Genomic DNA, 230686 nt, shown 5'->3' with positions numbered 1-230686 from the left:
TGACCCTGTTTCGGCATTCGGTGGTGTGATTATCTGTAATGGGGAAATCGACGAAGATACCGCACAGGAAATCAATAAGCTATTTTTTGAAGTGCTGATCGCTCCGGCATACAGCGAATCCGCATTGCGCCTCCTTACATCTAAGAAAAACCGTATTCTGCTCAAACGCAAGCAAATTGGCCTGCCAACCAAACAGTTCAAAACATTGTTGAATGGCGTAATCGAACAAGACAAAGATACGGTAATAGAAGGTCCCGGCGAGATGAACCCCGTTACCGATAAACACCCCTCGGAAAGGGAATTAAATGACTTGTTTTTTGCCAACAAAATTGTAAAACATACGAAATCCAATGCCATCGTATTGGCGAAAGATGGCCAACTGTCTGCCAGCGGTGTGGGTCAGACTTCCCGTGTTGATGCCCTGAAACAGGCGATTCAGAAAGCGAAAGCATTCGGCTTCGATCTACACGGTGCAGTCCTTGCTTCCGATGCGTTTTTTCCGTTTTCCGATTGTGTGGAAATAGCGGCAGAAGCAGGTATTACTGCCATTGCACAGCCCGGTGGATCCATCCGTGACCAGGAATCTGTCGACATGGCCAACAAAAAGGGCGTGGCAATGGTTATTACAGGCGTGAGGCATTTTAAGCATTAAAACAATTCCATCATGAAGTTCGGAAGTGTAGAAGACCCGACAGCCGTTGACTTTACGTTGCCACCCACCCACCCGGATACCTTGACCTTATTGGACAAGCACAAGAAAAAGAAACGCGATCTGGAGGTATACGTAGGCTGTGCAAAATGGAATAAACAGGACCTTAAAGGTTTTTACCCGCGCGGCACAAAAGACGAGTTGGTCTATTATGCGACCCAATTTAATAGCATCGAGCTTAACGGCACCTTCTACAACTCGCCCGATAAAGCACAGGTAGAAACCTGGAAGGGTAAGACACCGGCCGACTTCAAATTTTTCCCCAAAGTACCGCAATCCATCAGTCATTACGGGAGGCTTTTGAATGTCGATGAAAAAATGACCGCTTTTTGCGATGCTATAGCGCTGTTTGAGGAAAAGCTCGGCGTAAGTTTTCTGCAGTTGCACGACAATTTCAAACCGAAGGACTTTGACCGCTTGGCTACCTTTATCAAGAAATTCGCCAAGTTGACACCACTTGCCGTTGAAGTACGAAACGAAGAATGGTTTGCGGACGAATCCGTGCGGCAGAAGCTTTGGACATTACTCGAAAGCCAGGAGGCGGCCAACGTACTTGTGGATACGGCCGGCCGACGCGACATGCTGCACATGCGGCTCACCACACCCACGGCGTTTATCCGGTATGTGGGAGCCAATCACCCAACCGATAAAAAACGGCTGGATGATTGGGTAACACGTATTCAGGAATGGTACGATGCCGGTCTGCAATCGCTGTATTTCTTTGTCCACCAAAACGTCGAACTGGAGTCCCCCCTTCTGTCTGCATATTTCATCGAACAACTCAATAAAGCACTCGGACTTGATGTAAGAGGTCCGAGTGAAAAATTGTTCTAATGTGAATGACCTGCAGTTCCTGCAAGGATGGCGTTGACAAAAAATGCTCCTTTTACCACAATCCGGTTATTTCCGTCAACTGTACGAGCCGGCGTGATTGCGGTATATCCCATGTCGCTTGCACCCGTTACTACCTCGATACGCTCGAAATCGACTGCCCTCTGCCCCTCATGTGCTGGTGAATCTGCCGACTTGTCGGCGACAAGGAAAATATAGCTTTTCCCCTGCGCATCAACAATCGCTTCGTTGGGCACCGCTGTATGCATAGCCTTGTCCAAGCTGATCAACGCAGAAACGTTCATGCCATCGATTAATCCGGTTTTGTCGCCGTTCACGGTACAGTGGACCGGAATAGACTTGCTGTCGTTCTCAAACGCGGCTCCAATGGCATAGATCTGCGCGTCGTAGTTTTTTGCCGGATTATTTGTTTGCACAAAATGAATCTGCTGCCCTACCTTCAAGGCCGGAAGGTCTTTTTCAAAAACATTCAGATCCACATGCAGCCGACTACTTTCTATCACCTCTGCCAACGGGGTCGAAACGTCTACAAAACTTCCTTGCTTGCCAAACACTTCGCCAACCACACCATTTACCGGACTGGTAATCGAGAGTGTGCTCCACAGGTGAGATGGATTGATGGAACTTACATCCACTCCCATCAATTCCAGTTGAGCACGCAATGACGTTTGCCGGGTTTTCAGCTTATTGTACTCAACATCAGCCTGTTGCAGATTTTTTCGAGCACCAACATTTCCTTCAGTCAGGAGTTGCTGCCGGTTACGCTCTTGCTCGGCTAACGACAACTGATCCGTTAAATTCAAGTATTCTTCCTGCAATTCAATAAATTGGGGGTGCACCAGTGTAGCAATCACTTCCCCTTTTTTTACAGCGTCTCCCACATCCACATTCAATTTTTTGATTACCCCGCCATAAAGGGAGGTGATTACCGCTTTATTCGCGTTCGGTACGTTTACCGTGCCGTTAACGCGTAACGTTGCCGTCAACGCCTTCCGTTCGATGTTCCCTAGCTGCAAACCGATACTCTTCATCTGTTCTTCGGTTACGGAGGCGACGGTGTTTTCGGCTTCCTGTTCGTTATGTGCGTGTTCGTGTTCATCGTGCTCACTGCGCGGTCCCCCACAGGCGGCAACTAATGTAAGCAACGCTATCCATTTGATCGAAAGTGATTTCATGATTATTAATTCTGATTAAGGTAATATTGCAGGGTTATAACGGTTTGATTTATGGCATCGATGGCCTGCAGATGAGCTAACTCGGTGTCGGTTACGACCTGTAGTGCATTGAGGTATTCAATATAGGAAAGCTCACCGATGCGATATCCCAATTCGGCGCCTTGAAGGAGCTTCGCCGCATTCGGAAGCGCTTCTTGATCTAGGTATTGATACCGCTCCGTGGCAAGGCCGTAATTTGCAAGCTCCTGCTCAATGCGCGTTTTCATCTGTTGAGTCTGATTGTTCGCCTCCGCCTTGGCCGCTTCGGCTTCGTAGTCAAGTTGACGAAGCCGGGCACGACTGGCTCCGAAGGTCAATGGAATATCAACACCCACCGTGAGGTAGCTGAACCGCTTGTCCCGACCGTAACGTTCGGGTTGCCCGGCTCGGTCATACGTTCCAACCAGCGATTGATTACCGTAGCCCACCGAAAAGTCGGGCAGTGCGTTGGCGAGCTCTAGCCGTTTGTTACCCAACGCTATTTCTGCTTGCTGTTGATATTGGCGGATAAGCGGATGAGCGACTCCGATAGAAGGATCTGGCATTTGCGTTAACGGTATAGGAAGGAACGGAATATCATCCGGTACGGTCCACGGTTGGCCGTCGTTGATGAGGGTAAACAATTCTTTCCTTGAGTTTCGAAGCCGGATGTCGTTTTCCAATACTAACAGCCGAACCTCACTCCGTTTGGTTTCTGCCATACTCACGGCAATCTGACCACTATCGCCCGCTTGATACCGGAGCTTTGCCGCTGCGACAAACCGTGCAAACAACGTATCCAGGCGCAGTAGCCGTTGCTGCCGTTGCTGCAGATAGCGGACCTCGTGATAAGCCGACCGTACCTCTTTCTGCAATTCGGCTATGGAAATGTCCCGCTGGATTTCAGCTCCCTTTCGCGCCGCTTCGTAATTTTTTGCCCGGGCGCCAAACACCGTGGGAAACGGAATGGATTGTGAAATTTCCAGCGCGTTGTCTTTTTCCGGACTGTTGAAATGACCGAATTGCCCCGTTACCTGGGTCTTCGGCAATTCGAGCACACTGCCTTTTTGTACGGTGGCCGCGTCCACACGGAGCTCCGATGCACGCATCCGGCTGTTGTTCTCGATCGCCAGTTTCACTGCCATTGCTTCCGTTAGCACGGTATCCTGGCTGTTTTCCGCCGCCGCGGTTTCCGGCCATACCCCCAGCGGGATCAACCACGCAAAAAGCCAAATTCCGACTCGCCCGCCGGCCTTTTTCCGAAATGACCGGGTACTAAAAAGAACATATAAAAGAGGGAGCACAAACAAGGTCAGAAAAGTTGCAGTCACCAATCCGCCGATAACTACCGTTGCCAACGGCCGCTGTACTTCGGCCCCCGCCGATGTACTGAGCGCCATGGGAAGGAATCCCAAACTGGCTACCGTAGCGGTCATCAATACCGGCCGCAAACGGATGCGGGTACCTTCCACTATCCGCCGGACGGCATCGGTCATTCCTTCTTTCCGCAACTGATTGAATGTACCGATTAACACGATGCCATTCAGTACCGCCACACCGAACAAGGCGATAAAGCCGATTCCAGCGGAAATACTGAATGGCATATCGCGGATCAGTAAGGCAAACACACCTCCAATGGCACTCATGGGAATCGCTGTAAAGATTAAAATCGCTTGCGAAAAGGAGTGAAAAGTGAAATAAAGCAATATAAAAATCAATAGCAGCGAAGCCGGCACCGCAACTAACAGGCGCTGTGACGCTTCCTGCAGGTTTTCGAACATACCACCGTACGTATAATAGTACCCCGGTGGCAGCTTCACCTGCTGATTCAATCGATCCTGGATTTCGGAAACGACACTCCCAACGTCCCGGCCGTCCAGGTTGAAACCGATGACAATCCGCCGTTTTCCTTCTTCACGACTGATTTGCGCGGGACCGATCTTGACAGAAATATCCGCAAGCTGTGAAAGTGGCACCTGACGGCCATCTGGAAGCGGCACCCAGAGGTTACGGACATCGTCAATCGATGTGCGATGGATGCTGTCCAGACGGACCACCAAATCGAACCGCCGTTCATTTTCAAAGACCATCCCCGCTCGTTTACCCGCAAAGCCCGTACTTAGGATATCGTTCAGGTCGGAAACGTTCAGCCCGTAATTGGCAATGCGCGTCCGGTCGTAAACCACATTGATCTGGGGCAATCCGGCGATACGTTCCACCTGCGGTGTAGTCGTTCCCGGCACCTGTCCGATGATTGCCGACACACGATCGGCATAAACCCGTAATGTATCCAAATTCTCACCGAAAATCTTGACCGCCACGTCCTGACGGATTCCGGTCATCAATTCATTGAAACGCATCTGGATAGGTTGATTGGCTTCGAAGAATACACCCGGAATAACCTCCAACGCTTCCATCATTTCGCCGGCCAATTCCTGATAACTTTTGGCTGCCGGCCACTGATTCCGCGATTTCAGAATAATCATCATGTCCGTAGCTTCCGGCGGCATGGGATCGGTAGGCACTTCGGCCGCACCGGTTTTACCAACCACCATTTTTACTTCATCAAATCCCTTCAAAATCCGTGAAGCCTGCATGGATGTTTCCATACTTTGACTTAACGAAGTTCCCTGCGGCAAAATACAATGGAAGGCAAAATCCCCTTCGTCAAGGTTCGGAATAAACTCGCTTCCCATTCGTGAAAACACAAAAACCGACAGTGCAAATACGGCTACGGTTCCGCCGATCAGCACATACTTAATACGGATGGCTTTGGCAAGCAGCGGCTCGTATATCCGGTGAAGATACGCCATCATGCGGTCTGAAAACGTCGCTTTTTTATTCCATGTTTTGGGCAACAACAAGGCGCACATCATGGGTATATAAGTGAGCGACAAAACCAAGGCACCCAATATTGCGAACCCCACGGTCATTGCCATCGGACGGAACATTTTCCCTTCAATGCCGACCAGCGTCAATATGGGAATGTAGACAATGAGGATGATGATTTCGCCGAAGGCTGCCGTAGCCCGGATTTTCGACGCCGATTCGTAAACCTCCTGATCCATTTCACGTTGGGTAAGTTTATGTACCGACTTACGAAGCCCCAGATGATGGAGAGTGGCTTCGACCACGATCACTGACCCGTCGACAATTAAGCCGAAATCTATGGCTCCGAGGCTCATTAGGTTGGCACTGACTCCGAATAGACGCATCATCCCCAAAGCAAACAGCATGGCTAGCGGAATGGCGGAAGCCACAATCAGTCCGGCACGCAGGTTTCCCAGAAAAAGAACCAACACAAAAATAACGATCAACGCCCCTTCGACAAGGTTCTTTTCCACCGTCGATATGGCTCGGCCAACCAACTCCGTGCGATCCAGATACGGCTCAATAACCACATCCTCGGGCAACGACTGTTGGATGGTGGGAATTTTTTGTTTAATTCGGTTTACCACTTCGTTGCTATTTTCGCCTTTCAGCATCATCACCACTCCTCCCACGGCATCGACTTCGCCATTGTAGGTAAGGGCTCCATAGCGTATGGCATTGCCTAACCGCACATCGGCTACGTCCTTGACAAATACCGGGACACTGTTGGCCGGGCGCTTGACCACGATGCTGCCGATATCGGCCAGCGATCCGACCAGACCGATTCCCCGGATGAAATAAGCATTGGGTTTTTTGTCGATGTAGGCGCCGCCGGTATTCTGATTATTGCTTTCCAATGCAGCAAAAATTTCGGGAATGCTCACCCCCATTGCCTTTAGCCGGTCGGGATTCACCGCTACCTCGTATTGCTTAAGCAATCCGCCGAAACTATTGATTTCGGCGACACCGGGCGTACCCCGCAGCTGACGGGCGACAATCCAATCCTGCATGGTCCGGAGATCGGTAGCCGTATATTTGCCTTCGCTCCCCTTCTTGGGGTGTAGAATATATTGGTATACTTCGCCAAGCCCGGTACTCACCGGAGCAAGTTCAGGCTTGCCAATCCCATCCGGAATTTGGTCAGTCGCTTCCTGCAACCGCTCGTTGATAAGCTGCCGGGCAAAATAGACGTCGACATTTTCGGCAAATACAGCCGTAATAACCGACAACCCAAAGCGGGATATACTTCGAATTTCTTCCAAATCGGGCACATTGGCAATGCTTTGCTCAATTGGGAAAGTTACCAATTGCTCCACCTCTTGCCCCGCCAACGTGGGGCAGATGGTGATGATCTGTACCTGATTATTTGTGATATCGGGAACTGCGTCAATCGGCAGCTTAGATGCGCTCCAAATCCCCCAGATAACCAACATCAGCGTCAACATGCCAATAATAAGTTTATTAGTAATGCTAAACTTGATAATCTTTTCTAACATGTGTATCGTTATTAACTCAATTTTTTACGCAATTGTCTCAAGGCATCAACTGCGCGTCCGATCGTTCGATTGATGAATGCAATGACAAGGCCGTCCCTCTTCGATCGAAAGCGGCAGCAATGATTTCAGAAATGAACTAAACGATAAACTTGGGGGGTTGCCAAATGGCGTCTAAAATGGAATCCGGTATCGGAAAGGCGTAGGTGATGACGTCATCCGTAAGGGACGGAAAATCGATCGGCTTGTACAAAGAACCCCAATCGTAATGCAGGCCTACGATCACGCCACAGCAGCCACAGGCGCAGAAAGGACTGCATGGACCGTGTTCGTGTACATGATCCAGCGGCTGGATAGCGGTTATACCAGCATTATACCGTTCGGGATGCCTGTCTGCGCAAGGCCACCAGGACAATACCGACATGTAAAAACACAAGATAACGCGAAACCAACGCATGCGTCAAAACTAGATAAATTTATTGTGAAATCCCGTTCAGTCATCAAACTTTTCGAGATGGCGGAGCAGTGTCGCAAAATCTTTCGGATAAGGTGCCTCAAAGCGATGGTCCTTACCGTTTATATTAAGTTCCAGCTGATGCGCATGCAGCGCGAACCGCCTCATAATCGGTTGCTCTTCCTGTCCCTTCCCCAACGAAAACCCGCGCTTCTTAATCTGTGAGAGGTACACCGGCTTGCCCCGGTACAGTGTGTCGCCCACGATGGCTGCGTGTTGCGTGGCCAAATGGATGCGGATTTGGTGCATGCGTCCGGTTATCGGCCGGCATTCGACCAAGGTATAATGTTTGAAATAACGCAACGATTTGAAGTACGTTTCTGCATGCTTACCATTGGCCCGGTCGATCGTTACGTTTTTATTGCCCAAATTAAGGATCGGCAAGTCGACCAACAAATCTTCAAAAACATGCGTACCTTCAATGATCGCGTGATATATCTTGGACACCCGCCGCCGTTCAAACTCGATGGACACCGATCGGTAAGTTTCCGGATCTTTGGCGATGAGCAACAAGCCGGAAGTCTCCTTATCAAGCCGGTGGCATACTTGGGCATCCGCGTGATATCGCTTCGCCAAGCGCAATACACTCATATCACCCCCTTCACGTTCGTCCAACGATGCCAGGAACGGAGGTTTGTTGATCACAATCAGGTGGTCATCTTCGTAAAGGATCAGGTCAGCAAACTGTGGGATTTTGGCCGTGTGGCCGTCGAGCACTTTCATGGTTACAAACTACGATAAAAATGTCTTCATATGCAAGTTTCCCTGAAATGCCGCTATGGCCTTATGCCACGTCCTTCCAAAGCTTAATCCATAGATATGGCTTACTGTAAAATTATAGGATTATTCATTTGATTTTACTTTAAGTATATTCGGTTAACTTCCGAATAAACTCCGAATGAACTCCGACTAAAATACAAGTTAACCAAAAGGAAAAAACGAATTTGGATTAAAATTGAGGCATGGAAGGAACAAGTAATGTAAGACTATTTCGTTTGGAGAAAGTATTAAAAACAGATGAAAGAAAGTACGGATCAATAGGTATAAAATCCGAATCCTGTTTTCTTTCCTAACCTGCCGGCGGAAACCATATTCACCAGCAGCGGACAAGGTGCATACTTTGGATTGCCAAATCCCTCATGCAATACACGCAATATCGACAAGCACACATCCAGACCGATGAAATCGGCTAGTTCCAGAGGGCCCATGGGGTGGGCCATACCCAATTTCATTACGTTATCTATTGCTTCCGCATCGGATACGCCTTCATAAAGCGCATAGATCGCTTCGTTGATCATAGGCATTAGAATGCGATTAGCAACAAAGCCGGGATAATCATTCACTTCAACGGGAACTTTATCCAACTTCCTAGAAAGCGTTGTGATCATGTCGGTTGTGTCGCTTGATGTAAGATAACCCTTGATCACCTCGACCAATTTCATAACCGGAACCGGATTCATGAAATGCATGCCGATTACCCGATCGGGACGTTGCGTAGCTGAAGCGATTTTGGTAATAGAGATGGAAGATGTATTGGTGGCCAACACCGTGTGCCCGGGGCATAGCCGATCCAATTCCTTAAATATAGTTACTTTAATCGATTCATTTTCAGTGGCAGCCTCGACGACCAGGTCGGCATTTCTTACGCCGTCATTTAAGTCGGTATACGTACGTATGCGCGCCAATGTCCGCCCCTTCTCATCATCCGTCAAAATTTCCTTTTTGATCTGACGATCCAAGTTGGCGTGTATCGTCACAATCGCCCGTTCCAGGGCCGCAGGCTGGGTATCAACGAGTGAGACATCAAATCCATATTGTGCAAAAGTATGGGCAATTCCGTTTCCCATGGTGCCCGATCCGATGACGCTTACATGCTGCATACGAAGGAGTATTGGTGTTGGCAAACATAACGAAAAAACGCCCATCCGCCAAGAGACGGAATGGGCGCTCATCATCAAACTTAACCAAAAAACTGTCGTACAATTAAACCTTTAACCTTATTGATCTTGGCTCCGGCTTCTACTGCCTCTGAACTGACCGTCCTTTCGGGCTTCCTGCCGGGCTTTGAATTTCTCCGCGCGGTCGACCTGCTGCTTTTTCAGCATTTCGCGTTGTTCTTCAGTAAGGATTTTATTCAGGCGCTCGCGGTCGGCCTTCATTTCTTCCCGAATCTCTGCCCCTCTGGCCGTCCGGTCTTCGCGCGCTGTTTTCATCTTCTCTGCTCTTTCTAAGTTGAGCGCATACACCTGCTTTTGCTGCTCGTCGGTTAAACCAAGGCTTTCCGTCAATTGATCGGTACGCATCTTAGCTATTTCTTCGGCACTCCGGGGTTTCCGGTGCCGCTGGTGTTCCTGGCCGAAGGCCGATAATGTGATCGTTGAGATCAATAGAGTAATGAATGCTACAATTCTCATGGTATCCTCCTTTCGTTAAATGGACGTGATTTGTTATCGCTTGCCCGTTGTATTTATAAGAGCGGATTTGCGGTGAAAAGTTTAAGGGCGTTCTGTTAAAAAATGTTAAAAACCCCGCTCAAAAAAAATATAAGCCATCCCTTTTCGTCTCGCGGAATATTTCGTATTCTTGTATACGACCATTATAAAATTTACTGTATGAAAAGACCATTTACCTGGAAGCGTATCAGATGGTTCGTCGGAATAATCGCGCTTCACTTCAGCTTCTCTCAAGCCCTCGCCCAGACAACCCTCTCTGGAACCGTAACGGACGCATCCGCTACTCCCCTGATCGGGGTCAGCATCCAGGTAAAAGGAAAGGTAGTAGGCACCATTACCAATTCCGAAGGGCGGTTTACATTGCGGATTAACGATCGTCCTCCAATGACGTTGGTCGCTTCTTCCATAGGCTACAACCCAAAGGAAATTGTGGTGGACCAAGCAACCGAGGATCTAGCTATCATGCTGGAAGAACAATCCATCGTAGCATCCGAAGTCGTCGTCTCGGCCTCACGGGTCGAGGAAAATGTGATGAAATCACCCGTATCCATCGAAAAACTCAACGTCTTGGGCATCCGTGAGAGCCCACAACCGACATTTTACGATGCATTGCAAAACCTGAAAGGCGTTGAGATGAGCACCCAGTCGCTCACTTTCCGGTCTGTCAACACACGCGGGTTCGGCGCCAACGGCAATACTCGTTTGGTGCAGTTGGTTGATGGAATGGACAACCAAGCCCCGGGACTCAACTTTCCCGTTGGCAACGTTGTCGGTATGTCCGAACTGGATGTGGAAAGTGTCGAACTCCTTCCCGGAGCGGCATCGGCACTATATGGTCCGAATGCCATCAACGGTCTTCTGTTGATGAACAGCAAATCGCCATTTGTCTACCAAGGCCTCAGTGCGTATGTCAAAACAGGTGTGATGAGCGCGTCCAACCGCACGCAACGGAATACGGGATATTACGACATTGCGGTGCGGTTTGCCAAGGCCTTCAACGACCGGTTTGCCTTTAAAGCGAATGTAGCCTATCTCACCGCAGACGATTGGCAGGCAACTGACTACCGTGATCAAAGTTTAACCAACGGCACCAATTTGGCCAACAACGTGGGTAACGTACAGGGGAATCCCACCTACGACGGTGTAAATTGGTATGGAGACGTTGGCGCCAACCTCTACGATATTCTATATGCTAATGGAATGCCGGGAGATGGTTCCGACGGCAGTTCGGGTGCCTTGGGTGCGATCTTTACGAGACAGATTGAAGCGATTGGCGGTCAGACGTTACCACAGTTTATCGCCGGAGAGGATCCGATGGCACAAATCGGTGTGGCACGATCCATCTTCCAGAACATGGTTCCGCAATATTATCAACCTGCCCCTGGTTATGCCGAACAGCAGCTGACCGATTACCCGACCAAAAGTCTCAAGCTGAATGCTTCCCTGCACTACCGGATCAACGAAGACGTGGAGGCTATCCTTCAGGCCAATTGGGGAAAAGGATCCACGGTATATACCGCTGCCGATCGGTACAACATCCAGAATTTCACCATGGGACAGTATAAAGCCGAGTTACGGGGCGACAATTTCTTTGTAAGAGGGTACACTACCCGTGAAAACTCTGGCGATGCCCATGCGTTAGGTGTCTTGGGAAGCCTGGTCAGTCAACGGTATCTGCAAACAGCCATTGGTACAGGGGCTCCGGCTTTTGTCCAGAATGCCTATACACAGTACGCGGGTGCCTTACTGACGGCTTACCGACAGGCCCGGGAGGACGGAGCCAATCACAGCGCGGCTATAGAGGTGGCACAGAGCGCTGCAAACGCCTACGCCGGGGCGAATCGTGTGGAATGGATGCGTAATGCCATGACTCCCGCTTTACAGGCTGCAAACGGCATGTACCTGCCCGGCGGATCGGAATTTGACGCTTCGATGGCAGACATTAAAACGCGGGCCATCCCTGCAGGGGCCAGTTTCCTTGACCGGTCCAATATGTATCATGTCGAAGCGATGTACAATTTCAAACGGCAGGTAGATCCGGCCATCATCGAACTGATTGCAGGGGCCAGTTACCGGATATATGACCTCAACTCGGAAGGCACCTTGTTTGCGTTGCAGGATAATGGCGAAGAGTTCAACATTCGCGAATACGGCGCCTATGTGCAGGCAGGACGCAATTTCAACGATGTGTTCAAACTCACAGCCTCCCTACGCTATGATAAAAACGAAAACTTCAAAGGCCAATTCAGTCCGCGGGTCTCGGGCGTACTCACCGTTGCCGAAGACCACAATTTCCGGGCATCCTTCCAACGGGGATTCCGCATACCCACTACACAAAACCAATACATCGATCTGCTGACACCCCAAGCACGTTTGGTAGGTGGCTTGCCCCTATTCCGCCAGCGGTATAACATGATTGATAACCCGGTATACGCCCTGTCCGATGTCCAGAACGGCGACCTCACGCCTTATCAGTTCAAGGAATGGGAACCCGAAAAGGTGGAAACCTACGAGGTCGGTTACAAAAGCGCCATTGACAACCGGTTGTTCGTGGACCTGTTTTATTATTACAACCGGTTCCTTACGTTCGAAGGAACCGCCGTGCTCGTGCAATTAAAAGATCCAACTAGATCGCCGGCAGACCTAGCAGACCCCACCCGCCGCAACGTGTATAGCATGCCCCTAAATGCCCCCCAAACCATCAAAAATTCCGGTTGGGGCATCGGATTGGATTATCTGATCGGGAATGGATTTACGCTTACGGGCAATGTCTCCCGGAACGTACTGCTGAACGAGGATGAAATCCGTGAGCGGGACCCCTCGTTTGTCACGGCTTTCAACACACCCGAATACCGGTTCAACCTGGGATTCTCCAATCGGGATATCAAGCAAACCGGATGGGGATTTGGCCTTACCTTCCGCCATCAAACCGAGTTTTTATGGAACGGAACCATCGGTACGCCCGCCATTAATGTAACCGGGCAATCGATGATTCCGGCATTTTCGACGTTCGACGGACAGATAAGCAAGAAAATTCCAAGCATAAAATCCATCGTGAAGCTAGGCGGAACGAATATCGGCAGCAAACTGTATACGACGGGTTGGGGCAATCCTTCCGTTGGAGGCATGTATTACGTATCGATTTTATTTGACGAACTGCTGAATTGATGGATTAGCGACTTAAAGGCGCTTAAAATCAATTTTTCAACGAGCCGCGGATCTCACTTGACTCCGCGGCATTTTGTATGGCGAGGAATTCCGGGAAAGATCCGCCCGACAGGGAACATTGGCTATCCAGCTGTAACAATCCCCACCTGACATCGTCAAAGGGGCACGAAACAGAACCACGAACACACGTATGCTGGAAATCAGAAACATCGTAAAACAATATGCCAATCACCGGGCCCTGGATGACGTCTCCACCCATGTGGAAAAAGGCACTATTTTTGGTCTGCTTGGTCCCAATGGCGCCGGAAAAACATCCCTCATCCGGATCATCAATCAGATAACGGCCCCCGACAGCGGCGAAATATACTTCGACGGCGAACGGCTCAATCCCACCCACATTGGCCGCATCGGCTATCTGCCCGAGGAACGGGGATTATACAAGAAGATGGAAATCGGCGAGCAGATGCTTTACCTAGCCCAACTGAAAGGCCTTTCCCGGAAAGAAGCCACTGAACGCATCAAACATTGGTTTGAAAAGATGGAGATGCAAAGCTGGTGGCACAAGAAGGTCGAAGACCTAAGCAAGGGTATGCAGCAGAAAGTGCAATTTGTGGCTACCGTGGTGCACCGACCCGACCTGATCATATTGGACGAACCGTTTTCAGGCTTCGATCCGGTAAATGCCAACATCATCAAAGAAGAAATCCTTTCCCTTAACCGCAACGGTGCCACCATCATTTTTTCGACGCATCGCATGGAATCGGTGGAAGAGCTTTGTGACAGCATCGTCCTCATCAACAAAGCTAAAAAAATATTGGACGGCAAACTCAGTGACATCAAAAACGTTTACCGCACCAACACGTACCGGATCGAACACTTGCCTTCGAAGGAACCTGTGACGGAAGTAGCGGGACTGTTTTCGATCGAAAGCATTGTCGACGTCCCGGAGGAAAGCACCACGCTTACCGTAAGGATCGCCGATGGGAAAACTATCAACGACGTATTGATGCACCTCATTCCAAGGGTCCAGATTCATGAGCTGAAAGAACTCATTCCCAGCATACACGATATTTTTGTACAACAGGTAACCGCCCAGGCATCGCCCGCCTTTATTGAAACACACGAATGAACAAAATAGTACTCATCATCAAGCGTGAATACCTTAGCCGGGTTAAGAAACGTTCCTTTTTATTGGTCACCTTTCTGGTACCGCTGGCCATCATCGGGATTTATGGCCTGACCATCTATCTGACGGCACGAAGCTTTGAAAACAGCAAGGCGACTGTTCATGTCATCGATCAAAGTGGCTTGTTTTCCGGAAAGATTGAAAGCACCAAAAACATCACTTTTCTCCCTGTAGCAACCGCCGAAAACACGGCAAATCAACGTGAACAGCTACTGGACGCCGATGGGAAGAATTTTCTGCTTATCATTCCCTCCGATTTTGCGACCTCATCCCGGGCCGAGCTTATTTCGAGAGAGACCGCCAGCCTTACCGTCCAGGGCGAAATCAGCCGTAAATTGGAGAACGTGCTACGCGACATCGCCTTTACGAATGCCGGTATCGACCGGGCTACGGTAGAAAGTATCCGTCCCGAAGTGACCCTGGCTGCGAAGGAAATTACAGACGAAGGTGAAAAGGACAGCAGTGCAGGTGCGGCGATGGGCATTGCGATGTCGCTGTCGATTCTGGTTTACATCTGCCTGTTTTTATATGGATCTCAGGTGATGCGGGGTATCATTGAGGAAAAAAACAGCCGCATTGTGGAGGTGATCATTTCGTCAGTTAAGCCTTTCCAACTAATGATGGGCAAAATCATTGGCATCGGCTTGGTGGGACTGACCCAATTCATTCTCTGGATCTTCCTTTCTACAACCTTAATGGGTGTCGCCAGTGCAGGTCTGATTGACGGACAAGACCTCAAGGCAAAGGTTGAACAGCAGCAGGCGTTGTCAAATGGAGAAGCTGCACAAGACCGGTCTCAGATGGGCATGTTGGGTACTGTCAAGCAGGAGCTCGACAAAGTCGATTTCCGCACCATCATTACAACTTTTCTGTTATACTTTTTCGGCGGATACCTGCTTTACAGTGCCCTGTTTGCGGCCGTCGGTTCGGCAGTCGACAGTGAAACGGAAACCCAGCAATTCATGTTTCCGATCACCATACCTCTGCTTTTCACTTATATACTTTCGTTTGGCGTGTTGGTCAACGACCCGCACGGACCCTTATCCTTCTGGCTGAGCATGATACCATTTACATCGCCGATTGCCATGCTGGTTCGGATCCCATTCGGTGTGCCTGCGTGGGAAATCGGCTTATCGTTGGTATTGCTTATTGGTGGGTTTATTCTTACTACGTGGGTAGCAGCCCGCATTTACCGCGTCGGTATCCTCATGTACGGGAAGAAAGCGAGTTACAAAGAACTGGTGAAATGGTTTCGCTATAAAGGTTGATTTTAGTTTTAATGTTAGTATGATTGAATCCGATCCCGTAAATGGGATCGGATTTTTTTATCGCTGTAGAAACGTTTAGTTGAATGGATACGGTTATTGCTCGTATTTATCGAGTTCATCGAGTGTAAAACGCGTGCTGACCACTGAATTTTTTTCAGGTCCTTTCCTGTATTTCACATACGTAGTCGCTACGTACGTGCCATCCGGTAGCCGCTCCAAGCCAGGGTAACCGCAATCCATTCCTTTATGGCTATGCAGCAGCTTTACGCGGTACTGACCTTCATTGCCCTGCAAAATATCGTTGTACGTACCCACCCACGCTACGAAGTGCGTACGCGTCGGGTTGTCATGTCCCGTGTCGCGGAATATCACGACGAGGCGACCATCCGGTGCGTAGGCAGCCTTGTGCCGGTCGCCGTGCAGTGGACCAGGAAGCGGCTTTGTCTCAGACCAGGAAGCCCCTTCGTCATCACTGGTCATAAACAAAGCCACACGTTTGGTGTTTTCGCGGATGAGGCAGAGCAATTGTTTACCATCAGGCGAACGCACCAGTTCCGGTTCACAAGGCTTCAGTCCCGGTAGATCGAGGATTACTTCCCAGGGCGTCCAGGTGGCACCGCCGTCATGGGAGTAACTCCTTGCAAGCACATTAGATCGCTCCTCTTTTTGCTCGCCCGGCCGCCGGATGTTTGAAAGTCCCAATAACCTTTTGCCGCCCTCGATGGGCATAATGGTACAAAACGGCATCACACTTGCACCCACGTGGTTGGAAACCATGGGCGACCAGGTGCTACCGTCATCGTCCGAATGTGATTGGTACATGCCGCCGTCCGGCCCCTCACCCGCAAATACAAAAAGACGATAATTGCCCTGCGGATCAGGCAACCGATATATGGTCGGGCAATTATAAACCGTCGACCAATTATCGGGCACATCGAGCAGTTCACTCCATGTGCGTCCACCGTCATCGCTCCGTTTCAACGGACCACATACGCCACCGTGGTTATACGTCCAAACGCAGTAGATCGTTTTTCCATCGGGTAAAAGTACGGTGGTGGGATGTCCCTGGTAGACTTCCGCTGTGCCCGCCGCTACGACTACGTGCCGTGCCGAATCATTCGACAGATCGATCGTTTGGATACCGCCCGCCAATCCGCCGCCGTCTTTACATGTTGTTTCCTGACGAGCGGTCGAGAAACCGATGACCATGAAAAGAAAATGGGTAAGAAAATAAGATTTTACCATCTGTTTTGCCATAATTGGTTTAACTATCATGTTTATATGTCAAACATAATAATTTGACGTAAAAATCAAAAACGTTACCCTCACTTAAATTATATATATCTGTATGATAGTTATATACAATACACTACAGTACCTTTCAGAAAACAATTTTGCCTGCGTATGAAAATAATTTCGCTTTACTTCTGATTTTTTTGGATGGACGTAGCCGAATCGGCGGCCACAATCATGCCAGCGGCAAGCATGATCACATCCTTCAACACCAACCGACCGGCTCCCGAAAGGTAAGGAAAACCATGATGGGGCGTTGGAAAGTCTCCCCCCAGGTCAGGCACGTAAACCTCCGGTGTGGTGATCAGAAACGATAAGGTCACGATTGACATCAGAAACGTCAGAAGTCCGCCGACCAGTCCCAATTTTGCAGACCAGATCCCGGCTAAGGTCAGCAAGCCGATTGCGACAATAACAGCCCCGAGGCCGTACGAAAAGGCATAGGTTCCGTTTGTTTTATGCCATTCAATATTTTTGGCCACGGTCTTCCCTTCAGGATTTTTATACGCTTGGTATTCGGGTGCTTCCTTCGCATAGAAAAATTGCATCAGCGGACTGTTGGCTACGAATGGGACAATGCCATCAGCTTCGTATTGAAACGCCTTCAGGCCACCGATCCAAGCCATAACCACAAAAATGGAAATCCGCAACGCGTGTATGAACCCGCGCTGCCCATTTGCCAAAAAACGTAGCAAGTTATTCATCGTCATCATTTTAAGCACAAAAATATGCGACAACGATGCGCAGGGGAATGGACAAAAACGGTTTCGTCGTGAACTATTTCGTTGCGACAATCGATATGCCAACCGTCGCTCGAAATTCGGAAGGCGAAACCCCTACATATTTCTTGAAATACCTGCTGAAGTAATGTTCGTCGTCAAAATGAAGTCGCAGCGCGATTTCCTTTACCGATAAGTAGGTAAGATGGAGTAATTTCTTAGCTTCCAAAATCACACGCTCTTGAATAAATACAGAGGGTAATTTACCCAGCTGCCGTTTTATTTTCCTGCTGAACGCGTCTGTACTCAGGTTCAGTTTGCCGGCATAGAAGCTTACCGATCTAACGGTTGAAAAATGTTCCTCCAATAATTGCTGGAACATCCCTCCTAGCTGCATCTCCGCATGATCGGTAGGCACATCGATACCTACCTGCTGCTTTTTGACCTTGCTCGACAGGGCGAGAATAAGCTGTAGGTAGGCTTTTAATACGGAGGCCGAGAATGGCGCCTTGGAACCTAACTCGTTCTTCATCTTGCTGACGAGGTATACAATCTCCTCATATAGCGTTGCCGGCACATTCACAAACGGTTGAAGATAGATATTATTGAATAACAGGCCATTGCAGGCCACTTCTTTTTTATGGTATTCAATGCAGTAGAAATCGCCGTGAAACAAAATTTGGATAACTGGCTGTAAAACCGGTTTTTCCCACGCAAGATGTTGGTATGGACTTAGAAAAAGCAGCGACGTCGAGGTCGTTTTGTAGCGCACCAAGTCGACCACAATTTCTACCGGTTCCCCAAGCAGAAAAATCTGATACAACGGACGGTCTTCCGGTTTGGGGTGCGTAAGGGGGTAGATCGTATCGATATGGATGTCCATGGCATGCGATTTCGAGCGTAAATTTTCAGCCTGAAAAGATAAAAACTTCCGGCAAGAAATACGGCATGTCTATCTCCGCTACTCGGTATCTCCCCGATTAACATACTCTCCATAGATAGCCGTTTCCATACCGAACGGAATAGCTGAAAACAGGACTTTGGTCAAAACTGCGACTCGACGAGAACGAATTGGCTATTATTCTGGTATAGATAGCGGATAAAACAATCCGTTGCCATGCGGGTTTACCAATGAAAGCATAGCTATAAACGAGGAAGTATGAAAGATTTCAAAATTGACACCGATGAGCTGGAACGTATCGTTACGCATCTGCCTACTGGAATCAAATTCCGTTTCACGCCGACCGATACCGAGCCCGAAGGTTTGGATCCAGACAGCGTACTACTTTACGATGACCTGGGTGGCGTGTGGATCGGCCAGGTGGTCGACGGAGAGCATGATGATGTGATCATGCATGCCGCATGGGACGCGGTCAACGAAAAATATTGGGAAGAAGGCAAAAATCCGGAGTAAGGCATTGCTTTGAACCGAACTGTCCAATGTTTCATTCTTTCAACTGCAATTTCATCATGATATCCGTTTGCTCATCAGTACCCAATGTAAAGATGTGCTTGTCAAATTCAGCAAAACCACACTTTTTGTAAAACGCGATAGCCCGGTCATTTTCCTCCCAAACCCCTAGCCAAACATACCTGGCATTCTTTTCGCCTGCAATTTCAACAGCTTTTTGATACAATCTTTGTCCTACCCGTTTACCCTGGAACTCCTTTAGGACATAGATTCGCTCGATTTCAAGTGCGTCCGGCTCTTGCCGTTCGGTTTGAGCATTACCAACATTTATTTTCAAGTATCCCACGATCCTGTCGTGGTCCTCAGCAAAGTAGAATTCAGAATTTTCATTTTGCAATTCCGACTTCAGGGCGTCAATGGACAATCGTTCGGCAAGATACTTTTCTATATTTTCTATACTGTTTACTGACGAAAATGTATCGGAAAAAGTCTGCCGGGCGATTTGCTGAAGCGGTCCAACTTCAGCTAGTGTTACTTTACGGATATTCATCATCTTGGTTCCTCTCAGTTGTCTACGTAAATAATGTTGTCACCGGCCGTTACCCCAAGTGATCAAATTTCGACAAGGTCAGCGTCCGGTCGCTGTCGTTGCAAGGGTGCTGCACGGATGCGATTACCGTTGAATGGATCGGGCCGTAATCGCTCGGAGGTTCCGTCTTGATCAACAGCGGGCTAGAAAGGGCTATATTCGAAACCTTTTTATGCTCGTAATACGTCTTCATACCTCCAAAGTTAGCAATTATGACGGTTTATTTTTTCTTTTTCACCCGAGCGAGTGCGTCATCATAAAACCAGAGACTTTCGGTTATTTCCGACATATTGTCCGCCGGGCAAATTAGTCCTTCTGCCATACCTGGTTCCGAGTTCGAAACATAACATTGCCTTAACACTGCTTTGGTATTTTTGCCGTGCATATCAGGAACAGTGATGACAGAATCCGCTTTGATTGATGCGTTGCGATCAGGCACCCCGGACGCTTACGAACAGCTTTATCATCGGTATTGGAAACTGCTGTACAAAATAGCGTATAGCCGCGTTCCGGATGAAGATGCTGCCAAAGACATCGTACAGAACGTCCTGATCAGCATCTGGCAAAACCGCAAATCCCTGCGCGTACGTACCACGCTTGAACAGTTCCTGCGCGGGGCTGTAAAACTGCAAACCCTCAATCACTTCCGGTCAGAACGCGTCAAACAGCATGTGATAGACCTGGCTATGGCCCAGATGGAGCTAGTCGTCGAACCGGAGTCCGATCCCCTTTCACGTCATGTCCTGGAGCAGTCGCTGGACATAGCGCTCCACGGCATGCCCGAAAACATGAAGCAATCCTTTCTGCTCCGCTGCGAAAACCGCAGCATCAAAGAAATCGCTGAGAAACTGGGATTGGCCGAGCAAACCGTTTCAAACCATATTTCCGAAGCCGTCCGGCGGCTACGGCAAAAACTCACCAAGCACCATCAGGGTGAGCTTTTACTGGGCCTTTCGCTTTTCCTGAGCCTTGTTCACCATTAATTCATGAACACTTAACAGTAAATCAAAGTAGATTTGGTGCTGCCGGGTTACTCCTCTATAAAAAGGATACGTAATCTTGGATAACAAAACATTCAAACAGCTCCTTCGCCGGTATGTAAGCGGTTCCGCATCCGACAGCGAGAAAAAGACGATCGACACCTGGTATGATTCGTACCGCGAACTGGACGATGCCGAGGTTTTTGGCTGCGAAGCAGAATCTGCGCGGATCGGTTCGCAACTCCATACCGAGGTATCCGGTCATTGGATGCCCCCTAAGCGCATCCCCTACCGCGGGTACCTCGCCTACGCAGCCAGCGCGCTTATGGTACTGGGGGTATCGTGGGCAGTATTCTTCCAAGAACAAAATCCAGCTGCCCACCGCACGGCACAAGCGGCATCGTCTTCGGCGACGCTGACTTATCAGCAAGTGGAAACGGCGGTCGGCCAGGTCAAAAAGATCACCTTACCGGATGGCTCGATGGTGTGGGTGAATGCCCTGAGCTCGTTACGCGTCCCGAAGTCGTTTGGGAAACCAACGCGGGCGCTGTATCTCGATGAGGGCGAAGCGTATTTCGAAGTGGCCCACGACCCGTCGAAACCCTTCGTCGTGCACAGCCGTGGCTTATCCACACGGGTGCTGGGTACAGCCTTCAATGTAAATGCGTACAAGCGTCTGGGCTCCATATCGGTTACCGTGACACATGGAAAGGTTGCCGTAGCGGACAGTAACCAACACCAGCTGGCGGCACCGCTTACCGAAGCGCAGCAACTGATATTCGACACGCGGAGCGGCAGCCACACACTGAACGAAGGCGTTTCCCATACGACGGCGAGCTGGCGCGAAGGGGCCACCCATTTGCGCGACGCCTCGTTTGAAAACGTTGCACTGGCATTTTTCAACACGTACGGCGTCGAGCTTAAAGCCGGCAGCCAAGCGATTCATGACCATCGCTACAGTTTGGTTATCCGCACCACCAACCGGCTGGATGAAACGTTGCGCATTATCTGTTCGATTCATCAAAACCAATTTAGGAGGAAAGATTATGAAGTAATCATCTATTGACATCATCAGGGATTTGCCGACGTACCATTCCGGCAATCGATCATCAAATTACACACGTTTCAGACAACAACATCGAATGAAGAATTTTACACTGCATATGCAGCGAATTATGCGAATATCACTCGTACTTTACATCCTTGTCTTTTCATGTTCCCAGCTGCTGATGGCCGAAGCCAACGGACAGGCACTACGCAAGCCCGCTAGTTTGGTAATCGGTCATCAGACCACGCTGGAGCAGGCTATACAACGCCTATCGCAAACTGCGAAAGTAGACTTTGCCTATGACGCACGGCACCTCGGTGTCGCCGGACTGACCGCCCAACCCGCAGCATACGGTGACCGGCCCCTGGAAAAAATCCTAACCGCCATCCTGGCCGGTACAGACATCCTGTTCAAAGAAGAGATTGAGGGCACGATAACGCTCTATAAACCACAGCAACCCGGCCGTATCCATGGCCGGGTCACGGACGACCGCGGCGAGCCCCTGGCCGGAGCGACCCTTACGGTGAATACCTTGAACCGTTCATATACCACCGATAGCGAAGGCGCTTTTACCTTTTCCGCCCAGCCCGGTGTGTATGATGTGGAAGTCACCTACGTTTCATATACTACCCAGCGCAAGCAAGTATCTATCCAATCCGGTCAATCCGTAGAGCTGTCTTTTACGCTTCAAGCGGCCGAGGGAGCGCTGAGCGAAGTCGTGGTAGTTGGCTACGGCACCCAGAAGAAAATCAATGTCACCGGCTCGGTGGCCGTGGTCAACGGCGATGATCTGGCCAACCGGCCCATCACCAATGCCTCCCAGGCACTGCAGGGCGTACAGGGCATCTATGTCAACCAAGCCGGTGGACAACCCGGAGCCGATGGGGCTACGATCCGTATCCGGGGTGTGGGCACCATCGGTGGTGGCAGTAAACTCAATCCGCTCGTGCTGGTAGACGGTGTGGAATATCCGCTTAGTGCCGTCAACCCGGCAGATATCGAAAGCATCAGCGTATTGAAAGACGCTGCTTCGTCTGCCATTTACGGTTCGCGTGCCGCCAACGGCGTCGTCCTGATCACCACCAAACTTGGCAAACGCGACCAGACCACCATCGAATACAGCAACTATTTCGGTGCCCAGGAGGCTACCTATTTGCCCGATGCCGTTGACAGCTCGGTCGATTTCATGGAATGGTACAACAAGGCCATGGTCAATCAGGGCGGTAATCCCTACTATTCCGAAGAGCTGATCAATGAATTCCGGACGAATCCAACCAGCCTGGTATACCCCAACACCAATTGGATGGACCTCATGTTCAGCACTGCACCTATCCAAGAGCACAACATCCGGTTTGCCGGCGGCACCGAGAAAACCCGGTACAACCTTTCTGCCGGATACCTCGGGCAGGACGGCGTATTGAAAGGTATGACCGGCGCCGACCGGTATTCGCTGAACCTAAAGATCAATTCCGAACTCTCGAAGCGCGTGAGCATCGAAGGTGGCGTCATGGCAAGCCGCTGGGACAAAGACGAGCCTAAGGCCGGCATCAGCACGGTCATGAACCGCATCATGCGGATGGTCCCGATCCAACCCGCCAGCCGAATGGAAGACGGCCGCTGGCCCGACAGTTGGGTACTTACCCCCGGCCAGAATTCATTTGAAAACCCGCTGATCTGGGCGGCCGAAAACTACCAGAAACAGGTGACCGACCGGATGCTCATCAACCTGGCGCTCAACTATCGGATCATCGACGGGTTGTTGTTCAACATCCGGGCATCGGCCAACGAAGGCCGTTACGACATGCGCGACTGGAACACGCCGACCATGCTATACAACGTCAAAACCGGTGCGCCGACGCGCTACTCGTCTGCCTCCGTCGCCACCTTGGTTGACTACGGTTCGAAAGAACAGCGGCTAAATACCACCAGCACCTTAAACTACGAGAAGACCTTCGGAAGCAGCCACAACCTGTCGGTCCTCGGCGGATTCAGCGTCGAGACGTTTAAAGGCAGCTGGCGGCAAGCGAGCGTGCAGGGATTTCCCACTACCGAGCTTCCTGAATTGAACATCGGAACGGCCAACCAAGCTACCACCGGCACGTCGTATGAAGATGCCCTCCTATCCTACTTCGGCCGTCTGCAGTACAACTTCCGAAACCGGTACCTTTTCGAATTCAACAGCCGATACGACGGATCGTCACGCTTTGCCGAAGGCAACCGGTGGGGATTCTTTCCATCGTTGTCACTGGGTTGGCGGCTTTCCGAAGAATCTTTCCTCCAGGACGCCACGTGGTTGGATGACCTCAAGCTCCGCGGATCGTGGGGCCAGATCGGCAACCAGGAAATCGGCCGCTTCCAGTACGTCAACTCCGTTTCGTTGGGATTGGGCTATCCCTTTGGCGGCACCTATGCGCCCGGATCGGCAGTCACGCAGAGTAAAGACCCTACGTTAAGCTGGGAAACCACCACGATGTCCAATCTGGGTCTGGACTGGAGTCTGTTCAATGGCAAGCTGACCGGCGAATTTGATGTATTCCGCAAGCGGACGGACGGCATCCTTCGGGCGGTTACCTTGCCTGCGCAGGTAGGCGCATTGGGCGGCCCGGTGCAAAACCTCGCCGTAGTCGACAATTCCGGCTTCGAGGTGAGCCTCAGCCACACCAATCGTGTGGGGGATTTCACCTACCAGCTGGGTGCACACCTCACCAAAATCCGTAACGAAGTCGTCGAACTGATGGGCGAAGAAGTTATCAGCGGATCCCGCATCACCCGCGCCGGCGACCCCATCGAATCGTGGTACCTGCTCAAGACCGACGGATTGTTCCAAACGGAAGAAGAGGTGGCCAGCTACCCCACCATCACCAGCCGCGTCGGCCCTGGTGACGTCAAATATGTGGACCTCAACGAAGACGGCAAGATCGATGGCAACGACCGCTACATCGCGGGCAGCACATTTCCTGATTTCACCTATGGATTCAACCTATCGGGCGGCTACAAAGGATTCTCGTTATCAACGGTTTGGCAGGGTGTATCTGATGTAAGCGTACGGCTCAACGGCAACATGGCCATGCCCTTCAATAACGGGGCCGGCCTGACAAAAAATTGGATCACCGACTCGTGGACTCCGGAAAATCCCAACGCTTCATTGCCCCGCATCACCACGCGGCACCAATATACCGCAGAGAATTTTTCCGACTCCGACTTCTGGCTGTATGACGCCTCCTACCTGCGGCTTAAAAACATACAGCTGGCCTACACGTTCCAGAACGCGGCACTTCGTAAAATCGGCATCGACCGGCTGCAACTGTTCGTCAATGGCCAAAACATGCTGACATTTTCAAAGATGAAGCTGTTCGATCCGGAGCAAGACCTTACCGGTGAGCATATCGGCAAATACCCTTCGGTGAAAATCTACACCGCAGGTTTAACCGTCAACTTTTAACAAGCCATGAACATGAGACATCAGAAATTATCAATCCTGTTAATGATCCCCGTCTGTCTGTGCCTGCTATCGTGCGAAAGCCTCCTCGATACCAAGCCCACCGATTTTTATACCGAAGACTCTTTTTGGAAAACAGCGACTCATGCCGAAGAAGCGACAACAAGTGCCTACCAAGCGCTGCTGCATAACGACCTGTACAACGAACAGACTCCGTTTATGTTTGAGGTAATGACCCCAAATGCCTATCATAAAGACAATTTCCAATCGGCGCATGATTTCGCCATCGGTGCACACTCCGCCACAACCATCGGCATGAACCTCGTGACATGGCGGGGCTGCTATCGCGGCATCGGCCGGTGCAACATGGTCATCGATCGGGTACCAGCCATCGAAATGGATGAAGCGCTCAAAACCCGGCTCGTCGGTGAGGCAAAATTCCTGCGGGCATTTTATTTCCAGAAACTGAACGTGCTGTTCAATGGGGTACCGCTCGTGGTCACGTCACCCAACGGCGCCGATCATTCAGCCCTGCCACGAGCCGCCTACGCCGAGGTGAAGCAACAAATTCTTCAGGATCTCAACGATGCCATCGCAAGCCTGCCAGCAGATTATCCCGCTGCTTCAAGCGGCCGGGCAACCAAAGGGGCGGCCTTGGCGCTGAAAGCACAGGTACATCTCCAGGACCACGAGTATACCGAGGTGGTTTCGGCTATCGACGAACTGATCGCACTGGAAAAGTATGTGCTCTTCCCGGATTACAACGGCTTGTTCCGGAAGGCGAACGAAGGCAACTCCGAAATTATCTTTGATGTGCGCTTTAAATCGCCTCAGGTACGAAACAGCTACGATATCATTCACGCCCAATACAATACCCAGGCACCGTTGCAGGAACTGGTTGAAGCGTATCAGATGAAAGATGGCTTATCGATCGAAGAAAGCCCGCTTTACGATCCGCAAAACCCGTACGCCAACCGGGACCCACGTCTTGCTCAAAGCATTGTTTACCTCGGCGCGCCCTGGCGTAACCGGGTGGCCGATGCCGCCGATCTGCACCAAACGGGCTACACGTTCCGGAAGTATACGGAATACAATGAAACCACCGTCGGCACCATTGCCAACTCGGATGTCAACTACGTGATCCTGCGGTATGCGGATGTCCTGCTTATGTACGCCGAAGCACTAAACGAGCTCCATGGAGCAACCCAAGCGGTGTACGACGCCGTCAACGCCGTAAGGCAGCGGCCATCCGTGGATATGCCTGCTTTGCCCGCCGGGCTCGACAAGGACGCCATGCGCGAAGCCATACGGCTGGAACGCCGCATTGAACTGGCAGGCGAAGGGGCGTATTTCTACGACATCCGGCGGTGGAAAACCATTGAGCAGGAAATGGTCGGACCTGTACACACCCATTCGGGAGCGGTGATCGAAACCCGCAACTTCGACCCGCAGCGCGATTATCATTGGCCGATTCCGTACACCGAGATAGACTTGAATCCGGCATTAATACAAAACCCTAATTATTAATACCAATCAGCACTTTGCGTGATCCAATGGTTTACTTACCTTTGGGTCACGCTTTGTCCCAAACACATTCAGCATGAACAAAAGAATCCTCCGATTACCGATTGCCGCGCTCCTGCTTGGCTTAGTCAGCACACACACTCTAGCCCAGGAAAAAATGGATTATTGGCGCGATGCGTCGGGCTTGTTGCAGGAGCAGTCGAGACTGCTTTTCGACCAATCCTACGCCGTACTGGATAAACACCGCCCCTCGCCCACGCCGAGCGACGAGCGTAAGCTAGCCTTGTTTGCCCTGGATGCACTTCTGCACGACACCCGCTTGGATACCGGAGAAGCCCTCTTCCGGTATATGGACGGAGTAGGCAAACGCGTTCTCCGCGGACTGGATACCGAAGTCGGCGCGGGTGAGACCCGCATACACCGCCTATACAACCAGGCTGCCATTGTGCAAACGCCGCAGGTAACCATCGCATTTGACCTGGTACGGGGTGGAATCGGCAAGCGGCTTTTCTTTTCGGATTCCCTGATGCAGGCCATTGTGGACCGCTGTGATATCCTGTTCGTCAGCCACGAACACGGTGACCATGCCGACCTCGCCGTCGCCCGGATGTTCAGCGATCAGGGAAAGGAAGTTATCGTTCCCACCGGGCTATGGGAAGGCCAGTTGCCTTCCATCATCCCGATGCGGGAGAACCGACTTGAAGCCCGTCCATTATCCCTAAAAAAGAAAAGCGTTACATTGGATGTCGCCGTATTTCCCGGCCACCAGGATAAAGTAGCCAACAACGTCTACATCGTTACTACGCCGGCGAAAAAAACGATCGTGCACACCGGCGACCAATCGAATGCCGGCGACGTGCCCCGTCTGGCAGAAATCAGTCGGCAGCGTCAAGTGGATATCCTATTGGCTCATTGCTGGATGCGCCCGATGGAGCAGATCGTCAACGGAATTGATCCTGCTCTGGTCATTCTCGGCCACGAAAACGAGATGGGCCATACCATCGATCACCGCGAAGCCTATTGGCTGACCTTCCGCCGGATTGCCAGGCTAACCCATCCGGCCGTTGTGATGGCCTGGGGCGAGTATATCGACGTAAACGATGCCGATTCCGCAGATTAGCGGACTCACCGGCGCGAATACCCCCGTTGGGATGTCCGCCAATCGTGGACCACTTGCAGCATTTAGACGGTATTGTGCATATATTTGCATTTAACCAATTGATAGTCATTATGGAAACAAAAAAAATCAGCAGGGGAGCAATTATCTCCGCAGACCTTACCGTTGAAAATGCCGAGCGTATCCGTGATTTTTACCAAGCCGTAATCGGCTGGAGTGTCGAAGAGATGCCCCTAAAAGATCGCGACGAGGCTTACAGTGATTACGTGATGAAGGATGCCGACGGCAATTGGGTTGGCGGTGTCTGCCATCACCGGGGTGCCAACAAAGGCATTCCGCCGCAGTGGATCGTTTACATCACCGTGCAAGACATCGCCGCCAGCATGCAGCGGTGTCTTGACCTCGGCGGCACCGTAGTGAAGGAATCCCGAAACCCGGCCGGGGAATGCCAGTATGTAATTATCCGTGATCCGGCCGGGGCAGTCCTTGGCCTCACGAGCGTCCCTTCATAGAAGCCTTCCCTGTTTACCGGTTTGAACCCAGCGATAATCTCGGTTATCAGCAGTGGCCCGGAGCTTGATACACGGCATGCAAACAAACTCGCCATTCAGGGGTTTATCCAGTATGTACCGTTAAGATCCATACGCATGAGCACTGAAAACTTACAAAACCGGGAAGCCATCGAAAAATTGAAAAAGCTGATCGATAAGATCGATATCGGCATGGTATGCACATTCGTTTCGCAAAGCGACTATCCGCATGCGGTTCCGATGAGCCGGCAGGAAGTAGACGACAACGGCGCTATCTGGTTTCTCTTTTCCGCGGAGAGCGACACTCACCAAAATCTTCAACAGAATCATAAGGTAAGCGTGTTATATTCCGACATACGTGATTACAACTTCCTAAGCATCAACGGTACCGCTGAAATCTCGCAGGACCAAGCGCGCATTGACAAATACTGGAATAACATGGTAGCGGCTTGGTTCGAGCAAGGTCGCGAAGACCCGCGTATCCGCGTGCTGAAAGTGACACCGGAAGACGCACATTATTGGGACAACAAAACCAATAAGCTGGTCACCTTACTCAAAGTGGCAGCCAGTGCGGTATCGGGCAAGCGGATGGATATCGGACGCGAAGGCGATTTGGATTTGTAACGCTCAAAGGCGAACTTAGCCTAATGGATAAGTTACTGCTCGAAAAATTCACTGCCGATGATTTTGACAACTACTATACACTTGTCAGCAACGAGCAGATAATGGCCCAGATCACCGAACGCGCAATCCCGTACGATGAAGCGCAGAAGGAATTCGAGACACTGCTGGCCAACAACGCTGTACATGAACGTTTCGGTCAGTTCAAGCTTTTTGAACGCCAAACGGGCACCTTTCTTGGACTAGGCAAGCTTGAGGTCACTGAAAAGACGGCATCGTCGGCAGAATTGGGCTACATTTTATTGCCGCAATACTGGGGCAAGGGACTGGGCACCGAAGCCGCCCGGCAACTGATCCAAATTGCTCGATCGGAAACGCAACTCGACACGTTGACCGCCATCATCGATCCGGCCAACGTGGCATCACGGAAAATTCTGACCAACCAGGGATTCATCTCCAAAAAGTTTTTCGAATATGAAGGTTTACCGGCAGAACTGCTGGAGCTGACAATACGAATTCGGCGAGATGATCTTGCATATCAACGGAACTTTACCTAGGTTTGCTGCAAAAGAACCGATTATGAATAACCTTGACCTATCCGCCCAAGAAACGGAAATCGTCACGAAACGACCCTGGGTAGCTGGATTGCTAGCCTTATTGACGCCCGGCCTCGGCCACCTGTACAATGGAAAAGTCCGCGCAGCCTTGCTGATTTTCGGATCCATGCTGGTCATTTTCCTGCTCATGTGGTTTTCTCCCCTCGCCCTGTCCTATGCGGGCATGTTGGTGCTATTTGGCCTATTGATCTTGCTCGTAATCGGCAGTTGTATCCATGCGGTGATCGGTACAACCAAACGCCGTGAAATTCCCCGGCGCTTCTATGACAGGTGGTATGTGTACCTGGTTATTTTCGTCGCGATAGGTCTGTCTTTTGAATTCATACTCAAACCGATCAGGGACCATCACGGTAGAGTTCAGTTTGCTCAGAGCTCCACGTCCAGCATGTCCCCTGCCATTTCTGCAGGCCAACGGTTTACGTGGCAACGTACCGGAGCGGTCGGCCATGGCGACATTGCCGTTTTCGAATTTCCGGGAGAGCCCGGTTCCTTATATGTTTTTCGCTGCGTAGCCAAACCAGGAGATCAACTTATTGTCAAACAGGGATTGGCCTACGTCAACGGCAAGCTCATTGATAACGAACAAGCGCTCCAGTTCCGCAACCGGATTTCAACCCAGGGCCCGCTAAATCCTGCACAAATGGAAGAATTGGGCATCTCCGAATTACACCGGCTACCGGACGAAGGATATTCGGGTTACCTGACGGCTACTCAAGCCTTGAAATTGAAGGCTATTCCTGTAGTAAATGACGTCAAGCCTCTGTTCATGGGTGCAGACGTCGCTAACGACGAAGTATTCCCCGGTGATATTACATTCCCCTGGAACGTTGATTACTATGGACCACTTGACTTGCCTAAAAAGGGACAAACCGTGGAAATAAGCATGGAAAACGCAGTCCTGTACCGAGCCCTTATTCAGTTAGATAACCCCGGCACCCACGCGTCTGATGTTGTTGGCCCCTATACATTTAACCACGATTTCTATTTTATGATGGGTGATAATCGGCATAACGCTGCTGATTCGCGATTCCGGGGCCCCGTTCCGGACTATCTTATTCGTGGAAAGCTGAACTATGTATGGTGACGTAAATCATTTGTTTCGCTACGATTCCCTCTCAAATCCGATATTTATCTAAAACCGGATACCCACCAGGAAGGCAAGTGCGCTATTCCGATAGCTATCGTTCGGCATATTGGGATCATTGCCCTTGGCAAAATTTGTAAATCCCGTCATATAACGGGCGTTCAGTACCAGATTCGCCCGGCTATCCGGCAGCCGCAGGCAATACTCCAGTCCATATACCCCCGCAATGTCGGTATCCTTCACGTTATACGCGTCAAAGGTTTCCCCGTCGCCTACCTTGTTTTTAGCACTGAGTTTAAGCCCCACTTGCGGACCGACAAAGACGTCCAAATCAATGGGTTCGAAGCGGTATTTCATCAAGACCGGCACATTCACGTAGCTTGTTTTCAGTTCGGCATCCCGGTAAAGGATGTCGCCAATTGCAAACGCTTCACTTCTGTATTTGCCACCCAGTTGCTGAAAATTGACCTCCGGCTGCACGTAGAAATTGCCAACTACCGGAAAAACAACGTGCGCGCCACCGATAAAGCCAGCCCTTCCATCAAATGTATCGCCCGATATCCGAGACATACTCCACCCGGCTTGAACGCCGAAATCGATTTTTTTGCGCTGTTGTTGGGCGTTAGCAACCAAAATACTGAAGATAAAAACAAACGAAACAACTAGATTTTTCATAAGATAGGCTATCGTTAAATCGCTTCAATTGACCGGATGTGTATACCTGAAAAGCAGTCATCTGCGCAATTATCCGGGACAAATCCTGCGGAGGAAAGCATGCCGTTGTTCTTCGCGTCAAAAGATACCGTAGCATCGGAACGGTTTTCCAGCCATACCGTGCGGGCTGTGTCGTAAATATCATCCAACGTGAGCAGTGCACCCGCGGGAGATTGTGCATGTGCGTCAGCATCCAACTCTTCTTCTGTCTCCGACCATTCCAATTGGACAAGAAAGGAATCTTTTTCCTGCTCGGTGAGCGCATGCGCGCTCTTTTCAAACGCAACCAGTATCTCGTCGACTTCGTTTAATGTCCATCCCGTTTCGGGCCTCCATACATCGTTGAAGCGCGTATACCGAAAATCGCGCTGCATCACCACGCCGCTTTTGACGGTGATAGTGGTCTCCCAAGCCGAGCCTGCCCAGGTTGCACCCGTCACGACGTAACGGTAGTTGTCACCGCTGGATGCCTTGAAGTCTAGCCACGTTTTGTAACTTCGATTAAAGGCATCTTCATAGGCAAAGTCTTCTTTTTTGCAGGCCGAAAAAAACGCCGCGACAACAAGGAATAACACGATAAATTTCCGATTCATAATTTCGTCTTTATTGGCTAACGTACCGGGAAACGAAAATGCTACATGATCACTGGCGTCTGGCGCCGCTGCAATTTCGGATTTTGGACTAATTGAACCTATTACCGGGACGACCGCACCGCTGAAACCAACAACATCATCGGTCGACGGAGTTCATCCTGCATCTCTGGAATCTCCGCCAACATCTTTTCATCCGGTTTCGGCTCCTGGATTTCTTGTATACTGAAACCGTGTTTCAACAGATCACCCAAGTAAGTCGTAAGCGTCCGGTGATACTTAATCACATTTTCCCCCAGGAAAACGGCGTTCCTTTCACCTTCGATAAAATACCGATCTACCGGCCAGTAGGACTTTTTGGTGCCTTCGTATAGCCAATCCTGCCGGCCTTCCGCCGTAAAAACCGGATGCTCCACCGAGAACACCAGATGGCCGCCAGGCCGGAGCCAATGGTAAATGTTACGGACCAGCACTTCGTATTCCGGCGTATAATGCAAAGCCAGTGAACTCAGCACCACATCAAAACTGCCGGCTGAAAACTCGGCATCCTCAAGTGCCATCCGCTTATAGCTGATGCCTTCGAGGTTATTGATTTCCTTGGCCTTGGCCAACATCTTTTCGGAAATATCAATACCTGTCACCGATTCAGCGCCATTTTCAATCGCGTAGCGGCAATGCCATCCAAGACCGCATCCCAGATCGAGCACGTCCTTGCTGCGGAGGTCGGGTAACATCTCCTTAAAAACATGCCATTCCCCTGCCCCATCGAGCCCCGTCAGGGAGCGATTCATCCGGTTGTATTGCGCAAAAAATACCGGATCATCGTACTTGTTCTCTTTCATCGTGTTTTTGGTCGCGTCCTAACACCGTTTTATTCGATTACCAATTCGGTATTTCCAGACACCAGGTTGATGTGGCAGCAGTCGAACGTAACCACGTAGTCAGCGTTCGCCACTTCACGACTCCCGATATATCCCCGGAAATTCAGCTTGATGTCGGTATGGCGCGGCAGCCGACCGCCGTCCGAATCGTCGGCAATGGGGTACGATCCCTGCTGTGTGAATATGCGCCAGGTTTCTTCGTCGTATTCCCGGGTAAGGTCTTCATTGCCCGGCAAGCGGGTTATCCTGATGCGATCCAGTGCGACCGGACTCCCTTCCCTGTCGGTCACCTTTACACCGACCGACATAAACACCTCGGTACAAGCCACCGATCCGCAGTCACCTTTTGGTTCGGGTTCATCGCAGGATAGCATCGTTATAAATGTCAACAGTGCACAGGCTATGATTTTCATCCGCTTTACGTTTTATCAAGAGACGAATTCTTGCTTTCGTTCGCTACAGGTTAGGGCGCCGTACGCGGCACCAGCCGGCTCAATAAGCCAGCAATCGGCCACATGCGATGACGGCGATCCAGACTGCGATGGACACCACGGCAGATACCTTCGTCGCAGCAGGAAGAGCTGCTTCGCCCACCTTTCCAGGAAGCCGCTTGTGCATAAAGCGATGGAACACCAGTGCGTTTAGTGCCGCGACAACCAAGAGTGCCATTTTCAGCCAAAACGTCGGATCAGTCGCCAGCGCATTGGCATTGGTGATGAATAGCAATATACCGGAAGGGATAATCAGAAATAGCCCCCTTGCGGACCAGGGCAGCAAATGGCTGGACAAAACCGATAGCGGTACGCTTTTCGAAACGCCCAACAGCCGCAGATCAAACATAAACGCGGAACCTACCAGGACCACGATTCCCACGATGTGTACAATCTCCAGTGCCGGGTACCACCACATTGATTGGCGGATTCCTTCAGCCCACGATGTATTTTCCAGCCAATCAAAGAAGCTCTTCATCGGGCGTCGAACACGGATTAACGCAATTCGTATTTCTCGCCGTCTACGAATATCCGTTCCGCACGCATCTCGGTTTTCTTCGTTTTATGGGGATAGGCGACAATCCGCACCGCCGTTCCTTTTTTGATCATTTCCGCGGACAACCCACGTGCTGTCATCCGGCTGGCAGGTGCCAGGTAAACCGTCCAGGTTTCCCCCTTGTATTTTACTTCCGCAAGGGCGTGCGGATTCTCAAACACGGATTCCTCGATGGTAGTTTTGAAATCCAGTACTTTCTTTTGGTCATAATTGGCCCACCCATGGTGGAAATAGGTAAATGACACGCAAAGCAATAATATGACTGCCAGCGAAATGTTTTTTACGTAAATCATAGCCTTTAAGGTTTTAGGTGTAAACAATCGACAAGCGTTTATGTTTACGTCAATGCCGGATAATATGCGGAATAAAACGACTTTTGTCGGTGGTGATGGGCATATCCGACTCGCGGAACGATATCCCGCAGGATTCCTGGCCGATAACCCAGCTGCCGATAATGGAAAACCCCGTCTCCTCACGGTGTAGCCTGGCCAACTCCTGGTAAATATAGCCTTCTTCCCCATACTCGCCTTCGGTATGGTAGATCATCTGTCCATCATAATACATAGCGACATTGGCTCCTTCGCGCGCCAGGATGGGCTTCTTCACAAAATGCTTCAAATGCGCAGGTCCGTTAAAATAGGAAGCGAGCAGGTGGGGATGATTCGGGAATAATTCCCAGAGCACAGGCAGGATCGCTTTATTGGACAGCAACATTTTCCACGACGGCTCGATCCACTGGGCCCGGTTGGGGTCATTTACGATATGCGTGCCAAATGCTTCGCGCACCAGCCATTCCCAGGGATATAACTTGAAAATCGACCGGATGGGCATGTCTTCCAGGTCGACGAAGCCGTTGCCGGTCCAACCGATATCGTCGATGTAGATAAGCTTGGTCTGAATGCCAGCCTGAAGCGCCGTATCCCGGAGGTATTCGACATTTGTGAGGTCTTCGAGGGTCTCCTTAGCACATGAAAAATGCAGCGTACTTCCCTTCAGGTAGGGTTTAAGGGCGCCCCAGCTTTGAATCAGTTGCTCGTGGATACCGTTGAACTGGTCAGTAAGCTCGGGGAAATAATGGTTTTTCCAGTACCACTGTACAATACCGGTTTCAAAGAGGGAAGTCGGTGTGTCGGCATTGAACTCCAGCATCTTCAACTCACCACGGTCTGCATCGTATGCAAAATCAAAGCGCCCGTATATCGCGGGGTCGTCCTGCTCCCAGCTGCGCTCGATGTGCGGAATCACGAAGGGTGGGATGTGAAAATGGGCGTACTGCCTGTTTTTGATAATGTATTCCACGGCATCCAGGCATCGCTGCCACAGCTCATTGGTGGCCTTGTAAATCAGGTCTGCTTCCCGATTGTTTATTTCATAGTAATAATCGTCGATCCAGTATGGGATACCATCCGTGGTATGATAACCGTACCCAATGGATTCCAGGCGCGATTGCCACTGCGGATCGATACGTAACTTTTTGATCTGCATCAGGAACCGTAAGACGACCGAGGTGCCGACGCTGCTGTGCGCCCGAATCCGCCCCGCTGTGCTTGGAAGGCAGCGGCTTTGGCGGCATTCGTGCCCGCCACAGACTGCGGGTGCAAGCTGTTATTGGCGTAACCAAAGCCACCTCCCAGGTGCCGAAACGCCATATACCAAAGGAATGCGTTGCCCATTCCCATTCCCGAGTGCCCCTGGGCGTAGTTTTCTGTGACCTCAGTATAGGCCGCCGTGGAATCCGCACGCATAAACACGCGCTGGCCACCTTCCGCTTTTTGCGGTGCATGGTGTTGTGCGCACGAAGCCAATACCGACGTAATCAATACCAATTGGATGCTTTTTGCTGTTGTTTTTCTCATTACTGTATGGTTACATAAATCGGCACCTGGCCCAAGGTGGCCGATGAATCGGCACGGTCCCAGGTGTTAGGTCGCACGGCGGTCTTGATGGTATCGCTCTCCGACGCAATCTGCTCGCCCTGGTACCAAATATGTTGGGTGGTGATGTGCAGTACGGAATCGCCCTGTGTCACCGTTTTCAACGTCACTTCGCGGGCCAGTTTCTTATCGAGTTGCGTTAGCGCCTGCTCCCGTTGCCGGTTCTGGCAGGCGGCGATGGCGATGAGACACAGTATGGAAAGTAAATACTTCATATGTTGCTTGCCTTGCAAAATTAATCAAAATGGCCGGCATTCACGAATGTCCGCACACAAAACCCAACGGATACCGAACCATAACCTACCGCTCCAACTCCACCTCTCCCGATGGGCGATCCAGTGTCGACGAACCGCTGGGCACGCCGAAATCCGGATTTCCATCTTCGTCAAAGGCAAATCTCTGAAGAAATACATGGCGGTTATTCCATCCACCATCCAATTGCAATTTGGAATGGTAGTAGATCCAATATTCCGTATCATCGGGCGAGGTGGTCATGCTGGCATGGCCTACACCGTGTACTTTATCGGTACCCTGAAACACCGGCTGATCGGCCTTGATCCAAGAATTAGGGTCTAAGGGGTCACTATCCGTCGATTTTAACCGCAATTGTCCCATTTTATAATGTTCCGTCCAGGAGCCCCGTGTGGAGTACATAATGAACACGTCGTCCCCATGCTTCAATACTTGCGGTCCTTCCTGTAACGCAATATGATCTCCTTTTTCCCACGGTAGCTCGGGTTTTGACAGCAATACCCGTTTCCCAAGCGTATATGGATCGATCAATTCGGCGATATACAGGTACTGATCCACATCATGGTGGTCGTGTAATGCTGTCCAGCCGGACCATACCGCGTAATTCTTTCCGCCATGCTGCAGCAGAGTCATGTCGATCGCCCAGCAGTTGTCCTTCTTCGTTTCCGGGTCATCGCCGGTATAAAACATTCCCTTGTCTACGTACGGGCCAAACGGATTATCGGCTTCCAATACACCTGCACGCTGCGCATGAAACGGTGCCCCGTTATGTACCGAACCGGCGTAATAAATGTACCATTTGCCGTCGATCTCATGGATTTCAGGTGCCCAGATGTTGTAGCTATTCCACCCATTTTCAGGCGGTGTCCATACGACCGCTGTTTTCTCAAATTTGGTTAAGAAACGGGATTCCGTAACCGTTATCCCGCCACCGCCATTGAAAATGGTGTAATAGCGTCCGTCATGCTTCATCACAAACGGATCGGCGCCTTTCCGCAGCGGATTCGTAAACGTCTTCTCCTGAGCCTGGATCGTGCCGTGCGCCAGCAAAAAAACCAGTAGTAAATAAATTGCGTTGTTCATCGAATTACAGATAACGGTGGTTACCTCCAAACGACAAATGTATAGAAAATAAGCGATACGATCGATACCTTTGCCCCATAGCGCAACGGGATAAACAAATCGCTAAATCTGGGGTTTACTACGATACCATGCTCATCATATTTGCCAGCAGGACCGGAAACGTCCGGCGCTTTGTAAACAAAGCCGTCGAACTTTCCGTGCTGCACCTCCGGACCTGCGAGCTTCCGGACCTTATTCCCTTCCAGCAAGCCCATTTGGTTACGTACACCGACCCGATGGGCGCCGTCCCTCCCATGGTGGAAAATTTCCTTACCCGCCACCACCGTAAAATACTGTCCGTATCGGGGAGCGGCAACCGGAACTGGGGGCGCGATTTTGCGGCCGCGGTAGACCGGATACACCAGCAATACGGCATCCCCATCAACCTCAAATTCGAATTGTCCGGAACTCCCAGCGAAATACAGGCCTTTGTCGATTATATCAATAATGAACCCGAAACCATGGAAACTCGCGTGCGCATCCTCAAATTCCGTACCGACAGCTGCGTTACCTGCGCAGCCGTAACCGATGCCTTAGACCGTCACAACATTCCTTACCGGGATGTTAATCCGTTTGACCACCCCGACTTGGCTGCGCAATACCGCGTGCGGTCAGTGCCTACGGTCGTTGTCTTCGAGGGAGATCGCGAAGTCCTCCGCATGGTGGGATACAAACCCGAAGTCATCGAGCAGATCAAAAAGTTATTTCAATAACCGTGAGCTCACCCAGTCCGATATTTTGTCCTATTTGGAATGGAGGGTAAATAGCCGGTGCTTCGGGTACTTAGGTTAAAACCCACGACCAGCAGCGCAACGCATTTTCAGGTCTGCCAATACCTGCCGCTCCCGTTTGGAACGGGTGACCCGGATCGCTTGTTCATAGTGTGCGATCGCCTTTGTGGTATCCGTTTCGGAATAGAGATAGCCCAGCAACGCATGGTAATGGCTGTTGCCAGTCAGCCGCAATTTCTCCGCTTCGCTAATAGTTCTCTCACGTCCGTAAACCTGCGCAAAAGCAAACGTTCTATTCAGTGCTACGATCGGCGAATATTCGATCAGGATCAGTTGATTATACAATTGCAGGATATGTGGCCATTTATTTGCATCTGACGTGACGGTGTGCCAATACGCAATACCGGCTTCCAAGTGGTAGGCCGAGATTTCGTTGCCGGTTGTAGCATTGATCAGGTACTGATGCCCCCGTTGGATGAGCGCCTTATCCCATCGTTCCCGATCCTGTTCATCAAAGCGGACCGTCTCGCCCCCAGCCCCGGTTCGCGCCTCCAGCCGCGAGCTCTGATAGCACATCAGCGCCATTAGCGCATTCACCTGCGGGGTATTGGTCAATGGATTTTCAGTCAGCACCAAGCCGAGCCGTATCGCTTCGGAACAGAGCTCCTTTCTCACCAGTTGGTCGCCCGTTTTGGAAAAATAGCCTTCGTTAAACACCAGGTACAGCGTCTTTAGTACGGTAGGCAGCCTGGATACGATTGCCGCTTCGCTCAACAAGCCAATCTGGAAATTATCGTTCCGCAGGTTGCTTCTTGCCCGCTGGAGCCGCTTTTTTATCGTTTCGGCTTTCGTCAGGAATGCATTGGCGATTTCTTCGACACTGAAACCGCACAGGATCTGGAGCGCCAAACAGATTTGACTCTTGCTTGCATTTGCCGGGTTACAAACCGCAAAAATCATTGCCAATTGGCTATCCGCGATGCCCTGCTCATGGTATTCAAAAGCTTCTTCGTATCGGATGCGCTCGGCTCCGGATTGGTTCCGCACCTGGGTCTCAACGACCGACAGGTGTTTGATATGGTCTTTAGCTTTGTTTTTGGCCACCGTGTACAACCAAGCCGTCGGATTATCCGGCACGCCATGTATAGCCCAATGTTCGGACGCTTTCAGAAACGTATCACTTGCGATATCCTCGGCAGTTTCCATGTGCCGTAAACCAAAATGACGGCATAAGACAGCCGTCATTTTCGCGTACTCCTGCCGGAATAAGTGGGGTAAAACCTCGTTATGTGATCCCGTACGAGCCAATGTCAATCACGTTTTAACACCTCCCGGACTTCAATGTTGCCGCCGACCTTAAAAATCGGGTTTCCTTTTGCCATGGCTACCGCTTCGTCAATCGTCTCAGCCTTCACCACGATGTAACCGCTGATGAATTCCTTGATTTCGGTATACGGACCATCCGTTACCACGTCGTCGGCTTTAACCGTCTTTGCACTTCCCGCAATCGGCAGCAGCGTATTGCCTTTGTCCACCAGCTTGTTCTGAGCGGCGATTCCGGCCAGCCAATTCATCCGTTCCTGCATCTGTTCGGGCGACGGCTGAAAGTCAGCCAAATCTTTCAATCTGAAAATTAATGCAAATTCTTTCATTGTCAAAAAATTTTAATGTTTGTGCTTATGACGACCGACCTTCCCATAGGGGGACAACGTTTGCAGTTTTATTTTGGGCCGGGCCAACGAACTGCCGGTGCGGTAACCCGATAATGAGCGGGCAACCAGTTATAGGCACGCAATAAAGTTGATCAAAATATGAGTTAAATCCAACAGCGAATCGCAGACGGGCTGCAGCTACAACCGCCGCAGCTATGAACAATGGATTATCGCACCAATCAGTCAGGCTGCCTACCCCGCTTCATCGCTCTCGGAAATAGATGATAAAAACGACGATGGCGGTAAGCATTAACACAACGCCACCTATCATTAGCCATACACTGAATCGGTAAACAACAGCCGCATATGCCAAACGAAACAGCATCAATGCGAGCGCAAACAACCCCAGGCTTATCCCTATCATTATTCTACTTTTCTTCATGCCAGACAGGATGATAAGTTCATTAGGATAACCAAGCGCCCGCCTTACTTGTTTGGCGGAATTAGCAAATGGGATCTTTGTACGATGACGCAGTGTGCCGAATCCGTCGACAAGGTCGTCGAATATCAGATCCGGAATTTCGGCAGCAGTCACCACTATAGATCAGCACCGATCACGTATTCACAATCCAAAAATAGTCGATGCCGATTTGTTTGCTTTCTACCGATCGCCTTATCTCACCGCCAATTCGGAAAAGGCGGATTAGTTTACAGACCGCGGTGCCACCGTGTATTTTGCTAGAAACGCCTTAACCGAACCGTAGGGCCGTCTTTCAGCTATACCCTTACATCCGGCAAAACATTTAACAACCGAAAAATCGAACAAAGCCCGGAGAAAAGAATAACAACGGATCTGTAACTGATTACGGCCTACGTCGAGGGAATGTTTGCCACCAATTTTTGCGCCTGTACGATATGGCGCAGGTTGTGGTAAATCACCACCCTGAGTGTATCCCCAAGACGCAGTTTTATCCATTTGGAAATCGATATCGACGTTTTAACCCGGGTCAGGTCCGTTTGTCTGGAAGCTTCGAGGAGTTGGAGCAACTGTTCCTGTTGATCGATAAATTTATCCAACACCGATGGGTCCAGCGCGCTATCCGCCGGATCCATCGATTTAAAGGTCTTCATTTTGTTCAGCCGTTCTTTGGGCAACATGCTTTTCGCAAAATAATTCCCCAAAAGACCGGGCTTGAAAACAGTCGATGGCCGACGTTTTGAATTCTGGATGCGAAGTTCAATTTCCGGAACGTAAAAATCCCCATACCGGTTCAGATGCTCCACGCATTCCAGTATACTCCAGCCGCCAGCGGCAGGCTTCCGGTTCAGCGTTTCCAGCGACAATTGCTTAAATGATTGTACCGTATGGATGTGCTGCCGTGTAAGGCCGGCCAATTCGGTTAATAACTCTTCCACGTTTATCATACACGATTTTAGAAGCAAAATTTAGAAGCAAAATTTAGAAGCAAAGCTGCCTTATTTTCGGCAGATAATCATTGATTCAAGTCAAGATTTTTTGAGGCGGGACAACGTTTCGGGAGCCATCCGCAAATACGATGCGATGTGTTTATGCGGGATTTGCTGGAACAATTGCGGACTTCGTTTCAATACACGTTGGTATCGATCTCTCGGTGAGCTGGTGAGCATGTCCTTCTCGCGTTCCAGTTGCTGAAGCACCAGCTGTTCCAGCATATCCTGCCACAATTGTCTGTTCGCCGGATTCAGCTCAACGAACGACAGATAAGCCGCTTTGGAAATGACTTTCACCTCGGTCCGTTTGATGGCTTGGATGTAAAAATCGGACGGTTTTCCGCTGATAAAACTGTCTAACGCCGTGATAAAGTCACCTTGGTACCCGAACCTTACAATGTGCTCCTCCTTCCCATCCCGCATACAGACTTTCAAGCTTCCCGACACTACGTAGTAGAGCTTCTTCTCAACCGCGCCGTATTCGGCGAGGTATTGGTTTCGCTCCAAAACGACGGACTTTTCCCACAAATGGAGGTTTTCAATCCGATTGTACAATTCACTTACAGCATTCATCGATCATTCGTTCGTTTTCGACAACGAACTTATGGCAAATCTAGCTTTAATTGGCAATAAAATAAAGGCAACGCAATCTATCGCTTAAAACCTATATTTGCTGTGACATGTTCCGACAACTTGTTCGTCAGAAAATCACGGATATGCCGCGGCCGCGTTCGCTCGGCGTATGGCTGGGCGTTGGCCATCGCTATTGCCGGCACCTCTGCCGGGGTGCCGGAGTGGTACTGATAATTAGCTGCGGTCTGCTTTTCTTCGGCTGCGGGGAAGAGCAACGGGCGGTTCAAATCGAGCTCAACGCCGCCCCCTGGGTATTTGCCAACGACGCCACACCAGTCAGTACGCTATCGCCAAAGTCCGCGCAAGGCACCTTTAACGCACCGCCAGACAGCAGCAGTTTCACGATCAGGCTGGTAGCCACGCTTGGCCGGTATCTGAACAGCGAGCGTCTGTTGCATATTCCCGGCGTTTTGGAAGTTTCCGCGTTCCAGCACGACCCTTCCGACCGCACCATCCAAAACTATCCTGCTTACCCGATGCCGGATGGTTCGGTCTCCGTATTCCAAGCGGCGCTGCGGCTGCACCCCCTCCCGAACAGTACCGAAACCGAAGTGCGGGATATGGTTATTGGCATTCCCCTGGGGCTCTTAACCGAATCGACCGGCCAGCATGAAATCGTCCTCCATTTTTCTGGTGTACGATGGTCGCTGTATGTAGATGGTGAATTGCTCGACAATGATTTCCCGCTGGGCTATCCCCAATGGCCTGCCCAGCACAGCTGGGAGATTGATCCGGACCTCGTTTCGAAAGCCGAACTCTTCTTCCCCGGCCTGGAGCCTGAAAAAACGGTATTGAAAACTCCCCGAATCGCGACGGATATCCAATACTGGACCCCTGTCGGCCACAACACCTGGGTGGGCGACGTGGCCACCTTCTATCATGAGGGGCGGTATCACGTATTCTACCTGTTTGACAGACGGGGCCACGCCAGCAAATTCGGCCGCGGTGGGCATTATTTCGAACACTTATCAACGAGCGACTTCGTCACCTGGACCGAGCACGAGGCCGCCACCCCCATCGAAAGCCAATGGGAAACGCTCGGCACGGGCACGCCATTCATCAGCGATGGCAAACTTTGCATCAGCTATGGTCTGCACACCACCCGTATCTTTCCCAAAGAAGCAACCACCCTGCCGCTGCTATTGGATTATTACAACCAACACGGTGCTACAGGTTCGTTCAGGTACGATACCCTATCGGGGTATCCCGCCGGATCCACCTACTCCATCAGCGCCGATGGCATCAGCCAATTCAAAAAGACACACACGTTATTCCACCATTGCGAAAACCCCAGCGTCTATACCGATCCCGAAGGCCGCCTGCGCATGCTGGCGAACTACGGCGCGAAGGGAACCTGGGATTCAAAATCAATCGAAGGCGGTTGGAAATCCATTAATCCCGGGTTTCCTCCGGGCGGTGACTGCACCTTTTTCTTCCGTTGGGGAAATTACGACTACGTGATCGGCGGCTTTACCGGCCTTTGGTCAAAGCCCGCCAACGCACCGGAAGACGATTATACAGACGTCGTCAAACAAGGGCTCGATTTCTATAATGGAATGTGTGTACCCGCGGTTACCGAAATAAACGACGGCCGGTTCCTGATGGCCGGCTGGATTCCCATTGCCAACTGGGGCGGCACATTAAACATCCATGAAATGCTCCAGTTTCCGGATGGACGGATCGGTACCAAATGGATGGAAGAGCTCGTCCCGGTCACGGAAAGGCAACGCACCCTTGCCGATGAAATCGAGGAAAACTCCACGTTTGATGTCAATGATCCCTCCTTCCTGCTGACGTTTGACGTGGAGCCGGGCGACGATCCGTCCGGTAAATTCGGCGCCCTGTTCTTGGGCGAAGACGCTGCCGAGCACGCCTGCGAATTCCAGCTGGGTCCGCACGAAAAAAGGGCGCAATACGGCAAGGGCTCCCTTCAGCAGTTCTCAGAGCGGGAAAAGACGCTACGTGAAGGCGGTTTTCCCAATCACGCCCGCCACTATGGTATCGAAAACCTCTTCGATACAGACAGGCCGTTCTCCGTCCGGATGTTCGTCAAATACGACACCAAATATGGCGGATCACAGATTGACGCAGAGATCGCGGGCAAACGCACCATGATTACATTTTGCCCGGGACTGAAAGTCGAAAAGCTGCTGTTCAGATCGGAGGATACCGGCATTCGAAACGTAAAGCTCGCGGCGTATGAACATTAGGCATTCTCAACGCCCTGTCACCAACTCCAGCTCTCCGGAAACCAAGCTGATGTGGCAACAGTCAAACGTGACCACATAGTCGGCCTTGACGACTTCACGGTTGCCGATATATCCCTGAAAGCGAACCTTGGTATGCTTAAATTTCGGAATGTGCTCGCCGTCGATGTCACCAGCCACCGGATAGCTACCAAGGCTTTTGAAAATATTCCATTGGTCATTCGTATAGGTCTTGGTCAAATCCTTGCCGTCCGATAGGCGGGTCACTTTCGTCCGGTCGAGCGCCACGGGTTTACCCGATGGGTCGACAAGCTTTACGGAGATCCACCGCAGGTCATACGTGCAATCTACCTTATCGCACCCTTGTTCTTCACCCGTCAACTCCACTTTACTACACGATAACGTAGAAGCAATCAGTAGCAGGCCTATCAGATTTATCCTTTTCATTGTTGGTCAGTTTTCAGATAAGACGAGACGCGCCCTCGTTTCGCTACGGGTGGTGGGCCGGAATTATCGATACACAAAGTCAAGAGGAAAATATATTTTTGTTAGGCGTTGAGTAATTTCCTCTTTTGTTTCGTCTTATCAATATATAACTTGGCGATCACCGCGATTATTCGCCGCCACACGCCAAAGAAGGAATTATGGAAAAACTGACGGAGCAATCATCCCGGTACACAGACCTCGAAAAGCAATCGGTTGGAACCTTGCTGCAGCAGATCAATCAGGAAGACAAACGGGTCGCCTTGGCGGTTCAGCAAGCCCTGCCGCAGATCGAAGCATTTGTTGAAGCACTGGTGCCGCGCATGGAGAACGGCGGCCGATTGGTCTACATCGGGGCGGGCACAAGCGGCCGGTTGGGTGTGCTGGATGCTTCGGAATGCCCGCCTACCTTTGGCGTGCCGGCGCATCGGGTAATGGGTATCATAGCTGGAGGCGAGGAAGCCATCCGAAAGCCGGTGGAGTTTGCAGAAGACAACGTGGAACAGGCTTGGACAGATTTGAAGGCAATTGCTATTAACGAACGAGATACCCTGCTCGCCATTGCGGCATCGGGCAGCACGCCGTACACGCTTGGCGCATTGCAGCAAGCAAACCGACACGGCCTGTTCACCGGTTGCCTCGTCTGCAATGCTGAGACGCCCATGGCCGCGGAAGCAACCTACCCGATCGCCGTGTTGACAGGACCCGAGTTGATCACCGGCTCGACCCGCATGAAGGCCGGTACAGCCCAAAAAATGGTGTTAAACATGATCAGCACCACCGTCATGATCCGCCTGGGCAGGGTCAAAGGAAACAAGATGGTGGATATGCTGCTGTCCAATCACAAACTAAAGCAGCGCGGTATCGCGATCCTGATGGAAGAAAAGGGATTGGATAGCCAGGCTGCCGGGAACTTAATTGACCGCTACGGCAATGTACGCCGAGCGTTGGAAGCAATATAGACGTACGATGGCGGAGGATCTCACAAGTATCCGGACACTTTTTGCCCGCATACAGCGCGGCGAAAAACAGGCGTTCGATCAGCTGTACCTCCTGCATTTTGACAACTTGAAGCAGTTTGCGCAACACTACGTTAAGCGCGAGGAAGCGGCCGACGAGTTGGTATCGGACCTGTTCGTTCAGGTCTGGCTGCGCAAGGCGTCGCTTAACGAAATCAACCACCCCACCCGCTACCTGTATCAGTCGGTGAAGAACGGCTGCCTTTCCTATCTGAAAAAGGAAAACAGGCATGCGCGGGTTTCCCTTGACGAAGTGGATCCCGCAAATCTGCAGATAGCCATAACCGCCAGTCCAGAGCAGTTACTGGAGTATAAAGAGTTGTTAACGCTTTTGGAGGAAGCGGTCGACTTGATGCCCGACCAACGCCGAACGGTTTTCCGGTTGGTCAAAGAAGACCGGCTAAAATGCCGGGAAGTGGCCGAACTATTGGGACTCTCCGTGCGTACGGTCGAAAACCAGGTGTATCGGGCCGTCAGGCAACTTAACGACGTGGTGGAACGCTATTTCGATGCCGGCAATGCCGATCAGGGGCGCGCCAATCGATTTTTTTTCTTAGTTATCTGAGGAGGCCATATGGATAAAGAAGTTTTTTTACAGTTACTTTCCCGAAAACTTTCGGGATCGCTGCCACCGGAAGAGGAGCGTAAGCTGGGGGAAATCCTGGATACCCATACAGACTATAAACGGCAGGCGGAAGTTTTGGAGCTGTATTTCCAGACCAAGCGGCGGCCGACCATGGCCAATCGCATCAAGTTAGCCGGCCTATGGGAAGCCATCGAGGCCGAAGAATCCGAGAAATCCGAGAAATCCCAAAAAGCTGTCCAGGAGTCGGCTGATCGGGAAGTGCCATCGGACCGGATCAGCAGACGCGGTAGCTGGCTACGACTGGCCGCCATGATTTTGTTTTGCATCGGCATTGGGATCACGCTGTACTGGTACTTCCGGGCACCTGCCGAACCGGCATTCGCAGAAATCAATACGGAAGCAGACAGACAGTTCATCACGTTGGCAGATGGTACATTCATCGTGTTAAACCCTTCCTCTACCCTCCGGTATAATGCCGATTTCGGTAAACACGACCGCGCTATTAACTTAGACGGAGAAGCGTATTTCGAGGTAGCCAAAAACAGCGCGCTTCCCTTGGTGGTCCATGCCGGTCAGCTACAGGTACGGGTAGTGGGCACCACGTTTCAGGTCCGTGCCTATGAAGATGCGCCTTCGGCAACTGTTTCATTGCTTGAAGGCGCCGTCGAAGTATCCGGCATACCCGATAGTACTTCAAGACACGGCTCCCCGGTTCGACTATCCCCCATGCAGCAACTGGAAATCAGGCGCAATCAAACCCAAGTGGCGTTGACCACCTTTTCCAAAGATTCACTCTTAAACGAACTGGGTTGGTGGCCCACGGTGGATTCCCTTACGTTCCACGTAGAAACGTTGGGAGCTGTGCTTCGCCGCATAAGTAAAAAATTCAAGGTACAATTCATAGTGCGTCCTAAAAAACTAAACGATGTCCGGTTCACGGGTGCATTTAGTGACGACACGTCCTTGGAGAACGTCTTGAAAGTGTTGCAGGTGGCTTACCCGTTCACGTACCGCTTTGAAACGGAAAATCGGATTGTAATCGAATAGACATTGAAAAAGCAGACGTATTTGCTTGTCCTTTTGCTGCTGTTAAGCGGATATCGGCTTACCGCCCAAAGCGGAACGATTCGGATCAATCATGAACAGCGTTCGCTCGTTGCGGTACTGGAAATCATTGCACGGCAATCCAGGCACCATGTGGTTTACAGCAACGATGTAGTCACCGACAGCATGACCGTATCCGTTGCCGCCGGCGAATACCCCATTGATGAGCTGCTGGATAACATCCTGCCGCAGCACGATCTGTTTTATCGCGAGCTGTCTGACAAAACCTTGGTGGTGAGCAACCTAAAGTTGCATGGCATGCAGCCAACTCAGGCCAAGGGCATACGCATCCGAGGCAATGTACGCGATAGTGCTGACCGCCCTCTTGCCTTTGCGTCGGTCGGATTGTATACGGCCGACCGCTTTCTCACCGGAAGTACCGCAGATAGACAGGGCCATTTCAGCCTTCGGTATGCTTTCGATGCCGGGCAATCCTACACAGTGAAGGTAACTTCCATCGGTTTCCAACCCGTGGAATTCGTCTTTGTGTATCCCGATACGGCTCGACTTGCGGCGATTACCCTGAAACGGGACAACCGCCTACTCGCGGAAGTACAGGTACAAGCCAAGCGGCCACCGGTTGAACGACGGGCAGATCGGTTCATTGTGAATGTGGAAGGCAGTGTGTTGGAAACCGGGAGCAATGGGTTGGAAATCCTGCAGAAATCACCCGGATTATGGGTAGACCCTAATGGCAATATCAGCCTGCGGGGGCAATCGGTGATGGTTATGATTAATGACGTGGTGCAGCGTATGTCGGCTACCGATCTGGCAGAATACCTACGCACCTTGCGGTCTGAAGATATCGCCAAGATCGAAATTCTACCCAACCCGCCCGCAGAATTCGAAGCCGAAGGTTCAGGCGGCATCGTGCACATTGTATTGAAGCGGGGGCGTGATGAAGGATTCACCGGCACGCTGAATACGCAGTATCGCCAGCAAGTGGACCGACCCGCGTACAACATGGGAGCTACCTTCAACTATAAAATCAGGAGTTTATATGTATTCGGAACGGGAGGCTATGGCAAAGACCGGAGTTCCTATATCGCAACCAACGATATCCGGTATCCCGACCAGCATGCTTATAATAGCTTTACCAACCGTGAAAACAACAATACACAGGCAATGTTACGTCTGGGTGCTATCTATGAATTCAGGGCAAATCAGTCCATCGGTCTGCAGACCAACCTGAATCGCGGCAAACTGCTCCAGCGGTTTGATACGGACATCGCTTTGATCGATCCACAGCGTGTAACGGAAGGATCTGCCACATCGGATTGGACGCGGACACCCGGATTGAACAGTGCCACGCTGAACTACAGCTGGAAAACCGATAGCCTGGGATCCGGATTGAAAGTACTTGCCGATTACCTGGGCAGTGAAAACCCCAACACCAATGAATTCCACTCCCGTTACACCGACCCAGAGCGAGATGCCGTGTTCCGCAATGCAACGCCCAGCACCACGCGCCTGTATAGCGTGCAAACCGATTACAACCAATGGCTGGATGCCACACAGCTCAAAGCCGGACTAAAATTTACGAATACCGATCGGGATAACGAGGTTATACGCGAGCTGTTCGAATCCGGCCAATGGCTACTTGATCCTGGACGGAGCAACCGCTTCCGGTATCAGGAGCAGCTATTGATGGGTTATGCTGCACTCGAACGCCAATTTAAGCGCTTCAGCGCGCAGATTGGGCTCCGGGCGGAGCAGACCATCATGGATGGTAATTCCGTAAGCGCAGACATCCGCTTTCGGCGTTCCTATGTCAATCTATTTCCATCGGTGTTTCTTTTGCACCGACTGGACAGTGCAGGCAAAAAGTCGCTCGTGCTCAACTACACCCGCAGGTTGAGCAGGCCTTCATTCGCCGCCCTTAACCCCTACCGATTGCAGTTTTACGACTTCCTCGCCCAGATCGGCAACCCCGACCTGCTGCCCGAATATACCGACCGCATGGAAGCGGGAATAACGCTGGCGGGTGGACTATCGTGCGATGTTTATTACGCAACCACCAGCAACACGATGGCCCAGTATGCGGAAACCGTCAATAAGATGATTGAATACCAGATCCGGAATTTCGGCAGCAGCCACCTCATTGGCACCAGCATGTATCTCCCCGTGAAGGTACGTCCCTGGTGGTCGACCACCAACAACCTGAATTTGTACTACCTGCGCTACCAAATAGCAGAAGCCGATTACCGAAATACTTCCTTCAACATCAGTACTTATCAGGTGTTCACAATCAAAAAGATCGGTGATGCCGACGTGTTTGCTTTCTACCGATCGCCTTACCTCACCGCCAATTCGGATATGGCGGATTACTGTAGCGTAGACATCGGCTTCACCAAACGCTTATGGAACAATAAAGCCCGGCTGCGGCTGAATGTGACGGATATTTTCAACACGGCACGTGAACGGGAAGTCACCCAGGATCCGGGCGCCACCGTGTATTTCTACCAGAAACGGCCTACCCGAACGGTAGGGCTGTCTTTCAGCTATACCTTTACAGCCGGTAAAACGTTCAGCAACCGAAGGATTGAGCAGAGTGCTGAGGAAGAACAGAAACGGATCGGGAATTGATTTTCGCTACCCGATGTTTGACGACACCGGTGCTAAACATCTGGAAATAAAAACTTCAAACTGATTACAATTTTACTCAATACATTGAGTAATTAAAAAGTCCGCTTAGATAATGATCGCGTCCATGCGTGCACCGAGTTCTATTAAGTACCCGCTGATATCATCGACAAATGCTTCCGGCCCACATACATAAAACCGTTGATCAAAATCACCGATGGCCTTCACCAGGAAATCGCGGTCTATTCTTTTTTCGCCGAAACCGATTACGCCCTCTTTACTGAAAAAATTGGCGTAATTTTTACCTAGCATCTGGGTTAGCTCCTCGTGCAGAATCACATCGTTGTGGTAGTGATTGGAATAGAACAATCCGATGTTTCGCATATTGCCACTGTAGAATAAGGCCCGGAAGATCGCTATGAACGGAGTAATACCGGTACCGCCTGCAATAAAGATACCGGGGCCTTTATAATCAATGGTTCCGAATACATCTTTCATCCGTATTGACGTCCCTGCATTCAGCTTGCCCAATTGTTGGGTGACGCCATTATGGTCGTCATAGATTTTTATAATAAACTCAAAGTAGTTCCACGAATTAAGCGAAGTAAAACTAAAATTGCGCCATTCGTCCTCCCAGCCCGGCGCATTAACGGCTAAACGCGTGGAGTGTCCGGGTATGTACGAAAAATTGGCAGGCTTTTCCAACACAAAGCGTTTTACGTTATGCGTCACGTAACTGGTATCTAAAATCTTTACGTCGTAAATGTCGGTAACGATGTTGGTAGTCATTCTATTTATTCGCTTAGCTTAACTTTTTTAGTTCCGCAAACTACGACTAAATTTGGAAAACAGAACGATAAAGTGGCGGAAATCCGGCAAAAAAGGCCATATTTACAAGTCGATGGAACGATACACGTTTTTCAAACAATTCCATGATATCCCGTTAACGGATTATCACCTGTTGACCGATCGCTTTCAGACGCGGTCGTTTAAAAAAGGGGATTTCATCACCGTCCCCGGACAGATCCAACGGGAGCTTTACTTTGTAAAAAGCGGCGTGCAGATGGCGTACTTTGAAACGGGTGACAAACTTTTTACGCTGTCCTTCACCTACTTCCCTTTTCTATGCGCAATTGCCGAATCTTTTTCGTTCCAGGTACCTTCGAAATATCATTTAGTCTGTCTGACGGACAGCGAACTGGACTACATTACGTACGCCGATCTGCAAAAATTAGTAGATCGTTCCCAACAACTCGAACGGCTTTTCAGGCGCATGACCGAAGCCATGTTTGCCGGCATGATCGATCTGCATATCGAACTACGCGCGATGACGATCGAAGAACGATACAAGAAGTTTTGCCGGAAAAGTCCGCACCTGCTGCAACTCGTGCCGCATAAATACATTGCTTCCTACCTGGGTATCGACCCAACGAACTTCAGTAAGCTGTTTAACAACGTAACCTTCTGATCTTGGTGTACACCAAGATTTGTTTACCCGGTAGTTTGGACCTTTGTGACTATGAAAACACAAGGAAATTACGCCGACATCAATGGATTGCAGTTGTATTATGAAATATATGGCGAAGGAAAGCCGTTGCTCCTTCTACCCGGAGCACTTTCGGGAATCGATACCGCATTCGGAAAATTAATCCCCCTACTCGCAACAGACCGACAGGTCATTGCCGTCGAGTTTCAGGGATACGGACACACCGCAGACCTCCCCGAGCGTCCGCTCTCATATGAGGCGTTTACCGATGACATAATTGAATTATTGCGTGTGCTGAATATCTCCCAAACCGATATTTTTGGGTATAGCACGGGTGCTGGTGTGGCGCTGCAGGTTGCCATCTGCCGGCCAGACCTTGTCCGCAAGCTAATCTTGGCCTCCGGAAGCTACCAAACCAGCGGGCGGCATCTCGATCTCCAAACCCTGTTCAGCCCCGAATTCATGGAACAAGCCCTGAAAGGCTCACCGTATGAGGCGGAATACTTACGCACGGCTCCAAATCCCGAAAACTGGTCAAAACAACTCGCTAAAGTACGGGCCTTTGAAGGGCAAGTGCAGGATTGGCCAGCCGACGAAATCCAGCAGATCAAGGCTCCCGCCCTGGTTATCGCCGGCGACGCCGACATCATCCAACCGGAACACACCGTTGCGCTGTATCGATTACTCGGCGGAGGGAGTTTAGGGGAACTGTCCATGCCTGATTCCCAACTGGCTATCCTGCCGGGCACCATGCATACGGCGTTGACCCAGCAAACCGATTTATTGATGGCTATGATCCCCCGATTCTTGGAAAGCGCCGATGAAGCACCGTAACTCGCGATCATCAACGCCGGCTTTCAAGCCGCTTCTCCACCACGGCTTCCCGTTTGCGCCAGGCGCGCAGCTGGGGCTCCTCATATACCGGAAGCCCTTCATCACTCAGCAGGCCGAGCGACTTGGCAAGCTTTCGGCTCAATGTGGCCGAATCCCGATCTTTGTCGTCAAAGGCCTGCTGGTTCGATGCGATGGCCTTCTCTGCCGCGGCAATGGCCTGCTGGATCGTTTCGAGCTCGGCTTCGTACTTCTTTTGCTTGCGCAGGATGACCATCATTCGGCTATAGGCATCTGCATTCAGGGGTTTACGCCGGGCCAGGGAACGGTATATTTTCAACGCATCGGCCGATTTCCCTTCCTTTTCCAGCTGCCGTGCTTCGTCCATCCGGGTCTTACGAGCTACTTTCTTTTTGGCCATGGCGGGTCGGTGTGCTTTGATTTCACTATTGGAAACAAGTAAGGGGTGGTTTGGTTTTCTTGTCCAATCACTTTGACCGGATCATTTGTCATGGATCTTGATGGTTGAATAGTTGTACGTATATTTGGGCGGATAATACCTTAGAACGAAGATAGTCAATGAAAAGTGGCCTAACCTTAATTTTTATAGCAATACTTACAATTGCCTTGATTTACGCACTGGTTCACTACATTGGCGTGCAGGGCTTGCCCTTTGCAATTAGTCTTAACTTTTTGTTAATGGGTTGCGTACTTGCGTTTACTGAAACGCTAAAAAGCCAACTTTCATCGCCTTATTTTCACGAAAAGGCATGGGAACGAGGAGGGAAAGTATATGAATCTGTCGGAATAAATCTGTACCGGAAATTACTCGTCGGGATCGGTTGGGAAAAACTACACAAACAAAGCAAGCCCGTCAGGAAAAATATCGACGCGTTACGGTTCCTACATTACAAAACGAAACAAGATGAGTTGGCACATCTGATTATTTTTATCATCGTCCTTGGATTTGGCATTTTTGTCGCATTTAAGTTTGGAGTGGTCTACTCACTGTGGTTGTTTGTACTGAATATCTTACTTAATCTATATCCCATTTTACTTCAGCGGTTTAATCGACCCCGACTCGATCGGGCCATCCAAATCAGTCGTTCACGATAGGGTCAATGGCAAACGCACGGGTGTCTGCAAATCATCTCAAAAGATCAATACTTCACCGAATATCCGATTAATGTGATTTGGTAAATCCTGCAACTGAAAGAACGCTACGGCGCCATTTCGTACTTTCTACCGATAATACCTTCGGTTGATCGGTATGTTGGGTTACCAATGCCTCAAATGCGTATTAATCAAAAACCAATGATACCATGAAGCTACTTACATTGCCCCTTGTATGTTTGCTGTTTTCCGGATGTTCTTTTCTGTCCGAGCTTTTTATTCAGAACCGCTCCAAGACAACCGACGTAGTTGTTACGATCACTTATAAAATTCCGAGAGCAGAATTCGTACGAAAAGAAGCCGGAATGAGTTACGTGCCACAAATCGTTACACCGAAGCAATACCGTAGGGACAAGCAAAAGGCCGCGCTTGCGGTGACAAACCGATCAGATTCGACAATAAGCATTCTTGTCCCAGCATCATCAACCGCAAGGATCACAAGCACTAGCAGCAATAAGTCCTATGGAAACCAGATCCTAAAAGTTTCCCATAACGGCAAACACATCCCCATCAAAGAATTGCTTGCTATATCAAAAAGGTACCGGTGGGATTACGTTTATATTACCAAATAGAGGCTCCAGCACCTAAACCACCAATCGGATATTGGGATGTTCGCCGATAATTTCCAACAAAATATCCATATACGTTTGCCCTTCCCCACGTTCAAGTTCTTCGAGTTTCATCTGTGCCCATTCGGGGTTGAATGTTTCCGGCTGTTCCAACTTGGCCCGGTAATACGCGATGGTCGCCGCCACTCCCATATCTTCTTTGTTTTTCTCAAAGTTGAGCCATTTCAGGCGTATCGGTTCATTCCCACGAATAACACCGTAACCACCATGCAGTACATCATTGAATGCGTCCAAGCTTGGTCCGAGGGTAAAGTCCGCTCCTTGCATAAGTACCCGGTTCACTTCGTCAAAAAACGAAAGGATGTCGTGAATGCGATTTCCGTCAAGGATCAGCTCTTTTATATCTTCTTTGGACACGCTTGCTTTTTCCGGTAAAGGTAGCAAAAAAAGATACTGACCTTTCAGCTTTTACGCCAAACGTACGCGCTCTATGCCAGGGATCACGTTTCGGTTGCATTTGGCCGCCGCCACTGCAACAAATATGACGCTAAAGCGGTTTCTTAATAAGACATCGCGCGTCAATCGTATATCTTTATAGTGCGTGTTCATAATTAAACCTTTTACGTTTCTGGCACGTAGCATAAATTATTGTAGACGGTGTTTTCCAACCGGAAAAAACCTAAATTTGTAAGGTTGTGCACCGCCCGTAATTCATGATACGATCGTTCGATGAACTTAAAAACCTTTAATTTCTACCAATATGTAAAAGACAAAATGCCTTGGGAAGCCCAGGAATCCTTTTTTTACGCGAACAATGAAACGTATAGGGACTTGCGCGTAGACTTCCCTTTCCGCACCACACATTACGGAATCGGTATAAACTACGGCCGTGGAAGCAGTCAATGCAGGCTTGGCAGTACCGATTATATGCTTAAAGACGGAAGTTTAACCACCCTTGGGCCGGGTATCATCACATGTTGGAAAAGCACCTACGACCTGAAAAACGAAACGGTCTTTTTTTCCGATGCGCTTTTCAGGAACCTCAAGGCACCACCGCTGCAAACCCTTCCCTTTTTTATGCACGGTGGAAACCATATGATCAAAGTACCCGAAAAAAATTTGGTGGAATTAAAAGATTTGTTTCTGAATATCAAAAGATTCAGCAATAATCACCAAGTGTTGCAGGGTCTCGTATTTTCGTTGGTGCAGTATGTACAACAAATGCACAACCTGCTGAGCGCAGCGAATAATACTTCCCAAAAGGAGCAGCTTATCCAAAAATTCAGGGCGCTCATTGCCCGTCATTTCATCGAATCCAAATCGGTAGGCTTTTATGCCGCCCAACTGCATGTTACCCCAAAATACCTGAGTGAGGTGTTGGTCGATATAACGGGAAAAACGGCAAAAGAACTCATCAACGAACACATATTTCTCGAAGCCAGAAGCCTACTGAAACAAACCTCCATGACGATCAAAGAAATCGCCTACTGGCTGGGGTTTGAAGATCAATCTTATTTTGTACGAACGTTTAAAAAACAAACCGGATCTACGCCATCGGAATACCGTAAGCTTTGATATAACCGAAAAAAGTACCATTTCTTCCGAGATCCATCCACCTAATACGATGGGCGTAAGGCATATCTTTGCTTTGTTTCACCCCATAAAGCAAAAGACATGACACCGTTTAAAATTGAAATTTCAGAAGAAGTATTACAAGATCTTCAGAAACGCCTATCACTAACCCGCTGGCCAGACAATCCTGAGCATGATGGTTGGAGTTATGGCACAAATGCCAATTACCTCAAAGAGCTGGTTTCGTATTGGCAAGAAGGATACGACTGGCGAAAACAGGAAACCTTGCTGAACAGCCTCCCCCAGTTCAAAGCCGTTATTGATGATGTGGAGATTCACTTCGTCTATGTGAAAGGCAAAGGGAAAAATCCCAAACCACTAATCCTTACCCACGGTTGGCCGGATTCCTTTTTCCGGTATTATAAAGTCATCCCGATGCTTGCCGACCCCGAGGCCTATGGGGGCGATCCGGCACAATCGTTTGACGTGATCGTGCCCTCGGTTCCCGGATTCGGCTTTTCTTCGAAAACCGTCAAGGTTGAAGATGAAGTGGCCGGTATTTGGCTCAAATTGATGAAAAACGAGTTGGGCTACCATACCTTTTATGCGGCCGGTGGCGATGTGGGAAGCGGCATCACCAAGGCGTTGGCCAATCAGTTTCCCGATGCCGTCAAAGCCATTCACCTCACCGATGTCGGTTATCCCAACGGTACAGAAGACTGGAGTACGATGTCCCAGGCAGAACAGGAGTTTGGACAATTTATCCAGCAATGGTGGATGAGCGAAGGGGCTTATAATATGATCCAATCCACCAAACCACAGTCGCTGGGCTATGGACTGAATGACTCTCCAGTAGGATTGGCAGCCTGGATTGTGGAGAAATTCCATGCTTGGTCTGACCACAATGGGCAAATCGAAAAGCGCTTTACCAAAGACGAGCTGCTTACCAACATCATGATCTATTGGGTAACGGAGACTATCAGCTCCTCCGTGCGCTACTACGCAGACAACGCCAGGGTGGCCTATACGGCGTATGGACCCAAACCCGTGGAAAGGGTAAAAGCACCCACAGGCGTAGCGGCTTTTCCCGGTGATGCACCCCTGCCAAAGGAGTGGGCAGAGCGGATGGCAAACGTGACACGCTTCACCAAAATGCCGAAGGGCGGTCATTTTGCACCCCTGTCGGTTCCGGACGAATGGGTCGGTGAGGTGAGAAAGTTTTTCTTTGGAAGTGACATTGAATAAGCATGACGTATCGAATGTAATGTACTGCAAGGCGCGCAGTTACATCCCATCATCGAGCCTTGTGACCTTTTAAATGGATTTAAAAATGAGAAATAGCCCAAGATCGCCTTTTTGAATGTTATCCCACAGGAGTTGCGGCTTTTCGCGGTGATGTGCACGTCATTTTGCTGAACGCGTTATGTCATCATTGTTTTGGTTACGACAACCTTTGATTTAGCTACGTCTACCCATTCAGGTCTTGCCAACTTTGCAGTGTAATCATTCACCATTTAATTCTCGAAGCAATGAACACGAAAAAAGTATGGTTTGTAACAGGGGCATCCAAGGGCTTAGGCCTAACCCTGGTAAAAAAATTGGTAGAACAAGGCTACCCGGTAGCCGCCACTTCCCGAACGGTCGCAAGTTTGGAAAATGAAATCGCAGTAGCAGACAACTTCCTTCCGCTCGAAATGCAGCTTACGGACGAGCAGAGTGTAAGTAACGCCATAGCAAAAGCAATAGCCCACTTTGGGACCATAGATGTTGTCGTAAACAATGCGGGCTACGGAAAAATTGGAGCGCTGGAGGAACTGAGTGATCAGGAAGCGCGGCAGAATTTCGATGTTAATGTGTTCGGCGCGTTACATGTAATCAGGAGCGTCATGCCGCATCTGCGGGAAAAGCAATCCGGCTACATCATCAACGTCGCTTCCATTGCCGGACTGCTCGGTTCGTTTCCTGGTTTTGGCGTTTATTGCGCCACAAAATTTGCCATGGCAGGGTTTACCGAATCATTGGCAGCGGAAGCAAAGGAATTTGGCGTACATGCTACCGTAGTATATCCGGGATATTTTCGCACCAACTTTCTTGATAGCGGTTCGATCCAGCTTCCCCAACATCCAATAGCCGCTTATACAGCGGTAAGAAATTCCGAACAATGGCATGAAACGGAGATGAGGGGCAATCAGCCGGGCAGTCCTGAAAAAGCCGCCTCGGTTTTCATACAACTGGCAGAAAGCGAAAATCCACCGTTACATTTCGTGATGGGAACCGACGCATTCGGCATGGCAACGGGCAAAATCGATGTGCTAACGCAAGCGCTTCACATAAACGAAGCGTTGAGCAAGTCTACCGATTTCTAAGGTTACCCAGCAGGCGATGGCATCATAGCGGTCCCATCGCCTTTGATTAATTTCAATCATAAAATCATTTGTCGATTGCATAGAAACCCAACATTACGTAAGTTTGAATAGCCATGAAACAGAAAAAGATATACACGTTCCACACCATCAGCGAATTTCACCGCATCAGCGGACTACCCAAACCTGAGCACCCGTTGGTAAGTTTGGTCGACTACGGATTGGTTGACTATCAGATCGATGAGACGGAAATCGGTTGGGTGCAACATTTTTACTCGATTGGCTTAAAACGGAATATCCAAAGCAAATTCCGTTATGGACAAAGCGAATATGATTTTGACGAGGGGTTATTGTCATTTGTTGCACCGGGGCAACTGGTACACCTCAGTCTGGACAAGCCGACGGTGAAGCCAACCGGCTGGTTACTGCTCATTCACCCCGATTTTATTTGGAACACGCCGCTGGCCAAAAGCATTAAACAGTATGATTTTTTTGGATATGCCGTTAATGAAGCACTTTTCCTTTCCGAAAAGGAAGAGTCTGTGGTCGTCGACATCTTTCAGCACATTCAACGGGAGTATGTCTCAACTATCGATAAATTCAGCCAAAATATTATCATTGCCCAGATTGAGTTGTTGTTGAATTACAGCGAACGCTATTATCAGCGACAGTTCATTACCCGGAAAAAAACCAACCACCAGCTCCTCGACAGGCTGGAGGCCATCCTGGACGACTACTTTAATAACGGCAACTTGATAGACTTGGGATTGCCGACCGCACAATACATTGCCGGCTTGTTAACGATTTCGCCCAATTATCTGGGAAGTCTCCTCAAAAGCCTCACCGGTCAAACCACCCAACAACATATCCACAACAAGCTAATCGAAAAAGCCAAGGAACGATTATCTACAACCCATCTGTCCATCAGCGAAATTGCCTACCAATTGGGATTTGAACACCCGCAGTCGTTCAGCAAATTATTCAGGAACAAAACCAATCAGTCGCCATTGGAGTTTCGAGCAAAATTTAACTAGCGGAATCAACGTGTCGCCCAGAAGCAAAACCGGGCCTCGGATCTAGACTTAGTTGTTTCGATCACGAAAGCTCCTCCAGAAATTTCATATACATGGGTACACTTCGTTCTATCCAATCCTTTTCGCTATTCAGTTCAATGCCATAATAAGCAAAAAACGGCCTATAATCAGCTTTTACATATTCAAAAGTGAGTTCAAAGGGTCGGGTTAATTCGGCCAACGTGTATTTGTACTTGGCTTCCGAGCGGTACTCGTGTTCATCTATCCCAACCGATAGCGCCAATGCAATTTTTTTCCCCGCAACCTTGTACCCACTTTTGCTGCCATAAGCCCATCCATAGGTAAGCACCTCGTCCAGCCATTGTTGGAGGAAAATAACATCGTAAAACGGACGGTATATGCCGAAGTACCACCCCGGGTTGAATATGAGCTCACTCCGATTGGTTATGAGCTAAAGGCTATTATCAACGAACTTGAAAAATGGGGCAAGAAGCATAAAGCAATTAAGGCTAGGTAAGCGACTCCGCTATTTTAGCTGTCTGTTTAATTTTTTCCCGGTGTATCAGTCCGAAGTCAAGCAAGGCTTCGATAACTGGTTCGACATGTTTCGCATGTTCTGTAATCGCATAGGAAACGGTAACGGGTTTTGTGTTGTTAACCGTTCTTGTAATCAGTAAATTTTGTTCGAGATCCTGCAATTCTTTTGACAGGACTTTCGGTGTAATGCCTGCAACCGTTTCCTGCAAATCCTTAAACCGCATGGTGCCGAAAGACAGGTTTCTAAGAATACAAATCTTCCATTTACCACCCAATAAATCAATCGTATCTCGTAGCGCCAGGGTTCGTTCCTTGATGTTTCCTTTCTCTCTGCAGTCTCTCATAAAACAAAAAATATAGTTACTTTCTTTTAGGTAATCCATAGCAAAGGTATAGTAAATATCGAATAGTTTTGCCTCTCAAACGATATAACATGAAAGTAACACTCATTGCAAACATTTCAGTTAACGGAAAAGTACTATTGTCTGACCATCCTGATCACGTGGCCCCACAAGGGGCCATGGCATTTTATCTAAATCGGGCGAAAGCGGTAGGAAACCTTGTCGTCGGAAAGAAAACATACGAAACCTTTCAGCAAATCCCCAGTGATCAAAAAGAAGCTTTTTCCGGGATTGAAATTGTATTGTTATCTACCGAGCCATTTGCGACGGATAACCCTAAGGTTGTGAACAGCCCCGAAGCAGCTATTAAGTATCTATCTGAAAAAGGCTTCGAAGAAATCGCGGTAGGTGGAGGCACGAAAACTTATAACTCTTTTATAGAAAATGATTTAGTCACTGATATCTATTTTAACATCAGTCCGTTAGTGACAGGTGGCGGTGGAGTCTTAGCCAATAACGCCGATCTGAATACTAAATTCAGGCTGGCTAGTCATACAGTTAATGAGGAATTTATTCAACTTCATTTAACCAAATAGCATCGTCAGCTGCAATCACTTTCCAGGAATGTTTCGGTTTGACCTTGGGTCCTTGTAAAGGTCATCAACGGAATATTGCAATTGTATTTCCAAGATTTTTCAAACGTTTGGCCCATAACCTGGTTAACAGCCAGAGCTGAACTAAAAAAATCAGGCCGATAATAGCAAGCAACACGTACCTGCTCGTATTGAATCTCAAGCCATAGGTAAAGAACAATAGAAATCCCGCCAAGTAAATTTGCCTCGAGACAATCGAGATGATCGCATATATTTTAATTTTAGACAGGTAGTTTTTCAGCGATTCGCGGATATTGGCTCCGTGAACGAGATACTTTGCAAGGCGATACCCCATTAGGTTATGAATAAGCGGCAGCAGAATCGAAAGAACAAGCAATATATTGATCCATAGCGGTTTCAAATTTGCATCAAACATCGTATAGTAGCATAATAAGAAAATACACCAACCGATGATTTCTATAGTCAGTTGTTTCCTAATACCTTTTAAAACCGGATGCTTGTTTTCTGACAACATCGCTTGAATTTCTGTTGACGGAATGGTTGGCGTTCTCACCGCATTCCAAGTAGATTTCATTTCATTAAATTCCATAATTATTGGATTAAAAGTTTTTGAATTTTGATTTTTATCCTATTGAGTTTAACCCCCACATAATTTTCACTGATACCCGTAATAGCAGCTATCTGTTGATAACTCAGCTCCTCAAAGTATAGGGTAATGATGGCCTTATCGGCATCATCCAATTGTTTCAACGCGGTAAATAAACGTTCCTGACGTAAGGCTAATTCTTCACTGGGCTGTTCTTCGGGAAGATCTGGTAAAACAGGACGGTATTCGATGGCGTGTTTCTTTTTACGGAAAGTGGCAATTGCCGTATTCAATGCTATGCGGTAAATCCATGTGCTTATTTTTGCCTCATTCTTAAACGCTGGGAGGGATTTCCAAAGTTGGAACGTAATTTCCTGAAAAAGGTCTTCACGGTCTTCCCGTGTATCCCGGTATAAGCGACATATCTTATGGATAATCCCCTGATACTCTTCAATACATGTTAAGAATTGCGTTTCATCCATATATATTTATTAAAGGTAAGAATTTGACCCCTACCTCCTGCGGGTAGTCCGCTTATCAGTAGCAGAAATCCTCAAAAACTTACAGCAGCTTGGAAAATCGGTTGTGTGTAAGTTTCTAATAAAACCCGCAACTAACTGGTTAAACTATAAAAATGAAACAACTTACTTTTATTATTCTGCTGTCAATAGCTGCCTGCAAAAGAGAATCATCGCCCGATGGAAGGTCACAAATACGAGATGAGCAATTGCAAAAAGAAATTGATTATTTAAAAGATCAGAACGCTGCTATACTTGATAGTATCCGCGTAATTAATAACAAACTACAGGATCTACAGTAAAATGCCATACTTTGTTACCTTGGCACTGCCGCCAGCAAATCACGGCCATGCAATACATCCATCAAGTCCAGCGAGTCGCTTACCCCATCCGGATACCGAAGCCGGCCGGGGTCGAGCTCCGGACCGCAGAAGCTAACCATGCCATTACTTTCGTACATGGTTAATCCGGCCTTCCGGATGTAACCATAGATTTTGTCTACCGGATCCTTGAAATGCACCGAAGCCGTGATGGTCATTTGTTCGGGGATGCAATTCACGCTCTTGACACCCAGGTTATACGTCCGGTTCATCTCCAGGACAAATTCCCTGAGCGGGACATTTCGGTAATTCCGATCCTTGGTAGTCCACGCAACCGCCTGCCACGGGTCCGTCCGGGTAACACCGGATAGCGTCATGGTAACATTTCCCTCGGCATCCGTACAGCAGCGGTCGTACGTAACCTGATCGCCCGCGTTGGTGAGTACCCGGTATCCATGTTCTATTGGGAAGTGAGCATCCCCCCTGCCCTCCAGCAGCGTCACCCGCGTATCGGTCCGGTTGGCCAGCACGGCAAATTCCCCCGCCTGCGTAGTCAATGATCCATTGGGGGTACGGAGCACCACAGTCCGCGGATGTTGACCGGCATGTTCGCGTACCCGAATCAATGCCCGCCCCGCCAAGCTGATTTCCATATTCGTAGCGCCCGGTTTCTCCATCGGATAGGAAAAGCTGGATCCGGCGTCTAACCGTATCAAACTCCCATCCGGAAGCCAAACCGCACACTGCTGTTGCGCATCGGTGACCACCCGGATATCCGGTTTGTGACCTACCGAAAAGGCGAACTGCGACGGTAGCTGAACCAGTTCGAGTTCGCCGTTGTCGCGGCGCCACAGCTCTATGTGTCCAAAACGGCCCAGGCGTCCCTTGCTCTCCTTGCCTACCTGCACGCTGATGCCATCGCCCCATTTTATGGTACACGCAAACTCGGATGCAGGAATCCGGTTGCCGGCCAGCACCAATTTTTCGTAGGCCGATGGCACTGTCCGTTCGTTCCACCACTGGTTAACCGCCACAAACCCGGCCCCTATCAACCCCACCACCACGATACCGGCACATACCCGCATGCCTCCAGCGAGCAACTGACGGATATACTGCTTCCGCTCCGCACGTATAATAGCGCCCGTGTCGATGTTTCGCTGCCCGGATGCACCCATCGTACGTTCTGCCACCATTTCCTCCAGCACATCCATCTCCAACTCTAGCAGTTCATTTTCTTCGTAGATCAGCTGGGCCGATTTAAGTATCACGGCATCCTGCGCACTCAACTTCCTTTCCAGCCCCCGCCGGATGATCTTCTTGATATTTTTCGGATTGTACATTACTTGTATCCCTCCTTCCTGCCTTTTCTAAACATTTTCCGCAATTGCTGCCTAACGAGGCCCACGTGGTTTTTAACGGTCTGCTCGTTCAGATTCCTTAGCCGCGCGATTCCCGCGATGCTCAGTCCATCGAATACCCGCATCGTAAAGGCGACCCGTCGTTGCACAGGCATATTTGCCACGGCTCTCTGGATTTTTTGCACCATCCCTTCATAACGTTCCTCATCAAAATCGGGATGGTTTTCCGGAATCTCCAGGTAATCACTGGTCGTGAAATCTACATACTCCTCCCTGCCTTTCACCTTTTGGATGGCATCGCTCATCTTAAAGCTCAGCACCTTCAACAGCCATGCCCGTGGGCTTTCCACAGATGCCAGCTTCCGCCGCTTTCTCCACACATCGATGAATACATCGTTCACTATCAGTCCTATTAAGTCTTCGTCGTAGGGAATTGTCAACCGTAGTTTCGTTGCCAACGGCTTTTCGTAACGTCTGATGATTTCTTTGAGCAACCGGTCCATCTCCCGTTGCTTCCGAGTTTTGGCAAGGGACTCGAACAATTGCTTATCGGTATAGGTGTCATATGGATCCATGCCAGAAAAAAAATCATACGCTTATTGGTACTTTTTGCCTGCCCGCGGCGACTATACTTATGTATAATAGGGCTGAGCGGCCATTAGTTAGTTAGGCTAAGGTAACGATATGAAATAGACAAACCAAGAAAAAATTAAAATAAATACCTGATTAAAAGCAAGTTGCGATAAAATCGCAATGAGTAATTCGTATTGCCCTGCCCCAGATACTAAAGCAGACCATTATGATTAGACAGTTACTTTCCATCAAACAGCAAATTGATACACTTCTGAATGATTCGGATCCCGCGGTCTCGGAAACGGACTGGAAGCACTTCGACCAGCAATTAACCCATATTGAAACCGAAGTGTACACGGCATTCAAAAGCAATCCCGATCGCGTAGCCGTATGGGATGCCCAAAATTTCCATGCCGACCTGGTGCAGCTCATCGACCAGCATACACCGCCAAGCCTGGATGAACCTCCTACACCGATGCTGGCACGGCTCCTTGAAACCCTGCAATTCTGCGAGCAGAAATTCCAGGTACCCTTAGACCTGAAGACATCCGTGCCACTGGTGTATGAACGGCAACTCAACGACGAACTTCTCAGGCAGGAACGCATCATCGTACCCGCGTTGGTCGAAAAGCAGGTCAACCCTGTGCTCATCGATAAAATCACACACGGCTTTCACCTGATCTGCAGCCAGCCTACTGGCACCCTGAATTATGCCACTTATCGATACTTACAGCAATTTCTGCCCGTCCTTACCGAGCTGAGCCAAAGTACGCTCCCGAAAGATTGGAACCTGCGCCTCTTCCGGTTCTTCATCCAGTACAATTACAACCACATGGGCGTGTACAATTGGTGGGAGCGCACAACGGTGCAAGCTTTGCATGGTAAAAGCTCCATCGATGCCCTCGAACTGATCTACCAGTTAATCAACGACATCGAACACATCGACCAGCAAACCGAGTTGGGATACCAGATGTGGCGCAAGCCGCTGAAAGCGCAGCTGTTGGCTTATTTGGAGCGACGGAAGGAACTGCTTACAGACCGAAAGCTGCTTGAAGAGGTACAAGAAGCTAGCACATTGATCGTCAATATTCCCCCGGATGAACAAAATGTGCATTTCAATCTGGATTTTGAAGCCGGCGTGTATGCTGCCTATAGTAGTAAAAAGGAAGCATCTGAAGCGTATACCGCAGTTATCCGTGGCCCGGAGGGGGTAAAACTTTCGGCACATTCGCTCCGAAAGTCAGACAATGCAAAGTATTACAGCGCAGCCGACCGTGTCGAAGAACGACTCAGCGACAAAAGGGAAGCGCTTGTTAAGTTGTTCAGGCTGCTGCTTTCCAGTCGTCGCGGAAAGTAACGTTTTTTCGAAATCTTCAACTTTTTGGGGGGCGGTAAATCCGCCCCCTAGGTCGCCCAAAACTGGCCCTTCATGCGTCGCCAAGCCCACACCCCAAAATTCCTGCCGCCCCCCAATCTATTTTAGTGTATCGTTAAGGCCATCTGACCGCCCCCCTGCCTGGGTTTCCCCTATCCTATCTTCGACAGAAAAAGAGCATCGTATGCACTTAAAAACGAAATGGAGGATGATATGAAAACGATTCAAACATTGCTCGAAAAATCCAGACACCCCAGCTCCGCCACCACACCGGCGATGATCCAAGCCTTCTGGCAGCGGCTATTCCGCGAGCACACCAGCCAACTGGCGCTTGACTGGCTGCATGGATTCGGCAACGTGGTCTATGCCGATACCTACGCTTCGCCCTTCATCATCCAACTGTACCACAACCACCCCCAGGATAAACGGGTGGCCTACCTGTCGGAAACCGCAGGCATCGTGGAGTGGCGCTTCGGCATCAAATCCATGGGCTATCGTCAGTGCTCGGTGGTGACCGATCCGGACAGCATCGCCTGGCTGGACAGCCTGTTCTGGTTTTATACCGCTACCGAATCGCAGAAACAGCAAATCAGCAGGCTAACCAACATCGAACGGTTGGTTGCCGAACGGATGCATACCATCAAGAAGAAACAAGGAATATGGAAACGCTCATGAATACACGGAAACGGATTTCAGAAGTTATGGCGGCTTCGGTAGGATTCGTACTGTTCTATGCCGCTGCCAGTAAAACCCTGGGATTGCACGTATTTCTCGCCCAACTGCGTCGTCAGCCATTTCCAGACTGGATGGCTTCGGTATTATTGGTCGTATTGCCCACGTCGGAATTGATTGTATGCTATTTGCTTTTAAAACCGCGCTACCGTGGGATCGGCCTTGCTGCCGCATCGGGACTTATGCTTGTCTTCACACTATACGTTTGGATGGGCATGACCGGGCGCTTGGGAGATGTCCCTTGCACCTGTGGTGGTTTACTGGGTACCCTGATGGATTGGCGGACACATCTGATCTTCAACATTGCCACCACGTTACTAGCTTTCACCGGCTTACTTTTTCACTGTCAGAAAGGAGGTAATTTTCAGGAACTGAACTGATATCGGCATAACGGTCCACAGTGGGCTGTATGCGCATGCAACAAACTTAATTTTTCACTTAATTTTTTATCATGGTACTTTTATTTAAACGGTTCAAATTGAACCTTGTACATGGCGCTTACGCGCTGGCTTTACTGGCCGCATTTGCTTTCAAACCAGCAAATGACGATACCGGGTTGCACTGGTTCGCATACGACGATCAGAATGCAACACTTGGGGCTTACATCGGAACTACTACCGAGGAGCTTCAGGCGGAGGGTTGTGAAGATCCCAATGAGGACGATCGCATGTGTGCGTTGGGATACGACCCCTCAGATGTGGATTTCAGCAATCCCAGTAATCCGCAGCCGATCATCGGTACCGGTCAGACAGCTGAAAGCGTAAGTGAGGATCAACGCTATAAACCAGAGCCATAGTGTTGATTTCAATCTTACACAGAAGACGGGGAGGCCAAAAGCCTCCCCTTTTTTAATACCGAAGGTTCTGCTCCATTGGGTTCAGCAGCACCTCTTTTTCAGGAATAAACAGTACATAATTCGGATTTTCTGCAGAAAGCCCATACACCTGGCCCGCCACAGTACGGCTGAGTTTAATCGCCTGCTTCGGATCGATGTTTAATCGGCGGATATCTGTCCACCGAAGTCCCCTGAAACACAATTCCTTCCTTCTCTCGTCGATAATGAGTTTCAGTAGTTCTTCCTCAGGCATCGTCTCATAGGGAACGAAATGGTCCTTTTTGTAACGATGCTCCAATAGATGATTCAGTGCACTTACCGCCTCATCGGGCTTTCCGATGCGCGCCCGGCATTCCGCCACGATCAGGTACAATTCATCAACGGCAATGCCGGTAAAGAATGTCGTTCCACCATCGTATGAACCTTTAAATCCAATCTGCGAATTCACTTCATTGAAAAACAAGCGCCTACGGAGATCGTATGCTTCAAAAGAGGCGTAAAAATCAGGATCGAGGTTAAAATAGGGAACGCGAAGACGGGCATTTGAACTCATGGTACTGCGGAATACCACTTCCGCATTGAATCGTTCAAAGGGAGCAGTAGCCAGCGTATCCAGATCATTATAATCGATCAGCGTATCGTCTACGGCCAACGCCTGTTCTGCGTAGGAAAGCGCTTCTTCGTAACGGGCAGTCACCAGCATCACGCGCGCCAGCAAACCATACACGGCCGCTTTCCCCGGCCTTGTTTTTACCACCGGGCGGTCGACCAGCAACGGAAGTGCTTCCTCCAGGTCACGGACAATCTGGTCATAAGTCTGCTGAACAGTACCCCGCTTTGCCCTCAGATTGACATCGGCTTCGCGCAGGAAGGGTATCCCAGGATCTGCATTGGCCGTTGCCGGATCATAGGGCTTGCAGAAAAGCTGGGCCAATTGGTAAACCGCCCAAGCCCGATAAAACAGGGCACTACCCCGAAGCTCCTGCCATTGCGCGGTATGCGATTTGTCTGACAACCGGTCGAGCCCTGCCAGCACAGTATTGGCGTAATATATCTGCTCGTGACGGTTATCCCAGTCGGGCACGTTCATATCTCCATACGGATCATCGGTCCATAGATATGTCGGACGCAGCAATTCATTCAGCGCGGTTACACGGCTTTCTTCCAAGTAAAAGTCTGCCGAACCGAACTCCCCCAGATAGGGCATGCTTTCCGTCATCACTTCCGAGTTTCCGATCAATGCCTCCAAGTCTTTCAATGAACTTGGCACCACTTGCTTCTTGTCGCGTTTTATGTCCAGCCATTCTTTATGGCAGGAACCTCCCAGCATTATCGCGGCACTTAAAAAAAGATATATGTATTTTTGCATGATTTTCCTTTTATCAAAATCCAACATTGATTCCCACAGAAAAACTCCCAGGCAACGGGAACTCCGCGCGCTGACGTTCCGGATCGAGGCCGCTTTCCGTGGCACGCCAAAGGATGATCGGGCTGCGCCAATAGCCATAAATGCGCAGACTCCTGAATGGCATCCGCGCGCTTGACGGTACTTCATATGCCACATTTACGTCTTGCAGCCGGATAAAGTCTCCCCGTTCAACCAATTGGTCCGAGAATGCATAAACGTTATCCCTTGCACCGTTCACCGTCGTAGGCATTGAGGGAATCTGCGTATCACGTTCATCACCCGGCTGCTGCCATCTATCGAGGTAGTCCCTATGCAATGCCCATTGATTTTGTAATTGCGTATACATTACCGTGCTGCGCCGGAAGTAGTACCCCGCTTTCCACGTAATGTTAAACCCGAGTGTAATACCACGCCATGCAAACTGATTTCGGATGGAACCGTACCAAGGAGCCACCGCGGGCCCCTGATAGGTGAGGCTATCCACCGTTAGCGAACGCTGGTATGCTGCATAGTTTTTTATCAGGCTCCCATTCTCCATCACCCAAGGATCTCCCGTCTCGGGATCGAGTCCATGCCAGGGAAGGCTCATCAACATGTAGCGCGGCTTACCCACCAATGGTGTGATGTTGTTGCCCGACGCGAAATTGATCACCGTACCGGTGGAGTTCGGGTCGAGCGAAAAGCCCGTCACCCGGTCGTATGCGTAATTGACAAGCAACGTCGTCTGCCATCGAACCTCCCGGTTCAAGTTCTGCGTATTCAATTCAATGTCAATTCCGGAAGTCCTGATATCCGCGTAATTTACCAGGTAATTTCCCAGAAACCCCGTGCTCGGCGGCAACTCGATATCGGCCAATAAGTCACGGCCATTTTTACGATAATATTCCACGCTCCCCCTTAGGCGGTTGTTGAACAGGCCGATATCCAACCCCAGATTAAACGTTTCCACTTCCTCCCACTTCAACTGCGGATTGCCCGGACTTTGAATACTGGCCCGTTGGCCGCCCGTTGCAGGATCCAGTAGGTACCGTGCAGTGGTATAAGCGGTAACGGATTTGTTGACATTGCCATTATAGCCATAAGTAGCACGCATCCGCAGATACGGAAGCCAGGAAATCTGGCGCAGCGCATCATTGGTAAGCACCCAGCTGCCACCTACCGACCAAAGCGGCACTCCCTGTTGGTTGGTCTTCACGCCGAAAAGGTTGGATGCGTCCCACCGTACGCTCCCCGAAAGCGTATAGCTATCTCGGTATGTGTAGGCGGCGTTGCCGTAGTACGAAACGAAACGATCCAGAAAATCACTCAGTGACGACATCGGCTTTTGCATGTATGCGGTTCCCTGCGGGCGTATGGGATAACGCTCCAGAAAATCGTACTGGTCGTAATACGTAAGCACATCGTCATCGTAGCCAAAGAACGAAAAACCCTTCCCCCGGCTCTGTATCTGCCGCCATTCGGTACCCGCCAGTGCGGTTAGCCGGTGCAGCCTCTCCCATTCACGGTTGTAATTAAGCTGTGCCCGGCCCGAATGGGCGATTTGGGTACTGTTATCCAGTGCCAGCACACTTCCCTCGGGGAAAACCCGTGCGCCATCTGCCTGTGTATAACGGTTTACCAGATCGCGCACGTAATAGCTTTCCCGTCCGCGGAGACTTCTGCTGTCGCCGGTTATGCGCTGGTATTGGTATTTCACATCAGCCGAAAGCCCCTTCGTCAGCGTATATTGAACAGCCGCATCCATGCGCACTTCAGCGGACACACCTCTGCTCTGAGAGCGGTCGAATTCATCCAGCGGTATGTAATCCCAATTGAGCAGCCCCTGTCCTTCTGCATCGGCGACGTATGAAAGCCGGTAATCCTTGGTGATCGGCAATGATCGCCCCTCGTCATCGGATAAGCGGAGATAAGGCGCGATGCCGCGCTGTGCCATCCGCAGATCCGAGGGAGCAGACAGCGTACTTTCCGTAGCGTTTTCAGAGTAGGCCAATCCCAGCTTGAACGACAGCCTTTCGATGGGACGATAAATCGTATTGGAATTTATCGTAACACGCCGCATCCTATCTCCCACGCTGGTAGACCGGTTTTGATCGATACCACCCGAGATGTAGTAGGAAAGCTTTGGTGTCCCTCCGCTAAGGTTCAGGGCGTACTGCTGGTTGAGACCCGTGCGGTAATAGTAACGATCGATGTCACGTCGGACATCCTGACGTGAAAGATCCGCCAATTGCCGGGTTGCTTCATCTCCGGTTATCAAACCGTCCCGTTGCCTGATGAATATCTCTGTTGCCGGAGACAGGGGTGTCCACACGTTTTCAACGGGCAATCCGTTATCGAACCATTCCCGCTCCAGGTTGAGAAAATCCCGTGATGGAATATACGCGGGGCTGTAAAAGACATCCGGCTTTTCGACAGCCGTGACGTTGCTGTTCAGGCCAATCTGTATCGGCCGGTTCAACGCTCCTTTTTTGGTCGTGATTACGATAACCCCATTACCGGCCCTCGATCCCCATATAGAAGCGGCAGCAGCGTCTTTCAGCACGGTGACGTTTTCCACGTCATTCGGATTGATATTCGCTATATCTCCCTCATACGGAAAATTGTCCACGACGATCAATGGATCGGTACTGGAATTCAATGTACTGATACCCCGCAACCGTATCTGAGGGGTATAACCTATTGTCCCTTCCAGGCGGCGGTCTACCTGATAGCCATTGGTGATGCCATCAAGGCGGCTCAATATATCCGTACTGGGACCGCGATTCAGCAATGCATTGTCAAGGTGTGTGAACGAGCCCGTGGCCCGCTCAATCGGCACTTCGTAATAGCCGGTTGATACAACGACTTCATCCAGCGCAGTCGTAGCAGGTTGTAATGTCAAAGTAAGCGGAACCGTTGCGGAGAAGGGGCCACTCACATAGCGCGTAACATATCCAACGGAAGATACGGCAAGGCTGTCGGTATTCATTGGCATCGGGATACTGAACCTGCCGAGGTTATTGGTTACAGCCCTTCTATCTGTCCTTGTATTCACTACCGTTGTTCCGGCCAGCGTTTCGCCGGTACGGGCATCTGTAACGGTTCCAGACAGCCTAGCCTGCCCGATGGTTTGACTTGAAATGCCCAATAAGAGCAAGAGTAAAACTAATTTCATGATAAGTCGGTTGGGTTTAATGGTTAAAGGTTTGTAATGACCAGCACATCCACTTCGTGCCGTTCGGTATGGAGTGTCAGCCCATAGCGTGCCAATTCCCTGTTTAAGTTTGCGATGTCTCTCAGGTTACCATGAAGCTTGAGTGTAAGTGCTCCTGTGTAACCCGTCCCGTCAACGATGGGTGTTTCCAGCTTGCGATTGATCGTTCCCAGACGCTCTACGAAATCGCCTATGGATCCATGTTCGAATAGAACGCCGTCATCCGCTGATTCCACCTTTGGGTACTGTTTGCTCGTTAAGTTGAGTGACCGTCCGTCCTTAACGCTGCGTAACACCAGACAGGGAATAACTCTTCGCTGCATACTGGCTTTTACACCCAGGTACATACCGAAAAAGTTGTTGAGATCGGCTTGCATGATTTTGGCAAGCCTACTCTTTCCTCCGGACGCAGCTATTCTTAGCTGGTAACAGTATGTATTTTCCCTGCGCCAGTCGAGCAATAAGCTGTCATTTGTATATTGGCCGTTCAGCGAAGATACCGGACGCTCAAAATACGGCTTAATGTCCGGCGTAATTTCAACCAACACCCGGTTTACCCACCCGCTATACGGGATTTGTTCGAAGTACGCGCTACGGAATAGGCTTTCAATATCCAGGTTATATGCAGCTAATTCGTTGTCCCGTTTGGTAAACCCCGCATACCTACCTTCTATACGTTTGCTTATGGATGAATGATACAAGGGGTTTACGTCTACTGCGTCGTCAGTACTTAGCAAATCCTCATCCTTTGTAAGAAATTGCACTGGTTGGTTGCCGATCAGGGAGCGGATATTTTCAGCTGTTGCATATTCGGGGTACGTCGATCCCGTTACCCGGCCTTGATGTATCCACACATGGTGCGGTATGGTTTTATGCGGAAAGAATTGCTTGAGCACCACATCGTTTACCACCGAGGGCAATTGCCACCGGTGCTTGGTAAATGTCTGCTTAATTTTGGCTTCCGGCTCATAGGTTACCGGCAAAACCAATACCTCCCCGTCGAATTTCTGTTGCAATGAATCCATCTTATCCATGGCGGCGATGCAAGGAGCGCACCAAGTTGCCCAGAAATCCAGTATGATCAATTTGCCACGGTAATCGTTGAGTGTAATGGTTTCCTTGCCCTCGGGGTGGTTTACTACCTGCAATGGCTGATTCCATAACGCGTCAGGGATTGTGTCTCCGATTTGTAAGGGTCTGACGTTATCCGTTAACGTTCCGTTCTGTGTATTTGTCTGAGCATGCACACCTGTGCCCATCCCCAATAGAAGAAACAGTGTCAATCCCAAAGCGAGGCCCAGCCCGCTACGGGCTGGAGCCTTCGCATGGGTCCAAACACATGATTCTTCAAAATTTCTTTTGGTGGTAGTGGGCATTTCCCCGCCCTTGCCGGAGCTTTCGCCGGGATGGCCGGGGAGCTCGGTGCATACTCCATGCTTACTTGATGCATACAGGATGCCACCTTGGTCTGCTCCCATGCGATTGAGTAAACAACGAGTATGCACTGAGTTAGCATTGAGCTCCGAAGCGGGTTCCAGACGGTCTCCTGTATGACCCCGTAGCGATCCATGCTCCATTCCATATCTTTCCCTATATGCCTTTCTCTCGCTATGTAGCCGCTTACCCTTCGCTAAAGTGCCGCTTTTCGGGCTTTTTACCGAGATATATGCGGGACATATGGGGATGGGGCCCGAAGGAAGGGTAAGGGAAGGTGGGCTGGAGCACGGGACTGCCCCTGCTTTCGATAGATCAAGCCCACTAATTCCTGCCTTTTTCCTGCGGTTGTTCTGCCATCTCCTAAGCCACGAGTAACCTGTGTCCGAATTTTGACTAAGGTTTTGATAGGTACGGGATAGATATGCCTTAGTGAATTTATAGTAGATGTCAGGAGAAAGGGAGAAGAAAGTACGAAGAAAAGCCGTATGTGCTCGCGAGTTTCCTGCGCAAATAGTCCGATTATCCGGTATATATTTCTGGTGTATATGGTCAATTGCTTGTGTTCGCTTTAGGCAATACAAGCCCACTAAGCGTAAAAATTGCTTCATCTAATATTTGATTTTAGGTGTAAGGAAAATGGATTAATTCAGGTTTCTACACGAAGTCAAACCGGGCTTTTGACTACATTTTTTTGGAGGTTTGACGTGGAGATTATCCACGGTTGGGATACCACAAAACCACCATCTCCCCTTTTAGTATGGACAGTGGAGACGGATTCAATTCCGATTGAGTTTTGCTGTGGTTTCATTACCCGTTATGGTTAGTAACGAGTCTTATTGGTGTGCTCCCAATTGATACATGTGGGCCTGCAAACCGTACCTGCAATAAAGTTTCTGACGCCTTACACACCACGGGATTACAGCAGGCCCACATCTACCTTAAAGGCAAAGATAGCACAATAAGTATAGACGTGGGTGTTTAATCTGCTGTCTTGCGGCGTGGCGTCAGAAAATACAGGCGCAAGACTCTTAGTTAAAACACCTAAGTTCTATAGGAAACAACTATTATTTCCTATCCAAATCAAAGGTAGAAAACAATGATTAAAAAAGCAAATTTTTTATTATAAATGTCATTTGAAATTCGTTTTGCCAGCTTGCCACATGGCAACAGCAATTCTAATATCTCCTATTCAACTTTATAGTTTAATCGCCGTGAGACGCATCAGACTTCACTATGGCATTTCCGCGCAAAATCTTGCTATTGGTATCGGCAAGAGTATAAACTATATTGGCACTATGGAAAACGAACAAGTTGCAGGGGGTTACGATGATACTGTTCTCACAGATATCGCCAAATACATCAGTGATAAAGTCAAAAGCCTTCCAGAAAGCGAGCTTGAAATCAAAGGAAAAAGAGATTATACCATTTATGACTTTTATCCCGCCGAGATTCTGAGCGACGAAAAGGTTATCAAGCAAATTGACCCCATACCTCCCGGTTCCGGACCTTCTGTCACACTCAATGCACTAATTGAATCAAGCAACTTTTTCAAGAAAGCGCGTATGTTAAATGAAATCGTAGAAAAATGCAATAGCATTCAAAACCAAAATTGGACATCAAATGATTTCACTCAGCAGTTAGATAGAGCCACAAAAGCGGGAAACAAGAAGCTTGAAATCGTATTAAAAGACGGGCTCAACACCTATATCCTAGCCAAGAAGCAAAAAAAGAATTAGTATATTTGCGGTTATTGGGGAATAACCATGACCGCTGTCAATGAAACTTAATCTGCTATTCACGGAATTAGATATCAAAGCCATGCCGCAGATCGAATTGGAAAAAATGCTGAATGTGTTAATACTTCGGCACGAAAAAGGATATAACCAATTTGAGCTTGCTTTTCTTTTAGGCCAACGCGATTTGTATATTCGAGATGCAGAAGATCCAAACAAAAAATTAACCTATTCAGTTGCCGCAACCAATCAATTCCGGCAAATTCTTGGCAGCGGTATTCAAACCATTGTACCCAATGTTAATCAGCGGCCTAGCTACGCAATACAGATACTACAGGCTGTCGACGAGGCGGACAAGAAATTTTATCGCGCAGAGAAGAAAGTCGACAACGGAAAATGGGAATTCCTAGTCTCTTTTGGCGAAGAGCCTAAAGACTTATTGCTACCCTCCGCCAGTTCCATTACCAGCGAACAGATCCAAGCTTGGGTAGACGAAAAGTATGAGGGCAATTACTTCTACTTCCCCAAAACCGCTTTGACAATTTTCAAGGATTGCGAACGGCATTTCAGAGAACCGATAAGACCAATATTCTTGGCCGAAGCCCTACAGTCGTATACTGCAAAGAAAAAGGCGCCTAGACTGATCAAACTTAGGGACAAATTCAACAGTTGGGACGTATTTGCAAAAGAAACGAGCGACAAGACCGCTTTCTTCAAAGTAACAATAGAACGTTTTTTAAGTAGTGATAATCCGACCCTCGTTGAATGTGTTTTTACAAATACCGAAGCCAAGCGGCACATTTTCCATGATAGCTGGACCGCTTTTACAGACGTGCATTTAGACGCACAAAGCCAATTACCCGTTTGGGGAGTGGTGGCTTGCTTAGTTATCGACAGATATAAAATAAAACATCCCATAACGGGCAAGGACGTAAAGGCCGCAAAAATATCGACTCAGGCGCATTGGGGTATGAGCACAACGAATGGCCTCAACGAATTTGAAGTGTTTGATGATATGGTGATAGCATAATCACAAGGGTTTAAATTCTCACATCTCTATTCTATAATATTGTAAAGTTTTCAAATTTAATATGCCACTTTTACTAAATACTGCACCAATCATATTTGACGATGTCGTCATAGATCTTGAAAAGTTTCCGTTTAACGATGAAAGGCTCGAACAATTACGAAACGATTGTCGCTATACTCACATGATCAAGCGTACCGGCGACTCTATATTGGCGGTTCCTTTAAAGAAGGGGTTGCCTCCGCTAGGTGGCATACGTGAGCAGGTTGATCTTAAAAAGGATCTTTCACTAACCCGTTCCCTTGCAAATCACGCATTTTACCGCGAATTGTTTAAGCGAAACCTATGGGTATCAAGTATTACGCCGCTCAGCTATCTTATCACTAAAAAGAATTTATTAGAAGATTGTATGCCTCAAGGCTATTCGCTGGCAAAAGGGCTAGGTGTATTTGTGAAATGGGAGGTCGAATTTCGTGTCATTGATCCTTTGGAAAAGGCACCATTCGTTTCTATAACGATCAACATTAGTACTTCGACAAGAATCTCTTTGACCTGCCAGCAATTAATGACGAAGGGTGTATCCATCCTCAACCAATATGTAGGAAAACCCTACTATGGCAGAAACCCCGAATTAAAGCCACGATTTTCTACGGTCGGCCGGGTAGTGAATGTAAATACCGACGGAATGTTGGAACTTGAGGATTTAAGGCCTGGAGAACTTGAGCTTGCTGATCCGACCGAAATGTACTTGGAACCCCGCGAGGACCATCTAGACAATTGCATCAGGGTAATATATGGCTCGGATGCATCGCAGATATTATCCAATATTGACACGAAACTTGCTCAGTATCACGTGGGCAATAAAAAATTCGAAAAGCTTCAACGTGGTTTGGCAAGTTATCAGACCTTTAAACTAAGCCTGGTAGACGGTGTGCCATTTCAGATCGGTAATTTTCTGGACAATGATAAGGCAAAAACCAACCACATAAAGACCTACAAAGCTGAAAAGCCGATTTTTGTTTTTTCTCCAGGAGCCGCTAAGGTTTCTACTTGGAATGATGGTGGTTTACAGCAATATGGCCCATATTCACGGGAGACATTTAGTCCCAATAAACCTCGCATTTGTGTTGTGCTCCAGGCTAATAAAAAAGGACAAGTCGAACAAATCTTGCATAAATTCCTGAATGGCATGCCGCCGGTGGCCTACGGAAAAGGTAGAAAAACCTTTGAATTCACTGGATTAAAAAACAAGTTTCGGTTGCAGGATTGCTATATAGATTTTTTTACAGCCGAAGATGACAGTATCACGTCTTACAACAGGGCAATTACGGCCGCGCTGCAATCTAACGGTAGTACTCGCACATTCGATCTTGCGCTGATACAGATTGACGACGGCTTCCGTAGCCGTGTGGCTTCAAACAACCCTTATCTAGCAGCCAAAGCTCGCTTTGTCGGCCAACAAATACCGGTACAGGAATTTACTATGGAAAATCTTGGCCAACCTGACGCCCGAATCGTATGGAGTCTGAATAATATGGCTTTGGCCACCTATGCCAAACTTGGCGGCGTACCTTGGTTACTGACCGCCGACTCGACCATTGGTCATGAAGTGGTTTTCGGCATCGGTAGTGCTATGATACACACTAGCCGTCTAAGCGCCAAAGAGCGGATGGTCGGCATTACCACTGTATTTACAGGTGATGGCCGTTATTATGTGAACAATATTTCATCTGCTGTTACTGCAGACGAATACTTCGAGACGCTATTGCAAAACCTGCGCACAACAATGGATCGAGTTAAAACTGATTTCGCTTGGCGCCCCAAAGATACGGTAAGGCTAATCTTTCATGCTTTTAAAACCTTTAAAGATGCAGAGGCAGATGCGGTCAAGCAGGTAATGTCCGAACTCGGCGATTTTAACGTTGAATTTGCTTTTGTTCATGTGGCACCTAATAGCCCATATATATTATTTGATACGGCTCAACCGGGTTCTTTTGGTAAAGGCATTTATGCACCTGAACGTACCAACTATCTACAATTATCAGAACACGTCGCTCTGGCCTCGCTGACTGGTGCCGTGGAATTGAAAAAGACGAGTGATGGTATTCCTCAACCCGTACAACTGATCCTTCACCGGGATTCGACATTTAAGGATATGGCTTATTTATCCAAGCAAGTGATCAAGTTCGGGGCCCATTCATGGCGAAGCTACCAGCCCGCACCAATGCCAGTTTCAATCTATTACTCACAATTAATGGCACAAATGCTAAGTCAATTGTCCGGAACGCCTAACTGGAACCCGGATGCGATTTACAATAAAATCGGTACAACAAGATGGTTTCTTTAAAATCAAACCCCGCAGGTCTGCTACTGCAAGATGTTTTTGCCGCACTATCAGCAAAGATCAGACAGATCTCAGCCGATACGATCGAATATGCTTTTAGCGCTTGGTTATACCCGGCTTCAAGATCGCAACAGATGCCTGTTTTGCCGTTAAACCCAGCTGTAAATAACTATAGCCATGTAGCACAGATCGCCTTTTTGTTGGAGATAGATTCAGAGCATAATTCGGACCTGTTACCCACCCTAATTGATGGCTTGCAAAGGACAGCGAGCAGGTCGCCTATGATTGTTGGAGTTGGGCCGGCTGCCTTCTACAATGACGCTATCGCCTTATTTGGCTTAGCTTTAGGTGCAAGGCATACAGGTGGCCAGACGAAAAAAGATATTGCCAAATGGATGCGATCATTTGTCCCAAATTCTGTTGGAACTTTACCGCCTTGGAAACAATCGCTGATGGCAGCCGCATTATTCGTTTTGGAGGATGATACAGTTATAGCTGTTGATCACGTACATGCGTTGGAAATGGAACTGGCTTTGTATTCACGGGGGATAGACTGTTTCTCGCCTACTAGCTCTGACCGAATATACCAAGCAGTATGTAATGGAGCGATTAGAGAAGGAGGCGATATTGCACTCACAGCAGCACGGTTGCAGTCCATTAATTATTTAACGAACCATTTGCCTACGATATCAATCAATATGCCAACAATCCCGCAGATAGTTCAAGTTCTTTCCAACCTTACCCCCGCCTTCCGGCGCTGGGTATGGGAAGATTCAGCTAAAACTAAAACCAGCGTCCCACAAAAGTGGGACGTACAAAATGAATATCATGTACAAAGCCTTTTGTACTTCATCCTCGCGCCTTTATTTCCTGACCTTGAGGACGAATTCTATTTGGAAACTACCGGCCAACTTAACCCCCGTGCAGATATTGGCTTACCATCGGTAAATCTGATTATTGAAGTAAAGTACCTGCGGCAAGGAAAAAGTTTCCAAAAAATACTGGAGGAAATTGCTTCCGACGCAGCACTCTACTTTAAGAAGGAAAGCGTATACAAAGACAAATACAATCAAATGTTAGTTTTTCTTTGGGATGATAGTAATAGAACTCACGAGCACGGTAAATTCAAGATCGGTGCGTGCAGTCTCAATAACATTTCAGATGTAGTTGTCATGGCTCGTCCAGGAGTCATTAACAGAAATCCGGCGAATCTCAAAGCTACTAAAAAAGGAATGATCTAATATAGGCGACCATTTATTACCCTGTTTTTTTAATCGAACATATTCGTGTGTAACCGGATCCATAAGGCTGGGTAAAGTTGGTTGGCTTTGAGTAACCGAATTCTTTTATGCTACAAGCCAATAGATGAAGAGACCTTGTTTCGATTTTTTGTTATGTTGTCATATTACTTAACCCGTTTGAAGTTACTTTTCTAATCGCAACTGTCAGATTAAGTCGTGACTAATTCACGCTACACTACCATCTTTTTGGAATGTAGTGCTCACTTTAATCTCCTGGACATCCTGATAGCCTGCATCGATGGCCTGAAAGGATTCCCAGAGGCCATCGCGTCGGTTTTCCCGCAGACCCATGTGCAGTTATGCATCTTTTCCTCGCGGATCCGTGTGATAATCTTGTAATTGAATAAATGTCTGACGAGTATGATCAATATCTCCCGATTCTTACTTTTCGTGTTTGCAGGTTTATTAAGAAGCAAGTCCATAATTTCCGAAATGCCCAGAAGTTCAGAAACCCACTGGTGGCAATGTAGTTCTTCTTTTGACCCATTTTTTACTTTGGAGACTTAGAGCTTTTTACCGTGTTCTTATTAATGTGTATCTTAAGCTTTTCAAAGTCGCTTACCTGATTGTGCAATAGTGTTTCTATTTTGTTTAAGACCTCTTCAGTTTTACTTGGTTTATCTTTTTTCTTTGGCTTTTTTGAGGAATCCACTATTACAATTTGAATGGGGTTTTCTCCGTGACTTAATACGGTATCGATGTATTCTAAAATTTGCTTTTCCTCCGACGAAAGAAAATTTGGAAATTTTAGCCACTCTTGCTCCCTTGACAAGATTCCATGACCAATGCTCGAAAGAATGGTCAAAGCGAATATATCCTCTGTTGAGTTTCTAACTGTGGTAGCGAATCTACCCCAGGGAGAATTGTCATCATATTGGCGTGTGATTTCCCAGTACGGTATGTCGCTGTCCACTCGCTTGAGCAACTGATGACTTCTGCGGCGGCGGATAGTTTGCTCAATGGCCTTGCCCCGCGAGGAAAGTCTTCTCTTTTTGCCCAAATTTTGAGGATCGCGTCACATGCTTTTTCCATCAACTTCTGTCTCTTTTTCGGATTTTTTTCATTTTCTGCTGTAACAATGAGTTCAGCTACATAGTGGGCCATCCAGCATAGTGTGGTGTCCCGTTGGTCTTCAGCGGAAAATTCTTGGACCAGTTTCTTACCAAGATTTATGATTTCCTGCAAGTGTTTCAACGCTTCCATCAGCTCTAAGTAAGTAAATAATGCTATAATTAGGGTAATACTCGGAGTACTTCCGTCGTTCATAGTCAATCCAGCGCCTCATCTCGACCTTGATAATCAAATCTTTATTCATATCATTTAAAAAAGATTTTAATTCGTTTCGTTTAATTTTTAATCGAATTCCGGAACTGGTGACGTCGTTGTAGTTTGTTCGCTCTTCGAGGTTGGACCACGCTTCGAGTTTTGAAATCCAATTATCCGCGCCCTCAATTTCTCTATAATGGAGTCTATAATCCTTGGACGCAACACATTGACTCCATGTTTGGAAGAGACTTCCGGGAGTTATTCTGGATTTTGAGATTCCATTGTATAAGGGATCGTTATCGTCGATGCCATCGCGCTCGGTCTTTATTTCAAGTAACCAAGGAGTCAGGTCAAATTCGGGTGGAGTATCCCTTTCGTTTTCAAAATCTTCTTCTTGATCCTTTTCGAAAGGTATATAATTGTCGCTGGCTGACCTTGTTTGGAACGTTCGAAGAAGCGCCCTTCCGGTTTCCCTGTTTACAAGTCCAGATGCGACACTTATGGATTCATAATCTTTTCCCTTGTATATCGTTGCGCCCAAATAAACCAAAATCGCTTCACTGTCATCAAAATTCAGAACCTCATCGAAATCTGCCCTTTGAATCGCCCATTCCCATTCTTGACCGGCTTCTTCCTTTACTCGGAACCTTCTTTCCAAGGGTAGTGGATCACGGAAATCTGACAACCAAAGGCCGTCCCAGCAGGTACCCCAATCGCCTATCCATTCTTGCCACGTGGGGCCATAACTATCATCCTTAACAGTGATTTGTCTAGTGTTCAATAATTCGGAGGCAGCACAGAACATGGCGTGGTATTCGTAGTATGTGCGCAGGCTTTCAACCCTTGGTTCAGAACGGTGTCGGCTGTTGGTCTCTCCATAATTTGACGAGACCACATGATCGTCTTGATCCACATTGCCAGTATATCCCCAATATTCCGAAATATATTTCTCGGCAATCGTGGCAACAGAATATTCATCAACATCAAATATACTACCCAAAGGTTGGTACCAATATGGTAACGTATCCAGCACATCGAATCTGAATTTTAAGCTCTTTTCCGATTTTGTGTTTCGGTGTGATCTCGTTTTAACTCGCTGGATATCAAAAGGGCTTGAACGAATTACTTGGAATTGATCGATTTCATGCTGGCTAAACAATTCGGGTTGATTCTCTGCCAATCTTAAAGCTATGCGACGAACAAACCATTTGATCAATGCATGGGGCAGTTTTTTATTGTTCATCTCCGCAACAAGGTAATCGCGAAATGGGGTTATTATAGAAGGATCGTCATTACTTATCCTTTCAATTGCCATCCATAAGAACAATTTGGCAGATATCCAGAAAAATGTATGTTTTTCATCTTGAAAAGGGTTGCATGTTTTCTCATCCTGATGTTCTAAAAGATATCGGAGGATTGCCGTGCTCTTAAGTAATGCAAGGCGACGTAAAACATGCAATGTCAGCCAACGTTGTTTTTTATTCGGATGTCCGAGGTGGTATCTTAAAAATTGGGCAACTACGGAATCCGCATTCCCGGATATTAAAATATCGCCGGAATCGCTGAAGATCATATTTTCGTTCGGGATACGTTCGTTCCATCGGCTTAGGATCCAGGAAAGAATGCACTCTCGTTCATCCGGATCGAGCAAAGGACAGGCTAAGGGCAACATCTGGTATTGAACGGCTGGCGACAGCTTGTCCACATACTCGGGGATTATTTTGATTGCGACTTCCGAAAGCTCGCGGTCATTCAATCCTAAAATACGTCCTAATTTCTGAAGGGTATCATAGCTGAAATAGTCATCATGGAAAAAGATGGGAAACCAGCGTGAAACTATTTTCAAAGATGCCGTCTTTCTCCAGGATTGAACCCCCACGTTGACGCTCCATTTCTCCAGCAGGATTTTCAAGCCGATCTCAAAACTGTAGTAGCTGATGCCGAGCGCTTCGACTTCAAGCAAGGCGTCAAGGTAGGTCAGGTAATGCTCGGGCAGTGCACAGTTGGAAATTGCGGTGAACAAGGCTTCATAGTCGATGTATTCGTCTATGTCTTTTGCCTTTTCGATTGATTTTTCAAAAACCATCTGGTCAACTTTTCCCACCTTCCGAATTAGCTCTTCATATTTTTCTGTAAGGTTGGACTGTTGGGGTGCTATCTCGCTCGGATTTTCCGGTTCGACAGCCAGATCTTTGGCTTGCTTTAGGTACTCTTCGAAATCGTCAATTATCTTCTTATCAGTAAACCTACCATCTTGTATGAGTTGAAGAAATCTTGTTAGGAAAAATATACCTGGGTCTTGCAGTTTTATGTCCCTTATGATTTGAGTTAACACCGCATTTTTTAACTCATGGTCCTGTTCACTGTCGATTTGTGCAAAAATTCTGGTGTACAAGTCTATCAGGTCATCAAAATAAACCTGATTGAAAGCCAGCAAAGGAACACTCGTTTGGGGCGGAATATAGCCTTCTTTTACCGCAGCATGTAAAAGATCAAATACATTTCTCTTTATCCCACGGACATCACGATGGTCCCATTGGCAAACAGCGGCAAATGCAGTAGCAACGTCAAATTTCGAAAGAGTCGGAATGGTTGCCCGCCAAGGATATCCGTCCCATCCACTCAGTCTTGTTGCACAATACTCTGCGAACCGGAAATAGTTAACCGCCAAATCCGGCTTTCTGAATCCGGGCCATAACGAACTAATGTCATGCAAGCTCCTAAGTTGGTCGAATGCTTCAAGGTCTATTTCGTTTGCGGCATTAACCATCTTATCAAAATAGTATTTCCCATCTTCTGGAGAGCACAGACTTCCAACCACCGCCGCCCGCTTGAAATATTCTATTAATTCCCTACCCGCAAGAGCGGATTGGCCGATGATTTCGTCAACATAATGAAGGATTTCAGGAATGCGTATTCTAAATGAAACCTCATCACTAACCTTTTCGCATATCGCTAATAAAAGGTCTATATTTTTTATTCTTCCCGCGTTGATCAGTTCAGTGAAGGAATTTATTAAACTTCGATTCCTTTCATGAAATAGGATATCCAAGAATTTCAGGACAGTGAACTGAAACAATTGCGGCGCGTCATATCGCTGATAGTATTGGAATTCCCAATCGTTAGCGTATCCACTAATGTAGTCTCCGATCTTCGCTTCCAACTCTTTTACGTCTACATTCTTGTAAATAGCCGAACGGATTTCATAAGCTGGAAGCAAATGATTGAAGACACGCTCGAATCGTTCTACTTGATCGGTAGCGGATGTCCTCGCATCATAATCTTGACTTTTAATTTTTTCCCGGAGGGAACTTGTATAAAAATCTTTTGAGGTATACGACGCTCCGTCATAAATATTAAGTATGATGCCTTTCCTTAGCAAAATATCCAGTTTAGAAATTTCGTCTTGGTTGCCTGAATGGAAACTTGGTGGTCTACTTGGAAGCGGGATTTCGATGAGATCAATGAGCGGCTTTACCTTTAAATACTCAATGCCGTTTTTTAAACAATATTCGCAAAACGAGACTATTAACGACTGTAGTTCGGTGCTTCTACTAGCCCGAATCCGTTTCAGTATTTTAAACTTATTAAATATCAGTTTTATGTCAAACGGTGGGTTAAACCCAAGTTCGAAATACCGATTGAGAACCAATAATTTAATGTCAAGTCTTAGCTTTTTGGCGTTGGCTTTCAACCATTTGCTAATTTCTTTCTCCCGACCGTTGGAAATTAGGATCGGAATCAATATTTCAACGACATTGTATAACGCAGATTTTGGCTTCCAACCGCTTATCCAGCGGAATGCTTCATCGGGACCATGGACATTAAAGACAGCCTCGGCTCCGAAAGCAAGGTCTTGGGCATACAATCTGAATTTTTTCAATTCTTTATCATCAAGGGTCTTTCGGTAATCCAACCATTCCCTCGCTTTTGTTAGATGCTGCTTGGCAATCTCATGGGTTTCCTTTTCTCTCGAATAAACGGCCGCATTCCTATAATGAGCGCGGCCGAACCATCCCGGATTTCCTGACTGGAAGTAAAATTTCCGATTTGTTTGGAGGTTGCCGTATTTTGCTGCAAGATCGGGCTGGTCTATCAGAATGTCCTCCAAAACTTTGTTGGTCTTCGCCGCTTCCGCGGAAACAACCTGGAGTTTAATGAAGTCTTGCGCGTTGAAGTCAGCTAGCGAGCTCTTCATGGCAGTCCTTGCGCGCTCAACGAAAACCTCCTTATTTTTGATGGGATCAATCGGAAAGGCGAGATATTGCCTTTCGAGAACAATCTCTTTAAGTGTGGCATGCATCCCAGATTTATCGAGGAAGACTGCCAGATGCACGCTCGCATATTCATGAGAACCTGCCTGATCCAATAGCGCACGTGCTATTTTCCTATAGCTTTCCGTAGTAGGCGGATAAGCCTGGCGCAAATAGGTCTCGAAATCTTCGTCCCTAAAGGTGAATTCATTTTCTCGACGGACGATTTCTCTCCAGAAGTCGGTTCCAATATCTGAAAGTGTTCCATCGCTAAGATTCGAAACCGTTTGTATGATTTTCAATGGCACCGGCCTTGGCAGGCAAATCATGTGCTTCAAAAAGCTCGTCACCTCTTTTTCTTCAGCTCTCCGGCCAACTTCCTGGATACGGATTCCGAATATCTGATCCAGTGTCTTCCCGTCAGGTTTCAGCGGTAGCATCTTATCATTGATACCGTCGCCTGGCAACTCCAACGCATAGAACATTACTCTTGGCACAGATTGGGTTAACCTCCTGAATTCTTCGATTTGCTCCCGATTTACGGAAGGGAAGTTTGCCTCTAAATAGGCTTTGGTTTCACTATAGGAAAAAGGAGGTACTTCTATTTTTCTGGTGTGGAGGGGTAGTCCGAGTGATTCCATCCGCTCCGTTCTCGAGGAAACGATGATGCGACACCCGTCATCAAAGGTCATGCGCAGCAGATCCTTGACAAAAGTATGTTCAGCGTAAAACTCGGCCGCCGTTACACTGTTGTCAGCAGCATCCAAAATAATGGAGATTCGGGCGTCAGGATTAATAGAGCGTACGATTTTTGCTGTATTGTTGACCCTTTGTTTGAATTGCTTTAAATAAAAGTCTTTTTCCTTTTCACGTGCGAGAAGCGGGGGAGTTCCAATTCGTCCAGCCAACTCGTTGCAAAGCTGGACTATGCCATTGACATGCCTGTGCCTTCTGTCCTCTGGATCCAGGTAACTGCCCCCTCCATAACAATCGAAAATAAGGGTGACCGATTGATCGGGAAGTATCGTCGAAAGCATATTGACGAGCGTGGATTTGCCCATTCCTGCGCCTCCATGGATGCATATCGGTGAACTATTGGCGCTTAAAACTTCGTTTTTTATATCTTCCAATAGTTCCCTGGGAACAACGTTGTCGGGTGGCTGGATTTCATTTTTGACGGGGAATACTTCAGAAATATCATGAATGCCGAACGCATAAAGAACCATGGGCAGCGTAATCGTATTGGTCATTGCTTGATCGGGCATCATTTTTTTCCATATGAGATTATGGAGTGTGTCGAATTCCTTCGATGCCTTAAAAAAGCCCAATGATGAGATGGATTCAATGATTTTCTGTTCTTGTTCCAGACGTGAATCCTGGCCGCAATCCGAAAAATCCAATAGAGAAACAAAGTCAAGGAATTTATGATGAGAAAGATTTGATGCTCCAAGTAATTTGGTTAATGCTTTAGTTTCTGTTGGGGACAGACCGGCAGAAAGTTTTTTCAAATCCGGGCACTGCGCGGTGCCGGCTTTTTTTATTGCATTTTGTAGGTGCGAAATGAAGCTTAATAATTTCTTGGATGCTGGGCGGTTACTAACCAATTTCAGATTTAGCTTACCGAGAATTTCTCCCCTATCGGTCTGTTCAGAGAATTTCGCGTAGAATCTGGCAAGCCTTTCTACGATAGATCCTTCGGTTCCTCCGCTTCTTCCAGTGCAAATCCGCGAAATAGTCCATACTTTATTGGGCGTTCGGGTGCTGTATTTTAGTTGGGATACAATAACCTTTTTTGCACTATGGAATTGATCGCCTCCATAGTATTCAACCAGATCCACGCCAAGCATCATATTACCCGATGTATCAAGCCATGAATTTTCGGAGTAGGGAAGTCCTTCAACGGATACCGCCTTTAAAGCACCTTCGTCGAAGTTAATTAGCTTGAGGCATCGGGTGACTGCCCATAGTATATGGAAGTCGTCTCCCGCGTTGGATTCCGCTGCATCTGGCGTATAGGATTGGTTCATTTGATTGGGTTTGGGTCAGGGTATGTGGCTTTTACCCTCCAAGTTAGGCTATTGATTTTCGACCCTAACGTTGTAAGGCCTTCGATAATTTCTTCAAAATTCGGCGCTTCGGGTTCATAGATCATTTCTTCGAGCATCTTTCCGTAGTCTGCCTTCCATTCACCTATAACTTCTGTTAGGGGTATCGGATTTATGGTTTGTGGGTTATGATAATTATAATTTACACCACCTATTCGCGTGAATTCGTGTCTATGATGCACGATGGCTTCGTAAAGATCTTGGTTTTCTAGGGCATCATCTGCATATGGCGTTTTAGAGAGATGATATACGTCGTATAGATGCCGACTTAGTCTATCCACCCTTATTTTTGCAATTGGTTTTTGGAATTCTTCATGCAACAGGAAAACCTTTTCAAGGAATGTACGTTCGGGATTTACTGACGGTACTGATAGCGCGTGCTGGGTGAAATACCGGTCATCGAACGCTTCGTCTACGAATGACGTGAACGTTTTATCGGTAAATGGATCCCTTAAGGATCGGCAACCCAATTCGACCTGTATCTTGGGCTCCAAATAACCTTTCGGTTTTATAACATTGGGATAATATATCTCGATGATGCGGGGATCCTGATCAACCGCAGTCAAAGCCTGTACCACCCACCAGTCTTTTTCGACGGCAAAGGAAGGCACACTCTTAACGTTGGACGTCTGTTCAAAAATCGTGGCCCTATCCCGTTCTGGTATATCGAGGAACTTTACGTGACTCATTATAGTGCCTTTCTCATTATTTTTGAATCCACATCGGAGCCAAGGGTATGTCATGAATAAGATTTTGGCGGCTTTCCTTTTTTAGCAATTCTAGAATCTTCCGTTCCTCTTCCTCGGTTTGTTTACCTGTTCCTATTTCTTTTAATGCCTGGATCACCAGCCTGCTTATTTCACCTTTGGCCATGAGGTTCTTTGGGGTTGTCTTTTTGAATTTGATGGTTCGTTTCCCGATTTTTATTTCCCTTGGTGAACCATCCGTGAGTAACACGATTTTCATGGGGATTTGCGTGCTGAGTCCCAAGGCATTGAGCGCGTATGCACCTGTAGGTACTGTCCGGATTTTATCCCGCTTTGCGATTCCGGTGGCAATTTCCTCTAGAGTGGGCAAAACCTGTCCGATGTATTTGTTGACTTTTGGGCGTACATAGATACCTTGCGCCACCCGGGTAATTGCCTGATCTTTCTCCAACCGATGTAAGGCTAATCGTACCGCCTCGGACGAACCAAAATTCAGAAAATCTTCTGGGAAAATTAGCGTTCCCCTTCTTGTTGATTTTATTTTTTCAAGTATCCTTTTTTCAATGCTTTGTGTCATTTATTTAGCTATGGGTTTGTAACAAAAATAGTCAAAATTTGTTACTCCAGTTAACTTGATGAAGTTAGTTTTGGATGGCTTACATCCTATGGGATGAAATCGAAGTTAACACTCTCAATTCTCCGCCACCCAATATGTCCCAACTAATTTCTCCTCGCCTGAAAGAAAGGCTTCACCATAATTTCTGACCCCATTTTTATCAGACCATGTCAGTTCGTCAGTCCCGCTTCGATTTTTATCGATTTCCAATACCATTGATTTCGGCCTATCGGATTCCAACCAAGTGGATCCGAATGTACCGACGAAACTATCCAGTTTATCCCTTTCCCTGCAATCCGCGCTTTCGGTCACTATCTTTTTCGTCACGTTGTCAATAAACTCTCCGACCAAGTTCCCGTTCTGTGTGAGCTGCAACCAAAAACTACCGATGTCTTTACTTTTTTTCATGTCGCCTAGGCAATTATTAAAGGCGACAAACGCCAAATATAACCATCTTCCCGCGCATTTTTATCCCTTGGAAAATACCGGGCAGCAAAGCGTCAACCTATCCTTAATTAGCGACAATTTCCGGATATTCGACTCCTAAATAAAAAAGAATTTGAGCAACTATTCAGAGCGTCGTTGAGGGAAGAAAAAACCTCCTAGTTTTTGTGAGTTTTTTTCTTTCTTTCTTGTACTTTTGCCTAAAGCTTTAAGCGGAAGCTTGCCATTCGTCTCAGCGAAGCTGTATCAGCGCCGTTCTTCATTTAACTATTATCGAAACCCTCATTCTCGTTTCGAAAAGCGGTAGGCGAATGACGTTTTTCCGGCGGGAGTTAGGAGTATCGATGAAAGTCAAATCCACTGGCCATAGTGCCGAATTTCTAAAACGCAAAGCGAAAAGCTTAAGCAAATCACGTCCGATCTCGCATACAGAAGCATTGAATCTGGTAGCCAAAGAATCCGGCCACGAAAACTGGAACCATTTTATCAATTGTTCAGCGAGCAAACCTGTACGCAAAGTTGAGCCACAGCGGCCGAAGGTTCCGGAGCCAGCCGCCCTGAATTATCACAACGTAATCACCGGTGCGGTGATTGGACAACATCCCAATAGAAAGATGTCCGTTCGCCACCATAAACGGGCAGGTTTCTTACTACGTGAATTGCTTGATGCCGTAGACTACCATAAGCGGGCAAAAAAGGTCTTACAGGATATCCGAAATACGTTGGATACTTGGCTGGGCTGCGAATACAATGAAGTGGAACTGGATAATCGAGAATTCAATTCAATTTATTATGGTAATAACAGGCATATAGCCGAAGTCAAACCATCGCTAAAAAGGCAAGCTGAGCTCAGAAGGAAACTCAGGGCTATCAAATCCATTATCGATTATTCCTACCATGATTGCAAACCGCTGGAAAAATTGTATCAGCGATTTGAACTGGCGGCAAAGGCGCTTGACAAATGGCCCAATAAGATTAAGACACCTAGCCAGTATTCTAAGGGACAATTACGGCCGGGCACCTTTGTTCGTATACCTCAGCTTAAGAAAATTGGTATTGTTTTTCATCATGATGAAAGGCACCAGTTAGTGACCGGTTACACGGATGCAGGTCCATTCGATGCCGGACGACATGAAGTGATGATGTTGAAAAAACAGTTGAGCTTAGCGGATTTTAAACCGATGCGGCTGTGCCTGCCTTATGGAAAGTGGAAAAGAGGGGATGGCAGCGAGGTTTTATTCAACCGTGATTATTGTCCGATTTGGCAAAAGTCTGCTTCAGGTGAAGTAACTGCCATTCAGCCGGATGTCTATGTTCAGTACCAATCCAGTACGCATTATTATGACGACCGGTCGGCGCCCTACTATGATAATGAACAGACGCCTCAAACGTGTTTATCTGTTTTAAAAGACTGGGGCGTAAACGAGAAGTTTCCGGAGGTCTTACGGCTATTACCGACAGCAATCGCCTCAGGCGATATCGGTTTGCTTAGTCCCCGGGGGGCTTCCTAATTAAATTTGTTGATTGTTCACAAATCGGGCTGCGCGGTAACTGTGCGGCCTGATTTTTCATATGGTCTGAGAGCAATGTCATTCATAGCCGCGCATTAAAGATCATGGGATTCACGGTCTTTCGTTTTCGGCTCTGCATGTGCGGGGCGTGAATGGTCAAACAGCGAAGGTGAAATTTGCCTCCTACCAAGCACCGGCAATTACAGCATTTAGTTCGACGAATAGGAAAGATTGTTTCATCTCGCGCTTTATTTTTTTCGGTCGCCGATCAGCGAATCTGTAGCAATAGCAATCAATACGATACAGCTCACTGCTTGAAGGAACAAAAGGAACTTGACGAATTTGTCATTCGGTACGATCTCTCCGTACGTTACTGTTGAAGAATTAGCGGCACTGAATAACAAAAAATCAAAATAACCTACCCTTTTGCTAATCACTCTCAAGGCATCAAACTTCAAATCGATTAGTTCGAAATCTATTCGCCGTATATCTAGTTCATTGTTGGGAATCAATCTGAGTGTAAGATTGTTAAAGATCGAGTCCATCCGTGTAAATTGATTGCGTAACGTCGAATCGACAAAGTCACCGTAGTGGTCTAACACGTATTGACTGGACTCCACGTTTATGGTTGCTATTTCCAGTTCGAGCCTTGTTCGACTTATGTTCAGTTGAGCCCTCATTAGCTCGTTTCCGTCGCTCTCTCCTATCGATTCGAGGGCCATCTTAACGCCCTCCAATTTTATTTTTAACGAGTCGGGGATTTGTTCATCCTTCCATCGCTGGATGTTATCCGCCCGAGCATCCTCATGTTGACCATATATGGACTTAACTAACGGAGTCAACGAATCCACTTGATGTCTAAATTTTCCGACATATCTTTATGTCTGATCCCCGCTAGCCTCAATGAATCTGCTTTCCGTTGGTAATACCTTAAATCGTATGCTTCGTATTCTCCAAGAATTTCCTGGGACGAGAAAGGCCTCAGATTAAGTCGTTCGTCTATTATAAAGGAATCCGGCTGGATATACCAATAACCATAGTAAAATGTACCAAAAAAAAGGATTACACCCAGATACAACAGCAAATATTTAAACACCTTTCTCATTATATTTTGGTCGGACGGTTGACTGGTCTTATGGCTTAATTCTAAATATTAGTTCTGATTCTTTTGGTTATTCAAATACCTTCGGTAAACATACTGAATTTTCTTGCTCAATTTTACCTGCTAAAAATCGGTGCCGGCCACTTGATGCGGCAATTGATCTGCCATACCCATACCAACATTCCACCCCCTTAGTTGCACAATGCGGTGATGTACCCTAACACACATTTCCTCCGGCGGGACTGTTCGCGATGCAAGCCGCCATTGTACGGGAAGTTCCGTTTAGCTTCCTTGAATTCAATATTGTCTTCGCTCTCCCTCAGGATTTTAAGTTGCTCAATAGTCATTTAGATTGATAGTTGTTGAGAGACAAATATAAAATATTAGCGAAACTTCTTGATCCCGGCTATGCAAACAGCTTTTCCAAGTCACTGATATGAGTCCACTCTCTACAATTATCCGGTGTTTCAGTAGCATGATCCACTAACGAGTCGAAAAGACGCTCTATAGCTGCAAACTTACTTCCATCTGTAGAAATCGTGAGCAATGCATTATATGGCTTATCATTAGTTATTTCTGAACCAAAATAAGCATGCTCAAAATTAGGAATAGAAGCCAACAACCTTACGGGCGTTCCCTCAGGTCTTAACTCCAAAGCCTCTCTAATTTTGCTATTATTAGTCCATGCGGGATTTGCCCGGGAGCCGTCTTTAACTAACGGCGTATCACTATCATGTAAGATAGAATATCCCGTACCGAAATGGTTCAGTATTTTTATCAAAGAAACAATAGTCGCCTTCCCACGAGCCCTTACGATATGGATATCCCGATATTTTTCTGGCTTAGCTTGCCGGATATAGTTGAATGCAGTGAATTCTGTATCCCCCTCCACAATAATCACTTTACCACCGAAAAAAAACTCCGCAACATAAGGGTCACAGGTATTTAGTAATTTAAGGTTACGCTTATCGTCATCATCAAACTTTATTTTATCTGGACGGAACACAGTTGTTCCCTCTATGTCACCATTGGCTCTTCTATCGACTTTAACTATGGTGGTATTATCTCGGGAGAAATCAATAAATACCGGAGAATGTGTAGTAACCATTACCTGCCAATTACCTGATTTGGGCAAGTCATACAACACATTACATGCTTCGCGAATAGCATTGGGATGTAAGCATATCTCAGGCTCATCAATCAAAAGAAGGTATGGTCGTTCAAGTCCTTTGTCATCTTTAGGCTTACGGTTTGTCTCTGCAATGTATTTGAGTGCTGTCCAAAGCAAAGTTCTTCTAGCACCACTGCCTTGCTTATCTACCGTACTCATGAAACCATCTGCAGGCCCCATTTTTAACTGTGACTGCCATTTGAATACACCTAAATCGAGAGAGCCGTCAGGTTGTGCCTCAAAGTTTACAAGATAATTCGGAAAAACTTGATTAATCAGCCGCGTCAGTGACTCATTTGCGACGTCTATTTGTCCCCTGGTTTCATCTATTATTTTTCGTTGGAGAGCTATTGATTGGTCTAAAAGCTCATGATATTCATTTCTCTCCTCGGCAGTCTGTAGACTCTTTACTCGCTCAGAAATAGCGGTCATAAGCAGTTTTTTAATTTCCTTTGCCTGTTCCTCTGGATCAGAAAACGCATCAACTTTATGTGGCTCTGGTCTTCTATTATTAGCAATGGAAGCAGGGCCAAAAGGGAAACTTGTCTCATCCCATGTCCCTATTTCCATGTTCCATCCCTGTCTTTTAGGCCTACCGGGACCAAACCAAGTCCATCTTTCTTTTACTAAGAATCCGCTTTCGACTTTTTCAATCCACTTCTGTCCGACTCTTTCGTCAAACACTATTGTATGCAGCTCGATTTGCGGAGGTTTCTCCGGATTTACGATGTTATTTGGAAAATCTTCTTCTGTCAATTCGCATTTTTTTGAACCATCCGACATAGCCACCTCATAGGCTTTAAGAATTGAGCTTTTCCCAGCATTATTAGGACCAACTAAAACTACGATATCGTCTAGTTCAATTTCAACCGGAGTCTCGCCAATACACCTGAAATTTTTTACGATTAGTTTCTTTAACCTAGGTCTAGGCATATCGTCCATATAGGATAGATCTTCGGTTGGGGATTTCGTGGATTTGGCCATTGATTATCTTATTAACAACTAAAAAATTTATTTACTGAACACTCTATATACGTGTCAATTCAAAAGTATTTACAAATAACTGCTTCGCCTTACGGTTTACCGTATCTATTCACGGTTTACAAACTTTGCATGCTCCATAGTTATTTTTAACCGCTTCTTTCTTCGTGGTCTTGATCTGACTTTTGCTCAGATATCGGCAACCAGCCTTGTGGTACTTCTCCCCGGATTTGGTGATATATACCGTGGCATCCTTTTGCTCAGCGACGGCATAAGCGGCTGCCCTACCCTGCGCATTCGAAGCCGCAGGCAGCAAAAGCCCGAAGACGAGAAAAAGGCAAAGGATACGCGTACGCATGATGGTTTGTGGTTTCTTTATTAACGGTTAGCGGTTAGTGAATTCGGTTATTGATTATATGGTATTATTGATTTATCAATTGTTTTTCTTAGGCCTATTGGCTTATAATGGTAATAATAACATGCAAGGTAAAACATCGGATTGAGAATTACAAATTTTGATTACCCAAAGGTAACCGAAGGAATGGTGAGGATATTACGGGAAACCGGAGACTGAAGGAACACTTGAAAAAATGGCAAATAGAATTTTGAAGCGGACGTATAGTTAAAAAAACACAGAGAACATTTATATTTGAAAAACAAAAAACATGGCCATACTTAAACCATTTGTCTTTATGAGCATTTTTTCTGCAATTCTAAGCTTAATCGGCTGTAATCGCACGAACTCGTCGGCATCTGCCTCAAACGAAGCATTCGATCGACAATTGGAAGAATCTATGCGGGCATTCGAAAACCGCCCTATCCACAAAATACTTACTACAGCAATTATTGACAGCACAGCGGATAACGATTTACTTCAACTGATATTTGATAATTTGGTGGAAAAGTTGGGCGTCGATTATACCAAAGAATTTGAAACTGTATTATCTTGGAACGAAGCCCGTAGGAGTATTTATCTAATCTGGCTATTGCAGGCTGAAGTGAATAATGGTGGTCATAACCAATTTTATTACAACTCTAGTGGCCAATTCTATGAATATCTCCCTAACGCGCTACGATTGGTTGGTGCTAAACGCCACGCCGAACTGATGGAACGCGCCAATGCTATTTATGAACGCGAATACAATCGTATCACAGAACATTTGGATGGCACCATCGAAGGGTTCAGCAAATCCTATGACGATAATCCCCTCAACCCCTTAGATGACGAATTCTATAAATTGGAAGGCGAAGAAGACCTCTTCGCATTACAGGTAGATTACATCCGGGCTCATAAGGAGGCTTTCGTGGATACATCAACGTGAGATTGGAATATGATAGTTTTTTCACTACCTGTCTAATCGCTTAAATCTTCGGTATACTGCATAAACTGCAATTCATCGGCATTTAAGCGGCCTATTGGTTGAAGTTGACCATGGAATACTCATATTGTGTATTTTTTGGATGGCATATGGCTGGGGCAAATTGTTGGTGGGTCGGTTACAAACAAAAAAACCACCGATAGCGGTGGCTTCTGCTCGATTGTAAGGAAACTTATTTGTCTTTTTTCTGGAGGTCCGCGCGAACTTTTTCGACGAAGTCGATGGATACTTCGGCTACCTCGGCAGCCTGTTCGTTCGTTAAACCAAGCTTAACGATCAGGTTTTTTACAAATTGATAACCGGTTTCCTCTATTGCCTCCCGTCTCACCGAATCAAACGCATTCTGTGTATCCCACTTAGCCTTTAAGCTTGCTTCGTATGCCATTCGTTCCTCCTTTTTTAATTTTGCCACTTCCGATATCTTAAAAATCAGCTGGAAAGCCCGCTTATCCAAAAATGTCGGAACCCTATCCAGTGTGCTCATGTGCTTCAACAGATACATCCACTTGTCCATATCCGTGAGCAGACCATCCTCATCTTTTACAAAGTTAGTCAATTCCAAAAATTTAAAACCCAACTTATTGTAAAAAGGTTTACAGGTGTGCTTATCCATTAAAGCAATATTGTGGAAGTACCGGTCCTGTTCACCGGCATCTATGCTGAATTCCAGAATGCCGATGAGATACACTTCCGGAAGTTTGTAACTGTTGGTTTCTCTCCCCTTCCGAAGCAGCCGCTGGATGAGCCGTGATACGTAAAACAGGGCCCTGTCCTTGAAGTGATCCTGCCGGATGCACTGCATCTCCACAATGAAATATTCGTCGTTGTCGCCCCGGCAGTGCAGGTCGAAAATGACACGCTTATCCGTAACGTCGTCCCCATCATATTCATTGGGTGCATACGTTAGATCAATGATGTGTTTCTCGCCCTGGAACAGGTCGTTTAAAAATTCCACCAGAATCTCTTTGTTGGGCTCCTGCCCGAAAAGACGGCGGAAGCCCCAGTCGGTGAGCGGATCAATGAATTTCCCGATTCGGGGTTGTTTGGGTTGTTGGTTTTCCATAATCCAGTTTTGATTGGTTATGGGCAAAGATAGGGAAATCAGTTGATTTTAACTAATATTTTTAGTCAACATCGCAATTAGAAAACCTATAACCAATTCAAATTTCGGTTACCGGACGGAAATCACTATTCGCGCGGGGTACTCGGCGGGGCGCTACCAATGATAAAAATAATCAACATTTATAGAATCTTACCCGGAAAACATGTTGCAGCAAACATCAACCACCCAAAATAACCAATGGTTCAAATTTAAGATCTTCGATTCCTCCTTCCTCCATCAATGTTCTCGCTAGATCACTTACAACTAAAAAAGGTCTTGCATACCTAACCACTGAATTCCCGTCAGGCTTTCTACAGGATAAACCTAAATGCTCCCAAGTGCACAAGAAATCACTTTCGTTCAAAAAACTGTGATTAAGATTTTTATAGCCAAGCTCGATGGGTTGTATTTTTGTAGGGATACCTTTATCCAGGTCTCCAATAATAACATCATTAAAAAAGCCATTTCTTTTACATGTTTGGCATTGGCCTTCAACAACCAGGCCCTTCGTTTCTTTACATTTTGGCAAGCATTGATCTGCATCTAGATGATAGTAGGGCAGTTGGTGACGGCTTTTATAGTGTACAACTTGCTTCAAACCATGAACTAATACGTTGTTCTTACTAAAAAGCTGATAGAAATTTTCAGAAATCAGCCAATCTCCATCCAATGTTTGAAACACATTTCTTTTAATGTTTTTCACCCCTTTTACTTTCAGTGCATGCTCAACTCGTGCACCGGTGCCGCAAATCGCACAGGCAGCGCTTAAATCATATGGCGTACCATATTCTTCTCCACTGCTACCTTTCGGCTCTCCCAAATAAGTAACTAAAAACAAATCCATTTCGATTTCCTACCACTTTATCTAGGTGGCATTATTCTTTCAACAGCCAGTAAAACTAATCCGATCAACAAAGAAATTATTGCAATAAAGCCTACAGAATAAAATGCCCAAGACGTATCCCAAATATCCTCCATAGATAAAAAATAAAGCAACAAATAGTAATATGATAATATGAAGGAATACAACAAAAAAACCTTGCTATATGATATACCTTTCTTTCGCTTTTTCAGGACTACTAAAAGCAATCCTAAAAGAGCAGGTATTAAAAAGGTTGCTATGTTATAAGACATGTTATCCAATTATTCCATGACATTGAAATTAACCACGCCATTAGTGAAACCATCATTATTATTGACGATATATGAACTTTTAGTTTCATGTTAGGCAACGCCATTTACAAACAGGTCGTACAACATTCTTTGGTTGAGATTAACTTTTATATTCCAATAATGACTACATCCGTCTAAGACGATTGACACTTCGTTGGCCAGTGCTTGCATATCTGTATCGGATTTCCATAGAAAGTTTATCCAGATTACCTTTTCGCCTGCGGTGTTTACATAACCTAGATATTGCCTGACATATTTCCTAAGATTCAGATGAATGACAGGACAGCCGCTGCCCTGATTAATCATAGGATTATTCAATTCCGTCAAGCCTTCTTTTATTAGTTGTTCTGCTAACAGGACATCTTCTTCTTCTGGTGTATATCGTTCCTTTTGATTCTCGATGTTCATGAGAACGGGTTGGCCTTTGCCGAGGACGTATCCTTTAAATCCTTTCCCTTGTATGAGACCAGGTGTTTGGGGATTCAACCACAGAAACAACAGCATACTGAGTAATGTCTTCATACTTGCGTTGGTTTACAGTTCGTCCTCGTAACCACTCTTTTTAAATAAGAGCTTTCACAATTGTAATTAAGAAGGACATACCTCCTATCACAATGAAAACCCACCAGTATTTTCTCAGTGCTGCCCACCCATCGTTTTGAATAGAGTACTTGGCCATAATACCGAAGAAAATAATTACGATTGACGATAATAGTCCTTTGAGCATTGTTTTATAGTAGGTTTGTTCTTGGATTCTGTAGTCAGTTTTGAAATTGCTCAAATGGCTTTACATCGGTATCAGGATAATTAAAACAAGCGCTACAGATACAAAAGCATTTTTGATTATTTCAGTTTTGGCCATTTTGTTCATAAAGGTCGTTATAACATGCAAGGTAGTACATCGTTCTGAAATTTGCAAGTACTGTTTGACTACGAAGGCTGGTACTGGAAAGGGCGAGAAATTATGGGAAAAATCTATCTTAAATAAATGGGCTTTCCAGGATACCAATCAGCTCCGTTGCCTTCGTATTTAAATAGCACATATAGCATTAAAAGGATATAAGAGATAATTACTATTCGCCAAAATACAGGGAAATTTTCTTGTTCCGGTTTTATTTTTTTGTATTTTTTACCCTGTCGCCTGTTCATTCTCTCAAAGATTGTACGTTGTCAAACTAAACAGCAAAGAGAACTTTTATACATAGCGCTTGGAGGGTATGACTGTTTATTTGTATTTCTTTTGTATCAGGCGTTTTAGTTTATAAAGTCGTTGTGATGTGCAAGATAAAACATCGATTTGAGATTTGCAAGTGCCATTTATACTGCGAAGGCAGATGAATGGATGGGTAAGGATTTCGGCTCCAACGATGATGGCAAAAGAATAAATTGTCCGTTTCATTTTTAGACAGGCCGCGAACCAGGCATGTATCCAAATATTCGTCACCCTATTGTAGTGGAAGCCTCTCTATAATTTAGCTAGCCTGCGCGCTCGTCCTCGCCTTAGCCGATCTTATTTCTAGTCGAATGAATAAAATAAAAAACAATTATAGTTGTCAAAGCATAAATCAGCAACAAAAACGCCGTCAAAGTCCTTCTTGGTTGAGGCGCGGACTTACATCTCTGAATGATTTCCTTATACTTCTTTTTTCTAAAAAATATGCAGCCATTTATTCCCAATAGCACAATAATCAGCAACAAAAGATCCAACGCATACGATGTAGTGAAATAAGGCCAGGAAAAATAAACACCCAAAGTAGCTACATTAAGCACTTCAAGCATGGAAAGCAGAAATACTCCGTCATAGATTGGCGAGTAAAGATTTGAACCAGGCACATTACCCCTAAAATATTCTACGTATCGATAAAGATGATAGTAAAAATAATAATAGAAATTATTCATGGCTCTATATCTGCGAACTATTTTGCGAAAGATTAACCGATCACTGTTGGCGTAAGACCAACTTAACTTTCCGGTAAGATTGGGAAAAGAAATAAATATTTTTCCCAGATTGCAGGCGAATACACACGACGCCGAGAAGGGCAAATGGTTCGTAAACTTCTATTATCGTTTTCTGTTCGATGTTCCTTTTTTTAAAAAAGACATTCTCAGCAATAACCTGCCGACCGGATAGATAAACAAAGGGTAACCAAATGCTGACGAGGGTATATAGAAAAATACAACAAAGGGTAATGCCTACCATAAAAACGTTGCCCGAAAAGAGAACAATTGTGCATAGCAAAATGAGCATTACGAAGTAATATATGATAGCTCCTACGGGATTTCCTAAACTACTTAGCTGAATTTTCTTCATGATTTTTTTTTAGGTACCGTAGATATTCTTCCGTGTCCCTCGGTACAGATCTATCTATCGCCTTCTTTGAAATGTCTGGCTTTGAATTGTTGGATTTCGTCATAATTATTGATACCCAGTAACTCCACTCCGCGTAACAGCGACAGTTTGCCCTCGGCTGTAGCCATGGAAATGACCGGATCGAGCTCCCGCCTGCCATTTGCGCTGAACAGTTTGAAATGGTATTGATATTCCTGGCCCCCGGCATCCGTAAACTTGACATAATTATTTACCCCCTGTGACAAACGAGGGGTCAGCGTTTGGGCGAGCGATGCGTTATTGCCATAGTAATCATTTATGAAAAAGTCGATGGCGGTTATGTCTGTAAATGGATAAAAGGTGCCATTTACCCGTATTCCCTCCATCGTAAACTCAATATCACCTGTCAAAGTGCCCCGAAGCGGCTGGTACCGGAAAAAGGATGCAACCAGAAAAAACAGGGTAATACAACTCAGGACAATACCACATAGCAATCCCGCTTGTGAATCTTTCGGGAATAGCAGCTCTCCCAAGCCCCAGAACACGACAACGTACGATACCCAAAGTGCGAAGATAACCCGGTCTTCATCGATGTGCCGCAGTTGCTTGTCTGGAATGAAAAGCTGGAAAGTCATGGCTTATCGGATTGGGCTAAATTGCAGATAAAGACCTACTCCCAGTAATATCAATCCAATCAATAGAACTAGTACGTCCATGCGTTGCTGACCTTCAATGGTGAAATCTTCCGGCTGATCGGGTTGGTAATATACGGTTACCTCCTCCCCCTTTTTGTAGGCTGCAGGCATGGTTCCATCGGAATACTGCGCCCTTATATGTTCTCCGTTTTCTAATGTGAATTTTACGATGGGGTAATAAAGATGCCCATGCCGGATATCGGTCTTCGATACGAGTTCGATCACCTTAGCCTTGGCTGTCTTGCCTTGTCTACGGAATTTTTGCCGTTTGACTCGTCGGATAAAATAGAATAACAGGAAAACAACGCCGCCGATGATTGCAATTAATGACTTGGATGCCATATTATATTAAAAGAGTCTTCTTTTTTTAATCTGCCATTCTTTTCCTAAACCTACTCTATGAGCAGAATATCCAGGCTCTATATCAATCACATCCTGAATACTGCTGTCATGTTGCACAATTTCCCCTAATGAAATCACTAAGTAATCGGAGTCATTTGCATCCTCCTCTCCTACAAACTCCCACATTCCGTCCTCAAGATGATGATAGACATGTGTTATGTTCTCCTGGCCACTCAAAATGAAACGAGTAGTTATCACAGCGACATTCTTATGCCGGAAGTATAAGCGATTCTTCCTACGGAATTCTCGTCTTGGGGGTGTCATTTTGGTATCCCTTTCATATTAGAATCAACCCCGCTGACATAAAAGCCGAAGACAAGGAAAAGGTAAAGAATACGCGCACGCATGTTGATCGGTACTGGTACGTTGTTTATTTCTGTTTTGGCCTTTAGTTTATAAAAGTCGTTATAACACGCAAGGTAATACATCATTATCATATTTGCAAGCATTGTTTTGCCACGAAGATAGGCGAACGGAACGGATGGGTATACGGTAAACCGAAAGATAGTTGGGTTCCTGACTTTTTCATTGCCTGTCTAGTCGCTTAAGTCCTCGGTATACTGCATAAACTGCAATTCATCGGCACTTTTCTCCGTTTGGATGGTTTCGGCATTCTTGATGCTATCTAACATCTGCGCATTGTACTTGGTGGTCAACGGTTTAAAGTCTTCTCCCATCCATAAAAACGAGGATTGGATTTTGGAAAGCCGCTCGATTTCTGCGATTTCAGGGTAAGACCAAGCGATCCATTGGCCAGATCTATTACCGGTACTTTTGCATCGGGGTATTTTTTGGGATTGTATGTGTGGAGGGGTAAATTGTTGGTGGGGTTGTTTACATTCTTGATATTCAATCCAAACGTAAGTTAGGCAATAAACCCCCAAAATTGGGTGAAAGTTGGGTGAAAATTAAGCTAACAAACTATTCAATATCCAAATCTTATTTACTACATTTGTTAGCAACAAAAATTCACCAATAACCTTAATCATCGACTTATGGCCTATTTTATGTTCATCGACGAAAGCGGGCAGGATCATCACGATTCTCCTTACGAGGTTTAGCCGGTATTGCCATCCGTGACGATGATTTGTGGACAATGATTAAAGCTGTTCATGATTTAGAGATGAAGTGTTTCGGTCCTAAATACCGTGACACGCGGAATGAAATTAAAGCAAAGAAGTTTTTAAAACGCAAAACATTCCGTTTGGCTAACCAAATGCCAACAATTCCATTAGAAAGCCGGACAACATTGGCAAAAGCAGCACTTGATAATGGGGAACAAGTAACAAAAGAAATCCTAACCGCGCTGGCTCAGGCCAAATTGGATTACGTAACACAACTCCTTGAATTATGCCATCAATTCCGATGTAAGGTTTTTGCCTCTATCGTACATGACCATCATACCTTGCCGGATGAAGACCACATGCTGCGTAAGGATTATGTGTATTTGTTTGAGCGGTTCTATTATTTTCTGGAAGATAAACACGACGAGCATCAAGGAATCGTAGTGTTCGATGAACTGGATAAATCGGCAAGCCATTTGGTGCTCGATCAGATGGAAAAGTACTTCAAACGGACTCGAAAGGGCCAAATCAGATCTAGCCTAATTATCCCCGAACCGTTCTTTGTACACAGCGACCTGACAACCGGAATCCAAATCGTAGATTTCATGGCTTACATTCTTTCGTGGAATTTTCGATCGGGCAAATTAGATAAGGCATCCCGGCCAGAACTTGATTCGTTCCTGGATATCATTAAGCCGCTGCGCTATCGCACATTCAGAGAAATCGACAGCGGAAAGGGATTCGAAATATGGAGTATATCTGTCGTATAAACAAAAAAGGCAATGCCACTACTGGCAAAGCCTCCGATACAAAGGTAAGGAATAAAGTTTGTATAATGAAAATAAATTCTTTTCCTAGTGGGCTTACAGGTAAACGCATTGCAGAGAAAGAATGATCAGAGTCGAAAATTCAAAAGCGAAAGGTTATTACCTCCAAGAGACGGACCGCCCCAAAAAAGGGCTACAAGGACAACGATGCGTTTTTGGTAATACATAAATAATGAAATATATTTGTGAGAATAGGAGGTTTGATATGAAAAACCCTACGGATAAAAAATCAAATGCTACTGACTCGAAAGCAGATCATGTGCGCGATTATGGCAATGATCCCTATTTTGTAAAAAAAGCAAATAAATCTAAAGCCTTTCTGGAAAAACATGGCTTCCCTAAGGAGTTAGTCGATAAAAAGCAATTTCAGGCGTAGGTCGTCATCTTTACGACTTGCTTCTTGAAAAAATGACTACCAAAAAATGAACTGCAAGGTATCATTTCAGAAACTCGCAATGTTACAAATGGAACTGCTATCCAAGCAATCACCGATTTCATTGGACGAGGCTAAGCAACAGGTATTAACGCTGAAAAAGACAAGGTCGTCAAAAAGCAAGAAGGGACGAGACGAGGTGGTCACAAATTGTGACTACCTTTAGATGATAGTAATCCTACATCCTTATTTTTTCATAGCCAGTAAAACTAGTCCAATCAATAAAGAAATTATTGCAATAAAGCCTACAGAATAAAATGCCCAAGACGTGTCCCAAATATCTTGTACCTTCGCATCGGCCTGGAATGAAATGGAGTAAGTGGAGGTGAAGAATTTTTCGTCTTTCGTATTGTCTGTCCGGTATTTGAGCTTAAAATCTTTCAGTTCCGCTAGTTCGGAAATAGTCAATAGTCGCCCAGCTTCACGGGGAATCCGGGCTCCCCATACGCCATACAATACTTTCTGGTTTTTCGTTACGGCATCCGAGTAAACCCCGGGCAATTGAATTTGATAGGATTAGTTCTTTTAGGTAAATACGTGATTAATTGATCTTGGTATAAAAGTAGGTGGTTGAAGTTGGCTGTGGAATACTCAGTATTGGGTATTTTTTTGGGTGGACGGATAGGGTGTAAATTGTTGGTGAGGTTGGTTGTAAACAACAAAGCCACCGCAAGCAGTGGCTTTGTTCTGTTATAGCATAAGCTTACTATTTCAGTTCTGATTTGACCTTTAAAACGAAATCAGCGGAAACAGCCGCTAGAGAAGCAATTTTTTCTACAGAGAAATTTGTGTTAAGCAATAAATTCTTTACAATTTGCGCAGTGGTCTCCCTTCTCACCGAATCAAACGCATTCTGCGTATCCCACTTAGCCTTTAAGCTTGCTTCGTATGCCATTCGTTCCTCCTTTTTTAACTTTGCCACTTCCGATATCTTAAAAATCAGCTGGAAAACCCGCTTATCCAGAAATGTTGGCACTTTATCCAGTGTGCTCATGTGCTTCAACAGATACATCCACTTGTCCATATCCGTGAGCAGACCATCCTCTTCTTTTACAAAGTTAATCAATTCTAAAAATTTAAAACCCAACTTATTGTAAAAAGGTTTGCAGGTGTGCTTATCCATTAAAGCAATATTGTGGAAGTACCGGCCCTGTTCACCGGCATCCATACTGAATTCCAGAATGCCGATGAGATACACTTCCGGAAGCTTGTAACTGTTGGTTTCTCTCCCCTTCCGCAGCAGCCGCTGGATAAGTCGCGATACGTAAAACAGTGCCCGGTCCTTGAAATGATCCTGCCGGATGCGCTGCATCTCCACAATGAAATATTCGCCGTTGTCGCCCCGGCAGTGCAGGTCGAAAATGACACGCTTATCCGTAACGTCGTCCCCATCATATTCGTTGGGGGCATACGTTAGATCAATGATGTGTTTCTCGCCCTGGAACAGGTCGTTCAGGAATTCCACCAGAATCTCTTTGTTGGGCTCCTGCCCGAAAAGACGGCGGAAGCCCCAGTCGGTGAGCGGATCAATGAATTTCCCGATTCGGGGTTGTTTGGGTTGTTGGTTTTCCATAATCCAGTTTTGATTGGTTATTGGGCAAAGATAGGGAAATCAGTTGATTTTAACTAATATTTTTAGTCAATTCCGTAATTAGGAAACCCATAACCAATTCAAAATTTCGGTTACCGGATGGAAACCACTATTCCACTGGGCAATCGGCGAGGCGCTGCCGATGAAAAAAATAATTAACATTTATAGAATATTACCCGGAAAACATGTTGCAGCAAACATCAACACTACAAAATAACCAATGGTTCAAATTTAAGATCTTCGATTCCTCCTTCCTCCATCAATGTTCTCTCTCGATCACTTACAACTAACAAAGGTCTTGCATACCTAACCACTGAATTCTACCCCTACGTTAGGTTTATGATCAATTTTTGATGGTCGCAAGAGTGCAGCAGCAATTTATTCTTTTAATTGCATTACTTCTTTCACCTATTGACGGGTCCCTTCTTTAGGTAATGTCTTAAGCAGGTCTTTGGCGGGCACTTCTTTAATTTCACCATCACGTTTGATTACGAGACTTTCCCCATTGGCAGCCGATTCTTCTACCAACTTCCGCAACGCTTTCCGCAGTCCGTACAACACTTTATCTGAGAACGATGTTGATGAAGGTGTATTTATTGGCATAATGTTAAATATTAAAAAGCGGCTCCTGGCGGTTATCCCAAAAACAGATCACCGTTACAATACGGCCATCGCGCTCGCCCCAACGTTCCATTAGTTGTGATGATAATGAATCGTAGGTATCTTCCGCCTCGGGAGTAAAGCTGAGCGTATATTGCATTAGGTTGGTTTAGTTTCGGTTTAAGCTTGCTTGCTGACTTTACCGTTTCAAAAAATGTTTCTCTTTGAACTCCTCCAGTCCGATGGTCTTGCCTTGGGCAGCTTGCTTCATTCCTCTATCGATGCTAGCCTTCACATGATCTGGCAACGTACTGGACTGCGGTTCGAAAGGAACCTTCAATGCCTTCAAAACTGATTTGACGGTTTTGAGTTGTTCAGCATTTTCCGGATGAATCATAATCGCTTCCATATTCGTTTGCTTTATGACAAAGTTACGAAAATTAAAATCTTATTTTCCGATTGATCTAATTTTCTCCGTACAGAGCCGCTTGACAATTTCTTTCATCTAAGTAGCTTTGCAATCAATTCCTTTGCTTCTGTCCGCTAAATATGTGCGAGACCGCCATTTTGCCTAAAATGAATGTTTCTTGCTGGATGAGCCGCGATCAATGATGTGTTTCTCGCCCTGGAACAGGTCGTTTTGATTGGCTCCCGAGCAACAAGCTAATCTCTTAAAATAATTGCTATACTTCAATATTTTCGTAAATTATATCCCGTTATTTTGTCGTCGAGTACGAACCTCATAAACATGACACTTCAAACATTACCTTTTAGTACACTCATTGCAGTTGACAGACGGTCCACAACTCCTATATTCAGGCAGGTCGCAAACAGCTTGATAGAATTGATCAAAAGTGGAAAAATAAAACCTGGTTATCAATTGCCAGCAAGTCGGGATATGGCGTCAATGCTAAAACTAAACCGTACAACGGTAGTTGCTGCTTATGAGGAATTGCAAGCTCAGGGTTGGTTTGAAGTGATAGAACGGAAGGGCAACTTCGTTGCGCGACGGTTGCCCGTAATGAACCCGAAATCGTTCGGGGTGAGCTCCTCAGATAAATTCTTATCACAGGAACAAGAGATCTTTTACCGACAGGTTGCTGCTCGCCAACCGGTAACAAGGCAGCTAAAGCCTTACCAGTTGATGATTAATGATGGTTATCCTGATGCGAGGATTGCGCCTTTAGATTTGATAATCGATCGGTACAAATTTTTGTCAAAAAGAACGAATATCCACAGTAAATTACTAGCCGACGGCTCGCACGGAAGCAATTCGTTGAGAACGGAACTTGCGTTGTTTTTGTCGAAAACCAGGGCTTTGAATATCACTCCTGAGCAAGTTCTGGTGACCCACGGGGCACAATTAGCTATTTCTGTTGCTGCAAGTATGATTCTACGGCCTGGCAGTACTGTTATTGTCGGCGACGTAAACTATGTTTTAGCTGATAGACTTTTTGAGCAGCTGGGTGCTAAGCTTATAAAGGTTAAAGTTGATCAAGATGGCATTGATGTCGATGCAATTGCGCGCATCTGTAAACAATCAAAGCCTAGCCTCTTGTACATTATTCCCCACCACCATCACCCGACGACTGTCACACTCAGTGCTGAAAGGCGAATCAAACTTTTAGATATCATTCGCCGTTACCGTCTTCCTGTAATCGAAGATGATTACGACTATGATTTTCACTATGAAAATGCACCGATATTACCCTTAGCCAGTGCAGAACACGATGGCTATGTTCTTTACGTTGGATCAATTTCTAAAACGTTGGCTCCAACGATCAGGCTGGGGTATTTGATTGGAGGAGAGAATTTCATATGGCAGGCAGCTAAACTCAAACAGGTACTGGATATTCGGGGCGACGTACTATTTGAAGAATCTGTTGCCCACCTTTTCGATATGGGTGAAATGCAAAGACATCTGCGACGATCGGTAAAGCTGTACAGGAAGAGGCGGGATGAGTTCTGCGAGATTTTAAGTGCTTCTATTGGAAATGTTGCCAATTTCAATTATCCAAATGGAGGAATGGCGGTTTGGACCTTATTTGATCCCGAATATTCCATACCCCACCTCTCAGAAAGGCTGGCCAACCGGGGTATTTATATGAACGATGGAAGCCTTCACAAGTACAGAATTGATGTCAACGGAATAAGGTTTGGCTTTGCTTCCTTGAATTCAAACGAAATGGAAACTTTCGGCCAAGCCCTTAAAGAATCTATATAAGCTTCCCTATTATATTCTTTTCCAGTCATCGAACCTTATCTTACCCGGATAGAACTCTCCAGAGGGAACTAGGCCTGATTTTGAAATGCTATGGAACATGTATTTGTCGTGCTGATTAGATACTACAACTTTATCTTCACCTTTCGCCTTCAAATAGCTTTCCACGAAATCGCTCATCAAGCCGCGGTCAGGTCCGGCTATCTCCACTATCTTGTTTTTGGGTTGCTCCAAAGCGAACCTTACCACATAATTTACCACGTCCTGCAACGCTATCGGCTGATAGTCAATTGTCGAGACGTGGACGTTCCGGCCTTCACCCTGAACAGCGATAATGGTTCCTATATGCTCATGGAATTGGGTCGAGCGGATGATAGTATAAGGTATGCCGGATTCGACTAAGGCATCTTCCTGATACTTTTTTGCTTGCAGGTATCCTATATGTTGTGCCCGATCTGTTCCGACAATAGAAAGTACCAGATGATGCTTGATATGCGCAAGCTTCTCTGCCCCAATGAGGTGTTTAGCGGCCGTACGAAAAAAATCTAAAGCGATTTGATCATCTGGTGATTTTGAATTGGAAAGATCAATTACAATTTCGGTTCCATCCAAAGCTTCTTTAAGACCTTCCCCCGTCAAGATATCAATGCCGGCTGAGGGTGCTCCTACAATTACCTCATTACCCATAATTTCCAATTTCTCACACACTCCCTTGCCGACCTGGCCGCTTCCTCCGATTACTAAAATTTTCATGATTAAACTATTTAATAAAACTTGTTGAAATAAAAACAGATTCCATTTATCAATGCGAGCTACCGTCTTATTGATTTACAAAAAAAGAGATAAAATAGACGACGATGACCATCCACTATTCAGATTTGCGGCAGTCCAGGTCCTAACATTAGTGTTTTGAACTTGGGTAAATTGTTGGTGGGGTTGGTTGTAAACAAAAAAGCCACCGCAAGCGGTGGCTATGTTCGATTGTAAAGAAACTTATTTGTCTTTTTTCTGGAGGTCCGCGCGGACTTTTTCGACGAAGTCGATGGATACTTCGGCTACCTCGGCAGCCTGTTCGTTCGTTAAACCAAGCTTAACGATCAGGTTTTTTACAAATTGATAACCAGCTTCCTCCTTCCCTTCTTCTTTTCCTTCACGTCTAACCGAATCAAACGCGTTTTGCGTATCCCACTTAGCCTTTAAACTTGCTTCGTATGCCATCCGTTCCTCCTTTTTTAATTTTGCCACTTCCGATATCTTAAAAATCAGCTGGAAAGCCCGCTTATCCAGAAATGTCGGCACTTTATCCAGCGTGCTCATGTGCTTCAACAGGTACATCCACCTATCCATGTCGGTGAGCAGATCATCCTCTTCCATTACAAAGTTAGTCAATTCCAAAAACTTAAAACCCAACTTATTGTAAAAAGGTTTGTAGGTGTGCTTATCCATCAGGATGATGTCATGGAAGTAACGGTCTGTGACCACGGCATCCATGGTGAATTCCAGAATGCCGATGAGATACACTTCCGGAAGTTTGTAACTGTTGGTTTCTCTCCCCTTCCGCAGCAGCCGCTGAATGAGCCGCGATACGTAAAACAGTACCCTGTCCTTGAAGTGATCCTGCCGGATGCGCTGCATCTCCACAATGAAATATTCGCCGTTGTCGCCCCGGCAGTGCAGGTCGAAAATGACGCGCTTATCCGTAACGTCGTCCCCATCATATTCATTGGGTGCATACGTTAGATCAATGATGTGTTTCTCGCCCTGGAACAGGTCGTTCAGGAATTCGATCAGAATCTCTTTGTTGGGTTCCTGCCCGAAAAGACGTCTGAACCCCCAGTCGGTGAGCGGATCAATGAATTTCCCGATTCGGGGTTGTTTGGGTTGTTGGTTTTCCATAATCCAGTTTTGATTGGTTATGGGCAAAGATAAGAAAAATCGATGATATATACTAATATTTTTAGTTAACACTCCAAATCGAAGAGATGAAAACGATCAGGGGCATGCGGGTAATGATTGACCGAGATTTAGCGGAATTGTACGGGGTGGAAACCAAGCGTATTAACGAACAGATTAAACGAAATGTTGATCGCTTTCCAGAGAGATACTGCTTTCAGCTAACTTAAAAAGAAAAGGATGAGGTGGTCGCAAACTGCGACCACATTCAAATCATTGATAGCTTTGCTGCCATGCGCAGGTTTCTGTATGAAGATGCGGCTATCTTCCGGCGTTTGGATACACTACAAAGAAAACAGTTATAAACAGATAGCAAGTTTCATGATTTTTCATGGCTATTCCTCTGTTGGCCGTACGAAGGTAGCGAGCGAAAACGGAAAGGCATTACAGGAACCAGAAACTGATTAGTTGACCTGCATATAAAAGTAGCTGATAGCTGTATGCGGTGAAATACCCAGTAGTGAGTAACAACGGAAAGCTAAGAAATCGACAACAGACAAAAGGTGCTTCATGTTTTTTTTGCAGATTAAAGAATTATCGATACTTTTGCGCCTCAATTTTTGATAGAAGCTATTGTATCACATTTTAACTGACGGAGCAATGTTCATCGCATACCATACTGCTAACAGGATTCCTTCCATGGTGAAGGAAGCGCTCCGTGCTATCCAATAGCATTCGTTGCCCTATGCAACGGCGGTCGCCGGTGCGCCATTTCAAGAAAATTATTTTTAAGTAAATAGGAGCTCGCTACTCCACGGTGTGCTACGTGGCCGTGTGATTCCTTTAAGGTTTAGCATTTAATTGATTAGGCCATGGGCCAGTTAAAATTAAAAGGAAAAGACTTGCTGAAGCTGGGTTATCCCAGTCGCAGTGTAATCAAAGCCATTGCAGTAATGCAACGGCAATTCCCCAGACGGGACAAAAACTATGTGCTCTCCATATTGAGCAATATACTAAAAAACCCGCTGGCTTATGTGGACGACCTGGCGCTCGGCGAAATCGCCGAAGCACTGGTGAGCCCAACGGCGGTACGGCGGCAAACCCTCAACGCACAAAGGGCGCCATTTGCGATCTTCGGCAAAGAACATATCCGTGATGAAGCTTTTAATCAGCTATACACGGCGCTGAAGCTACCCATCGCTTTACAGGGGGCGCTAATGCCGGATGCGCATTCGGGCTACGGCCTGCCCATTGGGGGTGTATTGGCAACGGACAACGCTGTTATCCCCTACGGAGTAGGGCTGGATATCGGCTGCCGGTTATCACTGTCTATATTGGATACGCCGGTGACGTACCTGGAGGGTGCCAGAGACCGGTACGCAAAAGCGCTGGTTGACCATACCCGCTTCGGAATGCGGGAGGTACATGCTTCGCCCAATGATCACGGGGTATTTGAGTCGGATGCCTTCCGAAGCATCCCCCTGCTGCGAAAGCTGCATGGAAAGGCCATCAAGCAGTTTGGCACATCAGGCGGTGGAAATCACTTCGTAGAATTTGGCGAAGTGACGCTGACGGCACCGCATCCCGAGTTGGATTTGAAACCGGGCAGCTACGTAGGGCTTTTGTCACATAGCGGTTCGCGGGGCATTGGGGCGTCAATTGCACAGTATTATACGAAAGCGGCAATGGCACAATGTCCATTACCGAAGGAGGCCCAACAGTTGGCATGGCTGGATTTGGATACGCACCTGGGCATGGAGTATTGGGTAGCTATGCAACTGGCAGGTGAATATGCTGCTGCCTGCCACAGTGATATCCATAGGCGGTTGATCCGGGCTGTGGGTGGACGGATCACGGCGAGGGTGGAACACCACCATAATTTCGCCTGGAAAGAGATACATGAAGGCCGCGAAATAGTGGTGCACCGAAAGGGCGCGACACCTGCCGGATATGGTGTGGTCGGTTACATCCCTGGGTCGATGGTTGACAAAGGTTATCTGGTGGTTGGCCGGGGCCACGCGGAATCACTGCACTCGGCCTCGCACGGGGCGGGAAGAATGCACCCTCGTGATGCGGCACGGCGGATGTGGTCTCCTTCCGAAATGAAAAAAGTACTCGCACAGCACCGGGTTACGTTGATCGGCGGCAGCTTGGAAGAGGCTCCTATGGCGTACAAGCGCATTGCAGAAGTGATGGCGGCGCAAAAGGAATTGGTAGATATTATCGGCACGTTCCAGCCACGAATTGTACGGATGGATGGTTGATACAAAGCACTTGGAACGATGGAAAATAAAACAATACAAAACCGATATTACTTCCAGGCGCTGGATAATTATCCTTACAACCTGGAGGAAGCGGTCACGGCGTTGAATTATGCATTGGCTTACGATGCAAATGATGCAGATAGCTTGTGCCTCATGGGTAGGCTCCATCACGAAGTATTGCGGGATTATCGTGCTGCAAGGAGATATTTCGAGGAGGCCCTAGCGGCAGACGTTTACACGCTGTCGGTGTATCCCTATTTCGCGGATTGTTTGCTGGCGCTGGAGGAGATGGAACACGCAAAGAAACTGATCGATTTTGCGTTGACACTGAAAGGTATGGACAAGGGCGTGATGCTCCAGAAAAAAGCAACATACTACGAACGGCTTCGAAAATGGAACAAAGCGCTGGATAACATACGACAGGCGGCACACTATGCATCTTGCACACAGGAAATGGATGCGCTTGATGAGCGGGAAAAGCTTATTGAGCGGAAAAAGAAAAAAACGAAATGACTGTAATGAACCGGTTGCAAATTGTGACCGGTTCATTTTAAAGAGGTCGACCGCCAATTTTGCCGTGTTTGTAAAAGGCTAACGTGAACTGCGGGCGTTAAGCAAGGCCGCGAGCGAATTGCTACCGTCATCAATTTCTCAAATCGCTAAATTCTTTTCTCAAGAGGAAAATACTAGTTATTGAAATCAATATCGCTCCGGCAGTAATTAAGATAAAGTTTGTAAAACCGCCATATAATTCTGATAGCGATTGATTCATCATTGTTTCCGTATCCATAGAATACATCCCTATAAAAGCAAAAAGATTGTTTACCAAATGGATCAAGATTGATAGTGATAGTTTTCTTGTTCTATAATATACCCAACCTGAAAACAATCCAATTACCAAAGCACTAATAAACTGCCATGGATTTAAATGACCGATTCCAAAAAGAACACTTGATAGGATAATTGATTTAACTGGAGAATATCTTTGTAAAAGTCCCTCCAAAATAATCCCCCTGAAAATCAATTCCTCTATTATAGGCGCGGCAATGACTATGGCCAAGAAAGAATAGATGCTTTTTTTATCTGCAAATTCAAGAAATACCTTTTGCACAAACTCAGGCACCGGTATTAAATTAACTATGGGCGAAGTTATGCCTGTCTGAAGTCCAATTGTAGCGAGAAAAATTAATCCCATTGCCTTCGTTGAACTCAAACTAAAATTGTAATTATTTACTGCTGTTCGTTTATTTCTGATGAAGTGAGCGATACCGAAGGGAACTCCCATCGCTAATAAATAATAAACTAAAAAAGAAATCTCCTTTCCCATCGCTTTATTGAGCACGAGATTGACGGGACTAAATACCAGCGCTGATAGTATCGTTATTCCGACGATTCCCCAACTTTGTTTAATACTAGGGTAATAAGTACGTTGATCTTCAATCATGGAATTTCATTTTAGCTTCATTAGGCTACTTATACTACTAGCCATGTATAGAACCTATTGATTTATAAGCGTAGTTGTAACATACAAGGTAAAATATCTGATCGGGAATTACAAATTCTGATTAGTTATACTGGTTTCAAATAGAGGCGATTAAAAGGTCTTGTTGGTAAGAAATTCCTCCGCCAATATCGGATAAGTACAGAGTTGGAACATTTCTATATCGACCTAGTATTCTACAATTATTTGCTAAAGAGCTGTGATCTGTTGAAACATACAATCAATATTAGCAATAGCAGCACAGAGTCGTCAGGCTTCCTAAATTTTCGAAGTATTGGATAACATTTGGCACCTTTTTAGACTCCGTTAAAAGAAATTCCCTCTCAGCTTTACCTTTCCGATGTGTTTTCTTTCCAATGTATGCCCCTCTCCGTTGTACACCACCAAATAGGCTCCTTCCGAAAGGAGGTACGGAAGCTGCAGCTGTTCGCCCGGCAACAGTAACGCCGTAAAATAGGGAATCAGGCTGTCAACTTCCAGCTTGTCGCCCAATTCTGAATAGTAAAACAATGCTACTTGTATTTCCTGATTTGTGTCATTTCGGTATTCTTCCTTGCCGTCCCACGCCCCGGTATAGTGCCTATTACTAACCACCTGTAAATCGGTTGACGCTAGTTTTTCCTGATTTCCAAACTGCTTGCGCTCCATCAGAGCATAATTGCCGGAAATGTCGTGCCGGTACGCGTTCAGGCTGAACTGATCAATAGTAAGCGGATCGATGCCGTATCGTTCCTTAAAAATTGTTGCCATCCATTTCTTTCCATTTCCATCCGGGCGTTCCATAATATGCGAACCACCGGCAAAAACAAACACTTTGGCTGAAGGATCTGCAGCAAACGTGCCTCGGTACAGGTTATCGGCCTCACCCTCTTCCCTATCCTTATCAGGATCTGTATTCTCATAGGCCACAAAGCGGAAATCCAGTTGCTTAGCTAACCGTATCAGATTGCTGAAATTTTGCTCCCTCGTGTAGTATCCGGTTCCCAGCCTGGGAAATGCGTCGGCTTCGTTCAACACAGTATCCTGCCCTTCGGCTAAAGTCTCGAGGGCAAAGTAGGTGTATCCCAACGCCCGCAAGCGGGTGAGCAGGTCCATCGCCAAGAGCCGGTGATGCGGATAGAAATGCATCTCGTTAACCATCACTATCTGCTTATCCTTGGCTAACTCGATCATCTTTCCGATTGCCTCATCGTCTTGATAAGCGGAACCAAGTACCATATTCCGTAGGCTATCGGACAATTTCAGATTGTCCTCCCATGCCTCAATCAACTCGCTGTAATATCGATTTTGGCCAAGGAAAGATGAAAACATGAGTTGCATTTGCACTTCCAGGCTGTTCGGAAACTCCGGAGATACGGGATACTCGCGGGTTTCCAGTAATGCTTCCAAATAACGGTGCGAATCCATATGACGATCGACAACATCCATCACATTGCCCGTAGAATCCTGACCGATACAAATGGATACCGCAAAAAAGCACGAGGTAACCGCGACCCCCATGGTTCGTTTTACGTACTTAATATCAATTTTCATGTCACTAGTTTTATAACTATAAAATTAGTTATAAAAACCGAAGATTCAAAATCTAGTGTAATGCTCCCTTTTATCGAACCGGGTGTTTAGAAAAATTCATTCGAAGACGAAAGCGGGGAATTGAAGCAGAAAAGGAACCGGAAAATGGACGAATCGCGAAAATCGTTGGGATGGATTGCCCCTTGACCTCACGAACGCGATCTAAATCTCTCAAATGGTTAGTTTGAGTTTATGAGCAACGTCTTTTTACAGTATATTATCTTGCTTAGGGAGCGTTTTTAACAATTCCTTGGCTGGTGCATCTTTTATTTCACCATCAATTTTCACAACGAGATTATCGTCTTTAGCTGCTGTCTCTTCGGCAAGCTTACGCAATGCCTTTTTAACGCCGTAAGCAATTTCTCCGAAAAAGATGCCCCAGATGGAAAAGATGTTGGGCTATTTAATGCCATTGCTTTGTCCTTGTATCATTGACCAAATTTCGTCATTAACGATTGCTTTTCCAAAACATTGAACGGGCATTTTCACCGAACTTTTTACGCATGTTATTGTTTCAACATAAAGAGAAGCCATACGCCATTTTAATTTGAATGTACAATGATAGATATAGCCCGTCGATTTCCCGAAAATCCCCTTGTGGTACCGAAAGATCTGAGTCCCAGTAGTGAAGGCCTGGCAATTATTTGCCTATTTAATCCTGGTGCCTTTACCTTTGAAGGAAAAACATGGCTGGTAGCCAGGGTTGCTGAAGGCATTGCGCGAAAACCAGAGGTCATATCCTTTCCTGCTATCAATGACCAGGGCAAAACGGAGATCGTTGAAATACCGTTAAATGATCCTGAGCTTATCGCCAATGACCCCCGGAAATTATCCTATAAAGGCTTAGGGTACCTCACCACGATTTCGCATTTAAGGTTGCTTTGCAGTGATAACGGTGTGGACTTTTATGAGCCTGAAGGATATGGTCCGCTGACTGGCCAAGGAACCCATGAAAAGTTTGGCATTGAAGATTGCCGCGTCACTAAAATAGACGACACCTTTTATCTTACCTACACCGCGGTGTCAGACAACGGTGTAGGTGTGGGGCTCCGGCTAACAAGAGATTGGAAAAACTTTGAGCATAAGGGCATGATATTTCCGCCTCACAATAAGGACTGTGCAATTTTTGATGAGAAAATAAATGGCAAATTCTACGCCTTGCACCGGCCGGTAAGTATTGAAGTTGGCGGAAAATATATCTGGCTGGCCGAATCAAGTGACGGCCTGCAATGGGGAAACCACCAGTGTATCGTAAAGACACGGACAGGACTTTGGGATAGCGCACGTGTAGGCGCCGGCGCGGCACCTATCAAAACTCCTTATGGCTGGCTGGAGATTTATCACGGGGCTAATGCAGAACACCATTATGCCCTAGGTGCATTTTTGATGGATCTGGAAAACCCTGCAAAAATCATCTCCCGAACCATAGAACCAATCATGGTCCCACGTGAAGAATATGAGATCAGTGGCTTCTTTGGAAATGTGGTATTCACCAATGGCCATATTGTAAACGGGGACGAAGTAACCATCTATTATGGAGCAGCTGATGAATCCATTTGCGGGGCAAAATTTTCAATACAGGAGATACTGTCTTTGCTCCGGGAGTTATAGCAGGTATATATCAGGCCTGCTGGTCGGCTAAAAGCGCAATTTTCAAACTTTCATAGGCATCCTCTGCTGTTACCGTAAGCTTGTGATCATGATCTTCAATTTTAGCGATCAGGTCTGACAAGATACTCTGCAAACACGCGCCGTAAACTTCAGATTTTGTCTGCGGAATTTCAAAACTGCCTTCAACCATCTGATTTACATCATAACTGATCGCTCCGCCGCGTATGCTGCTTTGAAGTTCCATAGCAGTATTACCCCAGCCCGCTGGCCGCGAAACATCGCTGAGCTCAGCAATTGGTGTAATCCTTTCTGTCTTTAGCCCCGGAATGAGCTGCAGCTTATTTTCAGTCACTTCGTTTACCAGCGCCTTGATCGTACCCTTCATCGGTATCCACCCCTCAATTTCTATTTTTGCAAGATCATACATCAGTCGCAGGGTGGTCTGCTCGAAAAATCCAGGACCTGAAAACGAATGGTAATGACTGGCAATCAGTCCTCCATCATACAGCACCATCGCCGAAACCTGGTCTTGCTGCCTGTTATTCCTGTTGTGTGAACAACCAAAAACCTTGCTGACCTGCTGACTGGTCAGCGCATTGACGATGTCAAAAAAATGCACGCCATGTTCAATAAATATTCCCCCGGAAACAGCTTTATCCCAAAACCAGTGTTCAGGTGGCAAGGATTCATCCTGTGCATAATTTGTAACTACAGCATGTCTCAGCTTGCCGAAGGTTTCCTGGGCGGTAAGTGAAATCAAAGCTCTTACAATTGGGTTATAACGCAGCATGTGATCTACGGTAATCACTTTCCCGGTTTCCTTTTGAGTAGCTAATATCTGCTCAGCGCCTTCGGCGCTCAGGGCAATGGGTTTCTCGAGCAAAACATGCTTATCCGTCCGCATCGCCGCGCAGGCGATTTCCGCATGAAAAGCAGGCGGGGTGGCGATACTCACAATATCAATTTCCTCATTACCGATCAGTTCTTCCCAGTTCTTATATTGCTTCAGGCCGCCGGATTGCTCATCTTCCATGCCGCTATCCGAAACCGCCACTACCTTTATGCCCTCCATCTTATCCCACCAATGGTGTAGAAACTTACCAAAGCCACCATACCCTATAATTCCGATATTGTATATTTTCATTTATATCCTCTTTACTAATTATTCTACATTCAAATAATTTGTAATTGCGGCCTGATCTGGAGATTAACAATGTCGGCGGCATTGTAGTTGAGCCAGGCCACACTCATGGAGCCTATGTTAAGAATATGGGCAAATGAACGGTGCTGCATCCTGTTAGCTATCGCCCACGTGGAGATTGGGATCATGCGCATCTAGATTATGTGAATAAGCGTCAAACGCTTTGACATTAAAACATTAACCGGCCGTTAAAGTTTTAGTTATAATACGGTATGTACAAGCGAATATCACCCTGAAGGGCCTGGTTTAGGAATAGGCCACTTCCCTACCCTGCACACTCGAAGCCGCAGGCAACAGGAACCCAATACGAGGAAAAAGGTCTTTTATCCATAAGCTGGTCGATGCTATCCAATCGATCTCATTGACATGCAGATGGCGAAAAAATGTACAGCGTCATCGCACATGTTACAACTTTAAGAACTTAATTGTGATACCTAACTGTCCTAAATGATAAAGGTCGTGATGGATAAGCCCCTCAATTAAATATTTAAAGCTGTATCCATCACGGTACTTCTTTTCCAGAAAACTATCGTCTTTATCGGACAACAGCTCAATGAGCGTATAGGTACTTTTATAGAATTCCGTTTGGAGATTTACCCAACCCATCTCCTTTAATTGGTCGTTTGTACGCCAGTTTTCAGGACTATCAACTGTTAAATTGGCATCCAAGCCCTTCAACTTGCGGATAGATTCAAGTCGCCATACCAATACATGAGAAATAAGCTCCGCTACACTGTGTAATTCAGGCAAAGGCCTTTCAAAAACGTTGTCCGCTCCGACACTTCCTATTTTCTTTTTAAAATTTTCATCGAGCCAGTTTTCCTTTTCTTGTATATCCAATAGCTGCGAAATGATATTTTGAATGAGCTTATCGTTCGGTGCACTATTTTTCGTTTGTGACGGATGATGTTCCATAACGGTATGGTGTTGTTATTTTGTTCATACGATTGCTGGTGCAATCGACATGTGTGTGAGTAATTTTTTCAATTCAATGGTCGTAAAGATAGCAAACTCCTTATTATACCAAAATTTAACGCCTTACACCGCTGGCAGACCATGCCATGAAAACGGCCGCCGAGCGATTCCACGATCGCCGAGCTGAAACTGGGGTAGATCAGGTACCAACGCTAAAAAGACGAGCTCATCAAAGGTATACTGCATAAACTGCAATTCATTGGCACTTAAGCGGCCTATTGGTTGAAGTTGGCTGTGGAATACCCTGTAAAATGACTCGTAAATCGCTATCTTTGTCTTACGAATGTTATCACGGAATCCAGCCAAATGATATGCCCATTATAGCACTAGAAACAACGATTGCGGCGCCAATAGCGGTTTGTTTTGACTTGGCCAGAAACATCGACTTTCATCAGGTATCTGCAGGCAAAACGAGAGAACGCGCGGTGGGTGGTGTTACCTCAGGGCTGATTAGCCTTGGTGAGACTGTTACGTTTGAAGCGACCCATTTTGGTGTGCGGCAACGACTCACGTCTATAATTTCGGCGTATAATCGGCCCAATTATTTCCGCGATGAGATGGTTAAGGGTGCATTTTCATTCATCCGGCATGACCACTGGTTTGAAGAAAAGGAAGGGCTGACGGTGATGAGGGATCGCTTTGAATTCGAATCGCCTTTTGGGATACTGGGACAATTGGCAAATTGGTTGGTACTTACGAATTACTTAAAGCGGTTTATAAGTGAACGGAACATGGCTTTGAAACGGGAAGCAGAAAGCATTGTCAAACCTATCGATAACGGAATGAACTACCATCGTATTGCCCAGCAAATCATCGGCATGGAAAAGGCGGACCAGGAACTCCGGTCTCGGCTTGCGCAAAGCGGCCAGCTGTCGGAAGGCTATCACAAGGCGATGGAGCGTCTCCACAACGAACATGCGCAGACGCTGGAAGGCATCATCGATAATATCGGGTATCCGACCATAGGTAAGGTGGGAACCGCAGCCAGTGAAGCCGCCTGGCTGATCATCCAGCATGCCATCGGACAGCCCGACTTCATGAGGAAATGCCAGAAGCTACTGGAACAAGCCGTGCAGGAAAAACAGGCCGACCCCAAAAACCTGGCCTACCTGACGGACCGGATCGCCGTGCTCGAGGGGAGTCCGCAACTTTACGGCACCCAGTTTGACTGGGACGAAAGCGGGGAATTGAAGCCCAACCGCTTCGACGATCTCGATCGGGTCAATCAGCGCCGGGCCTCCATTGGGCTTAACTCCCTCGAGGAGCAGACAGCGGTTATGGCGCGCCGCGCAAGAAACGATAACGAATCTCCACCCATGGATTTGAAGAAAAGGAACCGGGAAATGGACGAATGGCGGAAATCGATGGGATGGATTACCCCGTGACCTCAGGAATGCGATCTAAATCGCTCAAATGGTCATTAACGATTGCTTTTCCAAATTCATCGTATTTGGCAATGATTTCTGGCGTCAGCTCTCTTTTGTTCAATACGTGAACTTGTACTTGAAAACGAAAAGCACCTTTAAAGAATCAGAAACAGTTTTATAATCGAACGCCGCAAACCATTCTTCATCTATAGGAAGGTAGTGACCCCATCCGCGGACCAACTTAACTTCGTCTTTGTTTATAAATTCCCCCAAAGGGGTACCTATATATGCTTTGCCATTAATTTTAAAATGGGAATCTGTCGTTGAAATACCGACTATCTTATTATCTTTTGAGACACCGCCCCTGAATTCAACGTCCTCTACAACAAAAACTACCTCATCCGTTAGGCCTACCGGAGGTGGAAGAAATATTCCCCCTTCTGCCTTACTTCCGGTCCAAACTTGTCCAATTTTGGGGAGTTCTTGCGAAAAGCTGCTCTCCGTCATTGTTAGAAATATGAGCAGTAAAACAATTCTAGTAAACCAACTAACACCGATTATTGGCGCATATCGAAAAACATCAAAGCTCATGAGTGGAAACTTAACAAGGTGAACGATTTACCCGATTTCTTCATGCTGGGAACTGAACACTTAACGACCGTTTTCACACCACATCCGGAACAATAAAAGGCGACCGGTATTCGCGGGTTAGCAACGCGTCGGCTTCCGGATCGTTGATGAATTTCATGGCTACTGGATCGAAATTTAGTGTTCGCCCCACGCGATAGGCAATATTGCCAAGATGGATGAGCGCACAGGAATAAAATCCTTCCCTAATGTCTCCTTTTGCCAATTTCTGGTCGTTATACCGGATTGCATCGATAAAATTTGCATAGTGGTTACCGAAACCTTTTCCGTTTTCGCCCGGCTCCTTCTTATCGCCCATAAATGTCTGCCATCGATTGAGGTTTTTAGTCATGTAGCCTTTTGATCCAAAAAACAAGTTGCCTACCTCATTATCCGAACTCACCATATACGTGTTGTCATTCGGGTTTTCCCCGCCGATTCCCTCGGAATTTGAAAGCCAATGGCGAACCTCAAATTGCAGGAGTTTTTTCGCGTCGCCCCCACCCTGCGGGTTTGGGAATTCAAAAACAGTGAGCTGCGTGTTGGGCGTTTGCTGGTCATCGTCAAACATGAAATGGCCGCCAATTGAGCTGATCCTGGTAGGCAATGCAACATTAAGTCCCCACCGGGCAATATCCATCTCGTGAACCCCCTGGTTGCCGATATCACCATTTCCATATTCCCAGTTCCAATGCCAGTTATAGTGGAAGCGGTTTTTCGAAAAAGGGCGCTCGGGCGCCGGACCCAACCACAGATCATAATCTACGCCGGGAGGGATCGGCTCGTCGGGCGTGCGCCCAATGGTATGGCGCCGTTTATAGCAAATGCCTTTGGCCATATACACTTCACCAAGCTTCCCGGCGTGCAAAAAATCAGCCATGCTTTCCGCACAGGGGTTACTCCTTTGCTCGGCCCCGTCCTGTACAATGACCGGGTACTTTTCCGCGGCTTCCACTAACTTGCGGCCTTCGTAAATATTATGGCAACAGGGTTTTTCGACAGAAACATGTTTACCGGCTTGTATCGCCCATATCGCGGCCAACGCATGCCAATGGTTCGGTGTCACAATGGAAACAGCATCGACGTCCTTATTTTCATATAAGACGCGCAAATCGGTATAGGTCTTTGGCTTTTCCAGTCCCTTGTCAACAAAATGCTTTTTTATTCGGGGTTCGAAAAAATTCCGATCGATGTCGCATAGCGCGGTCACCCGCGCGTTTTTGAGCTTTGAGTAACCCTCAATGTGGTTTTGGCCCATTCCACGTATACCAATGACGGCCACGTTGACCCGTTCGTTGGATCCAAGAATTGAGGCGTAGGATTTGGCACTCATGCCAGACGTTGTCAATGCCGCACCGGTGGCGCCAATCATACCTTTGCGGATGAATTCCCTTCTTTCCATAGATGTAATCAGGTTTGATGAAATGAGTTAGTTGCACTTCGCTTAAACCGTAAAGTTACACCTTTGATTAGACTTTATGTTAAACGCTTGGATTTTTTTTAACTGCAAGTGGCTAGTGTGATTCGAGGAAAAGACCGAACTGTACCGATAAGATTTCCAGGTTCTGCTCCGGATCGGTTCTTCGTCGACTTGTTACTTTTACGCTCATACTATGCGAAAAGAACCGTTTTTGATAAATAGCCCAAGAGATCTGAAATCCTATCCGAAAGAGACATTGCCTTTAGTCTGCGCTGATCTTCGAGAGCAGACCATCGATCTTGTTTCCAGATATGGCGGTCATTTGGGTTCATCCCTTGGCGTGGTCGAACTGACAGTGGCCCTTCATTACGTTTTCAATGCTCCCGAAGATAAGATTATCTGGGACGTGGGCCATCAGGCGTATCCGCACAAGCTCCTTACAGGGAGACGGGGGCTTTTTTATACAAACCGCCGGCTTCATGGGATCAGTGGTTTCCCCGTTCGTAGCGAAAGTGAATATGACGCTTTCGGCACGGGGCATTCCTCCACATCTATATCGGCAATATTGGGCATGGCAATGGCTGCGAAGCTTAACGGGCAGACGGAAAGGCAGCATGTGGCCGTAATCGGGGACGGCGCACTTACCGGGGGGATGGCTTTTGAAGCGCTCAACAATCTGGGATACGAGGATGCCAATGTCCTGGTCATACTCAACGACAACAAGATGTCGATTGACAAGAATACCGGGGCCTTGAGCCAGTATCTCGTTCAACTTACCTCATCGGGCTTCTACAATCAATGGAAAAGCCGAACAAAACAATTTATCCTAAAAACAAGCCATAAGGGCAGGTCGTTAAAAACATTAAAGAAAATAGAGAAAGTCTTAAAAAATGGTGTGCTGCCGTCGGGCAATTTCTTTGAAAGTTTGGGCGTGCGTTATTTCGGAACGATAGACGGTCATGATGTTACTGCGTTGGTAAACGTATTGTCCAACCTAAAAAAAATCAAGGGTGCAAAACTGCTCCATGTCCGCACCGTAAAAGGCAATGGTTTTGAACCCGCTACCAATGACGTGGTGACGTGGCATGCGCCCGGCAGGTTCAATAAAGCTACGGGACTTCTTGAACAGGATGCCAAACGGAAGGTGACCTTTCAGCAGGTATTTGGAGAAACGCTGCTGGATTTGGCGCAAAAAAATAACCATATCGTAGCCATTACACCTGCTATGCTCACGGGATCTGCCCTCATAAAGATGAAAGAGCGGCTGCCCGAGCGGGTGTTTGATGTGGGAATTGCCGAACAACATGCTGTAACGTTTGCCGCAGGATTGGCAGCTTCAGGCAAATTGCCCTTCTGCACGATCTATTCAACCTTTTTACAACGGGCGTACGACCAAGTAATACACGACGTTGTACTGCAGAAACTACCGGTTGTTTTCTGTATAGACCGCGCCGGAGTGGTCGGAGCAGACGGGCCGACCCACCACGGTGCTTTTGATATTGCTTTTCTTCGTTGCCTTCCGGAAATTGTATGTGCCGCCCCAATGGATTTGGACGAACTGCGCAATCTTCTTTATATGGCGCAGTTGGATGGACGGGACTTTCCTTTGGCAATCCGCTATCCCCGGGGGAAAAGCACTCGTCCGCTCATAAAACTGGCTTATGAAAATGTGCAGATTGGAACAGGCAGGCTTATTAGAGCGGGCAGAGATATCGCAATACTAAGCCTTGGGGTTGTAGGACAGTACGCAACAGCAGCTTGCGAATTATTAGAGCGAGACGGCATTGTGGCGGCACATTACGACCTGCGCTTTTTTAAGCCGTTGGACGAACAGCTTCTACATGAGGTATTCCGCCAGTACCGTATGATAATCACGGTAGAGGATGGATGCATAATTGGAGGTGTGGGAACCGCTATCATCGCTTTTGCTCATGAACAGCACTATTTCGCAACCATCAAATGTTTGGGGCTGCCGGACACATTTGCGCCACAGGGAACACAGGAAGAACTACACGCTTTATTTGGTTATGACACAAAGGGAATAGTATCGGAAGCGAAACGTTTAATAGGGAAAAATTAGATACATCTGTATTAATTGTAAATTTACACGGTACAGATTCTGGTTTATGCAATGAAAGATTATCGATACAGCGTCTTTACCTCTTCTATCGAAGCTAAAATCACTACGGGGGTTTTAAAGCCGGGCGATAAGCTGCCTTCTGTCAGGCGGATTAAAGAGGAATATAACCTAAGCACAAGTTCGGTGCAGAGTGGATATGACTATCTTGTCTTTAAAGGGCTGGTGATGAGCATTCCCCGCTCGGGCTATGTCGTGGCTGCACAGACCAAAAAAATAAGTGGAGAGCCGCAGATTGATTTGCCGCCAATACCAAGAGACCCCATATTTAGGGAGAATGTTATCCTTACTTCCAATATAAAGCAACATGCTGAATTTGCATCCCTGAATGCCGCAACGCCGTCCGATTTTTTCGTACCGCAGAAGTTGGTGCTTAGGACCATGCAACAGGTCATCCGTGAAAAGGGAGCGGCACTGCTGCGCTATTACCCGACCAACGGTACAGATGAACTTCGGGAACTGCTCACCAGACGTTCGGCAGGACATGGCGCACGGGTTCAGCCGGAGGAACTGCTGATTACGGACGGAGCTTTACAGGCACTATATATTGCACTCGCAATAACTACAACTCCGAACGACATTATAGCGGTGGAAAGCCCCTGCGTATTTTCGGTATTGGAGGTTATCGCCAACCTCCGGTTAAGGACGATTGAAATCCCGGTCAGGAACAAGGAGGGCTTTGATACGGATTACCTCAAAAACGTATGCGACAAAAATGCCGTTAAAGCAATCGTATTAACCCCTAACTTTCATAACCCGACCGGATTGTTGTTGACGGATGAACGGAAAAAAGAGGTACTTGCCATTGCATCACATCATCATATTCCCATTATCGAGAACGATGTGTATGGTGACCTTTACTTCCGTAATCCCCGACCGTCCAACATCCGGAATTTTGACACCAGTGGTTCGGTCATTACCTTTTCTTCGTTTTCGAAAACCATCGCCCCAGGCATACGCTTGGGGTGGATGGCGGCGGGCCGCTTTCTTTCAAAAGCCGAACGGATGAAATTTTCGTTGGGGAGGTCGGTTTCACCGCTGAACCAAGAGGTGATTGCCAAGCTGCTCGGAAGTGCTACTTATGACCGGCATCTGCGGACATTCCGCCGTGAATTGGAGCGGCAGGCTATACAGCTTGCAGGGCAGTTCAGTAGTTATTTTCCCGAAAACACCTATACCGAAATCCCGCAGGGCGGATATTCCATTTGGAACAAACTCTCTGCCGACGTTGATATGCAAGGGTTTTACAAAAGTTGCGAAACGCTCGGCATCCATTTTACCCCTGGTACGACCTTTTCCTTTACCGATGCCTATGACCATTGCTTCCGAACGATATTTTCGCAGCGTATTACAGCTGCCAGTATTGATGCCATCAAAACATTAGGTTGCTCCTTAGCGCCCTGACTGTACCGATTTGTTTTCATTTCTCTGTATCGTATACCGATTTGCTTACTGCCCTATATTTGTTTAAAAAGTTATTACAAGATGGATATAGTGTCGAAATTTACCATAGCATCGGATGAAGGGTTACATAATCTTTTCGTTCTGAAAGAGGCCCAAATCAGGGGAATGTATAAGGATTCCGTAAAGAAAGAGCAGCTGGATAAATACATGAAACAACAGCTTGATGAAAAGGAAGCCATCAACGACCTGAATAATCTAAGCACACAGATGGCGACCGTATATATAAACAATACGCCCGCTGGGTATGCCATTATGAGGCAATCCGTAAGCAGACCCGAGGTATTGACAAATCAAAAAGTTATTAATTATAGCGTTTTTTATATCATGCCGGAACATGACCATGATGAAACAAGAAATTCCTTGTGGAACAAGTGTTTGTCCGTAACGCAAAGGTATGATGCCATATGGATTGAGTTGCTTCAAACGGATCCGCTCATTCCGTTTTTGGAAAGCTGTGGATTTAAGATACAAGAGCAATCCCAAATGAAGCCTTTTGACAAAGATTCCTATATCTTAATACGGAGAAGGAATAACGACTAGGATATCACGGAAGGCAAACAGATGGAACAGGATAATTACGTTACATGACTACGATTACGCCAGCTATTTTGGTCACCCTATCATTATTCTTACCCACCACAACACCCGAAGTTCTCAGCCATTTGGGAGGCTCACCGTTAACGGGATTGATTTTATGTTCGAAATGATATAGCTTATCGTGATCAACAACGCCTGCAGCGAGCTGTTTCAAGCCCGCCATCGCGTGATCGTCGAGAATTTGCGATATATCTACGTCTTTGAGCGGAACCGGTGCATCTTCCGGTATCCCGTAAATTTTTTTCGCACCACGGGAGAGTTCGAATGACATGTCTTCCAAATCGAGCGACCAATAACCAATACCCGGCAATTCGACTTCCTTGAATATGGATTCCAGTATTTCCAACATCCTAGTGCCTGCGTTTTCCAGTGCGATGTAACTTTCCTCCAACTCCTGGCCGGTTCTTAACAGCTCCTTGTAGAGCTCGTCATTCTGTTCTTCGAGCGTGGAGACAGTGTTCGTCAGCTGTTTGTTTTCGGTTTGAGATCGGGTAACATCGTGTATTGTCTGCATAATATACTCCGGCTCCATAGCTGCTTTTTCAAAAACACTTTCAAAAAAAACCGGGCCGGGTGTATTTGCTAAAGTGTGAATCAGTGTGATCCTCGTTGTTTCCTGATTAATTGATTTGAGTGCTCGCATGATCGCAGCATTTCCAGCAGATTCCGTCAATTTTAAAGCAGACATCCCTTCCGGCGACTCGACCTTCCATAGTTTCGCAAATGCTTCATTGGCGTAACGGATTACAAAATCGCTGGCAGAATAAACGGCAATAGGTAAACTAATTCCGTTTAGCATATTCAGTAATGGACTGGAAAACGCGTCGTTTTTAGTATTCATCTCACTATGATTATATTGTCGTTGGCAAGGTTAAAAGGAAAGCGGTCATTTACAGGATCACCACCAATATTCAATGCTTAATCCCATCTTTTGCAAAACCATAAGTTATTAGCCTGCATCTTTGTCAGTCCGTTTGGCAAATATCCGAAAGTTTCTTGAAATGTGAAGATTGGAAATCATTAAAACCGGCGAATTAACGGATAACCTCCGATCCAATTGTTTTTTCTATCGAGCGTAACAGTTGTTCATGGCTAAGCCCTGCATTATCCATCTGGAAAATAAAGCGGTCAACAAGTCTGCGAACGTAAAGAGTCCCTTAATCCGACCGAAAGCCTACTGAAAACACCGATCCTTCACCTAGCGACGACTCCACCCGTATAGTTATCGAAAAGAAGTGCGCGATGCTACGTACGATGGACAACCCCAATCCAAAACCTTCACCACCATGATGGTGTATCCTGTTGAACCGTTCAAAAATCTCCTCCTGTTTAGATGGCGGAAACCCTTCGCCGGTATCACGGATATGTATCCAGTAGCCATCAGGTCCGATCGAGTCATAAACGTCGATATGCCCACCCTGTTTATTATATCGGATCGCATTTCGGATTAAATTTGAAAACAAATGAAACATCAACTCCTTATTCAGGTTTGGAATGGCTTCCAGACGTGTTATCCGATTGGTAAAGGTTATGTTTTTAGTTTCCAATTGGGGCGCCAGCTCTTCCCTTATTCCGCTGATAATCCGATCGATCCTTACGGCCTCTCCCCTATGGAATTGTGCGTTGTCTATCCGGGCAATCAGCAACATCGACTTAACGATACTATTTAGCCGGCTCAGCGTGTGCATCATCTCCAGCAGTTTTGCAGCTACTGATTCGTCCAAACCCTCCGAAAGCATCAGGTTTTCAATTTTGCTTTTCAGGATGCTGATCGGTGTCAACAGCTCATGCGAAGCGTTGGCAGTGAATTCCTTTTCGCGGTCAAAGTCCTGCCTGACCCGTTCCATCAATTCGATAAACGATTCGTCCAGCAACCTGAAATCACGGGTTGAGGTACGGATGGGTTGCATATGCCCCTTAAACGGAAAACGCTGCCCTACAAGCCGAGTTTTGATGATTTGACCCAGCGGTTTGAGGATAATCCGGGAGAAGAAAAAGTCAAGGATGATGGTCACGGATACCAAACCGATGAGCACATAAAGCGCAATCCGGCGGATGGCGATGTTGTACTGCTGGATGGTGGCCGTCGTCCGCCCAATCTCCAGTAAGTACCGTTGGCCATCGTAGCTAAATGTACGGCTCAATATGCGGTAATTGAGCGTATCGGCTTCGATCAGCCGCAGCCCGTCGGCTATTTGGTCGATATCGGCCACTTCCGGTCCGACGGGCTCCATGGAGATGTATTCCTCCTTGAGCATGGTATAACTACCGAAGCTCGCTTGATCTTGCAGGTAGGGCTCCATCCCATTCTGTTCGATGGTCGCGAACACTTTGTTTTCCTGCTGCCTAAGGTAGTTGTTGATCGAAGTCAGCGAAATCCAATCGAATATATAGGGAAGCAACAGCAGAAATACCGCGATGATCGCCAATTTGGACAGCGTAAAATATAAGGTCAGCTTGGCATTTAGATTCATTGCGCCGATCGGATTTTATAGCCGATGCCCCGGATGGTCTCTAGCCAGGTTACCTCGGCAAATTCACCGAGTTTTTTTCGGATGTTCTTGATATGGACGTCGATATAATTGGAGTCGCTCTCGTCTGCTGCAAAATCTCCCCATACATGTTCATAGAGCTGTATCCGGCTTAGCGGCTTGTTTCGGTGCATGATCAGGTAACTGAAGATATCGAACTCTTTTCTGGACAGATTGATTTCGGTGTCGCCGAAGTACACCAGCCGTTTGCCCAAGTCGACCTTAAAGTCTCCGATCGGCATGGTATCATCAGCCAGTTGGAATTTCCTTCTGGATATCGCCTGCATCCGCGCCTGCAGTTCCAACAGCGAAAAAGGTTTGGCCAGGTAATCATCCGCTCCAAGCTCCAGTCCCTTGATCCGGTCTTCCAAGTCGCCGCGGGCAGTTAGTATAATCACCGCCGCTTCCGGATTGTATTTCCGGCAGTCCTTAAGTACCTCGAGTCCATCCCTATCGGGTAGCCCCAAATCAAGCAAAATGAAATCATACGAATTAACGCCGATGCTTTCAGACGCTGACGCAGCATCGCGTACATGCACGCATACATAGCAGGCCTTATTCAGAAACGCTTCCATTTCGATGGCTAGGCTGCGTTCGTCTTCAACGATCAATACGTTCATGGCATGATGAGCTAATGGTTTCAAAATTGGTAATAAAAGCCAATAGATAAAAACGACCGGGGTTTTCTTGAAATCGCCTCGACGTTCGGATCCAATACGGACAGTTGATAAGTAACTGCAACAGCATAGCTTGCCCGAAAATAGTATACGGGTAAGGTAAACGTGTACGAGATCATTTTGAAATCAGTCGATTGTACCGCAACGGTATCTGTTTCCGCTCCGGACCGGCCCAGCCCCGGAGGGCTGACCGGCAACAAATCGACCAACCGTCCCAGACGCTGCCGTTCAGACACGTAATACTGATAATACCGCTGTGTACCGGCCACTACGTCAATACCGGGTTCGATAACGATCATGTCTTCGGGGTTGAATTGGCCAATTTTAACCTTTTTTGAGTTGCCTAATGTCACGAAATAATCGGCTTCTTTGCCGAACATGTAATCACCGGTCAACTCAGTCTTAAAAGCATGTTCGACCGCCAAGGAAGCGCTCACGTTATCTGTATTAGCCGCCTGAAGCAATGGGGAGTTCTTTGCATAGAAAGAACGGATATACCCAAGCCCCAACTCCACATTTTTACCTAACTCAAACTCGAATCCGGCGCCTAGTTGGGCGGCGGACGCCCCGTCATCGATGGTCAGCAGTTTATAACCTCCAGCGGTGAGGTAAAAGTAATAAGGTGTTCGCAACGTCGCGTTGAGCAACACATAAGGCAAGCGCTCTTCGGCGGTTTGCCCGTAGTAACTTGCGTTGGTACTATAGATTGAAGCCAAGGTCAATGAAGTTTTACGACCTGTTGAGTCGCTTTGGGCATGACCTGTCAAGGTAGCCACACCAACCATGGTGATGGCCAAAAATAATCTCATCTTCATACGGTTATGTGAATGGCTGGAACAGACTTCCGATCATAGTTTAATTTTAACCGGTATCGCTGTTTTCACTTCAGGGACTTTCACTTTCGGAACCTTCACTTTCACTGGCGGATTCACGTTGACGGATGGCACGGAAATGGGCTTCGCCCGCCGCCGGGCTTTGGGAACTCGCTTCACGGTTTCAATTATATCGTTCGCGGTTTGGCCCGGGCTTGCGCCCGCTGCTTTGTCCGTCGCATTGGATTTATCTTCAGATGTTTCCGCTTTCCGCGGTTGCCTTTCCTTTTTGTCTTCTTGTTGCTGGGCGACGCTGGCGGTGTCTGCAACCGTAGCTGCTTCCCCCCGCACAACGGCCACTGCAGGCGCACCGGCTAGGCAGCACAGCAATGTAAGAAACCCGATAACCCAACCCTTATCCATAATCAGCAAAACAGTGGGATGCCAACAGCAATGGTCGGCATTCCACAAAGGTAATCATTTCTGGACTAAAGTTTTACACCCAATCCTGCTTTAACATGCACATTACTCTTTACATTAACGGGCTTCAATTGGATGTCGGTGTTGGTCCTAACCCGGGTTTTTACTTCGGTAGACAAATCGGGAATGTCTGCTTCAAGTTTAATGTTTCCGACGTTGGGAGAAGCCTCCAATGCGTTGACCATGGCAACTCTGCTTACGATATTGCCGTTGGCACCTGATAGCTCCGGAGAAGTCGCTACGGCACGCACCGCCATTCCATGATCAGCGGCTGCACTCACATGTTCGCTAACCGAGAGCTTCCCTGTTCCCTCGGCTTTGGCCACAACCGCCATTTCATGCGCCGATTCCACCGCCGTTGTCGCTTTTTCTATCGCTGCGGCCTTAATGACGGTCGCAGTTGCCTCGCCCTTAGCTTCTGTTTTCGCCTGTTGCGCGGCTTTTATTGTACCTTCACTAACTCTAGCGGTGGATTCCGCTTTTGCCTTACTTTTCACTTTTACCGCATTCTCCTGTGCGATGGCGGTGAACACGGCCACCACGGCAATCGCTGAAATAAACATTTTTTTCATAGCTCTTTTTTTAATGTTAATTGACACAAAACTATAGGGGCAAGATGAAGAGAAGATGAAAATCTGAAAAACCGCGTCATAAGACAAAGCCCGCCTTTCCTTTATCCGATCGGCCTGCCTCAAGAGCCACACCTTCAGGATTGCATAGAGAAAGTCGACAGCGATGTTAGCTGTATTACAGAGTATTGCAATTCCAATCTCTGGCAATACAGTAACTGTAATGGATTCCCAGCTATCTACCGGCGTTCATTCCGTAACGAAGAATGACTGCACCGCTCTCTAGTGGGCGTACCTCGATGGCCTTCAACTTGGTGCGGTCTATGCCTTGGAACAGCGACAATCCATTGCCCAGCAGCACCGGTGCTATGGTAATCCGGAGTTCATCTACGAGCCCCATCCGAAATAGCGCCGATGCAAACTCCCCCGCACCCCAAGCAACCATGCTTTTGCCTGATTGTTGCTTCAATGAAGTCACTTCCACATGGGGATCGCGTGCAATGCGCGAATTCGCCCAATCGATCGATTGAACGGTCTTCGAGAACAAGATGTGCGGGGTGCCTTCAGCCCATTGGGCATATTTCCTTTCGTGCGGGTCGGCATCCGGATCGGTCAGTACCGACCGCCAGTAGCCGGCATACTCCGCATATGTGTTGCTTCCTAACAGCACGGTATCTACATCTGCGAGATCGTTGAACATGTGCTTCCAGATTTCCTCTCCTGACGATACCCAGTCTCCTTCGCCATGTGGTCCGGCGATGTAGCCATCCAGTGACATCCCCGCTGATACAATTAGCTTTCTCATGATAATTATTTTTAAGGTAAAGGTACAGCGTGTTTTACTGTAACCGTGAGGTGTGTAAATGACATAGTAGCAGGTGGATTACGACATTTCCGAATATCGGCTAGTCCAATAATCTTGCCTTCGACTAAGGGATGGCGTCAAATTTATCAATCAGGTCTCATATCATCGGGGTTAGTCTTATCGTCGCCCATTAGTGGTTCAAAGATTTCGCGCGTAGAATTTTTCGTAATAATATCGCCCTAATGAATAGGCGTCAGCGAATCAACGTGTTCCCCTACTACGCCTTTATCATAAGCTGCTAGCTGACCAAATTTGGTTATTAACGATTGCTTTTCTAAATTCATCGTATTTGGCTATGATTTCCGGCGTCAAATCCATAGATCGGAGTGCGTTCAGCCCATTGCATATTCGATTAATGAGGGATTCCCTCTACCAGAATTTTGTCTCCAGCTTTGTCAAAGTAAGTGCACGTCATTTCGTCCATACAAATTTCCCATTTTTCGACTCCTGTTTCTGCACACATTTTGATAAAGGTTAGATAGTCGGTTTTCCCTTGTTGATGAACCAATAATTCTGCTTTAAATTCTTCTGTTTTGGGACTGTCTGCAATCGTTAGCGGCTCATACTTTGCAGGAACTTTTACCGTATAGTTGTTGCCTCCATGGTAGTCAATATGACCGTCGGACACATGGGCTTCGTAATGCGTAACGCCCAACGATTTGATTTCTTTGATGTAGGCTGGGAAATCTGCACCCGATTTTACTTTACTGTGAGCGGCTTTGATCTGTTCTACTGTAAACATTTTTTTGATTCTATTGTTAAAACGGTTTGTTGAATTATTCGCAATCATAGTGCTCAGGCCTCTGAAAATGACTGTTTACTTTAAGTCAATTTCTTTCATTTCATTACTTATGATTACAATACAAAGATGCTGAACCTAAAATCCCTGTAATTGTAAAAAATCGTTTTTCTACAAGAAGCGTTTAAAATTTTCGGGAGTATCGCCCGTGAACCGTTTGAAGTCCTTGATAAAATGGGCCTGATCAAAGAAATTGTTCTCGTAGCAGATTTCAGTCAGCGATTTTGTTTCGTCCAGATTGTCAAGAACCGAATTGAAACGAACAATGGAAGCAAATTTTTTGGCGGTTGTTCCAACCACTTTTCTAAAGCGCTTCTCAAAAGGGCTTTGGCTGATCAATAATTTTTTATTCAGTTCTTTTACCCTGATCGTTCCTTTGGATTGATAGATAAGTTTAACCGCCTCGACAATAAGTTTGTCCGTTTCAATGTCTTTGAGTTGAGCGAGGAGAAACTGCTCAACTATTTTTATTCGTTGCTTGTCGGTAGAGGTTAACGCTAATTTTCCCTCTACTTCGTTCACTTTTTCTTTTTCAAAAATGTCGTACAATGAAAGGCTTAAATTAAAAAGCTCGTTGGCTGGATGAGAAGCAAAATGTGTAAAACCGATTTCGGTAAAGTAAACCAAAATAGTTCCAATGCCCGCCGAATTTTTAAAAATCCTATACCCATCAGAAATGCCTGTAATGCCTGCCGTTGCCAGTTTGCTTTCCGTATTGTTTCTTATTGTAGCAAGTTGTCCTTTGTATTGAAAGCCGATGACTAATCCCGAGGAAGGGAAAACCTTGTATTCGCTTTCCAATTCATTCTCCGATACTACAAAATATTTGATGTAGGGTTTCAGGCGTTCGGTCGGAAAATGTTTGTCAAATTTCATTGTGCTCATGTGCTTCAACAGGTACATCCACTTATTTATGTCGGTGAGCAGATGATCTCCGGCTTTTACAAAGTTAGCTGTTTTGTCAGATTCTTGATAGTTTTCATTGGTCTGACAGAGCCCTTTCGGAGGGCACTAAAAACTTAAAACCAGGCCAAGCAACCAGGTATTATAGATACACCGAAACGTCGACCGGTTTTGTAAACTGCCTCCAGGATCTGTGTTGACGTGTAAGGGCTATCAGGGATGGCTATTAACACTAGAAACCCGTTACCTCTAGGGTAACGGGTCCACCCGAAGGCTATTAAGTGTTTAAGACTATGCAACGACGGTAATGCCTATAAAGTGCAGAAACATCACCTGAGCAGATGATGGGGATAGCCGCTGACAATCGGCTCTCGTCCCAGTCCCACCACCTGGCTTCCAAGAGCATTTCAATTTCTTGATCGCTGAATCGCTTTTTTATAAGCCGGGCTGGATTCCCACCAACGACCGCATAGGGGGCTACGTCCTTGGTAACCAAGGCCCGGCTACCAATTACTGCACCGTCGCCGATGCAGACACCGGGCATAATCATGGTCTCACTTCCGATCCATACGTCATTCCCGACAACGGTATTCCCCGCACTGGCAAATCCGTCGACTGCGTCGTTGAATGCTTCGACTTCTGGCATGTAATGGAAGGGGAAGCTGGAAATCCAGTCATGCCGATGGCCTTGGTTGCCTGCCATAATAAAACTCACGCCACTGCCGATGGAACAGAACGCTCCAATAATTAGCTGGTCTACATCGCGGCGATCGGGAAATAAATAGCGTGCGCAATCGTCGAATGAATGCCCATGGTAGTAACCAGAATAGTAGGAGTACTTTCCGGCAGTGATATTCGGATTTGTAATATGGTCTTTTATGATTTTGCCCTTAAAGGGGCTTTCAAAGAAGTTTTTCATCTCTATTAGCAAAATATAAACAAATATAGGCTAGGAACAGCCGGTTGACTATTCACGGATAATCGATTTGGACTTTGCTAATCTGAGACTTTCATGGAGCAAATTTAACTATTATCGTTGCAACTCGGCCATCATCTTTGTAAAGAACTAAACATTAGGAAAGGTCTGGAAATAATACCCAAAGTGGCAGGGCAAACAATATTTTGCGTACCAAATAGCGGAGTGGCATTGGCGAGCGAACAAACGGCCCGACAAATAAAAAAGCTGAGTTATTTCTTTTTTTTAATTTCGTAATGGCCAATGGTTTTTACTTATGTTAAAAGTGGTGAAAAATTAAAAAGTTTAAGATTTCGATCCGCAAAGAACACCAAGCCCCGAGCCGCAGCCGGATAATGCTAAAAAAATAGCATACCCACATTTTAAAAGTGAATGGACTGAAAACATATTTAAGGAACCTAATTTACTTCACGGAACGTGAAACGGAGGTATTCGTCACATTATTTGCTGAAATTGAATTAAAAAAACACGATTATTTTGCAAAAGAAGGTGAATATTCTTCAAAATTAGCGTTTCTATCCGAAGGTATAATGCGGGCGTTTTTCCGAAATACATCCGGGAATGAATACAATAAGACCTTCTTTACCCCACCTATGTTTGTGGCTGCGTATTCGTCCATTACGACCAAACAGAAAAATCTAATAAATATCCAATGCTTAACGCCTTGTTCGATATTCGTAGCCGATTTCGACAAAGTTACCGCACTTTATAAAGACTTTCCAAAAATTGAAAGCCTTGCCAGAATACTGGCAGAATACAAGTTCGCCATAAAAGAAAAAAGAGAAATTGAACTTGTTACCCTTGAAGCAAGAGACCGCTACGAAATCTTCAAAAAGGAATATCCCGGTTTAGAGAATCACATCAGCCAATACCATATCGCTTCTTATTTAGGCATCTCGCCCACACAGTTAAGCCGCATCAGGGCAAAAAGGTAAAATCTTTACCTATGTAAATGTTTTCCGCTTTTCTTCTCGCCAATTTTGCAGAATGAGCTCATGAGCTCCATCAGCAATCGAAAAAAAAGTTAGGTGAAGAACAAATTTAATCGAATGAAAATGAAATTATTATTAACCCTGGTAGTTGCCGCGAATATGGCTCAAGCGCAACGCAACAAAGTTCTATTTGTAATGAGTGCGGCTGATACCTTGGAATTGAACAACGGAGAAAAATTTCGACAAACAGGGGTGTTTTTAAATGAGTTTTATTTGGCGTATAAGTCCGTAACAGAAGCAGGGTATTCCGTTGATTTTGCAACGCCAGGCGGAATTGTTTCAACAATAGACGAGGAAAGTGTTGACGACAAATATTGGAAAGATAACCTTACCGTAAAAAATGAAGCCCTCGAATTTGTTAATACGGATAGTTTATTCAACAACCCGAAAACACTTGAAAAGGCAATCGAACATAAATCCGATTACATCGGCCTGATTATTCCCGGTGGGCAAGGCTTAATGGTGGATTTAAAGACTGATGCCAATATTCCGGTTTTGCTTAAATACTTTGCAAAAGAAAAAAAGCCAACAGGACTGATCTGCCATGCGCCTAGCCTTATCTTAACCATACCAAAAGATGAAAACCCATACATTGGATTCGAAGTGAATTGTGTATCGCCTGTTGAGGAGTTTGTTATCGAACGGTTCATCATGAAAGGAAAGCCGCAGACCAGAAAAATAGCGAAAAAATTAAGGAGACTGGGAATGAAATACAGACAGGGGCTCCCTAAAGCGAACTTTGCAGTTAGCGATAGAAATTTGATTACCAGCCAAAATCCTTTTTCCGGAGATGCCTTTAATAGACACTACTTAGCTTCACTGGCCAAATACCAACAGAATAGCTCAAAATAAAAGACTATTACCCAGTGAATGATAGGCGAGATAAAAGCGGGCGACCGCCGTACTTCGGCGAAGGACGAAATACGTTTAGTCGGCCAGACGAATGTCTGTTTTTTCCTCCGTATCTAGATACTCCAAAATGTCACCGGGTTGACAGTCCAATGCCTTGCAAATTGCTTCCAGGGTGCTGAAGCGAATTGCTTTTGCCTTTCCGGTCTTCAGGATAGAAAGATTGGACAGTGTAAGATCAACTCGTTCGGAAAGTTCATTCAACGAAATTTTCCGCTTTGCCATCATCACGTCTAAGTTTACAATAATGGGCATCGCTTAAATTGTTAAGTCGTTTTCAGATTTCATGTCTACGGCATTTTGCAATACTTTTTCAAATATAGCCGCAGCCGTTGCGACTACGATAGAAACAAACGTAGTGACGATACACATGGCAAGAAAACCAGCAGGGTCGTCGTCTTGATGATGGGATAATTTTACGAAAAGCCCTGCCCCTACAATTGCAATACTCAGTACGATTGCGCAGATCTTGATGTTCTTTAATCGCTTAACCGCGTTTGATGAGAAGACCTTATTCTGTCTGATGCAGCCAAGCAATTTGTGTGCATTGTATAATGCGACAAAAAATGCGATCGATGCCGCGTAGCCATATAAGATGAACGGATCTACGTAAATGCTGAACACGTCCAAGTTTGTGGCCCGGCCCTCAACCAAGGGGAACCAGATCAAGATAGCCAGTGCGACAATGCCGATGAGCACGGTGGCTGCCTGAAGGAAAACTATTGAAATACTTTTCATACAACTATGAATTTAATATCGCAATGTAAAAAATATTTATTGATAAACAATAAATATTTTTTACTTAATAATACTTCAATTTAAACCAGGTCGTGACATATGTTGTCTATAATCGCTGAACCCCTACTTCTTTCGCCCAACGCATATATTGATCATTCATTTTTTTCACTAGATTCGGATATGCGGCACTGAGATCACGTAACTCAACCGGATCCACAGCTAAGTTATATAACTCGCAACGGTTGTCGTCAAAACCTCCAACAAGCCATATTGAGGAACCCTTGATACGGTCCTGGTTTTAGAGCGCGATCAGCCTCGCTTACCATTGCTCCCATTCCGGCTTCGTGCGGATACAGGCCGGTCAGCAGCGAAGCCCGCGTGGGGCAACATCTGGCTGCATTGTAAAACGAGCGAAACCGCAGTCCGTTGTCTGCTAGCTGGTCCAAATTGGGTGTATGCACTTCGCCGGTAACTTGCGCTATCGGAATATCCCATATCATCCGCCAAAATGACGATAATATTGGGCCGGTCAGCAGGAGCTTGCTGACCCGACACCCGTTTGGCCGGTGCTGCAATCGCTGCACCGGCCAAAGCCAAAAGAACACTTATTTTAATGTGTTTTTCATACTAATCTTCAATTTCGGCCAATTGGGAGACGTTTCGTTCAGCGCCGGGGTAGCCTTCGTTCTGGTTAATAATACCCAGCGTATTGGTATTAATCGCATCTGCAGGCACGGGAAACAACACGTGATACGGACTTATCCGGCATTCCGAATTACCCCAACGAATATCCAAAAATGTTTACTATTTTTTTGTATGCCCCTCGAGCTTTGGCGCATTGTCGAAAATAGTTACTTTTGGTAGTGCTTGGTTTTAGCAACTTGGTAGGATTGAAAAAGACGTTAAAGACATACCGACTGGATCGGCACCTTTCACAACAGGAGCTCGCGGACCAATCCGGAATTTCACTGCGAACCGTACAACGTATTGAAAGCGGCACTTCAAAAGGCAGCCCTTATATCATCAGGCAGCTTTGTAATGCGTTGCGTATCGATCCAAGGGAATTATTTTTCAACGAGCCGGTTCAAGATGTTGAGATCACCATGCAGCCGAGGGCACCGCAGGAGACTGACGCCACGGTGTTTCATTACGACAGGCGAGTAAAATACATCAACTTTGGTGCGCTGTCGGTGCTGTGTTTTCCATTCCTGAACCTCCATCGTGCCTGCCATACTTACGCTGTTTTTAAACCGAAATTTCCGAGCCGCCGGGATAAGGCCGCTGTATTGAAGATACTGGACCTGCAAATACTCTGGTCGGTGACGACACTCATTGCCTTGATCGTCATTCCGGTTGTCGACCACTATTTCATGGGTGTGGGCAATGCAATGGAAATCCCCCTTTTCGTTTGGGCATACCTCCTATCGGTCATCGTGCTGGTGTTGATGATCCTGAATACGGCCCATGACATCAATAAGTCGAAAGACCTGCTCGTCTTCGTTCCGGACATTCTGTAAAAGTTCATCAACGACACGTTGTCGCTATTTTGTCACAAAAATGGCGGCTTTTCGGGGTGACTGCAACGTTGCATATGGCCTATTTTTGCCTGAAACTTATTTCGTATGTACGGAAGGAAAATAATCAAAACCAGCTTTAACCTGTTTGCAGGCGCATGTCTTGCAGTGCTAGCAGACAATGCCATGGCACAACCGCCTCTGAGCGATTCCACGATTACCAAGCTGAAACTCGGCGTTGAAGGCTTTCAGGAGCGGTACCGATCGCCCAGCATTGCCGTAGCCATTGTGCACGGAGACACGATCATCTTCAGCGATGCCCGGGGGTTTACAGACCTTGAAAATAAGGTTCCGGCCGCGATAGATTCCAGGTATCAGATCCAGTCTATTACCAAGATGTTTACGGCGACCATGTTCATGCAGCTTTGGGAGCAAGGCATCATCGACGGCGATGACAGCGTCAGCGCTTACGTACCAGAATTCCCAGGAGATGCTACGTTTCTTGAATTGGCCACCCACAATTCGGGACTTCCGAGGAATTCCCCAGCCGACGTTCGCTTTGCCCAACAGGTTGACCGATGGCTGTTGACCAAGGCGGACTCAGGCCCTATCCAGTCTGCGGGAAATGAAGATTTCATATCCTCACTAGCCCACGTCAGCCTTCAATATCCTGCCTACGAGTTCCTCAAGCCGGACACGCGCCACTACTCTAATTTAGGATACGGGTTGCTTGGACTGGCCCTAGAGCGGGCAACCGCAATAGAATATGAGCGTTACGTCGTTGACCAAATCTGCGAAGCCATGGGTCTGGCTAATACGGGGTTCGGCACAGTGGGAACCACAGACAACGCCATTGCTAAGGGGTATTTTTACCGGGGCGACTCATTGGGCTTTATCCGTACACCGGATTACTTCCCCCGATCCATGATTCCTGCTGCCGGAATGTATTCTACGGCAAGGGATCTGGCTAGATTCGTCAGCGCACAATTCGATGGCAATCACGCTGTCCTCTCGGCAAAATCCTGCCGGATGATGCAGCAAATGGGCATTGGCTGGATGCGCAACCATCCGTTTATCATGCATGAAGGTTCCATGCTCGGTGCACGCGCCGAAATCGTCTTTCACCCTAAATTGCGGATCGGCTGGGTGGTGTTGGCCAACACAACCGATTTCCCGTTCAACCGGATCAACGATTATATCGCCAACCTGATCGTACCCCTGTACACGGCGGAGCCAATCGTCGAACTCGAAAAATATGTGGGCACGTATGCATTGGATGGTGGCTATGGCAAACTGGAAATCCACATGAAGGACGGCAAACTCTATTCTACTTACCTGCAAGGTATGCTGCCAGAAGAAGCGCTTCGCTTATCGGGTGCGCATTCGTTCACCGCAAAAGGGATGGATGGCCACGATATCCAATATGAATTTATTAGGGGTGCGGGTCCGGAAATTACGGGGCTCAGTCTCAACCAACTCTTAGATCAAACGGTGAAGTGGATACGTATTTAAATTTACGGTTAAACGCTAAAAGCTGACGGATGAAATTAAGGACTAGACAGGTAAAATCGTCACCACTTGGCGTTACAGGCAGCCGTTCCTCATAGAAAAGTGGCCAAGTTATTGAATAGCGATATTTCAAGGATAGTAAAATCTTGACGTCAAACGATACGACAATGCTGAAATGGCTTGATATTATAAAATTTGCCAACAATGGCACCCCCGGCCCTGATAAAAGAGTGGAAAAAACGCCGGAAGAGTGGAAAGCGATCCTGACGCCTGAACAGTTCAACATCACCCGGCTTAAGGGTACGGAGCGTGCATTCAGCTCGGATCTCTGTTCTTATTTTGATCCAGGGAAATACGCGTGTGTTTGCTGCGGCACCGAACTTTTTGATGCCGACACGAAGTTCGAAAGCGGAACGGGATGGCCTTCGTTTACGCAGCCCATAACCGAAAATGCGGTGGGTTATCATAAAGACAAATCGTTGGGCATGTACCGAATCGAGGCAACATGCAACACCTGCGATGCCCACTTGGGACATGTCTTTCCAGACGGTCCCAAGCCCAGCGGACTTCGATATTGCATGAACGCACTTTCGTTAAAAAAAATTGAGGTCACTGAAAGAAAAGTCGATTTCGGAGGCGGCTGCTTCTGGTGTACAGAGGCCATCTTTCAGCAATTGAAAGGCGTGTTAAAAGTGGAGAGCGGCTACAGCGGCGGAACGGTCGTTAACCCAACCTATCGAGAGGTTTGCAGTGGTGGGACCGGACATGCGGAAGTGATTGAAATTACCTACGATCCCAATGAAATATCGTTTGATGATTTGCTGAGAATACATTTAACCACCCACAACCCAACAACCGTGAACCAACGGGGTGCAGACCGCGGCTCCCAGTATCGAAGCATCATTTTTTACAGAACGGACGAGGAAAAGCAATTAGCTATGCGGATTATGGATGAAGCGCAAAAGTCTTATACGGATCCGATCGTGACCCAATTGGAACGATTCGAACATTTCTATAAAGCGGAAGATAACCATCAGGATTACTATAACAGGAATCCTGATGGAGGGTATTGCCAGGCAGTTATTGAACCCAAATTAGCTAAGCTCAGACACTTGTATACCGATAAATTAAAACCGGTGTAATAAAGACCTTTGACCCGCGCGAACCCATCAATGGGTTCTTTCGTATTCGCGTCTTTCTTTTCGTCTTATGTGAACTGAATAGGCGAACAGAAACACCGGGACGAAAGCTACTGCTCCCGAGATACCGACCAGCTCAGTAGCGGGTGAGTTATTGAAAGCGAGTATCACCAGTACAACGGGAAATGCTAATATCGACACGCTAGCCGTTTTAGCCAATACATATGCCACTTGGGTTTCGAGAAATGTCTTTGCCCGTCGAATCCGATGGTTTACCGCATTTGTCTGATTGTACCGCTCCACTCGCTCGGTAAAAGCGGCACGGAAAGCCGAAAAATCATCCTTCTTAAATGAATCTAAATCCCGGTGAAACCGCCAGATTGTTCCGTCTTTTAACGTGACCTTAAACCAGTCATTTCCCGGTTCCAGCTCAAATTTGTAGTCAGCCATATCTGTCCAGCGTATCGTGATGTCCGGATTGGAAGCGAACACAAACTGCCGTAACCAAGCCTGATGCACTCCTTCTACGTCTAAAGTAATGGCAATCTGCGCGGTTGATAACCGGCGCGAAAGATAGAACAAACCTCCGAACAGAGACGCCACCAACGCAAATCCCAGCCATTCGGGCTTCAGGAAAACACCCTGCTGCCGGAGAAACATCAATGTACCCATTAACCCAAAGAGCAAAGGCAGGGAAGATGAGGCCAGCCGCCAACGAGAAACGCATCTTAGGTAATACGTCTCTTTACTATTGGCATGTGCGGCTTCTCTTAAGTCTTTTACTTCAGGCATACTCGTTATCGGTTTGGCTAAATATAACAAATAAAATCATCCGGTCAAAATGCATTGTACCCATCATCGTGAATAGGTAGTAATTGGCATTGCCATCCAAAATACTGACGGTTTTCGCACGGGCATGCGATGATCTGCGACCGGTTACCTATTCATTCCGAAGGCTGTTTACCGGGTTGGCCAACGCCGCCTTGATGGCTTGGAAGCTGACCGTCGCGACGGTGATCAAAAGTGCGAGGACAGCTGCCAATACAAAGACTACCCAACTGATGGTTACGCGGTAATCGTAATTTGCAAGCCATAGGGTAAGATAGTACCAAGCAATGGGTACAGCGATGATGCAGGAAATGGTCACCAATAGCACGAACTCTTTTGACAGCAACCTCCACAGGTTGGCCACGCTGGCCCCAAGTACCTTACGGATGCCAATTTCCTTGGTGCGTTGTTCGGCCACAAAGCTCGCCATACCGAATAACCCCAAACAGGAAATAAAAACAGCGAGCACAGCAAAATAAGAAGACAGTTTACCGATGCGTTCCTCGGCCATGAACTTATCGCCAAAAGATTCGTCTATAAACGTGTATTCAAACGGCACATCGGAAACGTGCTGCTTCCAGGCTTTTTCGATCACGCGGATGGACTGGGCGGTGCTCAGGGTCGGGCTCAGTCTCAAAACCAAGTTTGCCATATCGCTCATGGGCGCGATGCGGTAAAGCGTTGGTCGTACAGGAAAGAATGGCGATTCCTGCAAGATGTCCTTCACCACCGCAATAATGGTGAAAGGCTGGCCTTCCCATACCAACGTTTTGCCCACGGGTTCTTCGAAGCCGATGAACCTGGCGGCCGATTCATTGATAATAAAGGCAGCGGAATCGGTGGCAAACTCCCGTGAAAAATCCCGGCCTGCTTTAATTTCCCATTGCACGGTCTTCCCGAAATCATAAGACACGGCATTGGTTGGGAAGTCGACCCCCAGGTTGGGGTCCTTGCCTTCCCACTCAAACCCACCATTGGTATTCCATACGCTGGTCAACGGGCTGACGCACGCCGCCATTTCCGAGATGGCACCGGCGTTTTTCAGTTCAGTTCGTATCACATCAAAATGATTTTTGATTTCATCCTGAAGATAAAGGTTCACCAATCCTTGTTTGGTGTATCCCACCGGCCGGTTTTTTGCGTATTGAATCTGCTGGTAAACGATGATGGTTCCAATGATCAGCATGACGGAAACGGTGAATTGCATAACCACCAAAACTTGGCGCGGAACACTGGCAAACCGACCTACACGGAAGGTTCCTTTTAGCACTTTCAACGGCTGAAATGAGGATAGGTAAAGCGCCGGATAGCTTCCGGCCAACAAACCGGTGATGGAAATGAAGACTAGATTGAATGACCAGAACAGGGGGTTTTGCCAGGGAATGCCCATCTTCTTGCCCGCTACTTCATTGAACAGGGGCAGTAGCCCGATGACCAGCAATAGCGAAAACAGAAAGGCCAGCAACACGATCAAATAGGATTCGGCAAAGAACCGACCGATCAACTGCCAACGATGGGAGCCTACTGTTTTATGAATGCCCACTTCCTTGGCCCGCTTTTCACTCCGGGCGGTGGCGAGGTTCATGAAATTGATACAGGCCAGCAGCAACACAAATAGACCGATAATACCGAACAACCAGACGTACCGGATATTCCCACCCGTGTTTATCCCATTCTTGAATTCGCCATACAGGTTCCACTTGCGCATGGGATGCAGGAAAACTTGCCATTGATATCTTTTCTCCCCTTCGCTTAAGTTGTTCAGCTTTACGTCTTTAATTTTGGCGGAAATGGCTTCTAGATCTGCATGATCTGCGATTTGCACAAAAGTCTGGGAAAAATTGCTTCCCCAGGGGTTTTGCATTTCTTTGGCCCAGGGATTCTGGATAAGCCACAGTTCCCACGGCGCCATGAGTTTTACGTTGCTGAATGACGTATTGCCGGGTAGGTCTTCATAAACACCCGTTACCTTCACTTCATAATTCCGATCAAACGTGATGGTCTTATGCATGGGGTCTTCGTCACCAAACAGGGCTTCGGCGGTGGAAGCCGACAAGAGGATGGAATATGGATCTTTCAATCCATCGCGTGTTCCTTTCAGCATATTCAGCGTGAGCATTTCAGGTGCATCGGCTTCAAAAAACATCCCTTCTTTGACAAAATGTTTATCCCCGACGGACAAGAGGTGGCCTCCCTGCCACGATGCTTGCACTACGTATTTGAAATCGCTCCCGTATTTCGCCCGTAGTTCCGGTCCCATTAATCCGGGATTGGCCGTTTGGGTTTGCAATTTGCCGTTAAAATTGGCATGTTGCATTACCTGAGCGATGTGGTCGTAGTTTTCATGGTATTTGTCAAATGTGAGCTCGTCATATACCCATAAGCCGATCAGCATGGCTACGGCCATCCCAACGGCAAGGCCGCCGATATTGATGGCGCTGTACCCTTTGCTCTTAGCCAGGTTGCGCCAGGCGATTTTAAAATAGTTCTTTACCATAACCGATGTCCGTTTACCTGCCGTTGTGGCTATCGTGCAGACATCAACAAATCTGCCATTGCAAAAAAGCGTGCAGGAAACAAGAAATCAATGGTTTAGATTTCAATGGGTGTTCGTATACGGACAATAAGTGTCCGAATACGAACAGGGTATGGTAGCCATTCAGGAAAGGGCGTTGGGGGGCGGATCGCCTGCCGATTTGCCGCGACGTTCGGGTAGGGGTATGTATTCCTCATTATCCATTGGCGGCAACACTATACGCCCCTGTTTCCAGTCCTCCTTGGCCTGTTCGATCCGTTCTTTCCTACTGGAAACAAAATTCCACCAGATATGCCGCTCGCCCAGGTGCTCTCCACCAAGCATCATCAACGTGGTCGGCTCGTGAGCAATAATCATTGGGTCCACCCCCTTGGTGAATACCATCAGTTGGCCGGCCGAGTACGTATTGCCGTTTACCTCGACGCTACCCCGGGCAATGTATGCCCCTCGTTCGCTATGTCCATGGGGCATACCGAAGCGCGTTCCCGATTCCAGTACAACGTGTACATAGAACAAAGGGGAATGGGTTTTGACATGACTTTTCAAGCCATAGGCATCGCCGGCAATCAAACGCATCCAAACGCCCGTATCTGTAAAAACAGGCAATTGTTCGGCCTTGTAATTGTTAAAGGAAGGATCGCTTTCTTCATCCTTTTCGGGGAGTGCCACCCAGGTCTGTATCATTTCCAGCTCGCCTCCTCTCAGCATTGCCGGATCTTCAAAGCGCTCGCTGTGCGTAATGCCCTTCCCAGCAGTCATCCAGTTGACCTCTCCGGGCTTTATCACCTGCTCCACACCAAGACTGTCCCGGTGGGTCATATTACCACTGAATAAATAACTGACTGTGGATAGGCCAATATGCGGGTGTGGCAACACATCTAAGTTGTTTACCGCCTCCGCAGGGATGGTTACCGGGCCGCCATGATCCATAAAAATGAACGGCCCAACCATTCTCCGAAGACGGTAGGGAAGTATGCGTTTAACGGCAAAACCCGGGGCAATCTCGGCTTGTCGGGTTTCTATAACGATATCAAGCATAAAATTGACGTTGAAACGTAACTGATTTTTTGATGTATGAAGTTAAGGACTACCTGCTTTGACAGTCAATGCCAGCACTTTGCCGCCATGTCATAGCCAAATTTCGTCATTAACAATTGCTTTTCCAAATTCATGGCAGGCGTTAATCGTCGCGGGCGTCATCCACCTTAATACAGTACGTTTAACGCACCTTTAAAATCCTTGCCTTCCAAAGTGGTAATATAATAATAATAGGCGCCTACAGGCACTAATCGACCTTGGTATAGCCCGTCCCACGGAACGCGATAATCTTGCGATTGGAATACCAGTTGCCCATTGCGATCAAAGACCCTTACCAATGCAGCTCCGTCTTCCACCCCGCCAATCACCCAGACGTCGTTGATTCCATCTCCGTTTGGCGAGAAGGTGTTGGGTATGATGATGTCCTGACAGGCAGACGTTACTTCAAATGTGGTCATAACCGTGCAGCCGTTTTCATCCTGCACTTCGAGTGCGTAGGTACCCGGTACAGAAATGTCAAAATAGCGGCCGCTGCCGGCACCGCGATTCCAGCGATACGCCGAATAACCGGCAGGAGCTTCTACGCGGATTACCTCGTTTGCCGCACTGCAGAGTACGGTGTCACGTATCCGCGGTGCCGGTATCGGATCGTAACCGTCCAGATCAAATTCGGTGGTGTCCGAACAGCCCGCGGCATTGGTAAGCACAAGCGTATAGATACCGGGATTGCTCACCTCGATGCTTCGAGTGTTCTCCCCCGTTGACCATCGATACGTATAGGTTTCGCCGGCCGCATGATCGGCCGTGAGGGTTGTTGACGTTCCATAGCATAGCGGCCCTTCATTTGCCGCCTTGATCTTTGCCACCGGCAGTGCCACGAAGCGAACGGTCAACTGGTCGGATGTCACGGAGCATGATCCAATTGCAATCTCGACGGAGTACGCGCCGGGTTGCGTTACCACCAATGCAGCGTCGGACTCGCCGGGTAAAAGCACCCCGTCCCGGTACCAACGCTTGATGGTCTCTGGCGCGTAGCCGGTCACCCGAATCCTTCTGGGCACCCCTTCGCACATAAGGATAGCCTCATCGGAAGAAACCGGCTTTTCCAAATAATGCAAACGAATCGTAACCGAATCGGAGAAAACAACGTTGTCGCCGCTCGCGCTGACTTCCACAGCGTACGTTCCGGCCTCGGTTGCCGAAAAAGCGGGACGGGTTTCGCCCGCCAATGCTTCCCCGTTTCGATACCATTGATAGGAATAATCTCCCTGAGCATTTTCTACTTCCATTGGGAACGTATCACCTTTGCAAAGGTCCACCGTGTCGGGATAGTCAAACGTGAACTTCGGCGCATCTACATGATCAGGGCCTATCTGCCTAATATTTCCTTTAGCAAACAAAAACGCATGATCGCCATCCGTACCTGAAAGCAACGTATTTGCCGAACGCGAACTGATATCCGTAAACGGTTTCGTCGAATAGCCAGCAAAAAAAGCCGTAAAATTTTCTACTTGATCATCCGGTGATATCCGGGCGATGAAATTATTTTCTCCAAGTACCCAAACATAACTGTCCCACGTGGTTTCCGCTTTGAGAATCTTCTTCCCCGCAAAGAAATGCTCGTCGATGTGCAGGCTAAGTTGTGCCGCCACGGATTGATATCCGAATATGAGAGGAAGTATAAGCCACATGATAGAAAGCTGCCTCATTCCATTTCGTCTAAAACATCACCTGCGGGCAATACACCCGATATCGGTTGTTGAGCAGGAAGCCCAGCACCACCTCATGGCTGCCGTGGGCCAGCGTGCGTACCGGCCCGGTATTGAAATCGTAAGAATAACTGAGGTTCAGCAAGGCACTGATGTTAACGCCCGCCATCGCCGAAAAGGACTCGTGGTTGCGGTAACCGCCGCCCACCCAAAGGCGATCGCGAAAAGCCAGCTTTACGTTGTAATCGCCCACAAACGGCATCCATGCGAGTTGCTTGAACAACACCGACGGCACAACGGCCATATCACTCCCCAGATGCAGTTTATACCCCGCCGTAAGGAAAAATTGCTGATACCCACCAACGCGCTGAGCGTTGTCCGAAAACGCCAACGGGTTACCCAGCAACTGCTGCGCGGAAACCCCGGCAAAAAAGCGCGCACCATACAGCCAGAGTCCCAACCCCAGCTCCGGAGCTACACGGCTATCCGCATAACCGGCCAGGACGGGGTCGTCCGGCGTGTTGATACCCGACATATCGAGTCGCACCTGCGAAAAACCCGCATTGACACCGGCAGAAAGGTTCATCGTCTCGGTTATACGCAAGTGGTAAGCATAGGCCACCAGAGCATCGGTACGGACAAACTGCGCCGCACGGTCGTGCTGCACAATGATGCCGGCGCCGTGATGCGGTTCCGAAGCTCGGTATCTGTGGCTGTATCCGCGGCTGTACGGATTGTACCCACCTTCTCCAAACGAGGTGGCACCATCCTGGATGTGCCGGGCGCCGATAGGCAGATGGGCCGACAGATATGCCGTCTGCGGAGCTCCCTCCAGACCGTGCCATTGGCTACGCCCCCCCAGCTTTACATCGACATAGCGCTCAATGCCCGCCACGGCAGGGTTCATCAAAAACCCGTTGAAGATGTATTGCGTATACTGTGGACGTTGCTGTGCACAAAGTATGGATGCCATACTCAGGAAAAGGAAGAACATGCCGGTTGATCTCACGTACATATCGTTTCCCCGGCCGATTAATCCGTAAGAATCTTCCGAGATGGTTCAAAATGTGAAGCTATCGTCTTCATTAAGACAAGGGAACGGTAAAGGCAACGTTTACGCATGGCGGTTGACGGGTATGACGTGAATGACTGTTTTGTTTGCTCTCTTTTAACAGGCCTTTTAGTTCATGAAGGTCGTTGTGATGTGCAAGATAAAACATCGCTTTGAAATCTGCAAGTTCTGTATGCTACGTTATAGCCTTGCGTACGGTGTTCCAAAGCATATACAGGTTTGTTGCACCGGCTAGTATAACGGCGGGTAGCCGATAAGTGCGATGTGTCATTATCAGTTGCTCCAGCAAGTCTGCACTAAAGGCTTTCTCAAGTGCCCAATGAATCGGAACCTGTACTAACAGCGATTCGACAACGATATAGGTATTGAGGAGCAACGTGACCGTCACCCATTTGCGAGGTATAACTGTACCCCCAAACCAGACCAGCAAACCATTGAACAACAATTGGAGGGTCATTGGGAAAAATAAATATACACCCAGTAACGCTTCCAACCGGCTGTGGTAGCCGCCGAAGTGTTCATGGCCAATGAGGTGCCAGGTACTATAATTTACATCATTTTCCAATGTCAAGCTACCCAACACATAAAAAGATAAAAAGAAATATCCCGTAGGAATTGCGATAGGTAACACTTTGACCATAGTGACCACGAAGTTACAAAATCTAGATTGCCTGTCCGTCTTCGCAATTCAATATTTGCAACCTTTTAGATAAGAAAACACAATATGCCTGCTGATGTCCGATTCATACAATAATTTACCGGCGTATTGCATTTGATTTGCACAGTGAGCGGTCGCTGCTAATGTTTTCAGCGACAATAGGATTTATCCCATTAATAACTGTGGAGGATACAGAATGAATGCATGTTTATTGATCGCGAACGTGATCGCGTTGATGTCGGTTATCGTTCATATATTTTTTGGCGATAACGACCTAAAATCAATAGAACCTGATGGGAAAAACGATAAAAAATTGGAAAACTGGATTATGGCGAGAGGTGCATTTCATGTGGTTTCAGTAGATATGGTAATGATTACTGTCGGGCTGACACTGATAAACTTCACCGACCTACTACACCCGCACCGCACAGTTCTACTGACGATTATGAGTATCTACTTTCTGCTATACGCGTTATTCTTCTTTCTTATTTTGATCATATCAAAGCCATTTGCCAAAAAGTTCTTAAAGCTATGCCAATGGGCTTTGTTTTTATTAATGAGCGGGTTGATTTATTTTGGGAAGTAAGTGCATATATGTGTAATGTCCGTTCTATACAATTTCCAGCAAACCATCACTATTAATTTTGGGGTGTAATTTAATTTAAAAGAACATGATGAACTTAAACAACGTTCTGTTTGTAAACGGTACAAGTACCACATTGGCCGGGGTAATACTTTTGATAATCCCCAACCGGCTATCAACACTTTTCGGTCTAAGCGTAAATGGCTACTTGATCGCTGTTGGTATATTTTTTTCCATTTTTGGCACATTCGTGCTTTATCAGGCTTTTCAAAAGGATGTTTCCAAGGCTACGCTACGATTCATCACGACCATAGATTGGTTATGGGTGCTCTTCAGTGCAGTTCTCATCGGATTATTATTTGAGACCGTCTCTCCTATTGGCTTACTTATCATTGGCGTTATTGCACTCTGGGTGGCTCTGATGGCCTTCCTTGAGGGAAAATACTTGCGATCTAATGGCAAAAATTAGTGTCGGCCTTACCGTTTCGCTTGACGGCTTCTTTCTCAGCTACATCGATGCCCCAATGAGGTGACCGGTACCCTGGGGCCGTTCCACCGTCCCCGCATCTTCGAATACCCGGTCTTTTTTTATAAACGCATAGGGCGACTCTCCGGTAAATGCTCGGAATTCCTTGCAGAAATGTGCCTGATCGGCGTAGTCAAATCGGTAGGCCAGTTCAGTCAAGTTGTTAATGGCTTCGTTCCGGATGCTGGCCAGTGTTGCCTCGAAACGATAGAGCCGTTTGTAATAGGCAGGACTGATCCCTACGTCGCAATAAAACAAGCGTCTGAAATGCCTTTCACTGACATTGTATTCCGTAAGTTTTTTTTGATAGGCGTCCTTGTGATTAAAGAGAAAATCAGCAGTGCGCCTATCAGGCTGGAGATTTCGTCGCCCAATCGCTGTCATTAAAGCGGTATTTAATAAGGCTGCCCGTTCGGTATGCGACCGTGCCACAATGATTTGCTCTACGGTTTCTTTTGGCAGAAAATGTTCTGCACCAACGAGCTGGTTGACGGTTTCATACGCGTTTATACCAAAAATATTCCTGACGGCATTGGGATAAAAAGAAACGGCAATATGGGAATAGCTCGGGCTCATTTTATACGTTATACTTTGCGTTGAAACGCCCTTTAACGTGGCAATCGGAACCATATCTCCACCTGGCAGCCATAAACCGTCTGCAGAACGTTCACAACGAATCACCAAGTGCGGATAGCAATCGGCAGTCATTCGTAAGTCAATCGCATTTCCACCGAGCGCCAAATCGAGTGTCCATATCCGCCGGACGAATTGCGTCAGCTGAGGGGCGATTGGATATAACTGGACAGTTACCATCGATAAAATTGCGTTACTTGGCAAACCTAATGTAAGACTTTTTTCGAACTTTAAACTGCTGCTGTTAAAAATTTAAAATTTGTATCTGTCGATACCGATTTTCTTTGGTGACATTTGTGTCTAATGAACGGTAACCTATAGATGATCCATACGAAACGGAAAATACAATTAGCTAAATGTAAAATTATGAATCGGTTAGACAACGAGTTTCAGCAATATCCAATTGGGCGATTTGAAAAGCCAAATTCAATCAGTGAAAGGGATATTTCGGGTTGGGTCGATGTCATCGCCTCCTTTCCGAGCGACCTGTCAAATGAGGTGTTGTCGCTTACCGATGAGCAACTGGATACACCCTACAGGGAAGGCGGCTGGACGGTGCGGCAAGTGGTCCATCATTGCGCCGATAGCCATATGAATGCGATTATACGTATCAAATTAGCACTCACTGAGCCTAAACCGACCATCAAGCCGTATGACGAGGCAAGTTGGGCTGAATTGGCCGACGGTAAACTTTTTCCAATAGCATCATCACTGGACATTTTGAAGGGGTTGCACTCAAGATGGTGCGTATTGCTGAAACAGCTAAAAAAGGACGAACTGGAACGGACGTTTATCCATACCGAACACGACAAGGCCATGCCTGTAAAAGAAGTCATTGGTATGTATGCATGGCACTGCAGGCATCATTTGGCACATATAACTACCTTAAAAAAGAATCGAGGTTGGGTCTAATGGCGAGCAAGTTCGGACTTAATTCGTATGAGCTCACCCAGTAGCCTCGTTTCCGGAACCGCATTCTGCAGTTCCAGTTGGGCTGCTATCCGTACGATTTCCGGGTTCAGGGTATCAATTTCAGTTCTTCGCCTACTTCGGATATCCTGTAGGGTGGAGATCGCTTGTCCCTCAGACAGCCTACTGATTTTCAATAGGCTATTTTCGATATCGCATAATCGAAGAGTTACGCCGTTTGCTTCCGCGACAACCAGGCACTCGGCAATCACCCTTCGAGCAAGGGCTAATGCGTCAGAATTTCTGTGGAAGATGCCGTTATCAATATCCAGTAACGGGCAAACGGAGTTAAATACGCAGTTTATAATCGCCTTTTTCCATATCACGGACTGGATCTGATGGGCACTCTCAAATCGAAAATCGGGCGTATCGAGCTGGTTGACAACGGCGTGAAGGTGAGCCGAATCCCCTCGCTCAATACCTATCGGGCTTGTTGCCACGGGTTTAAAGCGGACCGCAGATGAGCCGATCTGCTGGCTGGTGACAAATAAGACACATCGATATACGTGTGGATATCCGTGATCCAGGAATGATCGCTCCACACCCAATCCATTTTGAAGGAGTACGACGGGCGAATTGTGTACTTTCTTCCTGAGCGTAATCGCCAAATTTTCATTTCCGAACGATTTGCTTGCAAGCACGACAATCCCATCGATGTCGCCAAGTGAGTCCAATGCGGTGACCTCTACGTCGGCTTCACAGAACGCTTCCCCTTCCATCTCGACGCGAAAACGGCGGACGAGGGTGCCGACGCCGTTTACACTTCCTCTCACCAACCTAACCGGTCTTCCTGCAAGTGAGAGGAAAACAGCAAGCGCGGTGCCGATGGCACCTGTTCCAATGATAAAAATGTTCTTCTGCCCTATCTTTATGTTTGCCATGTAATTTTGATGCCCTTTGTGATGGACAAAAATCGACAAAACCCGCAAACAATAGCAGACGCAGATTTTTTATTTTTGCCGATAGCAGTTGAATACAAACCGTTATGAAGAATAAGGATATATCGCATTTTACGTATGTACGCATTGCAAGGGTAATCGAGCAACAGATCCTAAACGGCACATTACGCACGGGAGATAAGTTGCCCTCGTTGAGAACAATTTGCCGGGAGTATGGTGTAAGTCAAAATACCGCATTGAGTGCCTATTATTATCTGGAAAACAAGCTGTTGATAACACCCAGGCCGCAGTCTGGATACTATGTGTGTTATTCCAGAACACGGATACCTGCCATCCCGGATGCGAGTAATCCCTCCGCCGTACCGAATTATGGAGACACCAAATTTCTGGTCAGGAGCGTACAGAATACCATGAGCGACACGGAACTCTTGCCTCTTTCTCTCAGCGCTCCGGTAAATGAACTGCTCCCCATAGCTAAATTGAATAAGGGCTTAATCCAAGCGAGCCGCGACTTAAAAGGAAGCGGGGTTGCTTACGACCGCGTAGAAGGCAACGAACGATTACGCCGGCAGATTGCAAGATGGGCTTTTGCAATGGAATGCAACCTGAGTTACCAGGACATCATTATCACAGGAGGATGTTTAAATGCGCTTTCATTTTGCCTGATGGCGACCACCCAAAAAGGTAACACGATCGCCATGGAAAGTCCCGTCTCTTACGGGATGCTGCAGCTTGCACAAGCACTCGGCGTAAAGGTTCTGGAGTTGCCTACGCACCCCGTGACGGGCGTAGACCTCAATGCGCTTGAAGAGGCGATGAAAACCGGGCGGATAAACGCCTGCCTTCTGGTTGCGAATTTCGGAAATCCACTGGGTAGCTGTATGCCCGATGAAAATAAACGAATCGCCGTGCAACTTGCCGAAAAATATAACATCCCGCTTATAGAGAATGATCTGAATGGCGATGTATATTTCGGGCAGCAGCGCCCCAAGTCGTGCAAAACATATGATGAAAGCGGTATAGTGCTTTGGTGTGGATCCGTATCTAAGACCTTGGCGCCTGGTTACCGGGTTGGTTGGACCGCTCCCGGAAAATTTAAAGACAGGGTCCAAAATATCAAAATAGCCCACTGTCTTGCATCGACTTCTATCACCCAGGAGGTCATCGCCGGCTTTTTGGAGACAGGACGTTACGAAAACCATTTGCGGAAATTACGGCATGTCCTTCACGGCAACGCGCTGAAGTACGCGGGGGTCGTCGCCAATCATTTCCCCGAAGGAACTATGGCAACGAGGCCTCAAGGAGGCTTTGTGTTATGGGTAGAGCTGCCTGTCGGAATAGATACTGCAGAACTTTATAAAAGTGCCATTGCCCGCCGACTGAGTTTTGCCCCGGGCCGGATATTTACCTTGCAAAATCAATATAACAATTGCATGCGCCTGAACTATGGCCTTACCTGGAACGATACTTTGCAGTCACAATTGATCGCTTTGGGTAATCTCGCCAAGACCAAGGTAAGATCCCTGGGTATCCCAGTTTGAGGCGACAAATTATTTGGTGAAGCACAAGTAATGAGATACCTTTGTTTAACAAGAAGTTAGATTTCAGTCGACACAAAAACGAATCTTGTACGTAGAAGCAAACGAAGTATAAATTAAAACGGATTTTTGTATGACAACCAGGTGTAATCTCTTGGCGTTGATCTGCATCGTTACCATGTTTATGGGCTGCGGAGCGGCTAAACCGGAAAATTCAACCCACAACGAATCGGGAATGTTTAAAGTAGCGATTCTTTATCCGAATGGGGATGGCAAAACTTTTGACATGGATTACTATGAAGAAACGCACATGCCTTTGGTAGCAGGTTTTTTGGGCGATAACTTGAAATTCTATGAAATTGACAAGGGCCTATCTGGCAGAACACCGGAGGAAGAAGCGCCTTTTGTAGCCATTGGCTATTTTTATATCAACGATGTTGCGGAATATGTGAAAGCAATCGCACAGAACAGGGATGCGGTTATCAGTGATTTCAAAAATTACACGAATATCCAACCGATTGTTCAGATCAGTGAAATTAAACAGCGGAAATACCCCGATGCGAAATAACATCAGACATTTGGTTCGACGCGGAAGCGTGCGTTATTTCGGTTCCGGAAACATCAGATAACTGGTCAGCTTTTTTATCTTACCGTCAGCCATATGAAATACGTCGCAAAAAACGGCGTTGAATACTTCGCCGCCCTTTCTTCTTCCTTGGACGGTGCCCTCGGCAACAACCAAGTCTGATTCTTCGACCATACGGATAACATTTATAATTGGCCTGCCTTCAAATGCCTCGTTTTCAATTTCTTTATCAAATGCAGCTTTACCTGAATGATAATACACACCAGGCATTTCCCAAACTACGTCATCGGTTAAGCAAGATAAAATCAGTTGATGATCGCCGGCGTTAAACCCGGCCATATTGTCTGATACCACTTTTTTATTTTGACTCAGGTCATCGGGATTTTCCCGGCATGCGACCACCATCGACATCAATAATATACCGATTAAGCTCATCTTTCGTTCCGTTAATTGTTTCATTACGCTACAGTTAGCTGTTGATTGAGTTTATTAAACATCTTGATCCAACTTTGATAAGCACCTGTTTTTTTAGCTTCCGCTTCGGACACGGTTTGATGGAGCGTGACTTTTGTTTGACTACCGACTGACTCGAACGTCACGGTGGTGAGGATTTCAGCGGGCCACTGCGAATCTTTCCCCGCGGACAACGCATCTGCCATTTCGCCGCGCTCATTGGATAGCTGCATCGTAAACGTGAGTTTTTCTGGCGGAATTATCTCCAAATAGGTACCGACAATCCAGCAGTCGCCGTGAACCGGATCATGGACACAAGAATGGTACATCCCTCCTTCCCTAATCTCTATCCGCTTGTATGATATGGTGCATCCATCAGGTGCATACCAACGTTTAAGCTTCTCTGGATCAATCCAGGCGTCAAAAACAGCCTCGATGGACGCATCGAACCAATGCGTGATTAAAAGTTCTTTGTCTGATGACTTCATAGTTATTGCTTTTTTGTTTCTGCCAAAAATTTATCCAGTTTATCGAAGCGCTGGTTCCAAAGTTTACGGGATGCATTGACCCAATCAACTACTTCATCTAATTTATCGAGTCTGGCCTCGCAAAACTGCTCCCGGCCTTTCTGCGTAAGCGAAACCATGCCACATTCGTTTAGTACTTTGAGATGTTTTGCGATTCCTTGACGGGTTATTCCCGAGTCCTCCACAATTTGCCCGATATTCAACGCTCCGCGGGACAATTTCTGAATAATCATTCTTCGAGTAGGATCTGCAATCGCTTGGAAAACGTCTCGTCTTTCGATCATAATACAACCATTTGGTTGTGCAATATATATACAACCATTTGGTTGTGCAATATTTTTTTTGATTTTATTTTTTGACGGCATTGGCTTTTCTTCGCCTAAGACATAGCTACCTCCCGAGGATTTGCCTGGCGAGTAGCTGCTACAGACGGTGTAGGATTAGAATTACCTTGTGGATATCCGATCAAGCCCCAACAGTACCTGTCTGGATTAGGCCTCCGCTACCGTTAACCTGTATATCAGCCCTTTGATAGGCAGATTACAACGGGTTTTGGGCTGAAGGACAGAAATATATCAGGAAGTTCAGGTAGGAATGGCGGATTTAGCGAGGGCTGCCACAAGGGATTCCCGCTGTGCCAGCCCGCAATCAAAAATGGGTTTCCAGATCAGCCCATGATAATGGGATTCCGGTTAGCTTGTATTCCTGGATGTTTTCTAAGTCTTCTGACCGAGAAACGTGGAGGGGTAAAAGTAGACTTTCTTTCAGCTGATGCGATTGTATTGGGGAGGATCGGTTGCTTTTTCTTTGAACTTTGTTCTAAAATTTCGTCAATCATGTTAAGTTAAAGTTAAAATGAAGTTAATATAGTATCTAATGTGGTTGCAAAGATACATTCTAATGCGTTATGAATTGTAACCTTAGTGTAATTATTACACACTTAAAATACATTCATTATTTATTTGTAAAACAGCTATTTAATTATCAATTTCTGTTTGAAAAGCCGACGACAAATTCCGGCAACATAACGATCTTCAGATTGTCACAGGCAACCTACTGCGAATTGCTTAGTAAATGAAATAGCGCGTCAGCCTGTATACGAGAGGCCGCAAAATTTGCACGGTGCATACAGGAAATGGATGGGTTTTGATCGCTTCGCTGTCAGTCCTACGCGTTATGAGGCCTGCGATCGTTTAGAGCCAGAAGTAAACCGCTAATTCCGATAACGAGATAACTTATCACCAAGGGGGAAACACGGTTAACCATCAAGTCGCTGATTACAGAACCCAACGATGCACCCACCGAAAAGAACAGGGTGCCGTATATGGAAGAAGCCATTCCTGCTACATCTCCCAACGGTTCAAGTGCGAGAGCACTGCTGTTGGGCTCAACCGCGAGGTTAATCGACATCATCAGCGTGACGGCAATAAAAAATAAAGCCATATTTGGCGGATCCCCAAAGGTAACGGTTGATACTGCCAAACAAGCCGCAACCAAGGTATATAGTAGAAGTAAAAACTTTATCGCTCGTCTTGCGCCATATTTCATCGATAAGTATGAATTAATAAAGGTTGATAAGGCCATGAGCAGACCCATGCCCCCAAAAACCCACGCGAACAACGAAGGCTTGCCGTAAAGCCCGCCAATAATGTGTTCCGAACTGGCTACATAAGAACTGAGTGCTGTAAAAAGAAGTGTTGTAATAGTCGTATACCTAAGAAAGGTCCGGTTGCGTAAAACACTCGCTATGGATTTACCAATAGAGAAGAAGTTCAGGGGTATCCTTTTGTTTCGCGGTAATGATTCTTTAAGGCGCGATGACCACAAAAAGACAATCAATGCAAACAAAGGTGGTGTCAGGAATACTGCCTGCCATGAGGAAAGACGTAAAATCGCCGCGCCTAAAAAAGGGGCAATCACGGGTGTGAAAAGAAAAATGGTGAAAATGAGCGACATGATTCGTGCCATTTTGTTGCCAACAAAACGGTCGCGTACACCCGCAACGGTGGTCATAAAAACTGCGGATGCGCCCACACCGGCCACAAAACGCGCAACTAACATCAGTGAAAGACTGGGAGCGAAAGCGGCGGCGATGCCACCAACGACATAAAGCGGAAACCCGACCCGCAGAATGGGTAACCGTCCAAACCGATCGGAGAGCGTGCCGAAAGCAATCTGTGCTACCTGGCCGAGAAAAAAGAAGGAAATGATTTTTGCGGTTTCCGTTGAATGTGGATCGAGGTTAAAATCGTTCCGCAGTTCACCAAATGCAGGAAGCATGATGTCAATTCCCAATGCGGTAAGCATCATGCTTGAAGCCGACAACGCAATAAACTCGCCCTGTTTCATTTTCGTCGAAAAGCTAATCGTTTATCTAGCCCGTCGTAGCATGGGCCGTAAAACGGGCGATCCGCCGGATTGAATCTCGCCGATAACGTCGAAACCATGACGCTCATACAGTGAAATATTCCTAGGGTTCGAAGATTCCAGGTACGCTATTAGTCCCTCATTGTCAACAACCTTGAGGGCTTCGGCCATTAATACTGAGCCAACACCCGTACCCTGATAAGCTGGGTCGACACCGATCATCGGCAAATACCAATGTGGTTCGGTAGGACGAAATTTTTCCATCTGCTCAAAAATAGACGGCAGGTCTTCCTTTACGTTGTCGTCAGCATTTTCATCAAACAGCCTCGTTAGTGCTTCCTCATCCGATTTGATACCCGGCGGCAGCCACATGGCTACGCCCGCGCATCCATCGGCAATGTAGGCGGTCCCCCGCTGGAACGCGCTTCCACCAAACGCCTTTGCTATCGACGGAAAAGTTGCCAAATACGTTGTGGGATCGGGAAGGGACCAGCGAACCATCGGATCAACACTGAATGCCAATATTAAAGCATCAATGGCACTGCTTTCATCCGAAGCCCGGGCCACTTTTATGATTATATCACGTTCATTCATTTAACAAAAGTAGCGGGTATTCGGTATTTTAACGGGGTGTCTACCGGACTTTCTTACGGGGTATTTTGGACATGGGGAACCGAAGCGACATAAGTACCATTGATTTTACGATTTACGGCTTAGCCGAGCATTCGAGCATTCTATTGGGGAGGATGCCAAAGCGCGATTCAAACGCGATCAATTGATAAACCCAAGTATGTGCTGCAACGTTTTTGCCTGCTGCTCCGCCCGGCTGATCGTGGCGTGGCTATCGCCGAATTGGAATCCGTAGTAGCCAAATTGCGCATGATTCGCTCCTTCGATGCGAGCGACCTCGGCTGTGGCGGGCAGATTGCCCCTATTCGCCAAGATATCTGCCTCCTCGGCTACGCCGTCTTTAGAACCGTAAATCTTCAGGACCGGGAGCGTACGATCTGACAAGGATATGTCTCGCGGATGAGTGGTGCCGATCAGCACCAACTTATCGATCAAACCGGGGTGTTCGTAAACGAACCGTGCGGCCATCTTTGCACCTTGTGAATGCCCCGCTGGGATATACGTTTTGGTTGTATCGGCTAACAGATTTAACTCAATAGGCTTGTTATAGCCATACATCGCCATCCGCCACGGCATCCGGATCAGGTATACCTTCACACCGCGATCCGCAATCTGTCGACAGAGCGGCACATATGCCCTTGGGTCGACCATGGCGCCCGGATAAAACAGCATGACTCTGTCATAATAGCCGGTCGGGCTAAAACTAAAGAAATCTCCGGTACGTTGCACGCTAACCGTTGTGCTATCCTCCAGCCAATGGGCGTTCACGCCGCGCGATTGGTAGGAATACAGCAGCCAACTCATGAATCCCAGCCCACCAGCAATCCATATTGCCCGAAGAATCCGCCGTAAAGTCCATTTTTTCTTCATCCTATAACGCTATCATCGTTTACCTAATTGGTCGCGGAATAGGAACGTTTATTACACGATGAATAATTTTTTTCGGCGAAGGTGAGGAAAAGGCATCCGGTTTCGAAAGACCTCGAAACCAGATGCACGGATTTCGCTTCAATATCCAGGGTTTTGTTCCATACTGGGATTCGCGTTCAGCTCATCAATGGGAATCGGCTGCGCATAATCCGAATCATCGGACCACTGAATCGATCCGCCCCGAATCTTCTCGTAGTAAGCGGCCTCGCTCGCTCCCATCTTCCAGCGGCATACATCGAACCACCAATTAAATTCCCCAAAAAACTCAGCCCATCTTTCATATTTTAACGGGTCATTCCGTAAGACAGGATCCGATGCCATCGTTCGGTCGCTCAGGCTTTTGTAATCGATCGGCGAAGGTTCATCAACCGTAAAGCCATAAGCGCGTCGTTTAACTTTATTAATGTATTCCAGGGCATCTGCATTATTTCCGGTACGGATGAGCGCCTCAGCATAAAGCAAGTAAATATCAGCCAGTCGTAGCCAGAGAATATTGCTGCCATTTGCCCGATTTATTTCCAGTTCGGTACCGTTCAGATTGATGTATTTCCGGAAACTCCAAGCCTCCATATCAATTTCGTTAATGTCCAGGTAGTGAGAGATGGGATATTTTACCCCGTTAACCACCATGGAATCAACATAAGGTTGCAAACAGGCCACCCAAAGACGGGGGTCCACCGTCTTTTCTGACCTTGCTTTCTTTGAAGCGGCAACATAGTCTGGATCCACATTGGCGACATTTGCTACGGTTGTCCCCGGAGGGAAATAGTGCCCGAGATCAAAACCGAAACGGGCGATATTTTTTGCGTGTGGAAAGACATTACACCAAGCGGAAGCGCTTGCTGTCCCGGTTATCGGACTCACATAGGTGGGTGAAATCATGGTCCCGATGTGGGATCCCATCGAGCGGTCATCGGCACCGGGATAGGTGATATCCACATTGAGGTTCAATTCATACAATGATTCCGAATTGAATTCATGTTCACCGTTAAACATGGTTCTATACACGTCGAATGGGACCAATGCTTTGTTACTTTGCGAAATCACCTCGTTCAACAGCGCTTTTGCAGCCTCCCAATCCTGTACAAAAACATATACCTTCGCCAGAAATCCCTTCGCCGACCATTCATCCGCCTTGTGTTTATCGGGCAACGAAGTCCATGACGTTCCTTCCAACAACTCTGCCGCCGTTACCAAGTCACTGATAATGAATTCCCACGTCTCCGTTACCGTTGCCCGCGATACTTGGGTCTCGCTGAGGCTATTTGCTGCTTCCGTGACAATGGGCACCCCCATCCTTTCCCCTCCTGCGCTCTCCACGATAAATGTCTCTGCCCAGAAAGCAGTAAGGTAAAAGTAATACCAGGCACGTAAAAAAAGCGCTTGCCCACGGATGAGGTCGACTTCGGCTAGCGTGCTTCCATTGGCATGCTCCCGTACGCGAGCTGCCCCGGAAAGCAGCGTGTTGGCGCGTTGTACCCCCCGCCATAAATCCGGCCAAATTTGCCGTAGAAAGGCATCGTTTGGCAACGTATTATTCTGACCCATTTGAATCCAATTGGGCGATCCCTGCCAACTCAGATCGCAGGTATGGTCTAGTACGTAGGTGCTGTACGGTCCGATTGCACGCCCAAAAATGCCCGCCGCATGCTGTGTAGCATATACGCCGGCTAACAACTGTTCGAGGTCGTCTACCGTATTGGGATAATTTAGGGTCGAAATGGCCGTCGCATTGTCTATTTCGACGAAGTCGGGATTACAAGAATAAATGAATGCGGGCAAAAAAATCAATACGTATTTTGGTAATTTCATGTTTTTATCTTTTAGAAGTTCAAGTTCACACCAGCCGAAAATAAACGGGTACGCGGATACGAATTAATGGCATCAATTCCCCTAGCAGTTGTCCCGTTCCTTCCAAGCACCTCGGGATCGAGCCCACCATAATTCGTTAGCGTGAAGACATTCTGTGCCTGTACGTATACCTTCAGACCGGAAACCCGCAGCGCCTTGGTGAGGTTATCAGCGAATGTATAGCCTATCTCCAGATTCCGAACTTTTAAGAATGCCCCATCTTCCACAAAATAACTGGAGACCCGGCCGTAATTTGAATTGGGGTCGCGCGAAAACGAACCATTCTCATTCGTTACCCCTACCCTTGGCTGTTCCGTCAAGCCATTTCCATTAAAAAACGAGGCATTGAAAATATCCCTCGTCGTGTTGTAATCTCCATACATATATTCCGTGACGTGCTTGTTCCCGTTATACACGTCTACGCCTGCCACCCCTTGTAAAAGCGCAGCAAGTTCCAGTCCGCGCCAGCCTACGGTGAGCGTAAGTCCGTAGATCATTTTCGGCCATGGATTGCCGATAAATGTCTTGTCTGCCGTCGTGATCCGCCCATCGCCGTTGACGTCTTTGTATCTCAGATCTCCAGCGGCCGTGCCGGAATTCTGGTAAAAAAGGTTTTGGTTTCCTGCTGCCTGTCGGGCAAGTTCATTAAGTGAAGCGACTTCCTCATTGTTCTGAAAAATGCCTTCCACCCGATAACCGTAAAACTGGCTCATGGGGTAACCCACTTCGGTGCGTCCGGCATTTCCATCAAGGTCCGCACTCGCGACACCGTCGCTAATCGGATTGTTGTTTGTCCCGTCAAGCTGCTTCACCAAATTTCGGTTGAACGACGCATTTGCAGCGACTGCGTAGCTGAACTGCCCTGCTTTACCCTGATAGTCCACAGTCAACTCTACGCCTTTGTTGCTCATTTGCCCGATATTGGTAAATACGGAGGTATTTCCAAAACCTGCAGAATGGGCGACAGGCACACGGTATATCATCCCTTGTGTCTGCCGGCTATACCAGTCTACCGTAAGATTTAAGGTATTTTTCAGCAGCCCTAAATCCAACCCGATGTCGGTTTGAAGCACGGTTTCCCATCGAATGTGTTGATTAGCAAGTTGCGCCGTTAACGCGTAGCCTTTAAATCGTGAGCCATCCGCCAGCCCCATACTATTCGTGCCACCCGCACCGCCATAGGATACCTGATACGTATACTGCGGAATATTGCTGGTACTGCCTAGTTTTCCATAACTGGCTCGGAATTTCAGATTACTGATGTGTGGAATGTTGTCTTTAATGAATCGTTCTTCACTGACCCGCCACCCCACTGAACCTGATGGAAACACACCGAACCGATTGGCCGGCCCAAAGCGGTCTGATCCATCGCGGCGGATGTTGAAGGATGCGAGATATTTATCGGCAAATACGTAGTTGATGCGTCCAAATTGGGAAAGCAAGCGGGTTTGGGGAAACTCCCCTCCACTGACTACGTAGCTACTTGGATTGTTTGATAACGCAAAATTGTAAGTTACATAGGGGAATCCCTGGGCTTCTGCGTGCAGTGATGTGAGATCTGAGCGGTACGCCTCATAACCTGCCATCGCTTTGAAGCTGTGTTGCCGGATCGTCTTATCGTAAGTTAGTACGAAATTAGCGGTCAGATTGCGCTGATTATCGTTGTCCCGAATCAGTGCAGCGACATGATTAACAAGGATTCCATAGTCATATGCCTCATTAAACCGTCTATTGCTTATACTGAAGATTGACAGGCCGAATGTGGAACGGAAGTTCAATCCCGGCAGAATGTTCCAATCGGCATAGACATTGCCTTCCAAGGCATAGGTTTTATTCAGTATGTGATTCAAATATTCTTGGCCTACGGGATTGGGGCCTCCGAAAAAACTGCCGGTCTTACCCCATCCTCCATACGGGTTGGAAGCATCGTGCAGTGGAACTACCGGTGCCGATCGAAACGGATACGTCGTGCTAACCGTTGGATTAGTAGTGGTTGCCCATGCGTATAACGTCTCGCCCACCTTGAATTTATCCGTTATGTTGAAATCCGCGTTGGAACGAAGGCCAAACCGTTTAAATGAGTTATCGATGATTGTCCCGTCCTCTTGGAGGTAATTCGCGGACAGATAATAGTTTGTCTTTGCGGTAGCGCCGGAAAGCGATAGCGAATAGCTGTGCTCGTCACCGTTCTTGTACATGGAATTGACCCAGTCGTGATCGGGCAACGATGCGGGGTCTCCCCAGTTGCTTGTAGCTACACCGAAATTGGTTTTTGCGATGTAGTAGTCCGGTGTTCGGAGCATTTCGAACAGATTTAAGGGTTCGCGGATACCATAGTTTGCGCTAAAGTTTATATCCATCCGGTCACGTACCTCACCTCGCTTTGTGGTAATCAGCACGACCCCACCTGCAGCTTGAGCCCCATATATGGATGCTGCACTGGCATCTTTTAAAATTTCTATGGACGCGATGTCCTGTAAATTGAAATTGCTTCCTGCCGACATCCGTACGCCGTCGACTATATACAGAGGCGCCATTCCACCGATGGATCCTACTCCCCTTATTACGATGTCCGAATTTGAACCAGGAGCTCCGTCATTTCGTGTCACCTGTACGCCTGCTGCGCGGCCCTGTAGCGCTTCATTAATACTACGAACCGGGAGGTTCTGTATATCTTTTGATTTTACCGAAGCGACCGCACCAGTCATGTCGGACCTACGTTGGGTACCGTATCCGACGACGACAACCTCGTCCAAATCACTCACCGCAGCTTTCAATGAGACATTGATGACAGTCCTACTCCCAATGGTTGATTCGGCCGCTTCAAATCCGATGGCACTATAGGTTAATGCCGTTCCGTATTCAGGGACGTCGATTTCATAAGCGCCGTCGACGTCAGTAGTTGAGGCAACGTTTGTTCCCTTCACCCGGACCGTTACCCCTTCCAACGGATTGGCCTGCTCATCGGTAATCCGACCGGTAATGGTACGTCGTTGGATTTCTTCGGGAATCGGGCCTGAAGGTTGATTAGGCCCCGAATTGCGACTGGATCGCGTAATAATAATTGTCTTGTCTTCAATATACCATTCAAGGTTTTTTGGGGCCAAAATGGCCTCCATCGCGTCGTCTAAAGTCGCATTCCGAATATCAATGTTGACGCGTGTCTCAGCAATGTGTTCTCCTAAAAAGAAAAATGAAAAACCTTGCTGTCGCTTCAGCGTATGCATCACCTCTTGCAGCGCGACATTGCGTACACTTAAGTTAATTTTTTGAGCCTTGGATTCGGCAACAACCTGCAATACAAACACTGTACTGAGAAAAACCGTCAATTTCATAATGAGAATGAATCGGTATAATATGGGATAACGCCTCCCCTCCACGCATGGTGAAAAAGTCATATATTTGTCCTGTTTGGATGGTTAAATAAATTGGTTAAATCCTTGTAGCGATACTCGGTGTTTGCTATCCAAACACTTCCCGGATGGTGTGGTCGCACCATCCGGTTTCTTCGCATGAATAAAAGAGATTTTTCAGGTTATTCGGGTGCTGTTTTCATCATCTTGTCTTGAGTTTAATTGGTTAGTATTGCATCTAATCGCTTAAAAAGCTGAAAATTTTCAAAATTAATGACGGCCAATAATAAGTTGATTTCTGTTTCCTTTATGGACAACTTGGAAATCAAGCCCCGCTTTATGTAGAATTTTCAATAACGAGCCCAAAGTCTTGTTCCGTTCAATCTCGCCATAAAATGCAAGCTTAGGAACTCTACCGCTATAAACCACTTCTATATCGTACCAACGACTTAGTTGCGCAAATGCATCTTCTGGAGAATCCCCATTAAAATAGAAATATCCTTCTTTCCAGGCCGCATATTGTCCGACGTTTACCTTTTCAATGTTAACCGAGGTTGAGTCGACAATTGATTGTTGTCCGGGATGAAGGATTACCGCGTCATAACGATCAGGTTGTACGCGTATTTTCCCCCGTACTAACGTAGTTTGAGTGGCTGCATCGTTTGCATAAGCCGAAACGTTAAACTCGGTGCCAAGCACCTCGATCAATTGACCCTTGGCGCGGAGCTTAAATGGCTTCTGCGGATCTTTGGCTATCGCAAAATACGCTTCTCCCTCAATCTCAACCAGACGATACTTGCCGTTGAATTTAGCCGGATAGTGCAACGTCGATTCGGCATTGAGCCACACTTCCGTTCCGTCGTCAAGGACTACCCGATATTGCCCACCCCGAGGGGTAGAGATTGTCATTGCTGCTTTGGCGCCGTCCGAAGAGGTGGCATCCCCTTTCGACACGACCTGCCGACCGTCGAGATAGGTAACATCTTCTCCCATTACGATACCGTCCATACCTTCGTCAAGTTTTACGCTGCGCCCGTCGGCAAACGTCAAGGTGGCTCGATTGCCCCCGGGCTGGATCTCTTCGGTGGTAACGGTTGCATCCGACATTTGCTGCCTATCGCCCATAGAGAAATACGCAGTGATCACAACCAAAACAGCTGCAGCGGTATACGGAATCCATTTACGCAGGTAGTACACTTTCGGCCGTCTATTTAGTTTTGCCCATACCCGCTTTTGCACTGCCGCTTCGTCTTTACCTGTCTTTTTAGGTAACTCACTAGCATACTTTGTATACCACGATTCAACCACCGCACGTTCTTGGGGTGTGGCTGTACCTTGTCGGTATTTATCTAACAGCCGTATACCTCTTCCTAAACTGGAGTCTTTTTCTTCCATCATTTACTATAAGTAAGTTGAAAGAAAGAAATGTGTAAGATTTTTTTTGCTTTGTTGAGAAATGGCCTTGAACGCGCCTTTCCTAGGTTACTTTAACGTAACATTGAAGCGCAGAAAAGGACAGGCCTAAGCGCCTAAGGCGTTCGCGTAGGATGTGAAGCGCGTTGCTGAGTTGCTTTCTTACCGTGTGCTCTGTTACTTTCAATTGCTCGGCAATTTCCTTGTACGATAGTTCTTCGCGATGGCGGAGTTCGAAGATGGCACGCATCTTGCTTGGCAACCGACCGATTTCTTCCTCGATAATGCGGGCTAGCTCCTTGTCTCTCAATAATTGATCAGGCATTACCTCTCCTGATTCTTCAAACGCACCCAAGGAACGGAAATGGTTTTCACGCACTTTGTGATACGCCATGCGGTTAAGTACTTTGTTCCGTAGTATGCCGTAAAGGAAAGCGGATAGGCTACCCGCCAGGTTCAGGTCACCTAACCTTCCCCACAACGAAGAAAAGGTATCTTGAAGTACGTCCTCCGCTTCCTCTTCGGAACGGAGCATCCGCAATGCATGACGGTATAGAAGTAACCAATACCGATCATAGATTTCTGTCATCGCCCGGGTATCTCCGTCTTTCAGTAGTTGCAGAAGCTCTGGGTCGGTATAGTAACTGAAATCTTGCATTGCATGTAACTCGAATAACGCAAACTTAGGAATTCTTTCCTTCTCTGAAAGAATGCGAGCGTTTATATCGATAAGGCGAATATTAATGCCCTTGCGCTGCTTCGCTTGGAACAAGAGCTGAATGCGGCAATCCTTTGGCTATTACCGTTCGTAGCCGCTCTCCATTATCATCTCCCCAGCGCCCCAGCACATCAATGACCGGAATTAAGCTTTCTCCGAATTCGGTGAGACGGTATTCCACTTTAGGGGGGACAACGGGATAGATTTTTCTGGTGACCAGTTCGTGTTCCTCCAATTCTTTCAACTGGATGGTTAACACCCTACGCGAAGCGTCCGGTATTTTACGCTGTAACTCACTCGGTCGCTTATATCCCTCATTAATAAACCACAGCAGACGCATTTTCCACTTGCCGTATAAGACTTCACCGACCAGATCAAGCCCACAATTCAGATTAGGTACTATCTTTCTTTCATACATAACCCAAATATAAACCTATGTTTCAAAATGTACGGTATGGGAATAATTTATCACTATATGAATCGCTATTCCGTACTTGTGGGAGCACGCCATACTCTCCAAATTTGCACAAAAAGAAATGGCAATGACAGCTTATTTTGATGATTCAAATGAACTAACCGGAAGAGTCGCCCTGGTGACAGGTGGTACAAAAGGAACTGGTAAAGCAATTGCGGAACGTTTAAAAAGAGCGGGAGCAAACGTAATTATCACGGCAAGAAATCAACCAGAACCTTCCAACACCGAACTGCATTTTATTCCGGCCGACTTAAGCGAACCCGAAGCAGCAGACAATGTGGCTTCGCGCGTCCTGGAAACGTTCGGACAACTCGACATACTGGTAAACAATCTTGGCGGTTCCGAGACGCCGGGAGGAGGCTTTGCAGCGTTAACAAATCGGGATTGGGAAGAAACGATCCAAACCAATCTGCTTGCTCCGGTCCGATTGGATCGCGCGTTGTTGCCGCACATGATCAAAAAAAGAAATGGTGTAATTGTCCACATCGCGTCTATTCAGGGAAAGTTGCCGTTATACGATGCTACGTTACCCTATGCCGCTGCGAAGGCTGGATTAATTAACTATAGCAAGGGCGTGTCAAACGAAGTTTCGCCGAAAGGTGTACGGGTGCTTACGGTTTCGCCGGGATGGGTTATGACCGAGGCCGCGAAACGAATGACAGAACGCATTGCCAAAAGTTCGAATATCTCCGCCCTCGAAGCAGAGCAACAGATAATGGATGCCTTGGGCGGAATTCCATATGGAAGGCCTGCCAAACCCGAGGAGGTCGCCGAGCTAGTTGCCTTCCTCGTTTCGCCGAGAGCAAATTACCTTACGGGAACCGAATTTGTAATCGACGGTGGAACCCTTCCAACGATTTAATAACCTTAAAATATAGAACCATGAAATTACCAAAAGTAGTATCGGATTTAATAACCGCACAAGCCAATTTTGATAGTACTGCCTACGCAGCTTGCTTTTCCGAAACGGCGGTAGTCTTTGACGAGGGAAAAACCTATCAGGGGCGACAAGAAATTGAATATTGGATTCGAAATGCCAACGAACAATTTAGAACCGTAATGACACCCCTCAGCTTCGAAGAAAAGGGAACATTAAGCATCTTGAAAGCCGCAATTTCCGGTACGTTCGATGGAAGCCCTATTCAACTGAACTATCATTTTGAACTTGTAGAGGGTCGGATACAATCGTTGAAAATAACGGGATAATTCAAACGATACGTCGATTTGACAGGGCAATTGCGACTTCATGCCACTTGACATAAAATTTGATACCTTTGCGATAGTTTTAACCAAGAACGTTCCAGTAACTAAAGCAACGTTATATATATGAAGAGTTCAATTCTACTGTTATTGCTGGGTGGATCCCTATCAGCATTTGCTCAATCGGAAAATCGTAATCCGGTAATCAACGCAATTCAGTCCGCGGCCACTACCGGAAGCTCACAAGCCGTCGTAGTAGACCAGGTTCCTTTGGCGCATACCGCACAATTTTTGCCATTCAATAAAAAAGGTGCGCTCATTGGAAAAAACATCCCCGCAAAACAAATTGACCAGGTATTCAAAAATATTTCATTGGCGCTGAAGGAAGCGGATTCAGACCTGGATCGGGTGGTTAAACTTAATGTTTATTTGTCAAAAGAAGACCTCATTCCGGAGGTACAGAAAGAATTCAGCACAAAATTCAGCACAAAAAATAAGCCGGCAGTAAGTTTTGTAATCGGAGATCTTTCGCATCCAGACGCCGATATTGCAATGGATGCGGTTGCGGTATCGGGTCTGCGTGACGACCACCGGCCCCGCTATTTTAACTCGCCGGCTATGCATAATGCGTCCAAAGGGGCACATGTTTCGGTATTGCCGGCAGGGGGAGTTACCTATGTTTCGGGACAAGCGGACGAAGGGGACCTTGTTGAGGCTACGCGCGGAACAATCAAGCAGTTAGCGGCTACGCTAGCGCATTTAGGAATCGCCAAAGATCAAGTAATCCAAATCAAATCCTTTATGCAGCCGATGACGGACGTGCATATCGTAGAAGAGGAATTTGCTAGATTTTTTGACGGTTCAGCCGTTCCACCGCTGGTATTTGTGGATTGGGTTAGCCAGAATCCGGTAATTGAAATTGAGCTGATTGCGGCTTCGCCCGCTGAAACCGCAAAGGCTGCGGATCAGATGAGCTTCATTACACCCCCCATGATGACTGCGTCTCCTATATACAGTAAGGTGACTCAAATCCATCGCGGTAAGCGGTTCTATGTATCGTCCTTATACGGGGCTTCCGACGATCCCGAAAAGCAAACAGCTGAAATATTTGCGTCCCTGAAAGAACTGCTAACCGCGGCCGGAAGTGATTTTGCACACCTCGGAAAAGCAACCTATTACGTATCTGACAATGAAGCCAGTGTTTCCCTTAATAAAATCCGACCAAATTTCTACGATCCCCAACGCCCGCCAGCAGCATCCAAAGCGATGGTGAAGGGGGTCGGAAAAGGCAAGTGTATCAATATTGACATGATCGGCGTGGTAAAGGAACAGTAACCGACTCCTATCGGACGCCCCTAGGCGCCGCAAAAAAATCGACACGAAAACCGCTGAATAGCCAAGTCTTCGTGCCGATCGGTAAAACGGTCGGATTTACAAGTTATCTATTGACAAAGATATGTGCTTTCACTTCCTTTTTAACATCGTCAGTCTCCTGTAGTCCTGTTATCCAGATGGTATAAATCTTACCCTTTGTTAATTCCAGATTGTTGACGGTGAGTACCGTTTCCTCTGCTTCGGGATCCACGATGTCAAAAGAAGTTTTCTTCGCGTCCACCTCTTTAAAAGCACTGGCACTTTTGTAGGCGATGTTCTCGGCCAGTTTGGTCTCTCCCGCCACCAAGTTAAGCTTTCCTGCATCCGGCGAAAGATGTATAAGCCTGACTTTGGCTTTATCTGTTTTGGGTGCGGTGAGGTCGTCTGTTACCTGAACGAACTCGAACGTTTTGCCGTCTTTCGAATTGGTTGCAAGCAGGGAATAATTTTTGTCTTTCTCTACCGCTATTGATTTTCTCAATAGCGATTTGTCATCTTTTCCTTTGATTTCAAACGCACGGTCACCGGTTGTCACGTCAATATAGTTTAAACTGTCGCTATATCCTAGAAGCTTTTTGCTTGCCTTCTTCGCATCGACAAAAAGGTTAAGGGAGTCGGCGCTGAACGCGGCATTCAGGAGGGCTACTTTACCAGATCCGGTTGGCTTTGGCGAGCCGTCATCGTCCTTATCACATGCGGCGAACGCCACCAGTGAAACCATTGAAGCTAGAAAAAATAGTTTGGGGAATTTCCGTAATTGGGTGTTCATAGTCTTTAATTTTACGTGTAACTAATCAAATTTCACAAGCCGAAACACGCAAATCCCACGGCGTGCTACATAAACCGGCGACTTTCTGCATATCGGCAAATATTGCGCTCTTCGTGTAGCGTTCGCGCGAAAATGCGTGTTTCTGCAATCGAATAGGAAAACTTACATAGTAGTTAGATTGAAGCCCAGCCGTTGAAAATTTGCGTACGGATAACGACTTGATCGAAATGCTGTCAAAGAATTGGCGGCATATCGACGACAAACTGAGAGAACGTATTTACAAATATTACTGGGGGTACCTTATGGGTGTCGCCTTGCGATATGTTTCGGACAGGGACATGGCCTGTATGGTCGTAAACGATAGCTTCGTGAAAATTTTCATAAACCTTAATGCCTTTGAATGCAATGACCGGGCAAACTTCAACAAAATGCTGAAGGGATGGATGGCAAAAATAACGGCACGGACAGCTCTCAATGAATTGCGGAAGCATAAAACAAGCAGGTTGCAGGAACCGCTGACGGTCGAAAACGACTGGCGCTTTCCGGTCATGCTGCAAGACAACCTGCATGTACAAAACATGTGGGATCTCATCAATAACCTGGCGCCGAATTACAGGAAAGTATTCACATTGTATGAGATCGAAGGGTTCAATCACGACGAAATTGCCGAGCTCATGGGGATTTCGGCTAGCTCGAGCCGGGTATATTTGACGAGGGCGAAGGAAAAACTCAAAATGTTGTACCGAACTTTTATGGCATAGCTATGAGCAGCGATGACAAAAAATTAATAGATGAGATCAGGGATAGTCTTCTTGATTTCGAGATACCCTATGAAGAGGGAAACTGGGAGAATTTCCAGAAGTTGTACGGGCAGAAATTAGACGAAGACCGGCGGAAGCCAACAAAAACTCGGTTTTTCTTTTGGAAATATGTGTCGGCCGCTGTCATATTAATTGGCGTGTTGGTATATATTCCGTGGGACAGATCGGGAAAACGTCAAATTGATCCGGAATCGAGGGCCAAGCAGGAGACTACCAGCATTACAGAGCAGCGATTGGCGCTGCCGAAACAACCCAACGCCGAGTCCGTTACCGGAGATACCTTACGCCCCACCTTCAGGCCTCCTGAAAAGACAAGGGTTGCGACCACGTACGAACGACTTGCCAGCATCACGAGAACCATTGAAACGAATATCCCGAAAGCACAAGCGACGCTGCCCTTGGCCCTGCCTGCGATAAGCAGAGAAGACATGAATTTGTCATTGGGAAGCGGGGAGCTCATTGTCGATTCGCATTCGCAGGAAATGCACATGGACGCATTTAGCAGATGGAAATTTGGCCTCGAGGTTAACTCCTCGCTCACAGGGGACCATGTGAATTTCGCGGCGGGTGTATTCACGCAGTTCGACCTCTCGGAAAAGATCAAGCTGGCTACGGGGTTGACATACGCACGTGTTTCTGCAATCCACGAGACCGACCCGGTACCGTTATCCTACGACACGAAAATACTCGGTGGCGAGTCGACTATCAAGGCAATCGATATTCCGTTGACGGTTGTTTACGAACCGGCCGACGGCTGGTATGCGTCGGTCGGAATCTCGGCCCTGGCCGTTCTGGATGAGCGTAAAACATACCGAATGGAATCCGAGGTTTTGCGGGAAAGCGTGACGATCGATCCTGAAAGCGGAGCGTCGGTAGCAGTCTTCGAAGTGGTTAAAACCGAATACCAGAAAGAAAGTGTGGATACAGATTTTGAAGGGCGGGGTAATTTGGGTTACCTGAATCTATCCATAGGCAGGAAGCAGCGCTTCAATAAGCGGACGGACATGCTTTTTGAACCGTTTATAAAAATACCGATGGGCGGGCTGCAGCGCGACCATGTAAATCTTTTCAATTCGGGGCTTAGAATCAAAGTATTATTCTAAAATATTCACGATTCGTTGTAGCAATTAAAGCCGGAGCGGTGTTTGAGCAAGAGACAAATGCGTTAACAACAATACATAAAAACATGAAAAATCAATTCGTACTAAGACTAACTACCTGCATGGTGGCGTTGAGCACACTTTTTCTTTTGGGCTGCAACAAGAAGAATGACGGGCCAGATAACGAAGATCCTTTCCGACTGGAAGCGAATCTGGTGATGGGCAGTAAACTTTTCGCCAATACGCTCGGAAGCCGAACTTCGGAACACGCATTCGAAATCCTAGAAGTCATCCGGAAAAGTGACGTATTGGAAGTCAAGGTAAAAGGCGGTAGTGACGCCGAGTCGTTTCAGTTTATCTGGGATGGCCGCATACAGGAATCGTTTCCCATGGGAATCCAATTGATTCTGCTTTATGACAACACGGCTGGAGATTTCGATAGCGACAAGGAGTTATCCGTGACAGTCAATCTCCAAAAAATAATCGGTGAGCGCAATAACGTCGAAGACTATCATTTCCATGTAATCAACGGGTCCAAAATTCAAACGGCAACCCTGAATCCGGATGGAACGACTACCTCCGAAAACAAGTAGCGAGGTAAACGCCAGTGCGACAAACATATTCCGGACTTACGGTATTTTCAACGCGCCTGTAGCAGACTTTGACCATCGGACGTCTAACCTGAAAACGGCTTAGGCAACACGAAAATCAGGAATCATGCACGGACAACATCAATACCAGGTGCGCGTCAAATGGACGGGAAACAAAGGTGAAGGAACGAGTGAGTTCAAATCATATAGCCGGGAACATTTAATTTCGGTAGATCGTAAAATCGACATTTGGGGTTCATCTGATCCGGCATTCCGCGGCGATAGCACGAAGCATAATCCGGAAGAATTGTTTGTCTCCTCGTTGTCGACGTGCCATATGCTATGGTATCTCCACTTATGTTCACAAGCCGGTGTGATCGTCGTAGAGTATGTAGACAATGCGATGGGCATCATGACAGAGAACACCGATGGCGGTGGCCGCTTCGTGGACGTAACGCTTAATCCCGTTGTGACAGTTACGGACGCTTCCATGATAGACAAAGCAAATCAACTGCATAAACAGGCTAACGAACGATGCTTTATTGCCAACTCGGTAAATTTCCCTGTTAACCACTACCCAAGGGCAGTCGTAAAGCCGTAGTTTGTCAAGCTATCGCTGACAACGTAATTTAAGCTTTCTACAAGCTTTTATAAAACCACTTTATCCAAACCCAGTACCTTATCAACCGACCCGGGTTCGGCCCGAAAGCCCACGCCAAAGCGATTCATGGCATTGATAAGGGCTATCAGCATCGTGAGTTTAGTAAGTTCAGAATCGCTGAAGTGGGATTTCACGGATTCGTAAATTTCATCCTTTGTGCTTTCGGGACTCAGCCGCGTTAGTGCCTCTGTCCATAATAGCGCTGCTTTTTCTTGTTCCGAAAACAGGGATGATTCTTTCCAACCCGATAAATGGTATAGCCGCAAGGGTCTTTCACCATCCTGGACGGCTTGTTTGGTATGGATGTCTATACAAAATAAGCACCCATTGATTTGGGATGCGCGAAGCCTGACCAGATGAACCAAGAGGTGGTCCAACCCGGAATTGCCCGCTAAGGTGTCGAGCTCCAGGAGTTTGCGGTAAGCTTCAGGAAAATGGGCGCTGTAATTTAATCGCTATGCCATGTCTGATTCTATTTGTTGTACGGCAAAAGTAAAGGATGCGGTACTCGAAAAAGTTGAACGGGTTCAAGAAATGGACTTGCGTCGTAATTTGCTAACGTATTCTGCGGAAAGTCCCAGATAACTCGCAATAAGATATTGAGGAACGCTATTTACGAATTCCGGAAATGCATCCCTGAACTTAAAAAAGATTTCTTCTTTAGAATAACTTTGGATATACCTCATCCGAGTTTGATAAGTTCCATAAGCAATCTGGTATACAGTTCTGAAATAGGATTCCATTTTGGGAAAGACCCGTAAAAGTTCTTCTCGTTTTGTCGGTGATAAGCTTAATAGCAGGGAATCTTCCACGGCTTGTATGCAGAAGTCCGTAGGCTTCTTTTTTTGAAGGGCTAAATAGTCTGCCAGCCACCAGCCTTTTAAAGCGAACTGAATGGTATGCTCGGTTCCTTGATCGTCTATAAAATACATTTGCAAACAGCCCGACAGCACAAAATACTCGTGCAGGACGCGGTCTCCCAAATGCATTAAAAGCGCCTTTTTCCTTGCCTCTTGCCGGGAGAAATATGGGGCGATTTCTGCGAATTCGCTTTCGTCAATGGCAACAAATTGGTTGATATGCTGAAATAACGCTACATTCATTACAAAAAACTAGCTCGTTTTGGACGCTTTGGCTTTTTCATTAAACGCCAGACATAACTCCATCCAATAACTAAAGTCGTCCGTACGGCTAAAGCCCTCGGGACCCACGTAACAATAACCGGGAAGGCTTTTTCCTTTCATAATCATCGGGCGGTACCCTTTCCGCTTGGCGATGATTGCGGCTTGTTGCTCATCATACCGGCACATCAATCCAACGTTGGTAACGTTGATGCACATTTTCCCGTTCACGAGAAATGCGAGTCCACCGAACATCTTCTTCTCCTCAATCGTAATACCTGGAACATAACGGAGGTAATCCCGGACCCGCTGTGCCAATTCCATGTCGTATGCCATATTGCTGCATTCTTTAGGGCAAGATACACATTTAGATCGCGTGCGATTCTAACTTTTGTAAAAAACAAACCGCATCAATGGCGGTCACCGATTAAAGGGGTATTCCTGTATCCAACGGAACCGATTGTTCATTAATCGGAAGGTGCCAAGGTCGCGCTCCTTCAAGCGGATAACTACGGCTTCGTTATGTAATACGCCATCCAAATAAAGCCCGGAGGTATCGGCTAGCTTATAGCTAAACATCCCCACCGTTTCACTCGCACTGTTATTTGCGCCTTTGATGGTCAGTCGGCGGTTCGCCTCATCCCACGAAGTGGGATAAGATAATACCGAGTCGTTCATGAGTTTGACATGCATATAGCTGGGCGACTGCAGGATCAGCTGCTTCCACCTTCTGGTATCTGTAGTCATCGGCGGCAGCGTGTCTCCTCGGTGTACGAATTGGTCGACATCAAAAATGCCATACACCGGCGATTTGGGTCGGCGGTCGCCGTAGGTATGAACCGACCGCCCCGAGCTATAGACATTGGCTCCAAACATGCCCGCTACGAAGATGATCTTAACGACGAGCGCCGCGATGCGCCAACGACCGGGCAGCTTAACGGCGTATTGTAGACGGGGCTGGGTTGCTTCATTCCATAAAATCACCTGCAACAATCTCTTGATATCCGGAGCAATAAGAAAAACGGCCATTAGCACTAATAATGTGGAATAGAGCTTCACCGGAATATCGAAGGTGAAATTCATCACCATCACGTTTAACATGACGATAGCCACCAACAATGCACCCAATAAGGATGTACGCCTAAAAAACAACAACATCCCGCCAATGACTTCGGCCAATCCAGCAAACATGCTGAATGCCGGGGAATATCCGACATATGTCCAAGCCAAGCCCATAGGCGATTTATCACCCAATGGCTGCACGAGCTGCAACAGCGAAGGCGACGGCATCTGCAAGTGAAATACTTTGCTCATACCATAGATAAGCATCATGACGCCCACGTAATACCGAACGTAAATACGCAATACTTCCAGCAATCGGTTGTGCGACCGGCGTTGGCGGGCAAGTAGTGTCCACGTTACGGCGGCCATGAGGGAACCGGTAGAAGCGACCAACAGAAAGACGTAGTCATACGTCTTGTCGCCACTACCGCTAAAGAAAACCGTGATGGGCTCGTCGAGTTTCAACACGTACGTCCCGACCCACGGAACCACCGCATGCCAAATCCAGGTGTACCATTGCGTTGCGACGTGCAGTCCCGGCACATGATTTAAAGGAAACGGAAAGATGTATAAACAGAAAAACACCAGTATGAAACGGAATCCCAGCAATTGCCGAGTGGTCCATGGCTTTGGATGAGGGGGATCAACTTGCATAGTTATATTGAAATTTCGGGTTCATTACACTGGCTAGCAACAAATTAAAGAAAAAGCTTAGTAAGAAACGCTATTTAACACATATTTTTTCGAACCATCCTTTAAAAAGGAATATAAAACGAAACCCGTAATCCACCAGAGGGACTCTGCTCGACGGTCAATTCTTCACCGAAATGATAGAACAACCGTTTGGCAGTATTGGAAAGGCCGATTCTGCTTTCGGCGAAAATATCGGCGATATCGCCCTTGTAGGGATTACCCGTGTTGCTAATACGGATATGGGCCTTGTTATCGTAGAGACGGCATACGATATCCACCTGCCCACCTTCGAGCGAAGGTTCGATGGCATGCTTCAGTGCATTCTCGACGAGCGGCTGGAGCAACAGTGGAGGAACTTGGGCTCGCTCCAGACCGGGGTCTGCCTCGATATGGAATCGAAGCCGTTTTCCAAATCGGGCCTGTTCCAGTGCGAGGTAAATTTGAATGAATTCCAGTTCGCTCGAAAGAGGTACTAAGGTCTCCTGCGTAGCCTGAAGCGCATACGGAATGTGTCTGCTAATTTAGCAATCAAAATACGCGTACTTTCCTGCTGGGGTGGCAACGAGGCACTGATGCTGTTCAGCGTGTTAAACAGAAAATGGGGTTGTATTTGTGCTTTTAATGCATTGATTTCGCTTTGATAGGCCAGATCTGCCAGTGCTTTTTTGCGCAGTAGTTGGGCTTCGCGTTCACTGAAAAAATGGTAGATATGCAAGATACTGAACACCTGAATGTAGAACAAGAGATTAGGGCCGGCGTTCTGTAGTATCTGGAGCCCAGACATCATCGGCTTGCTGACCAACGGATTATAAATCTGATATAAGCAGCAGCTTGGCGTTGGCTCCGCCACGCGCATCATACAATGAAGGTGGGATAAAGTCGTGGATTTCCACGCTGATCACAGCAAGGGGGTCCTGCGGCTTCTGATTGGGTGCGATGTAAATGGCTACGTCACCAAGACCTTCTACCTGCCCTTTAGTGGCCGTCCAGTTTTTGACGTGATTGCGGTGATTGGCCAACACGCGTTGCTGCCGTACCTCGATGTATTCGTGGTTCGGCTTGTAACCCATTGTTTCATTGAAATCGTTGTTGGAAGGAATAAAGACGCCCATTTCTTCCGCAACCTTAATCGCGGATTTTTCCGGCCGAAGCCAGAACAGCGCATAGGGCGCCCAATCGGAAAAGTGGGTGGTCTGCACGGTGAGCAGGCGGTTTTCCTTGTCCAGCCGCGTATTCGGAATAAACTTCCATACACCGTCCGTTCCTTGAAAGGCCATAAAGAGCGCATCGGCCGACGTGCTGTCAAGGTCTTGTTCCTGATACTGAAACGTCAAATTGACGGGCGACTGGAACGCTACGTCTTCGGGAAGCAACCGGAAAGCGGGACACGGGCTACCGGGTAGCGTATTGCTTACCTCCTGAATACTGATTTCCGTTGGGGCCGACAGCGCACCGGCAGGAATATCCAACTTGATGCGACCTTCGGCGGAGCTGATTGTCCCGCCATCGGCTCCGATTACTTTTTTGACCACGGGCCTACCGCATCTCCACGTTCGTACACCACGGACGCCCCGGGTTGTTGAGCGTCGGGTTCGTTGGGTTGTTCTTTTCTGCAAGCAATCAATAAAAAGATGGCAAGTGCAATATTAATTGCCCGGATTGTGATTTTGTATTTCATGCTACGAATGTAGCATCGGCACCTGCCTAAAAATCAATTGATCTACCAACAGCGCTAGCGGCTGATGGAGTGGGAATTTTCCACCACGAGGCGCTCCAAGCGATCGAATCTGAATTATCGGCGGTCACCGCTTTTCTTCACCCTGCCAACTCCGTCTTTGCCTTTGGTATATACCGCTATAGGGCGGAATTTCGAGGTATCGAAATGGGGAGGTTCAAGCTGAAGTAACGAAGGGGCTAAGGTACCGGACTCAAAGAAATAAACGGTCGTCACGCTACCGTAGTCGTTATGGGGAAGCAACTCACCGCATCCCAAATAATCTGCACCAAGGGTATCTGTCACCCGGAAAGCGTATATTCGCACAATGCCACCCTTATTTTGCTCGTTACGCACAAACGCAATTTCTTCAAACCCACCTTTTAAATTCGCCGGGCCGCGACTACGTAAAATATCTTGAACCAGAAACGCAATAAATGCGATTAGAATCAATCCAATAATCCCCTTACGATATCGTTTACTCATGATGTTGCTATGTTACGAAAGCCATTCGGGAGAAGTCCCCTCTGCACATAACTCATAGGGTGTAATAGAAATGGATGACCTGTTCTTCTTCCGTCGCTCGCGTAGAGCGATAGAACTGAACTGCATATTCGTCTACTTTGTCGGCCTGCACGAATACCTCTTCGAAACCACGTTGTTTACCGTATTCCGTGGTGAATTCGATCAAATTTCTGCCGATCCCTTTCCGTTGATAAGCGGTCAATACCGCAAGATCGTAAATGTACGCCAAAGGCCTTTCTGAATAGTATTGATCCAGAATATACACGGTAAGCCCGCCGACAACCTGATTCCCCGCTTTGGCAACAACAGCAAAAAACGTTTCCTTGCGCAAAAGTGTCATTAAATGACCGGTGGATGGCCGTTTGAAGTTTTCCATTTCGAAGACTTCTTCGAACACAGATATCAGTTGGTTCAATGTTTCAAGATCGTCCGACTTCACTACTTGTATTTCAATCCCTTGTATTTCGCTTTTCATATAACCAATCGATTAAAATGCATATTTAACTTTATATGCCGCCTCGCTGATGCTGCGTAGCGATTCAGGAATGGTATCGCATAGGTGCCGTAGCCGCTTGATTGATTCAGAAGTCATGTTTTCGCTTTGGTATAAAGATAAGCTAGTTTATGAAGATAAGCTAGTTTAAACTAGAAAAAAAAACCATCCAGTGATAATCACCGGATGGTCGATACAATATCTGAAAAATGGACTTAAATCAATTTGACATTTACTGCGTTGGGTCCTTTTTGACCCTGAGCGACCTCAAATGAAACCTCGTCGTTCTCACGGATACGGTCTTTCAACCCCGAAGAATGAACGAAAACTTCGCGTCCGCCGTCGTTAGGGGTGATGAAACCGAAACCTTTGGTTTCATTGAAAAATTTAACTTTGCCTTCTTGCATGGCATTTGAATAAAAAATGAATAAAATAATTAATTGCCTTGCAAGGTACAAATAATTATTTGAATATCAGCTTTTTTCTTTGAACGAAAATTTTTAGGAATTACAGATTAAAAATACTACCTTACCGAAATTAAACACGAAGGCCATGGCTAAGGATAAAGGGGCAAAAAAGGACAGCGGCAAGAAAACCGCTCAGAAGAACCTAAAGGAAAAAAGGGCAGATAAAAAATTAAAACAGGCAGAAAAGAAACGAAAAGAGTAATTCATTTTTTATATGGCTCAAACTGGAGACCTAAAAATTGCAGTACTCATCGACGCCGACAACGTGTCGAGTTCGGCAATTGAGAGTATTTTGGATGAAGTGAAACGGTATGGGATTCCTTCCGTCAAACGAATCTATGCGGATTGGACCAAGTCACACGTGACGGGCTGGAAAGAACCGCTGCTCACACACGCCATCACCCCCATACAGCAGTATAGTTACACCAGCGGCAAAAATTCGTCAGACTCAGCGCTCATTATCGATGCCATGGATATCTTGCATAGTCAGCAAGTGGACGGATTTACCATTGTATCGAGCGATAGTGACTTTACCCGGTTAGCTATCCGACTTCGCGAATCAGGAAAAATGGTGATTGGCGTCGGAGAAAAAAAGACACCTAAACCGTTCATCGCTGCCTGCGATAAATTCATCTACATTGAAATCTTAGGCAAAGAAACCGCTACGCTACGTCCAGCCGCAGAAAAAATACCCGATGGAACCAGCACCCCCGTAGACCCCATCCAGAAACGGGCAATTCGCGATATAAAACCGCATGAGCCCATTGACCCTGAGACGATCGATCTGTTAAGGGCAACCGTCAACGACGTTGCCGATGAAGGCGGATGGGCGCCGTTGTCTGCAATAGGCGGGCTGATCAGCAAGCGGAAGCCTGACTTTGACCCGAGGGTCTATGGATTCCTGAAACTCACGCCATTATTCAAATCCTTGGATAAATACTTCGAGGTGGAAGAGAAGTCTACGGAAAAAACAAGGATCAAACACGTCTATATCAAGATCAGGGAACCGCTGAAGACTACGCGGAGAAAGACAGCCAAACCCCGGTGATCTCCCCTACGATCCTTTTAGCTACCGCAAGCTGATTTGTTTCACGGTAATGCCAATTTGTCCCAGATGATAAATGTCGTGGTTGATCAACCCATCCAAAATTGAAAAATAGGTATACGTCTCACCTTTTGGACACTGGCTCAGGAAATCGTCGTCCATGCGTACGACCAATGAACATAGCTCTTCGACACCCGCACAAAATCCTGTTTTAGCGTTTCCCAACCCCGTTTTTTGAGCTCGTCGTTAGGAATCCAGTTTTCCGCGGCGTCGATACTTAACAGCTTTGGCGCCAATCCTTTAAGCTTCCGAATGTTGTCTTTCCTCCATTCGAGCAGGTGTGAAATAAGTTCGGCTACCGTGTGCACCCCCGGAATGGGACGGGTAAAAGCTTCTTCCTCGGAAAGCTTATCAATTTTATCCCGGAAACTCTCGCCGACCCAATAATCACAGGCCTCTATTACTGCTTTTTGTCGGTCAATCAATGTGTTGATCATTGCTCCCATATCTTTTTGGCATTTTTATTTATTTTTTTACTATTTACCACTTAAATCAATTTTGATGGTAAAAATATATATATTTGGCTGACAAACAAACTAACGGCCAATGAATGCCTCAAATTCAGATTTTTCCCGTATCGCCTCCATAGACATAGTAAGAGGCTTCGTAATGGTCATCATGGCACTTGACCACGTCCGTGATCTCATGCATGTGGATTCATTAACACAGGATCCGACAAATTTAGCGACAACCACCCCCGCACTATTTTTTACCAGATGGATTACGCATCTGTGTGCGCCGACCTTCGTGTTTCTTGCCGGAACGTCCGCTTACCTATCGATTTTGAAAACCAAAGACAACAAAACAAGCAGCCGGTTTCTTATTTCCCGGGGGCTCTGGCTAATACTGCTTGAATTCACCATTGTGAATTTCGGAATATGGTTTGACATTCAATTCCGTGTATGGTTGTTTCAAGTCATCGCGGCAATTGGGCTCGGATTCATCGTGCTCGGAGCGGCTATCCGTCTCCCGAGCACCGTCCTGGGATTAGGCGGGCTCACGATGGTTTGCCTCCATAACCTCCTGCCGCCAAGCATTCCGCTATTTGCGGTCAATGCCATCCCTTTGGGGCAGGAAACGACGTTGGTAATTGGGTATCCACCCCTACCCTGGTTGGGCATTATGCTGCTCGGTTACGGATTTGGGAATTACCTCGTTAAATCTGAAAATAGAGAAAAATTAGTATTGAGGCTGGGAATAGCTTGCCTGCTTATTTTTGCCATACTGCGCGCCACCAATTTCTATGGCGATCCATCGCCATGGAGTACACAGAAAAACACGTGGTTGGCCGTAATGTCCTTTTTAAATGTGACCAAGTATCCGCCTTCCTTACTTTTTAGTCTGTTAATGCTTGGCACGATGTTTTTGCTGCTTGGCTTGGCAGAGCATCTTAAAGGCCGTATCCCGCGACTGCTTATCGTGTACGGAAGGGTTCCGTTATTTTATTATTTGCTGCATTGGTATGTCGTGCACCTGACGTTGTTTGCCGTGCTGTTCATCCAGGGATTCCACAGCAACGACTTCGTGTTCGGTTTCCGGTTTGGACGTCCGGAGGCCCCAAGCGGTCTATCGTTGGGAGGCGTTTACCTGGTTTGGGCGGGCATTGTATGTGCTATATATCCAGTTTGCCGTTGGTTCTGCCGCTATAAATACCAGAATAGAAACAGCCGCTGGATCCGGTACATGTGATGATGTAGTTGGCGACGGGTATCCTAAAAGGGTGAAGTAAATGTCTTATGCCTATGGCAAAAGTGAGAACAATAGAAACACTGACCATCGACAGCACGGTGCTTTGCTGTAATTTCGTCAATACGGTCCATTCCTGGAAGGAAGAAAGGCCGGACGATTATTTCAAACGCTATGCTGACTTCGTCGCTTGGTGCAGAAAGCTGAAACTTTCCCGTCCGGAACGGCTGGATGGGTTGGGCCTGTGGAGCGTTGACCGACCTGAGGAAGCGGCCCAGGCACTGCGGGAGATTAAGGAAATCCGGAACGTACTACACGGATTTATATCGGCGGTTGCCCGACAGGATGAGGAAGAAAAAGCAAACCTGCTGCCAACCGTTAACCGCCTGCTCGTCGATGCCTCATCCAGGCAACGCTTGCAGTATGCCAACGGGGCCTTTTTCATGGATCAACCGGATACCCCCGACGATTTACTGGGACCGGTTTGGAAGGCGGTGCGTTCATTGGCCGACCTGCTCACCCAACACGACCTCACCCGGATTAAGGAATGCCCCAGGTGCGGATGGGTTTTCCTTGATGAGACCAAAAACGGCGGGCGCCGGTGGTGCAATCCAAAGTATTGTGGAACAACGGATAAAATGATGCGCTACCACAAACGAAAACGAGATTCTAAGCTAAACAAGGACATGTCATGAAACTTACTGTGATTTCCAACCTATTGCTTATGGGGATACCGCTGATTGGTTTCTCCCAGCAGCCGCTGGTAATTGGCCAAAGCCATAAGATCCATTCACACATCCTGGAAGAGCAACGCACGTTAAACGTATACTTACCAGGCGGTTACCTGGAAAATGACACAGCTAGGTATCCGGTGATTTATGTCATCGACGGGGGAATGCAGGAGGATTTTCTTCATATTTCCGGAATCGTCCAATACAGCACACAGCCGTGGATCAACCGCTTTCCCAAATCGATTGTCGTGGGGATCGAAAATACCGAACGACGGCGGGACTGTACCTTTGCCGTGGATGACCTGAGTTTCCTTGATAGCCTGGGATTCGATAAGAAAACCTTTCCAAACCATGGGGGATCGGCTGCTTATATCGCTTTCCTGGAAAATGAATTGCAGCCATTTATCGATAGTGTCTATCGTACCGTCGAGCACCAAACGGTCATCGGCGAATCACTGAGCGGTCTATTGGCATCCGAAATTCTCCTCAAGCACAGGGAGCTGTTTGATACCTACATCATCATGAGTCCGAGTCTGTGGTGGGACAACGGAAAATTGCTTCGCGATGCCCCGATGCTCCTCAGCTCGACAAATAAGGAACAGGTCTCGGTCTACGTCGGCGCATGCAATCGGGATGAAGATGAAGAAATGTATCGATATGCCGCGGAACTGCACAAAATACTCAAACGCTTCGGAGGAACGGAGACCATCACCTGTTTTGACTATCTACCGCAGGAATCCCATTCAACCCTGATCCATCAATCGGTATATAATGCATTTAGGATGCTTTACCCCATTACTACGGATAAACGATGAAAAGTTCGATTCTTGCTAATTTTGATCGCGCCGACTTTGAACACGTCAGACAGATTGCTTTGGAATTCCCGGGCGCGGAAGATGGGCTTTCCCATCACGGTACCCCGGCCATCAAAGTGCGCGGTAAGCTGTTATGCCGGTTGCACGAAGAAAGCGTATTTATCCCCATAAGGACAAATTTCGATCTGCGGGTCAAACTGCTGGAGGCATATCCCGAATATTTCCTCCTGCCTGAACATTTCAGGAAATATCCGTATATATGTATGTGGACAGACTGTCGCGACAGCAAGCTCATCCGTGAAATCCTGCAGCAGGGTTGGGAAACGCTGGCATCGAAGAAGCAACTGGCTTTGTTTAATTCATTACGTGCTTGACTATGAGGGAACACATAGTGCCCGACTACATCCATTATACGATATACGAACCGGCTGGGGCGCCAATTAAGGCGGCTATCCTATTGCTGCACGGTATGCAAGAACATAGCGGAAGATACGAGTATTTCGCAAATTATGTAAAAGCGAAAGGCTATGCCGTGCTTACGTACGATCACATTGGACATGGCCGCACCGCAAAAACCAACGACCAGCTAGGATTCTTCCGCCGGAATCAACCCGGCGACCGTTTGGTTGAGGAGGCAGAATGTATGGCGTCTTTCCTTACACAACACTTCCCGGATGTGCCGCTGGTTTTGATGGGACATTCCATGGGCTCATTCGTTGCCCGGGTGCTGCTGAAGAAAGCCGCACACCGATTTGATGGCGTCATCCTGATGGGTACCGGCGGACAGAATCCCTTGGCTGCCCTGTTCCGGCCGATTTTGTATATGATGAATCTTATCGCCCCAAAAAAACGGAGCCGATGGCTCAATGCGCTTTTTTCGAAAATTAACAATCGAAAATTCAGGCATGAAACGCCTGATAACGGCACGAATTGGCTAAGTGAAGGATTGGCGAATAGAAAGGCCTTTTTAGCGGATGAACTCTGCGGCGTGGATTTCAGCAACAACGCGTTCTTCGGTCTCATATCCCTCAATGTTGAAGCAACCCGGTCGACCTGGGCAGATCGTATCCCCAAAAGCATGCCAATGCTGTTTATCAGCGGTGCCGATGACCCTATCGGTGAATTTGGGAAAGGCGTCGAAAAAGCGGTAAGGAAATTAAGAAACCGTGGGTTTAGCCGGGTCGATTTGAAGTTGTATCCCGGAATGCGTCATGAAATACTCAACGAGGACAATCGGCAACTGGTTTTTGACGACCTGTTTGCGTGGTTGGAAAAAATCAGCATACTATATTTGTCGCCAAAAGCATGATACTCGACGTCCTTTATCAAGACGAGCACCTGATCGCGGTTAATAAACCTGCAGGACTGTTGGTGCACCGGTCGCCGATCGCAAGCGATACGTCGTTGTTTGCACTCCAACTGCTGCGTGACCAAATCGGAAAACGGGTCTACCCAGCCCACAGATTGGACCGAAAAACCAGTGGCATACTCCTGTTTTCACTCGATAAAGTTACCGACAGTGAAATGCAACAATTATTCGCTGCCCGGCGAACCGACAAGGCATATTTAGCGGTACTACGGGGATTTGCGCCTCAAGATGGTGAGATTGATTATCCCTTAAAAAAGGAAAATGGTGGCTTGCAAGACGCCTTCACCCGGTTTTGGACCCTGGCAACGGCTGAAATCGCACTGCCCTCCGGCAAACACGAAACCTCACGCTACTCGCTCGTGAAGGCAAAACCGGAAACCGGTCGGATGCATCAATTGCGGCGGCATTTCGCGCATATCTTACACCCGATAATCGGAGATCGGCCTCATGGCTGCAATAAACAGAACAAACTCTGGAAACAGACATTTAACATGGATACGATGTTGCTCCACGCAAGCAGCTTACACTTCACGCATCCCATAACGGGGCAAGATGTCGCCATAGCAGCGCCGCTCCATTCCGAGTTCAAGCGGGCCTTATCCATTCTAAACTTGTCCTTTGGAGAACAATCAGTAGGTTAATTCCAGGTAAATGAGCGCACTTTGGAAAGTTTATTCTATATTAGGTGCGTAAACCTACATGAAGACGTATAAATGATACGCATTTTAATTTCGGTCAGCTTTTTCCTATGCTGTCAGCTCGCTTTCGCACAAAATTACGGTACGGTAACCGGTATCGTGACCGACGCCGAGAAGCAACCGTTGATCAAAGCTACTGTATCCATCGTTTCCGCTACGGATTCGACCGTCCTGAGTTATTCGCTAACCGATGAGACAGGGAAGTTCAAGCTGATTAGAATACCGGCACAGCGGGATTTGGCACTTTATATCACGCATATCAATAGCTCGCCTTTCCGGCGTGAAATTCGGTTAATACCGAAGGAGGAACTTACCTTGGATACCCTCCTCATGTCGGGAAACAACCTGGATGAAGTAGTCATTACACAGGTTGCCCCCGTCCGGCTGAATGGCGATACGCTGGAGTATAAAGTGGACTATTTTAAAACACGTCCGAATGCCAACGTGGAGGAACTCTTGCAATTGCTGCCGGGTCTGCAGGTAAACGTGGACGGAACCATCTACTACCAAGGCCGGCAGGTTTCGGCCGTACGCGTCAACAACAAAGATTTCTTCGCACAGGACCTCACATTGGCAACCCGCAACCTGGATGCATCGTTAATCGACTTAGTACAGGTAATTAAAGACAAAGGAGACTCTAAGCGGGAGATTCTGGACGATTCGGAACTTCCTATCGTCATTAATTTGAAAACGAAAAAGGAATTCGTGAAGGCGGATTTTGGAAAATTCTACGGCAGTGGAGGCACGCGCGACCGGTATGAATCGGGAGCCTTGGTCAACACATTCCGCGACACCTTGCAAATCAGTTTTATCGGATATGCCAACAACCTCAGCCGACAGGGCTTTGACTACAGTGAACTCTCGCAATACGGCGGCATGGACCGCGCTGAGAACAATTCCTACAGTTACATGTCGTAGAAAACCAAAACCGTTCGGCGAGGTTGAACAGGCGTTACCAATATAATTTTTATGCGGAAAAGAAATTTACCCGTTCAAAGATGCTCTTATCGCTCAGCCACTCGCTGGAAAACCGGGTTTCGCGGAATACAAACGAGGCAAGTTCTTTCAACCACTATTACCTATTTAACGACAGTACCGTTAACCAGGGGGTGCTGACTTTCGGAAACACCAACGAAATGCGTATCGGGAATACCGTTAATTTACAGATGCCGCTTCGAAAAGAGCTTAACTGGGATTGGTATGCCCGCTATAATTGGGAGTTGAACCGCGACCTCGAAGACATCGACAGTAAAATAAATGCAGACCATTATACGAGCCGGAATGACATAGCAAATAATAAACAGGGGCGTTTTGGTTTCCTCTATCTGGGGACCAAAGCAAATGCTACGCTATTTAAAAAGAAGTTAAAAATTTCCCTTGGTATTGAATGGTTGGATTTACACCGTGCTTATCATTATTACGGAAAAACGTCTGATCTGAACGACAACCTAACCTATTGGCTACCCAATGTATCGTTGAATTATCAACGAATAACCTTGTCGTATTCGAAGGCTGTACGGCTACCTTCGTTCTACCAACTGGTAGCTATAAATTCCAATTTATATTCTACTTCCGTGACGATTGCAAGCCCCTACTTCAACAACCAGGTGGAGAACAATTACAGGTTGCATTATTTCAACTCATTCAACAGCATTAAATTAACTATGAATGCTTCCATTGGCTACGCCGTGTATGATAATAGCATCGGTTCGAAAACATCGTACAATGTAGCCAGCTCCGAATCGACGTATGAACGTTACCAAGCGCCTGGCATCGACCGCCTATATGCGAATATACACTTGATGAAGCGCTTCTCCCAATCCAAATCCTGGAATATCAGCGTAGTTGTTGCCGGCTACGGATCGTCAAATTTAACATTCAATACGGTAAATGGTGAGGAAAACAAAGCGCAAAGCATGTACGGCAATTTAACGAACACCTTGAACGTAACTTATAAAAATAAGGTGACCGTAATCCCGACGTACGGCATTCAAATGAATACGGTTTCGAATGCAAAACAGAGCGTCAATTTCAGGGACATTACGAACGTTTCCCATAACATCGGTGCCGTATTCCGGTTAGATGACATTCGTAAATTCCGATTAGAAACCGCATACACCCTCAAAAATCAACCCCAAAGTCTCCGTAACGAACGCGCCAATCTGCACATAGTGAATGCTTCACTCTACTATCCGATTATGCAGCGGAAAGGAGAGCTAAAGTTTACGGCGTTTGATATTCTTAATCAAAACCAAGATATCTGGATGGGTGGCTACGGTAACACCAATTACTATCAGGAACGGCTGACCTTACGCCAGTATTTTATGCTGGGAATGGTGTTTAAGTTTCTCGCAACGCCGTCGAAATAAGCTTCCGAAACGGATGGAAATCAGCAAGCCTACGGCTATAAATTTAAGCGTATTGGCAATGCGTAAGAAACCCGTACGGGTACTCCGCGCTGGTAACCCGGCGTCCATTTTGGCGCCTTTTTCAATACGTTTACGGCTTCTTCCCCAGTACCATGGCCCAAATCCCGGGTTATTTGGATATCGGTTACTGTTCCGTCGCGATCCACTACAAATTGCAATTGAACCGTGCCCTGTACGCCAGCCCTGATCGCGGCCGGGGGATACCGGTAATGTTGGCCGATAAATTGCATCAACTTCATCATTCCACCTTCATAAACCGGAGGCGTACCAATCTCCGCGTACGTAAAAGAATTCCCCTCTCCGTCCTCACTGACACCTGAAACCACTACACCGTTTTGATAGTTTTCGGTGAAAGAATAGCGGCGCTCATGGAAGGTTCCTGTCCACTCGCCATCACGCAAGCCATCCCGATAATGGCCTTCTTCGTGATCTTCGCCCTCGATCTCTTTGACATACCCATTCCCAGCTGACACCCATGCGGTTCCCAGGGAATCGTAATAATTCACCAATGTGTCGGGCACTGGATGAGCGAACGCATTCAGGTCGGGTTGTCGACTGTAAATCACTTCTTTCTTTAATTGCCCATTTTGGTAATAGTAGCTTGCTTTGCCGACACGTCGCCCTTTGTCGAAAATTTCCTGTGCGCTTTCTTGGCCGTTTTCATAATATTCGGTGACCGCCCCGTGAAACTGTGGGTGACGTTTTGCATCCAGGATATTCCCCGTCTTTTTGAGTTGTTTGTCAAGGTAATACTCAGACAATTGCGGTAGTTCCGAACCGGAGTGAGGTGCTTTGATGATCCGGATGTAGGCTGCGCTATCACGATGTGAAGCAATTTCTCCGTTGTGCTTTCGATAAGTGACCAATTCGTCTTGGGCATACAAAAAGCCGGGAATAAGCAGGACAATCAGAAACTTCATCGTTCTTAAGTTATGCGCACAAGATAGCGCATCATTTCGAGGTTTGCAAACTGGATGGTAAGAACCTCAGCAAAAACGCACCTGCGTCGGTTAGCGGGTTTAATCGCGGTGTTCACTCGATCGACTTAGTAACGTCGTCGGAGCGTAGCCAAATTGCTTTTTAAACGCGTACGAAAAATGTGACAGATTTTCAAAGCCGACTTCATAGCAAACCTCTAGGGGTTTCTTTTTCTTTTCTGCCAGTTGATAATGTGCAAGTTCCAATCGCTTTTGCGTAAGCCAACGCCGCGGCGTTTTATGAAAGGCCTTACTAAAATCGCGCTTAAACGTGGTTAAACTCCGGCCTGTCAAATATCCGAATTTTTCCAGGGGTAAATTGAACATAAAGTTCTTTTCCATGTAGCCCACCAAATCAATTTTCCCGGGTTCTTCAAAGTTGGCCAACACGTCGTCAATCCCATGATCTATCGTTCGGAGAATGTGGATAGCTTCCGTGATTTTCAACGATGCGAGATCCTGAGGAAGGTCCGCTATCCCAAAATACGGAATCAGGGATGCCAGACAGCTTTCCAATGATGCCAGACAGCTTTCCAATAAGGGATGATGATTGAAACCGTATATTTTCTTCGATTTCAGGGCTTTCGGCCTGACATTCAGGTTGGCATAAAAATCCCGGAGCCTTGCTGTGGTGAGGTGCATAACAACCGTTTTGTGTGGCTGGCCGTCCTTGGGGTAATTAATAACCGTCGCCAGCTGGTTCCTCGGAATCAGAAAAATATCACCTTTCTTAAAATGGTAGGTCGCATCGGCCTGTATAATTTTGGTTTCACCGGAAATGAACCAAATCAGCATATGGTGATCGAATAGGATATCGGATTTGAAAAACTTATCCTCGTAACACGAAAGCTTGATGTCGTCCGTAATATATTTTGCTTGATATTCCATTTTGGTTTCCACCACAATTTTACGCAATCTCGAATGCAATACCGATCATTTCTTCACTCAGCGTCCGCAACTTTTTGGCGCTGACTTCATCCAGGGAATACGGTCTTACGCCATTTGATGGTGAGGTGCCCGGTGCGAGTTCGGCGATGTCAGCATCCTCGCAATATACGCCGCCAATTGCATCTAGCATTGGACTGGTGGCACACCAGACCGTCGTGGCAGCCCCCTGTGGGATTGTTTTCAATGAGGCTGCTACTTCCGGCAAGAGATTACCTTTGGCGTCACTGAACCCCATTTGCTGGAATAGTTCCAACGAAGCTTCTCTGCCTAATTCGGTTCCGCCAATGGAACCCGGATGCAACGAGTAAGCCTTCACACCAAATGCTTTAGCCCGGTTATCCAATTCCAAGGCAAACAAATTGATGGCTGTTTTTGATTGTCCATAAGCTTGCAATGTTTCGTATTTCCGGTTTAGAAAATTGGGATCGTTAAAATCGAAGGATGCGAATTGATGTCCTTGAGAGGATACGTTGACTACCCGTGCACCATCGGCTTTTCTGAGAGCGGGCCAAAGTTCCGCCGTAAGTTGAAACGACGCCAAATAGTTGGTGGCTAACTGCGATTCGATGCCCCGTATGTCCCTTCGCAACGGAACCCACATAATGCCCGCATTGTTGATAAGCAAATGAAGGGGCCTGCCGGACGATAGAAATTTCTCCGCAAAAACATGGATGGATTCGGGATTCATTAAATCCATCGTCTCGATTTCTACACGGTCGATTTCATCCAGATTCCGCCTTGCTTTTTCAATATCACGTGCGGGAACGACTACGGTTGCGCCTGCCAATGCCAGTACTTTGGTGGTTTCCAAACCGATGCCAGTATTACCGCCCGTTACGATAGCGACTTTTCCGGTAAGATCAATGCCTTTGCTCACGTCATCGGCCGTTGAGGTGGCACTAAATCCGGAACCGATCGGTTTCTGCAATACTCCCTGATAATTGTTTTGTTCCATTTCAAAAAAGTTTTACTGATTTGTCTCGAACAAATGTAGGCAGGAAGGCTTTTGGATGCTTTGTTCAAACGTCCAAATATACTTTGTTAAAAAGACCACGCTGGGAGGATGCCGTCGCGGAGATAACAGGCACAGCCAGGGTAATATTCTGCTACTAGCCGTTGTGTTTTATTTCGTCTAAATGTGCTATTTCCGTCAGGTCAAATGGAGTTTCCTGATAGACAAAATAATTCAGCCAGTTGTTGAACAACAGATTGGCATGGCTGGCCCAACGGACCACCGGCGGGTTTTTCCAATCGCCTCCGGCATAATAATTCTGCGGCATTTCAATGGGAGCACCTTTCTCCAGATCCCGTGTATATTCCTCGTGAAGGGTTCGCGGAGCGTACTCCGAATGCCCGGTCAGATAAAATTCCCGGCCTCCCCTCGAAGCCATAATGGCTACTCCCGCATCTTCAGATTCAGCTAAGATGGCAACCTCAGACAAATCCGTTAAATCCGCTTCTGACAGCGTGGTATGCCGGCTATGCGGAATGTAAAATTCGTCGTCAAAACCCCGGAATAAGGGATGCCTCTTATCGGATGCAGTATGTTTGAAAACGCCGAATAGCTTTTTTTCCAAGGGGATTTTTTTGACTCCATAAAAGTGGTATAAAGCTGCCTGCGAAGCCCAACAGATATACAGTGTGGAGGTGACGTGTTTTCTTGCCCAATCAAAAATCGTTTTGATTTCATCCCAGTAAGTCACATCTTCGAATTCAAGCATTTCTACCGGCGCCCCGGTGATGATCATCCCGTCGTAGTAGTTTTCTGTAACTTCCTTGAAACCCTTATAGAACAACTCAAGATGTTCCTCCGGCGTATTCTTCGGCGTGTGGGTATCCAAACGAAGAAATTCAATCTCAACCTGTAATGGATTATTAGACAGCAACCTGATAAAGTCGGTTTCCGTTGAGATTTTCAACGGCATCAGATTCAATATGATGACTCGCATGGGACGAATATCCTGCGTATTGGCGCGCAGGTCATTCATCACGAATATATTTTCATTTTTGAGCAGCGATATCGCTGGGAGATTATCGGGTATCTTTACTGGCATGCTATTTTCCCTCGCACCTTAATTGCATGCAAAAATACGGAGAATTTTGGGGTTTTATAGCAGGATCATGAACATCGAGGTTTTCAGCCACTTTTTTCGCGGGAAGCGATCGCCTGCCCGATGGCGTTTACCTCCTCATCCAAACCAAAAAGTGGGATACCGGACTCCGGGTCAAGCTTGAGCCATTGGCTTTCTGTGTCTTTCTGTATTTGCAAATATTCCACTCCTTCTTTATAGATGGTATATACTCCTTCTTCTTCCGGAAAAACGGAATAGGTACAATCAAAGATTTCGATGTCAAATGGCTCGATCATGAGAAAATTTTAATAAATGTAAAGATAGCAAATTAACAAATAACTTCTACGCGACTTCTCCCGCTCTGCTCCTTGCTCACTTTAATTTGTACCGGAATCCGTTCGGTCATTTCCTGTACGTGGGATATTACGCCTACCTTACGCCCTTGATTATGCAGGCGTTCCAACGCATCCATGGCGATGTTCAGCGTATTCGGATCTAACGAGCCGAAGCCCTCGTCAATAAACAACGACTCAACACTCATCCGGTTTGCGGATAAAGACGCGAGCCCGAGCGCCAACGCCAGTGAAACCAGGAAGGACTCGCCGCCAGAAAGGGAGTATACCGTACGAACTTCGTCGCCCATGTCCTGATCCAATACTTGTAAACCCAACGTATTGGGTATCCGCTGCAAGCGGTATCGTGTGGACAGCACTTCCAGATGTACGTTGGCATAACTCAGCAACACGTCCAGTGTATACTCTTGTGCTACCTGCCGAAATTTTTTGCCATCGGCCGAACCGATTACTTCATTCAGCTTCGCCCAGTTTTCCACGCCGGTCGCCTTGGCACGTATGGTGGCAAGCAGATCGCCCAATCGCCGTTTATTAGCCTCATCCTGCTTTAACCGGAAGCCGATTTCATTATGTTCCCGAAGCGATTCAGTTTTAGCGACCAGCTGTTGTTCCAGTTGTAACTTCAAGGCCTCCAAGGTTTGGTCCGAAAATCGTCCCTTTTCGTGTTGAACGAATTGGCGCTGGCGCTCCTCGAATACCGAGGTGGCTCGGGTAACGGCTCGTTCCAAAGCTGAAAGCGCTTCCCGCTCTTCGGCGATCCACTCCGTGGAATGCGAAAGCAGTACTTCTAGCGCGGCACGACTGATTATGTGCTGATGCCTGGTTTTGTAACTCTCTAACCATTGTTCTATTGTTCCGGACAGGTCGCCGAAACGCTTTTCCAGTCGACCGATTTCCCGCTCCGTTTCGCTGACGGTTGCATCCATTTGGGCCTTCTCGGTTTGTAGCAGCAACTGCCGTTGTTTTTGGGTATTCAATTGGGTTTGGGCCTCAACGATATGCTGCTTCAACCGGGTTTCGAGCGTTTCAACCGCTTCGCCATTAAAAATAGATCGGCGGTTTTCTATGAGCGTAGCATATGCCTTCCGTTTATCAGTGAAATCCTGTTCGGCTTGAACGACATCGGCGGCAGTCGTCTGTTCTTCTACTTCCAGGCCGGCAAGAGTGGCCCGCAGCACCTGGAGTGCGTTACGGTCGCGTTCGAGCCCTTCGGTTGTTTGCTTCCATTCATCTGCGAACATCTGAATGCTCTCCAGAAAAGCGTCAGGCTGGCTTTTCCAATTGGAAACCCAAAGATCGTCAGGAAAATTGGGTTGAAGCGAAGCTAACGTATCTTCCAGATTGGCGGTACCGGCGGCCACTTCCAATTGGGCGTGCATAAGGCGTTCGTTGCGTACCTGAATAGTTTGCTCTACATCTTTGACGGCATTAGCGGTATTGGCATAGTGGATTTGCAGATTTTGCCACGTCTGCTGGACTCCGTCACGCTCAAACAACAAAGTCTGATAGTCCTCAAGTCGGCGGGCGAGAAGTTCTTGCCTGGTTTTCGTCTGGCTAAGTTGTTCGGCCAGCCAGCCTTCCCGTTCTTCTTCTGCGATGTCCGCGCAGGTTGAGGCGACGGCCAAGGCCTCCCACGCAGCCTTAACAGACTGGAGATCATCCTGAGTTCGCCGCTTGTCGTTTTCCAGCGTCTTGAGAGACTCCCGCAATAACGTAATCGACTGCGCCAACTGGCTATGATCGGTAAGGTGTACATGATAGGTCGCTTCAAGCTCAGCATGGGCTTTTCTCAGCTCATCCAGTACGTGATTGAGCTGTGGATTTTCATGGGTATACGGATGTATTCTGCTTCCGCATACCGGGCAAGGTTGCCCTTCTATCAATCCTGCGCGTAGCGTCTCGATGTTTTCGGATGCGGCCAACGCAGCTCGTTCCAACATGATTGCTGAGGCCTTTCGTTGCTCGATAACGGCTTGCAATGCCAGCGCTGCAATAGCTTGTTGCGCTTCTTTATCGGCCAATTCCCTTTCGGTCTCTTCTATTTTTTCTGCTAAAATGCGATCGGTTTGTAGGACTTGATAAACTTGCCGCCATTGGACGGCCGCGCCGCGGAGGTCTTCTGCGGCTGCACCGACAACCTTACTTTCCTCACGCAGTTGCTCGAAGGGAATCGCCGATAGTTCCTTCTGCAGGGTTTCCAGTCGCCCCGCAGCGATACTTACCTCTTCGGCGAGACTTCCGGAACGTTGGGAAAGTTCTGCTAACTCGATGGCCCTATCCTTGATTTCAGTTTCGAGTTGGGCCGCATTTACAGATGCTTTTTCGATGGTTTCCAACTGCTTGCGAGCATCGTTGAGCTTGGAAATAATGAGCGGACTGTTTTCTGCAACCGACCGGCGATTGCTACGCTTTTCTTTCCATTCCTGCAACTTACTGACCTGCTGCATCAATGCTTCGGCTTCCTGCTTCTGTTGGGAAAGACGTTCCTGACTGGTCTGCCATTTCACGTTACGGAGTTGCAATTGTTGTTGCGCCGCGGCTAACTCGGTTTCTTTAGCTTGCAGTTGAATATCGAGTTTTTTCGCTTGATCCAACAGGGGTTTGGCCTCCTCCTGAGCCATCATTCGGATTGCTAGCTGGTCAGAGGCCTGCGCGACGAGCGCCTCAGTTTCTGCGGCCTGATAGGCTAACAATTGCTGCTGCGTTTGGGCTTGCTCCAGCGCCTCCATCCTCCGCCCAAGTTGCTCGGTCACCTCCTGCAATGCGTCCATCCATGTACGGGTGGGTTGCACCTCTTCCACTTGCTTTAAGTAGGTTTCGCGTCCAACGGATTGCTTTTTTTCGCTAAGTTGTTCCTGTAGGACTTGTTGGGCTTCATCTACTTGGAATTGATAAGTATTTAGGTCTTCATGCCACTTGATTTCTGACGCGATCACGTTGATGTGTGCTTCAAGTTGTTCCAGTTTATTAAATAAGGCAATTTCCCGCTCTTTTAGATCGGCCAATTCCTCGGAAGTTAACGTAACAATGCCTTCTTGACTGTGTTGAAGGACTTTAAGCTGTTGGTCTTCCTCACGGTAACGCTCGAATACTTTCTTTGATAACTCCGAATAAATGTGCGTGCCCGTAAGCTTTTCAAGCAGGGAGGCTTTCTGATCTTTGTCAGCTTTTAGGAATGCGGTAAAATCACCCTGCGCCAAGAGCACGGAGCGGATAAATTGCTCGTAGTTGAGGCCCACCAATCGCGTGATTTCCGATAATAGCTCGGTTTTCCGGCCACCGATGTCGTGGCCCGTGGAAAGGTTTTTTAATGTGGTATTCGCCTGCTGTAAACTGCCGTCAGCCCGGTTCCGTGCGCGGCGTACACTCCAGTTAGCGCGGTAGCGCTGGCCATCAATACCCACAAAGTCCACTTCAGCGAAGCCATCTGCCGTGCCGTCCCTCAAAATGGCGCGTACATCGCTTTGATTGATGGTGCTGCCCTGCACATCGGTAATCTCAACGCCGGCTTCACGGGCCTGGACGTATCGCGGAGTTCTCGCGTATAGTGCAAGACAGAGTGCATCCAGGATAGTGGACTTGCCTGCCCCCGTAGGACCTGTGATGGCGAAAATACCGGCAGAACACAAGGGTTCCTGCGTAAAATCGATTTCCGTGCTGCCCTCCAATGAAGCGAGATTTCGGATACGGATGGCCAAGATTTTCATGCTTCGCCCTCCACTTTCTCATCGATCTGCTGGGCAATTTCGTTGAACAGCGTCAACAATGCTGCGGGAACTTTTTGGGCATAACGCGACACGTATACCTGATTGAGAACATCTATCGGCTTTAACGTCTGAAGCGGATCAGATGACTGGATTTGGTTACTCACTAACGGATCTTTTTGGGGGTACCGTGTGTCAATGCGCGCCAGGCGAGCATATTTTCCGGCAAGGGCCTGCTCGATCTTGTAGCGAAGACCTGGTTCAGGTGCATCCAGCAGGACAGACACCTGCAAATAAGGTGCAGTGCGGCGATCCTTTCCTGCGGCAGGGGGCAATCGCCGCAGGGCGAGCAACACTTCCTCCATCCGGCTATGTACCGCCGGTATTTTAAGAAGGGGCACGGTAACGGGTACCTCGATAGTCCGAAAGTGGATAACCTGCCCTTCTTCAATGGTAAACAGAATCACCTGATGCTTGTAATTGATCTCTGAGAATGACATAGGCAAAGGGCTGCCCGCGTACCGGATATGCTCCCTGCCGCCGAGCCGTTGCGCCTTGTGTATGTGTCCAAGTGCCACGTAAGAAAGCTCATCCGGAAAGGCGGAAGCAGCGATACATTCTATACCGCCCATAATAAGCCGTTCGGCTTTGTCCATATCGGAGATTTCTACTCCTTGCGCATGGAGGTGCCCCATGGCGATGAGTGCCTGCCCTGGTTGACGTTTATGTTTAACGACTTGACATATGTCACGATAAAGCGCCGCAACACCCTCGGCATATGGATTGTCACAATCAGCAATGGCAGGGTAATCGCCCATGCGGAGAAAAGGAACCGCCAAACACCATGCCTCTATGCGCCCCTTTTTAATTAGCGGAATGATCAGTTTTTCGTAATCAACGTTTCCTTCATCGTCTCTTTCCACAACCCCTACAATATGAATATTGGAGGATTCGAGTAGCGGCTTCGGCGACTCAAGCCGCGACGCGGAATCATGGTTACCTGCGGTGATGACAATCTGAATACCCGGACAGGCTTTGCTGGCTAGGTTGAGAAATCGATAAAATTGCCGGACAGTAGCAGCGGATGGATTGGATAGATCGAATACATCACCACTGATGAGCAGCACGTCTACCTCCTCCCGTTGCAACGTTTGTACGAGCCAATCAAGAAATTGCTGATGTTCAAACGAACGGTCATATTCGTGGAAGAGCTGGCCCAAGTGCCAATCGGCGGTATGGAGGATGTTCATTCGCGTCCTTCGTTTTTTATGTTTTCAATTACTGCGTGGACTTCAATTTGACAAGAAGCTGCGTCAAATTTACAAAAGGTACCTCCTATTCGTCTATAAAATTGACCATTTAGTCTAAGAGGCTACCCATTGGTCGATCCGTATCTGTTGTTCGTCTAAAACCGCCCGATTGCCTGCAACTTTTTTTTTCTGCCGACGTCTTATTACAAAAAGAAAACAACAACATATTAATAACCAAAAAAAACGATATCATCATGAAAACAATCGTATTAAGCGCCCTAATTAGTGTAGCAGCCCTCGGAAACAGCCTTGCCTCCTCGCCAACGGACCCTTCCGCCGAAAAAAGTAAAGTTACCGTACTGAAAGAAGCGGTCGCCTTCCATCGTTACAATATGGAAGTACTCCACAATCAATATGATCTCGCGGAAACACGGATTAAGACAAGTCGTGGAAACCATGCTGAGCTGGATCGTGAGCATAAGATTTTCGTGGGCATGTATCAGCAAGACATCGATCAGGGAATCCGTGTTGAGCAAAGCAAAAAAGCGATCGCTGAGATTAACGCCCGCTATGTAAAACTCCACGCCGAGCGCGACGCGTATGAAGCAAAGGAAATTGCGAAATTGCAAAAGCAGTTGGAAGTAGCTCTTAGAAAAGAAGCGAAGGAATTCAACAAAGCAAAGAAGGCACTCTCCCGGACCGCCCAGGCAGCCCACTAACCCCAACCGGCTTAGTGGGGCTTACACATATATAACGGCAGCCTTCCTTGTCTTGGGGAAGGCTTCTTATGTTTAAATTTCTGAAATTCCCGAGGAATTACTGTTTCCTACTCACATACCCCGTATAACAGAATTCTTTTGAACGGATAAATCGAAGGAAAAGAACCGAAATAAGCTTGTATTCGTCGCATAAACGCGGCCGCCAATAATTTTTGCCCTTCGTCATCGAGCCGTTCCATATACGGGATAAGTGCCGAGCCGGAAATGAAATCATACAAATCCGTTTCACTTCTTGCAACGATGGGATAAACTTTTAACGAAATAGAGAGGTCTTTCAATCCGTTATCAAACAGCAGTTTGGCATAATCGTCTATTCGCAGTATTGGCGAATTTTGGATAAAGCCCTCGAGTAAATCAATAAATGGCTTTTCGGATACAGTTTCAAGTAGAATATTGTTCAATATGTTTTCTCGCTGGAAAGGCATCTGTACAGCGAATTGTCCGCCCGAGTTCAATTTAGCCATAAGTTTCGGAAACAGTTCTGCGTGATTGTCACACCATTGAAGTGCCGCGTTACTAAAAACCAAATCCCATTTTGATACGGACTGCACAAATTCTTCAATGGTGATCAATTTAAAATGCAGGTTCGCCTTCTCAAATCGTATGGATTCACGAAGCATCTCTTCCGAGGAATCGATACCCAAGAATTTTGCGGATTCAAACTTTCCGGATAATATTGCGGTCTGCTCGCCGGTTCCGCAGCCAACATCCACGCAGCTTTTCAGGTTTTCAGGAGAAATCAGACCAGCTAAATCAAAAAAGGGCTGATAACGAATGTCCTTAAACTGGTTGTATGTATGGGGATTCCAAGGCATATGTGTGTATATAACGCAATATTACGAATTCTGTCTTATTCACCCCCATAAATTGTCGCATTTGTCATCACCGAAAGGGCAAAAGGTGCACCATTTTTGAATTATGAACGAAACGATTAAGTCACAAAACAATTAAAGCGATGAGCACCCCACTATCACCCCAACTAACAATGATCATTCCCGCTTACAGAATGCACACCCAAAGTTTTTTGAATGTACTGGACGGTATTTCGGAAGAAGATGCCCTGACAAGAATTGAGGGCAGAACCAATCACATGGTCTGGATGGCAGGCAACTTCGTCAATATGCGCTATGGGTTAGCCCGTGCATTGGGCAGCAATGAAACCGATCCGTATGATGAGTTATTTTTTCAAGCCAAAGCGTTGGATGAGAACTATACATATCCTACACTAAAAGAACTTAAAGCGAGCTTTCACAAGATATCGCCGGTTGCATATAGTGCACTGCTGGCCGTTACGGATACGCGGTTAGCTGAGGAATTTCCACTGCAGATGAACGTGTCGTTTTTTCCGGAGACCCTGCTCAATTTCGTCGGTATGTGCATCGGCAGGGAAGATTACCTCTGTGGTCAAATGGGCCTCATGCGCCGCATCCTGAATTATCCAGGTATGAAATACGAAGTGAATGACCATATAAAATATTGATCAGTTATTGTCGATTACCTAAACAGTTATGCCTTTAACGTGTATATATATCATAGAATGAACACTGATTAAATACCGTTACTATCTAGTGTATGCCGGAAGGGCCATCGATTGTTATTTTAAAAGAAGCTGTAGCGTCCTTGCATTTGGAGGGCAAGCAAATCCGTGCCGTAACGGGTAACAGTAAAATCGACCAGCAGGCATTGTCCGGACAAACTGTGCTAAGCTTTCGTTCCTGGGGCAAGCATTTCCTGATTTGCTTCAAAACATGCACCCTTCGGATCCATTTTCTATTGTTTGGCAGTTACCGCATTAATGAACGAAAACCATCTCCCGTTAGATTGAGCTTACAGTTTGCAAACGATGAATTGAACTTTTATGCATGTTCCATAAAGCTATTTGACCAGCCTGTGGACGAAATCTACGACTGGTCCGTTGATATTATGGCCGAGGAATGGGATGTGAAGAAAGCGTTAGAAAAGCTGAAAAAGCAACCTCATATGCTGTCTTGCGACGCACTGTTGGACCAAGACCTGTTTGCCGGCAGTGGAAACATCATCAAGAACGAAGTACTATTTCGGATCCGTACGCACCCGCTTTCCACGCTAGGTGGTTTACCGAACGATAAGTTGGCAGAAATGGTACGGGAAGTCCGAAACTACGCATTTGATTTCCTACGCTGGAAAAAGGAATTTACCTTAAAGAAGCACTGGTTGGCACACACCAAAAGGACATGCCCCCGGTGCCAAATCCCCTTTACCAAAATGCATACGGGCCGAACCAACAGACGAAGTTTCTTTTGTAACAACTGTCAGGTGCTATATACCTGATAAGCGTTGGTTGAAGGTCCAACAATTTCTTTTTGTATATTTGATATCTGCGTTGGACAAACTATTTGCCTTCGTTGTTGTTAGCTTACTAAATTAAAAAAACCATCAAACTGTTTTAGAATGGATTCACGTCGTGACTTCTTGCAAAAACTAGCTGCTTCGGCTATTGCAATCCCCTTCCTATCACCCGCTAAGGCATGGGAAAACTCATCATTCCTTAGTTATAATCCGGACGGGCCTGTATTACGTGTCGCACTTATGGGGCTCGGTGGGTATGCCTCCATCGTTGCAAAGGCCATGCAAGATTGTAAACGTGCAAAAATTACCGGTCTCATCAGTGGTACGCCAGCTAAGCTTGCCGAATGGGGTACAAAATACAATGTGCCGGAAAAAAACCGATATAACTACGAGAATTTCGATGACATTAAAAACAACCCGGAAATCGACGTCGTGTATGTAACCACCCCGAACGCATTGCATCACGATCAGGTCATCCGTGTGGCGCGCGCCGGGAAGCACGCCATCAGCGAAAAACCGATGGCGCTCAATGCAAAGGATGGACAGGAAATGGTGGATGTTTGTGCGAATGCCGGGGTGAAGCTCTTAGTAGGCTACCGGATGCATTTTGAACCAAAAACGCTTGAAGTGATACGGATGCGAAAAAACGGTGAATTTGGAAAAATCATGTTTTTTCAAGGACAAAGCGGCTTCCGCATCGGCGATCCAAACCAATGGCGGCTGAATAAGGCATTAGCGGGAGGTGGAGCACTGATGGATATCGGCATTTATGCCGTCAATGGTGCGCGGTACATGATAGGCGAAGAGCCCGTTTGGGTAACCGCACAAGAAACAAAAACCGATTCGGTTAAATTTAAGGAAGGGGTCGATGAAACCATCCAGTTCCAAATGGGCTTTCCAAGCGGTGCGGTAGCGTCTTGTCTATCTACATATAACATGAGCTACCTGGATCGGTTCTATCTTACTGGCGAAAAAGGTTTTGCGGAACTCCAGCCTTCCACCGGATATGGTCCCATAAAAGGACGAACCAATAAAGGAGAGCTCACGCAGCCTCACGTTACCCATCAAACCCTACAGATGGATGCCATGGCCGGAATCATCCTTGACGGCGACACACCCCCCGTACCCGTCGACGGCGCAGAGGGGGTAAGAGATCTAAAAATCATCGATGCCATCTACGCCGCGTGTGCCTCAGGAAAACGCCAGGAGCTGAATTTATAGTCTTGTTGCCCATTAGCCTTATTGCCCATCGGCGATGCAGGAACTACGCAGCAGACCACCTTCCGGATTTTTTAAGATATCGGATGGTAACGTAATAAATGGCTAACGCCAGTAACACTACCAAAAACCACTTATTACGTACCTCGGAACTCCATTGCCAATTTGAGTATTTAAAGAAGAGGATCAACGCAATTCCGGATAACCACACCACCTGGGTATTGTATTCCTTGATTAACCATCTTTTCCAAAAAAAACGCATTTCCGACAACGTCGTTCGTAAACCTGAAGGATTGATCAACCAACGATGCACACGTTGTGCATAGGCGTCGAATTGATTGCCAAATTTCTGCCGCAGGAAATTCTCCTCCGCCAAAACAATGGCTTGATAAATAAACAAAAACAGCGGAATGAAAACCAGCAAATAAAGCAGTGAATTGACAAGGATGCCTACACCGGCCAACATCAAAATATTACCTACGTACAATGGATTACGGCAATGGGCGAAAATGCCATGGGTAACCAATTGCTCGGCGTATACCTTTTTATCCTTCCCTCCTCTTACGATGTAGGCCAACGATATCGTAGCGCCACGGATAAGCTGGCCCGCAAATGTAATGCAAAGACCGATGATCAGTGGATATAGATAATATTTCGGGCCGATAGTATGCTCGCTGAAAATAGGCGGAGACGGGATAAATAAGGCGAGGTAAAGAAAGATAAACAGGTAATTTCGGTACCTGAAGAAGAAATTGCCAATCCGTATCATACGTCAGTATTTAACCGCTGTAAATCCCGAAAAATTATACCACTTAAAAAATACTTCCGTATGGCTGAAACCTGCTTCCATTAACATCTTGAGGTTTTCACTCAGCTTATAAGGAATCAATACATTCTCAAGGGCTTCCCGCTTTTGAGAAATCTCTAGATCGCTGTAATGGTTCCGTCGCTTGTAGTCGTAGTAATACGTAATAAAATTGCGGTTGAATAAACTGTCCTCTGCCAATATTTTTTCCGAGATAATGAGAACACCTCCTGGTGTGAGGCCATTATATATTTTTTTTAAAAGCTTCTCGCGGTATATCGGTCTTACAAATTGCATCGTTAAGCACAAAATAACCACCGATGCGTTTTCAATCTCAAAGTGATCATGTAAATCGACGTTCCGTAACTCATACGATCTGGAAAGCTTGGCTTCCTGAAGTTTAGCAGCACATTTCTCAAGCATATCCTTCGAATCATCGATCCCCACAAAACGGACTTGTTGATCCACGTAGGAGTCCAGATTAAGCAGGGTCGTTCCGGTCGAACAACCTAAATCATATACGTTGGTACCTGGTACCGCAAATTCGGCCGCTTGTTCGATGATCATCCGCTGGATTTCGGAGTAAAATGGAACAGAACGTTCCACCATGTCATCGAAAGCATTGGCTACGGTTGCACCAAATTTAAAATCCGAAGGCTTTTTAATCACCTCACTGAATACCTTGTCTTTATTCCTGCCCATAAAGTTTTCCAGGTCAATTGCCTTGATTGAAGGATGGCCAAAGTACCGGCAAAATCTGGAAACAATCTGGAAATAAATTCCCGTTTCAGTGCTCTTCTGTAAAATATAATATGTAGTAGTTCATTCCCTTTTCCTCGTCGTAACCCTTTTCAATCAGCTCCCGTTTTCCATGCACGTAGATGTGGAAATTTTTATCTAGTTTCAGTACGCTCTTATAGGTCGCGTTGGCCTTTTTTACAGCTTGGCTTGAGATAGCAAACTGGTCGCCAAAAGGAGACTCAAATTCTTCTTCAAATTGCTGTCGATAGGTATTGAAAAGCCCCGCCGCTTGCGGATTGCCGAGTACCTCTTCCGCAAACTCTTCCTGCTTGAACGTTTCCTTACTCTTGAAATAGTCCATCGAGCGATTCAAAAGATCAATTTTATCGGCGCGTTCCAGCTCAAAGGCTCCGTCCAGCTCTTCGTTTACAAATTTCTTATATACTTTTAGGAAATTCCCGGTCTGGTTAAAGGCATCATTGCGAACCCGTACGCCCAGAAAATCATCCTTCCAGTACACCGCTTCTTGTTGTCGGTTCGTTTGGTCTATAACCAATACTTTATAACCCTCTTCTGTCTCCGTATTGACGATAAGGCATCCCTTATCCAATTTATTGATGTTGATGGCTTCCTGCTCGTAACCTAGGTCGAACGCACCTTGAGCCGGCGAAATTTTAAGATACGCCTCCTTATTTTCGGATTTGAATATTCCGATAGCCTCATGCGTCTCTCCTTCTAACTGCACATCCCTCAAGTGGACGACATAAAGTTCCCCACCTTTGATGTTTGGGTGATTGGACACCTCAAACAGGTGCTTGGATATTTCCTGACTTAACTCCAGAAATCCCAGTTCCCCGGCGAAAAAGGCGCTTGAAAAATGAAAAATTTCATTCAACGAAAGCGTATTGCTGGCGTGCGACAACCGGTAAACTTCGTTCAGTTTCGTAAATGGACTTAGAAAATAATGCATCAACAACTCACTAAGCACGCCATCTGCTAAATTTACCGGCTTTTCACTTAATACGTAAAATTCATTCTGCAATTTATTGCCCACCCGGTGGATGGCAAGTTGCTCGATTACGGCATCAGTATAGTAAAACATGATTATTATTTGGTTATTAACGTTTCAATCATACATGCGCGCAGCGATCCTGAACGTCTGGCAGTGTGCATCCACGATATCACGGATGTGAGGAGAATACCCTCCGCCCATGCTCACCTGAACGGGTGCTTTATACGCTTGGCAATATTCAAACACCAGTTCATCCCGTCGGCCGCAGCCCGCGCGAGTCAATACCAGTTTCCCCAACTTGTCCGTGGCTAGCACGTCCACTCCGGCTTGATAAAACACAAAATCCGGCCGTAAATGCCTAAAAATGGCCTGCAACTGTTGGTCCAACCGAGCAAGATATACCTCGTCACCTGTCCCATCAGGTAATCCGATATCGACATCGGAACGCTCCTTTCGGAACGGAAAATTGTGTTCGCTGTGCATAGAGAAGGTAAATACACGGCTATCGTTGGCAAAAATCTGCGCGGTTCCATTTCCTTGATGTACATCCAAATCAATGATCAACACTCGTCGGTAACCTTGGTGCCTGACCAAGTATGCAGCGGCGATTGCCTGGTCGTTAAGCAGACAGAATCCCTCCCCCCAATCGCTTCCTGCATGATGTGTTCCACCCGCTACGTTAAAAGCAATTCCATATCGGTTCGCGAACATAGATCCTTCCAGAGTGCCCTGAACAATGTGAAGTTCACGGGCAACCAATGCGGCTGATAGGGGGAAACCAATGCGTCTGACCATCGCCGACGGAAGGGTCAGATTAAGTAATTGGCGACAATAATCGGCATCGTGAGCAAGTGTAACAATTTCAGAATCAGCCTTCCCGGGCTCAAAAAAATTGTGAGCCTGCGCTGTACCCTCGTAAAGCAACTGAGCCGGAATCAGTTCATATTTCTCCATTGGAAAGCGATGCCCTTCAGGCAATGGATGCGAATAGCTCGGATGGTAAGCGATTTTCAACACGAGGCGAAGATAGCAAACAACAAAGACCAGCTTGCTTATTTCTGATAAAAATATCATTTTTGGCAACTGACAAATAACACATAAACCCAAAATCATGGAAACACCACCACCACTCCCTATATTATCTGCCGAAGAGCAGCGTATTTTAGGTGCGCTGATGGAAAAAGCGAGGGCGACGCCCGAATATTATCCCCTTACGCTAAACGCACTGGTTGCGGCATGCAACCAAAAAACATCCCGGAAACCTGTGGTAAACTACGACGAGAATACGGTGATCACTACGCTGGACACGCTGCGGAAAAAGGGATTGGTATCGACTGTGACGGGCGGTGCAAGCCGGGTGACCAAATATAAACACAATTTTGCGGTCGTATATCCCGTGATACCGGCAGAGGTGACGATTATTTGTTTACTGCTGCTACGGGGTCCCCAGACTCCCGGGGAGTTGAACACCAACTCGGGCAGAATGCATGAATTCGAATCATTGGAGGAAGTTCAATCGTTACTGGACCACCTGGCGCATGCAGAACCTCCCTATGTCAGACAGCTGGCCAAACGACCGGGACAAAAAGAAGCTCGGTACATGCACCTGCTGGGAGGAGATGAGCTTCCTGACGATGATAATACCGATTTCGCGGATACGGCATCGCCCACCGAACTGGCTAACCGATTAGCAAAGGTAGAGGCCGAATTGGCAGCACTCCGTGCTGAATTTGATAAGCTCTTACAGGAATTGACTTAAGCGACAAAATAAGGATTTATCAATGCTCAAAAAACCAAATCCGGCAAATAGTTGTTATCCTTACATTAGTTAGAGACGTCAACCCCATTTGTTATGGAAACAAAACCCACAAAGTACCACCGCATACTCATTGCCACCGATGACAGTGAATGCTCAAAAAAAGCGTTACAGCATGGTTATGCGCTGGCTAAAAATATGGAATCTTCGGTGGCACTGATCCATGTGATCGAACCCGCTTCCCCGACAAATTACGGAGCGGATCCATTGATGGGGCAACAACCCATTATTATTCCTGAAACCACCGAAATACAGGAAGAAAACTCAAAAAGGCTGCTGGATGAGATCAGTAAAGAGTTCCACGATGTAAAAGAGGTGTTTACCTTTAGTCGGATTGGCACACCGAAGCAAGAGATACTTACCGTTGCCAGTGAATGGGCGGCAGATCTCATCATCATGGGCACACACGGGCGTACCGGTTTTGATCATTTTATTTCAGGCAGTGTATCAGAAAGTGTCATAAGACGAGCATCCTGCCCTGTGCTGGTTGTTCCCAGCAAATGTTAACGCATCGTAAATAAAAGGCCTTCTGCCGGTTGGACAGAAGGCCTTTTATTACTTTCAAACGAATGGCCTATTCTCCGTGTAGCCAAGCTTTTTTAGCCAATAACTCATCTTCCGTCTCCCGGACATCCTCATCATCCACGCAACAGTCTACAGGACAAACTGCCGCGCACTGGGGCTCATCGTGAAATCCCACACATTCTGTACATTTATCCGAAACAATATAATAAACTTCGTCCGAAATCGCAGCTTGTTCCTCGTCTGCGTCAAGCGTCGTCCCATCGCCAAAATCGATAATTCCCTTGAGTTCCGTCCCCTCCGAAAACCGCCAACTCACTCCCGCATCGTAAATAGCATTATTGGGGCATTCCGGCTCACAAGCCCCGCAATTGATGCATTCGTCTGTTATCTTTATTGCCATCTAACTCTTCAGTATATTGATAAAATAAAAAAAACTATTTTTGCTACCTGATTCAAGCAAAATTTCACTACAAAGTTAGTAGTCTTTTTGCTGATTGCTGCAATTTATTTGCAAATATACAATAATATTGTGTAAACACAGGCGCTAAGATTGACATTTTGACAAAGAAACAACGTATTGACGCATTCGCATCGCTGGGAAAATACCTGCTGTCTGATGACGCGGATCTGCAGCGAGCCCGTAGACAAGCACAGCACCACAACGCTTGGTTTACGACGCCGAATATAACGAAAGCATGCACGACGGTTGGGCTATCGTTGTCGGAATCCCGATTAACCAATTGGTTAGCCCCCTACCCCTTCGATCGAGAAACTGAAAAATCTGTCGGACTGATTTTAGCGGGCAACATTCCCTTGGTCGGCTTTCATGACATTCTATGCGCACTTTGTGCCGGTTTCAACATCCAGGTAAAAACTTCGGCAGATGATCCGATATTGACAACGCATATAATACACAAATTAATAGAAATCGAACCGCGGTTTTCCCAAAAGATCACGTTCACGGAACGACTTAAAAATTTCGATTTGGTTATCGCCACCGGAAACGACAATAGCGCACGATATTTCTCCTATTATTTCGGACAAAAACCACATATCATCCGAAAAAACCGAAACAGTGCGGCGGTTTTAACGGGAAAGGAAACGCCTCTGGATATTCAACTACTTGGCCGCGATATCTTTGACTATTTCGGTCTTGGGTGCCGCAGCGTTTCCAAACTGTTCGTACCTATTGGCTATGATATTTCAGCATTTTTTGAAGGAATAGCTCCATATTCCGACATAGTCAATCATCATAAATACGCCAATAACTACGACTACAACAAGTCTATCTATCTCGTTAATGGCGACAGGCATTTTGACAACGGTTTTTTGCTGGTAAAACCCGACGAACGTACAGCATCACCACTTGCTGTCATATTTCTCGAAGAGTACAGTCACCTGGACGATTTGACAGGCCGTTTGAATGCACTCGCCTCCCAGCTGCAATGCGTAGTAAGCAGGGAGCGGTTGACCATTACGACCCCTGTAGTCATGCCCGGCCAAAGCCAGGAACCTGCATTGGACGATTATGCCGACGGCGTGAATACGCTTGATTTTTTAGCCAGACACCAATGAAGCCTTTCGCTTTCACCCAATTAATGCTAACTTTGCCACACGATGTATGTCATGAAGGTCAAGGGCGTGGCCAAAATACCGGACTATGTCCAATTACGTGACGATGCTTTTACGTTACTGGCTTACTTTCGGGTCGATCGTCCGGATAAGTCTCTCGAAAAATTAGGACTCGGTGAGCACGCGGAACGAATTATGGAAGTTGTCAGAGAAATGCCTTTTGGGCAAATTAGAAAATTAGAACTCACGAATTTATGATCGGCGATACAGTAATTACACTCAAAAATGTTGACATCTATCAGCCCAAGCACCTGGTGCTAGCAAACGTAAATCTCAAAATCGACAAAGGCGAATTTGTATTTCTAATCGGCCAAACCGGAAGCGGAAAAAGCAGCTTGTTGAAAATCATTTATGGAGACCTGCATATTGCTAGCGGCGAAGGAATGGTGGCTGGCTTCGACTTAAAAAAGCTGAGCGAACGTGAAGTTCCTTATTTGAGGCGGAAATTAGGGATTGTCTTTCAGGACTTCCATTTACTGACCGACCGAACCGTGGAAAAGAATCTGGAGTTTGCACTGCGGGCGACCGGATGGAAAGATAAGGCATTGATCAATAACCGAATGCTTGACGTGCTGGAAAAAGTAGGGCTTCGTTCGAAATTAAAGAAAATGCCGCATGAGCTATCTGGGGGCGAACAACAGCGGGTAGTCATTGCCCGCGCGCTGCTGAATAACCCGGAAGTTATCTTGGCCGATGAGCCCACAGGAAATCTCGATCCCGAAACTTCTGAGGAAATCGTGCTGCTGTTAAAAGAAATCAGTCGGTCGGGTACAGCTATTCTTATGGCAACACATGACTACCAGATCATCCGTAATATGCCGTCACGTATTATCAAAACCATCAATGGCGCCTTACAGGATGACGTTTCAATTTAACAATCTTGCCGAGTCTGCCAATTAATACGCCAATTTGTAAGTGTAGGCCCCCAAAAAGCTGACAGGGTGGCGGCATTTTACTAATGGCAACGAAATTGCAAATGTAAAACGTTGATAAGGCTACGGAAACTTATGACAAAAAACAAGAAAAGAAAAGATCAGGACAACGACAATATAATGGCAGAAAATCAATCTACCGCACCGGAAACGAAATCGGCAGAAGCAACTCAAGTCGAAACCGAGAGCGGGACGGAAACATCAATTGCAGAACAACAGGCGGCGGAGCTGGCTGCGGCTAATGACAAATACCTTCGTTTGTATGCGGAGTTCGACAATTATAAACGCCGGGTGTCGAAAGAACGTATTGAACTCATGCAAACAGCCGGAAAAGAAATTATTGCGAATCTGCTGCCGGTAATCGACGATTTCGACCGGGCGATAAAGGCGTTCGAGACCGCTACTGAACTGGAACCCTTGAAGGAGGGTGTATCCTTGGTAGGACAAAAGCTTAAAAATATATTAACCCAACAAGGCCTCAAGGAAATGGAATCTATAGGCAAGCCTTTCGACGCCGAATTACAAGAGGCCATTACCAACGTACCTGCCCCCAGCGAAGATCTCAAAGGAAAAGTAATTGATGAGATTGAAAAAGGGTACTTCTTACATGGTAAGGTATTGCGCCATGCCAAAGTTGTTGTCGGCAGTTAATCCATAATAATCGCATGTCAAAAAGAGATTACTACGATGTATTGGGTGTTTCTCGCAATGCAGACCAAGCAGAAATAAAATCCGCTTATCGGAAATTGGCGATTAAATACCATCCTGACAAAAATCCCAACAACGCCGAGGCCGAAGAAAAATTCAAAGAAGCGGCGGAGGCGTATGAAATCCTGAGTAATCCCGAAAAGCGGCAACGCTATGATCGGTTTGGCCATTCTGGTGCTGCCGGTGGCTTTGGCGGCGGCGGAATGAATATGGAGGATATATTCAGCCAGTTTGGAGATATATTCGGAGGAGGTGGAAGCCCGTTTGAAAGCTTTTTCGGAGGCGGCCAACGTGGCGGTCGACGGGTAGCAAAAGGTTCCAACCTTCGCATTAAGGTAAAGCTGACGCTTCAGGAAATCGCCAAGGGCTCCGAAAAGAAAATCAAAGTAAACAAACAGGTGGTTTGTACCACGTGCGATGGAAGCGGAGCCAAAGATAAGTCGTCGTTTCACAATTGCCGGACCTGTGGCGGCACGGGCACGGTCAGGAGAGTAACCAATACCATTTTGGGTCAGATGCAAACAACCAGCACCTGCCCAACCTGCAACGGCGAAGGTGTCGAAATATCTGCGAAGTGCCCGGTTTGTCATGGCGACGGATTGGTACGCGGCGAAGAAACCATCAGCATCAATATACCGGCTGGCGTGAGCGAAGGCATGCAGTTATCCATGAGTGGAAAAGGAAATGCTGCACCGCGGGGAGGTGTACCCGGAGACCTAATCATTCTCATTGAAGAGGTCCCCCACGAATCGCTTAAAAGAGATGGCACCAATGTCATCTACGATTTATACATCAATTTTGTGGATGCCGCATTGGGCACCAGCGCGGAAATCCCAACCATAGACGGCAAAGCCAAAATAAAAATCGAACCAGGCACCCAAGGCGGAAAAATACTACGACTTAAGGGGAAAGGCATACCGGAAGTGAATTCTTACCATAAAGGGGACCAGCTGGTGTATGTAAACGTATGGACCCCCAAGGCTGTTTCATCTGAGGAAAAAGAATTATTGGAGCGGCTCCGTAATTCTCCGAATTTTAGACCTCAACCGGGCAAAAATGAGAAAACTTTCTTCGAGCGGATAAAGGAATATTTCGAATAGTTCCCACCTAACGAAGTGCCATACAAATCCGGAAGGAAATCATTCCTTTCGGATTTTAATATTATAAGTCCCTTCTTGCTTTAAGTAGAGTACTGACATTTAATGTCAAAAAGTCAATACACCACACATCCCCGCCATCTTGACCTGACTTTACCGATAATGGCCCTGTTCAAAATCAGCGTGTTTTCATTAAAATAATCGAAAAATTACACTATACAAACAATAAATGCCTAACGGAATCGGTCTGAACGAAAACAGACACAAGCATGACACATAGCTTGTCCATGTACCAAGTTTTGGCATTGGTATTGCATACTGACTATCAAAGTCAGATAGTCCAAAATTAGGGAGGGCTGATGACAAATGGTTTAACTAAATAAATATTACAAAATGAAAAAACTATTTTTAACCTTATCTGCTGCCGTCGCCGTAACGTTTGCCGCCAACGCGCAAACCGAAAAAGGAAAGGTCATCCTGGGCGGAAGCGTTTCGTATGATTACTCCAAAGTAAAAGATGCGGACGCGGAAGCTCATGCGTTGGGCATCCTTCCTTCAGTAGGCTTTTTCGTAAGCGATAACTTTGCTATCGGTACAGGCATTGGATACGCATATGAGGAAAACACAGCCACTACCGACATTTTCGAAGGCAACAAATTGAGCGCATTCAGCGTGGCTCCGTTTGCCCGCCTGTACAAAGGTAACGGCGATTTCAAGTTCTTCGGACAACTTTCTGTGCCGATGGCTTGGGGAACAGCAAAAGCTGACGACGCCGACTTAGGCAACACCGCAAGCTATGGTGTTCAACTAGCCCCGGGTTTTGCTTACTTCCCAACCAGCAGAATTGGAATCGAACTGTCTGTAAGAGGTCTGTATTACGAAAACACTTCGTTTAAAGCAGAAGGAACTGACGAGAAAACAACAACCAACTCATTCGGTCTTAACGCCAACTCGTTGGCACCAAGGCTCGGTGTTCAGTTCTACTTCTAATCACTAGTACCCATTAAAAGGTAGTGACGCGGGTGTTGCAGTATTCTCTGCAACACCCGCGTTGTTTTGCATCCATCTTTCCTCAACCAGCGCCGGCACCCACCAATTAATTAACCAACCAGCATTCAATTGCACTTTTCTCTCGGGATTCAGCTCCAGCGTCATGCTTTTTTAATCTTCTTCCGGACCTACACTTCACGCCCACCCGGCGTTTTCAATAACATATGATAGTTTGCAAAAGTTAACGGTTAATCAAAAAAAGAAAGGTTTCCAAACGGGGAGAATGAAAACCTTTACTAACCAATTATAAACCTAAATTATGATGCCACAAAAGTAGCGTTTATTTTCAATAAATCAAATAATTTTATTTTTTCTTAATTCTAATTTAAAACACATTGAATCAATTTGTTACGCCTAACATTTCACATATAGGTTAATCAATCAACGATCCACTTCGCCCAAAACGATATCAATCGAGCCCAATATAGCGATAAGATCGGCAATTAATACTCCTTTGGCCAGCTCTGGTAATACCGATAAATTAGTAAAGCTGGGACCACGAGCCTTTACGCGTTTTGGAATATCCGATTTTTCCTGGGTGACAAAATAAAAGCCAAGCTCTCCCTTGGGATTTTCCGCACGCACGTAATAATCCTGGGCCTTAAGGTTGACTTTCTTGGGCACCAACGCCCTCGGGTCAAAATCCGGCGTGCGTTTCAGGGCACCGGTAAGCCGTGCTAAGCATTGTTCAATAATTTTTACCGACTCCCTGATTTCATCAACGCGTACCTTAAAGCGATCCCAGCAATCGCCCAGTTTTCCCATTTCTCCCCTACCCACGGGGACGTCAAACTCAATTTCCGGATAAACCGAGTAGTTGTCGGCTCGTCTCAAATCCCATTTGATGCCCGATGCACGAAGCATAGGTCCGGAGCAGCCGTAGTTGATCGCTACGTCAGCCGGCAACACGCCAATATTCGCCGTACGTGAAACAAAGATTTGATTCTTGGTAAGCAGCTCATCCAATTCGATTAGTTTAGGCTTGAAATACGTAATAAACTCACCGCAGCGCGATTCAAAGTTTACCGGTAGGTCATAAAACAAACCACCTACCCAGATGTAGTTGTATAGCATCCGTGAGCCGGATGCCCACTCCAGCATATTCATGATATGTTCCCGATCCCGGAAACACCACATAAAAGGTGTAAACGCACCGATGTCAATGCCATAAGTCCCTATGGCTATCAGGTGAGAGGCGATGCGGTTCAGCTCACATACCAATACACGGATGTATTCAACCCGTTTCGGAATTTGCCGATCAATGCCCAACATTCGCTCAACCCCCATGACAAACGCATGACTGTTGTTCATGGAAGCCAGATAGTCCATCCGGTCGGTAAATGGAATGGTCTTCCCGTAGTTCATGGACTCAGCATGCTTTTCAAAACAACGATGCAGGTAACCGATATGCGGGATCACCTCTTTCACCAATTCGCCATCGGTAACTAATTGTAACCTAAGAACCCCATGGGTAGAGGGGTGCTGGGGTCCCATATTGATAACCATTTCTTCAGCACTTAACGCGGTTAGCCGTTTTTCATAGACGCGTTGCGCTTGTTGATATGGGGTATCTAGTGAAAATGACATGTATCAGTAGCTCTTTTCCGGTGGTATATTACTTAATCGCAATGCCGTGGTACATTTCGGCTTCCTCATAATCTTTCCGTAGGGGGTATCCCTCCCAATCTTCGGGCAATAGGATCCTTCTCAAATCGGGATGGTTTTCAAAATAGACGCCCATTAGATCAAACGCCTCCCGCTCATGCCAGTCGGCGGTGCGCCACACCGTACTCACGCTGGGCACCGAAGGCAGGTTGTCTAACTGCCGGCCGTTTGGCACAATCACCTTGAGCGTAAGTTGACGATTGTGAGGAATCGACGCCAAATGATAAACAACGGTAAAGGTGCCAGCCGTGACGCCATCGTCAACCGCGCTGATGCATGAAAGGAAATCAAAATACGTATCTTCATGGTCACGAAGCAGCAAGCATACCTGCGGCAATTGCAACCGGTCGATTATCAATGCGGGTTGCAAGCCGGACGATTCGACGACGGCTACCGGGTCGCCGAATTGTGCTGCTAAAAGTGTTTTGACGCGAGTAATGAATTCTTCCATTTTAGGTGGCGTTAAGGGGCTAATCGGGCGATTGTCCATTCATCGTCCTGTTTTTTGTAAAGTATCCGATCATGCAGTCTACCACGTCTCCCCTGCCAAAACTCGATGGCTTCCGGAACAAGCCAATATCCTCCCCAATGTTGAGGCCGGGTTAGTGAAACGGAGCCGCTCTCATACTGCTTTTCCAAACTGGATAATGCAGCATCGAGTGCGTTGCGATTAGCAATCTCCCGGCTTTGCGGGGAAACAATAGCGCCCATTTGACTACCTTTCGGTCTTGATTGAAAATAGGCATCGGACAGCTCTGGTGACATCTTTACTACGCGACCGGTGACCCGAACCTGTCGCTGGAGTTCAGGCCAGAAAAATAGCAACGCAGCATAGGGGTTGTCCGACAGCTCCAAGCCCTTTCGGCTTTGATAATTGGTAAAAAAACCAAATCCCGATTCACCAACCTGTTTTAACAGCACAATCCTCGAAGATGGTCGACCGGCCGCGGATACCGTTGATAACGTCATGGCATTGGGCTCCATAACTTCCTTTTCCAGCGCTTCATCAAACCATGCCTGGAATTGCACAATCGCATCGGCGGCAACTTCTTCCTCGTTGAGCTGCCCCATTTCATATTCCGTACGGATTCCCGCGATATGGGTCTTATTCAACATTGCTTCGTATGTTCATAACGATGTACAAACATACGAAAAACCGCTAAAACCTCCTACTTCTTGTAATAACCCATTGCTTCGGGAATCAGCCTTTGAATGTTATTGATACGCCGTGCATCGCTGGGGTGTGTGCTTAGGAATTCGGGAGGAGCACCGCCGCCCTGCGATTGCTTCGCCTGAGCCATACGTTCCCAGAATCCAACGGCTTCATTGGGATTGTATCCCGCCATCGCCATAAATACCAAACCCAAGCGGTCCGCTTCACTTTCCTGATTGCGTGAGTAACTCAGCAAAGCAAGTTGGCCACCCAAACCGTAGGCGGTATTGAGCACCGCTCGTGTGGTATTGGATTTCTCGGCAGTGGCGACATCAACAGCAACCCCTCCAGCTTGAGCGATGATGGATTGTGACATGCGTTCGGCCGAATGTTTGGCAATCGCGTGTGCTACTTCGTGTCCCATTACGGTTGCCAAACCAGCTTCATTTTTTGTGACCGGCAGGATTCCTGTGTATACGGCGACCTTGCCCCCCGGCATACACCAGGCATTGATCTGATCGTCCTTAATCAGGTTGAACTCCCAATTGAAATCGTACTGATTGCCATATCCGTTTTCCTGTAAAAATCGGGTTACCGCCCCTGCAATATTCTTTCCGACGCGCTGCACCAATTGTGCGTCGGAGGTACCTTTGACTACTTTGGTCTTTGAATCGCCGAGTAAATCCCGATAAGCGAGTGCCGCTTGTTGCTGAATCTCCGTTTCGTTTACCAAGCTTAGCTGCTTCCGTCCGGTAAGCGGCACGGTCGCACAGGACATTGCGATTCCAAAAATCAGCAGCCAGCAAACACGTTTTATCATTGGTTTCATCACGTTAATTTTTTATATAGATTGATAACTTCTCCAAATAGAATAAAGCAATATACATGCCGAATTTCCGCCTAGCCCTTTGCCCGTTTTCGGAACAAATATACCTTGGACTCCTTGCCTTTCAGCAATCGTTCGATATTCTTCTGATGCGTGATTAGTATCAGGACACAGATGCACATCCCATACAGTAATACGGATTTGACGGAGGTATGAAACAAAAAGACAATGCTGAAGGGAAAAGCAAACCCAGCACTTATGGAGCTTAGGGAAACATAATGCGTAAGCAACAGTACCACGATAAATACCGAAACACATACCAATGCCGCTTGAAAGTGTACGGCCAATATCATCCCAAAAAGAGTAGCCACCCCTTTTCCGCCTCTGAAACCAGCGAAAATCGGAAACAAATGCCCCACCACGGCAATTACACCCAAGGCCAATTGAAAGTTAACAAACTGTGCGGCGGCTTGCGGACCGGTGACCGATGGTCCTATGAAATACGCAAGATTAGTTGCCGTCCACCCTTTCAAGATATCGATCAGCATGACCGCCATGCCGGCCTTTGTACCCAATACCCGAAACGTATTGGTCGCTCCTGCATTTCCGCTGCCATATTCTCGCACGTCGACACCATAGAAGGACTGCCCCAACCACACGGCCGTGGGTATGGAACCAAACAAATAAGCTAGTATGACTGCGCCGACTAAATACCCCGATATCATGAATCGCAAGATACGATTTTTGCTTTTAAACTCATGTCCAAGCTTTTTACCGAGTGTGTGAGTGCACCGATGGAAATGTAATCCACCCCTGCCCCAGCGTATTCACGCACGTTTTCCCCAGTTATTCCCCCGGACGCCTCGGTTACAAACCGACCGTTAATGAGTGCTACCGCCTCACGCAACTGTTCCGGTCTGAAATTATCAAGCATGACCCGCTCAACCTCGCCCACCTCCAACACTTGGCTGACCTCTGTGAGATTACGCACTTCGATTTCGATATCGATCGGTTTGTTCAAGGTTTGGCGGTACCGGTTTGCCTGCTCGATCGCTGCCCTGATTCCTCCCGCATAATCCACGTGATTATCTTTGATCAGTATCATATCGTATAGGCCAAAGCGATGATTCACGCCGCCCCCTATCCGCACCGCTTTCTTTTCAAGAAACCGAAGCAAAGGTGTAGTTTTCCGGGTATCCAATACGCGGGTTCCCGTACCTGCTAACGTGTCGACAATTCTTCGCGTAGCCGTAGCGATGCCGCTCATGCGCTGCATAATATTAAGCAACAGCCGCTCGGCAAGCAGAATGCTGTGAATCCGCCCGGTTACGCTCATTACGAGGTCGCCCACGTGAACTAATTGCCCATCCGAAAGGTAAACCTCGGTTGCTAATTCGTCGTCCACTTCGTGAAGAACGGCCAAAGCTTCTTCAATACCGGCCACCGTCCCCGACTCCTTTATGATTAGTTGGGCGATTCCCTTTTTATCGGCAGGAATGGTCGATAGAGATGTATGATCGCCGTCTCCTACATCTTCTGCAAGGGCCGCTTTAATAAAACGCGCGAGTTCTCCTTTTTCTTTCTCAGTCATTGGTTACAGACTACATGCTTACGATAACCATTACCGACATCGAATACAGCAATTGGGCTCATAAGCGATTAAAACGCTGCTAAGATGACTATTTAAAACAAAAAATAGCGAATAAAAAATAAAATTGGCTAAAGGTTAGTAGATCGGTTCGATACGGAACTCCGTCACCTGGAACGCATTGTCGTTATTGGTGAGTTTATAAGAAACCCGAAAGGTGTCCTTAGAGGTCTCTAAATTAAGCACAACGTATCTGAAATTCGGATTTGAATCCAATCGATGTGATATTTTCACGTTGGTGGGCGTATTTCTGCTAAAAAAGTCACGCAGGATAATTTCCGCTTGTACCCGCGAATATATGCCTTCATCATTTAACAGCGTCATGCTTACAGTGGAAGAAAAGTACTTGGACAGCTCCTTGGTATTAGCACTTCTAATACAGGATGAAATATCATCTATGACGTCATTTATATGAGCAACACTCGACAACGCAAACAGACACATCACCCCCACTAATTTTGCTCTATTAATCAATCTGATTCTCCTCGCTTTCACAGTAATAGTTTATTCAAATGTTACCGCCGTTTAGTATTTCAAATTTACATCGGGTCTCTCAAATGAAGTGTAGATTTTTTTCTACAAAAAACCGCTTTTTAAAAGGCCCTGCTTTCCCCGAAAAAGACATAGCGAAAAACATGCCATATTTCATACACGTAATGTTGCCGAACTGCAAATTGCGAAACTGGGCATCCCCGACTCCGCGACTTTGCGACTTTGCCGCAATTTGACTAAGTTTGCATTCGTGAATACCAAGAAAAAAGTTGCGCTCATAATCCTCGATGGATTGGGTTATGGCAAAAAAGATCGGTCAAACGCCGTTCTAGCGGCAAATACTCCTTACCTGGATGAGCTGCTTCTTCGTCATCCGCATGCCAAACTGGAAGCTTCGGGTGAAGCGGTAGGCCTGCCAGAGGGCCAAATGGGCAACTCTGAGGTTGGCCATATGAATTTGGGTGCAGGAAGAGTCGTCTACCAAGAATTAGGTAGAATACACAAAGCCGTAAAAGACGGCGAATTTGATCGGAACGAAACGTTGCAGGCTGCCTTCCAATACGCTAGCGCCAATGGCAGGTCTGTGCATTTCATCGGCCTGCTATCCGATGGCGGCGTCCACGCGCATACCCGGCATCTCAAGGGGCTATGCGTCGCAGCAAAAAATGCGGGACTGCAAAACGACCATGTATTTGTACACGCTTTTCTGGATGGCCGCGATACCGATCCGAATTCAGGTATTGGCTACGTTGCTGATTTGGAACAGTTCCTTCAGACGAATGGCGGTCAGCTTGCCTCCGTGATCGGAAGATACTATGCAATGGACCGCGACAACCGGTGGGAACGCGTGAAACTAGCCTATGATCTGCTTGTTCACGGCGTCGGAACACCCTCTCGGGATATTACGCAATCGATACTGCAATCGTACCAAGAAGGGATTACGGACGAATTTGTTAAACCAATCGTAAAAACGGATGTCTCCGGAAGCCCCATAGCCACGATAAAAAATGGCGACGTAGTAGTTTGCTTTAATTTCCGTACCGACAGGGGGCGTGAAATTACGATGGCGCTCACACAGCGTGATTTTCCTGAATACGAAATGCATCCATTGGAATTACGTTACCTCACCATGACGACCTATGATGATACGTTTCGCGGAGTTGACGTGCTATTCCTAAAAGAAAACCTGTCAAATACACTCGGCGAAGTCTTGGAAGCCAACGGAAAGACACAGACACGCATCGCGGAAACGGAAAAATACCCCCACGTAACGTTCTTTTTTTCCGGCGGACGCGAACGGGAATTTATCGGAGAAAACCGAATACTTATTCCCTCACCGAAAGTAGCCACGTACGACCTGCAACCCGAGATGAGTGCGCAAGGCGTGGCAGACGCCATATGCGGTGATATGACCGCCCATCAACCAGATTTCATCTGTCTGAATTTCGCCAATCCCGATATGGTTGGCCACACGGGTGTATTTGAAGCGGTCGTTAAGGCGGTGGAAACCGTAGACCGGTGCCTGCAACAAGTCGTCGAATGTGGTCTAAAATTCGGGTATTCATTTATCATAATCGCTGACCACGGAAACGCAGAATTTATGGTTAATGAAGACGGATCGGTCAATACGGCTCATACGACCAATTTGGTCCCCTGCATTTTGATCGACAACACCTACGCGGTCATAGCGGACGGAAAACTTGGCGATATCGCACCGACTATACTGAAACTCATGGAATTGCCTGTCCCGCATGAAATGAGCGGAAAAGTATTAGTTTAAGGATAAGGGGCGCACCATGATTCAGTGCAGGAGATCATTTTATTTCTTTCTGGCTTTCGTTGGATCTGCAGGTAGTTTTTCTTGTACCGGTTCCAACAACACGGCACCCACATCCGGCACGCGGACTTCCTATTTCAGTCTCCAGGATTATTTCCTACGTGAAGCTGATCGGCTGAGCCGCTCAGCACCGAAGGTTGACAAAACCGTATCAAGAAACGGTGCCTCTGAAAGCAAACGCGTGCAAATCGACGACTGGAAAAATGAGTTGGCGCTGTTTATAGATTCTGACATCAACAAACCTGCATGGCAGAAAAGTTATCGCATAGACAGCACGAAACATTCACTCGTTTATACCTGCGTTGATCCGGAACTCCGAACCCAAAAAATAACCATTGAAAAACATGAAAATGGAAAAGTAAAGCATATTGCCATCATCAATCAATCCGGCAATATGCTTTACCAAACCGCTGAACAGCTTAACTACTATCCTGACTCGCTTTATCAGATCAACAAACAACAACTTATCTGTTTCATCGGTGATAGTCGCTATTCAATAAACGGTATGCTACGATAAAACGTCGTTATTTAAGGTTGTCCCGGTATACTTTCGCCTTTTTGACTTCCGTTTGTATATCCTTTTTGCCCGGTGTCATCGCCAGCACCTGCTCAAAATCGGCAATGCTCTTATCGTATGCTTCTGTAGCCAGTACTTTGTCATAATTTGCTGTACCAGAAGTTCCCCGCAAAATTCCAAGATCACGGTAGGCAATACCTCGATTCTGATAGTATTTTGCGTCACCGGCGTTCAGTTCAATAGCTTTGGTATAATCTGCCACTGCCTCGTTCAACATCTTTTCGCGATTGCTGGAACTGATTTTTAAATCGGTTTGAACGGCAAGTATGTTATTTGCTTTCCCACGATAATAATAAGCCGACTCGTGATCAGGTCGTAACTGTATAACTTTACCAAACGAGGTAAGCGCTTTCCGGTATTCGCCGATTTGATATTGCGAGTATCCTAGCATATACATGACGTCCGGATCACCGCTTTCAGCCGGCAACGCCTTTTGTAAATGGTTGGCCGCTGCTTTAAAATCACCGTCGATCAACGCCTTTTGCCCTAACCGTACGTTGGGATTGCTGGGAGCCGTCTCCGTGGTCTGTGCCTGCGTGGCAAATACCGCCAGGCATAACATCCCACTGATAATCACCCGTTTCGATTTTCCCAAATAAAAGCTCAATTCATTTCTTTTCATCACTTTCATATTAAACAAATTCCTTCTGACTGACCAACCCTGCAATTTCCGTGCTACAAACATAATTATAATTGCACGCAAATACAATTTGTCTCCATGTAACTTGTCACAAGGAAATTTACACATACAACTCCAAATCGTTCCATTTATTATTTTTGCGCCTTTCTTTTCTGATTTTTTTTATAATTTAGCTGATAGATATGCGAGGGAGCAACTTAAGCCATCCTGTTCCTATTGCTGACTTTTTTTCAGCAGGAATACCTTAAGGGTACCACGTAGTAATGAATTTTGGAAAAAGTTCGCTATTGGCATAGGCATTGCAATTACTCTACAAGAGCAGATTTTATAGTTACCGAATGATCAGGGCTGCCAATATGGCGCCGGCATAAGACGAAATAAGAATATTCATGAGCAATTTTGATCCGTTTGATTTTAACCAAGCAATCCCCATTATAAATGAAGACACGGAATTTTTTCCGTTATTAAGCCAGCAAGATGAAGATGAAATGCGCAATGCGGACCTTCCGGAATCACTTTCCATTCTTCCATTGCGCAATACGGTGTTATTCCCCGGTGTTGTCATCCCGATTACCGTGGGCCGAGATAAATCTATTAAATTAGTCAAGGAAGCTTACAAAGGGGATCGGATCATCGGTGTCGTGTCTCAACAAAACATGGCGATCGAAGATCCGACGTTTGACCAACTTAACAAAGTAGGAACCGTGGCAATGATCATTAAGATCTTGCAGATGCCCGACGGAAATACAACGGTCATTATCCAGGGAAAACAACGGTTCAGATTACGGGAACTTATTCAAAGCGAGCCTTATATAAAAGCATATATTGAACGTTTTGAGGAGAAAAAGCACAAGACCAGCAGAGAGTTCAATGCATTGATTTCGTCCATCAAAGAGATGGCCCTCCAGATTATCCAGCTTTCTCCACATATACCAAGTGAAGCCGGTATTGCCATTAAGAACATCGAAAGCCCGGGGTTTCTGATTAATTTCATTTCGTCAAACCTCAATGCTGACCTGTCTTTCAAGCAACAACTGTTAGAAATTGCCGATCTGGACAAACGAGCAGCTAAGGTATTGGAACAATTGGATGTGGAGCTCCAACTGCTTGAATTAAAAACACAGATACAAAACAAGGTCCGCGGAGACCTTGACAAGCAACAGCGGGATTATTTCCTCAACCAACAGTTGAAAACCATTCAAGAAGAGCTCGGAGGCAATACGCCCGACCTGGAAATGGAAGACCTGCGTAAGCGTGGCAAAGCAAAGAAATGGTCTGCGGAAGTGGGCGAGCATTTTGATAAAGAGCTCGACAAATTAGCCCGTATAAATCCGGCCGCAGCCGATTATTCCGTCCAGGTTAACTACCTCGAACTGTTGTTGGATCTCCCGTGGAATGAATTCACAAAGGACAACTTCGATCTTATCCGGGCTAAGCGCGTGCTGGACCGGGACCATTATGGCTTGGACAAGGTAAAACAGCGGATCATCGAATACCTAGCAATATTAAAACTAAAACGCAACATGAAGGCCCCGATCCTCTGTTTAGTAGGGCCTCCGGGCGTGGGAAAAACATCCCTGGGCAAGTCCATTGCCAAAGCGTTAGGACGTAAATACACCCGTATGGCGCTCGGTGGTATACGCGATGAAGCTGAAATAAGGGGCCATCGTAAGACCTATATCGGTGCCATGCCCGGTCGCATCATTCAGTCGTTGAAAAAAGCAGGTGCCTCAAATCCCGTATTTGTATTGGACGAAATCGATAAAGTAGGCAGCGATTTTCGAGGCGACCCCTCATCTGCGCTACTGGAAGTGCTCGATCCCGAACAAAATAATGCGTTCTACGATCACTATGTCGAATTGGATTACGATCTATCAAATGTCATGTTCATTGCCACCGCCAATTCCTTGAGCAATATCCAACCCGCATTACTCGATCGGATGGAAATCATCGAGGTCAACGGCTACACCATCGAAGAAAAAATCGAAATCGCCAAAAAACACCTGATTCCGAAACAACGTGAGGCACATGGCCTTGCTCCCAAAGATTTCTCCCTACGACCGCGAGTGATTGAAAAAATAATCGATGAATATACCCGCGAATCCGGTGTTCGTGGTTTGGAAAAGAAAATCGGATCCATCATCCGTGGCGTTGCCACTCGCATCGTAATGGACGATCCGTTACCCCAGCCAGTCGACGTTGCAACGGTAGAAAAAATTCTGGGTGCTCCTATTTTCGATAAAGAATTTTACGAGGCGAACCAGGTTGCCGGTGTGGTAACCGGCTTGGCATGGACGCAGGTGGGTGGAGATATCCTGTACATCGAATCCAGCCTAAGTCCCGGTAAAGGGAAGTTGACACTGACCGGTAACTTAGGCGATGTCATGAAGGAATCTGCAAGCATCGCGATGGCGTACCTCCGCGCAAATGCAGCAGAATTCGGTATCGATTATAGCGTATTCGATAAATGGGACGTCCATATACACGTACCGGCAGGCGCCACCCCAAAAGATGGCCCGTCTGCGGGGATCACCATGCTCACGGCACTTGCATCCAGCTTTACCCAACGGAAGGTAAAGGAAAAGCTGGCTATGACGGGAGAAATCACGCTACGAGGAAAAGTACTTCCCGTAGGCGGCATCAAGGAGAAAATATTGGCTGCCAAGCGGGCAAATATCAAAGAGATAATCCTCTCGAAAGCTAATAAAAAGGATATTGTGGAAATTAAGGAAGACTACATCAAAGATCTGACGTTCCATTATGTCTCCGAAATGCATGAAGTGGTCAACATCGCCTTGCTGAAACAACAGGTAAAAAACGCTAAGAAATTGTTAAATTAATTTTTATCTTAGCTACATGCTTACAGAATCGCTGATTATTTTGGCGTTGATCCTGTTGAACGGCGTTTTTTCGGCCTCCGAAATTGCGATCGTGTCCAGTCGGAAAGCTCGTCTCCAAGTGTTAATCGACCGGAAGAATGCCGCTGCCAAGCAGGTGCTTAAACTAAAAGAATCTCCCAATCGATTTCTTTCCACCGTACAAATCGGCATTACACTCATCGGTATCCTGACGGGGATTTTTGGTGGTGCAACCATTGCTCAACGATTGGATGTCCACCTTTCAGAGGTTGCCTGGATGGATGGGTATAGTTCACAGGTTTCCGTGCTTATCGTGGTGATCGCGATTACATTTCTGACCCTTGTATTGGGAGAATTGGTTCCCAAACGTATCGGGTTGGCAATTCCCGAGAAATATGCGACCATTGTGGCATTCCCCATGAACATCCTCAGCAAGATCGTGGCTCCGTTTGTATGGTTGCTTAGTATCACTACGGAAGGAATTGTCAGGTTACTTAACATCAAAACGTCGCAGAATGCTGTCACGGAAGAAGAAATTAAAGCACTTGTTGATGAAGGAGCGGATATAGGTGCTATCGAACATATTGAACACGAAATCGTAGACCGAGTTTTCAGCTTGGGCGATAAGCGGGCCGTTAACCTGATGACACACCGCAGCAACATCGTATGGCTAGATATAAATGATGAATATGAGGTCCATAAGCAAACCATATTAAAAAGTGGACATACGGTGTATCCAGTGTGTCAGGGAGGTCTGGACAACACCATTGGGGTAGTTCATATTAAGTCGTTGCTCAAGCAATACCTTATCGATGAGCCCATCCAACTCGATCAACTGACCTACCCCCTCAACTATGTGCATGAGAATAGTTCCGCCTATAGCATACTAAACAAGTTTAAAACGTCTAAGATACACCAAGCTATTGTGCTTGACGAATATGGAGCATTGCAAGGGATCGTCACCATCAATGACATCCTGAGTAGCCTTGTTGGTGATATTTCCGATGGCGATACCGCCGAAAAGCCCGAAATCGTCACTCGCGAAGATGGCAGCCTATTAATTGATGGACAATATCAGATCGACGATCTTTTCACCGTGCTTGATGTTGATATTTCGGAGGAGGAGGAAGCGGGGTTGGGCAGCATCAATACCATCGCCGGACTGATTTTGTTGAAATTAGGACACATGCCCACTGAAGGTGAGCGCATACACTGGAAGGATCACGAGTTTGAGGTAGTGGACATGGATGGCAACCGGATTGACAAAATCCTGGTGAAATTCCTACGTGCCTGACCGCATATCGCTTAAACGATTCCTCTTGCCACAAGTTCGCGTTCCATCTCTTGCTGCAAAGCGTGCGCTTCCTGCCGAGCGCGTTCTGCAAAGTCAGTACCGTTGGATGCGTAAATGACGGAACGTGTAGCGTTTACCAGTAAACCACAATCCGCGGTCATTCCGTACTTGCAAACGTCGTAGAGGCTTCCCCCCTGCGCACCTACACCCGGGACCAGTAAAAAATGATCCGGCGCATGCTTCCGTACTGATTCAAAGGCCTGCCCTCGGGTAGCCCCAACAACGTACATCAGATTCTCAGGGTTGCCCCACGTATTGGTTTTTTGAATTACCCGCTCAAAAAGCGGCACGCCACTTGCATCGGAGGTGGTCTGAAAATCCATCCCGCCCGCATTCGAAGTAAGTGCCAAGACAATCGTCCACTTCCCCCGAAATTGGAGAAAGGGTTGTACCGAATCGTGCCCCATATAAGGAGCTACCGTAATCGCGTCAAATCCAAGTCCGGAATGAGCTTGATCAAAAAAAGCCCGGGCATACCTTTCCGAAGTGTTGCCTATGTCACCGCGCTTGGCATCGGCAATGCTTAGGCAGTCTTTGGGTAAAATATTCCATGTTTTCCGAAGGCTTTCCCACCCGGATGCGCCCATGCTCTCGTAAAATGCGATATTAGGCTTATAAGCCACACATACGTCCGCGGTGGCCTCGATAATCTGACGGTTGAACTCAAAAATAGGATCCTCATAGTCAAGCAAGTGTGCAGGTATTTTACTGATATCTGTGTCAAGCCCCACACAAAGGAAAGAACGTTTGATCTTGATTTGGTGGATGAGCTCATTTCGTGTCATATCGCCGGCTGTTATTTTGATTTTGCAAACCTAAGACAAAAATTACGGTTAAAAAACAAAAACCGTATATTTACAAGGCAATTACGATGAAGATATTTGTCACTCGAATACTACCCGAAATCATTAAGTCTTCGTTAACAGATGATGGCCATCAGGTTTCTGAATGGACAGAAAAGCGGGATCTTTTGCCCAGCGAATTGATTCGGCACTGCCAGGCTGCCGATGCGTTATTCAGCGTAGGCAAAAACCACATCGACCGGCATTTCCTGGAAGAATGCCGGCACCTTCGTGTCATAGCGTTGTGCAGCGTAGGCTACGACAATGTAGACGTGGCTGAGGCTACCCAACTAGGTATTCCCATTGGCAATACGCCTGGAGTGCTTAGCAAGGCAACCGCCGACACAGCTTTTCTACTGATGCAAAATGTTGCTCGAAAGGCCATCTTTAAACACCAGGAAATCCTACGTGGTAACTGGGGCTTTTTTGATCCGATGGCCGATCTGGGCATCGAATTACACGGCAAAACCCTTGGGATTTATGGTTTGGGCCGCATTGGCTTTGAATTAGCACGGAGTTGTTATCGCGCATTTGATATGCCCATTATCTACCACAACCGCGGCAATAACGAACTTGCTGAGCGGGAGTTAGCTGCTCGGAGAGTATCCTTTGACGAGCTGTTGCAGCAAAGTGATGTCCTCAGCGTGCATACGAACCTGAGTACCGAAACAGAGGGGATATTTAACCGTGATGCTTTCTCAAAAATGAAAGCATCGTCCATCTTCATTAACACTGCGAGGGGTGCTATCCATAACGAAACCGATCTCAGGCTAGCGCTTGAGGAGAGACAGATATGGGGCGCGGGCCTGGATGTCACGGATCCCGAACCAATGGCCCCGGACAACCCCTTACTACAGATGCCCAATGTAGCTATATTGCCGCACATCGGATCGGCCACTATCGAAACACGGATGAAAATGATGCAGTTAACGGTCGACAACATCCGAGCGGGGCTCAGTGGGCAACGCATACCTCATTGCGTCAATCCAGAGGTATATGACAGATAGAAACTATCAGCGCCTACTTTTATAATTCCCCCTCTACGCCTAATCCAAACAAAGCAAAATCATATCGTACCGGGTCGTTTACATCCAACCGTCGCAGATTTTCTGTTAATTCACACGCCGTTTTCCAGTCCGACTGCTTACGTTGAATCAATCCAAGTTTTCTCGCGACACGTTCTACATGTACATCACAAGGACAAATTAACTGGGACGGCATGATCCGTCGCCATAATCCAAAGTCTACTCCTTTACTATCCTTTCTGACCATCCAGCGTAAAAACATATTCAGTCGTTTACAGGCAGAGTTTTGCATCGGCGAACTGATATGCTTCCGTGTACGCAAGGGTGCATCCGGCAGACTGAAAAAATACGTCCGGAAATGATTCAACATCTGTTCTGCCCCGAAATTGGAAAGCGCCAAATTGCCCAAAAAACAACTTGAGGAAGAATACGTATCTATCTCGGGAAGCGATGGGTACGATTCTGAATATTCCGCCCGGAACTCCTTGTTGGCGGTTGATGGCAAAAAGGCTTCCTCTAAGGAGTCGTACTGCGCATAATGTGCGCGGAAAAAACTGATGAAGTACGGCAAATCCGTATCGTTGAACGTCCGGTGCTTGAAGCCGAGCAACTGTTTCAGATCGATTTCCTGATGGTTCCTGACGAAGTCGTAAGGCTGACCGTCCATGCGCGCAAGCAATTCCGTGCATTTATTGATAATCGTCTTTCGTTGGCCCCAGGCTAATATTGCCGCAAAAAAGGCAGCTATCTCCCGGTCTTGCTTACGGGCGAATCGGTGAGGGATACTGATCGGATCATTTTCAATAAAAGAAGGCCGATTGTATTCTTCTACCTTATGGTCAAGAAACACTTTGATGTCCGGCAGCTTATGAACACCCTCGGCGAAAATCTGTTCCAACTGTGTCATCCGCGCCATTTGCCCTATCCCAGTGCTTGTTCCAAGTCGGCCAGCAGATCGTCAATGTCCTCGATTCCCACGCTAATCCGTATCAAATTATCCACCACGCCCACTTTTTCCCTCACTTCCTTGGGAATCGAGCCATGCGTCATCGTCGCGGGATGGTTAATTAAGGATTCTACGCCGCCGAGAGATTCCGCGAGGGTAAACACCTTAAAAGAAGCTGCTACGTTAAAAGTGTCCTCAAGAGATGCATCCTTTAATACTACCGAAACCATTCCGCCGAAATCACGCATCTGCCTTTTTGCGATGTCGTGCCCCGGATGCGTTTCCAAACCCGGCCAATATATCTTTTTGATTTTCGGATGATCTTTTAAATAATCGGCCACTCTCCTTGCATTCTCACAGTGTGCTTTCATCCGCACGTGTAAGGTTTTAATGCCCCGCAAAACCAGAAAGCTGTCCTGGGGTCCAGGTGTGCCTCCGCAAGCGTTGTAATAGAAAAACAATTGATCATACAACGCCTTCTCATTCAGCACCAATGCGCCCATTACCACATCCGAGTGGCCTCCAATGTATTTCGTCACGGAATGCATGACAATGTCCGCTCCAAGATCCAACGGATTCTGCAGATAAGGAGAAGCGAACGTATTGTCAACCGCCAAAAGCACGTCTGCGCTCTTCGCTACCTTCCCGATGGCTTCGATATCTGCCAACTTCAACGTCGGGTTCGTTGGCGTTTCTACCCATATCAGCCGAGTGGCCGATGATATTTTTTCGGCGATCCGTTCCGGATCTGAGGTATCAACAAAATGAAACTTGATGCCGTAATGCTCAAAAACGCGGGTAAAAATCCGGTAGGATCCACCGTATAAATCGTCGCCGGTAATGACTTCATCGCCCGGTCTCAGTAATTTCAACACGGTTTCGGTAGCCGCCATTCCACTGGAAAACGCCAAGCCATATTTTCCATTTTCAAGAGCGGCCAGGCAGTCTTCCAACGCTTTGCGGGTGGGATTCGTACCACGCGAATACTCATATCCTTTATGGTCCCCCGGCGCGGCTTGCTGATAAGTTGACGTTTGATAGATCGGCGTCATCACCGCGCCCGTGGTGGGGTCGGCCTGCTGCCCGGCATGAATGGCTTTCGTAGCGAATTTATATCCCATGATCTTCGGAATTTACTATATGGAAAACGCCGTAAAGTTAGGCAAATCTCCTCAAAATTGAAGCGGCGACCGATATACAAACGAATAGCCCAGTTCCGCTACCAGCAGATTGGACGACACGATCTTAGCGGTTTGATCAGAGTCTGTGAACGAAGACGGAAGCCCATATCCATATTTAGCTGCCGACACGGCGATGACATCCTTTTTCAACGGATGTTCCGGACACACCACATTGTAGGTCGCTCCCCGGACTTCCCGTTCCATCGTTATCGAAATAATTCGGCAGACGTCTTCTACATGCACAAAGTTGGCAGTTTGAAAGCCGATTTCGCAAACCTTGCCGGCAAAATATTTGGCAAAAATCCGTTCCTGGCCAAACAATCCCCCCAGCCGGAAAACATTGATATCCGGGCAGACCGTGCGCAACCTCGATTCACCTAACCAGAGTTTTTCGTCCAGCTCTTCGGCCGCGAACGTACCCTCGGTTATGAGCCCATCCACCTTGGGATAAATTCCAATTGACCCGAAATACAGCACCTGCCGGAAAGACAATTCCTTTAAGAACAACGTTAGTCGTTTAAACCGGCTTGAAACCGTCTCTATTGCATCTTTGCGTGTTATAGGTACGCTGATGATAATCGTATCAAATGTCGTCTTGGGCAAATCGTTGATTGCAGCATCCCGGTCGAAATCGATGACGTACGAACGCAGCCCCATCTCCTTCAGCTTTGCAGCTTTTTCGGGCGTTCTGCAGGTAACCCATAGCTTGTATCCCTTGCTTAGCAGGCGGGATGCCACATAGGTACCTACCCACCCGCACCCGACAATCAATACGTTCATCCGCTTTTCCCCAACCTTATCAGTTTAATATGCCCGTGCGAACAGCACACGCTGCCTAGATGGTTTTCCGGTACGGATACAGTGGCCTTCTTCCAAGGGATTGTCAAGCGGTATGCAGCGGATGGTTGCTTTCGTTTCCTCCTTAATCAGCTTTTCAGTTTCGGCAGTTCCGTCCCAATGGGCAGAGATAAAGCCGCCCTGTTCTTCAAGTACCCGTTTAAACTCATCGTACGAATCTA

The 230686-nt window shown here is 47.1% G+C and carries 231 protein-coding genes and 3 pseudogenes (2 of these 234 running past the window's edge); 94 read left to right on the top strand and 140 right to left on the bottom strand.

Features of this window, described 5'->3' with window-relative positions; genetic code table 11:
• Together purH and ACFQRK_RS04605 are read left to right on the top strand one after the other, a co-directional pair.
• Positions 1–652: the final stretch of a bifunctional phosphoribosylaminoimidazolecarboxamide formyltransferase/IMP cyclohydrolase gene (gene purH / locus ACFQRK_RS04610; RefSeq protein WP_379004117.1), read on the top strand. Its footprint begins 875 nt before the window's first position; 652 of the gene's 1527 nt are visible here — the last part of the coding sequence; its start codon lies beyond the left edge, outside the window; it ends in the stop codon at positions 650–652.
• Between the two features lie 12 nt (positions 653–664).
• Positions 665–1543: a DUF72 domain-containing protein gene (locus ACFQRK_RS04605; RefSeq protein WP_379004115.1), complete on the top strand. Its 879-nt coding sequence runs from the start codon at positions 665–667 to the stop codon at positions 1541–1543.
• Here ACFQRK_RS04605 and ACFQRK_RS04600 read toward each other — a convergent pair.
• From ACFQRK_RS04600 to ACFQRK_RS04575, 6 genes are all read right to left on the bottom strand, one after another.
• The gene (locus ACFQRK_RS04600) at positions 1540–2736 is read right to left on the bottom strand and encodes an efflux RND transporter periplasmic adaptor subunit (protein ID WP_379004113.1); all 1197 of its coding nucleotides are present in this window, start codon (positions 2734–2736) and stop codon (positions 1540–1542) included. The two genes, ACFQRK_RS04605 and ACFQRK_RS04600, sit on opposite strands and share 4 nt — an antisense overlap.
• A gap of 5 nt (positions 2737–2741) precedes the next feature.
• Positions 2742–7121 (bottom strand): CusA/CzcA family heavy metal efflux RND transporter, encoded by a 4380-nt coding sequence (locus tag ACFQRK_RS04595; RefSeq protein WP_379004111.1) that lies wholly within the window; start codon positions 7119–7121, stop codon positions 2742–2744.
• A 136-nt stretch (positions 7122–7257) separates the two neighbouring features.
• A complete protein-coding gene (locus tag ACFQRK_RS04590; protein WP_379004109.1) occupies positions 7258–7575 on the bottom strand; it encodes a DUF6660 family protein in 318 nt (105 codons plus the stop codon).
• A 36-nt stretch (positions 7576–7611) separates the two neighbouring features.
• Positions 7612–8355 carry an RluA family pseudouridine synthase gene (locus ACFQRK_RS04585; protein ID WP_379004107.1) on the bottom strand — a complete coding sequence of 248 codons (744 nt, stop codon included), beginning with the start codon at positions 8353–8355 and terminating at the stop codon, positions 7612–7614.
• 311 nt (positions 8356–8666) lie between these two features.
• On the bottom strand, positions 8667–9512 hold the full coding sequence (locus tag ACFQRK_RS04580) for a 3-hydroxybutyryl-CoA dehydrogenase (protein WP_379004105.1): 846 nt from the start codon (positions 9510–9512) through the stop codon (positions 8667–8669).
• A 117-nt stretch (positions 9513–9629) separates the two neighbouring features.
• On the bottom strand, positions 9630–10046 hold the full coding sequence (locus ACFQRK_RS04575; protein ID WP_379004103.1) for a hypothetical protein: 417 nt from the start codon (positions 10044–10046) through the stop codon (positions 9630–9632).
• A 198-nt stretch (positions 10047–10244) separates the two neighbouring features.
• Between ACFQRK_RS04575 and ACFQRK_RS04570 the strand changes: the two genes are divergently transcribed.
• From ACFQRK_RS04570 to ACFQRK_RS04560, 3 genes are all read left to right on the top strand, one after another.
• The gene (locus tag ACFQRK_RS04570; protein WP_379004101.1) at positions 10245–13253 is read left to right on the top strand and encodes a TonB-dependent receptor domain-containing protein; all 3009 of its coding nucleotides are present in this window, start codon (positions 10245–10247) and stop codon (positions 13251–13253) included.
• Positions 13254–13443: 190 nt separating this feature from the next.
• Entirely contained in the window at positions 13444–14382 is a 939-nt protein-coding gene (locus ACFQRK_RS04565) for an ABC transporter ATP-binding protein (protein WP_379004099.1), read from the top strand.
• Positions 14379–15707: an ABC transporter permease gene (locus tag ACFQRK_RS04560; RefSeq protein ID WP_379004097.1), complete on the top strand. Its 1329-nt coding sequence runs from the start codon at positions 14379–14381 to the stop codon at positions 15705–15707. The genes ACFQRK_RS04565 and ACFQRK_RS04560 overlap by 4 nt, the downstream gene beginning before the upstream one ends.
• 93 nt (positions 15708–15800) lie before the next feature.
• Here the strand turns inward: ACFQRK_RS04560 and ACFQRK_RS04555 are convergent, their stop codons facing one another.
• The 3 genes from ACFQRK_RS04555 to ACFQRK_RS04545 form a co-directional block, all read right to left on the bottom strand.
• Positions 15801–16964, bottom strand: a complete 1164-nt coding sequence (locus ACFQRK_RS04555) for a sialidase family protein (protein WP_379004095.1) — start codon at positions 16962–16964, stop codon at positions 15801–15803.
• A 164-nt stretch (positions 16965–17128) separates the two neighbouring features.
• Positions 17129–17704, bottom strand: a complete 576-nt coding sequence (locus tag ACFQRK_RS04550) for a DUF417 family protein (RefSeq protein WP_379004093.1) — start codon at positions 17702–17704, stop codon at positions 17129–17131.
• Between the two features lie 73 nt (positions 17705–17777).
• Positions 17778–18602, bottom strand: a complete 825-nt coding sequence (locus ACFQRK_RS04545) for a helix-turn-helix domain-containing protein (RefSeq protein WP_379004091.1) — start codon at positions 18600–18602, stop codon at positions 17778–17780.
• Between the two features lie 276 nt (positions 18603–18878).
• Between ACFQRK_RS04545 and ACFQRK_RS04540 the strand changes: the two genes are divergently transcribed.
• On the top strand, positions 18879–19133 hold the full coding sequence (locus tag ACFQRK_RS04540) for a hypothetical protein (RefSeq protein WP_379004089.1): 255 nt from the start codon (positions 18879–18881) through the stop codon (positions 19131–19133).
• Positions 19134–19164: 31 nt separating this feature from the next.
• Here the strand turns inward: ACFQRK_RS04540 and ACFQRK_RS04535 are convergent, their stop codons facing one another.
• Positions 19165–19683 carry a GNAT family N-acetyltransferase gene (locus ACFQRK_RS04535; RefSeq protein ID WP_379004087.1) on the bottom strand — a complete coding sequence of 173 codons (519 nt, stop codon included), beginning with the start codon at positions 19681–19683 and terminating at the stop codon, positions 19165–19167.
• Positions 19684–19729: 46 nt separating this feature from the next.
• Entirely contained in the window at positions 19730–19912 is a 183-nt protein-coding gene (locus ACFQRK_RS04530; protein WP_379004085.1) for a hypothetical protein, read from the bottom strand.
• 205 nt (positions 19913–20117) lie between these two features.
• On the opposite strand from ACFQRK_RS04530, the gene ACFQRK_RS04525 reads away from it, so the two are divergent.
• The 9 genes from ACFQRK_RS04525 (at position 20118) to ACFQRK_RS04485 (ending at position 30679) form a co-directional block, all read left to right on the top strand.
• A complete protein-coding gene (locus ACFQRK_RS04525; protein ID WP_379004083.1) occupies positions 20118–20702 on the top strand; it encodes an RNA polymerase sigma factor in 585 nt (194 codons plus the stop codon).
• Positions 20703–20778: 76 nt separating this feature from the next.
• Positions 20779–21765: a FecR family protein gene (locus tag ACFQRK_RS04520; RefSeq protein ID WP_379004081.1), complete on the top strand. Its 987-nt coding sequence runs from the start codon at positions 20779–20781 to the stop codon at positions 21763–21765.
• Between the two features lie 76 nt (positions 21766–21841).
• On the top strand, positions 21842–25189 hold the full coding sequence (locus ACFQRK_RS04515; RefSeq protein ID WP_379004079.1) for a SusC/RagA family TonB-linked outer membrane protein: 3348 nt from the start codon (positions 21842–21844) through the stop codon (positions 25187–25189).
• A gap of 12 nt (positions 25190–25201) precedes the next feature.
• Positions 25202–26713, top strand: coding sequence for a RagB/SusD family nutrient uptake outer membrane protein (locus ACFQRK_RS04510; protein ID WP_379004077.1), 1512 nt, complete (start codon positions 25202–25204; stop codon positions 26711–26713).
• Positions 26714–26786: 73 nt separating this feature from the next.
• The gene (locus ACFQRK_RS04505; protein WP_379004075.1) at positions 26787–27830 is read left to right on the top strand and encodes an MBL fold metallo-hydrolase; all 1044 of its coding nucleotides are present in this window, start codon (positions 26787–26789) and stop codon (positions 27828–27830) included.
• A gap of 110 nt (positions 27831–27940) precedes the next feature.
• Positions 27941–28339, top strand: a complete 399-nt coding sequence (locus ACFQRK_RS04500) for a VOC family protein (RefSeq protein WP_379004073.1) — start codon at positions 27941–27943, stop codon at positions 28337–28339.
• Positions 28340–28474: 135 nt separating this feature from the next.
• Positions 28475–28981, top strand: a complete 507-nt coding sequence (locus ACFQRK_RS04495; protein WP_379004071.1) for a pyridoxamine 5'-phosphate oxidase family protein — start codon at positions 28475–28477, stop codon at positions 28979–28981.
• A 23-nt stretch (positions 28982–29004) separates the two neighbouring features.
• On the top strand, positions 29005–29535 hold the full coding sequence (locus ACFQRK_RS04490; protein WP_379004069.1) for a GNAT family N-acetyltransferase: 531 nt from the start codon (positions 29005–29007) through the stop codon (positions 29533–29535).
• A gap of 22 nt (positions 29536–29557) precedes the next feature.
• Positions 29558–30679: a S26 family signal peptidase gene (locus tag ACFQRK_RS04485; protein ID WP_379004067.1), complete on the top strand. Its 1122-nt coding sequence runs from the start codon at positions 29558–29560 to the stop codon at positions 30677–30679.
• Positions 30680–30727: 48 nt separating this feature from the next.
• On the opposite strand, the gene ACFQRK_RS04480 is transcribed toward ACFQRK_RS04485, so the two are convergent.
• The 10 genes from ACFQRK_RS04480 to ACFQRK_RS04435 all read right to left on the bottom strand — a co-directional run bounded on the left by ACFQRK_RS04480 (position 30728) and on the right by ACFQRK_RS04435 (position 37180).
• Entirely contained in the window at positions 30728–31354 is a 627-nt protein-coding gene (locus tag ACFQRK_RS04480; RefSeq protein ID WP_379004064.1) for a porin family protein, read from the bottom strand.
• Positions 31355–31368: 14 nt separating this feature from the next.
• A complete protein-coding gene (locus ACFQRK_RS04475) occupies positions 31369–31986 on the bottom strand; it encodes a hypothetical protein (RefSeq protein ID WP_379004062.1) in 618 nt (205 codons plus the stop codon).
• 101 nt (positions 31987–32087) lie between these two features.
• The gene (locus ACFQRK_RS04470) at positions 32088–32825 is read right to left on the bottom strand and encodes a class I SAM-dependent methyltransferase (protein WP_379004060.1); all 738 of its coding nucleotides are present in this window, start codon (positions 32823–32825) and stop codon (positions 32088–32090) included.
• A 29-nt stretch (positions 32826–32854) separates the two neighbouring features.
• Positions 32855–33277 (bottom strand): hypothetical protein, encoded by a 423-nt coding sequence (locus tag ACFQRK_RS04465; protein WP_379004059.1) that lies wholly within the window; start codon positions 33275–33277, stop codon positions 32855–32857.
• 79 nt (positions 33278–33356) lie between these two features.
• Complete coding sequence (locus ACFQRK_RS04460) at positions 33357–33833, bottom strand: DUF6644 family protein (protein WP_379004056.1); 477 nt, start codon at positions 33831–33833, stop codon at positions 33357–33359.
• A 17-nt stretch (positions 33834–33850) separates the two neighbouring features.
• Complete coding sequence (locus ACFQRK_RS04455; protein WP_379004054.1) at positions 33851–34204, bottom strand: DUF6152 family protein; 354 nt, start codon at positions 34202–34204, stop codon at positions 33851–33853.
• A gap of 49 nt (positions 34205–34253) precedes the next feature.
• Positions 34254–35396, bottom strand: coding sequence for a glutathionylspermidine synthase family protein (locus ACFQRK_RS04450; protein WP_379004052.1), 1143 nt, complete (start codon positions 35394–35396; stop codon positions 34254–34256).
• A complete protein-coding gene (locus tag ACFQRK_RS04445) occupies positions 35396–35767 on the bottom strand; it encodes a hypothetical protein (protein ID WP_379004050.1) in 372 nt (123 codons plus the stop codon). Before ACFQRK_RS04445 ends, ACFQRK_RS04450 begins: the two co-directional genes overlap by 1 nt.
• Positions 35767–36060, bottom strand: a complete 294-nt coding sequence (locus tag ACFQRK_RS04440) for a hypothetical protein (protein ID WP_379004049.1) — start codon at positions 36058–36060, stop codon at positions 35767–35769. The genes ACFQRK_RS04445 and ACFQRK_RS04440 overlap by 1 nt, the downstream gene beginning before the upstream one ends.
• An 85-nt stretch (positions 36061–36145) precedes the next feature.
• Positions 36146–37180, bottom strand: a complete 1035-nt coding sequence (locus ACFQRK_RS04435) for a family 43 glycosylhydrolase (protein WP_379004047.1) — start codon at positions 37178–37180, stop codon at positions 36146–36148.
• Between the two features lie 128 nt (positions 37181–37308).
• On the opposite strand from ACFQRK_RS04435, the gene ACFQRK_RS04430 reads away from it, so the two are divergent.
• Complete coding sequence (locus tag ACFQRK_RS04430; protein ID WP_379004045.1) at positions 37309–37932, top strand: class Ib ribonucleoside-diphosphate reductase assembly flavoprotein NrdI; 624 nt, start codon at positions 37309–37311, stop codon at positions 37930–37932.
• Between the two features lie 75 nt (positions 37933–38007).
• Here the strand turns inward: ACFQRK_RS04430 and ACFQRK_RS04425 are convergent, their stop codons facing one another.
• The 5 genes from ACFQRK_RS04425 to ACFQRK_RS04405 all read right to left on the bottom strand — a co-directional run bounded on the left by ACFQRK_RS04425 (position 38008) and on the right by ACFQRK_RS04405 (position 41645).
• Positions 38008–39258 carry an RNA polymerase sigma factor gene (locus ACFQRK_RS04425; protein WP_379004042.1) on the bottom strand — a complete coding sequence of 417 codons (1251 nt, stop codon included), beginning with the start codon at positions 39256–39258 and terminating at the stop codon, positions 38008–38010.
• Positions 39259–39260: 2 nt separating this feature from the next.
• Entirely contained in the window at positions 39261–39602 is a 342-nt protein-coding gene (locus tag ACFQRK_RS04420) for a YciI family protein (RefSeq protein ID WP_379004040.1), read from the bottom strand.
• A gap of 262 nt (positions 39603–39864) precedes the next feature.
• Complete coding sequence (locus tag ACFQRK_RS04415; protein WP_379004038.1) at positions 39865–40044, bottom strand: hypothetical protein; 180 nt, start codon at positions 40042–40044, stop codon at positions 39865–39867.
• A gap of 428 nt (positions 40045–40472) precedes the next feature.
• Complete coding sequence (locus tag ACFQRK_RS04410) at positions 40473–41027, bottom strand: DinB family protein (protein ID WP_379004036.1); 555 nt, start codon at positions 41025–41027, stop codon at positions 40473–40475.
• A gap of 81 nt (positions 41028–41108) precedes the next feature.
• A complete protein-coding gene (locus ACFQRK_RS04405; protein ID WP_379004034.1) occupies positions 41109–41645 on the bottom strand; it encodes a Crp/Fnr family transcriptional regulator in 537 nt (178 codons plus the stop codon).
• 107 nt (positions 41646–41752) lie between these two features.
• On the opposite strand from ACFQRK_RS04405, the gene ACFQRK_RS04400 reads away from it, so the two are divergent.
• Positions 41753–43915 (top strand): hypothetical protein, encoded by a 2163-nt coding sequence (locus ACFQRK_RS04400; RefSeq protein ID WP_379004032.1) that lies wholly within the window; start codon positions 41753–41755, stop codon positions 43913–43915.
• A 6-nt stretch (positions 43916–43921) separates the two neighbouring features.
• Here the strand turns inward: ACFQRK_RS04400 and ACFQRK_RS04395 are convergent, their stop codons facing one another.
• Positions 43922–44359: a hypothetical protein gene (locus ACFQRK_RS04395; protein ID WP_379004030.1), complete on the bottom strand. Its 438-nt coding sequence runs from the start codon at positions 44357–44359 to the stop codon at positions 43922–43924.
• 197 nt (positions 44360–44556) lie between these two features.
• Between ACFQRK_RS04395 and murQ the strand changes: the two genes are divergently transcribed.
• The 4 genes from murQ to ACFQRK_RS04375 are packed head-to-tail and all read left to right on the top strand — an operon-like array spanning position 44557 to position 49690.
• The gene (murQ, locus tag ACFQRK_RS04390) at positions 44557–45357 is read left to right on the top strand and encodes an N-acetylmuramic acid 6-phosphate etherase (protein WP_379004028.1); all 801 of its coding nucleotides are present in this window, start codon (positions 44557–44559) and stop codon (positions 45355–45357) included.
• 7 nt (positions 45358–45364) lie between these two features.
• Positions 45365–45979: an RNA polymerase sigma-70 factor gene (locus ACFQRK_RS04385; protein WP_379004026.1), complete on the top strand. Its 615-nt coding sequence runs from the start codon at positions 45365–45367 to the stop codon at positions 45977–45979.
• 9 nt (positions 45980–45988) lie between these two features.
• Positions 45989–47047: a FecR family protein gene (locus tag ACFQRK_RS04380; protein ID WP_379004024.1), complete on the top strand. Its 1059-nt coding sequence runs from the start codon at positions 45989–45991 to the stop codon at positions 47045–47047.
• Positions 47048–47050: 3 nt separating this feature from the next.
• A complete protein-coding gene (locus ACFQRK_RS04375; protein ID WP_379004022.1) occupies positions 47051–49690 on the top strand; it encodes an outer membrane beta-barrel protein in 2640 nt (879 codons plus the stop codon).
• 105 nt (positions 49691–49795) lie between these two features.
• Here ACFQRK_RS04375 and ACFQRK_RS04370 read toward each other — a convergent pair whose 3' ends face one another.
• Positions 49796–50476, bottom strand: coding sequence for an FAD-binding oxidoreductase (locus tag ACFQRK_RS04370; protein ID WP_379004020.1), 681 nt, complete (start codon positions 50474–50476; stop codon positions 49796–49798).
• A 112-nt stretch (positions 50477–50588) separates the two neighbouring features.
• Between ACFQRK_RS04370 and ACFQRK_RS04365 the strand changes: the two genes are divergently transcribed.
• Positions 50589–51155 carry a Crp/Fnr family transcriptional regulator gene (locus ACFQRK_RS04365; RefSeq protein WP_379004017.1) on the top strand — a complete coding sequence of 189 codons (567 nt, stop codon included), beginning with the start codon at positions 50589–50591 and terminating at the stop codon, positions 51153–51155.
• Between the two features lie 51 nt (positions 51156–51206).
• Positions 51207–52007: an alpha/beta fold hydrolase gene (locus ACFQRK_RS04360; protein ID WP_379004015.1), complete on the top strand. Its 801-nt coding sequence runs from the start codon at positions 51207–51209 to the stop codon at positions 52005–52007.
• A gap of 10 nt (positions 52008–52017) precedes the next feature.
• Here ACFQRK_RS04360 and ACFQRK_RS04355 read toward each other — a convergent pair whose 3' ends face one another.
• Positions 52018–52425, bottom strand: a complete 408-nt coding sequence (locus tag ACFQRK_RS04355) for a hypothetical protein (RefSeq protein WP_379004013.1) — start codon at positions 52423–52425, stop codon at positions 52018–52020.
• A gap of 278 nt (positions 52426–52703) precedes the next feature.
• Here ACFQRK_RS04355 and ACFQRK_RS04350 point away from each other — a divergent pair, with 278 nt between their 5' ends.
• The gene (locus ACFQRK_RS04350) at positions 52704–53120 is read left to right on the top strand and encodes a hypothetical protein (RefSeq protein ID WP_379004012.1); all 417 of its coding nucleotides are present in this window, start codon (positions 52704–52706) and stop codon (positions 53118–53120) included.
• Between the two features lie 641 nt (positions 53121–53761).
• On the opposite strand, the gene ACFQRK_RS04345 is transcribed toward ACFQRK_RS04350, so the two are convergent.
• Complete coding sequence (locus ACFQRK_RS04345) at positions 53762–54163, bottom strand: ribonuclease inhibitor (protein ID WP_379004009.1); 402 nt, start codon at positions 54161–54163, stop codon at positions 53762–53764.
• Between the two features lie 312 nt (positions 54164–54475).
• On the opposite strand from ACFQRK_RS04345, the gene ACFQRK_RS04340 reads away from it, so the two are divergent.
• The 4 genes from ACFQRK_RS04340 (at position 54476) to ACFQRK_RS04325 (ending at position 58715) form a co-directional block, all read left to right on the top strand.
• Positions 54476–55321 carry a helix-turn-helix domain-containing protein gene (locus ACFQRK_RS04340; protein WP_379004007.1) on the top strand — a complete coding sequence of 282 codons (846 nt, stop codon included), beginning with the start codon at positions 54476–54478 and terminating at the stop codon, positions 55319–55321.
• Between the two features lie 99 nt (positions 55322–55420).
• A complete protein-coding gene (locus ACFQRK_RS04335; protein WP_379004005.1) occupies positions 55421–56563 on the top strand; it encodes an epoxide hydrolase family protein in 1143 nt (380 codons plus the stop codon).
• Positions 56564–56847: 284 nt separating this feature from the next.
• Entirely contained in the window at positions 56848–57684 is an 837-nt protein-coding gene (locus tag ACFQRK_RS04330) for an SDR family oxidoreductase (RefSeq protein WP_379004004.1), read from the top strand.
• A 113-nt stretch (positions 57685–57797) separates the two neighbouring features.
• On the top strand, positions 57798–58715 hold the full coding sequence (locus ACFQRK_RS04325; RefSeq protein WP_379004002.1) for a helix-turn-helix domain-containing protein: 918 nt from the start codon (positions 57798–57800) through the stop codon (positions 58713–58715).
• A gap of 61 nt (positions 58716–58776) precedes the next feature.
• Here ACFQRK_RS04325 and ACFQRK_RS04320 read toward each other — a convergent pair whose 3' ends face one another.
• Positions 58777–59064 carry an NAD(P)H-dependent oxidoreductase gene (locus ACFQRK_RS04320; RefSeq protein ID WP_379004001.1) on the bottom strand — a complete coding sequence of 96 codons (288 nt, stop codon included), beginning with the start codon at positions 59062–59064 and terminating at the stop codon, positions 58777–58779.
• Positions 59065–59076: 12 nt separating this feature from the next.
• Between ACFQRK_RS04320 and ACFQRK_RS04315 the strand changes: the two genes are divergently transcribed.
• Complete coding sequence (locus ACFQRK_RS04315) at positions 59077–59232, top strand: winged helix-turn-helix transcriptional regulator (RefSeq protein WP_379003999.1); 156 nt, start codon at positions 59077–59079, stop codon at positions 59230–59232.
• On the opposite strand, the gene ACFQRK_RS04310 is transcribed toward ACFQRK_RS04315, so the two are convergent.
• Positions 59225–59596, bottom strand: a complete 372-nt coding sequence (locus ACFQRK_RS04310) for a winged helix-turn-helix transcriptional regulator (RefSeq protein WP_379003997.1) — start codon at positions 59594–59596, stop codon at positions 59225–59227. The genes ACFQRK_RS04315 and ACFQRK_RS04310 overlap by 8 nt on opposite strands.
• Before the next feature lie 89 nt (positions 59597–59685).
• Here ACFQRK_RS04310 and ACFQRK_RS04305 point away from each other — a divergent pair, with 89 nt between their 5' ends.
• Positions 59686–60189 carry a dihydrofolate reductase family protein gene (locus ACFQRK_RS04305; RefSeq protein ID WP_379003996.1) on the top strand — a complete coding sequence of 168 codons (504 nt, stop codon included), beginning with the start codon at positions 59686–59688 and terminating at the stop codon, positions 60187–60189.
• Between the two features lie 64 nt (positions 60190–60253).
• On the opposite strand, the gene ACFQRK_RS04300 is transcribed toward ACFQRK_RS04305, so the two are convergent.
• The 4 genes from ACFQRK_RS04300 to ACFQRK_RS04285 all read right to left on the bottom strand — a co-directional run bounded on the left by ACFQRK_RS04300 (position 60254) and on the right by ACFQRK_RS04285 (position 63564).
• Positions 60254–60796, bottom strand: a complete 543-nt coding sequence (locus ACFQRK_RS04300; RefSeq protein ID WP_379003994.1) for a hypothetical protein — start codon at positions 60794–60796, stop codon at positions 60254–60256.
• Between the two features lie 2 nt (positions 60797–60798).
• Positions 60799–61275: an RNA polymerase sigma factor gene (locus tag ACFQRK_RS04295; RefSeq protein WP_379003992.1), complete on the bottom strand. Its 477-nt coding sequence runs from the start codon at positions 61273–61275 to the stop codon at positions 60799–60801.
• Positions 61276–61627: 352 nt separating this feature from the next.
• Positions 61628–62971 (bottom strand): FecR domain-containing protein, encoded by a 1344-nt coding sequence (locus ACFQRK_RS04290; protein ID WP_379003990.1) that lies wholly within the window; start codon positions 62969–62971, stop codon positions 61628–61630.
• Positions 62971–63564 (bottom strand): RNA polymerase sigma factor, encoded by a 594-nt coding sequence (locus ACFQRK_RS04285; protein ID WP_379003988.1) that lies wholly within the window; start codon positions 63562–63564, stop codon positions 62971–62973. Before ACFQRK_RS04285 ends, ACFQRK_RS04290 begins: the two co-directional genes overlap by 1 nt.
• Positions 63565–63788: 224 nt before the next feature.
• Between ACFQRK_RS04285 and ACFQRK_RS04280 the strand changes: the two genes are divergently transcribed.
• The 4 genes from ACFQRK_RS04280 (at position 63789) to ACFQRK_RS04265 (ending at position 66465) form a co-directional block, all read left to right on the top strand.
• Entirely contained in the window at positions 63789–64919 is a 1131-nt protein-coding gene (locus ACFQRK_RS04280; RefSeq protein WP_379003986.1) for a hypothetical protein, read from the top strand.
• A 231-nt stretch (positions 64920–65150) separates the two neighbouring features.
• On the top strand, positions 65151–65612 hold the full coding sequence (locus tag ACFQRK_RS04275) for a hypothetical protein (protein ID WP_379003984.1): 462 nt from the start codon (positions 65151–65153) through the stop codon (positions 65610–65612).
• A complete protein-coding gene (locus tag ACFQRK_RS04270; protein WP_379003982.1) occupies positions 65609–66049 on the top strand; it encodes a MauE/DoxX family redox-associated membrane protein in 441 nt (146 codons plus the stop codon). The genes ACFQRK_RS04275 and ACFQRK_RS04270 overlap by 4 nt, the downstream gene beginning before the upstream one ends.
• A gap of 71 nt (positions 66050–66120) precedes the next feature.
• Positions 66121–66465, top strand: coding sequence for a hypothetical protein (locus ACFQRK_RS04265; RefSeq protein WP_379003980.1), 345 nt, complete (start codon positions 66121–66123; stop codon positions 66463–66465).
• Between the two features lie 52 nt (positions 66466–66517).
• On the opposite strand, the gene ACFQRK_RS04260 is transcribed toward ACFQRK_RS04265, so the two are convergent.
• Genes ACFQRK_RS04260 through ACFQRK_RS04250 form a run of 3 tightly spaced genes read right to left on the bottom strand, consistent with a single transcriptional unit; the run spans position 66518 to position 72583 of the window.
• Complete coding sequence (locus tag ACFQRK_RS04260) at positions 66518–67873, bottom strand: RagB/SusD family nutrient uptake outer membrane protein (RefSeq protein WP_379003978.1); 1356 nt, start codon at positions 67871–67873, stop codon at positions 66518–66520.
• Between the two features lie 13 nt (positions 67874–67886).
• Positions 67887–71066, bottom strand: coding sequence for a SusC/RagA family TonB-linked outer membrane protein (locus ACFQRK_RS04255; RefSeq protein ID WP_379003976.1), 3180 nt, complete (start codon positions 71064–71066; stop codon positions 67887–67889).
• 23 nt (positions 71067–71089) lie between these two features.
• Complete coding sequence (locus tag ACFQRK_RS04250; RefSeq protein ID WP_379003974.1) at positions 71090–72583, bottom strand: TlpA family protein disulfide reductase; 1494 nt, start codon at positions 72581–72583, stop codon at positions 71090–71092.
• 1119 nt (positions 72584–73702) lie between these two features.
• On the opposite strand from ACFQRK_RS04250, the gene ACFQRK_RS04245 reads away from it, so the two are divergent.
• From ACFQRK_RS04245 to ACFQRK_RS04225, 5 genes and pseudogenes are all read left to right on the top strand, one after another.
• The gene (locus ACFQRK_RS04245; RefSeq protein WP_379003972.1) at positions 73703–74278 is read left to right on the top strand and encodes a hypothetical protein; all 576 of its coding nucleotides are present in this window, start codon (positions 73703–73705) and stop codon (positions 74276–74278) included.
• Positions 74279–74375: 97 nt separating this feature from the next.
• Positions 74376–75305 (top strand): hypothetical protein, encoded by a 930-nt coding sequence (locus ACFQRK_RS04240; RefSeq protein WP_379003970.1) that lies wholly within the window; start codon positions 74376–74378, stop codon positions 75303–75305.
• 61 nt (positions 75306–75366) lie between these two features.
• On the top strand, positions 75367–77649 hold the full coding sequence (locus tag ACFQRK_RS04235) for a Piwi domain-containing protein (RefSeq protein WP_379003968.1): 2283 nt from the start codon (positions 75367–75369) through the stop codon (positions 77647–77649).
• The gene (locus ACFQRK_RS04230) at positions 77637–78887 is read left to right on the top strand and encodes a hypothetical protein (RefSeq protein WP_379003966.1); all 1251 of its coding nucleotides are present in this window, start codon (positions 77637–77639) and stop codon (positions 78885–78887) included. The genes ACFQRK_RS04235 and ACFQRK_RS04230 overlap by 13 nt, the downstream gene beginning before the upstream one ends.
• A 276-nt stretch (positions 78888–79163) precedes the next feature.
• A pseudogene (locus tag ACFQRK_RS04225) lies at positions 79164–79253 on the top strand (transposase); the annotation flags it as partial.
• A gap of 184 nt (positions 79254–79437) precedes the next feature.
• On the opposite strand, the gene ACFQRK_RS04220 reads toward ACFQRK_RS04225, so the two are convergent.
• From ACFQRK_RS04220 to ACFQRK_RS04200, 5 genes are all read right to left on the bottom strand, one after another.
• A complete protein-coding gene (locus ACFQRK_RS04220) occupies positions 79438–79947 on the bottom strand; it encodes a hypothetical protein (RefSeq protein WP_379003964.1) in 510 nt (169 codons plus the stop codon).
• A gap of 159 nt (positions 79948–80106) precedes the next feature.
• Positions 80107–86493, bottom strand: a complete 6387-nt coding sequence (locus tag ACFQRK_RS04215) for an NACHT domain-containing protein (RefSeq protein WP_379003963.1) — start codon at positions 86491–86493, stop codon at positions 80107–80109.
• Entirely contained in the window at positions 86490–87260 is a 771-nt protein-coding gene (locus ACFQRK_RS04210; protein ID WP_379003961.1) for a nucleotidyl transferase AbiEii/AbiGii toxin family protein, read from the bottom strand. The genes ACFQRK_RS04215 and ACFQRK_RS04210 overlap by 4 nt, the downstream gene beginning before the upstream one ends.
• A gap of 16 nt (positions 87261–87276) precedes the next feature.
• Entirely contained in the window at positions 87277–87855 is a 579-nt protein-coding gene (locus ACFQRK_RS04205) for a DUF6088 family protein (RefSeq protein ID WP_379003959.1), read from the bottom strand.
• Positions 87856–87969: 114 nt separating this feature from the next.
• Positions 87970–88302: a hypothetical protein gene (locus ACFQRK_RS04200; RefSeq protein WP_379003958.1), complete on the bottom strand. Its 333-nt coding sequence runs from the start codon at positions 88300–88302 to the stop codon at positions 87970–87972.
• A 347-nt stretch (positions 88303–88649) separates the two neighbouring features.
• On the opposite strand from ACFQRK_RS04200, the gene ACFQRK_RS04195 reads away from it, so the two are divergent.
• Complete coding sequence (locus ACFQRK_RS04195) at positions 88650–89849, top strand: DUF5623 domain-containing protein (RefSeq protein ID WP_379003956.1); 1200 nt, start codon at positions 88650–88652, stop codon at positions 89847–89849.
• Between the two features lie 248 nt (positions 89850–90097).
• Here the strand turns inward: ACFQRK_RS04195 and ACFQRK_RS04190 are convergent, their stop codons facing one another.
• From ACFQRK_RS04190 to ACFQRK_RS04175, 4 genes are all read right to left on the bottom strand, one after another.
• Positions 90098–90700, bottom strand: coding sequence for an ion channel (locus tag ACFQRK_RS04190; RefSeq protein WP_379003955.1), 603 nt, complete (start codon positions 90698–90700; stop codon positions 90098–90100).
• A 442-nt stretch (positions 90701–91142) separates the two neighbouring features.
• Entirely contained in the window at positions 91143–91298 is a 156-nt protein-coding gene (locus ACFQRK_RS04185; protein WP_379003953.1) for a hypothetical protein, read from the bottom strand.
• A 59-nt stretch (positions 91299–91357) separates the two neighbouring features.
• Positions 91358–93106 carry an ATP-dependent endonuclease gene (locus tag ACFQRK_RS04180; RefSeq protein WP_379003951.1) on the bottom strand — a complete coding sequence of 583 codons (1749 nt, stop codon included), beginning with the start codon at positions 93104–93106 and terminating at the stop codon, positions 91358–91360.
• A gap of 109 nt (positions 93107–93215) precedes the next feature.
• Positions 93216–93461: a hypothetical protein gene (locus tag ACFQRK_RS04175; RefSeq protein WP_379003950.1), complete on the bottom strand. Its 246-nt coding sequence runs from the start codon at positions 93459–93461 to the stop codon at positions 93216–93218.
• 334 nt (positions 93462–93795) lie between these two features.
• Between ACFQRK_RS04175 and ACFQRK_RS04170 the strand changes: the two genes are divergently transcribed.
• Positions 93796–94425: a DMP19 family protein gene (locus ACFQRK_RS04170; RefSeq protein WP_379003948.1), complete on the top strand. Its 630-nt coding sequence runs from the start codon at positions 93796–93798 to the stop codon at positions 94423–94425.
• Between the two features lie 229 nt (positions 94426–94654).
• Here the strand turns inward: ACFQRK_RS04170 and ACFQRK_RS04165 are convergent, their stop codons facing one another.
• The 7 genes from ACFQRK_RS04165 to ACFQRK_RS04135 all read right to left on the bottom strand — a co-directional run bounded on the left by ACFQRK_RS04165 (position 94655) and on the right by ACFQRK_RS04135 (position 100860).
• Positions 94655–95545, bottom strand: coding sequence for an Rpn family recombination-promoting nuclease/putative transposase (locus ACFQRK_RS04165; protein WP_379003946.1), 891 nt, complete (start codon positions 95543–95545; stop codon positions 94655–94657).
• A gap of 217 nt (positions 95546–95762) precedes the next feature.
• On the bottom strand, positions 95763–96428 hold the full coding sequence (locus ACFQRK_RS04160) for a hypothetical protein (protein WP_379003944.1): 666 nt from the start codon (positions 96426–96428) through the stop codon (positions 95763–95765).
• 380 nt (positions 96429–96808) lie between these two features.
• Entirely contained in the window at positions 96809–97279 is a 471-nt protein-coding gene (locus tag ACFQRK_RS04155) for a hypothetical protein (RefSeq protein ID WP_379003942.1), read from the bottom strand.
• Between the two features lie 1839 nt (positions 97280–99118).
• Complete coding sequence (locus ACFQRK_RS04150) at positions 99119–99721, bottom strand: hypothetical protein (protein WP_379003940.1); 603 nt, start codon at positions 99719–99721, stop codon at positions 99119–99121.
• 3 nt (positions 99722–99724) lie between these two features.
• Positions 99725–100123, bottom strand: a complete 399-nt coding sequence (locus ACFQRK_RS04145; RefSeq protein WP_379003938.1) for a DUF3592 domain-containing protein — start codon at positions 100121–100123, stop codon at positions 99725–99727.
• Between the two features lie 6 nt (positions 100124–100129).
• Complete coding sequence (locus ACFQRK_RS04140; protein ID WP_379003936.1) at positions 100130–100309, bottom strand: hypothetical protein; 180 nt, start codon at positions 100307–100309, stop codon at positions 100130–100132.
• Positions 100310–100719: 410 nt separating this feature from the next.
• Positions 100720–100860 (bottom strand): hypothetical protein, encoded by a 141-nt coding sequence (locus ACFQRK_RS04135; RefSeq protein WP_379003934.1) that lies wholly within the window; start codon positions 100858–100860, stop codon positions 100720–100722.
• Between the two features lie 419 nt (positions 100861–101279).
• Here ACFQRK_RS04135 and ACFQRK_RS04130 point away from each other — a divergent pair, with 419 nt between their 5' ends.
• Both ACFQRK_RS04130 and ACFQRK_RS04125 read left to right on the top strand, forming a co-directional pair.
• Positions 101280–102017, top strand: coding sequence for a DUF3800 domain-containing protein (locus ACFQRK_RS04130; RefSeq protein WP_379003931.1), 738 nt, complete (start codon positions 101280–101282; stop codon positions 102015–102017).
• Positions 102018–102279: 262 nt separating this feature from the next.
• Positions 102280–102450, top strand: a complete 171-nt coding sequence (locus ACFQRK_RS04125) for a hypothetical protein (protein WP_379003928.1) — start codon at positions 102280–102282, stop codon at positions 102448–102450.
• Positions 102451–102693: 243 nt separating this feature from the next.
• Here the strand turns inward: ACFQRK_RS04125 and ACFQRK_RS04120 are convergent, their stop codons facing one another.
• The 5 genes from ACFQRK_RS04120 to ACFQRK_RS04100 all read right to left on the bottom strand — a co-directional run bounded on the left by ACFQRK_RS04120 (position 102694) and on the right by ACFQRK_RS04100 (position 105107).
• Entirely contained in the window at positions 102694–103008 is a 315-nt protein-coding gene (locus ACFQRK_RS04120; protein WP_379003926.1) for a hypothetical protein, read from the bottom strand.
• 205 nt (positions 103009–103213) lie between these two features.
• Complete coding sequence (locus ACFQRK_RS04115; protein ID WP_379003925.1) at positions 103214–104080, bottom strand: Rpn family recombination-promoting nuclease/putative transposase; 867 nt, start codon at positions 104078–104080, stop codon at positions 103214–103216.
• 426 nt (positions 104081–104506) lie between these two features.
• Positions 104507–104701 (bottom strand): hypothetical protein, encoded by a 195-nt coding sequence (locus ACFQRK_RS04110; protein ID WP_090626486.1) that lies wholly within the window; start codon positions 104699–104701, stop codon positions 104507–104509.
• A 4-nt stretch (positions 104702–104705) separates the two neighbouring features.
• A complete protein-coding gene (locus tag ACFQRK_RS04105) occupies positions 104706–104858 on the bottom strand; it encodes a hypothetical protein (protein ID WP_379003923.1) in 153 nt (50 codons plus the stop codon).
• A gap of 39 nt (positions 104859–104897) precedes the next feature.
• Positions 104898–105107: a DUF2683 family protein gene (locus ACFQRK_RS04100; protein WP_379003921.1), complete on the bottom strand. Its 210-nt coding sequence runs from the start codon at positions 105105–105107 to the stop codon at positions 104898–104900.
• A gap of 339 nt (positions 105108–105446) precedes the next feature.
• On the opposite strand from ACFQRK_RS04100, the gene ACFQRK_RS04095 reads away from it, so the two are divergent.
• A complete protein-coding gene (locus ACFQRK_RS04095) occupies positions 105447–106922 on the top strand; it encodes a PLP-dependent aminotransferase family protein (protein WP_379003919.1) in 1476 nt (491 codons plus the stop codon).
• 9 nt (positions 106923–106931) lie between these two features.
• On the opposite strand, the gene ACFQRK_RS04090 is transcribed toward ACFQRK_RS04095, so the two are convergent.
• Positions 106932–107672, bottom strand: coding sequence for an SDR family oxidoreductase (locus tag ACFQRK_RS04090; RefSeq protein WP_379003917.1), 741 nt, complete (start codon positions 107670–107672; stop codon positions 106932–106934).
• A gap of 240 nt (positions 107673–107912) precedes the next feature.
• Positions 107913–108815, bottom strand: a complete 903-nt coding sequence (locus ACFQRK_RS04085) for an Rpn family recombination-promoting nuclease/putative transposase (protein ID WP_379003915.1) — start codon at positions 108813–108815, stop codon at positions 107913–107915.
• Positions 108816–108901: 86 nt separating this feature from the next.
• Here ACFQRK_RS04085 and ACFQRK_RS04080 point away from each other — a divergent pair, with 86 nt between their 5' ends.
• From ACFQRK_RS04080 to ACFQRK_RS04070, 3 genes are all read left to right on the top strand, one after another.
• The gene (locus tag ACFQRK_RS04080) at positions 108902–109042 is read left to right on the top strand and encodes an ORF6N domain-containing protein (protein ID WP_379003913.1); all 141 of its coding nucleotides are present in this window, start codon (positions 108902–108904) and stop codon (positions 109040–109042) included.
• Between the two features lie 642 nt (positions 109043–109684).
• On the top strand, positions 109685–111076 hold the full coding sequence (locus ACFQRK_RS04075) for an RtcB family protein (protein ID WP_379003911.1): 1392 nt from the start codon (positions 109685–109687) through the stop codon (positions 111074–111076).
• A gap of 18 nt (positions 111077–111094) precedes the next feature.
• The gene (locus ACFQRK_RS04070; protein WP_379003909.1) at positions 111095–111589 is read left to right on the top strand and encodes a hypothetical protein; all 495 of its coding nucleotides are present in this window, start codon (positions 111095–111097) and stop codon (positions 111587–111589) included.
• Between the two features lie 130 nt (positions 111590–111719).
• On the opposite strand, the gene ACFQRK_RS04065 is transcribed toward ACFQRK_RS04070, so the two are convergent.
• Together ACFQRK_RS04065 and ACFQRK_RS04060 are read right to left on the bottom strand one after the other, a co-directional pair.
• Positions 111720–112520: a CPBP family intramembrane glutamic endopeptidase gene (locus ACFQRK_RS04065; RefSeq protein WP_379003907.1), complete on the bottom strand. Its 801-nt coding sequence runs from the start codon at positions 112518–112520 to the stop codon at positions 111720–111722.
• 363 nt (positions 112521–112883) lie between these two features.
• Positions 112884–114110 carry a hypothetical protein gene (locus tag ACFQRK_RS04060; protein ID WP_379003905.1) on the bottom strand — a complete coding sequence of 409 codons (1227 nt, stop codon included), beginning with the start codon at positions 114108–114110 and terminating at the stop codon, positions 112884–112886.
• Positions 114111–114707: 597 nt separating this feature from the next.
• On the opposite strand from ACFQRK_RS04060, the gene ACFQRK_RS04055 reads away from it, so the two are divergent.
• The gene (locus ACFQRK_RS04055; protein WP_379003903.1) at positions 114708–115760 is read left to right on the top strand and encodes a glycoside hydrolase family 130 protein; all 1053 of its coding nucleotides are present in this window, start codon (positions 114708–114710) and stop codon (positions 115758–115760) included.
• 10 nt (positions 115761–115770) lie between these two features.
• On the opposite strand, the gene ACFQRK_RS04050 is transcribed toward ACFQRK_RS04055, so the two are convergent.
• Together ACFQRK_RS04050 and ACFQRK_RS04045 are read right to left on the bottom strand one after the other, a co-directional pair.
• Entirely contained in the window at positions 115771–116904 is a 1134-nt protein-coding gene (locus ACFQRK_RS04050; RefSeq protein WP_379003901.1) for a Gfo/Idh/MocA family protein, read from the bottom strand.
• Positions 116905–117366: 462 nt separating this feature from the next.
• Positions 117367–117876 carry a DinB family protein gene (locus tag ACFQRK_RS04045; RefSeq protein WP_379003899.1) on the bottom strand — a complete coding sequence of 170 codons (510 nt, stop codon included), beginning with the start codon at positions 117874–117876 and terminating at the stop codon, positions 117367–117369.
• 371 nt (positions 117877–118247) lie between these two features.
• On the opposite strand from ACFQRK_RS04045, the gene ACFQRK_RS04040 reads away from it, so the two are divergent.
• Positions 118248–119321, top strand: a complete 1074-nt coding sequence (locus tag ACFQRK_RS04040) for a DUF6624 domain-containing protein (RefSeq protein ID WP_379003898.1) — start codon at positions 118248–118250, stop codon at positions 119319–119321.
• A gap of 99 nt (positions 119322–119420) precedes the next feature.
• Here the strand turns inward: ACFQRK_RS04040 and ACFQRK_RS04035 are convergent, their stop codons facing one another.
• Positions 119421–119894: a hypothetical protein gene (locus ACFQRK_RS04035; RefSeq protein ID WP_379003896.1), complete on the bottom strand. Its 474-nt coding sequence runs from the start codon at positions 119892–119894 to the stop codon at positions 119421–119423.
• Between the two features lie 73 nt (positions 119895–119967).
• A complete protein-coding gene (locus tag ACFQRK_RS04030) occupies positions 119968–121332 on the bottom strand; it encodes a Gfo/Idh/MocA family protein (RefSeq protein WP_379003894.1) in 1365 nt (454 codons plus the stop codon).
• A 211-nt stretch (positions 121333–121543) separates the two neighbouring features.
• On the opposite strand from ACFQRK_RS04030, the gene dxs reads away from it, so the two are divergent.
• The 3 genes from dxs (at position 121544) to ACFQRK_RS04015 (ending at position 125491) form a co-directional block, all read left to right on the top strand.
• A complete protein-coding gene (gene dxs, locus ACFQRK_RS04025; protein WP_379003891.1) occupies positions 121544–123430 on the top strand; it encodes a 1-deoxy-D-xylulose-5-phosphate synthase in 1887 nt (628 codons plus the stop codon).
• Between the two features lie 51 nt (positions 123431–123481).
• The gene (locus tag ACFQRK_RS04020) at positions 123482–124891 is read left to right on the top strand and encodes a PLP-dependent aminotransferase family protein (protein WP_379003890.1); all 1410 of its coding nucleotides are present in this window, start codon (positions 123482–123484) and stop codon (positions 124889–124891) included.
• Positions 124892–124972: 81 nt separating this feature from the next.
• Positions 124973–125491: a hypothetical protein gene (locus tag ACFQRK_RS04015; RefSeq protein ID WP_379003888.1), complete on the top strand. Its 519-nt coding sequence runs from the start codon at positions 124973–124975 to the stop codon at positions 125489–125491.
• 40 nt (positions 125492–125531) lie between these two features.
• On the opposite strand, the gene ACFQRK_RS04010 is transcribed toward ACFQRK_RS04015, so the two are convergent.
• The 10 genes from ACFQRK_RS04010 to catB form a co-directional block, all read right to left on the bottom strand.
• Positions 125532–126389, bottom strand: coding sequence for a hypothetical protein (locus tag ACFQRK_RS04010; protein WP_379003885.1), 858 nt, complete (start codon positions 126387–126389; stop codon positions 125532–125534).
• 316 nt (positions 126390–126705) lie between these two features.
• Positions 126706–128022 (bottom strand): sensor histidine kinase, encoded by a 1317-nt coding sequence (locus tag ACFQRK_RS04005; protein ID WP_379003883.1) that lies wholly within the window; start codon positions 128020–128022, stop codon positions 126706–126708.
• The gene (locus ACFQRK_RS04000) at positions 128019–128699 is read right to left on the bottom strand and encodes a response regulator transcription factor (protein ID WP_379003881.1); all 681 of its coding nucleotides are present in this window, start codon (positions 128697–128699) and stop codon (positions 128019–128021) included. Before ACFQRK_RS04000 ends, ACFQRK_RS04005 begins: the two co-directional genes overlap by 4 nt.
• A 20-nt stretch (positions 128700–128719) precedes the next feature.
• Positions 128720–129565: a hypothetical protein gene (locus ACFQRK_RS03995; protein WP_379003879.1), complete on the bottom strand. Its 846-nt coding sequence runs from the start codon at positions 129563–129565 to the stop codon at positions 128720–128722.
• 39 nt (positions 129566–129604) lie between these two features.
• Complete coding sequence (locus ACFQRK_RS03990; protein WP_379003876.1) at positions 129605–129991, bottom strand: hypothetical protein; 387 nt, start codon at positions 129989–129991, stop codon at positions 129605–129607.
• Positions 129992–130056: 65 nt separating this feature from the next.
• Positions 130057–130620 carry a hypothetical protein gene (locus ACFQRK_RS03985; protein ID WP_379003874.1) on the bottom strand — a complete coding sequence of 188 codons (564 nt, stop codon included), beginning with the start codon at positions 130618–130620 and terminating at the stop codon, positions 130057–130059.
• Between the two features lie 232 nt (positions 130621–130852).
• Positions 130853–131422, bottom strand: a complete 570-nt coding sequence (locus ACFQRK_RS03980) for a dihydrofolate reductase family protein (RefSeq protein ID WP_379003872.1) — start codon at positions 131420–131422, stop codon at positions 130853–130855.
• Between the two features lie 412 nt (positions 131423–131834).
• A complete protein-coding gene (locus ACFQRK_RS03975; RefSeq protein WP_379003870.1) occupies positions 131835–132224 on the bottom strand; it encodes a DUF1398 domain-containing protein in 390 nt (129 codons plus the stop codon).
• A 168-nt stretch (positions 132225–132392) separates the two neighbouring features.
• Complete coding sequence (locus tag ACFQRK_RS03970) at positions 132393–133166, bottom strand: helix-turn-helix domain-containing protein (RefSeq protein ID WP_379003868.1); 774 nt, start codon at positions 133164–133166, stop codon at positions 132393–132395.
• 295 nt (positions 133167–133461) lie between these two features.
• Positions 133462–134103, bottom strand: coding sequence for a type B chloramphenicol O-acetyltransferase (catB, locus tag ACFQRK_RS03965; RefSeq protein WP_379003867.1), 642 nt, complete (start codon positions 134101–134103; stop codon positions 133462–133464).
• Positions 134104–134528: 425 nt separating this feature from the next.
• Between catB and ACFQRK_RS03960 the strand changes: the two genes are divergently transcribed.
• Together ACFQRK_RS03960 and ACFQRK_RS03955 are read left to right on the top strand one after the other, a co-directional pair.
• Entirely contained in the window at positions 134529–135095 is a 567-nt protein-coding gene (locus ACFQRK_RS03960; protein ID WP_379003865.1) for a Crp/Fnr family transcriptional regulator, read from the top strand.
• 120 nt (positions 135096–135215) lie between these two features.
• The gene (locus ACFQRK_RS03955; protein WP_379003863.1) at positions 135216–136004 is read left to right on the top strand and encodes a DJ-1/PfpI family protein; all 789 of its coding nucleotides are present in this window, start codon (positions 135216–135218) and stop codon (positions 136002–136004) included.
• Between the two features lie 75 nt (positions 136005–136079).
• Here the strand turns inward: ACFQRK_RS03955 and ACFQRK_RS03950 are convergent, their stop codons facing one another.
• The 4 genes from ACFQRK_RS03950 to ACFQRK_RS03935 form a co-directional block, all read right to left on the bottom strand.
• Positions 136080–136316 carry a helix-turn-helix domain-containing protein gene (locus ACFQRK_RS03950; protein WP_379003860.1) on the bottom strand — a complete coding sequence of 79 codons (237 nt, stop codon included), beginning with the start codon at positions 136314–136316 and terminating at the stop codon, positions 136080–136082.
• Between the two features lie 3 nt (positions 136317–136319).
• Positions 136320–136799, bottom strand: a complete 480-nt coding sequence (locus ACFQRK_RS03945; RefSeq protein ID WP_379003858.1) for a DUF2975 domain-containing protein — start codon at positions 136797–136799, stop codon at positions 136320–136322.
• A gap of 248 nt (positions 136800–137047) precedes the next feature.
• On the bottom strand, positions 137048–137299 hold the full coding sequence (locus tag ACFQRK_RS03940) for a sulfatase-like hydrolase/transferase (RefSeq protein ID WP_379003856.1): 252 nt from the start codon (positions 137297–137299) through the stop codon (positions 137048–137050).
• Between the two features lie 127 nt (positions 137300–137426).
• Positions 137427–137594: a hypothetical protein gene (locus ACFQRK_RS03935; RefSeq protein WP_379003854.1), complete on the bottom strand. Its 168-nt coding sequence runs from the start codon at positions 137592–137594 to the stop codon at positions 137427–137429.
• 95 nt (positions 137595–137689) lie between these two features.
• On the opposite strand from ACFQRK_RS03935, the gene ACFQRK_RS03930 reads away from it, so the two are divergent.
• The 3 genes from ACFQRK_RS03930 to msrA all read left to right on the top strand — a co-directional run bounded on the left by ACFQRK_RS03930 (position 137690) and on the right by msrA (position 140964).
• Positions 137690–138316, top strand: a complete 627-nt coding sequence (locus tag ACFQRK_RS03930; RefSeq protein WP_379003852.1) for a helix-turn-helix transcriptional regulator — start codon at positions 137690–137692, stop codon at positions 138314–138316.
• A 105-nt stretch (positions 138317–138421) separates the two neighbouring features.
• On the top strand, positions 138422–139825 hold the full coding sequence (locus tag ACFQRK_RS03925) for a serine hydrolase (RefSeq protein WP_379003850.1): 1404 nt from the start codon (positions 138422–138424) through the stop codon (positions 139823–139825).
• A 164-nt stretch (positions 139826–139989) separates the two neighbouring features.
• On the top strand, positions 139990–140964 hold the full coding sequence (msrA, locus tag ACFQRK_RS03920) for a peptide-methionine (S)-S-oxide reductase MsrA (protein ID WP_379003848.1): 975 nt from the start codon (positions 139990–139992) through the stop codon (positions 140962–140964).
• Between the two features lie 27 nt (positions 140965–140991).
• Here the strand turns inward: msrA and ACFQRK_RS03915 are convergent, their stop codons facing one another.
• The 6 genes from ACFQRK_RS03915 to ACFQRK_RS03890 all read right to left on the bottom strand — a co-directional run bounded on the left by ACFQRK_RS03915 (position 140992) and on the right by ACFQRK_RS03890 (position 148784).
• Positions 140992–141753: a hypothetical protein gene (locus ACFQRK_RS03915; protein ID WP_379003846.1), complete on the bottom strand. Its 762-nt coding sequence runs from the start codon at positions 141751–141753 to the stop codon at positions 140992–140994.
• A 148-nt stretch (positions 141754–141901) separates the two neighbouring features.
• Positions 141902–144286, bottom strand: coding sequence for an ABC transporter permease (locus tag ACFQRK_RS03910; RefSeq protein ID WP_379003844.1), 2385 nt, complete (start codon positions 144284–144286; stop codon positions 141902–141904).
• Between the two features lie 162 nt (positions 144287–144448).
• Positions 144449–145363 (bottom strand): pirin family protein, encoded by a 915-nt coding sequence (locus tag ACFQRK_RS03905; RefSeq protein ID WP_379003842.1) that lies wholly within the window; start codon positions 145361–145363, stop codon positions 144449–144451.
• A gap of 167 nt (positions 145364–145530) precedes the next feature.
• Positions 145531–147072, bottom strand: a complete 1542-nt coding sequence (locus ACFQRK_RS03900; protein WP_379003840.1) for a gliding motility-associated C-terminal domain-containing protein — start codon at positions 147070–147072, stop codon at positions 145531–145533.
• A gap of 10 nt (positions 147073–147082) precedes the next feature.
• Positions 147083–148087 carry a type IX secretion system membrane protein PorP/SprF gene (locus ACFQRK_RS03895; protein WP_379003838.1) on the bottom strand — a complete coding sequence of 335 codons (1005 nt, stop codon included), beginning with the start codon at positions 148085–148087 and terminating at the stop codon, positions 147083–147085.
• 232 nt (positions 148088–148319) lie between these two features.
• Positions 148320–148784 (bottom strand): hypothetical protein, encoded by a 465-nt coding sequence (locus tag ACFQRK_RS03890; protein WP_379003836.1) that lies wholly within the window; start codon positions 148782–148784, stop codon positions 148320–148322.
• 689 nt (positions 148785–149473) lie between these two features.
• On the opposite strand from ACFQRK_RS03890, the gene ACFQRK_RS03885 reads away from it, so the two are divergent.
• Positions 149474–149854 (top strand): hypothetical protein, encoded by a 381-nt coding sequence (locus ACFQRK_RS03885; RefSeq protein ID WP_379003834.1) that lies wholly within the window; start codon positions 149474–149476, stop codon positions 149852–149854.
• A 39-nt stretch (positions 149855–149893) separates the two neighbouring features.
• Here the strand turns inward: ACFQRK_RS03885 and ACFQRK_RS03880 are convergent, their stop codons facing one another.
• Entirely contained in the window at positions 149894–150724 is an 831-nt protein-coding gene (locus ACFQRK_RS03880; RefSeq protein ID WP_379003832.1) for a helix-turn-helix domain-containing protein, read from the bottom strand.
• A gap of 186 nt (positions 150725–150910) precedes the next feature.
• Here ACFQRK_RS03880 and ACFQRK_RS03875 point away from each other — a divergent pair, with 186 nt between their 5' ends.
• Entirely contained in the window at positions 150911–151456 is a 546-nt protein-coding gene (locus ACFQRK_RS03875; RefSeq protein WP_379003830.1) for a YfiT family bacillithiol transferase, read from the top strand.
• Here ACFQRK_RS03875 and ACFQRK_RS03870 read toward each other — a convergent pair.
• A complete protein-coding gene (locus ACFQRK_RS03870) occupies positions 151453–152394 on the bottom strand; it encodes a ketopantoate reductase family protein (protein ID WP_379003828.1) in 942 nt (313 codons plus the stop codon). The two genes, ACFQRK_RS03875 and ACFQRK_RS03870, sit on opposite strands and share 4 nt — an antisense overlap.
• A 104-nt stretch (positions 152395–152498) precedes the next feature.
• Between ACFQRK_RS03870 and ACFQRK_RS03865 the strand changes: the two genes are divergently transcribed.
• On the top strand, positions 152499–153953 hold the full coding sequence (locus ACFQRK_RS03865; RefSeq protein ID WP_379003825.1) for a PLP-dependent aminotransferase family protein: 1455 nt from the start codon (positions 152499–152501) through the stop codon (positions 153951–153953).
• A 130-nt stretch (positions 153954–154083) separates the two neighbouring features.
• Positions 154084–154518, top strand: coding sequence for an EthD family reductase (locus tag ACFQRK_RS03860; protein WP_379003822.1), 435 nt, complete (start codon positions 154084–154086; stop codon positions 154516–154518).
• A 33-nt stretch (positions 154519–154551) separates the two neighbouring features.
• Here ACFQRK_RS03860 and ACFQRK_RS03855 read toward each other — a convergent pair whose 3' ends face one another.
• From ACFQRK_RS03855 to ACFQRK_RS03805, 11 genes are all read right to left on the bottom strand, one after another.
• Positions 154552–154995: a nuclear transport factor 2 family protein gene (locus ACFQRK_RS03855; protein ID WP_379003820.1), complete on the bottom strand. Its 444-nt coding sequence runs from the start codon at positions 154993–154995 to the stop codon at positions 154552–154554.
• A complete protein-coding gene (locus ACFQRK_RS03850; protein WP_379003817.1) occupies positions 154995–155477 on the bottom strand; it encodes an SRPBCC domain-containing protein in 483 nt (160 codons plus the stop codon). The genes ACFQRK_RS03855 and ACFQRK_RS03850 overlap by 1 nt, the downstream gene beginning before the upstream one ends.
• 2 nt (positions 155478–155479) lie before the next feature.
• On the bottom strand, positions 155480–155881 hold the full coding sequence (locus tag ACFQRK_RS03845; protein WP_379003814.1) for an ArsR/SmtB family transcription factor: 402 nt from the start codon (positions 155879–155881) through the stop codon (positions 155480–155482).
• Positions 155882–156683: 802 nt separating this feature from the next.
• Complete coding sequence (locus tag ACFQRK_RS03840) at positions 156684–157865, bottom strand: multidrug effflux MFS transporter (RefSeq protein WP_379003812.1); 1182 nt, start codon at positions 157863–157865, stop codon at positions 156684–156686.
• A gap of 21 nt (positions 157866–157886) precedes the next feature.
• Complete coding sequence (locus ACFQRK_RS03835) at positions 157887–158477, bottom strand: GNAT family N-acetyltransferase (RefSeq protein WP_379003810.1); 591 nt, start codon at positions 158475–158477, stop codon at positions 157887–157889.
• 177 nt (positions 158478–158654) lie between these two features.
• Complete coding sequence (locus ACFQRK_RS03830; RefSeq protein ID WP_379003808.1) at positions 158655–159383, bottom strand: alpha/beta hydrolase; 729 nt, start codon at positions 159381–159383, stop codon at positions 158655–158657.
• A gap of 138 nt (positions 159384–159521) precedes the next feature.
• Positions 159522–161255 (bottom strand): RagB/SusD family nutrient uptake outer membrane protein, encoded by a 1734-nt coding sequence (locus tag ACFQRK_RS03825; protein WP_379003807.1) that lies wholly within the window; start codon positions 161253–161255, stop codon positions 159522–159524.
• Between the two features lie 11 nt (positions 161256–161266).
• On the bottom strand, positions 161267–164692 hold the full coding sequence (locus ACFQRK_RS03820; RefSeq protein WP_379003804.1) for a SusC/RagA family TonB-linked outer membrane protein: 3426 nt from the start codon (positions 164690–164692) through the stop codon (positions 161267–161269).
• A 225-nt stretch (positions 164693–164917) separates the two neighbouring features.
• On the bottom strand, positions 164918–166045 hold the full coding sequence (locus ACFQRK_RS03815; protein ID WP_379003802.1) for a FecR family protein: 1128 nt from the start codon (positions 166043–166045) through the stop codon (positions 164918–164920).
• A 79-nt stretch (positions 166046–166124) separates the two neighbouring features.
• Positions 166125–166718: an RNA polymerase sigma factor gene (locus ACFQRK_RS03810; protein ID WP_379003800.1), complete on the bottom strand. Its 594-nt coding sequence runs from the start codon at positions 166716–166718 to the stop codon at positions 166125–166127.
• Positions 166719–166800: 82 nt separating this feature from the next.
• Positions 166801–167196, bottom strand: coding sequence for a winged helix-turn-helix transcriptional regulator (locus ACFQRK_RS03805; RefSeq protein WP_379003797.1), 396 nt, complete (start codon positions 167194–167196; stop codon positions 166801–166803).
• Positions 167197–167320: 124 nt separating this feature from the next.
• Here ACFQRK_RS03805 and ACFQRK_RS03800 point away from each other — a divergent pair, with 124 nt between their 5' ends.
• The 3 genes from ACFQRK_RS03800 (at position 167321) to ACFQRK_RS03790 (ending at position 169788) form a co-directional block, all read left to right on the top strand.
• A complete protein-coding gene (locus ACFQRK_RS03800) occupies positions 167321–168115 on the top strand; it encodes an SDR family oxidoreductase (protein ID WP_379003794.1) in 795 nt (264 codons plus the stop codon).
• A gap of 20 nt (positions 168116–168135) precedes the next feature.
• A complete protein-coding gene (locus ACFQRK_RS03795; RefSeq protein WP_379003791.1) occupies positions 168136–168459 on the top strand; it encodes a nuclear transport factor 2 family protein in 324 nt (107 codons plus the stop codon).
• 120 nt (positions 168460–168579) lie between these two features.
• The gene (locus ACFQRK_RS03790; protein ID WP_379003789.1) at positions 168580–169788 is read left to right on the top strand and encodes a RidA family protein; all 1209 of its coding nucleotides are present in this window, start codon (positions 168580–168582) and stop codon (positions 169786–169788) included.
• Between the two features lie 103 nt (positions 169789–169891).
• Here the strand turns inward: ACFQRK_RS03790 and ACFQRK_RS03785 are convergent, their stop codons facing one another.
• Positions 169892–170596 (bottom strand): DUF4397 domain-containing protein, encoded by a 705-nt coding sequence (locus ACFQRK_RS03785; protein WP_379003787.1) that lies wholly within the window; start codon positions 170594–170596, stop codon positions 169892–169894.
• Positions 170597–170823: 227 nt separating this feature from the next.
• On the opposite strand from ACFQRK_RS03785, the gene ACFQRK_RS03780 reads away from it, so the two are divergent.
• From ACFQRK_RS03780 to ACFQRK_RS03765, 4 genes are all read left to right on the top strand, one after another.
• On the top strand, positions 170824–171357 hold the full coding sequence (locus ACFQRK_RS03780; RefSeq protein ID WP_379003784.1) for an RNA polymerase sigma factor: 534 nt from the start codon (positions 170824–170826) through the stop codon (positions 171355–171357).
• A 2-nt stretch (positions 171358–171359) separates the two neighbouring features.
• Entirely contained in the window at positions 171360–172520 is a 1161-nt protein-coding gene (locus tag ACFQRK_RS03775; RefSeq protein ID WP_379003782.1) for a hypothetical protein, read from the top strand.
• A gap of 83 nt (positions 172521–172603) precedes the next feature.
• A complete protein-coding gene (locus ACFQRK_RS03770; RefSeq protein WP_379003780.1) occupies positions 172604–173110 on the top strand; it encodes a hypothetical protein in 507 nt (168 codons plus the stop codon).
• 124 nt (positions 173111–173234) lie between these two features.
• Entirely contained in the window at positions 173235–173708 is a 474-nt protein-coding gene (locus tag ACFQRK_RS03765) for an OsmC family protein (protein ID WP_379003778.1), read from the top strand.
• 47 nt (positions 173709–173755) lie between these two features.
• On the opposite strand, the pseudogene ACFQRK_RS03760 reads toward ACFQRK_RS03765, so the two are convergent.
• The 11 genes and pseudogenes from ACFQRK_RS03760 to ACFQRK_RS03710 form a co-directional block, all read right to left on the bottom strand.
• Positions 173756–174187 (bottom strand): annotated as a pseudogene (locus tag ACFQRK_RS03760) (carboxymuconolactone decarboxylase family protein); the annotation flags it as partial.
• Positions 174188–174295: 108 nt separating this feature from the next.
• Positions 174296–174871: a Crp/Fnr family transcriptional regulator gene (locus tag ACFQRK_RS03755; protein WP_379003776.1), complete on the bottom strand. Its 576-nt coding sequence runs from the start codon at positions 174869–174871 to the stop codon at positions 174296–174298.
• A 9-nt stretch (positions 174872–174880) separates the two neighbouring features.
• Positions 174881–175225 (bottom strand): TfoX/Sxy family protein, encoded by a 345-nt coding sequence (locus tag ACFQRK_RS03750; protein ID WP_379003773.1) that lies wholly within the window; start codon positions 175223–175225, stop codon positions 174881–174883.
• An 84-nt stretch (positions 175226–175309) separates the two neighbouring features.
• Positions 175310–176605: a DoxX family protein gene (locus ACFQRK_RS03745; RefSeq protein ID WP_379003772.1), complete on the bottom strand. Its 1296-nt coding sequence runs from the start codon at positions 176603–176605 to the stop codon at positions 175310–175312.
• A gap of 101 nt (positions 176606–176706) precedes the next feature.
• The gene (locus tag ACFQRK_RS03740) at positions 176707–176988 is read right to left on the bottom strand and encodes a sensor histidine kinase (RefSeq protein WP_379004649.1); all 282 of its coding nucleotides are present in this window, start codon (positions 176986–176988) and stop codon (positions 176707–176709) included.
• A gap of 114 nt (positions 176989–177102) precedes the next feature.
• Positions 177103–177428, bottom strand: a pseudogene (locus ACFQRK_RS03735) (histidine kinase); the annotation flags it as partial.
• Between the two features lie 22 nt (positions 177429–177450).
• Positions 177451–178176 (bottom strand): hypothetical protein, encoded by a 726-nt coding sequence (locus tag ACFQRK_RS03730; protein ID WP_379003770.1) that lies wholly within the window; start codon positions 178174–178176, stop codon positions 177451–177453.
• Entirely contained in the window at positions 178161–178322 is a 162-nt protein-coding gene (locus ACFQRK_RS03725) for a hypothetical protein (protein WP_379003767.1), read from the bottom strand. Before ACFQRK_RS03725 ends, ACFQRK_RS03730 begins: the two co-directional genes overlap by 16 nt.
• A 114-nt stretch (positions 178323–178436) precedes the next feature.
• On the bottom strand, positions 178437–178844 hold the full coding sequence (locus ACFQRK_RS03720) for a hypothetical protein (RefSeq protein ID WP_379003765.1): 408 nt from the start codon (positions 178842–178844) through the stop codon (positions 178437–178439).
• Positions 178845–178896: 52 nt separating this feature from the next.
• Complete coding sequence (locus tag ACFQRK_RS03715; protein WP_379003762.1) at positions 178897–179358, bottom strand: GNAT family N-acetyltransferase; 462 nt, start codon at positions 179356–179358, stop codon at positions 178897–178899.
• Positions 179359–179591: 233 nt separating this feature from the next.
• A complete protein-coding gene (locus ACFQRK_RS03710) occupies positions 179592–179783 on the bottom strand; it encodes a cold-shock protein (protein ID WP_379003759.1) in 192 nt (63 codons plus the stop codon).
• 274 nt (positions 179784–180057) lie between these two features.
• Here ACFQRK_RS03710 and ACFQRK_RS03705 point away from each other — a divergent pair, with 274 nt between their 5' ends.
• On the top strand, positions 180058–180891 hold the full coding sequence (locus tag ACFQRK_RS03705) for an NYN domain-containing protein (protein WP_379003756.1): 834 nt from the start codon (positions 180058–180060) through the stop codon (positions 180889–180891).
• Positions 180892–181031: 140 nt separating this feature from the next.
• On the opposite strand, the gene ACFQRK_RS03700 is transcribed toward ACFQRK_RS03705, so the two are convergent.
• Positions 181032–181394: a DinB family protein gene (locus tag ACFQRK_RS03700; RefSeq protein ID WP_379003753.1), complete on the bottom strand. Its 363-nt coding sequence runs from the start codon at positions 181392–181394 to the stop codon at positions 181032–181034.
• Positions 181395–181494: 100 nt separating this feature from the next.
• Here ACFQRK_RS03700 and ACFQRK_RS03695 point away from each other — a divergent pair, with 100 nt between their 5' ends.
• From ACFQRK_RS03695 to ACFQRK_RS03660, 8 genes are all read left to right on the top strand, one after another.
• Complete coding sequence (locus tag ACFQRK_RS03695) at positions 181495–182637, top strand: DUF1624 domain-containing protein (RefSeq protein WP_379003750.1); 1143 nt, start codon at positions 181495–181497, stop codon at positions 182635–182637.
• A 53-nt stretch (positions 182638–182690) separates the two neighbouring features.
• The gene (locus ACFQRK_RS03690; RefSeq protein ID WP_379003748.1) at positions 182691–183329 is read left to right on the top strand and encodes a CGNR zinc finger domain-containing protein; all 639 of its coding nucleotides are present in this window, start codon (positions 182691–182693) and stop codon (positions 183327–183329) included.
• On the top strand, positions 183326–184180 hold the full coding sequence (locus tag ACFQRK_RS03685) for an alpha/beta hydrolase (protein ID WP_379003746.1): 855 nt from the start codon (positions 183326–183328) through the stop codon (positions 184178–184180). Before ACFQRK_RS03690 ends, ACFQRK_RS03685 begins: the two co-directional genes overlap by 4 nt.
• Positions 184177–184554 carry a hypothetical protein gene (locus ACFQRK_RS03680; RefSeq protein ID WP_379003743.1) on the top strand — a complete coding sequence of 126 codons (378 nt, stop codon included), beginning with the start codon at positions 184177–184179 and terminating at the stop codon, positions 184552–184554. The genes ACFQRK_RS03685 and ACFQRK_RS03680 overlap by 4 nt, the downstream gene beginning before the upstream one ends.
• 2 nt (positions 184555–184556) lie before the next feature.
• Positions 184557–185489, top strand: a complete 933-nt coding sequence (locus tag ACFQRK_RS03675) for an alpha/beta fold hydrolase (RefSeq protein ID WP_379003741.1) — start codon at positions 184557–184559, stop codon at positions 185487–185489.
• Positions 185489–186190 carry a pseudouridine synthase gene (locus ACFQRK_RS03670; RefSeq protein WP_379004647.1) on the top strand — a complete coding sequence of 234 codons (702 nt, stop codon included), beginning with the start codon at positions 185489–185491 and terminating at the stop codon, positions 186188–186190. Before ACFQRK_RS03675 ends, ACFQRK_RS03670 begins: the two co-directional genes overlap by 1 nt.
• Positions 186191–186262: 72 nt before the next feature.
• Complete coding sequence (locus tag ACFQRK_RS03665; protein ID WP_379003738.1) at positions 186263–187165, top strand: carboxypeptidase-like regulatory domain-containing protein; 903 nt, start codon at positions 186263–186265, stop codon at positions 187163–187165.
• 80 nt (positions 187166–187245) lie between these two features.
• Positions 187246–188616: a hypothetical protein gene (locus ACFQRK_RS03660; RefSeq protein WP_379003735.1), complete on the top strand. Its 1371-nt coding sequence runs from the start codon at positions 187246–187248 to the stop codon at positions 188614–188616.
• 35 nt (positions 188617–188651) lie between these two features.
• Here ACFQRK_RS03660 and ACFQRK_RS03655 read toward each other — a convergent pair whose 3' ends face one another.
• The 7 genes from ACFQRK_RS03655 to ACFQRK_RS03625 form a co-directional block, all read right to left on the bottom strand.
• Positions 188652–189596 (bottom strand): TonB family protein, encoded by a 945-nt coding sequence (locus ACFQRK_RS03655; RefSeq protein WP_379003734.1) that lies wholly within the window; start codon positions 189594–189596, stop codon positions 188652–188654.
• A gap of 99 nt (positions 189597–189695) precedes the next feature.
• Positions 189696–190541 (bottom strand): AraC family transcriptional regulator, encoded by an 846-nt coding sequence (locus ACFQRK_RS03650; RefSeq protein ID WP_379003731.1) that lies wholly within the window; start codon positions 190539–190541, stop codon positions 189696–189698.
• Positions 190542–190560: 19 nt separating this feature from the next.
• Positions 190561–191556 (bottom strand): SDR family NAD(P)-dependent oxidoreductase, encoded by a 996-nt coding sequence (locus ACFQRK_RS03645; RefSeq protein ID WP_379003728.1) that lies wholly within the window; start codon positions 191554–191556, stop codon positions 190561–190563.
• A 154-nt stretch (positions 191557–191710) separates the two neighbouring features.
• Positions 191711–192655, bottom strand: coding sequence for a homoserine O-succinyltransferase (gene metA, locus ACFQRK_RS03640; RefSeq protein ID WP_379003725.1), 945 nt, complete (start codon positions 192653–192655; stop codon positions 191711–191713).
• An 83-nt stretch (positions 192656–192738) separates the two neighbouring features.
• Positions 192739–192969 carry a hypothetical protein gene (locus ACFQRK_RS03635; protein WP_379003722.1) on the bottom strand — a complete coding sequence of 77 codons (231 nt, stop codon included), beginning with the start codon at positions 192967–192969 and terminating at the stop codon, positions 192739–192741.
• Positions 192970–193001: 32 nt separating this feature from the next.
• Positions 193002–196733, bottom strand: coding sequence for an AAA family ATPase (locus tag ACFQRK_RS03630; RefSeq protein ID WP_379003719.1), 3732 nt, complete (start codon positions 196731–196733; stop codon positions 193002–193004).
• Entirely contained in the window at positions 196730–197980 is a 1251-nt protein-coding gene (locus tag ACFQRK_RS03625; RefSeq protein WP_379003716.1) for an exonuclease SbcCD subunit D, read from the bottom strand. Before ACFQRK_RS03625 ends, ACFQRK_RS03630 begins: the two co-directional genes overlap by 4 nt.
• Positions 197981–198234: 254 nt before the next feature.
• Between ACFQRK_RS03625 and ACFQRK_RS03620 the strand changes: the two genes are divergently transcribed.
• Positions 198235–198699 carry a hypothetical protein gene (locus ACFQRK_RS03620; protein WP_379003714.1) on the top strand — a complete coding sequence of 155 codons (465 nt, stop codon included), beginning with the start codon at positions 198235–198237 and terminating at the stop codon, positions 198697–198699.
• Positions 198700–198806: 107 nt separating this feature from the next.
• Here the strand turns inward: ACFQRK_RS03620 and ACFQRK_RS03615 are convergent, their stop codons facing one another.
• The gene (locus ACFQRK_RS03615; RefSeq protein WP_379003711.1) at positions 198807–199574 is read right to left on the bottom strand and encodes a methyltransferase domain-containing protein; all 768 of its coding nucleotides are present in this window, start codon (positions 199572–199574) and stop codon (positions 198807–198809) included.
• Positions 199575–199714: 140 nt separating this feature from the next.
• Here ACFQRK_RS03615 and ACFQRK_RS03610 point away from each other — a divergent pair, with 140 nt between their 5' ends.
• The 3 genes from ACFQRK_RS03610 (at position 199715) to ACFQRK_RS03600 (ending at position 202308) form a co-directional block, all read left to right on the top strand.
• Positions 199715–200239 carry a DinB family protein gene (locus tag ACFQRK_RS03610; protein ID WP_379003709.1) on the top strand — a complete coding sequence of 175 codons (525 nt, stop codon included), beginning with the start codon at positions 199715–199717 and terminating at the stop codon, positions 200237–200239.
• Between the two features lie 92 nt (positions 200240–200331).
• Positions 200332–201069, top strand: a complete 738-nt coding sequence (locus tag ACFQRK_RS03605; protein WP_379003707.1) for a DNA-formamidopyrimidine glycosylase family protein — start codon at positions 200332–200334, stop codon at positions 201067–201069.
• Between the two features lie 120 nt (positions 201070–201189).
• Entirely contained in the window at positions 201190–202308 is a 1119-nt protein-coding gene (locus ACFQRK_RS03600) for a Gfo/Idh/MocA family protein (RefSeq protein ID WP_379003704.1), read from the top strand.
• A gap of 43 nt (positions 202309–202351) precedes the next feature.
• On the opposite strand, the gene ACFQRK_RS03595 is transcribed toward ACFQRK_RS03600, so the two are convergent.
• The 4 genes from ACFQRK_RS03595 to ACFQRK_RS03580 all read right to left on the bottom strand — a co-directional run bounded on the left by ACFQRK_RS03595 (position 202352) and on the right by ACFQRK_RS03580 (position 205937).
• Entirely contained in the window at positions 202352–203074 is a 723-nt protein-coding gene (locus ACFQRK_RS03595; RefSeq protein ID WP_379003701.1) for a methyltransferase family protein, read from the bottom strand.
• Between the two features lie 3 nt (positions 203075–203077).
• A complete protein-coding gene (cmoA, locus tag ACFQRK_RS03590; protein WP_379003698.1) occupies positions 203078–203812 on the bottom strand; it encodes a carboxy-S-adenosyl-L-methionine synthase CmoA in 735 nt (244 codons plus the stop codon).
• An 85-nt stretch (positions 203813–203897) separates the two neighbouring features.
• Positions 203898–204953 (bottom strand): nucleoid-associated protein, encoded by a 1056-nt coding sequence (locus ACFQRK_RS03585; protein ID WP_379003695.1) that lies wholly within the window; start codon positions 204951–204953, stop codon positions 203898–203900.
• 24 nt (positions 204954–204977) lie between these two features.
• On the bottom strand, positions 204978–205937 hold the full coding sequence (locus tag ACFQRK_RS03580; RefSeq protein ID WP_379003692.1) for a histone deacetylase: 960 nt from the start codon (positions 205935–205937) through the stop codon (positions 204978–204980).
• A gap of 37 nt (positions 205938–205974) precedes the next feature.
• On the opposite strand from ACFQRK_RS03580, the gene ACFQRK_RS03575 reads away from it, so the two are divergent.
• A complete protein-coding gene (locus ACFQRK_RS03575) occupies positions 205975–206622 on the top strand; it encodes a YceH family protein (RefSeq protein ID WP_379003689.1) in 648 nt (215 codons plus the stop codon).
• Positions 206623–206715: 93 nt separating this feature from the next.
• Positions 206716–207186: a universal stress protein gene (locus tag ACFQRK_RS03570; protein ID WP_379003687.1), complete on the top strand. Its 471-nt coding sequence runs from the start codon at positions 206716–206718 to the stop codon at positions 207184–207186.
• Between the two features lie 67 nt (positions 207187–207253).
• Here ACFQRK_RS03570 and ACFQRK_RS03565 read toward each other — a convergent pair whose 3' ends face one another.
• Positions 207254–207604 carry a 4Fe-4S dicluster domain-containing protein gene (locus ACFQRK_RS03565; RefSeq protein WP_379003685.1) on the bottom strand — a complete coding sequence of 117 codons (351 nt, stop codon included), beginning with the start codon at positions 207602–207604 and terminating at the stop codon, positions 207254–207256.
• 158 nt (positions 207605–207762) lie between these two features.
• On the opposite strand from ACFQRK_RS03565, the gene ACFQRK_RS03560 reads away from it, so the two are divergent.
• The 6 genes from ACFQRK_RS03560 (at position 207763) to ACFQRK_RS03535 (ending at position 212563) form a co-directional block, all read left to right on the top strand.
• Entirely contained in the window at positions 207763–208779 is a 1017-nt protein-coding gene (locus tag ACFQRK_RS03560; protein ID WP_379003683.1) for an acyl-CoA reductase, read from the top strand.
• A gap of 42 nt (positions 208780–208821) precedes the next feature.
• Complete coding sequence (locus ACFQRK_RS03555; protein ID WP_379003681.1) at positions 208822–209034, top strand: fructose-6-phosphate aldolase; 213 nt, start codon at positions 208822–208824, stop codon at positions 209032–209034.
• A complete protein-coding gene (locus ACFQRK_RS03550) occupies positions 209031–209711 on the top strand; it encodes a cell division ATP-binding protein FtsE (protein WP_379003680.1) in 681 nt (226 codons plus the stop codon). Before ACFQRK_RS03555 ends, ACFQRK_RS03550 begins: the two co-directional genes overlap by 4 nt.
• Positions 209712–209888: 177 nt before the next feature.
• Positions 209889–210419, top strand: a complete 531-nt coding sequence (locus tag ACFQRK_RS03545) for a nucleotide exchange factor GrpE (RefSeq protein WP_379003678.1) — start codon at positions 209889–209891, stop codon at positions 210417–210419.
• A 14-nt stretch (positions 210420–210433) separates the two neighbouring features.
• Positions 210434–211576 (top strand): molecular chaperone DnaJ, encoded by a 1143-nt coding sequence (dnaJ, locus tag ACFQRK_RS03540; RefSeq protein ID WP_379003677.1) that lies wholly within the window; start codon positions 210434–210436, stop codon positions 211574–211576.
• 390 nt (positions 211577–211966) lie between these two features.
• Entirely contained in the window at positions 211967–212563 is a 597-nt protein-coding gene (locus ACFQRK_RS03535; RefSeq protein ID WP_379003675.1) for a porin family protein, read from the top strand.
• A gap of 441 nt (positions 212564–213004) precedes the next feature.
• Here the strand turns inward: ACFQRK_RS03535 and ACFQRK_RS03530 are convergent, their stop codons facing one another.
• The 7 genes from ACFQRK_RS03530 to ACFQRK_RS03500 all read right to left on the bottom strand — a co-directional run bounded on the left by ACFQRK_RS03530 (position 213005) and on the right by ACFQRK_RS03500 (position 218359).
• On the bottom strand, positions 213005–214129 hold the full coding sequence (locus ACFQRK_RS03530; protein WP_379004645.1) for an NADH-quinone oxidoreductase subunit D: 1125 nt from the start codon (positions 214127–214129) through the stop codon (positions 213005–213007).
• Between the two features lie 109 nt (positions 214130–214238).
• Positions 214239–214739, bottom strand: coding sequence for an NADH-quinone oxidoreductase subunit C (locus ACFQRK_RS03525; RefSeq protein WP_379003674.1), 501 nt, complete (start codon positions 214737–214739; stop codon positions 214239–214241).
• A gap of 11 nt (positions 214740–214750) precedes the next feature.
• Positions 214751–215404 carry a pyridoxamine 5'-phosphate oxidase gene (pdxH, locus tag ACFQRK_RS03520; RefSeq protein WP_379003672.1) on the bottom strand — a complete coding sequence of 218 codons (654 nt, stop codon included), beginning with the start codon at positions 215402–215404 and terminating at the stop codon, positions 214751–214753.
• Positions 215405–215457: 53 nt separating this feature from the next.
• A complete protein-coding gene (locus ACFQRK_RS03515; protein WP_379003670.1) occupies positions 215458–216270 on the bottom strand; it encodes a M48 family metallopeptidase in 813 nt (270 codons plus the stop codon).
• Between the two features lie 71 nt (positions 216271–216341).
• Complete coding sequence (gene plsY, locus ACFQRK_RS03510) at positions 216342–216992, bottom strand: glycerol-3-phosphate 1-O-acyltransferase PlsY (RefSeq protein ID WP_379003668.1); 651 nt, start codon at positions 216990–216992, stop codon at positions 216342–216344.
• Positions 216989–217858 (bottom strand): carboxylating nicotinate-nucleotide diphosphorylase, encoded by an 870-nt coding sequence (nadC, locus tag ACFQRK_RS03505; RefSeq protein ID WP_379003666.1) that lies wholly within the window; start codon positions 217856–217858, stop codon positions 216989–216991. Before nadC ends, plsY begins: the two co-directional genes overlap by 4 nt.
• Before the next feature lie 135 nt (positions 217859–217993).
• Positions 217994–218359: a DUF4783 domain-containing protein gene (locus ACFQRK_RS03500; protein ID WP_379004643.1), complete on the bottom strand. Its 366-nt coding sequence runs from the start codon at positions 218357–218359 to the stop codon at positions 217994–217996.
• A gap of 298 nt (positions 218360–218657) precedes the next feature.
• Between ACFQRK_RS03500 and gpmI the strand changes: the two genes are divergently transcribed.
• Together gpmI and ACFQRK_RS03490 are read left to right on the top strand one after the other, a co-directional pair.
• On the top strand, positions 218658–220187 hold the full coding sequence (gene gpmI, locus ACFQRK_RS03495) for a 2,3-bisphosphoglycerate-independent phosphoglycerate mutase (protein ID WP_379003665.1): 1530 nt from the start codon (positions 218658–218660) through the stop codon (positions 220185–220187).
• 16 nt (positions 220188–220203) lie between these two features.
• Positions 220204–220761, top strand: a complete 558-nt coding sequence (locus ACFQRK_RS03490; protein WP_379003663.1) for a hypothetical protein — start codon at positions 220204–220206, stop codon at positions 220759–220761.
• 7 nt (positions 220762–220768) lie between these two features.
• On the opposite strand, the gene ACFQRK_RS03485 is transcribed toward ACFQRK_RS03490, so the two are convergent.
• Entirely contained in the window at positions 220769–221443 is a 675-nt protein-coding gene (locus tag ACFQRK_RS03485) for a tetratricopeptide repeat protein (protein ID WP_379003661.1), read from the bottom strand.
• Between the two features lie 407 nt (positions 221444–221850).
• Here ACFQRK_RS03485 and lon point away from each other — a divergent pair, with 407 nt between their 5' ends.
• Both lon and ACFQRK_RS03475 read left to right on the top strand, forming a co-directional pair.
• Positions 221851–224301, top strand: a complete 2451-nt coding sequence (lon, locus tag ACFQRK_RS03480; RefSeq protein WP_379003660.1) for an endopeptidase La — start codon at positions 221851–221853, stop codon at positions 224299–224301.
• 16 nt (positions 224302–224317) lie between these two features.
• Positions 224318–225613 (top strand): hemolysin family protein, encoded by a 1296-nt coding sequence (locus tag ACFQRK_RS03475; RefSeq protein WP_379003658.1) that lies wholly within the window; start codon positions 224318–224320, stop codon positions 225611–225613.
• Positions 225614–225624: 11 nt separating this feature from the next.
• On the opposite strand, the gene pyrF is transcribed toward ACFQRK_RS03475, so the two are convergent.
• A complete protein-coding gene (pyrF, locus tag ACFQRK_RS03470; RefSeq protein ID WP_379003656.1) occupies positions 225625–226458 on the bottom strand; it encodes an orotidine-5'-phosphate decarboxylase in 834 nt (277 codons plus the stop codon).
• A gap of 86 nt (positions 226459–226544) precedes the next feature.
• On the opposite strand from pyrF, the gene ACFQRK_RS03465 reads away from it, so the two are divergent.
• Positions 226545–227522, top strand: a complete 978-nt coding sequence (locus ACFQRK_RS03465) for a 2-hydroxyacid dehydrogenase (RefSeq protein ID WP_379003654.1) — start codon at positions 226545–226547, stop codon at positions 227520–227522.
• Positions 227523–227541: 19 nt separating this feature from the next.
• Here the strand turns inward: ACFQRK_RS03465 and ACFQRK_RS03460 are convergent, their stop codons facing one another.
• The 4 genes in view from ACFQRK_RS03460 to proS are tightly spaced (at most 51 nt apart) and all read right to left on the bottom strand, a layout consistent with a single transcriptional unit that may run on beyond the window.
• Positions 227542–228447 carry a TIGR02757 family protein gene (locus ACFQRK_RS03460; RefSeq protein WP_379003652.1) on the bottom strand — a complete coding sequence of 302 codons (906 nt, stop codon included), beginning with the start codon at positions 228445–228447 and terminating at the stop codon, positions 227542–227544.
• Positions 228448–228461: 14 nt separating this feature from the next.
• Positions 228462–229607, bottom strand: coding sequence for a cystathionine gamma-synthase (locus ACFQRK_RS03455; RefSeq protein WP_379003650.1), 1146 nt, complete (start codon positions 229605–229607; stop codon positions 228462–228464).
• A gap of 51 nt (positions 229608–229658) precedes the next feature.
• On the bottom strand, positions 229659–230447 hold the full coding sequence (locus ACFQRK_RS03450) for an NAD-dependent epimerase/dehydratase family protein (protein WP_379003648.1): 789 nt from the start codon (positions 230445–230447) through the stop codon (positions 229659–229661).
• A gap of 24 nt (positions 230448–230471) precedes the next feature.
• A protein-coding gene (proS, locus tag ACFQRK_RS03445; protein ID WP_379003646.1) for a proline--tRNA ligase crosses the window boundary here: on the bottom strand, positions 230472–230686 show its end. The gene runs 1258 nt beyond the window's last position; only the last 215 of its 1473 coding nucleotides appear in the window; the start codon falls outside the window, past its right edge; the stop codon is at positions 230472–230474.

Origin of the sequence: Parapedobacter sp. GCM10030251 (assembly GCF_042666505.1) — a bacterium.
Classification (GTDB): domain Bacteria; phylum Bacteroidota; class Bacteroidia; order Sphingobacteriales; family Sphingobacteriaceae; genus Parapedobacter.
The sequence above is the reverse complement of the archived record's forward strand: the minus strand, read 5'-3'. Positions and strand labels throughout refer to the sequence as shown.

Excerpts from the sequence above, each read along its gene's own strand:
- ACFQRK_RS04605 (WP_379004115.1), top strand. The coding sequence starts at position 665 with ATGAAGTTCGGAAGTGTAGAAGACCCGACAGCCGTTGACTTTACGTTG.
- ACFQRK_RS04600 (WP_379004113.1), bottom strand. The coding sequence starts at position 2,736 with ATGAAATCACTTTCGATCAAATGGATAGCGTTGCTTACATTAGTTGCC.
- ACFQRK_RS04595 (WP_379004111.1), bottom strand. The coding sequence starts at position 7,121 with ATGTTAGAAAAGATTATCAAGTTTAGCATTACTAATAAACTTATTATT.
- ACFQRK_RS04590 (WP_379004109.1), bottom strand. The coding sequence starts at position 7,575 with ATGCGTTGGTTTCGCGTTATCTTGTGTTTTTACATGTCGGTATTGTCC.
- ACFQRK_RS04585 (WP_379004107.1), bottom strand. The coding sequence starts at position 8,355 with ATGAAAGTGCTCGACGGCCACACGGCCAAAATCCCACAGTTTGCTGAC.
- ACFQRK_RS04580 (WP_379004105.1), bottom strand. The coding sequence starts at position 9,512 with ATGCAGCATGTAAGCGTCATCGGATCGGGCACCATGGGAAACGGAATT.
- ACFQRK_RS04575 (WP_379004103.1), bottom strand. The coding sequence starts at position 10,046 with ATGAGAATTGTAGCATTCATTACTCTATTGATCTCAACGATCACATTA.
- ACFQRK_RS04570 (WP_379004101.1), top strand. The coding sequence starts at position 10,245 with ATGAAAAGACCATTTACCTGGAAGCGTATCAGATGGTTCGTCGGAATA.
- ACFQRK_RS04565 (WP_379004099.1), top strand. The coding sequence starts at position 13,444 with ATGCTGGAAATCAGAAACATCGTAAAACAATATGCCAATCACCGGGCC.
- ACFQRK_RS04560 (WP_379004097.1), top strand. The coding sequence starts at position 14,379 with ATGAACAAAATAGTACTCATCATCAAGCGTGAATACCTTAGCCGGGTT.
- ACFQRK_RS04555 (WP_379004095.1), bottom strand. The coding sequence starts at position 16,964 with ATGGCAAAACAGATGGTAAAATCTTATTTTCTTACCCATTTTCTTTTC.
- ACFQRK_RS04550 (WP_379004093.1), bottom strand. The coding sequence starts at position 17,704 with ATGAATAACTTGCTACGTTTTTTGGCAAATGGGCAGCGCGGGTTCATA.
- ACFQRK_RS04545 (WP_379004091.1), bottom strand. The coding sequence starts at position 18,602 with ATGGACATCCATATCGATACGATCTACCCCCTTACGCACCCCAAACCG.
- ACFQRK_RS04540 (WP_379004089.1), top strand. The coding sequence starts at position 18,879 with ATGAAAGATTTCAAAATTGACACCGATGAGCTGGAACGTATCGTTACG.
- ACFQRK_RS04535 (WP_379004087.1), bottom strand. The coding sequence starts at position 19,683 with ATGATGAATATCCGTAAAGTAACACTAGCTGAAGTTGGACCGCTTCAG.
- ACFQRK_RS04530 (WP_379004085.1), bottom strand. The coding sequence starts at position 19,912 with ATGAAGACGTATTACGAGCATAAAAAGGTTTCGAATATAGCCCTTTCT.
- ACFQRK_RS04525 (WP_379004083.1), top strand. The coding sequence starts at position 20,118 with ATGACAGAATCCGCTTTGATTGATGCGTTGCGATCAGGCACCCCGGAC.
- ACFQRK_RS04515 (WP_379004079.1), top strand. The coding sequence starts at position 21,842 with ATGAAGAATTTTACACTGCATATGCAGCGAATTATGCGAATATCACTC.
- ACFQRK_RS04510 (WP_379004077.1), top strand. The coding sequence starts at position 25,202 with ATGAGACATCAGAAATTATCAATCCTGTTAATGATCCCCGTCTGTCTG.
- ACFQRK_RS04505 (WP_379004075.1), top strand. The coding sequence starts at position 26,787 with ATGAACAAAAGAATCCTCCGATTACCGATTGCCGCGCTCCTGCTTGGC.
- ACFQRK_RS04500 (WP_379004073.1), top strand. The coding sequence starts at position 27,941 with ATGGAAACAAAAAAAATCAGCAGGGGAGCAATTATCTCCGCAGACCTT.
- ACFQRK_RS04495 (WP_379004071.1), top strand. The coding sequence starts at position 28,475 with ATGAGCACTGAAAACTTACAAAACCGGGAAGCCATCGAAAAATTGAAA.
- ACFQRK_RS04490 (WP_379004069.1), top strand. The coding sequence starts at position 29,005 with ATGGATAAGTTACTGCTCGAAAAATTCACTGCCGATGATTTTGACAAC.
- ACFQRK_RS04485 (WP_379004067.1), top strand. The coding sequence starts at position 29,558 with ATGAATAACCTTGACCTATCCGCCCAAGAAACGGAAATCGTCACGAAA.
- ACFQRK_RS04480 (WP_379004064.1), bottom strand. The coding sequence starts at position 31,354 with ATGAAAAATCTAGTTGTTTCGTTTGTTTTTATCTTCAGTATTTTGGTT.
- ACFQRK_RS04475 (WP_379004062.1), bottom strand. The coding sequence starts at position 31,986 with ATGAATCGGAAATTTATCGTGTTATTCCTTGTTGTCGCGGCGTTTTTT.
- ACFQRK_RS04470 (WP_379004060.1), bottom strand. The coding sequence starts at position 32,825 with ATGAAAGAGAACAAGTACGATGATCCGGTATTTTTTGCGCAATACAAC.
- ACFQRK_RS04465 (WP_379004059.1), bottom strand. The coding sequence starts at position 33,277 with ATGAAAATCATAGCCTGTGCACTGTTGACATTTATAACGATGCTATCC.
- ACFQRK_RS04460 (WP_379004056.1), bottom strand. The coding sequence starts at position 33,833 with ATGAAGAGCTTCTTTGATTGGCTGGAAAATACATCGTGGGCTGAAGGA.
- ACFQRK_RS04455 (WP_379004054.1), bottom strand. The coding sequence starts at position 34,204 with ATGATTTACGTAAAAAACATTTCGCTGGCAGTCATATTATTGCTTTGC.
- ACFQRK_RS04450 (WP_379004052.1), bottom strand. The coding sequence starts at position 35,396 with ATGCAGATCAAAAAGTTACGTATCGATCCGCAGTGGCAATCGCGCCTG.
- ACFQRK_RS04445 (WP_379004050.1), bottom strand. The coding sequence starts at position 35,767 with ATGAGAAAAACAACAGCAAAAAGCATCCAATTGGTATTGATTACGTCG.
- ACFQRK_RS04440 (WP_379004049.1), bottom strand. The coding sequence starts at position 36,060 with ATGAAGTATTTACTTTCCATACTGTGTCTCATCGCCATCGCCGCCTGC.
- ACFQRK_RS04435 (WP_379004047.1), bottom strand. The coding sequence starts at position 37,180 with ATGAACAACGCAATTTATTTACTACTGGTTTTTTTGCTGGCGCACGGC.
- ACFQRK_RS04430 (WP_379004045.1), top strand. The coding sequence starts at position 37,309 with ATGCTCATCATATTTGCCAGCAGGACCGGAAACGTCCGGCGCTTTGTA.
- ACFQRK_RS04420 (WP_379004040.1), bottom strand. The coding sequence starts at position 39,602 with ATGAAAGAATTTGCATTAATTTTCAGATTGAAAGATTTGGCTGACTTT.
- ACFQRK_RS04415 (WP_379004038.1), bottom strand. The coding sequence starts at position 40,044 with ATGAAGAAAAGTAGAATAATGATAGGGATAAGCCTGGGGTTGTTTGCG.
- ACFQRK_RS04410 (WP_379004036.1), bottom strand. The coding sequence starts at position 41,027 with ATGATAAACGTGGAAGAGTTATTAACCGAATTGGCCGGCCTTACACGG.
- ACFQRK_RS04405 (WP_379004034.1), bottom strand. The coding sequence starts at position 41,645 with ATGAATGCTGTAAGTGAATTGTACAATCGGATTGAAAACCTCCATTTG.
- ACFQRK_RS04400 (WP_379004032.1), top strand. The coding sequence starts at position 41,753 with ATGTTCCGACAACTTGTTCGTCAGAAAATCACGGATATGCCGCGGCCG.
- ACFQRK_RS04395 (WP_379004030.1), bottom strand. The coding sequence starts at position 44,359 with ATGAAAAGGATAAATCTGATAGGCCTGCTACTGATTGCTTCTACGTTA.
- murQ (WP_379004028.1), top strand. The coding sequence starts at position 44,557 with ATGGAAAAACTGACGGAGCAATCATCCCGGTACACAGACCTCGAAAAG.
- ACFQRK_RS04385 (WP_379004026.1), top strand. The coding sequence starts at position 45,365 with ATGGCGGAGGATCTCACAAGTATCCGGACACTTTTTGCCCGCATACAG.
- ACFQRK_RS04380 (WP_379004024.1), top strand. The coding sequence starts at position 45,989 with ATGGATAAAGAAGTTTTTTTACAGTTACTTTCCCGAAAACTTTCGGGA.
- ACFQRK_RS04370 (WP_379004020.1), bottom strand. The coding sequence starts at position 50,476 with ATGACTACCAACATCGTTACCGACATTTACGACGTAAAGATTTTAGAT.
- ACFQRK_RS04365 (WP_379004017.1), top strand. The coding sequence starts at position 50,589 with ATGGAACGATACACGTTTTTCAAACAATTCCATGATATCCCGTTAACG.
- ACFQRK_RS04360 (WP_379004015.1), top strand. The coding sequence starts at position 51,207 with ATGAAAACACAAGGAAATTACGCCGACATCAATGGATTGCAGTTGTAT.
- ACFQRK_RS04355 (WP_379004013.1), bottom strand. The coding sequence starts at position 52,425 with ATGGCCAAAAAGAAAGTAGCTCGTAAGACCCGGATGGACGAAGCACGG.
- ACFQRK_RS04350 (WP_379004012.1), top strand. The coding sequence starts at position 52,704 with ATGGGTTGCGTACTTGCGTTTACTGAAACGCTAAAAAGCCAACTTTCA.
- ACFQRK_RS04340 (WP_379004007.1), top strand. The coding sequence starts at position 54,476 with ATGAACTTAAAAACCTTTAATTTCTACCAATATGTAAAAGACAAAATG.
- ACFQRK_RS04335 (WP_379004005.1), top strand. The coding sequence starts at position 55,421 with ATGACACCGTTTAAAATTGAAATTTCAGAAGAAGTATTACAAGATCTT.
- ACFQRK_RS04330 (WP_379004004.1), top strand. The coding sequence starts at position 56,848 with ATGAACACGAAAAAAGTATGGTTTGTAACAGGGGCATCCAAGGGCTTA.
- ACFQRK_RS04325 (WP_379004002.1), top strand. The coding sequence starts at position 57,798 with ATGAAACAGAAAAAGATATACACGTTCCACACCATCAGCGAATTTCAC.
- ACFQRK_RS04310 (WP_379003997.1), bottom strand. The coding sequence starts at position 59,596 with ATGAGAGACTGCAGAGAGAAAGGAAACATCAAGGAACGAACCCTGGCG.
- ACFQRK_RS04305 (WP_379003996.1), top strand. The coding sequence starts at position 59,686 with ATGAAAGTAACACTCATTGCAAACATTTCAGTTAACGGAAAAGTACTA.
- ACFQRK_RS04300 (WP_379003994.1), bottom strand. The coding sequence starts at position 60,796 with ATGGAATTTAATGAAATGAAATCTACTTGGAATGCGGTGAGAACGCCA.
- ACFQRK_RS04295 (WP_379003992.1), bottom strand. The coding sequence starts at position 61,275 with ATGGATGAAACGCAATTCTTAACATGTATTGAAGAGTATCAGGGGATT.
- ACFQRK_RS04290 (WP_379003990.1), bottom strand. The coding sequence starts at position 62,971 with ATGTACAATCCGAAAAATATCAAGAAGATCATCCGGCGGGGGCTGGAA.
- ACFQRK_RS04285 (WP_379003988.1), bottom strand. The coding sequence starts at position 63,564 with ATGGATCCATATGACACCTATACCGATAAGCAATTGTTCGAGTCCCTT.
- ACFQRK_RS04280 (WP_379003986.1), top strand. The coding sequence starts at position 63,789 with ATGATTAGACAGTTACTTTCCATCAAACAGCAAATTGATACACTTCTG.
- ACFQRK_RS04275 (WP_379003984.1), top strand. The coding sequence starts at position 65,151 with ATGAAAACGATTCAAACATTGCTCGAAAAATCCAGACACCCCAGCTCC.
- ACFQRK_RS04270 (WP_379003982.1), top strand. The coding sequence starts at position 65,609 with ATGAATACACGGAAACGGATTTCAGAAGTTATGGCGGCTTCGGTAGGA.
- ACFQRK_RS04265 (WP_379003980.1), top strand. The coding sequence starts at position 66,121 with ATGGTACTTTTATTTAAACGGTTCAAATTGAACCTTGTACATGGCGCT.
- ACFQRK_RS04260 (WP_379003978.1), bottom strand. The coding sequence starts at position 67,873 with ATGCAAAAATACATATATCTTTTTTTAAGTGCCGCGATAATGCTGGGA.
- ACFQRK_RS04255 (WP_379003976.1), bottom strand. The coding sequence starts at position 71,066 with ATGAAATTAGTTTTACTCTTGCTCTTATTGGGCATTTCAAGTCAAACC.
- ACFQRK_RS04250 (WP_379003974.1), bottom strand. The coding sequence starts at position 72,583 with ATGGGAGCAGACCAAGGTGGCATCCTGTATGCATCAAGTAAGCATGGA.
- ACFQRK_RS04245 (WP_379003972.1), top strand. The coding sequence starts at position 73,703 with ATGGCAACAGCAATTCTAATATCTCCTATTCAACTTTATAGTTTAATC.
- ACFQRK_RS04235 (WP_379003968.1), top strand. The coding sequence starts at position 75,367 with ATGCCACTTTTACTAAATACTGCACCAATCATATTTGACGATGTCGTC.
- ACFQRK_RS04230 (WP_379003966.1), top strand. The coding sequence starts at position 77,637 with ATGGTTTCTTTAAAATCAAACCCCGCAGGTCTGCTACTGCAAGATGTT.
- ACFQRK_RS04215 (WP_379003963.1), bottom strand. The coding sequence starts at position 86,493 with ATGAACCAATCCTATACGCCAGATGCAGCGGAATCCAACGCGGGAGAC.
- ACFQRK_RS04210 (WP_379003961.1), bottom strand. The coding sequence starts at position 87,260 with ATGAGTCACGTAAAGTTCCTCGATATACCAGAACGGGATAGGGCCACG.
- ACFQRK_RS04205 (WP_379003959.1), bottom strand. The coding sequence starts at position 87,855 with ATGACACAAAGCATTGAAAAAAGGATACTTGAAAAAATAAAATCAACA.
- ACFQRK_RS04200 (WP_379003958.1), bottom strand. The coding sequence starts at position 88,302 with ATGAAAAAAAGTAAAGACATCGGTAGTTTTTGGTTGCAGCTCACACAG.
- ACFQRK_RS04195 (WP_379003956.1), top strand. The coding sequence starts at position 88,650 with ATGACGTTTTTCCGGCGGGAGTTAGGAGTATCGATGAAAGTCAAATCC.
- ACFQRK_RS04185 (WP_379003953.1), bottom strand. The coding sequence starts at position 91,298 with ATGACTATTGAGCAACTTAAAATCCTGAGGGAGAGCGAAGACAATATT.
- ACFQRK_RS04180 (WP_379003951.1), bottom strand. The coding sequence starts at position 93,106 with ATGGCCAAATCCACGAAATCCCCAACCGAAGATCTATCCTATATGGAC.
- ACFQRK_RS04175 (WP_379003950.1), bottom strand. The coding sequence starts at position 93,461 with ATGCGTACGCGTATCCTTTGCCTTTTTCTCGTCTTCGGGCTTTTGCTG.
- ACFQRK_RS04170 (WP_379003948.1), top strand. The coding sequence starts at position 93,796 with ATGAGCATTTTTTCTGCAATTCTAAGCTTAATCGGCTGTAATCGCACG.
- ACFQRK_RS04165 (WP_379003946.1), bottom strand. The coding sequence starts at position 95,545 with ATGGAAAACCAACAACCCAAACAACCCCGAATCGGGAAATTCATTGAT.
- ACFQRK_RS04160 (WP_379003944.1), bottom strand. The coding sequence starts at position 96,428 with ATGGATTTGTTTTTAGTTACTTATTTGGGAGAGCCGAAAGGTAGCAGT.
- ACFQRK_RS04155 (WP_379003942.1), bottom strand. The coding sequence starts at position 97,279 with ATGAAGACATTACTCAGTATGCTGTTGTTTCTGTGGTTGAATCCCCAA.
- ACFQRK_RS04150 (WP_379003940.1), bottom strand. The coding sequence starts at position 99,721 with ATGACTTTCCAGCTTTTCATTCCAGACAAGCAACTGCGGCACATCGAT.
- ACFQRK_RS04145 (WP_379003938.1), bottom strand. The coding sequence starts at position 100,123 with ATGGCATCCAAGTCATTAATTGCAATCATCGGCGGCGTTGTTTTCCTG.
- ACFQRK_RS04140 (WP_379003936.1), bottom strand. The coding sequence starts at position 100,309 with ATGTGGGAGTTTGTAGGAGAGGAGGATGCAAATGACTCCGATTACTTA.
- ACFQRK_RS04135 (WP_379003934.1), bottom strand. The coding sequence starts at position 100,860 with ATGGGAGAAGACTTTAAACCGTTGACCACCAAGTACAATGCGCAGATG.
- ACFQRK_RS04130 (WP_379003931.1), top strand. The coding sequence starts at position 101,280 with ATGATTAAAGCTGTTCATGATTTAGAGATGAAGTGTTTCGGTCCTAAA.
- ACFQRK_RS04125 (WP_379003928.1), top strand. The coding sequence starts at position 102,280 with ATGAAAAACCCTACGGATAAAAAATCAAATGCTACTGACTCGAAAGCA.
- ACFQRK_RS04115 (WP_379003925.1), bottom strand. The coding sequence starts at position 104,080 with ATGGAAAACCAACAACCCAAACAACCCCGAATCGGGAAATTCATTGAT.
- ACFQRK_RS04110 (WP_090626486.1), bottom strand. The coding sequence starts at position 104,701 with ATGCCAATAAATACACCTTCATCAACATCGTTCTCAGATAAAGTGTTG.
- ACFQRK_RS04105 (WP_379003923.1), bottom strand. The coding sequence starts at position 104,858 with ATGCAATATACGCTCAGCTTTACTCCCGAGGCGGAAGATACCTACGAT.
- ACFQRK_RS04100 (WP_379003921.1), bottom strand. The coding sequence starts at position 105,107 with ATGGAAGCGATTATGATTCATCCGGAAAATGCTGAACAACTCAAAACC.
- ACFQRK_RS04095 (WP_379003919.1), top strand. The coding sequence starts at position 105,447 with ATGACACTTCAAACATTACCTTTTAGTACACTCATTGCAGTTGACAGA.
- ACFQRK_RS04090 (WP_379003917.1), bottom strand. The coding sequence starts at position 107,672 with ATGAAAATTTTAGTAATCGGAGGAAGCGGCCAGGTCGGCAAGGGAGTG.
- ACFQRK_RS04085 (WP_379003915.1), bottom strand. The coding sequence starts at position 108,815 with ATGGAAAACCAACAACCCAAACAACCCCGAATCGGGAAATTCATTGAT.
- ACFQRK_RS04080 (WP_379003913.1), top strand. The coding sequence starts at position 108,902 with ATGAAAACGATCAGGGGCATGCGGGTAATGATTGACCGAGATTTAGCG.
- ACFQRK_RS04075 (WP_379003911.1), top strand. The coding sequence starts at position 109,685 with ATGGGCCAGTTAAAATTAAAAGGAAAAGACTTGCTGAAGCTGGGTTAT.
- ACFQRK_RS04070 (WP_379003909.1), top strand. The coding sequence starts at position 111,095 with ATGGAAAATAAAACAATACAAAACCGATATTACTTCCAGGCGCTGGAT.
- ACFQRK_RS04065 (WP_379003907.1), bottom strand. The coding sequence starts at position 112,520 with ATGATTGAAGATCAACGTACTTATTACCCTAGTATTAAACAAAGTTGG.
- ACFQRK_RS04060 (WP_379003905.1), bottom strand. The coding sequence starts at position 114,110 with ATGAAAATTGATATTAAGTACGTAAAACGAACCATGGGGGTCGCGGTT.
- ACFQRK_RS04055 (WP_379003903.1), top strand. The coding sequence starts at position 114,708 with ATGATAGATATAGCCCGTCGATTTCCCGAAAATCCCCTTGTGGTACCG.
- ACFQRK_RS04050 (WP_379003901.1), bottom strand. The coding sequence starts at position 116,904 with ATGAAAATATACAATATCGGAATTATAGGGTATGGTGGCTTTGGTAAG.
- ACFQRK_RS04045 (WP_379003899.1), bottom strand. The coding sequence starts at position 117,876 with ATGGAACATCATCCGTCACAAACGAAAAATAGTGCACCGAACGATAAG.
- ACFQRK_RS04040 (WP_379003898.1), top strand. The coding sequence starts at position 118,248 with ATGCCCATTATAGCACTAGAAACAACGATTGCGGCGCCAATAGCGGTT.
- ACFQRK_RS04035 (WP_379003896.1), bottom strand. The coding sequence starts at position 119,894 with ATGAGCTTTGATGTTTTTCGATATGCGCCAATAATCGGTGTTAGTTGG.
- ACFQRK_RS04030 (WP_379003894.1), bottom strand. The coding sequence starts at position 121,332 with ATGGAAAGAAGGGAATTCATCCGCAAAGGTATGATTGGCGCCACCGGT.
- dxs (WP_379003891.1), top strand. The coding sequence starts at position 121,544 with ATGCGAAAAGAACCGTTTTTGATAAATAGCCCAAGAGATCTGAAATCC.
- ACFQRK_RS04020 (WP_379003890.1), top strand. The coding sequence starts at position 123,482 with ATGAAAGATTATCGATACAGCGTCTTTACCTCTTCTATCGAAGCTAAA.
- ACFQRK_RS04015 (WP_379003888.1), top strand. The coding sequence starts at position 124,973 with ATGGATATAGTGTCGAAATTTACCATAGCATCGGATGAAGGGTTACAT.
- ACFQRK_RS04010 (WP_379003885.1), bottom strand. The coding sequence starts at position 126,389 with ATGAATACTAAAAACGACGCGTTTTCCAGTCCATTACTGAATATGCTA.
- ACFQRK_RS04005 (WP_379003883.1), bottom strand. The coding sequence starts at position 128,022 with ATGAATCTAAATGCCAAGCTGACCTTATATTTTACGCTGTCCAAATTG.
- ACFQRK_RS04000 (WP_379003881.1), bottom strand. The coding sequence starts at position 128,699 with ATGAACGTATTGATCGTTGAAGACGAACGCAGCCTAGCCATCGAAATG.
- ACFQRK_RS03995 (WP_379003879.1), bottom strand. The coding sequence starts at position 129,565 with ATGAGATTATTTTTGGCCATCACCATGGTTGGTGTGGCTACCTTGACA.
- ACFQRK_RS03990 (WP_379003876.1), bottom strand. The coding sequence starts at position 129,991 with ATGGATAAGGGTTGGGTTATCGGGTTTCTTACATTGCTGTGCTGCCTA.
- ACFQRK_RS03985 (WP_379003874.1), bottom strand. The coding sequence starts at position 130,620 with ATGAAAAAAATGTTTATTTCAGCGATTGCCGTGGTGGCCGTGTTCACC.
- ACFQRK_RS03980 (WP_379003872.1), bottom strand. The coding sequence starts at position 131,422 with ATGAGAAAGCTAATTGTATCAGCGGGGATGTCACTGGATGGCTACATC.
- ACFQRK_RS03975 (WP_379003870.1), bottom strand. The coding sequence starts at position 132,224 with ATGTTTACAGTAGAACAGATCAAAGCCGCTCACAGTAAAGTAAAATCG.
- ACFQRK_RS03970 (WP_379003868.1), bottom strand. The coding sequence starts at position 133,166 with ATGAGCACAATGAAATTTGACAAACATTTTCCGACCGAACGCCTGAAA.
- catB (WP_379003867.1), bottom strand. The coding sequence starts at position 134,103 with ATGAAAAACTTCTTTGAAAGCCCCTTTAAGGGCAAAATCATAAAAGAC.
- ACFQRK_RS03955 (WP_379003863.1), top strand. The coding sequence starts at position 135,216 with ATGAAATTATTATTAACCCTGGTAGTTGCCGCGAATATGGCTCAAGCG.
- ACFQRK_RS03950 (WP_379003860.1), bottom strand. The coding sequence starts at position 136,316 with ATGCCCATTATTGTAAACTTAGACGTGATGATGGCAAAGCGGAAAATT.
- ACFQRK_RS03945 (WP_379003858.1), bottom strand. The coding sequence starts at position 136,799 with ATGAAAAGTATTTCAATAGTTTTCCTTCAGGCAGCCACCGTGCTCATC.
- ACFQRK_RS03940 (WP_379003856.1), bottom strand. The coding sequence starts at position 137,299 with ATGATATGGGATATTCCGATAGCGCAAGTTACCGGCGAAGTGCATACA.
- ACFQRK_RS03925 (WP_379003850.1), top strand. The coding sequence starts at position 138,422 with ATGTACGGAAGGAAAATAATCAAAACCAGCTTTAACCTGTTTGCAGGC.
- msrA (WP_379003848.1), top strand. The coding sequence starts at position 139,990 with ATGCTGAAATGGCTTGATATTATAAAATTTGCCAACAATGGCACCCCC.
- ACFQRK_RS03915 (WP_379003846.1), bottom strand. The coding sequence starts at position 141,753 with ATGCCTGAAGTAAAAGACTTAAGAGAAGCCGCACATGCCAATAGTAAA.
- ACFQRK_RS03910 (WP_379003844.1), bottom strand. The coding sequence starts at position 144,286 with ATGGTAAAGAACTATTTTAAAATCGCCTGGCGCAACCTGGCTAAGAGC.
- ACFQRK_RS03905 (WP_379003842.1), bottom strand. The coding sequence starts at position 145,363 with ATGCTTGATATCGTTATAGAAACCCGACAAGCCGAGATTGCCCCGGGT.
- ACFQRK_RS03900 (WP_379003840.1), bottom strand. The coding sequence starts at position 147,072 with ATGAGGCAGCTTTCTATCATGTGGCTTATACTTCCTCTCATATTCGGA.
- ACFQRK_RS03895 (WP_379003838.1), bottom strand. The coding sequence starts at position 148,087 with ATGTACGTGAGATCAACCGGCATGTTCTTCCTTTTCCTGAGTATGGCA.
- ACFQRK_RS03890 (WP_379003836.1), bottom strand. The coding sequence starts at position 148,784 with ATGGTCAAAGTGTTACCTATCGCAATTCCTACGGGATATTTCTTTTTA.
- ACFQRK_RS03885 (WP_379003834.1), top strand. The coding sequence starts at position 149,474 with ATGATGAACTTAAACAACGTTCTGTTTGTAAACGGTACAAGTACCACA.
- ACFQRK_RS03880 (WP_379003832.1), bottom strand. The coding sequence starts at position 150,724 with ATGGTAACTGTCCAGTTATATCCAATCGCCCCTCAGCTGACGCAATTC.
- ACFQRK_RS03875 (WP_379003830.1), top strand. The coding sequence starts at position 150,911 with ATGAATCGGTTAGACAACGAGTTTCAGCAATATCCAATTGGGCGATTT.
- ACFQRK_RS03870 (WP_379003828.1), bottom strand. The coding sequence starts at position 152,394 with ATGGCAAACATAAAGATAGGGCAGAAGAACATTTTTATCATTGGAACA.
- ACFQRK_RS03865 (WP_379003825.1), top strand. The coding sequence starts at position 152,499 with ATGAAGAATAAGGATATATCGCATTTTACGTATGTACGCATTGCAAGG.
- ACFQRK_RS03860 (WP_379003822.1), top strand. The coding sequence starts at position 154,084 with ATGACAACCAGGTGTAATCTCTTGGCGTTGATCTGCATCGTTACCATG.
- ACFQRK_RS03855 (WP_379003820.1), bottom strand. The coding sequence starts at position 154,995 with ATGAAACAATTAACGGAACGAAAGATGAGCTTAATCGGTATATTATTG.
- ACFQRK_RS03850 (WP_379003817.1), bottom strand. The coding sequence starts at position 155,477 with ATGAAGTCATCAGACAAAGAACTTTTAATCACGCATTGGTTCGATGCG.
- ACFQRK_RS03845 (WP_379003814.1), bottom strand. The coding sequence starts at position 155,881 with ATGCCGTCAAAAAATAAAATCAAAAAAAATATTGCACAACCAAATGGT.
- ACFQRK_RS03840 (WP_379003812.1), bottom strand. The coding sequence starts at position 157,865 with ATGAAACAGGGCGAGTTTATTGCGTTGTCGGCTTCAAGCATGATGCTT.
- ACFQRK_RS03835 (WP_379003810.1), bottom strand. The coding sequence starts at position 158,477 with ATGAATGAACGTGATATAATCATAAAAGTGGCCCGGGCTTCGGATGAA.
- ACFQRK_RS03830 (WP_379003808.1), bottom strand. The coding sequence starts at position 159,383 with ATGAAGAAAAAATGGACTTTACGGCGGATTCTTCGGGCAATATGGATT.
- ACFQRK_RS03825 (WP_379003807.1), bottom strand. The coding sequence starts at position 161,255 with ATGAAATTACCAAAATACGTATTGATTTTTTTGCCCGCATTCATTTAT.
- ACFQRK_RS03820 (WP_379003804.1), bottom strand. The coding sequence starts at position 164,692 with ATGACTTTTTCACCATGCGTGGAGGGGAGGCGTTATCCCATATTATAC.
- ACFQRK_RS03815 (WP_379003802.1), bottom strand. The coding sequence starts at position 166,045 with ATGATGGAAGAAAAAGACTCCAGTTTAGGAAGAGGTATACGGCTGTTA.
- ACFQRK_RS03810 (WP_379003800.1), bottom strand. The coding sequence starts at position 166,718 with ATGCAAGATTTCAGTTACTATACCGACCCAGAGCTTCTGCAACTACTG.
- ACFQRK_RS03805 (WP_379003797.1), bottom strand. The coding sequence starts at position 167,196 with ATGTATGAAAGAAAGATAGTACCTAATCTGAATTGTGGGCTTGATCTG.
- ACFQRK_RS03800 (WP_379003794.1), top strand. The coding sequence starts at position 167,321 with ATGACAGCTTATTTTGATGATTCAAATGAACTAACCGGAAGAGTCGCC.
- ACFQRK_RS03795 (WP_379003791.1), top strand. The coding sequence starts at position 168,136 with ATGAAATTACCAAAAGTAGTATCGGATTTAATAACCGCACAAGCCAAT.
- ACFQRK_RS03790 (WP_379003789.1), top strand. The coding sequence starts at position 168,580 with ATGAAGAGTTCAATTCTACTGTTATTGCTGGGTGGATCCCTATCAGCA.
- ACFQRK_RS03785 (WP_379003787.1), bottom strand. The coding sequence starts at position 170,596 with ATGAACACCCAATTACGGAAATTCCCCAAACTATTTTTTCTAGCTTCA.
- ACFQRK_RS03780 (WP_379003784.1), top strand. The coding sequence starts at position 170,824 with ATGCTGTCAAAGAATTGGCGGCATATCGACGACAAACTGAGAGAACGT.
- ACFQRK_RS03775 (WP_379003782.1), top strand. The coding sequence starts at position 171,360 with ATGAGCAGCGATGACAAAAAATTAATAGATGAGATCAGGGATAGTCTT.
- ACFQRK_RS03770 (WP_379003780.1), top strand. The coding sequence starts at position 172,604 with ATGAAAAATCAATTCGTACTAAGACTAACTACCTGCATGGTGGCGTTG.
- ACFQRK_RS03765 (WP_379003778.1), top strand. The coding sequence starts at position 173,235 with ATGCACGGACAACATCAATACCAGGTGCGCGTCAAATGGACGGGAAAC.
- ACFQRK_RS03755 (WP_379003776.1), bottom strand. The coding sequence starts at position 174,871 with ATGAATGTAGCGTTATTTCAGCATATCAACCAATTTGTTGCCATTGAC.
- ACFQRK_RS03750 (WP_379003773.1), bottom strand. The coding sequence starts at position 175,225 with ATGGCATACGACATGGAATTGGCACAGCGGGTCCGGGATTACCTCCGT.
- ACFQRK_RS03745 (WP_379003772.1), bottom strand. The coding sequence starts at position 176,605 with ATGCAAGTTGATCCCCCTCATCCAAAGCCATGGACCACTCGGCAATTG.
- ACFQRK_RS03725 (WP_379003767.1), bottom strand. The coding sequence starts at position 178,322 with ATGAAATACAAAATCACAATCCGGGCAATTAATATTGCACTTGCCATC.
- ACFQRK_RS03720 (WP_379003765.1), bottom strand. The coding sequence starts at position 178,844 with ATGAGTAAACGATATCGTAAGGGGATTATTGGATTGATTCTAATCGCA.
- ACFQRK_RS03715 (WP_379003762.1), bottom strand. The coding sequence starts at position 179,358 with ATGAAAAGCGAAATACAAGGGATTGAAATACAAGTAGTGAAGTCGGAC.
- ACFQRK_RS03710 (WP_379003759.1), bottom strand. The coding sequence starts at position 179,783 with ATGCAAGAAGGCAAAGTTAAATTTTTCAATGAAACCAAAGGTTTCGGT.
- ACFQRK_RS03705 (WP_379003756.1), top strand. The coding sequence starts at position 180,058 with ATGGCTCAAACTGGAGACCTAAAAATTGCAGTACTCATCGACGCCGAC.
- ACFQRK_RS03700 (WP_379003753.1), bottom strand. The coding sequence starts at position 181,394 with ATGGGAGCAATGATCAACACATTGATTGACCGACAAAAAGCAGTAATA.
- ACFQRK_RS03695 (WP_379003750.1), top strand. The coding sequence starts at position 181,495 with ATGAATGCCTCAAATTCAGATTTTTCCCGTATCGCCTCCATAGACATA.
- ACFQRK_RS03690 (WP_379003748.1), top strand. The coding sequence starts at position 182,691 with ATGGCAAAAGTGAGAACAATAGAAACACTGACCATCGACAGCACGGTG.
- ACFQRK_RS03685 (WP_379003746.1), top strand. The coding sequence starts at position 183,326 with ATGAAACTTACTGTGATTTCCAACCTATTGCTTATGGGGATACCGCTG.
- ACFQRK_RS03680 (WP_379003743.1), top strand. The coding sequence starts at position 184,177 with ATGAAAAGTTCGATTCTTGCTAATTTTGATCGCGCCGACTTTGAACAC.
- ACFQRK_RS03675 (WP_379003741.1), top strand. The coding sequence starts at position 184,557 with ATGAGGGAACACATAGTGCCCGACTACATCCATTATACGATATACGAA.
- ACFQRK_RS03665 (WP_379003738.1), top strand. The coding sequence starts at position 186,263 with ATGATACGCATTTTAATTTCGGTCAGCTTTTTCCTATGCTGTCAGCTC.
- ACFQRK_RS03660 (WP_379003735.1), top strand. The coding sequence starts at position 187,246 with ATGCTCTTATCGCTCAGCCACTCGCTGGAAAACCGGGTTTCGCGGAAT.
- ACFQRK_RS03655 (WP_379003734.1), bottom strand. The coding sequence starts at position 189,596 with ATGAAGTTTCTGATTGTCCTGCTTATTCCCGGCTTTTTGTATGCCCAA.
- ACFQRK_RS03650 (WP_379003731.1), bottom strand. The coding sequence starts at position 190,541 with ATGGAATATCAAGCAAAATATATTACGGACGACATCAAGCTTTCGTGT.
- ACFQRK_RS03645 (WP_379003728.1), bottom strand. The coding sequence starts at position 191,556 with ATGGAACAAAACAATTATCAGGGAGTATTGCAGAAACCGATCGGTTCC.
- metA (WP_379003725.1), bottom strand. The coding sequence starts at position 192,655 with ATGCCAGTAAAGATACCCGATAATCTCCCAGCGATATCGCTGCTCAAA.
- ACFQRK_RS03635 (WP_379003722.1), bottom strand. The coding sequence starts at position 192,969 with ATGATCGAGCCATTTGACATCGAAATCTTTGATTGTACCTATTCCGTT.
- ACFQRK_RS03630 (WP_379003719.1), bottom strand. The coding sequence starts at position 196,733 with ATGAAAATCTTGGCCATCCGTATCCGAAATCTCGCTTCATTGGAGGGC.
- ACFQRK_RS03625 (WP_379003716.1), bottom strand. The coding sequence starts at position 197,980 with ATGAACATCCTCCATACCGCCGATTGGCACTTGGGCCAGCTCTTCCAC.
- ACFQRK_RS03620 (WP_379003714.1), top strand. The coding sequence starts at position 198,235 with ATGAAAACAATCGTATTAAGCGCCCTAATTAGTGTAGCAGCCCTCGGA.
- ACFQRK_RS03615 (WP_379003711.1), bottom strand. The coding sequence starts at position 199,574 with ATGCCTTGGAATCCCCATACATACAACCAGTTTAAGGACATTCGTTAT.
- ACFQRK_RS03610 (WP_379003709.1), top strand. The coding sequence starts at position 199,715 with ATGAGCACCCCACTATCACCCCAACTAACAATGATCATTCCCGCTTAC.
- ACFQRK_RS03605 (WP_379003707.1), top strand. The coding sequence starts at position 200,332 with ATGCCGGAAGGGCCATCGATTGTTATTTTAAAAGAAGCTGTAGCGTCC.
- ACFQRK_RS03600 (WP_379003704.1), top strand. The coding sequence starts at position 201,190 with ATGGATTCACGTCGTGACTTCTTGCAAAAACTAGCTGCTTCGGCTATT.
- ACFQRK_RS03595 (WP_379003701.1), bottom strand. The coding sequence starts at position 203,074 with ATGATACGGATTGGCAATTTCTTCTTCAGGTACCGAAATTACCTGTTT.
- cmoA (WP_379003698.1), bottom strand. The coding sequence starts at position 203,812 with ATGGGCAGGAATAAAGACAAGGTATTCAGTGAGGTGATTAAAAAGCCT.
- ACFQRK_RS03585 (WP_379003695.1), bottom strand. The coding sequence starts at position 204,953 with ATGTTTTACTATACTGATGCCGTAATCGAGCAACTTGCCATCCACCGG.
- ACFQRK_RS03580 (WP_379003692.1), bottom strand. The coding sequence starts at position 205,937 with ATGATATTTTTATCAGAAATAAGCAAGCTGGTCTTTGTTGTTTGCTAT.
- ACFQRK_RS03575 (WP_379003689.1), top strand. The coding sequence starts at position 205,975 with ATGGAAACACCACCACCACTCCCTATATTATCTGCCGAAGAGCAGCGT.
- ACFQRK_RS03570 (WP_379003687.1), top strand. The coding sequence starts at position 206,716 with ATGGAAACAAAACCCACAAAGTACCACCGCATACTCATTGCCACCGAT.
- ACFQRK_RS03565 (WP_379003685.1), bottom strand. The coding sequence starts at position 207,604 with ATGGCAATAAAGATAACAGACGAATGCATCAATTGCGGGGCTTGTGAG.
- ACFQRK_RS03555 (WP_379003681.1), top strand. The coding sequence starts at position 208,822 with ATGTATGTCATGAAGGTCAAGGGCGTGGCCAAAATACCGGACTATGTC.
- ACFQRK_RS03550 (WP_379003680.1), top strand. The coding sequence starts at position 209,031 with ATGATCGGCGATACAGTAATTACACTCAAAAATGTTGACATCTATCAG.
- ACFQRK_RS03545 (WP_379003678.1), top strand. The coding sequence starts at position 209,889 with ATGGCAGAAAATCAATCTACCGCACCGGAAACGAAATCGGCAGAAGCA.
- dnaJ (WP_379003677.1), top strand. The coding sequence starts at position 210,434 with ATGTCAAAAAGAGATTACTACGATGTATTGGGTGTTTCTCGCAATGCA.
- ACFQRK_RS03535 (WP_379003675.1), top strand. The coding sequence starts at position 211,967 with ATGAAAAAACTATTTTTAACCTTATCTGCTGCCGTCGCCGTAACGTTT.
- ACFQRK_RS03530 (WP_379004645.1), bottom strand. The coding sequence starts at position 214,129 with ATGGTTATCAATATGGGACCCCAGCACCCCTCTACCCATGGGGTTCTT.
- ACFQRK_RS03525 (WP_379003674.1), bottom strand. The coding sequence starts at position 214,739 with ATGGAAGAATTCATTACTCGCGTCAAAACACTTTTAGCAGCACAATTC.
- pdxH (WP_379003672.1), bottom strand. The coding sequence starts at position 215,404 with ATGTTGAATAAGACCCATATCGCGGGAATCCGTACGGAATATGAAATG.
- ACFQRK_RS03515 (WP_379003670.1), bottom strand. The coding sequence starts at position 216,270 with ATGAAACCAATGATAAAACGTGTTTGCTGGCTGCTGATTTTTGGAATC.
- plsY (WP_379003668.1), bottom strand. The coding sequence starts at position 216,992 with ATGATATCGGGGTATTTAGTCGGCGCAGTCATACTAGCTTATTTGTTT.
- nadC (WP_379003666.1), bottom strand. The coding sequence starts at position 217,858 with ATGACTGAGAAAGAAAAAGGAGAACTCGCGCGTTTTATTAAAGCGGCC.
- ACFQRK_RS03500 (WP_379004643.1), bottom strand. The coding sequence starts at position 218,359 with ATGTGTCTGTTTGCGTTGTCGAGTGTTGCTCATATAAATGACGTCATA.
- ACFQRK_RS03490 (WP_379003663.1), top strand. The coding sequence starts at position 220,204 with ATGATTCAGTGCAGGAGATCATTTTATTTCTTTCTGGCTTTCGTTGGA.
- ACFQRK_RS03485 (WP_379003661.1), bottom strand. The coding sequence starts at position 221,443 with ATGAAAAGAAATGAATTGAGCTTTTATTTGGGAAAATCGAAACGGGTG.
- lon (WP_379003660.1), top strand. The coding sequence starts at position 221,851 with ATGAGCAATTTTGATCCGTTTGATTTTAACCAAGCAATCCCCATTATA.
- ACFQRK_RS03475 (WP_379003658.1), top strand. The coding sequence starts at position 224,318 with ATGCTTACAGAATCGCTGATTATTTTGGCGTTGATCCTGTTGAACGGC.
- pyrF (WP_379003656.1), bottom strand. The coding sequence starts at position 226,458 with ATGACACGAAATGAGCTCATCCACCAAATCAAGATCAAACGTTCTTTC.
- ACFQRK_RS03465 (WP_379003654.1), top strand. The coding sequence starts at position 226,545 with ATGAAGATATTTGTCACTCGAATACTACCCGAAATCATTAAGTCTTCG.
- ACFQRK_RS03460 (WP_379003652.1), bottom strand. The coding sequence starts at position 228,447 with ATGACACAGTTGGAACAGATTTTCGCCGAGGGTGTTCATAAGCTGCCG.
- ACFQRK_RS03455 (WP_379003650.1), bottom strand. The coding sequence starts at position 229,607 with ATGGGATATAAATTCGCTACGAAAGCCATTCATGCCGGGCAGCAGGCC.
- ACFQRK_RS03450 (WP_379003648.1), bottom strand. The coding sequence starts at position 230,447 with ATGAACGTATTGATTGTCGGGTGCGGGTGGGTAGGTACCTATGTGGCA.